Here is a 229,769-nt window from a genome sequence, read left to right as displayed (position 1 = left end):
AACTTCAAGGCGCGGCGCCGCCAGCGCTCGCTCTGGTCGGCGGTGCTGCGGGCCTCGGCGCGCTTGGCGGTTACGGGACGTCCCTCGGCGTCGACAGGGTCGTACGCGGCGGCCTCGGTCGTGACGACGATGGTCCGGGACACCCGGGGGTCCACTGCGAAGGTCAGCCCCATCGACGACGGTCGGCGGTCGTTGGCCAGCGATATCCCGATGTCGGGGGTGGGTTCCTCGGTGTCCCTGCTCCTCAGCACGGCGGTGTCGTCGACGCCGTCGTTCTCGGCCCTGTCGGAGACGAGTTCCTCCTCGGCGGCCTCGCCTGCCGCCCGTGGGAACAGCACGCCGATCGGATAAGCGGTGATCGGAGGATCGTGGGCCAGCACTTCGTCCTCGGTGCCGGGACCCAGCAGGTCCCGGCGCAGCTGGGCGACCAAGCCGTCCCGGACCGCGTAGTGTGCTGCGTGGCCTTTGCTGTCGTGCCTCATCGGTCGTGACCTTCCTGGGCGCGGCCGCCCGATGTGTAGCGCCCCAGCCCGGTCATGCGTGGCAACAGCCATACGCCGTATTCCCCGAGCCCGGCGCGGACTCCGGAGGCCACGCTTCCGGCCACGGCCTCGACGGTGTCGACGCGGAATCCAGTGATCGCCGATGGCCAGCGAACTTCCCAGTTACGGCTGATCTTGAGGGACGAGTACAGATCCATACGGAACTTCTTCGAGACCAGGCCGACCGGGACCCCCTCGTGGTACACGGCATACGGGGGACTCTGGTCGGCATCGGACTGTAGATCGTGCAGACGCCGCAGGACGAGCGGATCACCGGTGTGAACAGATCCGGTGAGGTGCTCCTGTACCGCCCGAGGGTCGAAGTCGAAACCGTCCGTGCCCGGGGGATGTTCACGGCAGACGTCGCTTCCGGTCGCCTCGATGCCGTGGCGCGTGTACGACTTCCAACCGCCCACGTACCAGCGGTTGATGGCCCGGTCACGGCGGATCACTGCGGTGTTCGGCGCAGCCACCCGGTAGAGGTCCTCCCGAGGGCGTGTCATCGCGACGTAGAGGGCCCGCGCCTCTGCTGCTGGGTCGAGGTGCGTGTGTTGCTTGTTCAACTCGGATATGGCGGCGGGTTCCACGACGATCACTCGATCGAATTCAAGGCCCTTCGCGCGATGAATCGTGGAGACCACGAGCCGAGAGGGTTCGGCGGCGGCCAGGTCATCGGGAAAACGGCCTTCCACTACGAGCCTGCGTAAACCGGCGATGTCCATCAGGCCGCGCGACGCGCGTGCTGCACCACGCAGAGATCGCCAAAGGGGTGCGAGATCGACATCGGACGATGTCCCGGCCTCGGACAGAATCTCCCGGAAGCGTTCCTCACCCAGGGTGGCGGATCCGGTCCGTCTCAGCAGGCCGGCGACCCAAGCCGGTACCGGGCGGTCCTGGAGCGAGCGTTGGAGGCGATGGGGGACATCCTGCCCGAACAAGGTCTCCGACAGAACCAGTGCCTGCCGGTTGTCCCGGCAGAGGATCGCACACGTACCCGGATAGTCGTTCAGCGATCCGACGACGAAAGGGTCGGATAGCTCGCCGAAATCGGGGCAGGACAGAAGCCGCTCCTGCAGCTGCTGGTACGCGGACTCGCCCACCGTTGCCGCCTCTGCGGGGTCGGATGGCAGCCCGTGAAGGGTAGGGCCCACGGACAGTGCCGTACGGGCTTCCTCGCTTCGGGCACGGAAATTGGCTGACAGATTCAGTTCGACGAGATCATCGGAGTACGAGACGCGCAACCAGTCGAAGAAGTAGTTGGTCTCGGCGGCCCGAGCATCCGGATCGGCTACTTGGAACCCGTATACGGCCTGAGCGCTGTCGCCGACCACCGTGAAGCCGCAGCTGTCCTGGAACCGGTCGAGCAAGGTCTCCACCATGTTCCGACGGTCGCCGACCAGGTCCTGGACCTCGTCGATGACCACATGCGCCGGCGCGCCGAGCTCCCCGGCCTCCACTGCACCCTTGGTGATCGCTCTTTCGGCCTCGCGAATGCGTTCGTCAAAGGTGTAGCGGCTCCACTCCTCGTCCGGGTAGGCGTTGGTCAACAGTGCGTACGCCCAGGAGTCGAAGGTCTGAGCTCGGACCCGCCGGGCCTGTCGGCCATGGACGGAGATCCGCAGACGCAGCTCGCGCACAGCGGCACGCGAGAAGCTGAGTACGAGGATCTCGCCCGCCTCCAGAGCATCCTCCTCATGGCTCACCAGGGCGTCGAGACGTCTTACGAGGGTGTGCGTCTTGCCCGCGCCTGCCCCGGCCGTCACCAGGACCCGTGCGTCCCAGGGCTGATCGACGACCGCTTGCTGCTCCGGGGTGAGAGCAGGACTGTCCGCGTACATGCTCGTCACTTGGCACTCCACAGGTGCTCGAACCGGGTGAAAGCCAGGGCCTTGTCGTAATTCTTGATGTTGTCCCGCACATTGAGGATCAGGCAGGTGTCCTCGCCGCCGTTGCGCGGTCCACGGAGGCCACGCCCGATCATCTGCTGGTACATGTTCGGGCTGTACGTGGGGCGTGCCACGACAACAGCTCGGGTAGCGGGAGCATCGAATCCCTGAGTGAGAACTCCGTAGTTGGTGAGGACGCGAGTCTGTCGTCGTCGGAACGAGTCGATGCGTCGTCGGCGTTCGGTGGGGGAGGTCGTGGAGTCGACGGCCGCTGCGCTGATGGCCTTGTCGTTGAGCTTGGCCGCGAGGAACTTGGCATGGCCGACGGACGTGGCGAACACCAGGACCGGCCAGTGCGCGGGCATGGCAAGGATCTCGTCGATGATGCGCCTGTTGCGATCGTTGTCGTCGGCCAGCCGCTGTTCCGCAGCTTTGGAGAGGACGCTCAGCTGATCGGCACGATCCTGCTCGTCACGGGTCAACTCGATGGAACCACCGGTTAGTTCCTTGTGCGTGACTCGCGCCAACATGCCGAGTTCCTGCAGTTCGGAGTAGGGGTCGTCCGAAGTGAAGATGCCTTCGTCCAACCGTCGGCCACCAAAGCGTTGGATCAGTCGCTTCGTCTCGTCGACGTTGGTGTTGCGGAAGGGGGTCGCGGTGAGGCCCAGCAGGTGCCGGTCGGTGCGCGAGTGCGTGAGTCCGAGCAATGCCAGGATTTCCGTGTACTGAGGGGCGATCGCCATGTGGGCCTCGTCCACGATGACCAACGACGCCTTCCGTAGCCAGGCGTACGCCTGGGTGTCGAGCGACACGCGCAGCTTGGCATCCGTGGCCACGACGAGGTGCGGGCGATCGCCGATTGGCCCGGCTTCGTTCGACGCCCAGAGCCTGCTTATCGCCAGAGGGCTGTCGGCCCCAACTTTCGACCATACGAACTGCCAGCTCTGCACTGCCTGCTCGCACAGCTCCTCGGTCTGTGCGATCCACAGGATCGGGCCGTCGAGCTGCCCGTCCTGCTTTATCCAGCGGATGACCGCCTCGGAGGCCACGCGGGTCTTTCCCGCGCCGGTGGGGAGGGACAACATGCCGCGCTGGGGAGAGATCCGGTCCAGCATGGCGAAGACATTGGTGGCAAGGCGCTCTTGGTAGTCGTGTAGACGAGGGAACTCCGTCGGGCCGTCGACGTCGACGCGCGGCGCCAACGAGGGGGCACGGACACCGGCGAACGAGTCAGGGAAGCCAAGATCGGAGACGAACGTCACGGCGCGGGTCGCACCGGTGAAGGAGGAGGGCGCATGGCTGGGGTATGCGGCGGCCAGGTCCTTGGCGTGAACCTGGAGCACTCCGTCACCGTGCGCGTTGTACGCCATCTGCGCGATGCGCTGAGCCGAGGGCGCGGCACCGTCGATGTCCGCCTGCTCGCTGGCGAACAGCCCCGCTGGTAGGCCCGCGCGGAGTGCGTCGGCGCCGATCAGCAGCTCCAGCTTGTCCACGACGGATGCGGCCTCCCGCACGGCGCGGAGCGAATCCTGAAGCTGTTGATCCTGCTCCTGCCGATCCTGTGCTTCGAGAACCGCCCGGCACCCGGACTCGCCCAGTCGCCATCGGAGTTCACGGTCCGCCGCGGTCAGGGTGGTGAGTCGGTCCGCAGGGGCGAGGACGAGCACGGTGGTGCCGTCCAGGGCGCTCTTCAGCGGTGTGGCACGCATCCCGTTGGGAGTGCGCACGACCTCCTCCAGCTCCGAGCAGTACTGCAGGTAGAAGTTGTTGACGGAGTTGCCCAACCGCTGGCGGAGTGTGGGGAATTCATCCCTCAGCAAAACGGGCTCGCCGGAGGTGACGCCCTGGGTCTCCTTGCTGATGACGTCGGAGTAGCGCAGCATGCCCCACTGGCCGATCATCAGCTCGGCATCCTCCGGAGTGCCTGCGAGGAGAGCCGGGAGCTGTTCGGCCCGCAGAGCCCGGTATTCATCGGACGTTGCGGCTACTGCGATCTCGCCGTCCTCTCGCGTGTCCCACTCCATCCCGACGCGGCAGCGAGTCAGGGAGTCCTCGGGGAAACCCACTTGAAGACGGGTCAGCATCACGTAGGTACGTCCGACGAAGGTGTCGTCCTCACTCCGCAGCAGCTCCTCCATCAGCTGCTCCCACTGGGATTCCGGGACATCGTCGACGACGACCGGAAGATGCAGCTTGCGAGCCTTCTCCGGGCTGATGTCGGCGACCGGCAGCACGTCACTGTAGGCCTTGAGCTGTGGGCCCGCCGCGTTCGCGAGACGCATGAGCCCCTTCGAGGTCTCCACAAGGCCGTGTCGGCGCACCATCCATCGCAACGGGGACGCAACAGGCTTCCGCGTAGCGGCCTGCGCCCCGAACTGGCGTGTCCAGACGTCGATCACGGCTTCGTCCGGGAGCGCCTTGACGAAAGCCGCCTTGCCTTCGTCCGAAAGCAGGGGGAGGAGATGCAGGGGCCCGCCGATCGCAGCGCCCTCCAGCTTGAGGCGGGAGATCTGCGGGCGGTTGGCGTTGCTGTCGAGTGTTCGGCAGTAGGCGTCGAAGACCGCCGTCCGGTATTCGTCGAACCAGGGCTCGTCCTCCGGGCGGTAGCCGCCGGTCGGACGGTCGCGCAGGCCGAACTCGCGGAAGACGGCCATGTCGTCGGAGTGGAAACCCATGTCCACGGCCACTGAGACGTCACGCGATCCGTCGCCAGGCACTACCCGGCCCGGGATCATGCAGTCCCGCATGCGGTGGTAGCGGCCGTCCTTGGTCCGGACGTACAAGGTCTCCAGCGGATACGGGACCCGGGCTCGCACCTCGGTAGTGACGTGACTGCCTCCGGCGCTGTGGAAGAGCTCCCAGAACCGGGTCCAGTCCTGATCCGAGTAGCGGTCGAACCCTTGCTCGAGCACACCGACGAAGCGCCCGCGGGCATCCGCCTCACGGATGCCGATCACGTTGAGGTGGGAGAGGAGGGACACATCCGCCGAGAGCTTGGCATCGGCGTAGACTAGATCGTCCTTGAGCCCGTCCTGCACGGTCCGCCGGAACACTTTGCCTGCGACTGGCGCGACCAGGCCGTGCTCTTCGGTCAGCACGATGCGGGCCGTACGCGCCTCCTCGGCGAACGGTGAGGCATCATTGATCATCTCAGCGAGGATGCGGATCGCCACGGCCGAGGCGTCGGCCGAGCCGTCGGCCACCAGTGCCTCCAGCCACTCGCGGACCGTGGCACGCTCCTGCTTCGCCGCGGCGATGATGTGCTCGACCTTGCCGGAGCGGATCTCGGCAGCCTCGACCGAGGGATGGATCCAGTCGGCCGGCCTGCCCGGATAGGCGTTCCACAAGTCCAGCCACTGCGCCTTCAGTTTCCCCCGCTTACCCATGTCCGGGTGGAGGTGGAGGTCCCGGGGGATACGCAGAACGCCGTCCTGGTCGGGAAGAGAGGGGCGCTGCGCCGCGATCTCCCAGATTTGCTCGGTCAGTTGCTGGTCGGCCCAGTTGAGCGTCTCCGATTCCTTCGTTCGCCCGGGTAGCAGGGGTAGGTAGGCGCCGGGATCCTGCGGAGGCGTGAGGTGGGGCAGCGAGTCGACGACCAGGCTGGCCGCGACCTGGATGATCTCTTCGTTGAACGGACTGGCATCCAGCAGGTTCTGTCTGTCCTCGTTCGTCTTCCACGCGCCGTTGAGAGCGCCGCTCAATGTCATGGGGTACTTGGTCGGGAAGAAGGACCAGAACTCGCCTCGCCCCCGCGGGGCGGTCAACAGCTTGTCGCCGGAGTACTCGGGCACGGCCCAAGCGATGTCGATGGTTCCCCGGTCATGCATCTCGCCGGCGCTTCGCCGGGCAGCTTCGGTGGGGCGGTGGGCGTGGGTGAACACCTTCCAGTCCGTCCGCGAGGCCTGCTGTCCGGTGCGCTGCTCGTGGATCGTGTGCCGGAACCCCTCGTGATCGACCCTGATGACACGACGTATGGGGGGCATAGCGCGGCGATCCTCGAGCACGACCGTCCCGACGTGGTGGGAGAAGAGGAGGAAGCGGGAGGGGAACTCCTTCTGCACGCTCGCCTTGTCGCCTTGGTGCATGTCGCCGGCGAGCCGCTTCGTCGCCCCGGCGGTCAGAGGAAGTCGCACCACTGTGGTCGCCCAGCCGAGGAGTTCGTCGAGGACCGGGTCGTCCTCTCGCTCCTTCGCGACATCGAGAGGCCTGGCCATGCGGAGGACGGGGGCTTCGAACTCTGTACCGAGGGCTGCCCCGCGTGCCTCGCAGATCTTCGAGAAGGCCCATTCACGATCGAATCCGAACCCGAAGACTGTTGAACTGTCGGAGGGGCGATCCGGGTCGGTACTGAAGAACTGAGGTGTGTCCGTGATGGCGAGAACAGACTTCACGCCGACGCCGAAACGCCCGATCTGACCGCCCCTCTTCTTCGAAACACTCATACGAAGGATCGTCTCGGCGCCTTCGGCAGTGACGGGTGTTCCTTCGTTCGCGCAGTAGAGATGAGTTTCGGTGAGGACGGAATGAATCGTACCGCCCGGGGCGTTCGCGATTTCATCGGCAGCGTTCTGAACCAGTTCGAAGAGCTGTCGATCCCCGTACCCTCCTTGCGTGATACGGCGTTCGCCATTCGCATGCTCCTGGATCAGCCCAGGATCGACGCGATAGGTTTCCAGCACTCGCGCGGATTGCTCGACGATCTTCTTGATCACGGGCGAGGACTCCGAAGCGTCCGCCGTATTGCGCTGACTCACGGTTTCCCTTTTCTCTTGGCTGAGGGCGGAACGCGGGGTGCGGAGCGGGGCCGGTCGAGCCGTCAGGGATGGCGCGACCGGCAGTCTTGACGACGATAGACCCCGGGCCTGACAGGCGTGCTGGTTACGGCAGATCGAACCTGATGATGATGACGGTGACGCGCGTGCGGCCACGCCGGTTCCGGTGCGAACGGTCATGGGTGCCCGGATGCCCGGGAGGGCTCGTCGGAATACGGCGGGCGCGGCGGCGGTGCGAGGTTCCGCGGGTGCTGGATGCGGTCGGGGGAGAAACCTTCCTGCGATCGATGATTTCGATCGTCTTGCGGTACGCCCCGATGATTCCGAGAGTGATTCGCTGCTGGATCAAATACTCGGACTTGCTCTCCTGGCCCTCGCAGGCGTCGTACTCGGCGATGATCCTCCGCATTTCTTCCAGGGAAGAATCATCGGTTTCAAAGCTGTCGGGCACGGGATCCTCGATCCGTTGGGCTGATGATCGCTAAGGGGCGGGTGGCGCGCATTGCAGAGCTCCAACGGGGAGGGCATGACGAGCAAGCCCATCGACAGGTGATTCCCGTGGGGTGGTTGATTCTCGGGCGAGAATTCGAACCCTAGGGCCGAACTCCCCTTCGTTTCAAGGCCTTTGCAGTGAGAGACGAAATCGGTGTCCCTGGCGCGCTCCTCGATGGTGCGAGCCTTTGGCGTGCGAGGCGTTTATCGGTCGAAGCGGGCATGAATACCCCAAGGGGGCAAAGGTGACATACGTCCCTCTGGAGGTACTGTCCGCCGCTGCCCGCCGGGCTGTCAACCAGTGTTGTACAAATCCCTCCCGTGTCAAATGACCCTGGTAGAGTGGGCTTGGCAACGCTGGCAGTACCTGAGGAGTGGGCGCCGTGGATGGTGGGGAAGACTTCGGGCCCTGGCTGGCCCGACAGTTGAAGAGGGCCAGGAAGACGCAGACGGAGCTGGCGGAGGCCGTGGGTGTGACCCGAGCTGCCGTCTCGGCCTGGATCACCGGGCGTGCCACACCTCGGGACGAGACCATCAGGAAGATCGCGGATGCTCTCGGCACGGACCTGGGGACGATCCACAGCCGAACCACCGACACCTTGGTCGGTCGGCCCGTCATTTGGTGCCACCGCCCCGCGTACGCCGATGGCGGTCGAGAGTTCGGCAACGCAGCGGCCTTCGCCTTCGAGGCGGACGTCGGAGTCCTGGCTCGCGAGGCTACCCAGAACAGCCTCGACGAGCGGCTGACCGGGAACAACCAACCGGTCCGCGTTCGGTACACGCTCGAGGAGCTGACGGGTGAGAGTCTCGCCCGATTCCGTGAGGCGATCGGTTGGGACGCCCTCTTCCCGCACTTCGAGTCGGCGGCAGCTCAGGACCAGAAGGTCGGCAGGGTCATTGCTGCCGGGCTGCATGAGATGTACACGCGGGACCGTTTGGTGCTGCTGCGGGTCGACGACTACAACGCGTCCGGTCTGACCGGGGACGACTACGAGACCGGCCGGTTCGCGGCGGTCGTCCGACGGCAGCTGGACAGTCACAAGTCGATGAGCAGCGCCGGTGGTTCGTACGGACTCGGCAAGGCGACGCTCTGGGCGACCAGTCGGCTCGGCCTCGTGCTCATCAACTCCACGCTGTCCGAGCCGCATGAAGGACGGACCGAGCGACGTCTCATCGGGCGGCTCGACCTGCCATGGCGCGAGGTCGACGACAAGTCCTATGCCGGGCCCGCCTGGTTCGGCCAACCGGACCCGGACGTGGAGGGCGAGGACGTCGCCCGTTCGTGGTGGGGCGATGAGGAGATGGTCGAACGACTGCACCTCACACGGGAGAGCAGCGAACCCGGCACTTCCTTCCTGATCGTGGGCGCCCATGACGTGGCAAGCCTCGCCGACCCCTCCTCGACCGCTGAGGCTGTGGGGAGCGAGGACGACGACAGCGTGCATCGCATGCATGAGCGGCTCGTCGAGGCCATTGGGAGAGACTTCTGGGCCGCCATGACTGCAGGCGGCGCCGGTCAGCCGCTGCTCGAGGCATCGGTTCGGACGCTGCGTAATGGCATGGAGCTGATCCCGGAGCAGCGGATCGACCCGCATGATGCCCAACCCTCGCGTGCCCGGGCGCTGCAAGCCTTCTTGGAAGGTACGACTGTGGAACGTCTGACCGAGTCGGGCCAGGTGGCCATGACGACGGTTCCGCTGAACGTGCCCGGCCGCGAGGGCCGAAGGAGCGGTGGGGAGCATCGGGCGGTCCTCCTGGTGACCAGGGTGGAGGACGACGACGACCCGAAGCCCCACAACACCGTGGCCATGATGCGGGGTAACCGCATGACGGTCAGAGCGAACTCCGTCCCCGCCTTGGAGCTGGGTACCGACCCCTTCCAAGCGGTGCTTCTCGCCGGGTGCGCGGCCGGCGACGATGCCCCCTTTGCCGAGGAGGCCGAGGCGTTCCTGCGTGTTTCCGAGCCCCCCGAGCACGACAAGTGGGGTCAGACGGAGGAACTGCGTATGCGGTACTCACCCTCCGCGTACCGGAGGATCGCCACGCTGACGCGCGATGTGAACAACGCCGTACGTGAACTCGTCGCGGCACCCAAGGAGAAGCGGCGCGCGAGCACTGATCGTCTGCGTAAGCGCCTTGCTGTGGGGGGCAAGCGGCCGGCTCGGCCGGCCGTTACCGGCGACCTTCCCGTACTGGACGAACTGGACGCCCATGTCGGGAGCGACGGCGCCTGGCGGATCACGGCCGAGGTGAAGGTTCCCCGTGGGGGCGAGGCCTGGCATCTCGCCCCGGTTGCCAAGCTGGATGTGAGATCCGGGCCTCGTCCCGTGGTGACCTGGGCGGAGCTCGTAGCCGTGCACAACTGTGAATTCGTGGACGGCATGCTGCACTTCACTCCCGGAGCAAGGCGAGCCACCTTCAGGGGGGTCACCAACGTGTCGACCCACCCGGTACAAGCCGAACTCACCAGCCTTGTCGTCGAACTCCACACGGGCAAGGGGGACAAGGCGTGAAGGCCTACCCGTACAAGCGCCTCAGCGGTGCCGTGTCCTTGCGTGTTACGGCGGTCGAAGTGAAGGTGCCCGGCGAGAGCCGGGAGCCACTCGAAACCAGCGCGTTCTCGGTCGTCGAGCAGGTGGTTGCGTTGGGGCGAGTGGATCAGGACGACTGGGAGAGCGCTCGGCTGAAGCTGTCGGCGACCATTCCGGCCAAGGCCACCGAACCCGACAGCCCTTGGCGCGATGTGTCCGTCGTGGCGGTACTGACGGAGAAGGCCACCAACGCGCGGACTGTTGTCCGCTTGGAGTCCAGGACGGAAGGCGGGCGGGAGTGGTCGGGCTCGCTGGACCTGTGGAGAGCGGACCATCTCGACCGTGCCGCTCTGTCCGTCCACGTGATCGCCACGGTCGATGGTGTGCCGGGCCGCGTGATCGCCACGTCGGCGAAGGAGTGGATCGTCGACCTGGCGTCCGAGTCCCCGCTCCGGCAGCGCGAACTCGACGTCATCGAGGTCGGCTTCCGCGAGGGGCCCGAGTGGCTGCGCCCCTTCAAGGACGTGCCTTGGGTTGTGGACACGTCCGGTGACGTGCCCGCCGTGCACGTGAACGTCGACTTCGAAGGCATCACGGAACTCCTCGGTGGCAACGGGGCTTCCGTCGAGGGCCTGGTCCGTGACCTGCTGATTGCACAGATGTGCACGGATGTGTGGACCGCGGTCTTCCACACAGCCATCGGGGACCTCGAGATCGAGGACGACGGTACGCCACTCTTTCCCCAGGACTGGCGTGGTGAGGTGCTTCGCGAGATGCTCCCGGACGTCGTGCCCAACCGCCCCCTCGAAGAGGGGCTGCGTGAGGTTCATCGTCGGCGTACTGGAACGTCCGGTTGGATCGATCTTCAACCCCGCATCCACTTCGCAGCCACTCGCAGGGCTGACGTACCCAAGGCCCTGTCCACCACCATCCGCGGTCTGGACCGCCACCACCAGGGGAACGACGCATGACCCACAAGCCGTCCAACCTTCCCGAACGCCTGGCACTGCTGTCCGACCTCAACGCTGCCCAGTACCTCACCGAGGGGTTGCTCGCCGGTAAGGAGGACGTGCCTGCCATAGCGCTCAACAAGGTGGCTGAACCCGTGTCCGATGCGGGAGCCCGGGCAGCGCTGCACCCGGTGCGCGATCTCGTCGACGACGCGATGCACAAGTATCGGGATGTCAAGCCGACCCAGGCCGACGCGTGGCTGGCCCCTCGGCTCCATGCCGCCTTGAGACTCGACCGCCGTGAGGCCGCGGACCGGAGGTTGTGGAACTACCTGGCACTTGGGGTCGCTCCTGACTATGTCGTCTGGCGTCATATGTCGGAACCCAAGGAGGGCGCACCGAAGGTCGCGCCGCTTCGGTTCCGTGGGGCGCACTACACGCAGGCCTTCGCGCGGCTGTGGTGGGCCGCCGAGCTATTCAGGAACGGCCCCGACTACGGCCCGGTGGTGACTGCTTGCGCCAATCAGGACATGCTCAACACCACGCTGCGCCTCGATGCCATCGACCATCGGCCGACGGCCCAGGCCATGGTGCGTCTGATCGAGCGCGGCACCGTGAGTACCGGCCGTGACGTCAACGCCCTGGCTCGTGTGGTGAATACGTCCGCGGCCACCTTGATGTACGACGTCATTGCCCCGGACGTCGAGCGTGACGCCGCGCCATTGCGTGACTGGATCGAGGCCTCCGAGTCGGCCACGGCGGTACCCCGCAAGCAGCTTCCGGAGGGTCCGGACGAGGAACAGGCCCCCGACAACTCGGTGGAGACATTGGCCGGTTACTTTGCGGAGCTCTTCGCCGACGCGCCAGTACGGGGGAAGGAGCTGGTCGGGGAGGACAGCGCCTGATCGGGACCCTGCCCTCCTCGATTCCTCAGCTTCCTCAGGCGCCTTCGGCAGGTTCGTCGACGGCCGGTGGCTTCCACTCCGCGAGTCTCTTCAGCTGTTCCTTGTCCGGCCGCCCGAATCCGAGAGCACAGCTCAAGATGTGAAGCGACAGGCGGGGCGGAATGGCGTTGCCGATCTGCTGGGCCACATCGGTGGATCGCCAGGGGTACGCCCCCGGGAACGACTGGAGAAGGCCTGCCTCCTCGAAGCTGAGCCGACCCAGTTCCTTGCCGACGACCTTCTCCCCGGACTTGGTGACTTTCAGGCGGTAGACGCGGTTGCGCCGAATTTTGCCGGTGACCGTTGCCGCCGGTTCCTCGGAAGTGCGGCGGCCGCGGTTCTTGGGGTCGCCGCCCGAACCGTAGTTGGAGACCACCTCGAAGTCGGCGGGTCTGTCGAGAAGGACGTCCTGCATCGCTGTCCAACGCTTGATCGGTACGGTGTCGGCGTTGGTGAACAGGGCCTCTTGTTGGTCATGTTCGGCTGCCTGTGATTCGGGAAGCCGATCGACCCCTGGGCGGTATCGCTGATGGGTCCGCTGGGGAAACTCGACAGTTTGCTTCTTGTCGGTCGGATCATACCGGGCGATCAGTACAGCGCGCCGACGGGTCTGCGGGACGCCGAATTCCTCGGCGTTAAGGACTTGAGCGTCAGCAGCGTAACCAGCAGCCCTGAGAATGCCGACGTAGTGCTTCCATACCGGCAGAACGGTCGGTACCTGCTCCAGGACGATGACGTCATAGGGCCGCTCGCGCTTGAGTTTGGCCTCCATGATCCAGCGCAGCGGTTGGAGTACGAGCCCGGTGCGCTCGTCCGACATGGCGTCGGTCTCGGCCTTGACCTCTTTCCACGCTGCCTCGAACGCGGCAGAGTCCTCGTGCCCGCCCAAGCGTGTGGCCAGACGCTTCACATCCTCCAGCGCCTCGTGCCCCTCACGATTCCCCGCCACCGAGAAGGTCTGGCACGGCGGGCCACCGGTGAGCACGTTGGCGTCGACGACCTCGGGATCACATGGGCCCAGCTCGGCGACATCCTTCTCGCGGGTAGTTCGCAGACCGGCCGCCCTACGCGTCGCGCGGGTCGGGTCGTCCCATTCGACCCCGATGCTCTCCACTCCCAGGATCGTGGCGGCGATATCGAGGCCGCCGGGCCCGGCGAACAGATCCACGATGTGGAAATCCGCAGGCAGGAGTGGTCGATGAGGTGCGGGGGTCATGGGATCGAAGTGTAGCCGGCGGTGGACGATGGTCATGCCCGTACGGCTGCGCCGGGAGGCATGGGTGCAGCCGTGGTCTCAGGCCCGCAGAGCTTCGGCGACGGCCAGGCCCAGGGCCTGGCCGACGGGCGGCGGTGAGGCATGGCCGATCTGACGGTAGCGGGCTGTCTTCTTCCCCGCGAAGCGCCAGTCGGGGGGAAAGGACTGGAGGATGGCGGCCTGTTCCACCGTGATCTTCTTCAGCGGGGAACCCGAGGTGTCCGACTCCTGGACTCCGTCCGGTCCGGGCACTTCGTCAGCGAGCGCGCCTCCATTGATCCCCATACGGGCCCAAGCCTTCTTGGTCCCGGTCAGTCCGAGATCGGCGCCGCCACGATTCTCCGAGCCGCCCACCAACGTCGGCGCGACCTGATCCGCCTGATGAGCCCATGCCTCGGCGTCCGCCCAACCTCGTGTTGACATCGACGCGAGAAGTGCCTCACCTGCCGATACATGATCGGTCACGGTGGGGGCCGGCTGCTGGAAGCTGTCGAAGAACTCCTGCTTCAACGCGACGAGCACGCCTTGCTTTCGGTCCTGCGGGACACCGAAATCCGCGGCATTGAGGATGAACCAGTGAAATCCGTAGCCGAGGTGTTTGAGCTCCCCCTGAATGAAGGTCCGCACCTCGTCGAACGCCTCGTCGTCGACGAGGCCCGGTACGTTCTCGATCAGCAGAGCGCGAGGTTGTACGGCGTGGGCCAGGTAGACCGCAGCCTTGAGGAGACGCAGTTCGAGACCGGTTTCCACGCGCTTCGCAGTCGCTGAGGACTTCACCCGGGGGAGGCCGGCAGACAGGAGGTCCACGTCATAGGTCTCCTGGGAATCGACCGGGTCGAAGTCCAGGAGATCCGATCGCAGCACGTTCCACCTCTGCCTGTTCATCCGGAGGGTTTCGCAGGCCACCGGCTTGTCGTCCAGGAGCAGTACCGGTTCGAAGCCTGCCTGTGACAGGCCGAGGGCCAGCCCTCCGCCGCCGGAACAGACATCCACGAACCTCATGCCGCTCACTTACTCGCCCCCGTCGCTCCGCTGTTGTCTCCCCGGCGCTGCCGCTCGACAGTCGCTGCCACCCGTCTCGCCACGCTGTCGGGCGCCTCATGCTCCCAGAAGCGTAGAACGATCCACCCGGATTCGGCCAGATGTTCGCTTGTCTCCAGATCGCGCGCGATGTTGCGGTCGAGCTTCGCCCGCCACCATTCGGCATTTGCCTTGGGGTGCGTCGCGTGCTCCGGGCAGCCGTGCCAGAAGCATCCGTCGAGGAAGACGGCAACCTTGGCGCGAGGGAAAGCGATGTCGATGGTCCGGCGGGGCATGTCCGGCACGCGCACGTTGAGGCGGTAGCGGTGTCCGGCGGCGTGGAGGAGGCGTCGCACGGCTACCTCGGGCACGGTGTCCCGCCTGGCCTGGCGGCTCATCCTGGCGGAGATTGCCGGCGAGGACGGCTTCGCCTTGCTCACATCTCTCTCGTCTCTCGCATCCGGGCGTTCTGGCGCGCAGGGCTCTGGAAGTCCAGCTTGTCCGTATCCCGAGCGGGCTACGGAAGATCCCTTAGGCCTTCGCTCAGTTCTCCTCGCCGTGGCACCGGCTGTAGGCGACCTCCGACCCACACCAACAACCCGCCCCCGCCTCCGGCGGCCACCCCACCGCTCGGCCGCGGGCCGCCAGTGTCGTGGCGTACTGGGGGAGCAACGACACGTCCGTTGGGTCTGTGCCCTCTGAGGCTGCGAAGGCCTCGTAGGACGGGACTGTGCCTGTGACGATTCCCAGGTTGGGGGTGCCGGAGGCTGAGAGTTCCCTCAGTGACTCCTCTATCGTCGCCAAGTGCGCCTCGTGGGACGGGTATTCCGACTCCAGGGCCGGGTACGCCGTCAGGAGTTCCCTTAGTTCCGTTGCCGGCCAGTGCAGGACCGCTACCGGGAATGGGCGGGACAGAGCTTCCCTGTACGAGCCCAACTCCGCCTGGATTCGGGAGATTTCCGCTCGTAGTTCCGCCGGGTTGTCCGAGCCCAGGGACCAGATTCGTTTGGGGTCGTGCAGTTCGTCCAGGGGGATCGGGGAGGTTGAGACCTCGTCTGCCAGGGTGTCCCAGGTGTCGTGCTCCGCGCCCAGCAAGCGGCGCACCCTGTGGCGGCCGAACAGCAGTGGGCGTTGGTCGTAGGACGGTGACGGCGCGGTGCCGAGCAGGAGTTCCAGGGCCTGGGTGAATGTTTCCTGCGCCTGCGTCAGCTCGTCGTGCGCCTCCAGCGACTCCGCCACGATCACCCACGGGGCCGGGTCCCGCGGCGCCGCCGCTCGGACTCCGTCGATGATCGCCCTTGCCTCCGCCTCGTGGCCGTACTCCCAGAGGTTCGACGCCTTCAGGGCTCGGATGAGGGTGGGCGCCGACGCCGGGTGGGGGGCGTCGGGGGCCAGCAAGCGGTCGTAGAGCGTCGTCGCGCGGTCGCGTTCGCCCGCCAGTTCCAGGTGGGCCGCGGCCTGGAGCAGCAGGTGCTCGGTGTCCTCGGGGTACAGGCCGGCGGTCCGCTCCAGGCGCTCGGCTTCGGCGATGTGGTCGGCAGGCGTGTCGGGGCGCATACGGGACACCGTACTGCCGAGTGGGGGCGTTACAGCAGGGTTGTCGTGCGGATATGCGGAGAGAGGGTGGGTGCATCGGCATGGCTACTTGGCGCGGCCGGCCTTATCGTGCGGGCGGCCGGGAGAGGGGTGGTAGCCGTGCGGGAGCGGGTTCCTGTTGTCGTGCAGGGGCGAAGGGCGCGGAAGAGTCCTCTCGTGCGGGGGCTGTGGGGTGGCGCCGAAGCCGCCGTCACCTGCGGGCTTGTGTTGTTGCTTCTCGTCGCCCATCAGCTCTGGTGGACCAATCGTCAGGCCCGCGAAGGCGCCGAGCGCCAGGTTCAGGCCCTTGAGGAGGAGTGGGGGAGCCCGTCCGCTTCCGCTTCCGCGTCGGCTTCTGCTCCGCCTGGTGCCGCTGCGGAGTCTCGCCCCGACCCCGATCTCGACCCCGAATCGCGTACCTCCGGCTCCGGTGGGCCCTCCGAGCCGCGACCCAGCAGCCGTCAGCAAACCGCCCCCACCCCCGACTGGGACCAGGCGTACGCCGTCCTCCGCATTCCCCGCATCGGAATCCGCGTGCCCGTCGCCGAGGGCGTCAGTAAGGGGGGTGTGCTGAACAAGGGGTACGTCGGGCACTACCCGCGCACCGCCCAGCCCGGCCAAGGGGGGAACTTCGCACTCGCCGGGCATCGCAACACCCACGGAGAGCCCTTTCGCCGCATCAATCGGCTGGGGGACGGGGATGAGCTGGTCGTCGAGACCAAGAGCGCCATCTACACGTACGTCGTCGACCAGACGCTCGCCCAGACCTCCGCCCGTGACAGCGGCGTCATCCGCCCCGTCCCCCGCAGCGAAGTGAAGGCGGGGCACGGTTACCGCTCTCCCGGGTACTACATCACCCTCACCACCTGCACCCCCGAGTACACCTCCAAGTACCGGCTCATCGTGTGGGGCAAGCTGCAGTCCATGCGGCCCCGGTAGGGCCTTGAAGGCTCCTTCCGGCCGCTGAGACGGATCCTGTATAACGGCAGTACGCGATACAGCCGTAGATACAGCCGTAGTAGGAGAGGAGGACAGAGACGATGCAGGACGCCATCCGCAGCTGGAAAGCCGCCCTCCGCCCCACCGGGCTTCTTCTCTTCCTCCTCGTCGAAGTCGTCCTCCTCGACGCGAGCAGCCTCACCGCCGCCGTCGCGCTCGCCGCGACCGCCGCCGCTGGCTCCGCGCTCGCCGTCTGCTCGCTGATCGCCGCGCGCTGCGCTCCCGCCGTGCCCCGCACTCGGGTGCGTACGGCCATCCGCGACCGCGAGAAGCGCACGGCGTTCCTGCCGCAGCGCGATCCCGACGCCGCCGGGCGCAGGCGACCCCGAGCACCGGGCCGTCCCGTCATGACGGCCGCGTAGGGGATAGCAGCAACACCCCCTCCAGCGACACCTTGCGTCCCCTCGCGGGCCGTCACGCCGAAAAGTGCACCTTTCTCCCGCCTTTTCCTCGGCACGACGAGCCCCGGAGGGTTTCTCCATGTCCGATTTGTTTTCCGCCTTCATGTCCCTGTTCGCCGACTTGGTCGGCTCCATCGCCGACCTCCTCGAACCCCTCTTCCACGCCTCCGCGATGGCCGCCGCCATCGTCCTGTTCACCGCGTGCGTACGACTCCTCGTCCACCCCTTGTCGCGGGCGTCGGCCCGTGGCCAGAAGGCGCGCGCCAAGCTGTCGCCGCAGATCGCCGAGTTGCGCAAGAAGCACGCCAAGAACCCCGAGAAGCTGCAGAAGGCGGTCCTTGAGCTGCACGCGGCGGAGAAGGTGTCGCCGCTCTCCGGGTGTCTGCCCAGCCTGTTCCAGCTTCCGGCGTTCTTCCTGCTCTACCACCTGTTCTCCAGCTCCAGCATCGGCGGCGAAGCCAACGCCCTGCTTGGGCACAAGCTGTTCGATGCGCCGCTCGGCGGGCGCTGGGCCGACGCGCTCGGCGACGGCGGGGTCTTCGGGGCGCAGGGGCTCGTCTACCTCGCGCTCTTCGCGATCGTCGCCGCCGTCGCGACCTTCAACTTCCGGCGTACGAAGCAGCAGATGGCCGCGGCCGCGCCCGCTACCGGCGGCGCCGACGCCCAGCAGATGCCCGGCATGGGAGCGATGAGCGCGATGACCAAGGTCATGCCGTTCATGTCCTTCATGACGCTCTTCACCGTCGCCTTCGTCCCGCTCGCCGCCGCGCTGTACGTGGTCACCAGCACGACCTGGAGCGCCGTCGAGCGCGCCGTGCTCTACCGCGACATGCCGTACGGGGCCGGGGCGGGCGCGTTGGCTACCGCTGGGTAACGGTCCGGTCTGTGAACAGGGTCTTGCGGGATGGACGGTGACCTTGGAGGATCGGCCAATCCTCCGATGGCCGCATCCCATCGGCCTGGGCCACGCGAACGGTCAGGACGGACCGGGCGCGCTCGACCAAGGGAGATTGACCATGAAGCTGCTGCGAGTCGGTACGGCGGGGGCCGAGCGCCCGGCGCTGCTCGATGCCGAAGGCACGTTGCGGGACCTGTCAGGGACCGTCACGGACATCGACGGTGCGCTGCTCGCCGACACGGCCGCTCTCGACCGGATCCGGTCCGCGGCCGAGTCGGGCGAGCTGCCCGCGCTCGACGCGGCGGGGCTGCGGGTCGGGCCGCCGGTGGGCCGGATCGGCAAGGTCGTGTGCATCGGGCTCAACTACCACGACCACGCGCAGGAGACCGGGGCGACGCCGCCCTCCGAGCCCGTCATCTTCTTCAAGGCGGCGGACACGGTGGTCGGCCCGAACGACACGGTCCTGGTGCCGCGTAAGTCGGTCAAGACCGACTGGGAGGTCGAGCTCGCGATCGTCATCGGGCGCACCGCGCGCTACCTGGAGTCCGACGAGCAGGCGCTCGCGCACGTCGCCGGGTACGCGGTGTCGCACGACGTCTCGGAGCGGGAGTTCCAGATCGAGCGCGGCGGCACCTGGGACAAGGGCAAGAACTGCGAGACGTTCAACCCGCTGGGCCCGTGGCTGGTGACGGCGGACGACGTCCCCGACCCGCAGGCGCTGTCCCTGAAGCTCTGGGTCAACGGCGAGCTGAAGCAGGACGGGACCACCGCCCAGCAGATCTTCCCGGTGGCCGAAGTGGTGTGCTACGTAAGCCAGTTCATGACCCTGTACCCCGGCGACGTCATCAACACCGGTACGCCGGCGGGCGTGGCCATGGGGCAGCCCGAGCCGAAGCCGTATCTGCGGGCCGGTGATGTGGTGGAGCTGGAGATCGAGGGGCTCGGCAAGCAGCGTCAGGAGCTGAAGGACGCGTAGCCCTTCGGGCGCCCCCACCACAGGGGCGCCCTGGGGTGCCCTCGCGAGGCGCGCTCGCTTATACGAAGCGCTCCAGCGCCTCCACCACCATCGCGTGGTCCGCCGCCTGCGGAAGCCCGGACACCACCACCGTGCCGATCACTCCCGCGCCCCGCACCGCGATCGGGAACGCGCCGCCGTGCGCCGCGTACACGTCCGGGTCCAGGCGCGAGGATTCCTCGAACGTCGTCCCCTTGGCGCGGAAGCGCGTGCCGACCAGGAACGACGAGCAGCCGTAGCGTTCGACGACGCGGCGCTTGCGGGCGATCCAGGCGTCGTTGTCCGGGGTGGATCCGGGCAGCGCCGCGTGGAAGAGCTGCTGGCCGTTCCGGGTGATGTCGATCGCGACCGGGGCCTGGCGTTCGCGGGCCAGGTCGACCAGGAGGGTGCCGAGTGCCCAGGCGTCCTCGTACGTGAAGTGGGGGAGTACCAGGCGGAGTTCCTGGGTCTCCAGCTCTTCCACCGTCGGTGCGGCGGGCGTCGTCATACGACCACCGTCACACCGTCGCGGGCCGAGCGGCGCGCCGCCTCCAGGACGTCGAGGGCCGCTGCGGCCTCGTGCGCGGAGACGGGGTTCTCGCCTGTGCCCCGGAGCGCCGCGGCCACGGCCGCGTAGTACGCGGGGTAGTCGCCCGGCAGCGTCTTGACCGGGCTGCCGCCGCCGGTCAGCGGGGACTCGCCGGAGCCGACCCGGCCCCACGTGGACTCGGGCTCCTCGCCCCAACTCCCCTCGTCCGTAGGGCGCTTGCCGTCGCGCAGTGCGGCTTCCTGCGGGTCGAGGCCATACTTCACATAACCCGCCGCCGATCCCAACGCGCGGAAGCGCGGGCCGAGTTGGGCAGTGGTGGCGCTCACGTAAAGGTGTGAGCGGACGCCGTTCTCGTGCGTGATCGCGATGAACGTGTCGTCGTCGGCCTCGGCGCCGGAGCGGCGGACGTCGGACTCCGCGTACACGGACCGCGCCGGGCCGAAGAGTACGAGCGCCTGGTCGACGACGTGGGACCCGAGGTCGTACAGCAGACCTCCGATCTCTTCCGGGTTCCCGGACTCGCGCCAGCCGCCCTTGGGCTGCGGGCGCCACCGCTCGAAGCGGGACTCGAAGCGCCATACGTCGCCGAGCTCGCCGTCGGCGATGAGCTTCTGGAGAGTGCGGAAGTCGTTGTCCCAGCGGCGGTTCTGGAAGACGGAGAGGAGAAGGCCGCGGTCGTCGGCGAGCGCCGCGAGCTCGCGGGCCTCGGCGGCGGTGCCCGCGATCGGCTTGTCCACGACGACCGGGAGGCCCGCCTTGAGGGCGGCGGTCGCGAGCGCGACGTGCGTCTTGTTCGGGGACGCGATCACCACCAGGTCGAGCTCGTCCGCGCGGGCCCAGAGGTCGTCGGCCGACGCGGCGAAGTTCAGTCCGTCACCGAACTCGGCGCGGGCCTGCGCCTGCCGCTCGGGGTTCGACGTGACGACCGTGTCGAGGGCGAGGCCCTCGGTGGCGGCGATCAGCGGGGCGTGGAAGACGGAGCCTGCGAGGCCGTATCCGATGAGGGCGACGCGTAGCGGGGAGCCTGAGCCTGTACCTGTACCAGTCATGCCTGTCATATCTGCCATACCAGTCATGCGTTCCACTTAAGCAACGGTGTTGCCAAAGCGCAAGCGCGGGCGACAATGGGGGTGTGAACAGCACTGATGAGGCGAGGGCGGGTACGGGCATGGGGGGTATGGCAGGTGCGGGGAGCGGTGGCAGGACGGGTGCCGGGGTGAACCTGCCGGCGCTGCGCGGGCACAACGCCGCCCTTGTCCTCGACCTGCTGCGCACGGCCGGGGACGGCGGCATAAGCCGCCTCGAACTGGCCGAGCGTACGGGGCTCACGCCGCAGGCCGTCAGCAAGATCACCGCGCGGCTGCGTACGGAGGGTCTCGCGGCGGAGGCGGGCCGGCGCGCCTCGACGGGCGGCAAGCCGCGGACGCTGCTGCGGCTCGTCCCGGACGCGGGCCACGCGATCGGCCTCCACCTGGACCGCGACGAGCTGACGGCGGTCCTGGTCGACCTCACCGGCCACGTGGTCGCGGAGCGCCGGGCGCCGCTGGATTTCGCCGCTGGTGCGGAGGCGGTGGTGGACGCGGCGGTGGGGGTGGTGCGGTCGCTGGTCGGAGACCTTGATCGGGGTGATGGCGGGACGCGGGGGTTGCTCGGCGTCGGGGTCGCGCTGCCCGGTCCCCTCGACCACTCCGACGGGGTGCTGCATCGCGTGACCGGTTTCCCCGCGTGGGACGGGTTTCCGCTGCGGGACGCGTTCGCCGGGCGGCTCGGGCTGCCGGTGGTCGTGGACAAGGACACGAACGCGGCGGCGCTCGGCCTCGCGCTGGGCGGGGTGGCGGAGTCCTTCGCGTATCTGCACCTCGGGACGGGGCTCGGCGCGGGGCTCGTGCTGGGCGGGGGGCTCTACCGCGGGGCGCGGACGGGGGCGGGCGAGTTCGGGCACCAGGTGATTCAGCTGGACGGCCCGGAGTGCGAGTGCGGGGATCGCGGCTGCATCGAGGCGCTGTGCCTGGCGGCGGTCGCGCGGGGCGATCTGGACGAGGCGGCGCGGGTGCTGGGGGTGGGGGCGGGGAACTTGGTCAGCCTGCTGGACATCGACCTTGTCCTGCTCGGCGGGCGGGTCGTCTTGGCGGACGAGGGGCGCTTTGTGCGGGGCGTGGGTGCGGTGGTGACTGCGCGGGCTAGGCGGGGCGGAGGCGGCGCGGAGGTCCCGGTCGCTGTGGCGTCCGGGGGTGATCGGGGCGTCGCGGAGGGCGCTGCGCAGCTGCTGCTTGCGCCGTTGTTTGGGCGGGCGGATGTGGGGTTTCCGGGGGGCCGGGGGTAGGGCGGGGTTGGGGGCTTGGGGCTTGGGGCTTGGGGCTTCGCTTTTTGCTGCGGGTGTGTGGGGGTTGGGCGCGCAGTTCCTCGCGCCCCTTGGGGGGTGGTGCTGCTCGGGAGTGTTCTCGGTGGGCCGGGGCTGGGGGGTTGGGGGTCGGTTTTTTGGTGCGGGTGTGTGGGGGTTGGTCGCGCAGTTCCTCGCGCCCCTTGGGGGGCGCGGTGTCGCTCGGGCAAGGGCTTCGCTGGCCCGTGGGTTGTGGTGGTCGTGGCAATCGGGATTTGTGGAAAGTCGGCTGATAGGAGGAACTTGCGCGGGGCAGTCGGCCGTACGGAGTTGTGGCGTACTCGGGGGCGGCCTCGGGCGTGGCAAGGTCGCGGGCCATGAGCCGTGTCATATGGGCCTAGCCCCCGCCCCCCCCAACGCCTCGCCCGCTCCGCGCCCAGCAAAGGCCCCTCATGCGACTCCGCCGCTCTCTCGCCTCCGGCATCACCGCCGTTGCCGCCGCCGCGCTCGTGGTGCCGACGAGCGACGCCGCGGCAGCGGCCGCGGTCGTGCAGCGGCCTCACGCTGCCCAGCCCCCCACCTGCTCCGACCCAAGCGGCGACGGCTTTCCCATCGGGACGCGGATCCGGGGAGGGCCCGCCACCTACGAGGCCGGAGGCGGCTACCGCAAGTGGTCCGTCGAGTTGGCCAACACCACCCGTGGCAGTTGCGGGAACATCCACCCGGTCGTCGTCATCGTCGACAAGGAGCGCGAACTGCGCCCCCGCCAGGTCCAGTTGGAGTTCCACGACGGCACGCGCTGGCGCCCCGTCGCGTTCGAACGGACCGACCGCGACGAGAACGTCGGCGTCTTCGACGACGGATTCCCCGGATTCACGGTCAAGGCGGGACGGACTCTCACCGTCAAGGCGCGGCTCTCCTTCACCTCCGAGGCCCGTTCCGAGCGCGCCGTCATCTCCGCCGCCGTCGTCCAGCGCCGTGACGACGACGGGGACTGGGTGGGCGAGTCGGAGGACTATCCGTTCGGTATCGGTATCGGTATCGGTATCGATATCGGCATTGGTGACGGGGATGGAGATGGAGATGGGGGCGGGGGCACCGGTACCGACCGCGACGACAGTGGGGGCGTCGGGCCCGCGGACCGTGACGTTCCGGACAGCGACGGCGGCCATGAGCGCTCCGACGCCGGAGGGTTCCCGTACGCCGATGAACTCGCCGCCACAGGACCCCGAGCCCTGCTCGGCGTCAGTGCCGTCGCCGGTGCGCTGTTCGCCGGAGGGTGGGCACTCGTCGCCGGGGCCCGGCGGCTGCGGGGCGCGCGCAGCAGGCGCTGAGCCCCCCCCCGCACGCGAAGCCGCCGCCACCCCCTCCGTTCACCCGCCCGTTCACATCCGTCTGCGAACATCCCTGGGTGGACAACCCGAACTCCCCGCACCCTCCCTCCCACCTGCTCGGCCAGGCTCCCGGCGCCCCCATCCGCTCCGGCATTCCCGAGCACGGCCGCATCCCGAAGTACTACGCGGTGAAGGCCCGGATCGCCGAGCTGATAGAGGAGTTGGGGGACGGGCAGACGTTGCCGACCGAGCGGGATCTCGCCGTGCGGTACGAGGTCGCGCGGGAGACCGTGCGGCAGGCGCTGCGTGAGCTGCTGCTCGAAGGGCGGCTGCGCCGACAGGGGCGCGGCACCGTCGTCGCGGGCCCCAAGCTGGAGCAGCCGCTGTCCCTCGCGAGCTACACGGAAGGCGTACGGCGGCAGGGGCGTATCCCCGGGCGAAATCTCATCTCCCTCGACCGGTTCCCCGCCCCGGAAGCACTTGCCGCCGAGATCGGGGTCGGGCACGGCGAGCCCGTCTGGCACATGGAGCGTGTACTGCTCGCCGACGACGAGCGGGTGGGGCTCGAAAGTACGTATGTCTCCGTTGCCCGAGTCCCCGCGCTTGACCGGGAGTTCGAGCCCGACTCCTCCTTCTACGCCTACCTGCGCGACCAGCTCGGCATCTCCTTCGGCGACGCCGACGAACGCATCGAGACCGTCCTCGCCACCCCCCGCGAGGCCCTCCTCATCGGCACCCCTCCCGCGCTGCCCATGCTGCTGATCCACCGCCTCTCACGGGACACGTCCGGCCATCCGCTGGAGCGGGTCCGCACCCTCTACCGCGGCGACCGGTTCTCCTTCACCACTCACCTGGGCAACGGCGGCTGACCCGTCGGCGGTCTCCTCTTCCCATCGCCCCCTTGGTAACGAGAACGTAACGGGTCTAGGCCAACCTTGGGTGGCCGTTCACCATCCCGTCGCCGACAGGACCACAGCGGGTCACTCGCCCCCAGGAGCGTTGCCGCCGTGAGAGTCATCGTCGTAGGAGCCGGCGTGGTGGGAACCATGCACGCCTGGCACGCAGTGGAACGCGGCCACGAGGTCGTACAGATCGAGCGCGAGAGCGAGGCCCGCGGCGCCTCGCTGCGCAACTTCGGGCAGATATGGGTGAGCGGCCGCGCCGGCGGCGAGGAGCTTGACACCGCCCTGCGGGCCCGTGAGCTCTGGGAGGAGATAGGTGCGAGGGTGGAGGGCATCGGCTTCCGGGCCAACGGCTCCCTCACCCTCGTACGCAACGAACGCGAGCGCGCGGTCGCCGAGGCCGCCCTCACCCGCCCCGACGCGGCGGCCCGCGGCTACAAGCTGCTCGACGCCGCCGAGGCCCGCGCCCTCAACCCGGCGCTGCGGGGTGACTTCATCGCCGGATTGTGGTGCGAGCGGGATGCCGCCGTGGAGCCGCGCACGGCTCAACTCCGGCTGCGCGAGGCACTTCGCGCCTCTCCCCGCTACACCTTCCTGCCCGGCCGCGAGGTCCGCGAAGTCGTCGGCGAGAACGCGGTGCGGGACGACCACGGAGACGTACACACCGGTGACGTCGTCGTGCTCGCCACCGGTGCCTGGCTCGGCGGCCTCGTGCGGGAGCTGGCCGGGTCCGACCTGCCCGTGCGGCGCGTGCGGCTGCAGATGATGCAGACGGAGCCCCTCGGTGAGCCGCTCACCACCTCCGTCGCCGACGCCGACAGCTTCCGCTACTACCCGGCGTACAAGTCGGACGCCCTCGACGCGCTCAACGCCGGACAGGCGCAGACGCCGACCGCCGCCGAGCACAAGATGCAGCTCCTGATGGTGCAGCGCAAGGACGGCGGACTGACCATCGGCGACACCCACGAGTACGAGCACCCCTTCGCCTTCGACACCCTCGAAGACCCCTACGACCACCTGACCGAGGTCGTCGAGGGCTTCCTGGGCCGCCCGTTGCCGAAGATCAAGCGGCGCTGGGCCGGGGTGTACGCCCAGTGCGTCGACACGGCCCGTGTCGTGCACCGGCAGCAGGTCCGCGAGGGCGTGTGGCTGGTCACCGGGCCCGGCGGGCGCGGCATGACGTGTTCGCCCGCGATCGCGGAGAAGACCGCCGACCAGTTGGGATGGTGAGGGAGATGGTGAGGGAGTTGACCGCAGACAGCAGCAGCATCGGCCTCGTGGTTCTGGACATGGCGGGGACCACCGTCGCCGACGGAGGCCTCGTCGAGCAGGCCTTCTCCGCCGCCGCGCGGGAACTCGGCGTCGAGCCGGACTCGGCCGACCACGCGGAGAAGCTGGACTACGTACGCGCCACCATGGGCGAGTCGAAGATCTCCGTCTTCCGCCATCTGTTCGGCGAGGAGGCTCTTGCCCAGCGAGCCAACGTGGCCTTCGAGAAGGCGTACGGGGAGCTGGTCGACGGCGGCAGGATCGCGCCGATCCCCGGCGCGCGGGAAGCCGTCGAGGAGCTCAAGTCAGCGGGTCTCACCGTGGTGTTGACCACCGGCTTCGCCCGGGTCACGCAGGACGCCATCCTGGACGCGCTTGGCTGGCGGGACCTGGTCGAGCTGACCCTGTGCCCCGCCGACGCGGGCGGTCGCGGGCGGCCCTACCCGGACATGGTGCTCAGCGCCTTCCTGCGGACGGGGACGGTGGACGACGTCCGGCAGGTCGCCGTCGTGGGCGACACGGCGTACGACATGCGCAGCGGGGTGCGGGCCGGGGCCGGTGTGGTCGCCGGTGTGCTGACGGGAGCGCACGACGACGAGGCGCTGCGCGGCGCGGGAGCCACCCACGTCCTCGGGTCCGTCGCCGAACTGCCCGCTCTTCTCAGGGGTGTCGGGGAATGAGCAGCGGCATCCGCTTCGATCGCGTCTCGGTCGCCTACGGCAGGAACACCGTGCTCGACTCGCTCGACCTGACCGTCGAGCCCGGCGAGGTCATGGCCCTGCTCGGCCCTTCGGGCTCGGGCAAGACGACCGCGCTGCGGGCCGTCGCCGGGTTCGTGCGGCCGGCGTCCGGGCGGGTGTTCATCGGGGAGCGCGACGTCACCGGCCTTCCGCCGCATCAGCGGGGGATCGGAATGGTCGTCCAGCAGTACGCGCTCTTCCCGCACATGCGGGTCCAGGACAACGTCGCCTTCGGCATGAAGGCGCAGAAGGTCGCCAAGTCCGAGATACCGGGGCGGGTCGCCGAGGCGCTGGAGATGACGGGGATGGCCTCGTACGCCAAGCGGTTTCCCCGGGAGCTTTCCGGAGGGCAGCAGCAACGGGTCGCCATCGCGCGGGCGTTGGCCATTCGGCCGGGGGTGCTTCTGCTCGACGAGCCGCTTTCCGCGCTCGATGCGCAGTTGCGGTCGGGGATGCTGGGGGAACTTGCCCGGTTGCACCGGGAGTTGCCCGACGTTTCTATCCTGTACGTCACCCATGACCAGGTCGAGGCTTTGACTCTGGCCGATCGGATCGCCGTCATGGACAAGGCGTGCCTCAAGGACTGCGGGACTCCGCAGGAGCTTTATCGGGCGCCTCGGACCGAGTTCACGGCGTCTTTTGTGGGCAATGCGAATCTCCTCACGGTGCGGGTGGGGTCCGGCACCGTCTCGTTCGGCGGTACTGATCTGAAGGTCGACACAGCGGGTGCGGCTCGGGGCGCCACCGCCACGTTGTGTGTGCGGCCGCACCTGGTCGGCCTGGGGGATGGTCCCAACGCCCTGACGGGCAGCGTTGCCGAGGTGCAGTGGCGGGGGGCCACCCATCGGTTGTACGTCGATGTCGCTGGGCAGCGGGTGAAGGCGGACCTTCGGGAGCTTCGGACTCCGCCCCGTATCGGTGACGACGTCACGCTGCACTTCGCGCCGGAAGACGCGGTGCTGCTGGCTGGTGGGGTGACCGATGGCTAGCTCTGGTGGACGCCTCTTGAAAAGTGACCCGGCAGTGGGGGCTGTGCCCACCCTTCCCCAAGCTCTCGGCTCCGCTCGAGCAGGGGAGGCCCCAATCGCCCTGCGGAACGCCTGCCCACAGCCAGGGCGGCCGGAAGGTACGCGGCGACAGATACCCCGCTTCGTGTGGGCCCTGCCCCCCATCGCTCTCCTCGCCCTCTTCTTTCTCTACCCCCTCGCCCTCGTCGTCCAGCAGTCCGTTCAGCCCGACACCGGGGGGACCTCCCTTCAGCCCTACTCCGACGTCTTCGCCTCCGAAGCGTTCCGGGAGGCGCTCGGGACCACCGTGTGGCTGGCCGTCGGGTCCACCGTCGGGTGTCTCGTGCTCGGGTTCGCGCTCGCGCTGGTCATCGCCTTCGTGCCGTTCCCGGGAGGGAAAGCCGTCGCCAGGTTCATCGACGTCTTTCTCTCCTTTCCGTCCTTCCTGATCACCCTCGCCCTGCTGTTCATCTACGGCACCAAGGGCATGGCCAATGGGATGTGGACGGACGCCACCGGGGCCGCCGAAGGTCCTTTCCAGTTCCTCACCACCCCATGGGGCGTTCTCCTCGCCGAGATCACGTATTTCACGCCCTTCGTGATGCGACCCCTGCTCGCCGCCTTCTCGCAGATCGACACCGCGCAGCTGGAAGTGGCGTCGAGCCTCGGGGCGAAGTCCGGCCGCATCATCCGGCGGGTCATCCTGCCCGAGGCGCTGCCCGCCCTCGCCGCGGGCGGCAGCCTCGTACTCGTCATGTGTCTGAACGAGTTCGGGATTGTGCTCTTCACCGGCGCGAAAGGGGTCACGACCCTTCCCATGCTCGTGTACAGCAAGGCCATTCTCGAGTCCGACTATCCGGCGGCCTGTGTCGTCGCCGTGGTCAACATCGCGATCTCCGTGGGCCTTTACAGCCTCTACCGGGTGGTGAGCCGTCGTGTTGGTGCATAGCCGCAAGGGGAAATGGGCCACCTGGCTTCTTTTCTTCGTCTTTTTCCTGCCGCTTTTCGCGGTGCCTCTCCTCGTGATTCTGGCCGCCTCGTTCTCCTCGCACTGGTCCGGCGCCTTTCCCTCCGGATTCACCACGGGGCACTACGAGTCCGCCACCCGCGGGGAATCGCTCAAGGCGCTCACCACCAGCCTGGTCACCGCCGTCAGCGCCAGCCTGCTCGCGCTTGCCGTCGGGTCCTGGGCCGCGCTCGCGGCCGCCTCGCTGAAGAGGGGCGGCAAGCGTGTGCTCGACACCCTGTTCATGCTGCCGGTCGCCGTGCCCTCCGTCGTCGTCGGGCTCGCGGTCCTCGTCGCGTTCAGCATGCCGCCGATGATCCTCAACGGCACGCGCTGGATCGTGATCCTCGCGCACACCATTCTTGTCACGGCGTTCGCCTACCAGTCGGTTTCGGCTGCCATCGTCCGACTCGACCCGGCGTACGAACAGGCCGCCGCATCGCTCGGTGCCCGGCCCTCGTACGTCCTGTGGAAGGTGAAGCTGCCGCTCCTGCTGCCGTCGCTCAACGCGGCCGCGGGCCTCTGCTTCGCGCTCTCCATGGGCGAGTTGAGCGCCACGATGATGCTCTATCCGCCGGACTGGATGCCGCTTCCCGTGCAGATCTACGCGGCCACCGACCGCGGCTCCCTGTTCACCGGCGCCGCCGTCGCGGTGGTCCTGATGGCGGCGACGCTGCTCGTCCTCTTCGGCGTCTCCCGCATCCGCACCCGCGCCTCCTACCGCTGAGCCAAGACCTCATCCCCCAAGGCTTCAAGGAGTACGAAACGTCATGTCGCGTCACACCCGCATCAGCACCCGCACCCGCACGCTCGCCGCCGTCTCCGGGAGCCTCGTCCTCGCCGGATCCCTCACCGCGTGCGGCGGTGAATCCTCCGCGTCCGACGCGAAGGAGGTCACCGTCTACAGCGCCGACGGCCTCAAGGGCGAGAACGGCGACGGCTGGTACGACCAGGTCTTCAAGGACTTCGAGAAGAAGACCGGCATCAAGGTGAACTACGTCGAGGGCGGCTCCGGCGAGATGGTGCAGCGCGCCGTCCGCGAGAAGTCCAACACGCAGGCCGACGTCATCATCACCCTGCCGCCGTTCATCCAGCAGGCCGACGAGAAGGGCCTGCTCCAGGCCTACAAGCCCAAGGGTTCCGACCAGGTCGACGGCGCCGACAAGGCCGCCGACGGCAAGTGGACCTCCGTGGTGAACAACTACTTCGGCTTCATCTACAACAAGAAGGAGCTCAGCGGCTCCAAGGCGCCCAAGACGTGGGAGGACCTCACGGACTCCTCGTACAAGGACAAGGTCCAGTACTCCACGCCCGGTGTCGCGGGCGACGGCACCGCCGTGCTCATCAAGGCGATGCACGACTTCGGCGGCAAGAAGCCCGCCATGGACTACCTGAAGAAGCTCCAGACGAACAACGTCGGTCCTTCCGCCTCCACCGGCAAGCTCGCGCCCAAGGTCGACAAGGGCGAGCTCCTCGCCGCCAACGGCGACGTCCAGATGAACTACGCCCAGTCCAAGGACATGCCGAACCTCGGCATCTGGTTCCCGGCGAAGGAGGGCGGCAAGCCCACCACCTTCGCGCTGCCCTACGCGGCCGGCCTGGTGAACAAGGCTCCGCACAACGCCAACGCCAAGAAGTTCCTCGACTACCTGCTCAGCCAGAAGGCCCAGCAGCAGGTCAGCGAGATCGGCGGCGGCTTCGCGGCACGCAAGGACATCAAGGCCACCGACCCCAACGCGGTCGCGCTCGACAAGATCGTCGACGGGGTCGAGGTCTTCGAGCCTGACTGGTCCGACATCTCCGAGAACCTCCAGACGTACGTCGAGGACTGGAAGTCGGCGACCGGTAGCTGAGCGTTCACCCGGTAGCTGAGAGTTCACCGTCGCACCCCTGGCCCCGGGGTGTTCGGTAGCGAAAAGATAACGGGTATGGACCCAACGCCCCTGGTTCTCCAGGGGCGTTGGCGTGCGCCCGCCCCTCACGAACGCCGACCCCCTACGAACCTCGGAGGACCACGTGTCGTCAGGCATCTCCCGCCGCTCGCTGCTCGTCTCCACCGCGGCCGCCGCCCTTGCGGCGGGCCCCCTCGCCGCCGTCGCCAAAGCCGCCGCCAAGACCCCCAAGGTCCTGGTCATAGGCCTCGACGGCGCCCTGCTCGGCAGAATCAAGGACGCCGACGCGCCCGCGCTCAAGGGCCTGATGAGCGCGGGCCTGACCGCGCCGAGCAGCATCTACGCCAACCCGCTCGCCCCCACCTCGTCGGGCCCCGGCTGGTCGACGCTCATCACGGGTGTCTGGCCCGACAAGCACAAGGTCGTGAACAACGAGTTCACCGGCCACAACCTCGCCGCCTACCCGGACTTCATGACCCGCATCGAGGCCGCGAAGCCCAGCCTGCGGACCTACGCGGTCTCGTCCTGGGCCCCGATCACCGACATCATCTTCTCCGCGAAGGTCGACACCCGGGTCTCCACGCCCGGCGCCGAGTACGACACCGGGACCACCGCCCGCGCCGTCGCCGAGGTGAAGAGCGGCAACCCCGACGCGGTCTTCGTCCAGCTCGACAACATCGACCACGCGGGCCACGACAGCGGCGCCGCGAGCCGGGCCTATCTCGACGCCATCCACGGCGCCGACGCCCAGGTCGGCCAGATCGTCGCCGCGGTCAAGTCCCGTGCCACGTACGGCGAAGAGGACTGGCTCATCATGATCACCGCCGACCACGGGCACACCGACCCCGGCGGCCACGGCGGATCGAGCTGGCCCGAGCGCCAGACCTTCATGATCGCCACCGGTGGCGGGGTGACGGCGGGTTCGGTCCGCCACGACGTCCGCATGCCCGACATCGCCGCCAGCGCCCTCGCCCACCTCGGCGTCGCGATCGACCCGGCCTGGGGTCTGGACGGCCGCCCGGTGCAGCAGCCCACGCCGGACGCGTTCGACGCGCTGCGGGCCAAGCTGACGGGGCCCGTCGACGAGACCGGCATCGGCGCCGGAGTCATCGGGTTCACGCACACACCGCCGAGCGGCTGGAGCGTCGACAACTCCAGGATGGGCACGGGCGGCATCACCGAGTGGCGCGGCTGGTCCTTCACCACGGACGAGTTCTGGACGAAGGCCCAGCGGGACCAGCAGCGCGAGAACAACATCCGCGCCCGTAACGTCTTCGCGGTCGCGGACGGCGACGAGTGGACCGACAAGTCCTTCTCAGGAACCTTCGACTCGACGCTGGTCAGCCCCCCGTACGCCGTGCGGGGCGGCGCGCGGGCCACCCTCACCTACACGACGTACTACCGCCAGGAGGCCCCGCAGAAGGGCGAGGTGCTCGTCTCGTACGACGGAGGGGCCCCGGTCACGGTGAAGACGTACACCGCGGACACCCCCTCCGTCGTCGAGAACATCGCCCTCCAGGTGCCCGCGGGAGCCGAGAAGGCCCAGGTCCGCTTCCGGTACACCGGCGGCAACAACTGGTATTGGGTGATCGACGGGGTCAAGATCACGGCTTCCTGATTAGGGTGGGGGCGTCGGCACAGCGCTGTCCCGGCGCCCCAGCCAACCCGTACACCGCAGGAGTGCACCCCATGGCAGAGCGCAAGCCCATCGAATCGTGGCTCACCGACATGGACGGCGTGCTCATCCACGAGGGCGTCCCGATCCCCGGCGCCGACGCCTTCATCAAGAGGCTCCGGGAGTCCGGCAAGCCCTTCCTGGTCCTGACGAACAACTCGATCTACACCGCGCGCGACCTCCAGGCCCGGCTGACCCGCATGGGCCTCGAAGTGCCCGTCGAGAACATCTGGACCTCGGCGCTCGCCACCGCGAAGTTCCTGGACGACCAGCGCCCCGGCGGCACGGCGTACGTCATCGGCGAGGCGGGCCTCACCACCGCCCTGCACGACATCGGGTACGTCCTGACCGACCACGCCCCGGACTACGTGGTGCTCGGCGAGACCCGTACGTACTCCTTCGAGGCCATGACCAAGGCCGTACGGCTGATCAACGGCGGGGCCCGCTTCATCTGCACGAACCCGGATGAGACCGGGCCCTCCATGGAAGGCCCGCTGCCCGCGACCGGGGCCGTCGCCGCACTGATCACCAAGGCCACGGGCCGCAGCCCCTACTTCGCCGGAAAGCCGAACCCGCTGATGATGCGGACGGGCCTCAACGCCATCGGGGCGCACTCCGAGACCAGCGCCATGATCGGCGACCGCATGGACACCGACATCCTCGCCGGTCTCGAGGCCGGGATGGAGACGTTCCTGGTACTCACGGGCCTGACCTCCCGGGGGGACATCGACCAGCACCCGTTCCGGCCGTCCAACATCGTGGACTCCATCGCTGACCTGGTCGATCGCGTGTAAGACCACCCGTTTGCCGCACACGGGAGGCGTGAGCCGCCGCCGCGCGTGAACCTCGAAACAGGAGGTTCACGATGCGTAGAGGATCACTCACCCTGCGTGGCATAGCCGGGGCCGCTGTCCTCGCCGTGCTCCCCGTCGCCGCCACGGCGCCCGCGTACGCCCATGACCAGGGCAAAGTGCATGCCACCGTCACCCCGGCCAGCGCCGCGGCCGGGGCCAAGGTGGAGATCAGCGTCACGGGCTGCGAGGGGACGACCGGGTCCGCCGGGTCCGGGGCGTTCACGGGGGACGCGAAGCTCACGGGCAGGGACGGCGACAAGTACTCCCTGAACGGCTCCGCCACGATCAGGGACGGCGTCGAGGGCACGCACGACGTCACCGTCGTCTGCGACGGCCATCCTCACCAGGGCGTGGGCACCGTGCGTATCGCCCAGCCCCAGGCCGAGCGGCCCGCCGAGCCCGTCTCGCCGGTCCGCGCGGGCGGCGGCGGCACCGCGCGGCTGGCCGCGCACGCCCAGGAGGAGGGCCCCGGCACCCGGCACGCGGTGATCGGCCTGATCCTCGCAGGGGTGGCGGCCGTGGCCGTGGCGTTCCGCAGCGTCCGCCGGCGCCGCTCCGAGTGACGGGCGACGACCGACATGTCGGGCCAGGATTCGGTCCACGGGCCGGGCCATGAGGGGTCGACAGGGCACGGGCGTTTCCTCACCGGGGTCGCCTGGGCGCTGGTCCTCGTAGGGCTCTGGCTGTGGGGCAGCGAGATCACCGACGTACGCGGTGGTGTCTCGGAGCCCACGAACGGCGACGTGGCGGCGGTCGGCCGGCCGTTCGCCGTCGAACTCCCGGACGCGCACGAGCCGTTGGACGCCGCGAGGCCGCTGAGTGTCGATGTGCCCTCGCTGAAGGTGCGGGCGCCCGTGATCACCCGCGGGCTCGACCAGGACGGTGCCATCGATCCGCCGCCCTTCGAACAGGCGGGCTCCGTCGGCTGGTACGGCGGCGGGACGCGCCCCGGCGCGGCGGGCACGTCCCTGTTCGTGGGCCACGTCGACACCGAGACGCGCCCCGCGGTCTTCTACGACCTCAGCGCGGTGCGCCCCGGTGAGAAGGTCCGGGTGACCCGCGATGACGGCTCGGTCGCCGAGTTCACCGTGGACGACGTCCAGGTCATCAGCCGGGACCGCTTCGACGCGAAGAAGGCGTACGGCCCCCACGAGGAGGGCCGCGCCGAGCTCCGCCTGATCACCTGCGGCGGCACGTTCGACCGGGTGTCCAAGACGTACTCGGCGAACGTGGTGGTGTCCGCCTACCTCACCGGGGTGGGGTCGTAGGAGCGGCTCGACCGCCCGGGTCCGAAACAACCCGGCCCGGTCGGCGGCCCGCTCCCCCCGGAGCCGTCGACCGGGCTGGTCCTCGACCGCGCGCGCACGAGCTGCGGGAGTAACCCGGCGCCGGCGCGGGAGGTTCGGTGGCCAACCCCGTTGTGCGGGATGGGCGATCAGGCCGGGGGCTTGGGCCGTTGTGTCGACTCTAGAACGGATGAGCGCTGGGGCCTAGGGGTGGATTGACGCCAAGTCGTGATCCCCCTCCTCTCCGTGATCACCGCAGGTCGCGGTGGTTCTCGCGATGGCCTTCAGGAAAGTTCGGACCAACCGCCGCGCAGCGACGCGTCGTCGATCGATCCCTTGATCACGTCGGTGGCGACCAGGTCGATGACCAGCCGTTCTCTGCGTGCGTACCGCCGCAGTGCGTCGAAGGCGTCGTCCACCCCGGTGTGCCAGCGTTCGGCGAGTATGCCCTTGGCCTGTTCGATGCGTACGCGGCTGGTCAGGGCGGTCTGGAGCTGTGTGGCGAGCGTTCGATACTCCGTGTAGGCACGGTGGTTGTGCAGGCCCACCGCGGTGGCGTCGGCGATCGACTGCGCGAGCTGCAACTCGCCGTCGACGTACGGCCCCCGGGACGTCTCGGGCACGAAGACGTTGAGCGCCCCGAGCACGGTCTCGCGCCGGCGCAGCGGAACCGCGTACGTCACCCCGATGCCGTGGCGCCGAGCCAGCGTCGTGAACTCCGGCCAGCGCTCGGCGGGTTCGGCCGCCGTGAGCCGCACCGGCGGCACGGGAAGCCCCGTGCCGGCGCTCTCCACACAGGGCCCGCCGCTCCGCTGGGCCCCGAGCAGGTCGAGTGCGAGATCCTGGGGATGCCCACCGGTGGCGAGCGCGGGTGCGCCCGGACCGTCGAAGACGACCCCGGCGGCGGACGAGTCGAGCAGCTCCACGCAGTGGCCCGCGACCCGGCTCAGATAGCGCTCCGGGTCGAAGTCTTCGTCCAGCGTGTTCGTGATCTCCACCAGGACTTGGGCCAGCCGTAGTTCAGAGATGCGATCCCGCATGGTCTCCTCCCCATGAGCGTCGCCCCGCCCACTGCGCCTACCCCCAGGTGCCGTGCTGTAACAGCTCACCAACAGGTCTCGGTAGCCGACGGGCGGGCCTCGTGGGCCGGGAGTGCGTATGTCAGGATTGAGAATCGGACAGTGCACCCAAGGGGGAGTGGATGTACCACAAAGGCACCGGCCGCGGTCATCGGATCGCGTCCCGGGGGGTGAAGGCTGCGGCGGCGTTTGCGGGGGCTGCGCTACTGCTGTCGGGGTGCTCCTCCGATGACGGCGGCGAGGAGCAATCCTCGGGGCAGCCGATCAAGCAGCAGCCCAAGGGCTCCGATCCGTACTGGGTCAACCCGGAGGGGAACGCGGCCAAGCAGGTCGCCGCGTACGAGAAGGACGGCAAGAAGGACGACGCCAAGCTGATCCGGAAGATCGCCGAGCAGCCGGTCGCCGAATGGGTCGTCCCGGAGAACGCGGAGGATCAGGCGCGCGGCTTCACCGAGGCCGCCGAGAAGGCCGACCGGGACGCCCTGTTGGTCCTCTACAACATCCCGCACCGCGACTGCGGTCAGTACTCGGGCGGCGGCGCGGCCGACGGCAACGAATACCGCACGTTCATCGACCAGGTCGCCAAGGGCATCGGCGACCGCAAGGCCACGGTCATCCTGGAGCCGGACGCCGTGCTCCACATGGTCGACAACTGCACGCCGGAGGAGTTCCACGAGGAGCGGTACGACCTCCTCAAGGGCGCCATCGGGAAGCTCAAGTCCCTGAAGAACACCAAGGTGTACCTGGACGCGGGCAACGCGGGCTGGAAGAACCCCGACTCGCTCTGGGAGCCCCTGAAGTGGTCGGGCGTCGAGCAGGCCGACGGCTTCTCGGTCAACGTCTCGAACTTCCAGACCACCGAGGCCAGCACGGAGTTCGGCAAGAAGCTCTCGGCGAAGATCGGCAACAAGCCGTTCGTCATCGACACGGCGCGCAACGGCAACGGCGCGTACACCAAGGGCAAGGATTCCTGGTGCAATCCGCCTGGCCGCGCGCTCGGCGAGACGCCCACCACCAAGACGGGCGACCCGCTGGTCGACGCGTACCTCTGGGTGAAGCGGCCCGGAGAGTCCGACGGGACCTGCCGGGGTGGCCCCAAGGCGGGGGAGTGGTGGCCTGAGTACGCCTTGAAGCTGGCGGAGGCGGCCAAGTAGGAGCGCCCCGTAAGGGGCGCGGGGAACTGCGCGAGCAACCACAGAAAAGCCGCAGTCGCATCTACCGAGGTACCTGGCAGATGCGACTGCGGCTTCTTCGTGTGCTCAGCGCCCGGCAGGGCTACGGCACGTGGACCCACTGGGCCTTGCTCGGAGTCCCCTGGTCGTCCGTCACGAACAGCATGTACCAGCCGGACTCCACCAGGCTCTTCTCCTTCGGGATCGTCACCGTGACCCCGCCCGCGGACTTCTTCAGGTCCAGGGCGACGGACGTCTGGTCGATATCCGTCACGTGCGTCGACGCGCTCGGCCGAATAAGGCGGGCCGTCTTGATGGACGAGGCGTGCTGGGTCTTGAAGGTCCCGGACCCGCCCCGCCTGATCTCCTCGGGGCCGCCGCTGAGCGTGGGCTGCGAGCCCTGGTACAGATACGGCGGGGTGTAGATCTCGATGCGCTGCTCGAACTCGCCGGGCTTGGTGTTGGCCTTGTCGGAGTAGAGCGAGTCGGAGCCGAAGAACATCACGCGGCCGTCGGGCAGCAGGATCGAGCCCGAGTGGTAGTTCCGCCCGACCTCCGGGTCCGCGACCCGCCGCATGTTGCCGGTCTTGGCGTCGTAGATCCGCGCCTGCTTGATGTTCGAGTCACTGCGGCCGCGGTAGTCCTCCGAGCCGCCGGATATGAGCACCGTGTCGTCGGGCAGGGTCGAGGCCTGCGGGTAGCGGGTGCCCTTCTCCAGCTCGGGGCCGTCCTCGAACTTCGGGTCGTCTTCCAGGAGGTCGACGATGCGCGTCTTCTTGCTGGACTTCTTGGACTCGCCGACACCGCCACCGCCGATGACCATGTACTTCTGGTCCTGCGCGGGCGGCAGTTCGACCGTGTTGGAGGTCTCGAGGAGGTTCGGGTCGCTCATGCCCGGAATCCCCTTCCAGCTCCCCTTCTTCTCCAGGTCCCAGGTGCCGGGCTTGCGGCCGACGTCGTCAGGGCCGTAGCCCGCGTTCGAGCCCGAGTAGAAGAGCCTGCCGCTCTCCAGCTGGAACACGGCGGGGTACGTGGGGAACTGGCGGACCTCCTTGGTGTAGGTCCACTTCTTGGTCTTGGGGTCGTAGATCTCGTTCTTGCCCGGGACCAGCTGGCCGATCTCGTCCAGGCCGGAGAGGCTGAGCACCTTGCCGTCCGAGAGCGTGGTCAGCGTGGGGTACCAGCGGGCCTCGTTCATCGGGTCGACCTTGATGTACTTCTCGGCGACCGGGTCGAACTCGAAGGCGTCCTTGATCCCCTGGAAGTCCTTCTTGTCCAGGGCGAGCTTCTGCGCGATGCCGTACGTGTTGCGGGTGGCGGCGCCCTTGAGGCCCTGCACGCGGTAGTTGTCCTGCGTACCCGTCTCGTACTTCGAGCCGCTCTTCTGCGCCTCCACGTACACACGGCCGAGGCCCGGTTCGTTGCGTACGAAGGCGCCGGTCTGCTTGTCGAAGACCTTCTTCGCGCGCTCGACGACGACCGGGTCCTTGGAGACGAACGTCTTGCCGTTCTTCTTGCCGGTGAACCTCGTGCCCGCGGGCAGCGTGATCGGCTTGTCCGGGTCTTCGTTGTGCACCACCATCAGGCCGCCGGCCTTGGTGATGTCCCCCTTGAGCTTCTCGTAGCGCTGCGTGCCGCCCGCGATCAGCAGATTGCCGTTGGCGAGCTGGGTGTGGCCGGTGCAGAAGAGGTCGACGGGCGTCTTGATCTTCTTGATCGTGTTCTTGACCGGGTCCCACAGGCGGGTGTCGAACTTCTTGGCGTCGAAGTTCTTCTGGTTGTTGCCGGAGCCGGCCACCAGGAGGATCTTGCCGGTGTGCAGGAGCGCCGCGTGGATTGTGTTCTGGCGGTACTCCTCGGGGAAGTTCACGACCTGCCAGTGGCCGTTGTCGGCCTTGTACTCCGGCTTGTTGATCTTGTAGTCGTGGTACTTCTCCGAACCCACGCGCCACAGCCACGGGCCGTTCATGCCGGCCAGGGCTATGACCACCGCCGCGCCTATCGCGATGCGGCGGGCGCGGCGGCGGCTGGAGCGGTCCTTCATTTCTTACGTCCCCCAAGGGCGATCTGCATGGTCTGGTCGTTCGCTGCCCAGCTGGGCTTCTGCTGCGGCGCGTGCGGTGCCTGTGGAGGCTGCTGCGCCTGCGGCAGCTCCGCCGTGACGTCACGCTGCTGCGGCACCATCGGGTCCCCGCCGCCGGAAGGCGGCCCCGAAGCTCCGGGTCCGTGCTGGGATTTGCGCTTCTTCTTGTCCTGCCGCATCCCCCAGCGCCAGGCGAAGATCGGCGCGGCCGTGATCAGCAGGGCGAACGTGGCCCAGATGATCATCGCCGGGTGGACGTGGTCGAACACGAACGCGGCGGCCATCGAGCCGGCGAAGACCAGGATGAAGAACAGGTGGATGCGGAACGTGCCGAACAGAGTGTCCGGGCTCGCCGAATCGCCCTTGGGAGTCACCACGAACTTGCTCTTGCGGCGCAGCACGGCGTCGAGCAGGGAACGTGCGTAGACCGGCGCGGAGAGCGCCGACATCACCATGCCCGCGATACCGCCGGAGCCCTCGGGCTCGTGCGGCGAGACGTTGTGGCGGCGGTTCCAGATGTAGAGGCCGATCTGCAGCGCCGACGCGTTGCCGTACAGCATCAGCCAGATCGTCGGGTCGATGTTCACGCCCGATGCGCCCATGCCGAGGAACAGCGCGCAGGAGAGCGCGGCCAGGATCCAGTTCATGGCGGACATCGGGTAGAAGATGACCATCATCGTGTAGTTGAAGAGGCGGCCGGGCGGCAGCGAGAACGGCGCCTTCCAGAACTGCTTCAGGATGGTCTCGTACGTTCCGCGCGACCAGCGCAGCTGCTGCGTGAAGAAGTCCGTCCAGGCGTTGGGGCCCTCACCGACCGCGAGCACGTCCGGGGTGTAGACCGACTTCCACTTCTTGCCGGTTCTCGGGTTCGTGGCGCGGTGGATCTCGAAGCCGGTCGCCATGTCCTCGGTGATCGAGTCGTACAGACCGCCGATCTGCTTCAGGGCGCTGATGCGTACGGCGTTGCTCGTGCCGACGAACATGGGGGAGCCGTACGCGTTGCCCGCACGCTGGATGAGCGCGTGGAAGAGGAACTGCTGGGACTCGGCGGCCTTGGTGATGAAGTTGTCGTAGTTGCCGTAGACCTGCGGGCCGATGACGAAGCCGACGTTCTCGTCGCGGAAGAAGCCGAGCATCCGCTCGAGGTAGTTGGGCATCGGGACGTGGTCGGTGTCGACCGATGCGAAGTAGTCGTAGTCGTCGCCGTGCGCGTCGAGCCAGGCGTTGTAGTTGCCGTGCTTGGTCTTGGCGCGGTGCGGGCCCTTGCTCATGTTCCACTTCGCGATGCCCTTGCGGGAGAAGTGGTGCACGCCGAGCCGCTGGCAGACCTCCTTGACGGCGGGGTCGTCGCCCTCGTCGAGGAGCCAGACGTGCATCAGACCGCGGTGGCGGATCTTGACGGCCGCCTCCAGGGTCTTCGTCACCATCTCAAGGGGTTCCTTGCCGGGCACGAAGGAGGTGAGGAAGGCGACGCGGGTGCCGGTCTCGGGCACCACGGGTATCGGGTCACGGGCGACGAGCGTGGCGTGCGCGTTCGACAGCACGTTCATGCAGCGGAAGAACTCGATCAGGCCGATGGATATGAGCATGACGATGTCGAGCGTCGGCAGCCAGTCGTTCGCGACGTAGTCGCGCTTCGTCCAGTGCGTCGGCTGCAACAGCCAGGCGAGCAGCACGAGCGAGAGCAGCGGCGCGGCCCCCAGCATGAGCGCGGCTCTGATCCGGTGCGGTTCCTGCGAGAGCAGGGAGCGGTACTGCACCTTGTACGGCTTGGTCGGATCCGGCTGCGTCAGCGGCCCCGCGAGACGGCTGTAGTGCTCGTAGTCGTACCTCGGCAAGGCTTTCTTGATACGCCGGAACCCGCCTGTCCGGTGCGATGGCACCCGCAGCTGGGTCGTCTCTGACGGGTCGTTCGGCCGGGCGCCCGTCGGCGTCGACGTCATGAGTCATCCCCCCGCACGCGGTCGTCCGCGTGTTCGTTGGTCCTTCCGTCCGACCCGGTCCCCCGACCTTCACGGACGCATCAGTGGCAGGCCACCGTCCCCTTAGACATGGAACAGCTACCTTCCGGTTGCATGATGCCCCCCTCGGCATCCGATGGTGAAAGGGGCCCCCGCCCCTTACCCCGTGGGCCTCGGTCGGCCGGGCCCCCCAACTGCCCCGCACCGCCTGCCTCATGTGAGCCAATGGCTCCAGCACAAGGTTCTACGCCCCTAGCCATGATCGCAAGGGCGAAACAAGGTGTTTACCGGTCATACGAGAGATTCGAGTTACCTGTTGGGACAGGAGCGCTCAATCGCGTTCGAATATTACCGAAGTGTTCCCGTATCGCCCGCTCGGCCCGGAGCACATCGCCGGACCGGACCGCGTCGAGGATCTCCCGGTGCTGGCGGCAGGTGACCTTGGGATCCTGCGGAACGTCGACCAGATCGGTGCGAACCCTGTGGAAGGCGTCCCAGAACGCCTCCAGGACCTCGCCGAGCAGCGGATTGCGCAGACAGCGGTAGAGGGTGGCGTGAAATGCACGGTCGGTTTCGGTGTGTACCGCCCCCGGCTGACCGCTCCGGCCGTCGCTCGACGCCGCCTCGGTGTCCATGCGGTCCACGAGGGCGTCGAGTTCGGCCAGATCCGCGTCCGGAATGCGGCCCGCCAGGCGCGCGATGAGCCCGGTCTCCACGGCCTCCCGCAGCTCCAGGAGCTGGAGCAGGCTGTCCTCGCCGCGGTAGTGGCCTGCCACCGTGCGGAAGGTGAGGCCCTCGATCATGGGAGCCATCGACATGGGTCCGACGTAGGTGCCGAAGCCGTGCCGGATTTCCACGATGCCCATCGCCTGCAGCGCCTTGAGGGCTTCTCGCACGGAGTTCCGACTGACGCCGAGGCGTTCCATCAGTTCGGGCTCGGTGGGCAGAGAGGCCCCGGAGGGCAGCCGCTGGTCGATGATGAGCTTCTTGATCCGCTCCTGAATGTCGCGCGCCATGGCGCAACGGTATCGGTACCCGCGCCGGTGGCGGCATGACGAAAGCCCCCCGCGTGAACGGAGGGCTTTCGCTGTCTGTGCGCCGCCAGGGACTCGAACCCCGGACCCGCTGATTAAGAGTCAGCTGCTCTAACCAACTGAGCTAGCGGCGCGCGCTGACCTGGAGAACTCTACCGGACGCCGGCGGGTGCTCCGGACCCTCCGGGAGCTTACGGGTGCCCGGGGTAGCTTTGGGCTGAGCTTCGAGCGGGCTTTGCTCGAGGGCGGGTCCCCGGGGGATGCGGGGCCTATCAATCATTCGGACCGTCAACATGCGATATCACCGGACAGTTGAGAAGCTGACGACTGTGCAGATGCGACGCAGGCATTCTTTCCTGGAGTGTGAGGGGAATCGCATGGACGTTGCTCCGGTATTCGAGGAATTCGACCCGGAGAGCGACTGCGACTGCCCCGGATGTATTCACCGGCGACGAGCCATGACCCACGCACTCCCCGTACGACAAGGCGGCCACCCGGCGGCGCACGGCGCGCGCCGTGCCCTCGTCATCGCCGCGGCCGCGGGCACCGTGCTCGGCGGCCAGGTGCTTCCCGTGGCGGCGGCCCCGGGAATCCAGGCTCCGTCGGACGAGGACCCGGGGGTGGGCGACCCGGGCCCCGGCAGCCCGCAGGGCGACACGAGCGCCCTGCACGGGGCGCCGGGCTCGCCGGGTTCCCCGGGCCCCGCGGTGTCGGCGGCGCGGGACACGACGCGGGCCGCGATCCTGGCCCGCGCCAATCTGTGGGTCGCGGCGAAGGTGCCGTACAGCATGAGTGCGTACTGGTCCGACGGTTACCGGCAGGACTGCTCGGGCTTTGTCTCCATGGCCTGGAATCTCGGCGGCAACGAATGGACGGGCAGTCTCCCCTCGTTCGCGGTGCGCATTACGAAGAACCAGCTGCAGCCCGGCGACATCCTTCTGTTCCACAATCCCGACAACCCCCAGAAGGGGTCGCACGTGACGATTTTCGGCGGCTGGGCGAACGCGGCGCGCACGCAATACACCGCGTACGAACAGGCCCGCCCGCACGCCCGTAAGCAGACGACTCCCTATGCCTATTGGAGCAATGGGAGCCGCTATCTGGCGTACCGCTACAAAGGGGTGAGGGGCGGAGCTCCGAGCGGCTCGGAGCCGAGCACGGGGACGCGCTACCCCGGGGCGGGCTCGTTCGGCCCCGGCGCCGACAACAAGTACGTCACCCAGCTCGGCAAGGCACTGGTCCGCCGGGGCGGCGCCCGCTTCTACGTCACGGGTCCGGGCCCGCGCTGGAGTGACGCGGACCGCAGGGCCACACAGGCGTTCCAGCGGGCGCAGGGCTGGACCGGCGGTGACGCGGACGGCCTGCCGGGCCCGGCGACCTGGTCGTACCTGATGACGGGCAAGGGGCGTGACATCCCCCGCGTGGGGGCCGGTGGCACCCAGGGCAGGGCGCCCGCGTATCCCGGCAGGGGAGTGTTCCGCCCCGGCCAGTCGAGCCCGTCGATCGAGAAACTCGGCAGGCAACTGGTGGCGAAGGGCTTCGGCCAGCACTACGCGCAGGGCCCGGGCCCGCGGTGGAGCGAGAGCGACCGCCGCAACGTCGAGGCGTTCCAGCGGGCGCAGGGCTGGCGGGGTGGGGCGGCGGACGGATATCCGGGCCCCGAGACCTGGCGGCGGTTGTTCGCATGAGCCGCGTGAGCGGGGCCGCGGGCCTGAGACGCGGGCACCGCATGAAGGGGGCCGCGGGCCTGAGACGTGGGCAGGAAGTCGACCGGGTCACGGATGAGATCGAGGTACGTATGAGTCGGAGGCAAGGATGAGTGCGACAGCGGCATCACGGTCACAGGCCCCCCAGCCCGAGGAACCGCAGACCACCGGCGCCCCCGACACGGCCGCCGCACGGCCGTCGCGTCTGATCCAGAGCGAAGCCACCACCGAGATCCCCATCCATCTGCTCTTCCGTGACGATCCCGGTGACCCCGGGGTCTCGCTGTCGCCCGCCGTGGTGGGGCGCCGGCACGGAACGGGCGAGCAGCCCCGCACCGCCCGGCGCCCCCCGGCGAGGGCGGCCGCCCGCCCGCTGCCCGAGGTGGACCCGTCGCTCGGCGAGCGACCGGCCCGCGTGCTGCCCGGTGCGGTCGGAGTGCTCGGCGGGACCGTGGGCGTCGCCGGGTGCGCGGCCGCGCTGTGGTGGGCGGGGGTGCTGCCCGAGCCGGTGGCGCGGGCGGCCGGGCTGCCCTGGCCCGACGGTTACGGCGGCTATGACGCGTACGCGGGGCTCGGCGCCGCGCAGTGGGCCTCGCTCGCCGGGTCGGGCGCGCTCGCCCTGTTCGGGTTCGGGGGCCTCGCCCGGGGCCGGGTCGGCACGGCGTGGGTGCTCACCCTCTTCGGGCGGTACCGCGGCAGCGTCCGCCGCACCGGCCTGATGTGGGTCAACCCGCTCCTCCTGCGCCGCCGTGTCGACGTACGTCTGCGGCACTGGCGCAGCGAGCCGATGCCCGCGGTCGACCGGGGCGGGGTCGCGCTGCGGGTCGTCGTCCTCGTGGTCTGGCGGGTCAAGGACGCGGCGCGGGCGACGCTCGGCGTGGCCGACCACCAGGAGTATCTGCGCGAGTGCGCCGAGGCGGCGACCGCCCGCGTCCTGTCCCGGCTGCCCGCCGACGCCTTCCACGACGACACCCCGACGCTGCGCGACGCGGAGGCGGTGGGCGACATGCTGACCCGGATGCTCGCGGCGGAGGTCGAGCCGGTCGGCATCGAGATCTTCTCGGCCCAGCCGACCCGGATCGAGTACGCCCCCGAGATCGCCGACACGATGCGCCTGCGCCGGGTGGCCGCGCTGGACGCACGGCACCGCGACAGCGTGCTCACCTCGGTGGTGGACTCCGTCGAGGACACGGTGACCCGGCTGACCACCCGCGGCCTGGTCGAGCTCGACGACTACGAGCGCAAGGCCTTGGTCAAGGACCTGACGGTGGCGTTCTATACGGGACATGGAGAACGCTGACGCCCCTGAACACGCCACTGACGACGCCCCCGGCCTCGCGGCCCTCGCCCGGGACGCCTGGAGCCTGACCGCCGACCGGCCCCGCACCCTCCTCGGGATCGCGGGGCCGCCCGGCGCGGGCAAGTCGACGTTCGCGCGGGCGCTGGTGGAGGAGATCGGCGAGGGGGCCGCGTATCTGCCGCTCGACGGGTTCCACCTCTCGAACGACCAGCTGGAGCGCCTCTCCCTCACCTCCCGCAAGGGCTCGGAGCCGAGTTTCGACGTCCGTGGGTACGTCGCGCTGCTCGCCCGGGTCATGGAGGACACCGGCCACGACATCTACGTACCCGACTACGACCGCACCCTCCACGAGCCGGTGGCCGCCCGGCACCGTGTGCCGCCGACGGCCCGGCTCGTCGTCACCGAGGGGAACTATCTGGCCTGTGATCTGCCCGGCTGGCGCGACGCGCGGCGGCTGATGGGGGAGTGCTGGTACGTGGCGGCACCTGCGGAGGTACGTCAACTGCGGCTCATCGAGCGGCAGTTGACGGGCGGTCGGTCCGCCGACGAGGCGGCGGCGTGGGTGGCGACGAACGACAGCCCGAACGGTGATCTCGTCGAGAAGTCGCGCCATCGCTGCGATCGGATCGTCTCCACTATTGGTATGGACATGTTCAACTACCGCCCATAATCTGGGCTTGGTCTAGACCGCAGCACTGACTGCAACTCACGGCAATTCACTGCATCCCACTGCACCCGCAGTGCCGCGGCGCGCGCACGGCTCACGGAACCCCCACGTTTCCCCTGGAGCGGCAGCATGCGAAACAAGAAGATGTACGCGGCCATGCTCGGCGCCACCACGGTCGGGGCCTTCGCGCTCTCGTCCGGTGGTGCGAGCAGTCACGGCTACACCGACCTGCCCGCAAGCCGCCAGATCAACTGTGCCAAAGGCACGGTGAGCGGCTGCGGTTCCATCCAGTACGAACCCCAGAGCGTCGAGGGCCCCAAAGGCTTCCCGGCGTCAGGACCGGCCGACGGCAAGATCTGCTCGGCGGGCATCAGCGGCTTCGACACGCTCAACCAGCCGAAGGCACCGGGCGGCGGCGCCTGGCCGACGACCAGTGTCAGCGCCGGTCAGAACTACACCTTCCGCTGGCAGTTCACGGCACGCCACCGCACCACCGACTTCAAGTACTACATAACCAAGCAGGGCTGGGACGAGAGCAAGCCCGTGACGCGGGCCGCCCTCGACACGGCCCCGTTCCTCAACGTCCCCTACAACGGCCAGCAGCCGCCCGCCACGCTCTCGCACTCCGGGACGATTCCCGGCGGCAGGAGCGGACACCACGTGATCGTCGCGGTGTGGACGGTCCACGACACGGCGAACGCGTTCTACGCCTGCTCCGACGTCAAGTTCTGAGCAGGGCTTGAGGCTCCACGGCACTTCCCACGGGTAGGTTCCGCGTACGCCGTCCATGACCAGGGCGGCGTACGCGGGGCAGTACCGGCGACAACCATCGGGGGATGCAGTGGAGTTCATGTTCTACGCGGTGCCGGCGTTGATGTGCGCCGCGGTGATCGCGATGGCGGTCACGGTGATCAAGCGCTACGTGCGGTTGCGGCAGGCGTGGTCGAGCGGTCTGACGGCGGAGGCGCGCTGCCTGCGCACGTACACCACGACGAGCCGCCACAGCGACAGCAGCAGCATCAGCACCACGCTGCACCACGTCTATGAGTTCACTCCGCCCGGGGGCCGCCCCGTCCGGTTCGAGGAGGAGAACGGCCCCGGGACGACCATCGAGGGCGACTTCGTCACCGTGCACTACACGGCGGGTCACCCCGAGAGGGCGACGGCGCACGCGCCGAGTCCCACCAAGGGTGTGGCGACCATGATTGGCGTGCTCTGCTTCCTCGGCGTCGTGCTCGCCTTCTGCATGGCCTTCATGGTGACGGCGCACGACATATTCGACTCGGTCGACATGCTCGACTCCGGCGACATGTTCGGCTCGGGCGACGACTTCGAGTCGGACGACGGCTTTGAGCCGGACCTGCCCTAGTCGTCTCTCAAGGCCCTCCTCATCTGACGGTCCATCAATTATGGTGCGCGGCCATGAAGTCCACCGGGAGCACGGTCGCGGAACTCGTACAGGCGCGCTGGGGTGACCACCGCCCCGGCCTGCGCTTCGAGCACCAGGAGCTGACTCATCACCAGGTCGCGGCGGGTGCGGCGGCGAGGGCCGCGCTCCTGGCCGACCTGCTGCCGAGAGGGGCCGAGCCGCACGTCGGTGTCCTGCTCGACAACACCCCCGAGTACCCGCTGTGGTTGAGCGCCGCCGCGCTGGCAGGCGCGGCGGTGGCGGGCATCAACCCCACGCGCAGGGGTGCGGAACTGGCCCGCGACATCGTGCACACCGACTGCCGGGTCCTGATCACGGAACGGGCGCACCTCGCGCTACTGGACGGCCTCCAACTCCCGGGCGTACGTGTGCTGGTGACGGACACGGAGGCGTACGGGGAGCTGCTGGGCCCTTATGCGGACGCGCGCCCGGAGATATCGCGGGCGGCGAGCCCGTCCAGCCGGATGCTGCTCTACTTCACCTCCGGCTCGACCGGGGCGCCCAAGGCCGCGATCTGTAGCCAGGGCCGTCTCGCGGCGGCGGGGCAGTCCCTGGTCACCCACTTCCGGCTCGGTCCTGACGGGGTCCACTACATCTGCATGCCCATGTTCCACGGCAACGCGGTGATCGCGGACTGGGCGCCCGCGCTGGCGGCGGGGGCGGGGGTGGCGCTGCGGCGGCGCTTCTCGGCTTCGGCGTTCCTGGACGACGTACGGGCGCATGGGGCCACGTACTTCACGTACGTGGGCAGGGCGGTGCAGTACATCCTGGCCACGCCTGAGCGTCCCGACGACACGGAGAACCCGCTCCGGATGGGCTTCGGCACGGAGGCCGGGGCGGTGGACGCGGAGCGGTTCGAGAAGCGGTTCGGGGTGCGGCTGGTGGAGGGCTACGGGTCCTCGGAGGGCGGGGCGGCGATCCAGCGGACGCCGGGGACTCCGTCCGGGGCGATCGGGCGGGCGGCGCCGGGGGACGAGTTGGCGGTGGTGGATCCCGGCACGCGTGAGGAGTGCCCGCGCGCTGTCTTCGCGGCGGACGGGCGGCTCCTGAACGGGGAGGAGGCGATAGGGGAGTTGGTGAACAAGGGGCGCACGCCGTTCGAGGGGTACTGGCGCAACTCCGAGGCGGACGCGGCGCGGCTTCGGGACGGCTGGTACTGGACGGGGGATCTCTTCTACCGGGACGCGGAGGGGTTCCTCTACTTCGCGGGGCGTACGGATGACCGGCTCCGCGTGGACAGCGAGAACTTGGCGGCGGCGATGATCGAGAACATCCTCGCGCGGTGGGAGGGGGCTGCGGGGGTGGCGGTGTACGCGGTTCCCGACCCCGTGGCGGGGGATCAGGTGATGGCCGCGGTTTCCCTCCGGGAGGGGGTGGAGTTCGACCCCTTGGCCTTCGCGGAGTTCCTCCTCTCCCAGCCGGATCTGGGGACGAAGATGGCGCCTCGCTTCGTACGGGTGGTGGAGCGGATGCCGGTTACGGCCACCAATAAGGTGGCTCGCTCTGCTTTGCGTGGGGAGGGATTCCGCTGCGGGGGGTCTGTGTGGTGGCGCCCCGATGCGGGGGCGGGGGCGTATCACCGCCTCACGCCGGCGGCCCTGGCTGAACTGCTGGGCCAGTACCGGGCCCAGGGTCGTGAGGGGCTGCTGCCGGGCTGAGCGCGCCCGCCTTCGCTGCCTCTCCCGCCCACCCGCCCGTTCGCCCCGCATCCGACCCTGAACGAACAAGCTTTCCCGCCCACCCACCCGATTGCCCCGCGGTGTCGAGGGGGCGCAGCAGGGGCGGGTGGGGAACGGGGGGGCATCGATGGGGGCAACACCCCGCCCCATCCTCGGGGGCCGGCCCGCACGCGCCCGCAGTCGGCGACGCGGGTGGGTGGGGAACGGGGGGACATCGATGGGGCATCACCCCGCCCCATCCTCGGGGGCCGGTCCGCACGCGCCCGCAGTCGGCGACGCGGGTGGGTGGGGAACGGGGGGACATCGATGGGGCATCACCCCGCCCCACCCTCGGGAGCCCGGCCCACACGCACCCGCAGTCGGCGACGCACGCGAGGGGACGTGCCGGTATGTCTGCCCGGAGCACGGTTCCCGGAGGCTCCGGTGCCGCAGTAGCCCCGCGGCCACCGGACGATAGCGAGGACGGACATACCGGCGCGGCCCCGCCCCAAGACCGACCAGCACCGCACCGCCGGCACCGCCCCGCCCCTCCGCATACCGTGGCCCCATGGTGGCCAGCGACAGCGTGTGGGCGGGGCTTCGGAGGCGGGGCTATCTGGGGAGTAGCGCGCCCTGGAGGGGCGTCGCGTACCTCCTCGGGGGTGTTCTCCTGGGGAGCTTCGTTCTCGTTGGCGGGGCTGTCGCCCTCCTACTCTGCGCTGCCCTCGCCCTCGTACTCGTAGGGCTCCCCCTCCTACCCCTCCTCGCCCTCACCGGCATCCCCGTCGCCGCCCTCGAACGCCGTCGCCTCCGCCTCGTCGACCCCGCGACCCCGGCCCCCACCCCCCACCGCACCCCCGAAGCCCCCGGCATCCCCGCCTGGTTCACGCTGCGCGTCAAGGAGCAGGCCACCTGGCGCGAGCTCGCGTACGCCGTCCTGCTCGCCCTCGTCCTGTGGCCCCTCGACCTCCTCGTGCTCGCCTGCACCGTCGGCGCCCCCGCCCTCCTCATCGGCGCCCCCGCCCAACTCGCCCTCGACGGCGGCGAGATACGTGCCGCCAAGCTCTGGCTGGTCAGCGACTACCCGCATGCCTTCGCCCTGGCCCTCCTCGGCCTGGCCCTCCTCGCCCCGCTGCTCTATCCCCTCGGCGCCTACGCCTCCGCCCGAGCCGCCCTCGCCCGCCTCCTCCTCGCGCCCCGCGAGGCCGAGTTGGCCACCCAGCTGGCGGAAGTGACCCGCTCCAGGGCCCGCCTGGTCGACGCCTTCGAAGCCGAACGGCGGCGTATTGAACGGGACTTGCACGACGGGGCCCAGCAGCGGCTCGTCGCGCTCACCATGACCCTGGGGCTCGCGAGGCTCGACGCCGCCCCCGGCAGCCCCCTCGCCGCCCAGCTCGCCACGGCCCACGACGAAGCGGGGAAAGTGCTCACGGAACTGCGTGAGCTCATTCGCGGCATCCATCCCCAGGTGCTTGTCGACTACGGCCTCGCCGCCGCCATCGAAGACGCCGCCGACCGCTCCCCGATCCCCGTCGACACCGACCTGGACGGCCTGCCCCGCCTGCCCGAACCCGTCGAATCCGCCGGGTACTTCGCCACCCGGGAAGCACTTACCAACATCGCCCGCCACAGCAACGCTCCCCGCGCGCACATCCAGGCCCGCCACGAGCGGCAAGAAGTCCTCCGCATCGACGTGCGCGACGAGGGCGACGGCGGCGCGGACCCGGCCCGCGGCACCGGCCTGACCGGCCTGGCGGACCGGATCGCGGTGCTCGATGGCACACTGACGGTCACCAGCCCGCCCGGTGGCCCGACCGTACTGTCCGTGGAGATCCCGTGCCGAGCCCAGCACCCCCCGACCCCCCTCGGCGACTGAGGATCGTCGTCGCCGAGGACAGCGTGCTGCTCCGCGAGGGACTCATCGGCCTGCTCGCCCGCTTCGGCCACGAGGTGCCCGCAGCGCTCGGTGACGCGGAGGGGTTGCGCGCCGCTGTCGACGCGCATGACCCGGACCTCGTCCTCACCGACGTACGCATGCCGCCCGCCTTCCAGGACGAGGGCCTGCGCGCGGCCCTCGCCCTGCGCGCCGAACGGCCGAAGCTTCCGGTCCTGGTGCTCAGCCAGTACGTGCAACGTTCGTACGCCGCCGAACTCCTGGACACCGGCGACGGCACCGGCGTCGGCTATCTGCTCAAGGACCGGGTGGGCCAGGTCGAGCAGTTCGCCGACGCGGTCACGCGGGTCGCGGACGGCGGCACGGTCGTGGACCCGGAAGTCGTACGGCAGTTGATCAGGCGCCGCCGCGACCCTCTCGAACAGCTCACGCCGCGCGAGCGCGAGGTGCTCGGCCTGGTGGCCGAGGGCAGGTCGAACGCGTCGATCGCCGCCGAACTCGTCGTCAGCGAGGCCGCGGTGGGCAAACACATCGGCAACATCCTCGGCAAACTGGACCTGCCGCCAGGAGACGGAACCCACCGCAGGGTGCTCGCGGTCCTCGCGTACCTGCGGGCCTGAGCCCGACAGCGCCTGGCAGCGCCCGGAAGCATGCATCATGCACCGGCCACCGGTCCGGTCCATTACGATCCTGAACCATGAGCACGTCAGACCAGATACGGGCAGGCCTCACGCCGCGCCAGGCCCGGCGCATACGGATCGCCGCGGCCTCGGTGCTGATGGCCGCGGCGGCCGTAGTGCTCGCCGTACGCCTGGCGAGCCGGTCGTCCGTCCTGGTCGTGGGGGTGTACGGGCTGCTGCTCGTCCTCTGCGGCCTGGTGATCGAACTCAGCAGGCGCGGTCGGACCCGGCTCGGCAGCTATCTCCTCGCCGTCGGCCTGGTGGCCGCCCTGGTCATGGACTGGGTGGTGCTTGCCTGACGAGGCCCTGCTCAGGAGGCGGGACGGGCGCCTCGCGCAGCCCGTACCGCTCATGGAGCTTCCGCATCCGCCGCGGCGCCCACCAGGCGCGGCGGCCGAGCAGCGTCATCGTCGCCGGGACGAGGAACATCCGCACCACGGTCGCGTCGATGAGCACCGCGAGCGTCAGGCCGAGCCCGATCTGCAGGATCGGTGAGAAGCCGCCGGTCATGAAGCCGCCGAAGACGATCGCGAGCAGCAGCGCCGCACAGCTGACGACGCGGCCCGAGCGGCGCAGTCCCTCCACGACGGCGGCACGGTGGTCGCCGGTCTCCAGCCACGTCTCCCGCATCCGGGACAGGATGAACAGCTCGTAGTCCATGGCGAGCCCGAACGCGATCGCGATGATCAGCGGCGGCGCGGTCAGACTCAGCGCCCCGAGCTCCTCACCGCCGAGCAGCCCCGCGAGATGCCCGTCCTGGAACACCCACACCACGACGCCGAGCGCGGCGCCCAGGCTGAGCAGGGTGGTGGCGAGCGTACGCAGGGGCAGCAGCAGTGAGCCGGTGAAGGAGAAGAGCAGGGCGAACAGGCCGACCAGGACGGTGAGTACGGCCCAGGGCGCGCGCTCGGCGAGCATCGAGCGGAAGTCGACGAGGCTCGCGGCGTTGCCCGTGACCTGGATGGGCTCGTCGCCACGGAGGTCACGCACCTGCTCCACGAGCCGGGTGGCGGTGGGCCCGTCGACCGAACCCTCCGGGGTCAGTTCGAGCAGGACCGTGCCGTCCGAGAGCCGCTCGCGGTCGGCCGTCCTGATCCCGGGCAGGGCCCGGATCTTGTCCTCGCAGTCGGGGTCGGCGCCCGACCCGATGAGCACCTGGACGGGGTCGGTGTCCGTCCCCGCCGGATAGTGCTCGCGCACGGTGTCGTACAGCTGCCGCGCCTCGGTGTCGTGCGGGAGCTGCCGGGCGTCCCCGATGTTGATCCGCATCCCGAAGGCGGGCAGCGCGAGGAGGGTGAGCACGGCGACGACGGCGGCGACCACGGCCAGCGGGCGCCGGGCGGAGAAGAGGGCGAGGCGGGCGAAGAAGGCGCCGGGTTCGGAGGTGGCACCGGGCTCGCGGCGGCCCCAAGGCCCCTTCCGCGTACGGGACTTCGGCCCCGAAGGCGCGATCTTGCCGCCGAACAGCGCGAGCAGCGCGGGCAGCAGCGTCAGGGCCGCCAGCATGTCGACGACGACCACCGCGCCGGCCGCGAGGCCCATGCTGCGCAGGAACGGGCTGGGGAACCAGACGAGCCCCGACAGGCTGATGGCCACCGTCAGGCCGGAGAACAGGACGGTGCGGCCGGCGCGGGCGACGGTCGCGTGCACGGCCTGCGCCACGTCGTCCGTCTTCCCTCGTTCCTCGCGGAAGCGGATCACCATCAGGAGCGCGTAGTCGACGGCGAGGCCGAGGCCCAGCATGGTGACGATCTGGACGGCGTAGACGGAGATCTCGGTGAACTGGCTGAAGCCGTAGAGGGTCAGAAAGGCGCCGGCGACGCCGCTCACGGTGACCAGGAGGGGGAGCCCGGCGGCCCGCAGCCCGCCGAAGATGAGCAGGAGGACGACCAGCACGGCGGGCAGGGTGATCAACTCGGCCTGCGCCACGTCCTCCTGGGCCCTGCCGCCCATCTGCTCGCCGAGCAGCGGCCCGCCGCTCACCGCCACGTCACCGGCGGTGATCTCGCGGATGCGGTCGGCCGCGTCGCCGACGGCCTCTTCCTCGGCGTCGTCGTCGAGGCCGCCCTTGAGCGTGACCGGGATGAGCAGGGCCTTGCCGTCCTGGGCGACCAGGCCCCTGGTGGTGTACGGATCCGGCACCTGGGCGATGCCCGGATGCTTCCGTACGTCGGCCACCGCGTCGCCCACCTGCGAGCGGAGCTGCGGGGTGTTGACCGCGGGAGCCGACACGACGGCGCTGAAGTCGTCGCCGTCCGGGGTGAGTTCGGCGAGGCGTTCCTCGGCGACGACCGACTCGCTGCCGGGCACGTCTTCGACCGACGAGGTCAGGTCGCCGAAGACCCTGGTCCCGAAGCCGAGGCCCAGGACGAGGAGCAGAAGCCAGATGAGGACGACGGTCTTGGGACGTTGGGTCGCTGTACGGGCGAGGGCGGCGAGCATGGCTGGCGCCTCCTTGGAGGATTCCGGGTTACCGCCCCTCAGAGTCGTCCTCACCCGCCCGCGGCGGATCGCCGTGGTGGGTGGTCTTGCGGTCTCCCTCGCGCGGGGTAGGACTCCGTCGGCCGGGGGAGACGGACGGCGGCTCGACGGCAGGCCTAACCCCCCGGAACCACGAGCCCCGTCTCGTACGCGCAGATGACCGCCTGCACCCGGTCCCGCAGCGCCAGCTTCGACAGGACGTTGCTGACATGGGTCTTCACCGTGTGCTCGCTGACCACGAACGACGCAGCGATCTCCGCGTTCGAGAGCCCCCGGGCAAGGAGTCGCAGCGTCTCCTCCTCGCGGGCCGTGAGCACCGCGAGGCGTTCGGAGGGCGACACGGCGGGCGCGTCGGCCTCCGTGCGGCGGCGCCGGACCACGTCCGCCACCAGGCGCCGCGTCACCGAGGGTGCGAGCAGGGAGTCCCCGGCCGCCACGACGCGCACCGCGTGCACCAGGTCGTCCCTGCGGACGTCCTTGAGCAGGAAGCCGCTCGCCCCCGCGTACAGCGCCTCGTACACATACTCGTCGAGGTCGAACGTGGTGAGCATGACGACCCGGCAGCTGGACTGCGCGCACACCTGGCGGGCCGCCTCGATGCCGTCCATCCCCGGCATCCGGATGTCCAGGAGGATGACGTCAGGGGCATGCCGGAGCACCGCCGCCACAGCCTGGGCGCCGTCACCCGCCTCCGCCACCACCTCGATGTCGGGCTGCGCCTCAAGGATCATGGAGAAGCCGCTGCGCACCAGCTCCTGATCGTCGGCGACCGCCACCCGGATGCTCATCCCCCAAGGATGCCGTGGGCAGCCGTACGGCGACACGGAATCCACCATCGGGTCCGTCACCGGCTTCGGCGGTGCCACCGCACGCGGCGGCGCGTTCATGGATGCCGACGAGACCGTGACCCGCGCCGTCCGAGGCGGAGAGCCCGGCTCCGTCGTCCTGCACCAGGATGCTCAATTCGCTGTCCGACCAGCTGAGTTGAATGCTGGCAGCGCTTGCCGCCGCATGCTTCACACAGTTGGTCAGCGCCTCCTGGACGACGCGGTACGCGGCCACCTCGACGTCGGGGGCAAGCGGGCGAGGACGGCCTTCTTCCCCCAACTCCACGCGCAGGCCCGTGCGTTCGACCAGTGCGGCGAGTTCCGGGAGCGCCGCGAGCGTCGGCTGCGGCACGCGTGCGCCGTCCGGGGGCGAGGACTCCCTCAGTACGCCCAGGATCCGCCGCAACTGCTCCATCGCGTCGCGCCCCGCACCGGCGATCGCGTCGAACGCCCCCACCGCGCGGTCGGGGTCGCTGCGGACGACCACGGGGCCGGCCTCCGCCTGGACCACCATCAGGCTCACCGCGTGGGCGAGGATGTCGTGCATGTCGCGGGCGATCCTGGACCGCTCCTGGCTCACCGCTCGCGCCGTCTCGGTGGCGCGCTCCCGCTCCAGGCGCCGGGCCCGGTCCTCCAGGGCCGCGGTGTACGCGCGCTGCACACGGGCGAAGGCTCCGAGGGCGTACGCGCTGATGAGGGTGAGCAGGTGGAAGGGGTACTCGTACGGCTCCGCGTGCTCCTTGAAGGTCATCGTGACGGCGGCCCCCGTCAGCCACCCGGCGAGCATGACACGCCGTTTCAGCGGGGTGCTCAGGGTGGCCACGGTGTAGAGGGCGACCATGCCGCCGAAGCAGACGTCGGGCGGCGGCCGGTGGTGGAGCGCCATGGCGGGCGTGAAGAAGGCGATCACGGAGGCACAGGCGAAGGGCGCGAGGCGCCGCCAGATCAGCGGCACCGCGGTACCGGCGCCGAGGGCGAACCCGGCGGCGCTCAGCTCGTCGCCCCCGTCGTCGGGGAACAGGAACTGGAGCGACACGGCGAACAGCACCAGGGCGGCGAGCGCGGTGTCCACGACGTAGGGGTGGGTGGTGCCCAGCCGGGACAGCGCGGGGAAGGGACGTCGCATCGGGCGGCTCCTCGGGGCAGGAGGGCCGTGCCAGTATCGCGGGGCCCTGAGGGCGCTGTCCTCACCGGTGCGAGGGATATGTTTTTCGCGGAACGCAAGAAGCCCCTCGCTTCCGCGAGGGGCTTCTCACCGTCTGTGCGCCGCCAGGGACTCGAACCCCGGACCCGCTGATTAAGAGTCAGCTGCTCTAACCAACTGAGCTAGCGGCGCCTGCTGACTCGAAAATAATACCTGGTCCCGGAGGGTGCTCAGGACCGCCCGTGCGGCGTGCCTAGATCGCCAGCGAGAGCAGCACCGGCGCCGCCCCGCGGTTGAGCGTCTGGGCCGCCTCCCGGAGCCGGTGCGCGTGCTCCACCGGGAGGGAGAGCGCCAGGCAGCCGACCGCGGAGCCCGCGGTGATGGGGACGGCGGCGCAGACCGTGCCGACCGCGTACTCCTGGAGGTCGAGGACCGGGACCGTCGCGGGCTGGGCGGCGAGGCGGTTCAGGAGGACCCGCTCGTTCGTGATCGTCCGCGAGGTGAGGCGGGCCATCTTGTGGCGGGAGAGGTGGTCCCTGCGGCCGTTCAGGTCGAGCTGGGTCAGCAGGCTCTTGCCGACCGCGCTGGCGTGCGCGGAGGAGCGGAAGTCCACCCATTCGTTGACCTTGGGGGTGCGGGGGCCGTCCGCGAAGTCGGTGATCTTGATTTCGCCGTCCTCGTACCGGCTGATGTAGACGGCGGCGCCGATCGAGTCGCGCAGGCCGTCGAGCGTCACCTTGAGCTTGTCCCGCAGGGCCTGGTCACGGCGCTGGGCCGAGCCGAGGCGGGTGAGGGATTCGCCGGTCACGTACGCACCGTCGGCCACCTGCTCGACGTATGCCTCGCGGCGCAGCATGCGCAGCAGGGCGGCGAGCTGGGGTGCGGGCAGTTTGGTCTGCCGGGCGAGCTCGACGTCGGTGACGCCGCCCTCGTGCCTGGCGACGATCTCGAGCACCCGCAGGGCGCTCTGCACCGAGTGCTGCGGCGTGGTCGGCTCGTGCTTCAGCGCCACGGCTTCCCCCTGCGTGGAACGGTTCCGGACAGCTGGCCTCCGTCCCACGATAGCCGCCAAGAGATGGATATGGAGCGGCTGTTGACGAGATTGGTGGCGCGTTCCGGCTCCGTCAGCAGGAACGCGCCACTCTGGCATATGCCCTTGTTGTGCCCCGATCCGCAGGCCTCGGTCGATGCAGTTCAGGTCAGTCAGCTGACGAGGCAGAGGCGGCACGTTCCGCCCTGGCGAGCGAGGCGTGTGCCCCTTTGGTCATGCTCGTCAACCCATGACGTAAGCCTGTGGAGTTGACTGCGGCCGCGTGCTCAGCGGCACGCGGTATGGCAATTAGGGAGTCCCGTAGGCCTAACCGCTGGAGGATCCCTTATCGCTCAATTCGCCGATTGCCTTCCCGGGCAGATGAGGTCATGGTAGACATTTGCGATAAGGGCTGCTTCCAATCGAGATTCAAGCCCCAGCTTGCCAATGATGTGCGCTACATGGGCTTTAACTGTGCGCTCGGCTATGCCCAGTCTTCTGGCGAGGGTGCGGTTCGGCAAACCGCCTCCGAGCAGGGCCAGTACCTGGCGTTCTCGCTCCGTCAGGATATCTACCGGCGGCTGGAGTTCGTTCGGCTCGCGCGCGAGTTGACACGAACAGAAGTCTCCGTCGCGTGAGGCTCCGTGAGGGAGTTTTTGGTCATGATTATGCTGCGCCACAGCCGTCGCACACCTTCCCCGTTTTGGCCTACCATGCGCGCCATCCTAGGGGAAAACTTCTTGCATGGGGAAAGGAGGTGGGAGGTTTACCGGGGCCCATTCCGAAGCTGACTGAAAATTGATTCCCAGTACTGTAGCAGGTTGTTCATGTGGCGTGACGGTGGGTGCCTCGTCGCCCCGTTCGGGACTGGTGCTGCCGCCGGGCGGGGCACCTCAATCCCGACCGGCTGCAGGGTTTTCTCGCCAAGGCGGCCTGGGGCGCCGACGAGCTTCGCGACCGGTTCCGGGCCTATGCGGTCGCCGCCTTGGCGGCCGATGACGCGGTGCTGATCGCGGACGAGACCGGTGGCATCAGGAAGGTCGCCAAGACCGCCGGGGTGCAGCGGCAGTGCTTCGGCACGGCCGACAGGATCGAGAACGCCCAGGTCAGCGTGTCTTTGTCCTACGGCTCCAGCCGGGGCTGCACGCCCACCGACCGCGAGCTCTACCTTGGCCGTCTGAGCCGGCACCACCGCCGAGCACGAGCCTCGCTGTGCCGAGCGGAACTTTCCTCCCGAGCGGGCCACCGGGGTGGCGGCCAAGCCAGAGCTGGCCCGGCGCACGCTGGAGCCGACGTGACCTTCACCTGCTTCCTTGCTGATGAGGCATACGGGCCGTGTGCATGCTCGCCATGGCCTTCCTCGCCATCGTCCGGAGCCGTCAATACCCGCCCAGCCGCCGCCGCTCGCCCCCGCGACGGTGAACGAGATTCGCATGAGCGGTTCAACGAGGCTATTGGCGCCATGCAGGCCCTCACCCAGAAGCCAATCCCGACCTGAAGACCCGTTTCAAGGTCCCGCACCGGGTCGGCCTGGCAGCCGAGCGCATTGGTGACATCGCCGGGTTCCCTTGCGTAAGGGAGCGGCGCCCGTCAGCCGCGCAGCTTGTTGCTCCACTTCGTCGCCTTCTTGGAGCCGGCCTTGGTCACGACCTTTGTCTTCCAGGTCCGCGTGTACGCGTCGTTGTCGGCGACGGCCTTTGTGCTGACGTAGCAGCTCTTGGTGCCGCTGCAGCTTTCCGATGCCACCTTCTTCCGGCCGTTGTAGAGGGTGACCTTGACCTTGACGGAAGCCCTGTAGTTGCACTTGATGCCGCCGTAGCCGTACTTGTCCGTCCGGCGGTCCACCCGGTCGGTCATCGCGCTTATCTTGCACTTCTTGGCCGCCGCGTCCACGGCGACGTGGGAATCGGCTGCCGTAGCGCTGCCTGCGGCAAGCGCCGGAGTGCCGAGAATGCTCACGGCTGCGGCACTCACGATGAGCGCGCGTGCTGCCTTTGAATTACGCATGTTCTCTCCTTGTTCTCATAAGAGTGGGGGGATCGCATTGGCGTCGCTGCGCCCTATCCCTTGATGCATACCTTCGCTTCGCTGCGCTTCGGGTTAGTTTCGTCCAACGGGTGGTTGACATAACCGAGAGCGCAGATCTTCTGTGTGCCCCTGGGGTTCTTCATCTTCAGAGAGGGTGCGAAGATGTTCTTGGCATTACGCCGTGTGACGTCGTATTTGGCTTTGTCGTTGTTGATGGTGATGGCGGTGACGACCACCTGTGCCGCCTTACGCTTGCAGTGGCTGTCTCCCTGCCCCCGGATCTTCTTCTTCGAGACCTTGAGCGAGACGTGGTAGCGGCACCTGTTGATGGAGCCCCATCCGGCGGCGCTCCATTTCCCGTACTTATCCTTCGTCTTGGCCGCCGTCACGGTGATTGCGCCTCCATCGGATGGCGCGGCCGTCGCTGTCTGGGCTGCGACACCCATGAGCCCGAATGACGTCACGGCGGCCACGGCGAGCGCGACAGTTTGCCTTCTGCGAGAGCGGGAAACGGTTGACGACGACACTGATGTACCTCCGAGAGTGTGACCGGCGTGCTGTGTGCGTCAGAGTGTTCAACAGTGTTGCCAGCGCGCGCTATTGGCATTTCGGGAGGTGTACGGAAGGGCAATGCCCATAGGTGAAGGAGCAGTAAAGACCTGTCTACGGCGACGTGGGAATCGGCTGCCGTAGCGCTGCCTGCGGCAAGCGCCGGAGTGCCGAGCATGCTCACGGTTGTGGCACTCACGATGAGCGCGCGTGCCGCCTTTAAATTACGCATGTTTTCTTCTCGGACTCTTCGTAATGGGGAATTGCATGGTCGTGGGAGCCGGCTCGCCCCCTGTCGAACGAGGCTTCGAGAGGGATCCATGGAGCTGTCGACAGCAATGGGAGGTCATGCAGAGGGAGATGGCGGGGTGTCGGAGCCGCTACCGCAGACATGGGAAGGCCCGGCCACGTCGATCGTGTGGCCGGGCCCCGAGGTGCGCGGTCCGGGCTGCGGGCGGGCTAGAGCACTGCGCTGAGGAACTCCCGGGTCCGCTCGTGCTCCGGCTCCGTGAAGATCTTCTCCGGCGTCCCGGCCTCGATGACCCGGCCCGAGTCGAACATCAGGACCTGGTCCGAAATGTCGCGGGCGAAGTTCATCTCGTGGGTCACGCAGAGCATCGTGATGTCCGTGGTGTGCGCGATGTCCCTGAGGACGTCGAGGACGCCCGCCACCAGCTCGGGGTCGAGCGCGGACGTGACCTCGTCCAGGAGCAGCACCTGCGGACGCATCGCCAGGGCGCGCGCGATGGCGACACGCTGCTGCTGGCCGCCGGAGAGCTGCGTCGGGTACGCGTCGCAGCGGTCCCCGAGGCCGACCAGGTCGAGCAGTTCGCGCGCCCGCTGCTCCGCCTCGTCCTTGGGCAGGCCGAGGACGTTGACCGGCGCCTCCATGATGTTGCGCAGGACCTTCATGTTCGGGAAGAGGTTGAACTGCTGGAAGACCATCCCGATGTTTTTGCGGACCTCGCGGATGTGCTTCTCGCCCGCCGGGACGAGCTTGCCGTTCTTCTCCTCGTGCATGAGGTAGTTGCCGCCCACCTTGATGGTGCCCTGATCGGGCTTCACCAGGGTCATCAGGAGGCGCAGGATCGTGGTCTTGCCGGAGCCGGACGGGCCGATCAGGGTGACGTGCTTGCCGGAGTCCACGGAGAAGTCCAGCTCGTCGAGGACGGTGTTCGAGCCGTAGCGCTTGACCACCTTGTCGAAGCGGATCAGCTCGCTGCCGTCCACGGCCGGGTTGGGGATTTCCTGGGAAGTGCTGCTGTCAGCGGACAAGACGACGCTCCAAAACTCGCAGAAGAAGAGAGGCCGGGTAGGCGATGACGATGAAGGCGACGCCGACGATGCTGATGGCCTCGTAGGTGAAGGTCGCCTGGCTGTACCCCTGGGCCTGGCCCAGCATGTCGAGCGCGCCGATGGCAGCCATCTGCGGCGACTCCTTCAGCATGACGATCACGTAGTTGCCGAGCGCGGGGATCACCCGGCGCACGGCCTGCGGCAGGATCACCGCGGTCCAGGTGCGCTGCTTGGTGAGGCTGAGCGCGGTGGCCGCCTCCCACTGCCCTTCCGGGACACCCTCGATGCCCGCCCGGTACACCTCGGAGGTGTACGTCGAGTAGTGCAGACCGAGCCCGACGATGCCCGTGACGAGCGGCGACATGGACGGGCCCCACTCCGGCACCACGTAGAAGAGGAAGAACAGCTGCACCAGCAGCGGAGTGTTCCGGATGAACTCGGTGAACACCGTCACCGGCCAGCGGATCCACTTCTTCTCCGACCGCTGCGCGATGGCCCAGACCATGCCGAGCGAGAAGGCGATCAGGGTGCCGAAGAGCAGTGCCTTGAGCGTGATCCACACGCCGTCCCAGAAGAGGGGCATGAAGTCATCGACGTTCTGCCAATCCCAGTTCACTTGGCACCCCCCGCGCCGGTGACGACGTCGATCGACGACTTGGAGCGGATCCCGCTGAACAGGCCCAGCTTCTCGGGAGCCTGACCCACGCCCTTCTTGGCGTGCCGCTCAAGGAGCCGCATGCCGCGCGTGAGGATGAACGCGAACACGAAGTAGAGCGCGAGCAACAGCGTGTAGATCGGCCCACTTTCGGTCGTGACGAGACGGAGCAGATCGCCGGCGAAGGTCATGTCGGCCACCGCGATGAGGGAGACGAGGGACGTGCCCTTGAGCAGCTCGATCAGCAGGTTGTTGAAGGGCGGCAGCATCTCGGGCCAGGCCTGCGGCAGTTCGATGCGGCGCAGTCGCTGCATCGGCGTGAAGTTCAGGGCGATGCCCGCCTCACGCTGCGCGGGCGGCACCGCGGCGAGCGCGCCGCGCACGATCTCGGACGCGTACGCCCCGTAGGTGATGCCCAGGGCGATGACACCCGCGAAAAGCGGCTCGAAGCTGATCTGGAACAGCGCGGGCACCGTGAACGCGATCCAGAACATGAAGACCAGCGACGAGGTGCTGCGGAAGATCTCGAAGTACGCCCCGGCGAGGAAGCGCACGATCCAGAGACGGGACGTGCGAAGCACCCCGATGGGGAAGGCGATCAGGAAGGCGAGGGCCGCGCTGAGGAAGGTGACCTGCACGGTGATCCAGACGCCGGGCAGGAACCAGTTCTCGAGGAACTGCGACGACATCATCAGGAGGCTCCCTTCACAGGGGGGCACAACTTCTCGGCCGTCAGATCGGTCATCTCGGTCTCGGTGAACCCGAACGGCTTGACGATCCTGAGCAGTTCACCGCTCTCCTTGAGCTTGTGCAGCTCCTTGTTGAAGGCGTCCCGCAGGTTCTTCTCGTACAGCCTGAAGGCGAAACCACCCGCTCCGTAGGCCGGTTCGCCGTCGATGACCGGCTGGAAGGGCTTCGTCGCCTCCACCCGCGGATTGCCCTTGACCACGTCGCGCACGGTGACCGCGGTCCCGGCGAAAGCGTCGACCCGGCCGAGCGCGACGGCGTCGGCACCCGCCACCTGGTCGGGCACCACGAGGACGGATTTCACGCCGTTCGCCTCGGCGGTGGCGATCTGCGCGTAGGCCGTACCGCTCGCCAGCTTCAGGCCCTTCTTGGCGATGTCCTCATATTTCTTGATGCCGTGCGGATTGCCCTTCTTCACGATGAAGGAGTCGAGCATCAGGTAGTCGGGGTCGGAGAACAGCACCCGCTCGCAGCGCGTCGGGTTGATGTACATGCCCGCCGAGACCACGTCGAACTGCCGGGCCTGGGTCAACCCGGGGATCAGCGCACCGAACTTGGTGGGCACCGCCTTGACCCTGGGCACACCGAGGCGAGGGAAGATCACCTTGGCGATTTCCGGTGCCTCGCCGGTCACCTCGCCGTTCTTGTCGATGTACCCGAACGGGACCTCGCCCGCGACACCGATCCTGACCTCGCCGGTGTCACGCAGCCGGTCCAGCAGATCCCCGCCCTCGACCTTCCCTTCCTCAGGCACCCGGCTGCAGGCCGCGCCCCCGAATACGCCCAGTGCCGCCACGCCCGCTCCGGTGAGCAGAGAGCGGCGGCGGACTGCTTTGCCGATGAATCCCTCGTTGTTCCCAAGTGGTGGAGCCATGGGCGCGCGACTACCCGACTCGACACAAGATATGCGGCCCAATTTCAGCCCCTGATGCAATCGTTGTCCTCTTGACCCAGGGAGGAGCATGGGACACATGGCAGACCGATTCATCGAAGTCTCCCTCGCGAAGCGGGGAGTCCAGTGCACGGCAAAGCTGCTCGACGACCGGGCCCCGTTGACCTGCGCGGCGGTGTGGGAGGCGCTTCCGCTCAGCGAGGACGTCTATCACGCGAAGTACGCCCGCAATGAGATCTACGCCCTCTTTCCGGCTTTCGCGGACCGCGAGCCGCCCCTGGAGAACCCGACAGTCACCCCCATTCCCGGCGACCTCTGCTATTTCTCCTTCAACGGGACACAGCTGGGCACGCAGGCCTATGGGTACGAACCGGCCGCGGACGTCAAGGCGGGCGCCACGGTCGTGGACCTCGCCCTCTTCTACGAGCGCAACAACCTGCTGCTCAACGGAGACGTCGGCTGGGTCCCCGGCATCGTCTGGGGCCAGGTGGTCGACGGCCTCGACCGGATGGCCGAGGCCTGCAACGACCTGTGGCGCGGCGGCGCGCAGGGCGAGACGCTGAATTTCCGCAGAGCGTAGCTCCCGCCCGCGGTCTCAGACAGCGGCGGGCGGCGCGATCCTCGCGCCGCCCGCCTCGTACAGCACGTGCGCGGCCCGCAGGACGAGAACGTCGGCGTGCCGCGCCGCCACGATCTGCACCCCGATGGGCAGCCCATCGCGGTCCACCCCGCAGGGGACGGTCGCGGCCGGCTGCTGCGTCATGTTGAAGGGGTACGTGAAAGGCGTCCATCCCGTCCACCGACGATGGCCGGAACCTTTCGGTACCTCCGCCCCCGCCTCGAACGCGGTGATCGGCAACGTCGGAGTGACCAGAAGGTCGTACGCCTGGTGGAAGCGGCCCATGCGACGGCCGAGCTCCATGCGTACGTCAACTGCGGCAAGGTAGTCGAGCGCGCTGTACCGTGCGCCTTGCGCACAGATCTCGCGCAGCCCCGGGTCGAGCAACTCCCGCCGGTCGGGCGGCAGATGCTGGGTCACCCGCGCGGCGCCGCTGAACCACAGCGTGTGGAAGGCCTCCACCGGATCCGTGAAGTCCGGGTCGGTCTCCTCGACGTACGCACCCTGCGCCGCGAGGGACTCCACCGCCTGCCGCACCGCGGCGGCGACCGCGGGCCGCACCGCGACCTGGCCGCCGAGGGAGGGCGAGTACGCGATGCGCAGGCCGCGTACGCCGCCTTCGATACCCGCCCGGAAGCCGTCCGTCACCGGGCCGAGCTGCGACCAGTCGCGCGTGTCGGGGCCGCTGATGACGTCCATCAGGAGCGCCGCGTCCGCCGCGTCCCGCGTCATGGGCCCGACGTGCGCCAGCGTGCCGAACGCGGACGCGGGGTACAGCGGCACCCTGCCGTACGTCGGCTTCAGCGCGAAGATCCCGCAGAAAGCACCCGGGATCCGCACCGAGCCGCCGCCGTCCGTCCCGAGCGACACCGGCGCCGCGCCCAGCGCCACGGCCGCCGCGCTGCCGCCGCTGGATCCGCCCGCGGTGCGCGAGGTGTCGTACGGATTGCGCGTGATCCCGCTCAGCGGGCTGTCCGTGACGCCCTTCCAGCCGAACTCGGGCGTCGTCGTCTTGCCGATGAACACCGCGCCGTGCTCACGGAGCCGCGCCACCGACGGCGCGTCCTCGTCCCAAGTCCCTGCCGTGCTGATGGCCTTCGAGCCCCGCAGCGTCGGCCCGCCCCGCTGCAGCAGGATGTCCTTGACCGAGACCGGAACCCCCTCAAGGAGGCCTCGCGGCTCACCGCGCCGCCACAGCTCGGCGCTCGACTCGGCCTGCGCGAGGGCCTCTTCGGCGTCCACGCGCACGAAGGCGTTCACCGAGGGCTGCACCTCCTCGGCCCTGCGCAGCGCCGCCCGTGTCGCGTCGACCGGACTGAATTCGCCCTTGCGATAGGCCTCGACGAGTTGTACCGCGGTGAGATCCGTGAGCTCGGTCATGCACGCTCCTCAGGGGGTGGGACGTGACTTTCGGCAGTGATCAACTACCAGGTACATACCCGCGTTTCTTGTCGACCACGTTGGAAAGAGGCCGCCCGGCGGCCCACTCCTCGTACAACTCGACGAATTGCGCGCCCAGTTCATCGCGCCAACCCACCGTGTCGCCGCTCATGTGCGGGGACACGAGGAGACCCGGCGCCGTCCACAGCGGGCTGTCCGCCGGCAGCGGCTCGTGCTCGAAGACGTCGAGCGCCGCGCCCGCGATCCACCGCTTCGACAGGGCGGCCGCGAGAGCGTCCTCCACGACGAGCGCGCCGCGCCCGATGTTGATGAAGCGCGCCGACGGCTGCATCATCCCGAAGCGCCGCTCGTCGAACATGCCGCGCGTGTCGTCCGTGAGGGGCGCCGCGCACACCACCCAGTCGGCGCGCGCCATCAGCCGGTCGAGTTCGTCCGGGCCGTGGACGCCGGTCCGTGCGCTGCGCCCCACCAGGGCGGTGATGATCCCGAGCCCCTTCAGCATGCGGACGATGGCGTGCCCGATCGGCCCCGAACCCACGACACACGCGCGCGTACGGGCGACTCGCTGGGTCTCGCGGTGCTGCCAGGTGCGCTCGCCCTGGAGCTGGAGAGTGCGCGGCAGGTCCTTGGCCATGGCGAGGACGAGGGCGGCCACGTACTCGGCGATCGGCTGGTCGAAGACGCCGCGGGCGTTGGTGACCAGCGTGTCGGACTCGGCGAGCTCCGGGCACATGAGGCGGTCCACGCCCGCGCTCGCGGTGTGCACCCAGCGGGGCCGCGGCCCCTCGCCCGGCCAGGCGAGCCGCACCGCGTCCGAGAGGAAGTCCCACACCAGCAGCACATCGGCGTGGGGGAGTTGGGCCGCAAGGGTGTTCGCGTCCGCGTGCAGGATCCTGGCGCGCCCGGTGAGGCTGCCGAGGCGGGGCGGCGGAGCGGGGGACGGGGCGTCAAGGACAAGAACGGTTGGTTCGGACATCGCGCCGGGCGTCGGATCAGACGTTGATTCGGACATCGAGGAGAAACCGTTTCGCAATGAGAGTCCGCTTCCCTGAGTTGTGTCGGCCAGAGCCGTCTGAGATGCGCGGATTGACCACGCTCGCACCTGAAACTACCTTCGTCAACAGAGGTGCTCTATCACAAGCACCCCACGGCTGAGTACTCTCCGTACGAGGTCATAGCACGCTCTGTAGCGCTTTCTTCGCGCGTTCTGCCCCGTCCCGACGTCCCGGCGCGTCGCCGGCTCCGCATCTCCCGGCCCCCGGCCGGTCCCTCCATTGCACGCACGCACGAACTTGGGGCCTGCTCATGGACGTCTCCTTCCTCGGCGGACCACACCCTCAACGCGGTGTGGGTGTCGTCGCCCCTTTCGACTTCGCCCTCGACCGGGAGCTCTGGCGCTGGGTGCCGGACGAGGTCTCCCTCCACCTGACACGCACTCCGTACGTGCCCGTCGAGGTAAGCCTTGACCTGGCACGACTCGTCAGCGAGCACGAAACGCTCGGCGAGGCGGTGCGTGCCCTGAGCGCCGCCGAACCCGAAGTCCTGGCCTACGCCTGCACTTCGGGAAGCTTCGTCGGCGGCATCGCCGGCGAGCGCGCGATGTGCGAGGCCATGACCCGCGAGGGCGCGGTCTCCGCCGTCACCACCTCGGGCGCGCTGCTCGAAGCGCTCGACGATCTGGGCGCGCGGCGCATCGCGCTCGTCACGCCCTACACCTGGTCGGTGACCCAGTCCCTGGAGCACTACCTGGGCGAGTCGGGCGTGTCCGTCACCGGCCGCGCCTACCTGGGCCTGACCAGGCACATCTGGAAAGTCCCCTACAAGGACGTGGCGGAGATGGCGCGGCGGGCGGTGCTCGGCGGGGCCGACGCGCTCTTCATCAGCTGCACCAATCTCGCGACGTACGACGTCATTCCGCAGCTGGAGGCCGAGCTGCGGATGCCGGTGATCTCCGCGAACCAGGTGACGATGTGGTCCGCCCTGCGCCGTCTGGGTACGCATGCGGTAGGGCCCTACCAGGCGCTGATCAATCCGAGTGCGAGGCCGGGCGCGGGTCCGGTCGCCTCGCCGGGGGAGCTGCCCGGCGTCGTACCGCTCGATCCGCCCCAGGGTCTGCCCGAAGGACCACCAACGCTGCCTTGAAGGAGGCTGGAAGTGACCGCACTTGGTTTCCTCTATCCGGGTCACTCGGCTGAGGACGACTACCCCCGCATGGAGCAGATGCTGGGGAGTGATGTCCGGCTGCAGGTCGTCCACACCGACATCGGCGAGGACGCGCACCGGGTCGACGCCCTCCTGGAGATGGGGTCGCCGAAACGGCTCGCCGCCGGGGTCGAGGAGCTGCGCCTTTCCGGGGCGGAGGCGGTGGTGTGGGCCTGCACCAGCGCGAGCTTCGTCTTCGGCTGGGAGGGCGCGCACGACCAGGTCCGCGCCCTGGCCCGGTCGGCGGGCCTGCCGGCGTCCAGTACGTCCTTCGCGTTCGCCCACGCGGTGCGTGAGGTGGGGGCGGGCAGGGTCGCGGTCGCCGCGACGTATCCGGAGGACGTGGCGGGGCTCTTCGCCGCGTTCCTGAAGGCGTCCGGCGTGGAGGTCGTGTCGGCGCAGGGGAACGGCATCATCACGGCCGCGGAGGTGGGTACGTGGGGCTGGCAGGAGGTCAGGGCCATGGCCCACGCGGGCGACCACCCCGACGCGGAGGCGCTCCTGCTCCCGGACACGGCACTGCACACGGCGGCGTACGTGAAGGACCTGGAGCAGGACCTGGGCAAACCGGTCCTGACGGCGAACCAGGTCACGGTCTGGGAAGCCCTACGCCTGGCCTCCCGCCGGGTGAACGCCCCATCCCTGGGTGCACTCTTCACGAAGGAGCCGGTGGTACAGGCCCGGGACTAGGGTCCGGTATGTCCGTCTGTTCGCCGGTCGCTGCGGGGCAATCGGGTGGGTGGGCGGGAAAGGCCTGTTCGGCAAGGACAAGCCGCGGGGTGACAACCACACCCCCGGCAGCACCGCACCCCGCACCCCTACGGGAATAAAGCGGAGCCAGCCTCCTGTTGCACCGCGGAGTAGGAGAAACGCACCGCGCAGCAGGAGGCAGGACCCCCGTGACAGTGGACCCGAGCGACGACATTCGCGGCGAGCGGTACGGCAGCGCGCCGGTTCCGCTCTCCGTGCTTGACCTGGTGACCGTGGGCGCGGGGCGGACCGCCACCGATGCCCTGAAGAAGAGCGTGGAGATCGCCAAGCTGGCGGAGGGGCGGGGATACCACCGCTACTGGGTGGCCGAGCACCACTCCATGCCGGGAGTGGCCTCCTCCTCACCGGCGGTCATCCTCGCCCACCTCGCCGCCCACACGGAGCGGATCCGCCTCGGCTCCGGCGGCGTCATGCTGCCGAATCACGCTCCGCTCGTCATCGCGGAGCAGTTCGGCACCCTGGAGGCCATGGTCCCGGGCCGCGTCGACCTGGGCCTGGGGCGCGCCCCGGGCACGGACGGCGCCACCGCCGCCGCCCTGCGCAGGACCGACCGCCTCAACGAAGGCGCCGACGACTTCCCGCAGCAGCTCGCCGAGCTGACCCGCTTCCTGGACGACGACTTTCCCGACGGGCACCCGTACAGCCGCATCCACGCCGTCCCCGGCCCGGTCCAGGCCACCTCACCCGGCGGCGTACAGTCCCCGCACCGCCCGCCCCTGTGGCTGCTCGGCTCCTCCGGGTTCAGCGCCCGCCTCGCGGGAGTCCTCGGCCTGCCCTTCGCCTTCGCGCACCACTTCTCCGCGCAGAACACGATCCCGGCCCTCGACCTCTACCGCGAGTCGTTCAAGCCGTCCGCCGTTCTCGATGCCCCCTACGCCCTCATCGGCGTCTCCGCACTGGCCACCGATGACGAGAACGAAGCCCGGCGTCAAGTCCTCGCCGCCGCACTGAACATGGTCCGCCTTCGCACCGGGAAGCCGGGGCTCGTCCCGACCCCCGAGGAGGCCGAGGCGTACGAATTCAGTGAGATGGAGCGGGAGTTCGTCAACAGCTGGAACTCCAACGTCATCCACGGCACCGCCGACGAGGTCCGCACCGGCCTAGACGACCTCGCCAAGCGCACCGGCGCCGACGAGATGATGCTCACGGCCAACGCGCACAGCGGCGAAGTGCGCCTTCGCTCCTACGAGTTGATCGCGGACGCCTACGGGCTCCCCGCCGCGTAGCCGTCGAGCTGCTCAACCGGCCAACCGGCTCAACCGGCCGCGAGCAGAGCGGAGATACGATCCGGCGCCACCGGGCGGGAGTACAGCCACCCCTGCCCGGTGTCGCAGCCGATCCGCCGCAGCCGCGCCGCCTGGGACGTGGTCTCCACGCACTCGGCGGTGACGGTCAGGCCGAGCCGGTGCGCGAGTTGCACCAGGGCTTCGACGATGACCTCGTCGGCGGGGTTGATGTGTGCCTCGCCCGCTTCCGCGTCGTACTGGAAGCCGCGTACGAAGGAGCCGTCCAGTTTGAGGACGGAGACCGGTAGCCGGCTCAGGTACGCGAGGTTCGAGTACCCCGTGCCGAAGTCGTCGATGGCGATCCGCACCCCCATGTCGCTGAGCGACTGAAGGGCCTGCAGCGGCCGGCCCGCCGAGCCCATCACCGCCGACTCGGTGAGCTCCAACTGGAGCAGTTCGGGGGGTAGTTCCGTTTCGGCGAGGATCTCCGCGACGTCGGCCACCAGATCCGAGTCCCACACCTGGCGCACCGCGACGTTGACGCTCACGAAGACCGGCGGCCGCTCCGGGTGGTCCAGCTGCCACTGCCGGGCCTGGCGGCACGCCGTCCGCAGCACCCAGCGGCCCAGCTGCACGATCGAGCCGTCCTCCTCCGCCAATCCGATGAACCGATTCGGCGTCAGCAGGCCGAAGCGCGGATGCTGCCACCGCACCAGTGCCTCGACCCCGCGCACACCGCCGTCCTCAAGGCGCACCAACGGCTGGTAGTCCAGAAGGAATTCACCTCGATCGACGGCCGGGCGCAGCGAACTCGACAGCGTCTGGCGGGTCATGCGGTGGGCGTTGCGCTCGGGGTCGAAGAGCGTCCAGCGTGCCTTGCCGTCCGACTTCGCCCAGTACAGCGTCGTGTCGGCCGCCTGCATCAGGCAGGTCGCCGTCGTCCCCGCCGCGCGCCGCTCCACCACGCCGATCGACGCCGACACGGAGAGCCGCTGGCCCGACAGGTCGAAGGGGTCCTGCAACGCCTTGAGCGCCGCGTCGGCGAGGTCGGCCAGCTGGTCCGTGCCCGTCGAGTCCTCCACGAGCAGCGCGAACTCGTCACCGCCGAGCCGTGCGACCAGCGGGGCCGCCGTCCTGCCGTGCCCGGCCTCGTCGGCGCACCGCGTGAGCCGCTCCGCGACGGCCGCGAGCAGCCGGTCGCCGACCCGGTGGCCGAGGGTGTCGTTGACCGCCTTGAACCCGTCGAGGTCCAGATAGCAGAGCCCGATCCGCCCGGTGCCCGTGTCGTCGTACGCACCCGCTTCGAGCGCGGCGGCGAGGCGTTCGAAGAACAGGCTGCGGTTGGGCAGCCGGGTCACGGGGTCGTGCATCTGCAGATGCCGCAGCCGGGCCTGGAGCTCGCGGCGCGCGCTGATGTCGGTGGCGGCGAGCAGCACCGTGCGCCCGCCGGGCATCGGCGAGACGGTGACCTGGACCCAGAGCGAGTGCCCGTCGGGGTGTTTCAGGCGCCGGGTGCAGCGCAGCTTCGCCTGGCGGCCGCGGAGCACCTCGCGGTACGCGTGCCAGGTGCGTGCGTCCGACGCCAGGTCCACCAGATCGGCGGCGAGACGTCCCGCGAGCTCGTCCGGGGTCGCGCCGAGCAGCTCGGCGAGCGCGTCGTTGGCATCGACGACGAGGCCCTCGCCGTCCACGACGCCGAGGGCGAGAGGGGCGGCGGCGAATGCGGCTCGGTGGTCGGGCCGCTGCCCCGGATGGCGACGCTCCGTAGTGGGCGCCCTGGCGAGGTCGGGTGCTGTGACCGCTGTGGGCGCTTGGCCTTCAGACGTTCCGTTCACCACTTGCTCCCGCAGTGCAGTTGTTCGGCGAGGCCGGGCCCGCGCAGGAAAGTGTGCCGATCATAGGGGCTGGCCCGAGGGCGCATCCAGCCACAGAGCGGCGCCGCGTGGCGGGCGCGCAGGGCATAGGACAGGCGCATGCCCGGTACGGATGTGGCACCCACCAGGCGGTAGATCGTTTCTGCTCGCCCGCTTACTGCTTCCTTTACGCCTCAATCTGCCCGGCGACAACTTGTGACGTTCCGTGAGCACTCCGGGAGTGGCGCGTCACCCAGCTGGCTCAGACAAACAGGGCGTATTTCCCTAAAGCGGCACAGGGTGGGTGGGATGCCCCGTAATCCGCATCCGGAGGTGGACGTGCCGCGTCAGCTACCCCCCTGGGGACTCACCCGTGGAGGGGAGAGACCCCGGTTGCGCAGCACGGCCGCCGCCTTTACGTCCCTGACCGCACTCGCCGCCACGGGGCTCGTCGCGGGCCCCGCGATCGCCCAGACCTCGGTCCCCTGCGCGCTCCAGCGCACCCCGGCACATCACTCGGAGGGCCTGGACACCTGGAACGGCGCCTATCCGCGCCCCGACCGGGCCCTCGACGCGGTGATGGTCTTCCTCTCCTTCCCCGACTCCCCGCCCCGGACCGCCCCCGAGGAACTCGCGGCCGACTACTTCCCCGCCACCAGCCAGTTCTTCGACCGTGCCTCCTACGGCAGGTTCGCCCTGCGCCCGCACCCGCGGCGCGAGTGGGTCGAGATGCCGGAGGACTCCACCTCGTACGCCATACAGCGAGACTGGAACGCTTCGCGGCGCAGCGCCTACCTGCGGGACGCGGTGGCCGCCGCCGATCCGCACGTCGACTTCTCGCGGTACGACGTCGTCTACTTCGTCGCCGACCCGGACGCGCCCGGGGTCAACTCGGACGCGACGAAGGTCGTCAACTTCGACCGGCCGATGCGGGCCGACGGCGCGGAGATCAAGCGCATCGTCACCGTCTTCGAGCGGCATCCGCCGGACCGCAACGTCCTCGCCCACGAGACCGGCCACGTCTTCGACCTGCCCGACCTGTACCACCGGCCGACGGACGGCAAGGGCGACTGGGACACGCACGTCGGCGACTGGGACGTCATGGGCAGCCAGTTCGGGCTCTCCCCTGACCTCTTCGGCTGGCACAAGTGGAAGCTCGGCTGGCTGGACAAGCGGCAGGTGGCGTGCGTGGACGGCGAGGGGCGGCGGCTGACCCTGGAGCCGCTGTCGACGCGGCCCGCGCGCGGGGGTATCGGCGGCACCAAGCTGGCGGTCGTGCGCACGGGCCGCGGCAGCGCGATCGCCTTCGAGGCGCGCGGGGCGGAGGGCAACGACCGCGAGACGTGCAGCGAGGGGGTGCTCGTCTACCGCGTACGCAACGAGGCGCCGTCCGGCGGTGGCCCGGTCGAGGTTCTCGACGCCCACCCGGATTCGGAGGCGTGCTGGGGCGACTCGGTGTATCCGCCGCTCGCGGACGCGCCGGTGGGGGCGGGGGAGAGCTTCACGGTGCCGGACGAGGACGTGCGCGTCGAGGTCGAGGGACGGACGGCTTCGGGGGCGTGGACGGTGAAGGTGGCGGTGGGCTGAGGTCCACGGCATGCGGCCGAGCATGGATGAGATCCACGACCATGTGGCCGGGCATGAAAGAAGCCCCCCGCTTGCGCGAGGGGCTTCTTTCTGTCTGTGCGCCGCCAGGGACTCGAACCCCGGACCCGCTGATTAAGAGTCAGCTGCTCTAACCAACTGAGCTAGCGGCGCCTGCTGACGTCGTAGACCTTAGCACCCTGATCGCCGCCAGGAAAAATCGATATACGGACCGTGGAGCCGGCCGCCGCGCGGGCCGCGCGGACGCAGGCCCAGAGCGCCACCTCGGGCCCGGGAAGCCAGGGGTGCCGGGCATCGGGGGCCACCAGCCAGCGCGATTCGAGGTGCCCTTCGAGGCGGCCGGAGGGCGCGGCGTCCCGGTTCCCCGTGGTGATCGGCGGCACCGTCACGGCGTCCCCCATGCCGTGGCAGAGGATGCCCGGCACGGCCCGGCCCCACTCCTCCCACTCGAGGAGCGAGGGCAGTCGCTGAGCGGTCCCGGGGGCGGCGAAGAGCAGCATGCGGCCGCGGTGCGCGGCGACGGGGCCCGAGCCGGGGCCTTCCTCCCATAAGCGGTCGAGCATCCGCCGGCCGAAGACCGCGGGGACGCTCACCACGTCGAAGACGGAGCCGCAGGGGAGGACGGCGGGGGCGGTGGGGCGGCTGCGCCAGTGGGCGAGGGTGCTGCGCGGATACGTTTCCGCAGAGGCGAGCCAGGCGGCTCCCTCGGTGGTGACGTCGGAGATGTCCTGGACGTCGGCGGGGGCGGGATCCGGGTGAAGACGCGTGGGGCTCATGGCGACTACATCTACCGGTAGTGAGGGTTCCATTTCTGAGAGTTGCCAGAAATCGGGACAACAGTGGGTGGGAGGGAGTACCTTGCCCCCATGGCATATGCCCCGTGATCTTCTCAGGGGTCGTTCAGGACCCATTCAGAGCCCGGTTCAGGGCCGGTTCAGGGCCACTTCCGGCGCTCTCAGGCCTCCGGGCCGCCGCCACTCGCACCGGCCCCGCGCAGGAGATCCCGGCCGAACTCGACCATCTTCTTCGCGTAGTCCTCGGTCCACTGCGCGCGCTCGGCGATCGCGGCGGGCGTCAGCCGGTCGAAGCGCCGGGGGTCGGCGAGCTGGGCCGCCGCGATCGCCTGGAACTCGACCGAACGGTCCGTGGCGGCACGGAAGGCGTGGGTCAGCTCGGTGGCGCGGGCCAAGAGCTCCCGGGGGTCCTCCATCGACTCCAGGTCGAAGAAGTGCTCCGGGTCGGCGGCGGCTTCCGCGGGCTCGAAGAGCAGGGGCGCGGGTCGTAGACGCCGCTCGGTCCGGCTCCGCTCGGGCTCCGCCATGGTTCTTCCTCCTCGTACGGTTTCGGCCGTGGGGCCGTCTTCCATTCTCCCTTGCCGCGCAAGGGGGCCGGGGGCCTTGGGCTGCGGGTCTTCCAGCGCCCCGCCCCCTCGGGCCGGTGGCCTATGGCCGCCATTCCACGCGGTGCTCGGTCCGCGGGTTCACGGGCGCCACCCAACGCGGTGTTCCGCGAGGCGCGCGAGTACGGCGTGGTTGGCCTCCCAGCCATCCGGGAACTTCACCGTGACGCCCAGTTGGACCGGTTCCGTCGACGGGTGGTCGTCGAGGAGTTCGCTGACGCCCGCGCGGCAGATCACGATGCACGCGTGGCGGTGGCGGGACGCCAGGACGCAGAGACGGCCCGTCTCCAGGTGGAACGCGGTGGCGTCCGGGCGGCCGGAGAGCGGATGCAGGACCACCGTCACGTCGAACTCGCGGCCCTGGAGCCGGTTGGCGGTGTCCACCGTGACGTCCCTTACGCCCATTTCCGCGAGGATCGCCCGCACCGCCGCCGCCTGGTCGCGGTGGGCGGTGCCGACGGCGATCCGGTCGGCCGTCAGGGGAGTGGGGTCCGGGCCACGCTCCGACGTGGCCGCGCCGCCGCGGTCGAGGAGGCGCCGGACGACCTGGGCCACCGCGCGTACGGCCTCGGGGTCGGTGCGCGGCGTGTTCCGCGCGGGCAGTTCGAGCAGGCCCCAGCCCGACTCCGCCGCCTCGTCGATCACCCGGTCCGGGCCCGAGCCGTCGGACGGCACACCGAAGTCGAGCCGCCTGTCGCCGTGGTCCGTGCCGCTGCGGAAGGGCGTGTACGGATAGAACGCGGCCGAGACCAGCGGCGCCGCCGACGCCGGGAGCCGCCAGGACACCGGCAGGCGGTGCTGGGGCAGCTCGGGGTTGTGCGCGAGCAGGGTCGTCACGGCGCTCGCCGAAGGGTCGTACGCGAGTCCGGCCCACTGGTCGGCGCCCACGATCGAGAACGGGTCGAGCTGGCCGGGGTCGCCCACGAACAGGGCCCGCTCGAAGAGCCCGGCCACCGCGAGCAGCGCGTCCGACCGCATTTGGTACGCCTCGTCCACGATCGCGTGCCGCCAGGGCGCGTCGAGCTTGGTGACGTCGACGTGCGCCCACTTCGCCGCGGTCGACACGACGACGTCGAGCCCCGCGAGGTCGGCGGCCTTCGTGGACGTACGGACGGACGGCAGGTCGTCGAGCGCCTTGTCGTACGCGTCCGGGTCGCTGCTGTGCAGACGGCCGATCGGCAGCTCGGGGTCCTTCTCGGCGATGCGCAGGACCAGGTCGTCGACCTGCGCGTTCGTCTGCGCGATCACCATCAACGGCCGCCCCGCGGCGGCCAGTTCGCGGGCCGCGCGGACCACGAGGGTCGACTTGCCCGCGCCGGGCGGCGAGTCGACGACGACACCGCGGTGCGCGCCGTGCAGCGTGTCGTGCAGGATCGCGTCCGTGGCGCGGCCTGCCGCCGCGCCAGGGTCGAACGAGGCGCGGTCGAAGGGGGCAGTCGGACTCACAGGGTGTCCTCCGGCGTCACGGGGTCAGGGCGCTCGGCGGCGTCGCCCGGCGGGCCGCCGTGGGTCCAGGGAGTCGCCTCGGGGTCAGGGAGCTTGGGGCCGCCGCGCTGCTCGTGCTCGAAGAGCGTCCAGCAGATCCGGTCACCCTTCTCCGGAACGGAGCCCGCATCGGGCTCCTTGCCGCGCCCCATCTTGTCGAGGACGCGCAGGACGACGAAAACGCCGCTGCCCCCCGCCTCGTACGTCACGAACTCGGCTGTCTGCGGCTTCCCTTGGAGCGAGCGGTACACCTTCGCGCGCTCGGCCAGGTGCGGGTGGTCGTCCGTGCGGACGGTGACCAGGGGGCGAGGCCTTGGGTTCTTGCTCTCGCTGTACGCCATGACCACCTCGGTCACCTCGCCCGCGAAGGCCTCGCCCGCGAGCCGGCGGCCCGCCATCACCAGGGGGTCGTCGAGTGCTTCCTGGGCGTCGAGTCTGCCCTGCTCGCGCTCGCGCGTGGCCAGCTTGTTCGCCGCCGTCACCGCGTCGTCGACGCGGGGCTGCGGGGGTTCGCCCGCCGTGACGCGGTCGCGGTGGCCGGTGAACGACCAGCGGTCGCGGGTCCAGCGGTCGGTGGCGTGCGGGGCCTCCGGGAGCGTGCAGAGCGCGTCGAGACCGCGCCACACCGCGTCCCAGGTGGGGCGGGTCCTGCTCTCGATCAGGGAACGGATCTCCCGCTCGGCCGCGGCCAGTTCGGCGAGACGGGTGTCCGCCTGGATGCCGTCCTCGGCACCGGCGAGGGTGCCGCGCGCGCGGTCGTAGCGCTCGATGGCCGGGGCGAGGAGGTGGTTGTCGAACGCCGGGTCCGTGGCGGGGCCCGCGGGCGGACAGAGCAGCTGGCCGCCTTCGTCCCGCGCCAGCTCGGCGCGGAGCGCGGCGTCGGCCCCGGATGTGCCTTCCGGGGCCTCGATCCAGGCGAGCAGGGCGCCTAGATGCTGGTCTTCGAGGCTGCTCTGCCCGGTGGCCCAGTGCCGGGAGAGCAGTTCGGTCATGGCGACGAGGAGGGAGGAGCCCGGAACGCGGGCCCGCTCCCCGAAGTGGGTCAGCCAGCGGCCGAGGAGGGGGACGCGGGGCGGGGCGGGATACGGGGTCTCCGGGTCCTGCTCGGCGGTGCGGCGGAAGCGGGTGGAGCGGCCGATGAGCCGTACGAAGTCGATGCCGGCGCGGCTCGGGACGATCAACTGCGGTGCGTCCGAGCAGAGTTCGACCTCCACCTTGACGCGCTTTCCCGTCTCCGGGTCCGTCTCGCTGCGCTCCGCCGCCTCGACGTCGTCCGTGAACGAGTCGACGTACTCCAGGACGGTGTCCGCGAGTTGGGCCAGGAAGGTGAAGCGGAGGTCGCGGTCGCGGGGCTGCGGTACGACGAGGATGCGGGGCGAGGTGCGCTCCGTCCCGACGAGCGCGCCGAGGGGAGCGCCTGCCTCACCGGCGGTGATGAGGGGGACGAGGACGAGGGGGCGCTGGGAGAGGTGCCGGTGGCGTACGGTCGCCCTCGGCTGGGCGCGGCCGGTGGCTACCGCTTCCAGGCGGGCGAGGTTGTCGATCAGTGACACCGGTCCATCCCTCCCGGTGGGGTGTGGGTTCTTTTCCCGCCGCTTCGCGGCGGATTCTCCCCACCCGCCCACCCGATTACCCGGCGACATCCGCTTACTGAAGAGCTGGCCGGTGGGTGGTTGGGTGTGAAGGGAGCGGCTGCCGCAGGGCACCGGTGGGAGAGGCGGTGGTGCGCGCCGGGTGGCCGCACCGCAGGGGCGCTCAGCATGGCGTGCCCCCCGCCGTATCCCCGCCCGAGGCGCCCGCGCCAGACAATGCCTCGGCCCGCAGCACCGCCGCCCGCCGAAGCGCCGCCACCGCCGGGTCCGCAGGATCGCCCGAGGCTCCGGTCGCCGCGGAAAGAACCCCCGCGATCGTCGTCAGGCCGCCCAGCTCGCCCCGCACCGAACGCCCCAGGGACGTCACAGCGCCCTCCTCGCGGGAGCGCTCGCGGCAGTGGAAGGCCAGTTCGCAGGCGGCCAGGCACTCGGGGGCGTACGTCGCCGGGACCGATTCGACCGCCGCCGTCAGCTCGGCCGCGGGGCGGTTCACGTCGAAGGTGGTGCCCTCCGGGAGCGCTGCCGCGATGTCCTCGATGCGGGTCAGGCGCGCCAACTGGCGCCTCGTCACCGAAAGTTGCTTGCGCACGTCGATCGCCGACGCCGTGGGGAGGTTCGAGAAGTCCTTGGGGCAGACCAGGAGCACGTGGTGCCGGATGCGGGGCGCGGGGTCCATGTGCGCCGCGACCCGCTCCAGCGCCAGGGCATACACCGCGGCCTGGCGCGCCGCCGCGCCCACCTTCGCCGCGTCCGCCGAACCGTCGATCATCGGGAAGGACTTGATCTCGACGACCGTCCAGCTGCCGTCGGGATGGACCACCACCGCGTCCGGTTCGAGGAAGGCGGGCGTCCCGGCCACGTCGAGGGCCAGCATGGGATGGTCCAGGAGGGTCCAGCCCTCCGTCGGCGTCGCCTCGCGCAGCGCCAGCGAGGTGCGGGCCGCGCGGCCTTCCGGGCCCACCGCGGCGAGGTCGGGGACGGACGACTCGCCCGGCACGGGCTCCGGGCCGCCTCCCACCCGGCCGTGCACCAGACGCAGCAGCTCCGCGCCGCCGTCGGCCTTGACCTTCGCCTCGAAGGCATTGCCCCGCATGAACGCGAACTGAGACTGACCGAAGGCCGCGGGGGAGCCGAGCGACCGCGCAAGGGTCGTCTTGTCCACGCCCGCGCCGTCGAGCAGCGCCCGCCTCCGGCAGCCCGGATTCGCGGCGAGGGCCGCCAGCGCGCGGGCGTCGAGCGGCGACGCGGGGACGTCGGGGCCGCGCAGCTCAGCGAGCCGCTGTCTTAGTGCTGTCCCCCGCTTCGGCGGGGCGGGCACTCGGCTCGGCGCCTGGCTCGGCAGGCCGCTTGCGCGGCCGGGGAATTCGCTCACCCGTCGAAGTCTGGCACCCGCCACCGACAATTGAGGACTCTGGGGCGGATGAGGCCGACGGCGAGCCCGCGAGGGACGCCGGCCTCGACCCGGCCACCGCCCCCGACGAAGGCCGCGCGGCGCCGAACGGCAGTTTGACCCTGGCCTTCACCCGGTCCGCGATCCGCAGCACCGGCCGTACGAGGAGCAGTCCGACGCCCATCACCACGGCGCCCGCGACCGCGTCGAGGAAGTAGTGGTTCGCGGTGCCCATCACGACGATCGTGGTGATCAGGGGGTAGGCCACCGCCGCGGTCCTGACCAGCGGCGAACGGCCGTGACGCCACAGTATGACCCCGCACCACAGCGCCCACCCCACGTGCAGGCTCGGCATCGCCGCGTACTGGTTGGTCATGCCGCCGAGCCCGCGCGGCGCACTCGCCTCGCCGCCCCACCAGCCGAAGTCGCTGTACTGCGCCATGGTGTCGACGAAGCCGTACCCCTCGCTCAGCAGGCGGGGCGGGCAGGTCGGCAGGAGCGTGAAGCCGATCAGGCCGATCATGGTGGAGGTCATCAGCCACGCGCGTGCGGCGCGGTAGTGGACCGCGCGGCTGCGGAAGAGCCAGACGAGGACCGCGGGTGTCACCAGGTAGTGCAGCGACGCGTACCAGAAATCGGCGGGGACGCCTATCCAGGAATGGTCGGTGAAGAGACGGTTCAGCGGGTGCTCGGCGTTGAGGCTCAGGAGCTTCTCGACGTGGAGTATGTCCAGGCCGTTGTCGACGGCGTCGGCCACGTCACCGCGGACCAGCAGGCGTCCCGCCGAGTACGCGGCGTACACCAGCACGATCAGCGGCAGTTCCGTCCACCAGCGAAGCCGGAGCCCGCCTATGCCCCCGGTGCCCGGAGCGTGGGTCTGCGGCATCCGGTCGGTCCCCCATCTGTCTTTGGTCATGCGGTGTTCGCCGCCGCATCACTTTACGGCGTACGCGAAAGCCCGCTGAGGCGGTCCCCGGTCGTCTTAGACGCAGAGATCGACGAGCGGGTTGCTCCTGGCGGGCACCCGTGATCGCGACATGGCGGGTGAGTGATGATGGAGGGTACGGACAGCTACCTGTCCACAGAATTCGCTCTATGACAGCTGATGGGCCCGCTGGTATCGACCGATGGCCGTCGGCTCGGAAAGGCTCGACATGGCACCGCGCATCCTGCTGGCCCGACACGGACAGACGGAGTGGTCCCTGTCCGGGAAGCACACCGGCAGGACGGACGTCCCGCTCCTGGAAGAGGGCCGACGCGGCGCGAAGCTCCTGGGCGAGCGCCTGCACCGCGCCCCCTTCGACGGCCTCCCGGACGCCGAGGTGCGCACCAGCCCCCTCGCGCGTGCGCGGGAGACCTGCGAGATCGCCGGCTTCGGAGACCGTGCCACCACCTGGGACACCCTCATGGAGTGGGACTACGGCTCCTACGAGGGGATGACCCCGGCCGACATCCAAGGCGTACGCCCCGGCTGGTTCATCTGGCGCGACGGCGTCCCCAGGGGCGAGACCCTGGAGCAGATCACCGCCCGCGCGGACGAGGTGGTGGCCTGGGCCCGCAGCGCGGACCGCGACGTCCTGCTCTTCGCGCACGGGCACATCCTGCGCTCCATCGGAGCACGCTGGCTGGGCCTCGGCGTCGACTTCGCCGCCCGCATCCGCCTCAACCCGACCTCGATCTCCACCCTGGGCTGGGCTTATGGCGAACCGGCCATCGAGTCGTGGAACGACACCGGGCACCTGGCGTAGGAGCCAGAGGCGTACGGCCGGCTACACCGCCCGCGGCAAGGAAGCATGCCGCTCCAGGAAGCCGCACACCCCCGAAGCGCGTCGGTGCGGAAGCAGCACCCGGGCCGTCGTGGCGAGCATCGACTGGATACGCGACGACTGCACCTCGTCCAGGAGCCCGAGCACGCGCATACCCGCCGTCGCCGCCTCGTCCGGGCGGCCCGCGCGGGCCAGGTCGTCGGCGAGCTCCGCGGTGTAGAGGGCGATGTTGCGGGTGAACTGCGGGGTCTGCGCCGACGCGATGCCCGCCGCGCGCCGTGCGTGCCGGGCGGCCCGCTCCCAGTCACCGAGCGCCGACCAGCACTGTGCCTCAAGGACTTCCAGCTCGGCGGGGCCGTAGAAGGTCATCCACTCCGGGTCGGCGTCCGTGGGACCCCGGTCGAAGAGGGCGTGCGCGCGGGTCAGTGACCGTTCGCAGCCCGCCCGGTCGCCGAGCCCCGCCCAGCCGCCCGCCTCCCGCAGCGCGAGGAGCGAGAGCAGCCGCGGCGACGAGAGGTGCCGGGCCGCCCGCGTCGCCGCCTGGGACGCGCGCACCGCCTCCCTGGGCCGCCCGGCGTCGCGTGCCAGGAAGGCCGTGTTGCAGAAGGCGTGCGCCTCCAGGGCCGGATCGCCGGCCATCCGGGCCGTCGCGAGAGCCTCGGCGTAGTGCGAGCGCGCGTCGTCGAAGCGGCCCGAGTCGTGGGCCAACCAGCCCACGGAGATGGACAGTTCCCCGGCGCCCGTGTAGAGCCGGTCCGCCACAGGCTGCCGGGTGGTGCCCGCGTCGAGCAGGGCGTAGGCGGTCCGCAGCGGGGCAGCGGCGCGTCGGTACAGGCCGTCGGCGCCGTGCCGGTCGTCGAGAAGCCGGATCCTGCGCACGGCCTCCTCGACCGCGCTCGCCTCGGCCTCGCCCGGCCGGCCGCCGTGCTGTGCGGTGGCCTCGGCCGGGCTCGCTTCCGCGAGCCCGAAGGACCCCAGAGACGCGGCGGCCACGGTGGCCGTACCGCTCATGAATGCGCGACGCCGCACGTCGATCTCCTCGTGACTCTGGATCTCGTACGGGTCGCACTCGTGCAGTTCGGGGCCCATCGGCCCGGACGGGCAAGACTCATACAGCTGGATCGTGGTGTGTGATGAGGGCGCTTCGGACTCGGCGCGCGCCCCCCGTCCGCGCACTGCGGAGCGGGACGCGAACCCCAGATCCGTCAGCGTCCGGCCGGGGAACATGTGCAGGAACACCCGCTCGTAGGCGTAGTTGGGGCACCGGATCTCGCCCGCCTCGACGCGCCCGATGTAACGGGCGTCGCAGCTGACGCGCTCACCGATGTCGCGAGCGGCCCGGCGGATCAACGCGGCGAACTCGCCCGGCGAGCGCTGTCCGCGCAGCTGCCGGAAGTGAAGGTTCGGTCGTGGGGACGGAGTTGACGATGCCATCGGTGACGACGCCATGGCCTGACCCTCTCGTACGGATCGTGCCGGATTGCGCCGAATCCTGTGGATCCGGCGGTGCTGCCCCTGTTCCGGCGGAGCACGAACGTACCCGCTGTGACGGGTACGGCACGCGGAGTTTGGCTACAAACCGGATATCTCACCCACGATCTGCCATGAAGTGCCATCCTTTGCGGCGGCATTGTGCCGTAGCTGTTGACGCCGTGCCGCGTTGAACCATGCGGAGAGGGAGCGACGCGGCTTCCGCCCTTGCGAGGAGGGGTCCCCTTGTTGGAGATCGGCGTGGAGAACGGCGAATCGCGGGCGTCGCTGACCACGGCACGGCACCTGCCGACCCAGGACCGCAGCGCACCACCGCAGCCCAGCGCACCACCACAGCAGGGCGCCCCGCCCCCGGACCCCCCCGACTTCTGCGATCTCGTCACCGTCCCGGCCCGCCAGGGCCTCGAAGCGGTCGACATCCTGCGCCGCGGGGCGGGCGACGCCGTCGGCCCCGTCCTGCACGACGGGAGCTGCGACACCCTCGGCTTCCTGGTCCCGCCCGGCACCGCCGACGCCTGGGACCTGCCGGGCAGCGCGTGTACGCAGACCTTCGGCCGCGGCATGCGCCTGCACGCCGAGCCGGAGCCCGTCCCCCCGCCGCCCCCGGTCGCGGGCACCGGCTGGCTGCTGCCCCCCGACGAGACCGACCCGGTCACCGACCCCGCCGTCCTGCGCGCGGCCCTCGGCCAGGCGGCCCGCACCATCGAGGCCGCCGACAACTGCCGCTGAGCCCTGGGAGAAGCGGTTCTCCAAGGTCATCGGGCCGCGCACTCCGCGTACGCCGATAATGGTCTGATGGCAAGGAACAGGCGGTCCCGGGAAGAGGCGGAAGCCGTCGTCGAGAAGGTGGACGGTGGGCTCGCCGAGCTGATGCCCGACCGGGACAGGCCGCGCGCGTGGACGCTGCTCGTGGACGGCGCCCCGCAGTCCCATGTCGACCTCGACGACCCCGCGTATCTCGACTTCGAGTACCAGCGCAGGCTCGGCCACGTCGCCGACCTGGTCGCGCCGCCCGGCAAACCGGTCCACGCCCTGCACCTCGGCGGCGGCGCCTTCACCCTCGCCCGCTACATAGCCGCGACACGGCCCCGCTCCACCCAGCAGGTCATCGAGCGCGACACGGCGCTCATCCAACTCGTCCGCCGCGAACTGCCGTTGGACCCGCAGGCCCGGGTCAGGGTGCGCGGCACCGACGCCCGCGAAGGCCTCGCGAAGATCGCGGACGGCTGGGCGGACCTCGTCATAGCCGACGTCTTCAGCGGCGCCCGCACCCCCGCCCACCTCACAAGCGCCGAGTTCCTCGGTGACGTACGCAGGGTCCTGAAGCCCGGCGGTCTCTACGCGGCCAATCTCGCCGACGGACCGCCGCTCGCGCATCTGCGCGGCCAGCTCGCCACCGCCGCCACGCTCTTCCCGGAGCTCGCGCTCATCGCCGACCCGGCCGTGCTGCGCGGCAAGCGCTTCGGCAACGCGGTGCTCGTCGGCTCGGACGTGCCGCTGCCGATCGCCGAGCTGACCCGGCGCAGCGCCGGGGACTCGCATCCGGCACGGGTCGAGCACGGCAGGGCGCTCATCGACTTCAGCGGGGGAGCGGCGGCGGTCACGGACGCGAGCGCGGTGGCGTCACCCGCGCCGCCTCCCTCGGTGTTCCGCTGAACCGACCGGTCAGTAGTCGTTGATCTCCACCGAGGGCGCGTGGTCGTGCCACGTGCAGAACACCGAGACCTTGTCGGCGCCCGCCGTGAATTCCACCCGGATCCAGGTGTCCTGCTTCCACACCTGCACCGACCAGCCCGCCGCGGGGGTCGCCGACACCAGCGTCGCGGAGTCCTTGCCGAGGTCGAAGACGACCCGGCCGCCCTCGGAGGAGTAGCTCTTCACGTTGCCGGGTGTGGAGGCGGGCGCGGAGGGGCTGCTCGGCTTGCCGGTCTTTGTCTTCGACGGCTTGCTCTCGGGAGGTTCGGCCGTCTTCGAGGGCTTCTTCGACTTCGAAGGTGAGGGGGTCGGCGTCGGGTCCGGGCGGTGCGTGGAGGAGGAGAGCGGCTCGGTGCGGTCGCCGTCGGCCGCGAGCGGCACGGCACGCGGCGGGTCGTAGGCGGTGCCCGCCATGACCGTGTGGACACCCCACCAGGAGAGCGTGACCGCCGCGCCCGTGGCGAGCGACCAAGCCATTGCGTGTACGAGTCCTCTGCGCATCGCGAGCCATACTGCACCACAGGACCCGTCGGCGTCCCAGGAGGACCGGGGTCACCCCTATGGCGTACGGTGCCGCCCATGGCAAGTGTGCTCGTCGTCGAGGATGACCAGTTCGTACGCTCCGCTCTCATCCGGCATCTGACCGAGGCATCGCACACCGTGCGCAGCGTCGGCACCGCCCTTGAGGCGCTGCGCGAGGTGGCCCATTTCCGGTTCGACGTGGTGATCCTGGACCTCGGTCTGCCCGATCTGGACGGTTCCGAGGCGCTGAAGATGCTGCGCGGGATCACCGACGTCCCCGTGATCATCGCCACCGCGCGTGACGACGAGACCGAGATCGTCAGGCTCCTGAACGACGGCGCCGACGACTACCTGACCAAGCCGTTCTCCGTCGAGCACCTCTCGGCCCGGATGGCCGCCGTGCTGCGCCGCTCGCGCGTCACGGCGGGCGAGGACCCGCCGAGCCGGGAGCTACGGGTCGGGGGGCTCGCCATCGACCCGCTGCGCCGCCAGGCCGAGCTGGACGGGGCGCGGCTCGATCTGACCCGGCGCGAGTTCGATCTGCTTGCCTTCCTCGCCGGGCGTCCCGGCGTCGTCGTACCCCGTAAGGAGCTGCTCGCCGAGGTGTGGCAGCAGAGTTACGGGGACGACCAGACCATCGACGTACATCTGTCGTGGCTGCGGCGGAAGTTGGGCGAAACGGCCGCCAGGCCGCGCTATCTGCACACGCTGCGGGGTGTCGGCGTCAAGCTGGAGCCACCGCTGTGAGGTGGGCGCTCGTCAAGGTGTGCCTGGCCGTCACGACGATGGTCGTGGTCGCCTTCGCGGTGCCGCTCGGCCTTGTCATCCAGGAGATGGCGCGGGACCGTGCCTTCTCGAACGCGGAGCGGCACGCGGCCGGCATGGGCCCCACGCTCTCCATCACCACCGACCGCGATCAGCTGACGAAGGCCGTCGCCACGTCCGAGGCGGGCGGCGAGGGCCGCATGGCCGTGTACGTGCCGCCCATCGACAAGGCGCCCGCCCTGGAGATCGGCGACCGGCGTGCTGACGCGCACGCGGTGGAGACCACGCGCAAGGAGGGCCGGGCACGGACGGCGACGGTCGAGGGCGGCTTCGCGCTGCTCCAGCCGACGGCGCTGAGCTCCGGACAGATCGCCGTGGTCGAGATCTTCGTGCCTGAGGGCGCGGTCAGCAACGGCGTGACCACGGCGTGGCTGGTGCTCGCGGGCGTCGGCGTCGCGCTGATCATCGGGTCCGTGGCGGTGGCGGACCGTCTGGGCGTACGCATGGTGCAGCCCGCCAAGCGGCTCGTGGGCGCGGCGCAGTCCCTCGGGGAGGGAAAGCTGGGCGCGAGGGTCCAGGAGGAGGGCCCCACGGAACTGCGCCTGGCGGCCGTGGCGTTCAACTCGATGGCCGATCAGGTGGTGCAACTCCTGGCGAACGAGCGGGAGTTGGCGGCGGACCTGTCGCACCGCCTGCGCACTCCGCTGACGGTGCTGCGGCTCAACGCGGCCTCGCTGGGTGACGGCCCCGCGGCCGAGCAGACCCGTATCGCGGTGGAGAAGCTGGAGCGCGAGGTCGACACGATCATCCGCACCGCCCGCGACGCCAAGCCGCAGACCGCCGCGGTCGGCCCCGGCGCGGGCTGCGACGCGTCCGAGGTGATCCAGGACCGCATGGCCTTCTGGTCGGCGCTCGCTGAGGACGAGGGGCGCGAGGTGCGGGTCGCGGGGGTGGAGCGGCCGGTGTGGATACCGGTGGCGCGCCCGGAACTGGTCGCCTCCCTGGACGCGTTGCTCGGCAACGTCTTCCGGCACACGCGGGAAGGGGCGGCGTTCGCGGTGGACGTGCACAGTGGCGAGGACGCGGTGATCGTCCTGGTGTCGGACGCGGGGGCGGGGATCGCCGATCCCGAGGCCGCGTTGGCGCGGGGCGCGGGGTCGGGGGCCGATGGGTCCACTGGCCTGGGGCTTGACATCGTGCGGCAGTTGGCGGAGTCCACCGGCGGGGATGTGCGGATCGGCCGGTCCGTCCTCGGCGGCACGGAGGTCCGCATCTGGATCCAGCTGGACGGTCGCAGGCCCGTGGCCGGGGGCCGTGGGCATCGGGGTGCTGCCGTACGTCGCCGTAAGCGCAGCCCGAGCCTCCGCTGACGCCCTGAACCGCCGCTTCGCGGCGGATCTTTCCCGCCCACCCACCCGATTGCCCCGCATCCGATCGTGCCCCGACCCAGCGCGGAGCGCGGGAAATTAACCGTCCCCGATCGCTCCCTTAAGCCCGCCCTAAGATCCGGACCTGGGGTCCGATTGGTCCGATAAGCCGGATCACGCGGGGCTAGCGTTCTGCACGCACCCCACCCCCCGCACAGCTAAGGCAGGCACGCGATGAGCAGCACGCATCGGCGCACGGTGAGCACCAAGTCCAAGGTCATAGGCGGCATCGTGGCCGCGGGCCTCGTCGGCGGCGGCGCCTTCCTCTTCTCCGGGACGGCCCTCGCGAACAAGGCGCCCGCGGAGAAGACCCCCGCCAAGGCAGCCGCCCAGGCCAAGTTCGCCCCGTTCGTGGACACTTCGCTCGCCCCCGCGTACGACCTCGTCGACACGGCCGCCAAGACCGGCGTGAAGGAGTTCACCCTCGCTTTCATCACCTCCGGCGGCAGCTGTGAGCCCCTCTGGGGCGGCACCACCGGGCTCGACGACGACAAGGTCGCCTCGCAGATCGGTGACCTGCGGGCCAAGGGCGGCGACGTACGCGTGTCGTTCGGTGGCGCGGCGGGCTCGGAGCTCGGCCTCAAGTGCAACAGCGCCGACGAGCTGGCGAAGGCGTACGGCAAGGTCATCGACAAGTACAAGCTGACGAAGGTCGACTTCGACATCGAGGGCGCCGCGCTTCCCGACACCGCCGCCAACACCCGCCGCGCGCAGGCCATCGCGCAGCTCCAGAAGGAACACGAGGGCCTGGACGTCTCGTTCACGCTGCCCGTCATGCCCGAGGGGCTTACCCAGCCGGGCGTCGACCTCGTCGCCGACGCCAAGAAGAACGGCGTGAAGGTCTCCGCCGTCAACATCATGGCGATGGACTACGGGCCGTCCTACAGCGGCGACATGGGCAAGTACGCCATCGACGCGGCGACCGCCACGCAGAAGCAGATCAAGGGCGCCCTCGACCTGTCCGACGAGGCCGCCTGGAAGGCCGTCGCGGTCACCCCGATGATCGGCGTGAACGACGTCACCACCGAGATATTCAAGGTCGACGACGCCACCGAGCTGGTGAAGTTCGCCGAGGAGAAGGGGCTCGGCTGGCTGGCGATGTGGTCCTCGACGCGCGACAAGGCCTGTGAGGGCGGCGCCAACAACGGCGCGCAGCCGACCTGTTCGTCGATCGAGCAGGAGCCGCTCGCCTTCACGAAGGCGTTCGCCGCCTACAAGTAGCCCCGCGGGAACCCAGTAGAACCTCAGTAGAACCCCAGTAGCTGCCACCCCCCCCCACGGCGCCTCGACCGGCATCCCCCCACCCGGTCGGGGCGCCACTCGGCTCCTCGGAACCGCCGGCCGGGGCCGGTCAGTCCGCCACGTACTCGCGCGGCAGCTCACCGGCGGACGCGACGCCCGCGTACCAGTGGGCGCTGGACTTCGGGGTGCGGGCCTGCGTCTCGTAGTCGACGTACACCGCGCCGAAGCGCTTGCCGTAGCCGTACGACCATTCGAAGTTGTCCATCAGGGACCAGAGGTAGTAGCCGCGGACGTCGGCGCCGTCCGTGATGGCGCGGCGGACGGCGGCCAAGTGGCCGTGCAGGTAGGCGATGCGCTCGGGGTCGTGGACGCGGCCGTCGGGGTCGGGCTTGTCGTCGTAGGCCGCGCCGTTCTCGGTGACGTACAGCGGGAGGCCCGGCGCCTCGCGGGTGTAGCGCATGATCAGGTCGTGCAGCCCCGTCGGGTCGATGGTCCAGCCCATCTCGGTGCGGTCGCCCGGCGTCTGGTGGAAGGCCACGTCGTCGGAGGCGGGCCACGGGGAGTGCTCACTGGCGCCGTGCCCGTCGGCGCGGGGGTTGCCCGGGTCTTCGTGAGCCGCCGAGACAAGGGCGGGCGTGTAGTAGTTCAGGCCGAGCGCGTCCAGCGGCTGGTGGGCGGCGGCCAGGTCGCCGTCCTGCACGAAGGACCAGTCGGTGACCCGGGCCGTGTCGGTGAGCAGGTCCGCGGGGTAGGCGCCGTGCAGCATCGGGCCGTGGAAGACGCCGTTCGCGAGGTTGTCGATGCGCCGGCGGGCGTCCAGGTCCGCGGGGCTCTGCGAAACCGCCCTGACCACCGAGGAGTTGAGGCTCACCGCCACCTGCGCGCGGGCAGGCAGGGCGGCACGCAGCGCCTGGGTGCCCAGACCGTGCGCGAGGTTGAGGTGGTGCGCTGCCGCCAGCGCTGCCGCCGGGTCGGTGCGGCCGGGGGCGTGCACGCCGGAGCCGTAGCCGAGGAAGGCGCTGCACCACGGCTCGTTGAGCGTGATCCACGACTCGACGCGGTCACCGAGGGCTTCGGCGACGAAACCCGCGTACTCGGCGAACCGGTAGGCGGTCTCCCGCGCGGGCCAGCCGCCCGCGTCCTCCAACTCCTGTGGCAGGTCCCAGTGGTAGAGGGTCAGGGCGGGCTTGATGCCCTTGCCGAGCAGTTCGTCGACGAGCCGCCGGTAGAAGTCGAGCCCGCGCTGTACGGCGGGTCCGCGCCCGGTGGGCTGCACCCGCGACCAGGAGACGGAGAAGCGGTAGGCGTTCAGACCGAGGTCCGCCATGAGGGCCACGTCGTCGCGGTAGCGGTGGTAGTGCTCGACGGCCACGTCACCGGTGTCGCCGTCGGCCGTCCTGCCGGGCGTGTGACTGAAGGTGTCCCAGATGGAGGGGGTGCGGCCGTCTTCACGTACGGCGCCCTCGATCTGGTACGCGGACGTGGCGGCACCCCAGAGGAAATCGGCCGGAAAGGCGAGGGATTCAGGCATGGAAGCGCTCCCATGGGTGGGGTAAGAGGACAGGGGAAGAAAGAGGCGGGGAGCCGGGGCCGAGGCGGCGGCCCGGCCCCGGCACCCGGCAGTGCGATGGGCGGGAGGGCCTCAGCCCTTGACGGCGCCCTGCATGATGCCGCTCACGATCTGCTTGCCGAAGAGGATGAACGCCAGGAGCAGCGGCAGCGTGCCGAGAAGGGCGCCCGCCATGATCACCGCCCGGTCCGGGATGTAGCCCGTACCGAGGGAGTTGAGCGCCACCTGCACCGTGGGGTTCGACTGGTTCAGCGCGATGATCGGCCAGAGGAAGTCGTTCCAGGCCATGACGAACGTAAGGAGGCCGAGCACCGCCATCGCGGGCCGCGCGGCGGGGAACACCACGTGCCAGATGATCCGCAGACTACTCGCCCCGTCCATCCGCGCCGCCTCGATGAGCTCGCTCGGCAGCGCCTGGAGCAGGTACTGCCGCATGAAGAACACACCGAAGGCGCTCACGAACGTCGGCAGGATCACCGCCTGGAGCTGATTGGTCCACTGCAGGTCGGCGACCCACAGATAGAGCGGTACGACACTCAGCTGCGGCGGCACCATCATCGTGCCGATCGTGAGCAGGAGCAGCAGACCGCTGAACTTGAACTTCAGCTTGGCGAAGGCGAATCCGGCGATCGTGGAGAACAGGACGGTGCCGATGGTGATGCTGCCCGCCACGATCGTGGTGTTGAGCATCGCGTCACCGAGGCTCGCCTCGGTCCAGGCCCGCTCCATGTTCTTGAAGAGGTTCCCGCCGAACCAGAGGGGCGGCGGGGTCTGGGCGAGGCGCCCACTCGTACGGGACGCGGCGATCGCCGTCCAGATCAGCGGGGCCAGCGAGACGGCCGTGAACAGCGCGAGGACGAGGTAGGTCACGGGCCCCGCGTGCATGGTGCGCCCGGCCTTCAGGCCCAGGGGGCGCCCGGCCCTGGGCGCGGGAGGTCCACCCTCGGGCGCGGGACGCCCGGCCTCGGGGGCCATGGTGCCGGACTTCATTGGGCCTTCCTCAGACGTCGGGCGATCAGCAGATTGACCGCGGCGATGAGCAGCAGGATCACGAGCATCAGCCAGGCGACGGCCGAGGCCCGCCCCAGATGGCCGTTGATCCAGCCCTGGTCGTACAGATAGAGACCCAGCGTCTGGAACTGGTGGTCGGCGCCGCCCTTGGACCCGGCCGTGCCGCCGAACAGCAGTGGCTCACCGAAGAGTTGGGTCGCCCCGATGGTGGAGACGACGACCGTGAACAGGATCGTCGGACGCAGCATCGGGATGGTCACGTGCCGGAACTGCTGCCAGCGCGAAGCGCCGTCCAGCGAGGCCGACTCGTACAGGTCGTGCGGCACGGCCTGCATCGCCGCCAGATAGATCAGCGCGTTGTAGCCGGTCCACCGCCAGATGACGATCGACGACACCGCGAACTGCGAACCCCAGGACGATTCACGCCAGTTGATCGGGTCGATGCCGATGGACCCGGCCAGCCAGTTGACCATGCCGCCGTCCCACGCGAAGAGCAGCGTGAAGACCAGCGAGGCACTCGCCACCGACGTGGCGTACGGAGCGAGCATCGCGACCCGCCACAGAGTGGAGCCGCGCAGCTTGTAGTTGAGCAGATGCGCGATGCCGAGCGCGACGCAGAGCTGGGGGACGGTGGAGATGACGCCGATGGTGAAGGTGTTGCCGAGCGCGTTCCAGAAGTAGTCGCTCTGCAGCAGGTTGGTGTAGTTCTCCAGGCCGATCCAGGTGCTGCCGTCGAGGTCGGTCAGCGACAGGCGGTGCAGCGACGCCCAGCCCGTGTAGAGCAGCGGGAAGAGCCCGAAGGCGCCGAAGAAGAGGAAGAACGGCGCGACGAAGACGTACGGCGACGCCTTTATGTCCCAGCGGTACAGGCGGCTGCGCCACGAGGACGTGGGGGAGGCCTTGCGCCTCCCGGACGCGGCCGGGGCCGCGTCCCCCTCACCGGGGGACGCGGTCTCGGCGTACTCAGCGGTCTCGGACATGCGCGTCACTGTCCCAGAACATCCTTGATCTCCTCCTGAGCGGCCTTCCAGCCCTCCGCCGGAGACTTGCCCTGTTGCTCCACCTGGAGCACACCGATGTCCGTGATGGACTGGCCGATCTGGGCGTCCTTCAGGCCGTAGACGGCCGCGGGGGTGTTCTTCGCGATGTCGGCGAAGATCTCCGTGATGGGCGCGTCATTGAAGTACGCCTTGGTCGCCGGCGACGGCTTCAGCGTGTCGTACGCCGACGGGGTGGACGGGAAGCTGGCCTGCTTGGCGAAGACCTTCGCGAGCTGCTCGGGCTGGGTCAGCCAGACGGCGAGCTCGGTCGCCTCCTTCTTGTGCTTGCCCGCGCTCGGCACGCCGAGGAACGTTCCTCCCCAGTTGCCGTCCGTGGGCGCCTTGGCCATGTCCCACTGGCCCTTGCCCTCCGGACCCGTCTTCTCCTGGATGTAGCCGGCCATCCACGCGGGGCAGGCCACGGTGGCGAACTTGGCGTTGGCGAAGCCCTGGTCCCACGTCGGGTCGAACTGCTTGAGCTTGGAGGACATGTCGCCCCGCGCGACCTTCATCGCCGCGTCCCAGGCGTCCTTGCGGCCCTGGCTGTCCTCGTAGATCTCCTTGCCGCCCTTGTCGTAGTACCGCTCTTTCGCACCGGCGAAGACGGCGTTGTAGACACTGGAGGCGGAGTCGACGAACTTGGTCTCGCCGGGGGCCTTCTTCATGTACTTCTCGCCGAGCGCGACGTACTTGTCCCAGTCGCCTGCCCACTCCTTGGCGAGCTCCTCGCGGTCGGTGGGCAGACCGGCCTTCTTGAAGAGGTCCTTGCGGTAACACAGCGCGGTGGGGCCGATGTCGACGCCGAGGCCGACGGTCTTGCCGTCCTCGGTCGTGGCCTGCTTCCACTTCCAGTCGAGATACGTGGACTTGTCCACGCCCTCGGCCTTGCTCAGGTCCTCGAACTTGGCACCCTGGGTCTGTACGACCTCGGTGATGTTGCTGACTTCGATGGCGGCTACGTCATTGACACCCGCGCCGGACTGGAGCTGGGTGAGGAGCTTCGGATAGTAGGCGTCGTTCCGCTCGATGACGTTCTCTTTGATCTTGATGTTCGGGTGCGACTTCTCGTACTCGTCGTAGAGACCGGCCTGCTTCAGGCCCAGCACACCGAACGTGCCCACATTGAGGGTGACTTTGCCGTCGCCGCCCTCGGAGCCGCTGTCGTCATCGCTGGAACAACCGGCCAGCAGGCTGCCGGCCAGCGCGGTCACGGCCGCGAAGGCCACCATCCGTCCGGACCGGCGGGAACTCGTGCGCATTGCGTCCTCCTGTTGCCTGACGTGCCGACCCCCCGGCCAACTGCACTTCTTGCCCCGTTGCTTGACTCTTCGGCTCGGGCGGGGAACGTGCGGGATGTGTACGTGTCAGGTAGTGTGGGAGCGCTCCCACAAGTGATGAGTTGAAGAGTCGCGGCTGGGAGTGGGGGTGTCAAGGGACCGGACATAGAGATATGTCTTCAGTTATCGGGCTGTTACGAGGGCGCTCACGCCCGCCACCGGGGTGCTCGCACGTTCGGCCCATCCGCCCGGTGATGATCAGGCTGTTACATTCCCTACATTCCTCGCCGGGGGAAGTGCGACGGGAGGCGGATGATGGCAGCTCACGGTGCGCGTGGCCGCAGTGGCGGGCGACCGACCCTGGAAGAGGTCGCCGCGAGGGCCGGAGTGGGCCGCGGGACGGTCTCACGGGTGATCAACGGCTCGCCGCGGGTGAGCGAGGCGACCAGGACGGCGGTCGAGGCCGCCGTCGCGGAGCTCGGTTACGTCCCGAACACGGCGGCCCGTGCCCTCGCCGCCAACCGCACCGACGCCATCGCCCTGGTCGTGCCCGAGCCGGAGACCCGCTTCTTCGCCGAGCCGTACTTCTCCGACGTCCTGCGCGGGGTCGGGGCGGAGCTCGGCGAGACGGAGATGCAGCTGCTTCTGATCTTCGCCGGGAACGACCGCAGGCGGCAGCGCCTCGCCCAGTACCTCGCGGCCCACCGGGTCGACGGTGTCCTCCTGGTCTCGGTCCACGCCGACGACCCGCTGCCGGACCTCCTGGCCCAGCTGGAGATCCCCGCGGTGATCAGCGGCCGCCGGTCGGCCGACGAGGCGCTGCCCTCGGTCGACTCCGACAACTTCGCCGGGGCGCACTCGGCGGTCGAGCACCTCCTGACACGCGGCCGTACGCGTATAGCCACCATCACCGGCCGCCTGGACGTCTACGGCGCCCAGCGCCGCCTCGACGGCTACCGCGCCGCGCTGTCGGACGCGGGCCGCGCGGTGGACGAGCGGCTCATCGTGCCGGGCGACTTCACGGAGGAGGGCGGCCGCCGGGCGATGACGGAGCTGCTCGCGGCCTTCCCCGACGTGGACGCGGTGTTCGCGGGCTCCGACGTGATGGCGGCGGGCGCACGGCAGGCTCTGCGCGAGGCCGGGCGCCGGATACCCGACGACGTGGCGCTCGTCGGCTTCGACGACTCGGCGATCGCCCGCCACATGGACCCGCCGCTGACGAGCGTGCGCCAGCCGATCGAGGAGATGGGCCGGGCGATGATCGACCTGCTGCTCGCCGAGATCGCGGACGACCGCCCGGCGTCCGCCCGCCGCCTGGAGCACCGCCAACTGGTGCTGCCTACCGAGCTGGTGGAGCGGGCGTCGTCCTGAGGCAGGCCGCACGTGTCCGAGCCGATCCGATCCGCCGGGCCGAGCCGATCCGCCGGGCCGGAACACGGCTGCCCCTCCCAGACGTTGTACGGGACGTACCGGACACGGGGCAAAGGTGAGGGGGCGCCCATGTCGTACGACCCGTTCGGCACCGCCTACCCCACGCCGCGGCCGGCGCCCAAGCAGCGCTGGGGCGGCGCCAGGACGGCCGGCGTCGTCATGCTCGCCTGGCTGGCCCTGCTATGGCTCCTTGAGGCGCTGGACACGGTGAGCGGCCATGCCCTCGACACCTTCGGTGTCTCCCCGCGTGACGTGGGCGAGCTCCGCGATGTCATCCCCTCGGCCTTCCTGCACTTCGGCTTCGACCATCTGCTGGCGAACAGCGTGCCGCTGCTCATCCTCGGCTTCCTCGCCGCGCTCTCCGGGATACGCCGCTTCGCCGCGGTCATAGCGGTGATCATCCTCGTCAGTGGCCTGGGGGTCTGGCTCACGGCCCCGGCGCACTCCGTGACGGCCGGGGCGTCCGGCGTGGTCTTCGGCCTCTTCGGCTATCTGCTCGTTCGCGGGTTCGTGAACCACCGTCCCGTGGATGTACTGACAGGCGTGCTCGTCCTCGCGCTGTACGGCTCGATCCTTCTGGGCGCGCTGCCGACGACGGCGGGGGTGAGTTGGCAGGGGCACCTGTTCGGTCTGCTCGGCGGAGTGGCGGCGGCGTTCCTGTTCCGGAACGGGCCCCGACGGGACTTTCCCGCGGCCCCTTGACAGGGGGCATATGCGGAGGAAACTGGTCATTACACCAGAAATCCGGGAGAACCGCACCGTCGGTGGAGACGTTCACCGGCAAGAGATTCCCGCAGGCTCTGGCCAGGCCCCCGAAGCCCCTCGCTACCGGAGCCTCAGTGACGGCTGAGGTAGATGGCAACGGTTGAGGACTCCGGGGACTGTTTTGTGAGGGGGGACGGGTTTGTGAGGGGGGGGACGGGCCGCCGACGCGGGAGGCAACCGACGGCCCTTGCGCCTCTCGCGTCCCGTGCCGACCCGGGCCACACGAAGCGCCACACGCACTCTGCACCCGCCCCGCGCGAGTGGGAAGGGTGCGCGCGGGGCGGCCATGAAGGCGGCTGTCCGCGCCCCGTGAGAGAGCGAGAGCCGCGCCGCCCCGTCAGCCTCGCTCCCGCGAGCCGACACGGCCGCGGCCGCGCAGGGCGTGTGTGCCGGTGATGACCGCGGCCAGCCAGAAGCAGGCCCCGGACACCGCGACCCGCGGCGGAGCGCCGAGCACCAGGGCGAGTACGCACACGACGGCGCCGACGGCGACACCGGAGGCGATGGACGCCGTGTCATGCCACGGAGGCGTGACGGGGCGGCCCGCGAAGATCATGACGCCTATGGACAGGAGCACCATCAGGGCTCCGCTGTAGATGAGCCACGTGCTGCTCAAGATCGTTCTCCACTCGTACGTACGGTGCTGCTGGTGCCGATGATGTTGCTGATGTCGCTACGTGCAGTATCCGCCGTAGTACTGCCCCGGGAGGAACGGAGAAGGCCCGGCCCGCTTTCGCGAGGCCGGGCCTTCGTTGCGTCTGGCTCAGTCGTTGACGCAGGTGTTGCCGAACGCGGGGTTGAGGAGCCCGATGATGTCGATCGAGTTGCCGCAGACGTTGACGGGCACGTGGACCGGTACCTGGATGGTGTTGCCGCTGATGACGCCGGGCGAGTTCTGTGCCGAGCCCACCGCGTTGGCGCCGGAGCCCTCGCCAGGGAACGGGTCGGCGGCGGCCGCTCCGGCTCCGCCGATGACGGTGGCCGTGGCGAGGGCAGCGGTGGCGAAGATCGTGCGCAGACGCATGGGGAACCTCCTGGTGAGGAAACGGGGATCTCGGGTGTGAGGCCTCACCGATCCGGCGCGCAGATAAAACGATCATGGCCCGTCTGCCGGTACGGAGTCGTCCGTACGTGGGACATCGGCCGCCGACAGCGCTGGGAACCCGCTGGCCAGAGGGTGCACAGTCGCATCCGCGGTGGTACGGGCGCAGGATGGAGATAGTGGAGCGGGGCTGACAGGCGGACTTGGCAGCTCCGAACGCCCGAACCGCGCAAGCCGGAAGGGGGTGCGACGCCATGTCCCAGTTCATGGACGTCCACCACGGGATGAAGGACATCACGGCCGATCAGCTGAAGCAGGCTCACCAGGCGGACCTCGCCATCGAGAAGGAAGAAGGCGTCCACTTCAAGAAGGCATGGGCGGACCCGGACTCCGGCACGGTCTACTGCCTCTCCGAGGCGCCATCCGCCGACGCGGTCCAACGCATCCACGAGCGTGCCGGCCACCGGGCCGACGAGGTCCACCCCGTCCCCCTGACCGTCTGACCGTCCGGACCACGCACGGACATGAAGAAGGCCCGGTCCGCTTCCGCGGACCGGGCCTTGATCAATCAGGGTGAGTGACGGGACTTGAACCCGCGGCCACCTGGACCACAACCAGGTGCTCTACCAACTGAGCTACACCCACCATGTCCGGTCGTTTTGCGTTCTTCCGACCGGCCGAGAAAAAGTGTACAGGGTCCGAAGGGGTGCTCGCGCACGCCTTTTCCGGACCCCGTACAGAGGGGTTCCGCGGAGGCTACTCCGCGGGCAGCACGTACTTCGCCGCGATGGTTTTCGCGGTGTCCGAGTCCGGCCCGGGCTGCGGGACGAAGACCGCCTCGCGGTAGTAGCGCAGCTCCGCGATGGATTCGCGGATGTCCGCCAGCGCCCGGTGGTTGCCGTTCTTGTCCGGGCTGTTGAAGTAGGCCCGGGGGTACCACCGCCGGGCCAGTTCCTTGATCGAGGAGACGTCGACGATGCGGTAGTGGAGGAACTCCTCCAGCGTCTGCATGTCGCGCAGCAGGAAGCCCCGGTCGGTGCCGACCGAGTTCCCGCAGAGCGGAGCCTTGCGGGGCTCCTTGACGTGCTCACGTACGTACGCCAGGACCTGCTCCTCGGCGTCGGCCAGCGTCGTGCCCGACGCCAGTTCGTCGAGGAGCCCCGAGGCGGTGTGCATTTTGCGCACCACCTCGGGCATGGTCTCCAGCGCCGCGTCCGGCGGGCGGATCACGATGTCCACACCTTCGCCGAGCATGTTCAGTTCCGAGTCGGTGACCAGTGCGGCCACCTCGATAAGTGCGTCATCCGTCAGCGAGAGCCCGGTCATCTCGCAGTCGATCCACACCATGCGATCGTTCATGCGTCTTACCCTACGGCGCGCTCCTCTGGCCGGGCAGTGGCGGACGTCCTGGCGCGTACACATCCGAGCTCGGCTTCCCCGGATCCGCGGAGAGCGAAGCCGAAGGGCCGATGGCACTGGCCGCCGCCGTACGCCGTGTCTGCGACGGGACGGGCCCGCTCTCCGTGTTCACCGTCGCCGAGGTGGGCACGGGCGGCGCGGATTCCAGCATCGCCCGCTCACCCCCCTGCGGCCTGCGGGCGCGGTAAGCGGCCCGGTAGGCGGCGGGCGACGAGCCCAGCTGACGGCGGAAGTGGCCGCGCAGGGCCACGGGCGAGCGGAAGCCGCAGCGGCCCGCGACCTCGTCGACGGAGTAGTCGGAGGTCTCGAGCAGCCGCTGTGCCTGCAGTACGCGCTGAGTGATCAGCCACTGCAGGGGAGCGCTCCCGGTGAGCGAGCGGAACCTGCGGTCGAAGGTGCGCCTGCTCATGTACGCGCGCGCGGCCAGGGTCTCCACGTCGAACTGCTCGTGGAGATGTTCCAGGGCCCAGGCGACGACCTCGGCGAGCGGGTCGGCGCCGATCTCCTCAGGTAAAGACCTGTCGAGATAGCGCTCCTGGCCGCCGGCCCGGCGCGGAGGCACGACGAGCCTGCGGGCGAGCGCGCCCGCCGCTTCGTTGCCGTGGTCGGTGCGCACGATGTGCAGGCACAGATCAATTCCGGCCGCGGTCCCCGCGCTGGTGAGCACGTCCCCGTCGTCGACGAAGAGCTCCCGCGGGTCCACATGGACGGACGGATATCGCTTGGCCAGCGTCGGTGCGTACATCCAGTGCGTGGTCGCCGGACGGCCGTCGAGCAGACCGGCCGCCGCGAGCACGAACGCGCCGGTGCACAGGCCCACGATGCGTGCGCCCTCCTCGTGCGCGCGGCGCAGCGCGTCGAGTGCCTCCGGCGGCGGCGGTGATGTGATCGACCGCCAGGCCGGCACCACCACGGTGCCCGCACGCCCTATGGCCTCCAGGCCATGTGGCGCGGTGAGTTCGAGCCCCCCGGTCGTGCGCAGCGGCCCCTCTTCACCGGCGCAGACCAGCAGCCGGTAACGGGGGACCCCGGCGTCCTGCCGGTCGATCCCGAACACGGAGAGCGGTATGGAACTCTCGAAGATGGGGCCACCGCTGAACAGCAGCACCGCGACAATCTCCCTGCGGCGGCGTCCGGAAAGCTTCCGCGACGCGGCTTCTTGCACGGCAGTGGAGTCGTGGCTCATGGTGCTAAGCCCCCCTCGGTCGTCGCGGCTCCCTGTTCTTGGCGTGCTCTGTTTTCTCTGCGTGTGCTGCGAGTTCTGCGTTCTCGGCGCTCTTGGCGTTCCTGTCGGACCTGTCGCTCCTGCACGTTTCCCCTCGGTCCTCCACCAGTCCCCCGCCGTAATACAGTCATGATCGAATCTACTGCGTCCCGTGCTGCCGGGGTGACCAGTTAAGGACCCGGCACTATGTCGACATGGCAACTTGGCGTGAAGCAGTCGATCACGAAGCGTTGCACTCACGGGCGTTGCTGGGAAGTGCGCCTCGGCTCCGTGGCCGGTCCCCGTAGGGTTCAGGCGCCTTCCGCATGCCTTTCAGCCCTGGTGGGACCGGGGTTGAGTACCCCTTCGGCCAAGGAATGCATGGCCATAGGAAGTTGGCTGAAAAGATACGGGTGGGTGCGCGCGAATCGGTCAGTCCTCCGGCGCAGACCCACCAGCATGCCGACCGCCCCTGTGCGCCCCCGCGCCCGTCCGCCCGTGCCGCCCGCGGCGCTCTGGGCGCTCGGGGCTCTGCTCGTCGACGAGCCGCGCCGCCCCCCGCTCGGACTGCCGCAGAAGTAGCCGGCATACCCCTGTCACGGCCACGAGCCCGAGGGCCGATCCCGCGGCTCCCGCCAGGGAGGTCCCGTACCCCACGAGGACGACGGGAACCAGGACGCAGCTGAACGCGGCCCAGCGGACGACGTCGCTCGCGGAGTCCTGCGCGGACGCGGGTGGCGTCTCCTCGGCGCGCGGCGCGGGGACGCCGCCGCGCGGGCGCTCGCGCGCCCCCTCGGGCGGGCGCCGGTGGCCCTGCGGCGTGGCGTGTGAGGTCGTCGTGACGTGTGAGGACACGGGCTGCGGTCCAGGCACGGCGGGCTCCCTGTGGCGGTGGCGTATCCACGTTCAACGCGTGGTCGCGCGGCCGGTCACTGGCGTGAACCTTGTGGCCGAAGGCAGTCCACGCGGGTGGGTGCCCAAACCGCCTGTACGGGGCAGCAACCATTGCCATACGGGCGCCGCTCATGCATGCTCCGGTGAACGCCGTGAGGCTCCCGCAGGGCCGGTAGCAAGCTCTGGGCAGGAGAGGAGTGTCGCCGTACCCTTGGGGGTATGGGGTTGGGAAGATGATTCCCGGACACAGCTCCGGTGGTCGCCGCTCCTCCTCGCCCCTGCCCGATCCTGTCCGTTCTGCTCCATACTGCGCCGTACGACCCGAACAGAGCCGACCCTCCCACAGAGGACTCCTTCGCCGAGACACCCATGGCCGGTCACGAATTCTCCGAACCAGCGGACCGCAAGCGGCAGGTCGCCGATCCCACGGCGACCCCCCAGGCGGCGGAAGAACCACGTCATTCCTGCGATCCGGCCTTCCGGCACGGGGTCGTCGTCGGTTTCGACGGCTCGACCTCCAGTGAGCGCGCTCTCTCGTACGCGATCGGGATGGCCCATCGCTCCGGGTCCGGCCTGATCATCGTGCACGTCGCCAACCGGCTCCCCACCACGGTGTGGGCGGGCTGCGAGCCGCCGGTCTTCGTCGACGTGCCGGACCACCGCACCGAAGTGCTCGGCCTCGAACTGGCCTGTGCGGACTATCTCGCCGAAGTGCCGTGGATCCTGGTCGAGCGCGGCGGCGACATCTGCCACGAACTCGAAGAGGTCGGCCGGGAGTACTCGGCGGACGCGATCGTCGTCGGATCGACGCACGGGATCGTGGGGCGCATCTTCGGCTCGGTCGCGGGCCGGCTCGCGCGCCGTGCGCAACGGCCCGTCGTGGTCATTCCGTAACGCCTCTTCGTCCCAGGTGGGGTGAGGGTGGCGAGCCGTCAACTTCCTTTGCGTGTAGATAAATCTACTCGTGCGTACAGGTGGGTTGTGCCCTTGTGAAGGGTACGTACAGGGGGCGCGACAACCTGCCGACCGGGGAGTGACGGCCACCGGCCGAGGCAGGGCGCGGGTCGGGGGAATGGGCGCCCCTGGCCCCTGAAGAACGACCCCTCGCACGCTTGGTGGCACGCGCGAGGGGTCGTTCACGCCGCGAGAACTACGCGGCTCGTCGACTTGTGAGAACTACTCGACCGTGACCGACTTCGCCAGGTTGCGCGGCTTGTCGATGTCGCGGCCCAGGGCCAACGCCGTGTGGTAGGCGAGGAGTTGGAGCGGGATGCCCATCAGGATCGGGTCCAGCTCGTTCTCGTTCTTCGGGACGAGGATCGTCTGGTCGGCCTTCTCCTGCTCCTGGTGCGCGACCGCGAGGATCTTGCCGCTGCGGGCCTTGATCTCCTCCAGGGCGGCGCGGTTCTTCTCCAGGAGGTCGTCGTCCGGGACGATCGCGACCGTGGGGAGCGCGGGCTCGATGAGCGCGAGCGGGCCGTGCTTGAGCTCGGAGGCGGGGTAGGCCTCGGCGTGGATGTACGAGACCTCCTTGAGCTTCAGGGAGGCCTCACGGGCGACGGGGTAGCCCCGTACGCGGCCGATGAAGAGCATGGAGCGGGCTTCCGCGTAGCTCTTCGCGATCTTCTTGATCTCGTCCTCCTGCTTGAGGATCTCCGAGATCTGGCCGGGCAGCTTGCGCAGGCCCTCGATGATCCGCTTGCCGTCGGAGACCGACAGGTCGCGGATGCGGCCCAGGTGCAGGGCGAGCAGGCCGAAGGCGACCGTGGTGTTCGTGAAGCACTTGGTCGAGACGACGCAGACCTCCGGGCCCGCGTGGACGTACACGCCCGCGTCGGCCTCACGGGCGATCGCCGAGCCGACGACGTTCACGACGCCGAGGACGCGGGCGCCCTTGCGCTTCAGCTCCTGGACGGCGGCAAGCACGTCGTACGTCTCGCCGGACTGCGAGACGGCGATGTAGAGGGTGTCGGGGTCCACGACCGCGTTGCGGTAGCGGAACTCGGACGCCGGCTCCGCGTCGGCGGGGATGCGGGCCAGCTCCTCGATCATCTGGGCGCCGATCATGCCCGCGTGGTACGAGGTGCCGCAGCCGAGGATCTTGACGCGGCGCACCTTGCGGGCGTCGTGCGCGTCGAGGTTCAGGCCGCCGAGGTGCACGGTGGAGAAGCGGTCGTCGATGCGGCCGCGCAGGACGCGGTCCACCGCGTCGGGCTGCTCGAAGATCTCCTTGTGCATGTACGTGTCGTGGCCGCCCATGTCGTACGACTCGGCCTCCCACTCCACGGTGGTCGGCGAGGCGGTCGTGCGCGAGCCCTCGGTCGTGTACGTGCGGTAGTCGTCGGCCTTGATGGTGGCCATCTCGCCGTCGTCGAGGGTGACGACCTGGCGGGTGTGCGAGACGAGCGCGGCGACGTCCGAGGCGACGAACATCTCCTTCTCGCCGATGCCGAGGACCACGGGGGAGCCGTTGCGGGCGACGACGATGCGGTCGTTGAAGTCGGCGTGCAGGACGGCGATGCCGTACGTGCCCTCGACGTGGCGCAGGGCCTCGCGGACCCGGTCCTCCAGCTTGTCGGCCTGGGCGCGGGCGATGAGGTGGGTGAGGACCTCGGTGTCCGTCTCGGAGAGGAACTCGACGCCGTCGGCGGTGAGCTTGGCGCGCAGCTCGGAGGCGTTGTCGATGATGCCGTTGTGGACGACGGCGACCTTGTCGTCACCCGACATGTGCGGGTGGGCGTTCTCGTCGGACGGGGCGCCATGGGTGGCCCAGCGGGTGTGGGCGATGCCGGTGGTGCCCTTGAAGCGGGCCGGGACCTTGGCCTCCAGGTCGCGGACGCGGCCCTTCGCCTTGACCATCTTCAGGCCGGTGGCCTTGGGTCCCGTGATGACGACGCCGGCGGAGTCGTAGCCGCGGTACTCCAGGCGCTGGAGGCCTTCGAGGAGGAGGGGGGCCACGTCACGCTTGCCGATATAACCGACGATTCCACACATAGAGGGTGTCCTAGCCGTAGATGAGGCGGCGCAGCTGCCGGAGCGTGAGCTCCGGCGGCGCGACCGCGCGGTACTGGAGATCCGCCGAGATCTGTTCGAAGATCGCCGCGTTCAGCAGGCCCTGACCTTGCAGTTCGCGGTGGCGGCGACGGACGAATTCTTCGGTCGTCTCGTCGAAGTAGGCGAGCACGTCCTGGATGACCCGCAGAGCTTCGCCCCGCTGGAGCGGGGTGCTGCGGGTCAGGTGGTCCACCAGGTCGTCGTGCATTCGTTGATCCTGAAGGAAGAGCCCTCCGCGTGCAACAATCCTGCCCGATTGCGGGCAGGATCGCGTCGAAAATCAGCCCCGACGGCTCACAGCCGCTTCAGGACCGCCTGTTTGGCCGCGGTGAACTCCTCTTCCGTGAGGATCCCGGCCTTGTGAAGGTCCCCCAGCTCACGAAGCCGCCGCAGCAGCGCATCGTGATCATCCTCCGCGGCCGCGGGCGCGGCTGCCGCCGGCAGAGCGGCCGGAGCCTCCGGGGACTCCGCGAGCCCCTGCGCCGCCGCCGGATGAGGCAACCGCACCTGCACGGCGGCAGCGACCAGCGCCATCAGGGGGTCCTTCTTGAAGCCCCACAGCTCGACCGAGTTCGGGTCGTACTTCGGCGGGGCCTTGGTGGGCGAGCGCCGGACGGTGAAGCGGAGGTAGCCGTTCTCGAGCCCCACGGCAGGCTGCCACTCCACCCCGGCCACATCCGCGAGGGCCAGCGACCGTGTACCGGCCGCCGACTTCGCCTCCTCCGTCTTCCAGTTCCACTCCAGGCGGATGTGCTCGCCGTCGAAGCTCGCCGTGCCGTCACCCGCCGACACCGACAGCGGCACCGAAGGGCCCGGCAGCAGATAGCTCTCGCAGGGAGCGGCGGGCACCTGCTCGATCAGCAGGGCGTTGCGGACCTCGTCCACGACGTACTCCGCGACCCCGTAGCGGTCCGACTCCACCGTCAGCTGATACGGGTCCGCGGCATCACCGAGCTTGCCCCCGGCCGCCTGGAGCAAGGGATCCGCGCCGTCCCGCAGCCGCAGCCTCAGCCGCCCCGACTTCTTGCCCTGTTCGAAGGCGATGCCCGCCAAGGCGCCCAGCGGCACGGCCAGTTCTCCCAGTGACTTGCGCAGCAGAGACACGTTCTTGTCGCGTCCCGGCACGAGGCGCAGCGTCTCTCCGTCGAAGGTCCAGGTTCCGTCGCGCTGGATTATTTCCGCCATGCGACGATTCTTCCATCGGCGGGCGGCGGAAGTGGTCTACACCCTTGACCCGCCACGGGGTGCAAGGTACCCATGGTGACCGTTCGATTGCGATGCACCACAGTGATGGCCCGTCGAAGGGACCCGCTCGTGAGACAGCACCATAGATCGACCCGCCTGTTCGGCTCGTTGCTGCTCGTCGCCGCGGCCGGATTCTCGTCCGTGGCCGCTGTGCCCGGCGGCGACAGCGGCGCGAAGGGCGCGGCCTTTGCCACCGCACCGACGCCACTCGGTCAGGTCATCCCGGCCCCGGCCTCCGCCGACCCGGGCGGATCCCCGTACGAGATCAACTCCAAGACCCGCATCCGGGTCGACGACTCGCGTGACGCGAAGAGGATCGGCGGCTATCTCGCCGGGGTCCTGCGTCCCTCCACCGGCTACCCCCTGAAGGTCACCGACGACGACGGCCGCGACGGCATCCGGCTGCGGCTGAGCTCCAAGGACAAGTCCCTGGGCAGCGAGGGCTACCGCCTCGAATCGAAGCGCGGTTCCGTCACCATCACGGCCCGTAAGGCGGCCGGGCTCTTCTACGGCGTCCAGACGCTGCGGCAGCAACTGCCCGCCGCCGCCGAGAAGAAGACCCAGCAGAAGGGCCCCTGGCTGGTCGCGGGCGGCACCATCAAGGACGCGCCCCGCTACGAGTACCGCGGCGCGATGCTCGACGTCTCGCGGCACTTCTTCTCGGTCGACAAGGTCAAGCGCTACATCGACCAGATGTCGCTCTACAAGGTCAACAAGCTGCACCTGCACCTCAGCGACGACCAGGGCTGGCGCATCGCCATCGACTCCTGGCCCAGGCTCGCGACGTACGGCGGCTCCACGCAGGTCGGCGGCGGCGAGGGCGGTTACTACACCAAGGCCCAGTACAAGGACATCGTCCGGTACGCGGCATCGCGGCAGCTCGAAGTGATCCCCGAGATCGACATGCCGGGCCACACGAACGCCGCGCTCGCCTCGTACGCCGAGCTGAACTGCAACGGCGTCGCGCCCCCGCTCTACACCGGCACCGAGGTCGGCTTCAGCTCGCTGTGCGTCAAGAAGGACGTGACGTACGACTTCGTGGACGACGTCATCCGCGAGATCGCCGCCCTGACTCCCGGCAAGTACATCCACATCGGCGGCGACGAGGCGCACTCCACCAGCCACGAGGACTATGTGGCGTTCATGAACAAGGTGCAGCCCGTGGTCGCCAAGTACGGCAAGACCGTGATCGGCTGGCATCAGCTGACCGGCGCCACGCCCGCCAAGGGCGCCCTCGCGCAGTACTGGGGCTACGACGCCACCAGTGCCGCCGAGCGCGAGCAGGTCGCGAACGCGGCGAAGAAGGGCACCAAACTGGTCCTCTCGCCCGCCGACCGCGCCTACCTCGACATGAAGTATGACAAGAACACTCCGCTCGGCCTGTCCTGGGCGGGCTACGTCCCGGTGCAGCGCAGCTACGACTGGGACCCGGGGACGTACCTCACGGGCGCGCCCGCGGAGTCGATCCAGGGTGTCGAGGCGCCGCTGTGGTCGGAGACGATCTCCACCTCCGCGCACATCGAGTACATGGCGTTCCCGCGCCTGCCCGGCATCGCCGAGCTCGGCTGGTCGCCCGCCTCGACGCACGACTGGGACACGTACAAGGTGCGGCTCGCCGAACAGGGGCCGCGCTGGGACGCGTTGGGCATCGGCTACTACAAGGCTCCCGAGGTGCCCTGGCCGTCGAAGCAGTAGACGGCCGAGCATGAGAGCGGGGCTCCCGAGGACCGTCTCGAGAGCCCCACTCGGCTTGTGCGGAGCCGCTTACGCGATCGGGTTCTTCAGCGTCCCGACCAGTTGCAGCGCCCCCGCCGGATCGGCGAGGTCCACCATCTGTTCGTTGTCCCGCAGCTGAAGCCGGTTCAGGCAGGAGCGCGCGAACTCGGGGGCGAACATGTCGAACTGCTTGAACTTGTCGGCCAGTTGGGGCGTGGCCTCCTGGTAGGCGTTCACGCACTCGGCGACGGCGCCCCAGAACGTCTCCTCGTCCACCAGGCCCTCCGTGACGAGGTTCGCGGACAAGAAGCGGAAGAAGCAGTCGAAGACGTCCGTGAAGATGGAAAGGAGCTTCTGGTCGTCGGGCACCTCGACCCGCAGCCGCTCCACCGTCGGCGGGAGCACCGCGTCCGGGTCCATGACCGCGATCTCCTCGGCGATGTCCTTGAAGATCGCCCGCTGTACGACGCCGTCCTTCAGGACCAGGATGACGTTCTCGCCGTGCGGCATGAAGACGAGGTCGTACATGTAGAAGCTGTGCAGGAGCGGCGTCAGGTACGCGTGAAGATAGCCGCGCAGCCACTCGGCGGGGGTGAGTCCGGAGCGCTCGATGAGGGCGCCCGCGAAGGACGCGCCTTCCAGGTCGGTGTGCAACAGCGAGGCCATCGTGGCCAGTTGCTCGCCCTCCGCCAGGGAAGGGACGGGGCTCTCGCGCCACAGGGCCGCGAGCATTTTGCGGTACGGGGAGTAGCGGTCGGTCGCGGCCTCGTACTCCAGGTGGCGATAGCCGACGGCCGCGCGCTCGCGGATGATCGTGAGGCCGGTCGACTTGAACGTCTCGTCGGTGTCGATGAGGTTCGCGAGCCAGTCGTTGATCGCCGGGGTCGCCTCCATGTACGCGGCCGAAAGCCCGCGCATGAAGCCCATGTTGATGACCGAGAGGGCCGTTTTGACGTAGTGCTTGGCCGGGTCGCTCTGGTTGAAGAAGGTACGGATCGACTGCTGGGCGAGGTACTCGTCGTCGCCCTCACCGAGGCAGACCAGATGCCGCTGGGCGACCTCCGCCGCGAAGGTCACGGAGAGCTTGTTCCACCACTGCCAGGGGTGTGCCGGGATCAGGAGGTAGTCGTCCGGGTCAAGGCCCTGGTCACGGAGTTTGCGGTCGAAGCTGTCCAGGGTCTCCTGGCCCAACTCGGCCCGGAAGAACGCCTCGTAGTCGATGCCGGCGCCCGCCGTGAACGCGGCGCGCTCCTTGCTCGCCGCAAGCCACACCAGGCGTACGGGGCTCGCGGTCTCGGGAGCGTACGAGAGGTACTCGTGCACGCCGAAGCCGAGCCGGCCGTTGTTGGCGACGAAGCAGGGGTGGCCCTCGGTCATGCCCGTCTCGATCTCCTGGAAGCCGGAGCGGGAGAGCTCGGCGGCCGGGATCGCGGGCTTGGTGAGCTTGTAGCAGGTGCCGGAGAGCGTGGAGGAGATCTCCTCCAGGTAGACCGGCAGGATCTCGTCGCTCAGGCCGAGGGCCGTACGCAGCTCGATGAAGAAGTCGAGGGCGTTCAGGGGGAGTTCGGTGCCGTCGCGGTGCCGCGAGATGGAGTCGGCGTCGACCTGCCAGTGGTCGAGCCGCAGCCGCTTGGCGGTGAAGCGGTAGCGGGTCAGGGCGTCGTCGCTGCGGATGACGTATGTGTCGTCGCCCAGGGGCTCCGGGGTGAACAGCCGCTCGTGGGCGAACTCGGCGATGGCTTTGCGGATGAGGAGACGGTTGGCCTGCTCCCAGCGCTCGGGGGAGAGGTGCGCCGTGGCGTCGGACAGGGTCATATCGCCAATTCCCTTTCGCGTACTGCTTGTTCGAACTGCTCGCGGGTGCAGAAGCTCAGCAGAGCTTTCTTCTCCGGCTTCTGGATGACTTCGGCAGGCCGGAACCCGACGGCTTCGTTGAGGGCGTGCACGGCCTTGTTGTCGACGTCGGGCTCGACCACGACGCGCTGGACCGCCGGGTCGGCGAAGAGCGTCGCCATGACCTTGGTGATCACGTCCCGGGTGAAGCCGGGGATGCGGACGTCGGACGGCGCGGTGAGGAAGTGCATGCCCACGTCGCCGGGCTCGGGGTCGTAGAGCCCGACCAGCTCGACGTATCTGGGGTCGTAGCGCTCCATCAGGAAGGCGGGGACGCCTTTGTGCAGGCCGATGAACGCGTCGTGGTGCTCGGCGGCGGCGATCGCCATGTATTCGCGCTCGACGTCCGGCAGCGTCGCGTCCTGCATCATCCAGAACGAGGCCTTGGGGTGGGTGACCCAGCCGTGCAGGAGCTCGGCGTCCTTCAGGGGGTCGAGGGGGCGCAGGGTCAGCTCTGCTGTGGTGCTCATACGGCGAACTCCTGGTACGCGATGGACTTCTCGACGGGGTAGTACTCGGAGCCGAGCAGCTCACCGATGATGTACGCGTTGCGGTAGGGGCCCATGCCCAGGTCGGGGCTGGTCAGCGAGTGGGCGTGCACGGCGCCGTTCTGGAGGAAGATGCCGCGGCCCGTGGTGTCGATGGAGTAGTTGCGGGCGACCTGGAAGCGGCCGCGGCCGTCCCAGAGGATCCTGTCGCGGACGGGCTCCAGGAAGTCGGGCGTGACGTACTGGTAGCCGGTGGCCAGGATCAGGCCCTCGGACTCCAGCTCGAAGTCCTTGCCCTGCTCGTCCTGGTGAAGGCCGAGGGTGTAGGTGCCGTTCTCGTGACGGGCGCTCTGCAGCGAGGAGTTGGTGAGCAGACGCGTCGGCACCGGGCCGCCGAGGTTCTTCTGGTAGAGCAGATCGAAGATCTCGTTGATCAGGTCGCCGTCGATGCCCTTGAAGAGCGTCTTCTGCTGATCCTGGAGGCGGTAGCGGGTCGCCTCCGGCAGTGCGTGGAAGTAGTCGACGTACTCCGGAGAGGTCATCTCCAGCGTCAGCTTCGTGTATTCGAGGGGGAAGAAGCGCGGGGAGCGCGTGACCCAGTTGAGCTTGTAGCCGTGGACGTCGATCTCGCTCAGGAGGTCGTAGTAGATCTCGGCGGCGGACTGGCCGCTGCCGACGAGCGTGATCGACTTCTTCTTCTGGAGCTCCTGCTTGGACTGCAGATAGCGGGAGTTGTGGATGAAGTCCCCGCCGAGGTCCGCGCACGACTCGGGGATGTGCGGCGGGGTGCCGGTCCCGAGGACGAGGTGGCGGGCGCGGAAGGTGTCGCCGGTGGAGGTGTGGACGACGTACAGGTCATCGGCGTACGTCACCTCCGTCACCGTCGTGCTGAAGCGGACCGAGGAGAGCTTCGCGGCGGCCCAGCGGCAGTAGTCGTTGTACTCGGTGCGCAGCGGGTAGAAGTTCTCGCGGATGTAGAAGGAGTAGAGCCGACCCGATTCCTTCAGGTAGTTGAGGAAGGAGTAGGGGGACGTCGGGTCCGCGAGGGTGACGAGGTCCGACATGAACGGGGTCTGGAGGTGAGCGCCCTCCAGGAACATGCCCGAGTGCCACTCGAAGTCCGGCTTGGACTCCAGGAAGAGGCCGTTCAGCTCGTCGATGGGTTCGGTCAGACAGGCCAGGCCGAGGTTGAAGGGGCCAAGGCCGATACCGACGAAGTCCAGGGGTTCCACTGAATCTCGGTGATCAGGAAGCGCGGTCAAGGGTCTCTCCCAGGTACTGCTCGGCATGGCCGGCGATCAGATCGAGTACGGCCGTGATGTCGGCGACCGTGGTCTCGGGGTTGAGCAGGGTGAACTTGAGGTACTGGCGCTCGCCGACCTTGGTGCCCGCGACCACGGCGTCACCGGAGGCGAACAGGGCCTTGCGGGCGTACAGGTTGGCGCGGTCGATGGCGGACGGGTCGCAGATCGACTCGGGGATGTAGCGGAAGACGAGCGTGGAGAGCTGGGGCTCCACGACGACGTCGTAGCGGGGGTCGGCGGCGAGCAGCTCCCAGCCCTCGCCCGCCAGGTCGCAGACGGAGTCGAAGAGCTCGCCGATGGCGTCGGCGCCCATCACACGCAGGGTCATCCACAGCTTCAGGGCGTCGAAGCGCCGGGTCGTCTGGAGGGACTTGTCGACCTGGTTGGGTATGCGCTCCTGCACCATGCGGCGCGGGTTGAGGTACTCCGCGTGGTACGTCGCGTGGCTCAGCGTCGTCCGGTCCCGCACCAGGACGGCGGAGGAACTCACCGGCTGGAAGAAGGACTTGTGGTAGTCCACGGTCACGGAGTCGGCGCGCTCGATGCCCTCGATGCGGTGCCGGTTCTTGCGCGAGGCGAGCAGACCGCAGCCGTACGCCGCGTCGACGTGCATCCAGGTGCCGAACTGCTCGCAGAGTTCGGCGATCTCGGGGAGCGGGTCGATGGAGCCGAAGTCGGTGGTGCCCGCGGTGGCGACGACCGCCATGGGGGTGAGGTCGTCGGCGCGGCAGCGCTCCAGCTCGCGGGCGAGTGCCACGGTCTGCATGCGCTTGTTGTGATCGGTGGGGATGACGATCACGGCGTCCTCGCCGAGGCCGAGCAGGGTCGCGGCCTTCTGGATGCTGAAGTGGCCGACCTCGGAGGCGAAGATGCGCAGCCGGGCGGCCGGCCTGCCCGCCTTGGCCGCTTCCTCGCGGGCGAGGAGCATGGCCTGGAGGTTGGACTGCGAGCCGCCGCTCGTGAACACGCCGTCGGCGGCCGGGCCGAGCCCGATGCGTTCGGCGGTCCAGTCGATGAGACGGCGTTCGATCAGTGTGCCGCCCGCGGACTGATCCCAGGTGTCCAGGGAAGAGTTGATGGCGGACAGTACGGCCTCGCCGAGCACGGCCGGGATGACGACCGGGCAGTTGAGGTGCGCGAGGTAGCGGGGGTGGTGGAAGTACACGGCGTCGCGCAGGTAGAGCTCGTCGAGCTCGTCCAGGGCGGCGATGGTGTCGTGCAGGGGCTCGTCCAGATCGACGGCCTCGATGCGGGGCGCGAGGTCGTCGACGGAGACGCCGGTAAAGGGGCGTGAGGTGGTGGCGATTCTGGCCGCCACCCGCTCGACTCCTTCGGTCACGGAGCTGCGGTAACGCTCCGCGGTGGTGTCGTTGAGCAGGTGCGAGCGCATGAACTTCCTCTGGGTGAGGGGACTTGGGGGAAGTGAGGTAAGCCTAACCTAACTACTCCCGTGGTTAAACCCAGGGGGTCCCTGTGGTCACAAAGAGGCAGGAAAACGGAACAGCCCTCTCCGGAATGCGGAGAGGGCTGTACTCGGGCGCGGGGGACGGCAGGGGTCAGCTGACCTTCTTGGCCTTCTCGATCGCGTCGGCGAGGTCCTCGAGGATCGGGGCGCACTTGTCGTACGAGTAAATGGGCTCGGTGACGCGGGGGATGACCTGTCCAGCCTTGACCGCGGGCAGCTTCGCCCAGGTCGGCTTGGACTTGTCCAGGGCGTCGGGCTGCAGGGCGGAGGTGCGGTTGTCCATCATGATGACGTCCGCGCCGTGCTTGTTGACGTTCTCCCAGCTCAGGTTCTCGAACCAGCCGCCGCTCTCCTTCTTGGCGGCCTCGGACGGCTCCACGAAGTTCACGCCGAGGGACTTGAAGTACTCCAGGTCGGCGGAGAGGTTCGTGCCGGAGACGTAGAAGATGTCCTGGCTGGCCGAGCCGACCATGACCTTGATGTCCTTGTTCGCCTTGGCGACCTTGCGCAGCCGCTCGGCGGCGGCCTCGAAGCGCTTCTTCGCCTTGACGACCTTCTCCGCCTTCACGTCCGCGCCGAGCGACTCGGCGAGCGAGAGGAGGCGCTGGAGGGGCTGGGTCATCTGGCGGTCGTAGACGCTGATGCCGACGCTCGGGGCGAGCTTGAGAATCTTGTCCTTGCTCTCCTCCGGCACGTACCAGAGGGTGCCCGCGTCGTCGAACATCGTGGAGACGAGGACGTCGGGGGCGAGGCCCGCGTACTTCTCGATGTTGAACTGGCCCCATTCGTTGCCGATGACCGTCAGCTTGCTGACGTCCATGTCGCCGGCCTGGACGTCCGCTTTGCCGTCCTTGGTCTTCGTCGGGCCGAAGACGCCCTTGACCTCGACGCCGTAGTCGAACAGTGCTGCGGCGACGCCGGTGAAGGCGACGATGCTCTTCGGCGTCCCCTTGGCCTTGGCGGTCTTGCCGCGGTCGTCCTTGAAGCTCCAGGAGCCGGAGTCCCCGGAGTCCGCCGCGCCCGAGCCGCCCTTTTTCTCGTCTCCGCAAGCTGCCAGCAGGGCCGTGAGGCCGAGGGCTCCGCCGGCGGCGAGGATGCCGCGGCGGGAGGTCTGGGGGAGGCGGGGGTGGGGCATGAGGATCACTGCTTTCGTGAGGACGGCGGCGGGGCCACTGGCCGGAACTAGCGCTTAGGTTAACCTAACCTAAGCTGATGTCCAGTGGCCGTTGCGGTCGCCTTCCCCGGTGCGGGCGTGGTTATCCCGCGAATCCCAGCTCCCGGGCGATCAGCATGCGCTGGACCTCGCTGGTGCCCTCGCCGATCTCCAGGATCTTGGAGTCCCGCCACATCCGCGCCACGGGGTACTCGTTCATGAAGCCGTACCCGCCGTGGATCTGGGTGGCCTCGCGCGCGTTGTCGACGGCGACCGTGGAGGAGTAGAGCTTCGCGATCGCCGCCTCCTTCTTGAAGGACTCGCCGCCGACGAGCCGCGACGCCGCGTCCCGCCAGCCGACCCGGGCCATGTGCGCCCGCATCTCCATGTCGGCGATCTTGAACTGGATCGCCTGGTTCGCCCCGATCGGCTTCCCGAAGGCGTGCCGCTCCTTGGCGTACTTCACGGACTCGTCCACGCAGCCCTGCGCGAGGCCCGTCGCGAGCGCGGAGATCGCGACCCGGCCCTCGTCGAGGATGCGCAGGAACTGGGCATAGCCGCGGCCCTCTTCACCGAGGAGGTTCGCCACCGGCACCCGCACGTCGGCGAAGGACAGTTCGCGGGTGTCCGACGCGTTCCAGCCGACCTTCGAGTACGGCGCCGCGACCGTGAACCCGGGCGTACCGGACGGCACGATGATCGAGGAGATGAGCGGACGGCCGTCCGCCTTGCGGCCGGTGACGGCGGTGACCGTGACCAGGCCCGTGATGTCCGTGCCGGAGTTGGTGATGAAGCACTTGGAGCCGTTGATCACCCACTCGTCGCCGTCCCGCACCGCGGTCGTGCGGGTGCCGCCCGCGTCCGAGCCGCCGTCCGGCTCGGTCAGGCCGAAGGCGCCCAGGAGTTCACCGGAACAGAGCCGGGGCAGCCACTCCCGCTTCTGCTCCTCGGTGCCGAAGAGGTGGATCGGCATGGCGCCCAGCGAGACGCCCGCCTCCAGGGTGATCGCCACCGAGGAGTCGACCCGCGCCAGCTCTTCGAGCGCGATGCCGAGGGCGAGATAGTCGCCGCCCATGCCGCCGTACTCCTCGGGGAAGGGCAGGCCGAACAGGCCCATGCGGCCCATCTCGCGGACGATCTCGTACGGGAACTCGTGCCGTTCGTAGAGGTCGCCGATCTTCGGGGCGACGACGTCGTGCGCGAACTCCTCGACGGTGCGGCGGAGTTCCTCGTGCTCGGGGGACAGACGGTGGTCCATCGTTCTTCACTGCTCCTGGTGGGAGGTGCCTGTCAGGGCACGGACGGTGCGGGACGGGCTGGGTCGGCCCAGTTGTTCGGCCATCCACAGGCTGGTGGCGGTGAGCCGGCCGAGATCGACGCCGGTCTCGATGCCGAGGCCGTCGAGCATCCATACGAGGTCTTCGGTGGCGAGATTGCCGGTGGCGCTCTTCGCGTACGGACAGCCGCCGAGGCCGCCCGCCGACGCGTCGACCGTGCTGACTCCGTGCTGGAGGGCGGCGAGGGTGTTGGAGAGCGCCTGGCCGTACGTGTCGTGGAAGTGCACGCCGATGCGGTCCGTCGGCACACCCTGCTCGTTCAACTCGGCGAGCAGGGCGAGGACATGGCCCGGTGTGGCCACGCCGATGGTGTCGCCGAGGCTCAGCTCCTCGCAGCCCATGTCCAGGAGGGCCTTCGCGGTGCGCACGACCTGGGCGATGGGCACCGGGCCCTCCCACGGGTCGCCGAAGCACATGGAGAGATAGCCCCGCACCTGTGCCTTCTGCTCGCGTGCGCGCGCCACGACCGGCTCCGACATGGCCAGTGCCTCGGCCATCGTGCGGTTGAGGTTGGCCTTGGCGAAGGACTCCGTGGCGCTGACGAAGACGGCGATGCTGTTGGCGCCGAGGGCCAGGGCGCGGTCGAGGCCCCGGTCGTTCGGCACCAGGACGGGGAGCTTCACCCCGCCGTCCTGCGCGAGGTCCCGCACGAGCGGGAACAGCTGCTCGGAATCAGCCAGTTGGGGCACCCACTTGGGGTGCACGAAGCTGGTCGCCTCGACGGTCGTGAGGCCCGCGGCGGCGAGGCGGCGGACGAACTCCGCCTTGACGTCCGTGGGGATGACCGTTTTCTCGTTCTGCAGGCCGTCCCGTGCGCCCACCTCATAGATGCGGACGCGGGGCGGGAGGCCCTGGGCGGGGACGGCCATGGGGAGCGTCATTTCTCCTCCTGCGGGGCCTCGTCGGGGATCACCACGGCCAGGATCTGGTCCATGGCGACGGTCGTGCCCGGTGCGACGTCGAGCTCGCTGACGGTGCCCGCGTGCGGGGCGGAGATGACGTGCTCCATCTTCATGGCCTCCACCACGAGGAGGCTCTGGCCCGCGGTCACTTGATCGCCCGTGCTGACCTTGACGACCGTGACGGTGCCGGGCATGGGGGCGGTGAGGGCGTCGGCCCCGCTGTGGGCGGCGCCGGTGAGGCTCGCCTCCACGGGGTCGTGGTCCTGGACGTGCCAGGCGTCGCCGTCCCGGCCGAGCCAGCCGGCGGCGCGGTGGAAGGTGTGGGTGAGGCCGTCCACGTGGACCGTGACGCGGCCGGGCTCCACGGTGCGCGGGCCCTCGCCCGCGATGTGCGCCACGGGCTCGTGTCCGGGCACGCGGAGGTGGTGCGTCAGCGGGGCCGGGGTGCCGCCGATGCGCCAGCCCTTCGGCTCCGAGAACGGGTCGCGCCAGCCGTCACCGGTGGGTTCGAGGGCGGCGGCGCGGATCGCTGCCGCGGCTTCGTACACCTCGTCGGGCACCCCTTCGGGGACGAGACCGTCCGCCTCGCGCTCCACGAGGCCCGTGTCCAACTCGCCGGACACGACCGCCGGATGGGCGAGGAGGCGCCGCAGGAAGCCCGCGTTGGTCGGCACCCCCAGGGTGACCGTCTCCGCCAGGGCGGCCCGCAGCTTGCGCAGGGCGGTCGGGCGGTCGGGGCCGTACGCGATGACCTTCGACAGCATCGGGTCGTACAGACTCCCGACCTCCGTGCCCTCGCTCAGACCCGAGTCGGTCCGCACGCCGTCGCCCTGCGGCTCGCGCAGCGCGAGGACGGTCCCGCCGGACGGCAGGAAGCCGCGGGAAGGGTCTTCGGCGCAGACGCGGGCCTCGATCGCGTGGCCCGTGAGCGTGATGTCCTGCTGCCCGTACGGGAGTTCCTCGCCGGCGGCGACCCGCAGCTGCCACTCCACCAGGTCGATGCCGGTGATGAGCTCCGTCACCGGGTGCTCCACCTGGAGCCGGGTGTTCATCTCCATGAAGTAGTACGACGCCGGGTCCTTGCCCGGCACGATGAACTCCACCGTGCCCGCGCCCGCATACCCGCAGGAGCGCGCGGCCTGGACCGCCGCCTCACCCATCGACGCGCGCGTGGCCTCGTCGAGCAGGACACTGGGGGCCTCTTCGATGATCTTCTGGTGGCGGCGCTGGAGCGAGCACTCGCGCTCGCCGAGGTGGATCACGTTCCCATGGCCGTCCGCGAGGACCTGGATCTCGATGTGCCGGGGGCGGTCGATCCACCGCTCCACCAGCAGCGTGTCGTCACCGAAGGAGGACCGCGCCTCGCGCCGCGCGGCGGCGATCTCGTCCGCCAGCAGGGAGGCGTCCCGCACGAGCCGCATGCCCTTGCCGCCGCCGCCCGCCGACGGCTTGAGCAGCACTGGCATGCCGATCTCCCGTGCGGCGTCGGCCAGTTGGGCATCCGTCAGGCCGCTGCCAGAGGAGCCGGGGACCACCGGGACCCCGGCCGCCTTGACCGTCTCCTTGGCGCGGATCTTGTCGCCCATCAGGTCGATCGCCGAGGCGGGCGGCCCGATGAAGACGAGGCCGGCGTCCGCGCAGGCCTGCGCGAACTGCGCGTTCTCCGCGAGGAAGCCGTACCCCGGGTGGACCGCCTGGGCGCCGCTGCGGGCCGCCGCGTCAAGGAGCCGCTCGGCCGACAGATAGCTCTCGGCTGCGGGCGCCGGACCGAGCCGTACGGCCGTGTCCGCCTCCCGCACATGCCGGGCGTCCGCGTCCGCGTCGCTGAACACGGCGACCGAGCGCACGCCGAGCGCCCGCAGGGTGCGGATGACGCGGACCGCGATCTCACCCCTGTTGGCGACCAGCACCGTGTCGAACATCGTCCCTCTCCTGGAATCAGTCATGGCCGCCCTCACATCCGGAAGACGCCGAAGCCGGGCTCGCCCAGCGGAGCCTCGGCACACGCGGTCAGGGCGAGGCCGAGGACCTGCCGGGTCTCCATGGGGTCGATCACGCCGTCGTCCCACAGCCGGGCCGTGGCGTAATAGGCGTTGCCCTGCTGTTCGTACTGGGCGCGGACCGGGTCCTTGAAGGCCTCCTCGTCCTGCGCCGACCACTCCTCGCCGCGCGCCTCCAACTGGTCGCGCTTGACGGTCGCGAGGACCGAGGCGGCCTGCTCGCCGCCCATCACGGAGATCTTGGCGTTCGGCCACATCCACAGGAAGCGGGGGGAGTAGGCACGGCCGCACATCGAGTAGTTCCCCGCGCCGTACGAACCGCCGATCACCACCGTCAGCTTCGGCACGCGCGTGCAGGCCACCGCCGTCACCATCTTGGCGCCGTGCTTGGCGATGCCGCCCGCCTCGTAGTCCCGGCCGACCATGAAGCCGGAGATGTTCTGCAGGAAGACGAGGGGGATGCCGCGCTGGTCGCACAGCTCGATGAAGTGGGCGCCCTTCTGGGCGGACTCGGAGAACAGGATGCCGTTGTTCGCGATGATGCCGACCGGGTGGCCGTGCAGGTGGGCGAAGCCCGTCACGAGCGTCTGGCCGTACTCCGCCTTGAACTCGGCGAAGCGCGAGCCGTCGACCACACGCGCGATGACCTCGCGGACGTCGTACGGGGTGCGGGAGTCCGTCGGCACCGCTCCGTACAGCCCGAGGGGGTCGACCTTGGGCTCCTCGACCGTCCGGACCGACCAGGGGAGTTCGCCGCGCTCGGGGAGCGTGGAGACGATCGTCCGCACGATCCGCAGCGCGTGCGCGTCGTCCTCCGCGAGGTGGTCCGTGACCCCGGAGACCCGGGAGTGGACCTCGCCGCCGCCCAGCTCCTCGGCCGTCACGACCTCGCCGGTCGCCGCCTTCACCAGGGGCGGGCCGCCGAGGAAGATCGTCCCCTGATTGCGGACGATCACCGCCTCGTCGCTCATCGCGGGGACGTACGCCCCGCCGGCCGTGCACGAGCCGAGCACGGCCGCGATCTGCGGGACACCGGCGCCGGACATCCGCGCCTGGTTGTAGAAGATCCGCCCGAAGTGCTCGCGGTCCGGGAAGACGTCGTCCTGCATGGGCAGGAAGGCGCCCCCGGAGTCCACGAGATACAGACAGGGGAGGCGGTTCTCCAGCGCGACCTCCTGGGCGCGCAGATGCTTCTTCACCGTCATGGGGTAGTACGTCCCGCCCTTGACGGTGGCGTCGTTCGCGACGATCACGCAGGTGCGCCCGGAGACCCGGCCGATGCCGGCGATGACTCCGGCGGCCGGGGCGTCCCCGCCGTACAGACCGTCGGCCGCGAGCGGTGCCAGCTCCAGGAAGGGCGAGCCGGGGTCGAGCAGGGCGTCCACGCGGTCGCGGGGCAGCAGCTTGCCGCGCGCGACATGGCGGGCACGGGCCCGCTCGCCGCCGCCGAGCCTGGCCGCCGCGAGCTTGGCCCGCAGGTCGTCGACGAGGGCGGTGTGCGCCGCCTCGTTCGTCCGCCATGCTTCGGACGCGGGATCAGCCGCGCTCGCCAGCACTGGTGCCTGCAGCATCAGTCGAGCCCCCTTGCTCGGTTAATGAGCGTTAACGCATTTCCATCAGGTTAACGACCGCTAACCGCCCTGTCTAGAATTGATTCCATGGCCACCAGAACCGACGCCCCCACCCGTCGCGAGCAGATCCTCAGGGAAGCCGCCCGGCTCTTCGCCGAGCGCGGCTTCCACGGAGTCGGAGTGGACGAGATAGGAGCCGCCGTCGGTATCAGCGGGCCCGGCCTCTACCGCCACTTCGCGGGCAAGGACGCGATGCTCGCCGAGCTGCTCGTCGGCATCAGCGGGCAGCTCCTGACCGGCGGCAAGCGGTGTGTGGCCGAGGCGGACGGGTCGCCGCAGCAGGTGCTCGACGCGCTCATCGAGGGGCACATCGACTTCGCCCTCGACGACCGCTCCCTGATCACCCTGCACGACCGCGAGCTCGACCGGCTGCGGGACACCGACCGCAAGCTGGTGCGCCAGCTCCAGCGGCAGTACGTGGAGATCTGGGTCGACGTGGTGCGCAAGGTCTATCCGGACCTCGCCGAGAACGCGGCCCGCGTCGCCGTCCACGCGGTCTTCGGGCTGCTCAACTCCACGCCGCACCTGAGCCGGCGCGACGCGCTGCCCAGCCGCAGCGCCATGGCGGAGCTGCTGCACGGCCTCGCGCGCGGGGCGTTCGCGGCGGCGGTGGCGTGACGGGAGCGACAGGACTTCTCTCTGGACGGTCCGGTGACCGGCGGGTAACGTTTGTCTGAGCAAGCGCTTAGTCCGGGCTTGGACCACAGTGAGCCGCTGGGGCCGTCGTAGCAGAGGGAGTTTTCCGTGCGCCGTACCGTTTTCAATGAGGACCACGAGGCGTTCCGGGAGACCCTGCGCGCCTTCATCGAGGCCGAGGTCGTCCCGGTCCACGAGGAGTGGTTCGCCGCGGGTCAGGTGCCGCGCGAGTTCTACTACAAGCTCGCCGAGCTCGGTCTCTTCGGCATCAGCGTCCCCGAGGAGTTCGGCGGCGCGGGCATCGAGTCGCACAAGTTCGAGGCCATCCAGTACGAGGAGACGGCCCGCGCGGGCGTCACCTTCGGCGGCTCCGGCGTGCACGTCCTGCTTGCCCTGCCGTACATCAAGGCGCTCGGCACCGACGAGCAGAAGAAGCGGTACCTGGAGAAGTTCGTCTCCGCCGAGGAGATGTGGGCCCTGGCGATGACCGAGCCGGGCACCGGCTCCGACCTCGCGGGCATGAAGACCACCGCCAAGCTCTCCGAGGACGGCACGCACTACGTCCTCAACGGCTCCAAGACCTTCATCACCGGCGGCGTGCACGCCGACCGCGTGATCGTCTGCGCGCGTACGTCCGCGCCCACCGCCGAGGACCGCCGCTTCGGCATCTCCCTCTTCGCCGTGGACACCAAGTCCGAGGGCTACTCCATCGGCCGCAAGCTCGACAAGCTCGGCCTGAAGACCTCCGACACCGCCGAGCTCGCCTTCGTCGACGTCAAGGTCCCCGTCGAGGACCTCCTCGGCGAGGAGAACAAGGGCTTCTACTACCTCGGAAGCAACCTCCCCTCCGAGCGCTGGGGCATCGCCTACGGCGCGTACGCGCAGGCCAAAGCCGCCGTCCGGTTCGCCAAGGAGTACGTGCAGGACCGCACCGTCTTCGGCAAGACGGTCGCCTCCTTCCAGAACACCAAGTTCGAGCTCGCCGCCTGCCAGGCCGAGGTGGACGCCGCCGAGGCCGTCGCCGACCGCGCCCTGGAGGCCCTGGACGCGGGCGAGCTGACCGCCGCCGAGGCCGCGTCCGCGAAGCTGTTCAACACCGAGGTCGCGCACCGCGTCATCGACAAGTGCCTCCAGCTGCACGGCGGCTACGGCTTCATGAACGAGTACCCCATCGCCCGCCTGTACGCGGACAACCGCGTCAACCGCATCTACGGCGGCACCAGCGAGGTCATGAAGATGATCATCGCCAAGAACATGGGCCTGTAGAGAAGCCTGAAGAGACTGCCCTCTGAAGACCGCCCTGTAGAACTGCATTCATGAACCAGGCACTTGAGTCCCTCCTCGATCTGCTCGACCTGGAGCAGATCGAGGAGGACATATTCCGGGGCGTGAGCCGCTCGGCGCTCGTCCCGCGCGTCTTCGGCGGCCAGGTGGCCGCCCAGGCGCTCGTGGCGGCGGGACGCACGGTCCCCGCCGATCGGCCCGCCCACTCCCTGCACGCGTACTTCCTGCGCGCCGGGGACCCGGGCGCGCCGATCGTCTACACCGTCGACCGGATCCGCGACGGCCGTTCCTTCACCACGCGCCGGGTCGTCGCCGTCCAGCACGGGCAGCCCATATTCCACCTCTCCGCGTCCTTCCAGACGTACGAGGAGGGCTTGGAGCACCAGACGGGGATGCCGTCGGCCCCGGACCCGGAGACGCTGCCCACCGCCGCCGAGATGCTGCCGCGTCATCTGCCGCCGCACGTCGCCGAGCGCCTGATCGAGGCCCGCGCGGCCGTCGACCTGCGCTACGTGGACGCGCCGCCCTGGGCCACGGTCGGGCAGCCGCGCGAGCCGCGCTCCCAGGTGTGGTTCCGCACGAACGGCAAGCTCGACAGCGGTGTCGACGCGTCCTTGCTGCACGTCTGCCTCGCCACGTACGTCTCCGACATGACGCTGCTCGACTCGGTGCTGCTCGCGCACGGCCGCGGCGGCTGGGCGGTCGGTGACGTCGTCGGTGCCTCGCTCGACCACGCGATGTGGTTCCACCGCCCCTTCAGGGCGGACGAATGGCTCCTGTACGACCAGGAATCGCCGTCGGCGTCCGGCGGACGCGGCCTCGGCCAGGCGCGGATCTGGACGCAGGACGGGCGGCTCGCGGTGACGGTCATCCAGGAAGGCGTCGTTCGCGTTCCTCGCTGATCGGACATACCGTCCGATACATGAGTGAGCAACCGTCAGAAGGCGGTGGCGAGAGCACCTTCACCGTCATCGTCGCCGCCGTCGCCAACCTCGGGATCGCCGCCGCCAAGGCCGTCGCCGGCCTCATCAGCGGGTCGAGCGCGATGCTCTCCGAAGCGGCGCACTCGGTGGCCGACACGGTCACCGAACTGATGCTGCTCGTCTCCCTCAGGAGCAGCGAGCGGCCCGCCGACGAGGAGCATCCGCTCGGCTACGGAGGGGCCCGTTACATCTGGGCGCTCCTCGCCTCCGTCGCCACCTTCGTGGGCGGCGGCGTGTTCGCGGTCTACGACGGCATCCACACCCTCACGCACGGCGAGGACCCCGGCGACCCGCTCGTCTCGTACATCGTCCTGGGAATCGCCTTCCTCCTGGAGGGCTACTCACTGCGGACGGGGCTCAAGCAGGCGAGCGGCGAGGCGGACCGCTTCGGGGTGCACATCAAGCGCTACCTGAGGCACACCCCCGACACCGCGGTGAAGGCCGTCGTGATGGAGGACTCGGCGGCGCTCATCGGCCTGGTGCTCGCCGCGGCCGGGCTGCTCGGCGGGCAGCTCACCGGCTCCGGGGCGTGGGACGGTGCCGCCTCGCTGTGCATCGGCGTCCTTCTTGTGTACGTCGCCTGGGTCCTCGGGCACGCCAACTCGGAGCTGCTCATCGGGCGTCCGCTGCCCGCGGAGATGCGGGCCGCGGTGCGGGCCGAACTGCTCGCCGACCCGCACGTCGTGGACGTACTGGAGCTGACCACGCTCCTCCAAGGGCCCAAGGAGGCCCTCGTCGCCGCCAAGGTCGACTTCCGGGACATGTCCACGGCCGGGGACATCGAGCGGGCCTGCGACCGGATGGCGCACCGTATTCAGGAGCGGTTCCCGGCCGTCAGACGGGTGTACCTGGACCCGACGCCGGGCCCCGCTCAGGACTCGGGGGTCAGCCCCGCCGCGTCCAGCAGGTAGGCCGTCAGCGGGTCGTAGAAGCGCGGGCTCGTGACGTGGTCGTCCAGCGGGACCGTCACCTGCACGGTGCCCTCGGCCTCGCCGATGAACAGCGCGGGGTCGTTGCAGTCCGCGTACCCGACGGAGTCGATGCCGCGCTGGCCCGCACGCCCCGCCCAGCCGTGGTCGGCGACGACCAGGTCGGGCTGCGGGCGTCCCTCGCGCTCCAGGCCGTCCAGGATCGCGTTCATCGGCTCGGGGGAGTGCGTGTGCCACAGCGTCGCGCCGCGCTCCAGCATCGCCACGTCCGCGAACTGGAAGACCATGCCCTCGTCGGCGGTGAGGCCCTCCGGGATGACGACGATCTCGCAGCCCGCCGCGCGCAGGGCGGCCGCCGTCGCGCGGTGCACGTCGAGCAGGCCTCCGGGGTGTCCGGTGGCGAAAAGGACCCTCTCCTTGCCGGCCGCGGCCTTACGGAGGCGCGCCGCCATCCGCTCCAGGGCGTCGACCGTCAGCTCGGGGTCGATGGTGTCCTGTCCGTGCCGGAACTCGGCGTCGTCGATCACGCCGCACCGCTCGGCCATCACCGCGAGGACGTCCTGCTCGTCGGTCCAGCGGTCGCCGAGCTCCAGGCCGAGCCAGTAGTGGCGGTCGCCGTTCGCGAGCTTCCTGTAGTGGCTGAGGTTGTTCTCGCGGGGCGTGGCGACATCGCCCGCGATGCGGGAGCGTACGAGGTGATCGACAAGCGCGGCACGGCTGGGTATCGGCATGGGTCCTATTCTGCCGTCGGCGACCGAGCGGTGACGGGCAGTCCCGAACCCTGGACCTGTGAGGTGCGCCCCTCTGCCGTCGAACCCCGGGTCACCTCCTGCCCAGCGCGAACCACAGCTCCATCCGTACGTCCGGGTCGTCCAGGTCCGCCCCCAGGAGCGTCCCGCAGCGGGTGATGCGCTGTCTGACCGTGTTGCGGTGCACCCCCAGCGCCGTCGCCGTGCGGTCCCAACTGCCGTGCAGGGAGAGCCAGGTGCGCAAGGTCTCCGTGAGCGCCTCGCTGCCGCCGAGCGGGGCGAGCAGCACGCGCGCGTGGGCCGCGGCCTCCGCGGGCGCCACCAGAGCGGCGATGCCCGCCTCGCGGTGCCGGACGAGCGGCGCGCGGGTGGCCTCGGCACGGCGCAGGGCGCGGTCCGCCTGGGCGTCGGCGGCGGGCAGGTCCCCGGTGGCGGCGGGTGCGGAGGCGCCGATGGTCCAGCCCGGCTGCCCGGTGAGCTCGCGGTCGGCGGGGAGGAGCAGCCGTACGAGGTCCTGCCCCGCGTCCGCGTCGACCAGGCCGCTGCCCAGCGCGGCGGCGAGCGCGGAGGCGGCGACGGAGTGGGCCACCGGGTCGTTTCCGGCGTCCCCGCGCGCGTGCACCACGGTCCACTCGTCGGCCCCCAGGAGAGGCGCGACATCGCCCGCAGCCGAGCCGAGCAGCAGCCGCACGAGCGCCGCCGACCGCACGGCGTCGGCGGCGCCCTGGTGCTTCCCGGTGAGGAGGGAGAGCAGCACGACGGCCACCCCGGTGATGGTGTGATCCCCCGGTTCGCGCTGCTCGGCGGCGACCCCCAGCGCGAACCCCTGCCCGCCGCCCAGCGCGTACGCCGCGAGGTGGGTCCCGCCCACGGAGTCGGTGGCGGAGGCGGGAGCGGGGCCGGGGCGCCCCGAGGGACGTACGACTTCGGAGAGGTCACGCACCGCCTGCCGCGCGCCGGCCACCGGCGCCGTCCCCGCCGTGTGGAGCACCGCGCCGTCCGGAGCGTAGAGCGCCGCCCAGCCGCCGAGGCGCGCCGCGAGCTGGCGAAGCACCGCGGGCACCGGGTCCGGGCGCGCGGCGGCCGTGGCGAGGCCCTGCTGCGCCTCCGTCACGCGGCGCAGCTCGGCGTGTCTGGCCTCCGCAACCAGCTGCCACACCGCGCGGGCGACCCCGCTGAACGTCGTGCGCGGCGGCACCTCCAGGAGCGGAAGCCCGTAGTGGTCGCAGGCCGTCACCAGGGCGCGCGGCACCGTGTCGTGCACGGGCGCGACGCCGAAGCCGAGGGCCGCGCCGCCCGCCTCGACGATCCGCGCCACGTAGTCGTCCAGATAGACCCCCGCGCCACCGGGATCCGTGATGTGCACGCCTGCCGTCAACAGCAGCTCGCCGCCCAGGAGATACGGGTACGGGTCCGCCATCTCCGAGGTGTGCACCCACTGGACGGCCGCCCCGCTCTCCCCGGCGTCGGGGCCCGCGATCTGGCGCAGGCCCAGATCGTCCCGGGCGAGGACCGCGGTCAAGGGGACGGGAGGCGTCGGGGGAGGGGCTGACGGGGCGGTGGGGTCCGGCACGGTGGATGTTCCATCCATATCGATCACGGCGAGTGGATGAAACGTACACTTCAGCGTTGCTTTCCGGCCACCTAAGGTCGTGCCGACCCCAGGCCGCGGGTACGGGCGGATGTCCCCGCGGCTGGTAGCCACCCCCCAATTGGCATCACCCCCATCTGCACGACACGCCACCGAGGTGCGCGAAGGAGGGCCCTATGGCCGTCGACTACACAGTGATCGTCGTCTATCTCGTCGGCATGCTCGCCATGGGCTGGTGGGGCATGCGCCGCGCCAAGTCCAAGAGCGAGTTCCTCGTCGCCGGACGCCGCCTCGGACCGTGGATGTACTCCGGGACCATGGCGGCCATCGTCCTCGGCGGCGCGTCCACCATCGGTGGCGTCGGCCTCGGCTACCAGTACGGGCTCTCCGGCGCCTGGATGGTCTTCACGATCGGCCTCGGCCTGCTCGCGCTGAGCGTCTTCTTCTCGGCGCGCATCGCCCGGCTGAAGGTCTACACCGTCTCCGAGATGCTCGACCTCCGCTACGGCGGGCGCGCGGGCGTCATCTCCGGAGTCGTCATGTGGGCGTACACCCTCATGCTCGCGGTCACGTCGACCATCGCGTACGCCACGATCTTCGACGTCCTGTTCGACATGAACCGCACGATCGCGATCATCCTCGGCGGTTCCATCGTCGTCGCCTACTCGACGCTCGGCGGCATGTGGTCCATCACGCTCACCGACATGGTGCAGTTCGTGGTGAAGACCATCGGCGTGCTGCTCCTGCTGCTGCCCATCGCGGTCGTCAAGGCCGGCGGCTTCAGCGAGATGAAGGCCAAGCTGCCCACGGAGTACTTCGACCCGCTGGGCATCGGCGGCGAGACGATCTTCACGTACGTCCTGATCTATACGTTCGGCATGCTCATCGGGCAGGACATCTGGCAGCGCGTCTTCACCGCGCGCAGCGACAAGGTCGCCCGCTACGGCGGCACCGTCGCCGGTACGTACTGCCTGGTCTACGCGATCGCGGGCGCCGTCATCGGCACGGCCGCCAAGGTCATGTACCCCAAGCTGCCGAGCGCGGACGCGGCCTTCGCGACCATCGTCAAGGACGAACTGCCCATGGGCGTACGGGGATTGGTGCTCGCCGCGGCGCTCGCCGCCGTGATGTCCACGTCCTCCGGAGCGCTCATCGCCTGCGCGACCGTCGCCAACAACGACATCTGGTCGCGGCTGCGAGGAGTCGTGAAGGCCGACGGCGCGGACGACGAGCCGCACGACGAGGTGAAGGGCAACCGCCTCTTCATCCTGATCATGGGCATCGCCGTCGTCTGCATCGCCATCGCCCTCAACGACGTCGTCCAGGCGCTCACCGTCGCCTACAACCTGCTCGTCGCCGGTCTTCTCGTGCCGATCCTCGGCGGGCTGCTGTGGAAGCGCGGCACCGCCGAGGGGGCGCTCGCGGCCGTCGCCGCCGGAGGGCTCTCCGTCATCGGGCTCATGTGGGGGTACGGGATCCTCGCCAACGAGCCCATCTACTACGGCCTGTTGATCTCCCTCGGCGTGTATGTCGTCGTCTCCCTCGCCACGAAGCCGACCGACGCCCAGGTCCTCGCGGCCTGGCGCGAGCGGCTCGCGGGCCGGGGGTCCGATGAGGAGGCGGAGCCGCAGGCTCCGGTGACCGTCTAGTTTCTCCGCGCGGCCCACTGTCAGTGGGCCGCGCGACACTTGTCCCAGCAGCACAGCATCACTCGTACCAACAGGAGGAAACCGACCATGAGCAGCGCCGAGACCCCGACCCCCCGCGGCCCGGTCGACTCCTCCCGCATCCCCCGGTACGCGGGCCCGGCGACCTACGCCCGCCTGCCCCGCCTCGACGAGGTGGGCGGCAAGACGGACATCGCCGTGGTCGGCGTGCCCTTCGACACCGGTGTGTCGTACAGGCCCGGCGCCCGCTTCGGCGGCAACGCCATCCGTGAGGCCTCGCGCCTCCTGCGTCCGTACAACCCCGCGCAGGACGCCTCGCCCTTCGCGCTCGCCCAGGTCGCGGACGCGGGCGACATCGCCGCCAACCCGTTCAACATCAACGAGGCGGTCGAGACGATCGAGGCCGCCGCCGACGACCTCCTCGGCTCGGGCGCCCGCATGATGACGCTCGGCGGCGACCACACCATCGCCCTGCCGCTGCTGCGTTCGGTCGCCAAGAAGCACGGCCCGGTCGCCCTGCTGCACTTCGACGCGCACCTGGACACCTGGGACACGTACTTCGGCGCCGAGTACACCCACGGCACGCCGTTCCGCCGCGCCGTCGAGGAGGGCATCCTCGACACCGAGGCGCTGTCCCACGTCGGCACGCGCGGCCCGCTGTACGGCAAGCAGGACCTCACCGACGACGAGAAGATGGGCTTCGGCATCGTCACGTCGGCGGACATCTACCGCCGCGGCGCCGACGAGGTCGCCGACCAGCTGCGCCAGCGCATCGGCGACCGCCCGCTCTACATCTCCATCGACATCGACTGCCTGGACCCGGCCCACGCGCCCGGCACCGGCACCCCGGAGGCGGGCGGCATGACGTCGCGCGAGCTCCTGGAGATCCTGCGGGGGCTCTCCTCCTGCAACCTCGTGTCGGCGGACGTCGTCGAGGTCGCCCCCGCCTACGACCACGCGGAGATCACGGCCGTCGCCGCCTCGCACACCGCGTACGAGCTGACGACGATCATGTCCCGCCAGATCGCGGAGGGGCGGGCGGCCAAGTGACGCACGACCACGACGTAGTCCTGCGGCCCACGGACGCGCAGACGCGGGCGGCCCTGAACCCGCCCGCGGGGCGCAACGGCGGCGACCTCGTCGTGGAGACCCTCCAGGGCCTCGGCGCGACGACGGTCTTCGGTCTCCCCGGCCAGCACGCGCTCGGCATGTTCGACGCCCTGCGGCGCTCCTCCCTGTCGTACGTGGGCCTTCGCGTCGAGAACAACACGGGCTTCGCGGCGGACGCGTACGGCCGGATCACCGGTGAGGTGGCCCCGCTGCTGCTCTCCACCGGACCCGGCGCGCTGACCTCGCTCGCCGCGCTCCAGGAGGCGGCGGCCGGTTCGTCGCCCGTGCTCGCGATCGGCAGCCAGATCCCGGTGGCGGGCCTCGGCGGCGGCCGGCACGGCTACCTCCACGAACTGCGCGACCAGCAGGCGTCGTTCAGGGACGTCGTCAAGTCCGTGCACACGGTGCGCACCGCCTCGCAGATCCCCTCCGCGATCGCGGCGGCCTGGGAGTCGGCGCTCACCGCCCCGCACGGCCCGGTGTGGGTGGAGATCCCGCAGGACGTGCTGCTCGCGGAGACGACGCTGCCCGTCGTGACGGCCATGGACGCGACCCCGGACGAGGTCGTCCCGCGCCCCGAACTGACCGCGGTGGCGGCCGACCTGCTGTCCCGTGCCGAGCGCCCGGCGATCATCGCGGGCGGCGGAGTCGTGCGGTCCGACGCGAGCGGCAAGCTGCTCGCACTCGCCGAGCTGGTGAACGCGCCCGTCGTCACGACCTTCGGCGGCAAGGGCGCGTTCCCCTGGGAGCACCCGCTGTCGCTCCAGTCGTGGCTGGAGGACCGGTACACCACGGACTTCCTTGAGGACGCCGACGTCCTCCTGGTGGTCGGCTCCGGCCTCGGCGAGCTCTCGTCGAACTACCACACGTTCAAGCCGCGCGGCCGGGTCATCCAGATCGAGGCCGACGCGGGGAAGCTGGAGTCCAACCACCCGGCGCTCGGCATCCACGCGGACGCGCGGCTCGCGCTTTCGGCGCTCCTGGAGACGATCGACGCCCCCCGCGATGACGCCTCGGCACCCGAGCGGGTGCGGGCGGTCCTCTCCAAGGTCAAGGAGCGGATCGCCGCCCAGGAGCTCACCCTGGAGCAGCAGGTTCTCGCGTCGGTGCGTGAGGCCCTGCCGGACACGTCCCCGTCCTTCTGGGACATGACGATCCTGGCGTACTGGGCCTGGTCCGCGTTCGACGCGCGGCACCCGAACACGATGCACTCGGCGCAGGGCGCGGGCGGCCTCGGGTACGGCTTCCCGGCGGCGCTCGGAGCGGCTGCCGCCGACCCCTCGAAGCCGGTCCTCGCCGTCTCGGGCGACGGCGGCGCGATGTACTCCATCGCGGAACTGGCCTCGGCCAAGCAGCACGACCTGCCGGTCACCTGGCTGATCGTGGACGACGGGGGGTACGGCATCCTCCGGGAGTACATGTCGGACGCCTTCGGCGAGCCCACGGCCACGGAGCTGTCCCGCCCCGACTTCGTCGCGCTCGCGGAGTCATTCGGGGTGCCGGGCGTCCGTACGACCCCGGAAGCCCTGAAGGACGACCTCGCGAAGGCCCTTGCGGAGCCCGGGCCCTCTGTCGTCGTGCTCCCGGCGGTGCTGCGGATGTTCGAGCCGACGCACCTCTGATCGCGGGCGGGCTTCCTAGCCTGCTCTGGTCACAGTTCGGTCATCTGTTCCGAACTCGTACAACCGTGTACGGGTCCCGGTGAGTCATGTGAGGCGAGTGCGCCGGGGGGCGTGCTTGTACGGGCCCCGAGGGTCTTGTACGGACCCAAGGGGATGGGGAAACTCCATGACTCACCCGGTATCCGGGATATCCAGGCGTGCCCGCGTGCTCTCGGCGGGACTCGCCGCCGGGGTGCTCGTGCCGCTCGGTACGGCCGCGACCGCCACGCCCGCCGTCGCCGCGCCGGCACCGCAGGTCACCTGCACCTCCGCGCAGTCCGGCCTGGCCGCCAAGCTGACGAAGGACATCACGGCGGCGCTGAAGAACCGCAAGGGCACCGTCGCGGTCGGCCTCCGCGACCGCACCACGGGCACCACCTGCACCCTGCGCGCGACCACGTCCTTCGACTCGGCGAGCGTCGTCAAGGTGACCGTCCTCGCGGCGCTGCTGTGGGACGCGAAGAAGACCGACCGGAGGCTTTCGACCCGTGAGTCCGACCTCGCGTACGCCATGATCACCAAGTCGGACAACGCGGCGACCAGCAAGCTCTGGCGTCAGCTCGGCACGGGGAAGATCAAGGCGTTCCTCGCGGCCGCCAAGATGACGAAGACGGTGCCGGGATCCGGCGGATACTGGGGCCTGACCCGGATCAACGCGGCCGACGAGCAGAAGCTCCTCGCCCTGATCACCGCCCAGAACTCCGTCCTGAGCGACAACGCCCGCGCCTACATCCTCAAGCTGATGGGCAAGGTCGTCTCCTCGCAGCGCTGGGGCACCCCGGCGGGCGCGCCGTCCGGCGTCAAGATCCACGTCAAGAACGGCTGGCTCCAGCGGTCGACGCACGGCTGGCGGGTGCACAGCATCGGCGCGTTCAAGGGCGGCGGCCACGACTACACCCTCTCCGTGCTCACCCACGGCAACAGCAGCATGAACTACGGCGTCGCCACCATCCAGGGCGTGGCCAAGGCCGTCCACAAGGATCTGACGCCCACGGCCCCCGCGGCCCGGCGCTACACCCCGACGGAAACGCCGCAGGAGGCCTTCGTGGCGGTCCCCGGGTCCTAGAAGACTCCTAGGACAGTCCTAGAAGGGGCCTGGAAGGGTCCTAGGACTTCCGGCCCCTCTTTGTTGCGGCGGGATGAAATCCGCATCCCCCCGGGTTGTGCCTCTCGGCAGGTCAGGTCGACGGGAGGCACGCAGTGGCGCAGCAACGGGGTGGGGCCGGACCGGAGAAATCCGGTGAGGCCGGACCGGAGACGTCCGGCTGGGCGAAACGGCTGACCGGGTACGCGTGGCGGTACCCGAAGGACGTCGTGCTCGCGCTCGGCGCCTCGCTCGCCGGCATGGCCGTCATGGCGCTCGTCCCGCTCATCACCAAGGTGATCATCGACGACGTCATCGGCGACAAGTCCCGCTCCATGGGCCCCTGGGCCGCCGCCCTCATCGGCGCCGCCCTCCTCGTCTACGTCTTCACCTACATCCGCCGCTACTACGGCGGCCGTCTCGCCCTCGACGTCCAGCACGACCTCCGGACCGAGATGTACGGGACGATCACCAAGCTCGACGGACGGCGGCAGGACGAGCTGTCCACCGGTCAGGTCGTCGGACGCGCCACCAGCGACCTCCAGCTCATCCAGGGCCTGCTCTTCATGCTGCCGATGACCATCGGCAACATCCTCCTCTTCGTGATCTCCCTCGTGATCATGGCGTGGCTCTCCGTCCCGCTCACCCTCGTCGCGCTCGCCGTGGCCCCCGCCCTCTGGTTCATCGCCAAGCGCAGCCGCAACCGCCTGCACCCCTCCACCTGGTACGCGCAGGCCCAGGCCGCCGCCGTCGCCGGAGTCGTGGACGGCTCCGTCTCCGGCGTACGCGTCGTGAAGGGGTTCGGCCAGGAGGACCAGGAGACCGGGAAGCTCAGGGAGGTCGGGCGCAAGCTCTTCGCGGGGCGCCTTCGGACCATCCGCCTCAACTCCAAGTACACGCCCGCCCTCCAGGCCGTGCCCGCGCTCGGGCAGGTCGCGATGCTCGCGCTCGGCGGCTGGCTCGCGGTGCGCGGGCAGATCACGCTCGGCACGTTCGTCGCCTTCTCCAGCTATCTCGCCCAGCTCGTCGGGCCCGTCCGCATGCTCGCCATGGTCCTCACCGTCGGCCAGCAGGCCCGCGCGGGCGCCGAGCGCGTCCTGGAGCTCATCGACACCGAGCCGACGCTGACGGACGGCACCAAGGAACTGCCCGCCGACGCCCCTGCCACCGTCGAGTTCGACGACGTCTCCTTCGCCTACGAGGACAGCCGCCCCGTCCTCGACGGCCTCTCCTTCGAGATCCGGCCCGGCGAGACCCTCGCCGTCGTCGGCACGTCCGGCAGCGGCAAGTCCACCGTCTCGCTGCTGCTGCCCCGCTTCTACGACGTGACGCACGGCGCCGTCCTCATCGGCGGCCACGACGTGCGCGAGCTGACCGCGGATTCGCTGCGGGCCGCGATAGGCCTCGTGCCCGAGGACTCCTTCCTCTTCTCCGACACCGTCCGCGCCAACATCGCGTACGGAAAGCCGGACGCCACCCAGGAGGAGATCGAGACCGCGGCCCGCGCCGCACAGGCCGACCGCTTCATATCCGAGCTGCCCGACGGGTACGACACCACCGTCGGCGAGCACGGTCTCACCCTCTCCGGCGGCCAGCGCCAGCGCGTGGCCCTCGCCCGCGCCATCCTCACCGACCCCCGCCTGCTCGTCCTCGACGACGCGACGTCCGCGGTGGACGCGCGGGTCGAACACGAGATCCACGAAGCCCTGCGCGGCGTCATGGCCGGGCGGACCACTCTGCTCATCGCTCACCGCCGATCGACCCTCAACCTCGCCGACCGCATCGCCGTACTCGACGCCGGACGCCTCGCCGCCATCGGCACGCACGAGGAGCTGACCGCCGACTCCCCTCTCTACCGGCGCCTGTTGACCGACCCGGACGAGCTCGGCGGCGTCTCGCCCGGCCGTACCGTCCCGGTCGAGATTCCCGAGGACACCTCCGTACGCGACGAACTCGACGCCGAGTTCGATGCCGAGCGCGGCATCACCCCGCAGCTCTGGGTCGGCGACCGCGAGCCCAAGGACACCGCGATGTCCGGGATGCCCGCGACGCCCGAACTCCTCGCGCAGGTCGACGCGCTGCCCCCGGCCACCGACACCCCCGACATCGACGAGGCGCGCGCGGTCACGCCGGAGGAGTCGTACGGCCTGCGCCGCCTCCTCGCCGGATTCGGGAAGCCGCTGCTCTTCGCCCTGCTCCTGGTCGCCGTCGACGCGGGCATGGGCCTGCTGCTTCCCGTGCTCATCCGGCACGGCATCGACGAGGGCGTCTCACAGCTCGCGCTCGGCGCCGTGTGGGCGGCCTCCGGGCTCGCACTCCTCGCCGTGCTCGCCCAGTGGACGGCGCAGATCGGCGAGACGCGGATGACCGGGCGGACGGGCGAGCGGGTGCTCTACTCCCTCCGCCTCAAGATCTTCTCCCAGCTCCAGCGGCTCGGACTCGACTACTACGAGCGGGAGTTGACCGGGCGCATCATGACCCGGATGACCACGGACGTGGACGCGCTCTCCACCTTCCTCCAGACGGGCCTGGTCACCGCCTTCGTCTCCGTCGTCACCTTCTTCGGCATCATGGTCGCGCTCGTCGTGATCGACGTGGAGCTCGCGCTCGTCGTCTTCGCGACGCTGCCGCCGCTGATCATCGGTACGTTCTTCTTCCGCCGCTCCAGCGTCAAGGCGTACGAGCTGGCGCGTGAGCGGGTCTCGGTGGTCAACGCCGACCTCCAGGAGTCCGTCGCCGGTCTTCGCATCGTGCAGGCCTTCCGGCGCGAGCGCTCGGGCGGGAAGAAGTTCGCGCAGGCCAGCGCCGACTACCGCAGCGCCCGTATCCGCGGGCAGTGGCTGATCTCCGTCTACTTCCCGTTCGTGCAGCTGCTCTCGGCGGTCGCCGCGGCGGCGGTCCTGATGGTCGGCGCGGGACGCGTGGAGGCGGGGACGCTGACGACCGGCGCCCTGGTCGCCTACCTCCTCTACATCGACCTGTTCTTCGCGCCCGTCCAGCAGCTCTCCCAGGTCTTCGACGGCTACCAGCAGGCCACCGTCTCGCTCGGCCGCATCCAGGAACTGCTCCGGGAGCCGACATCGACCCGGGCCGCGGACGAGCCGCTCGACGTGCTGTCCCTGCGCGGCGAGATCGCCTTCGAGGACGTGGACTTCGCGTACGGAGACGAAGAAGAAGCCCTCAGCGACGTGCGCCTTCGCATACCCGCAGGTCAAACCGTCGCCTTCGTCGGCGAGACCGGCGCGGGCAAGTCGACGCTCGTCAAGCTCGTCGCCCGGTTCTACGACCCGACCGGCGGCCGGGTGACGGTGGACGGCACGGACCTGCGGTCCCTCGATCTGACGTCGTACCGCCACCGCCTCGGCGTCGTCCCGCAGGAGGCCTACCTCTTCGCGGGGACGGTGCGCGACGCGATCGCCTACGGGCGGCCCGACGCCACCGACGCCCAGGTGGAGGCCGCGGCCCGCGCGGTCGGCGCGCACGACATGATCGCCACGCTGGACGGCGGCTATCTCCACGAGGTCTCCGAACGCGGCCGCAACCTCTCCGCGGGCCAGCGCCAGCTGATCGCCCTGGCCCGCGCGGAGCTGGTCGACCCGGACATCCTGCTCCTCGACGAGGCGACCGCCGCCCTCGACCTCGCCACGGAAGCGCAGGTCAACCAGGCCACCGACCGCATCGCGGGCAAGCGCACCACACTGGTCGTCGCCCACCGCCTCACCACCGCGGCCCGCGCGGACCGGGTGATCCTGATGGACCACGGCCGGGTCGCGGAGGACGGCACGCACGAGGAGTTGCTCGCGCTCGACGGGCGGTACGCGGCGCTGTGGCGGACGTTCGTGGGGGAGGCGGAGCCGTCGGCGGCCTAGGCCCCGCCGGACGGGCCCGGTGAACGAATCGGCGCTGTTTCGCAACCGTAGGCCCTACGGTCGACGTCCGTACATCAGTACGCTGATGCGGATGTGTCGGGAGGGAAATCGGTGAGCAGTGGTCGAATACGGCGGAGCCTTGCGCTCGGTGCCGTCGCCCTCGCGGGTGCCCTTCTGCTCGGGGTCGCGGGCGCCGGTGCCGCCCAGGCGCAGGCCTCGGCCGGACGGTGCGCCGGGCACAAGGTGCGCACCCTCTCCTTCAGCACCGGCAAGGTCGTCCTCTACAAGAGCCGCGGCTACGTCTGCGCGGTCACCATCGCCAAGCGCCCCGGCGCCCGCAAGACGATGTCCGTCAGCGTCCAGGCCCGCGGCAACCGCCCGGCCAGGGACAAGGGCCGCTACACGCATCACGCGGGCCCGGTGACGGTGCACGCGGGGCACCGGTGTGTGTGGGTGAAGGGGACGGTGGGCGGGGGGAGCACCAGCTCGGGCTGGATCCTGTGCTGAGCTTGCTGAGGTGCTGATCTTGATGACCATGCTGAGCTTGATGTCCTCTTTATGACGTACTGAGTCCTGACGTGACGCAAGAGCCCCTAGTGGTGAGCGAGTTGCTCCGATAAGTTCCGGCGGACGCAATCGCGAACTTAGGGGAGAGTGCATGCGCAAGGCGCTCAGATGGCTGCTGTCGCTCGTGGTCCTGATAGGCATAGGCACCGCGGGCACAGTGAGTGCGGCAGGAGCGGCCACCGCCGCGAAGCCGCAGGCCACCGACATCAAGGACAGGCTCCTCGCGATACCGGGCATGAGCCTGATCGAGGAGAAGCCGTACACCGGCTACCGCTACTTCGTCCTCAACTACACCCAGCCGATTGACCACCGGCACCCCTCCAAGGGCACCTTCAAGCAGCGCCTGACGGTCCTGCACAAGGACACCGCCCGCCCCACCGCCTTCTTCACCAGCGGCTACGGAGTCTCGACGAACCCCAGCCGCAGCGAGCCGACGCGGATCATCGACGGCAACCAGGTCTCCATGGAGTACCGCTTCTTCACGCCGTCCCGCCCCGAGCCCGCCGACTGGTCCAAGCTCGACATCTGGCAGGCCGCGAGCGACCAGCACCGCATCTTCAAGGCGCTCAAGCCCATCTACGACAAGAAGTGGGTGGCGACCGGCGGCTCGAAGGGCGGCATGACCGCCACGTACTACGAGCGCTTCTACCCGCGTGACATGGACGGCATCGTCGCGTACGTCGCCCCGAACGACGTGGTGAACAAGGAGGACTCGCGCTACGACGAGTTCTTCGAGACGGTCGGCACCAAGGAGTGCAGGGCCAAGCTGGAGGCCGTGCAGCGCGAGGCGCTCGTGCGGCGTGAGCCGCTGGAGAAGAAGTACGCGGAGTTCGCCGAGGCGGGCAACTACACCTTCAAGACGGTCGGCAACCTCGACAAGGCGTACGAGGCCGTCGTCCTCGACCTGGTGTGGGGCTTCTGGCAGTACCAGCCGGAGTCCGCGTGCGCCGACGTCCCCGACGCGTCGTCCGCCTCGGACCAGGTGATCTTCGACTACGTCGACTCGGTGGGCGGCTGGGCCTCCTACACCGACCAGGGCCTCACCCCGTACACGCCGTACTACTACCAGGCCGGTACGCAGCTGGGCTCGCCCGACATCAAGCAGCCCTGGCTCGGCGACCTGAGCCGCTACGGCTACCAGCCGCCGCGGAACTTCGTGCCGCGTGAGATCCCGATGAAGTTCCAGTCGGGCGCCATGAAGGACGTGGACCGCTGGGTGCGGCACAACGCGACGCGGATGCTGTACGTCTACGGCGAGAACGACCCGTGGGGCGCCGAGCCGTTCCGTCCCGCCAGGGGCGCGAAGCACGACTCCCACGTCTTCACCGCGCCGGGCGCCAACCACGGAGCGAACGTGGCCGGCCTCGTCCCCGCGGAGAAGGCGAAGGCGACGGAGCGGATCCAGGCGTGGGCCGGGGTTTCGACTTCGGCTACTCCGAAGCCGCTGGCTCCGTATGACGCGAAGCTGGACCGCAAGGACACGGACCGGGAGCTGAGTTTGCGGCCGTAGGGCGGTCCCTGCGGGGCATTCCCCAATCCCACCCCTTCCCGAAACCATGGGGCTCCGCCCCCTGGACCCCCGCAAAGATGGCCTCGAACGCCGGCCGGGCTGGATCTTTCAGCCGTCCGGCGTTTGAGGACGCCCCGGCGCAGCCGGTTTTCGGGAAGGGGCGGGGTTGGGGAAAATCAAGACGCTCAAACCCGCACCGCACACCCCACCGACTTCGCACCCCCCAGCGACACGTACAACTGCGTGGCGGCAGGACACAGGGCCCGCTCAGGCACCGCCACCGTCACCCGGTACTCCGGGGCCTTCGCCCCGGACCCGTCGCACGCGGTCTCCCGGACCTCCCCCTCCCCGGCGCTGTAGACGCAGTCGCCCACCACGGTCCGAGGCCCACCCCCACCCCCGGGATCCCCGGGATGCGGCTCCTCCAGGTTCCGCATGCAGGCGTAGCCCCGCGGCACCTCCCCGTTCCCGTCCTCGTCCACCGCCGGCCGGTTCTCGCTGATGTGGAGTACGAAGTCCGTGCGGGCGGGGCAGGCGGGGCCCTCCGTCACCTTGCCGTCGTAGCGGGCGATGACCCTTGCCGCCGCCCGCTCGCTGGTGCACGGCACCTCCGTGAACGTCTCGCGCCCCCGCGAACTGCACTCGTCCACCGCGAGGAACACCGCTCCGTGCCCGGACGACGCCGACGAGGACGGCCGCCGGTCCGACGACTCCGACCCCGGGTCCGATGACTTCTGGCAGCCGGTCACGCCGGCGAACACCACCACCACCGCCACCAGCAGCCCCGTACAACACCTCCAGCCAAGCATGACAAGCATGGCGAACCCCCCGATATGTGCACCCAGCGTGACCCGCGGGGCGGGCGCACGCCAGGTGCGTGGGGTGCTTTGGGTCAGGTGGCGGTGGCGTGCCGGTGGCGCGGCGTACGGATCAGTACGTCAGTCCGTGCCCGACCGGATACAGCACCTGCCCCGGATCATCCGCACGCTGCACCGGCACGGGCAGCCGCCCCCGCGGCTCGGCGCGCCCCGCGATCACCCGTACCGCGGCGCGCAGTTCGACGTCGGTCCAGCAGTACGCGGCGAGGGACGCGTCCACGCCCTGAAGCCGCGCCACGTCGTACGGATTGCGGATCGCGAGGGCGACGACCGGCACACCCGTCGCCACCAGCGCCTCCACCAGGGCGATCTGCGCGCTGCCCGCCCCCACGTTGTACGTGCCCACGAGCACCGCGTCCTTGCCCGCGGCAGCCGCCACCGCCTCGGCGATCTTCGCGGCGGACGGTGCCGTGCCCGTCGGCAGCACCGTCGGCGAGAAGCCGAGGTCCGTCAGCTCCCGCCCGAGGACGGTCGTCGGCGGTCCCGTCGTCCCCGACGGAGACGCCGGATCCGCGCCGACTACGAGCACGTTCCGTTGCCTGCGCCGCGACAGCGGAAGCAGCCCGTCCGCGTTGATGAGGAGCGTCGTCGTCTCCTCCGCGATCCGGTCGGCGGCGGCGAGATGCGCGCGGGTGCCGACCGCCCTGTCGACGCCCCGCGCGGTGACGTACGGGTCGGAGAAGAGGTCCAGCTTCGCCTTCAGGCGCAGGATGCGCAGGATCGATTCGTCGAGCCGTCCTTCCGTCAACTCGCCGTCCCGCACGGCCTGGAGCACCGCGTTCCAGGCGATCTCCGGCTTCGGCGGGTTCAGGAGCTGGTCGACGCCCGCCTTCAGTGCGAGCACCGGCACGCGGTCGTCGCCGTACTTCGTGCGGACGCCCTGCATGCCGAGCGAGTCCGTCACCACGACCCCGTCGTAGCCGAGTTCCTCGCGCAGGATGCCGGTGAGGATGGGGCGGGAGAGCGTGGCCGGGTCCTCGGCGGGGTCGAGGGCGGGGACCACGATGTGCGCGGTCATGATCGAGTCGATGCCCGCCTCCACCGCGGCCCGGAACGGCGGGGCGTCCAGGGTCTCCCACTGCTCACGGGTGTGGTGGATGTACGGCAGCTTCGAGTGGCTGTCGTCCTTGGTGTCGCCGTGCCCGGGGAAGTGCTTGGCCGTCGCCGCGATGTCCGTGCCCTGGTAGCCCTTGACCTGCGCGGCGACCAGGCCGGCGACCGCTTCGGGGTCGGAGCCGAAGGAGCGTACGGCGATGACGGGGTTGGCGGGGTTGACGTTCACGTCGGCGACCGGGGCATAGTTCTGCCGGATGCCGAGCGCGCGGAGCTCGGTGCCCGCGATGCGGGCCGCCTTGCGCGCGCTGGAGTGCGAACCCGCGGCGCCCAGGGCCATCGCGCCGGGCAGGAGGGTGGCGGGGAGGCCCACGCGGGCCACGGCGCCGTGCTCCTGGTCGGTGGAGATGAGCAGCGGGATGCGGGCGGTGGGGGAATCCTCCGGGGCGTCCGGGGTGAGGGCCGCGCGCTGGATGCCGTTCGACAGGTCGGCGATCTGGTGCGGGGCACGGGTGTTGTGGGCCCAGCCGAAGTAGATGATGCCGCCGAGGTGGTACTTGGCGACCGCGTCCGCGGCGGTACGGACGCCGAGGTGGGTGAGGTTGGAGTCGATGTCCGCCTGGTCGGGCGCGGTGGCGGAGTGGCCGTACACATGCATCACGAAGAGCTGGCCGACCTTCTCCTCGAGGCTCATGCGGGAAATGAGCTCCCGCAGCTTCCGGTCGCGACCTCGGTCGCCGCTGCCGGCCGCATGGGCGGCGGAGGGCGCGGCCAGGGCCGTCGCCGCGACGGCCGTGGCGGTGAGCAGGGTCCGTCTGGAGGCGTTGCGGTGGGACATGTGAGCTCCTTCGGTGACGTCCTTCGGGGACGGATGCCGGACCGGAGCCGGACTGGGGGAACCGGCTGAAGGAAACTTTCCGAGAGTCACGGATATCCCGAAGATTTCTGCCGGTCAAGAGAGTCGGCAGCGGGAGTCGGTGACGGGAGCCGGCGGTCACTGTGGAGGAGGGGCCGTCACCGGCGCTGTTGGAGGGGGGCGCACCGGTGACGGCATGCTGCCGGCCGCGGGCGGCGGAGAGGGTGGTCAGCGTTCGCAGCCAGCAGCGATGCCGACACCGCCTCGCGGAGACTCACCCGGCAGCACGCCGGTTTGACGGTGGTCGCCGCGCGCGGGTTCCCGGCAGAGGGCGATTTCCGGAAAGTGGTACGCGTGGGAACAATGAGTTTCAGCGGGCGGCCATCAGCGGGCGGCCATTTCCGCGGCCTCGGGCGCCGCGTCGAGCCACTGTTCCTGCAACGTCCGTACCGTCTCGGCGATCGCGGGGCGCCGCGACGCTCCGGCCCGCCACAGCGCGTAAAGACGCCGCACCGGCAGCGGATCGAGCCGCACGGTGACCGCGCCGTCCGGGATCGGGCCGCGGCCGAGGCGGGGGATGAGCGCGATGCCGAGCCCCGCGGCGGCCAGCGCGACCAGGGTGGGGTTCTCCTCCGCCGTGTGCGCGATGTCCGGCTCGCAGCCCGCCTCGCGCAGGGTGCGGACCAGCCACTCGTGGCAGACGAGCCCCGGCGGCTGAGTGATCCACCGCTCGCCCTTGAGCTCCTCGCGGCGTACGGAGTCGCGGCCCGCGAGCCAGTGTCCCGTGGGCACGACGAGGTCGCAGAAGTCGTCGCCGATGACGGCCTGTTCGATGCCGGGCGGCGTCGGCAGGGGCGCGATGTCCCAGTCGTGCACGACCGCCATGTCCACCGCACCCTTGGTCACGAGGTCCACGGAGAGATGCGGGTCGATCTCCGACATCCGGGCGTCGAGCGCGGGATGCCGCCGGGCGAGATCCGCGAGGACGCCGGGCATCAGACCGCGCGCCGCCGAGGCGAACGCGGCGATGGTCAGGCGCCCCGCGGGCAGCCCGCGCCGCTCCTCGAGCTCGGTCTCCGCGCGCTCCACGATCGCCATCAACTCCTGCGCTGTGGAGGCGAGATGACGTGCCTCCTCGGTGAGGGCCACGCCCCTGCCCTGCCGTTCGAGGAGGGTGGTGCGGGTCTCGCGCTCCAGCTTGGCTATCTGCTGGGAGACCGCGGACGGGGTGTAGCCGAGCGCGGTGGCGGCGGCGCCGACGGTGCCGTGTACGGAGACGGCGTGCAGGGCGCGGAGCCGAGCGAGATCGAGCACGGGAAACCCTCCCCATTCGTCGGCGACGCACGGGAGCGGCGCCTGATGCGTAAGCATTGCTTCATCCCATCATGCAGAGATCCGCGCTGGTCCTACATGGTCGGGGCGGGTGATCCTCGACGCATGCGACCCGCACATGTCCTCCTGGCCGTCCTCGTCACCGCCGTCTGGGGCGTCAACTTCGTCGTCATCGAGGTGGGCCTCGACCATTTCCCGCCGCTGCTCTTCTCGGCCCTGCGCTTCCTGGTGGCGGCGCTGCCCGCGATCTTCTTCGTGGGGCGGCCGAAGGTCGCGTGGAAGTGGATCGTGGGGGTCGGGCTGGTCCTGGGGGTTGCCAAGTTCGGCCTGCTGTTCATCGGCATGGACGCGGGGATGCCGGCGGGGATGTCCTCCCTCGTCCTCCAGATCCAGGCGGTGTTCACGGCCCTCTTCGCCTTCGTGGCCCTGGGTGAACGCCCCGGCCGCGTACGCCTGTTGGGAATGCTGATCGCACTGGCGGGCATCGGCGTCGCGGCGGTCGACGAGGGCGAGGCAGGACCGCTCACGGCCTTCGTGCTGCTGATCGGCGCCGCGGCCTGCTGGGGCGCGTCGAACGTCCTGACCCGCAAGGCGTCCCCGCCCGACCCGCTGAACTTCATGGTGTGGGTGAGCACGGTCCCGGTCCTGCCGCTGCTCGGGCTCTCGCTGCTGTTCGAGGGCCCGACGGCCGACCTCGACGCCCTGGCCGCGCTGGACTGGCAGGGCGTGGGCATCATCGTCTACGTCGCGTGGATCACGACGGTCTTCGGCTTCGGAGCCTGGGGCCATCTGCTGCGCCGCCACCCCGCGTCGACCGTCGCTCCCTTCTCGCTCCTGGTGCCGGTGTTCGGGATGTCCGCCGCCGGTCTCGTCCTGGGCGAGTCGGTGAGCGCCCTTGGGTGGTGCGCGGCGGCGCTCCTGGTCGGCGGGGTGAGCCTGACGTCCCTGGCGGGGGTCAGGCGTGGCGGTTCGGGGGCCGACGTCAGGCGTGGCGGTTCAGAAGCCGTGACAGGAAGTCCCGCCCCGGGCCCAGGAGTTCGGGAAGCGGAGCCGCGTCCTCGTACCACCGCTTCTCGTATTCCCAGCACAGCCAGCCGTCCCGGTGCTCCCCGCTGAGCAGCGCGTCCACGCACTCGGCGAGCGGCAGGACGCCCTCGCCGAGCCCGAGCGGTGTCGTGTCGTCGGCCGAAGCGATGTCCTTCACCTGTACGTAGCCGAGGTACGGGGAGAGCGCCGCGTGGCTTTCAGCGGGGGACTCGCCGCCGAGCCAGGTGTGCATCACGTCCCACAGGGCGCCCGCGTGCCGGTGACCGACCGCGCCGAGCACGCGGGTCGCCGCGGCGCCCGTGCGGTGCGAGTCGTGCGTCTCCAGGAGGATGCGTACGCCGAAGTCCGCCGCGTACTCCGCCGCGGTGCCGAGCCGCCGGGCGGCCGTCGCGTCGGCCTCCGCGGCGCTCTGCTCGGTGCCGCCGCCGGGGAAGACGCGGATGAAGGGGGCGCCCAGGTCGCGGGCGAGGGTGAGCAGGGACCGTATGTCGTCGAGGACGGGCTCGTCGTCGCCCGGCTCGGCCACGCGCGCGTACCCGGAGATTCCGAGGATCTCGATGCCCGCGGCCTTGAACTGGGCGGCGGCGTCGGCCCGTTCGGTGAGGCTGATCCCCGGGTGGACCGGCTCTTCGGGGTGCGCGCGCAGCTCGATGCCGTGATAGCCGTGGGTGGTGGCCAGGTTCAGCACGTCGGCGAGGGGGAGGCCGGGCACGCCGAGGGTGGAGAAGGCGAGTTTCATGACGCAGACCCTAAAGGGTGTTCAGGGGGTGTCTCCCAGATGCAGGTGCCAGTCCTGCCCCAGCAGGTCGACGCCGAACGAGCGGTGCGGCTTCTCGTCGACGAGGACGAATCCGTGCCGCTGGTAGATGGCGCGGGCGGCGCCGAGGATGTCGTTGGTCCACAGGACCATCTCGCGATAACCCACACCGCGCGCGAACTCCACGCAAGCACCGACGAGTTGGTCGCCGATCCCATGCCCCCGCGCGTCCGGCTCGACGAGCAGGAGCCGCAGCCGGGCGGTGCCCGGCGCGTCGTCGCGCACGCACATCACGCACCCCACGGGCCGCCCGTCGAGCTCGGCGATCCATGTCCGCTCCAGATGCGGGTCGTGATCCTCCGCGTAGTCGGCGATGATCCGGGCGACAAGACCCTCGTAGTCGGTGTTGAACCCGAACTCGGCCGCGTACAGGGCGGCGTTGCGCTGCACGATCCACCCGAGGTCGCCGGGCCCGGGCTCCCGCAGGACCACCTCCGGGGCCTCGGCGCCCCTGCCCGCCCTGCTGTCCTCCAGGATCTCCCGCACGGTGCGCATGGCCTCCGCCAGCTGGGCGCGCCGGCCCGGCGGCACGGTCGAGAGCAGCGAACCGACCGCTTCGGTCGACCGCTCGTCCAGGAGCGCGGCGGCCTCGCGCCCCCGGGCGGTGAGCGTGATGCTCTGGCGCCGGGGATCACGCGCGGAGGGGGCCCGCTCGACGAGCCCGGCCTTCTCGAACTTGCCGAGGAGCCGACTCAAGTACCCGGCGTCCAGGGTCAGTTCGGCCCGCAGGTCGGCCGCGTCGGTGCGGGGCGAGTGAGCGAGCTCGTAGATGACGCGGGACTCGGTGAGGGTGTACGGGACGTACGTGTGCCGGCTGTAGTCGAGGGCGCCGATGAGGTTCGTGTAGAAGCGGTTGAAGGCGCGGATGTCACGGATGGGGGCGTCGGGGGCGGCGTGTGGCATGGGATCACTCCGGAGGCCATGAGGCGAGTTCACCTTTGACTGAGTCAACGGTACGCCGCGCCGCCCTCGATCGCCATGCCCTGCCGCGTGGAAACCGCCGGGCAGGTCAGTCCAAGTCCCCGGCCTTCGGAAAGCCGTCGGTCGCGATGGTGATGTCACGCCCTTGGAGGGGCAGGACCAGGTCCTGGCCGAAGGGAAGCTTCACCTCGTCCTCGTAGCTACCGGTCCTGGTCGGGCCGCGGTGGACGGCGCAGACCCCGTCCTCGGGATCGATGACCACGTACAGCGGGATGCCGCATTCCGCGTAGAGATGGAACTTCTTGGCGAAGTCGTTGTCCCGGCTGCTTCGCGAGACGACCTCGATGACCGCCTCCAAGCTGTGCCACTCGAAGCGGCCGCGGCTGTTGCGCTCGGCTCCGGGGGCGACGATCGCCAGGTCGGGCGCGTAGCCGTACTGGCTGGACGGGAAATCGATCATGACGTCCGAGAGGGCTCTGCCGTGGGAGGCGAGCTGCTGCCTGATCTGAGGGGCGGCCGCGAGGACCACCTTCCACTGGTACTCACTTCGCGGCGTCATGATGATCTTCCCCGCCGTGATCTCGACACGGTAGCCGCGCGGAAGATTGACGCCCTCCAGTACGGCCCAGGCGCTCGGCGCGTCCATGACTGTCACATGAGCCTCCGTTTCCCGGTGACGTCAACGACATTCAGGGCTCACCGACACGGCGGCGCCGTGGACCCCCGCACCATCAGTTCCGCCGCGATCGTCGCCACGCCCCCGGGCGGTGCCTCCTCCGCGCCCGTGGCCAGGCGGCCCGCGCGGGCTCCCGCCTCGTACAGCGGCAGGCGTACGGTCGTCAGGGCGGGTACGGCGTCCACCGAGAAGGGCAGGTCGTCGAAGCCCGCCACCGAGATGTCCTCGGGGATGCGCAGGCCCTGGTCGCGCAGGGCGGCCGAAGCGCCCAGGGCGACCGTGTCGTTGGCGGCCACGATGGCGGTCAAGCCCGGGGCTCGGCGCAGGAGTTCGAGCGTCGCCTCGTAACCGGAGCGGCGGGTGTAGGGGCCGTGGACGGTCAGCTCCTCCTGGTCGCCGTTGGCTGCGTTCCCGGCGCCCGACGCCGCTAGCGCGTCCCGGTGGCCTTCGAGCCGGTGCCGGGTGGTCGTGCGCTCCATCGGTCCCGCCACGTACCCGATCCTGCGGTGGCCGAGGGTCAGCAGGTGCTCCGTGAGCCGCCGCCCGCCGTTGCGGTTGTCGAAGGTGAGCGTGGCCGCCACCGCGTCCGAGTCCTCAAGCGGCGGCCGACCGCACAGCACGATCCGGGTGCCCGCGTCCGCGAGGCGTGCCAGCTTCGCGGACATCGCGGCGGCGTGGGCGGGGTCCTCCAGAGCGCCGCCGGTCAGGACGACCGCTGCGGCGCGCTGCCGCTGGAGCAGGGTCAGATAGGTCAGCTCGCGCTCCGGGGAGCCCCCCGTGTTGCAGACCACGGCCATCCGCTCGCCTCCGGCACGCCCGCCGGGCCCGCCGATCTCGGACTGGACCGCGCCCGCCATGATCCCGAAGAAGGGGTCGGCGATGTCGTTCACCAGGATGCCGACCAGGTCGGACGTGGCCGCGGCGAGCGAGCTCGCGGGCCCGTTGAGGACGTAGTCGAGGTCGTCCACGGCCCGAAGGACACGCTCCCGGGTGGCCGCGGCCACCGGGTAGTTGCCGTTCAGGACGCGGGAGACGGTAGCGGGGGAGACCTGGGCGCGGGCCGCCACGTCGGCCAGGGTCACGGTCATCTCGTCGTCCTCCGGTCACGGCTCTGGTCCGAAGCCCTTGTCCGAACCTTGTGCGGCAGGCTAGCTTCTTCTCGTATAGAAAGCGCTTGCTATACGCTTACCTGCGTACGGAGGGACCCCTGTGACTCGCAAGACGGTGCGCATCGCCATGAACGGTGTGACGGGACGGATGGGCTACCGCCAGCACCTCGTCCGCTCCCTGCTCGCCCTGCGCGAGCAGGGCGGACTCCCGCTGGGCGACGCCGACGGCACGGTGCTGTGGCCCGAGCCGGTCCTGGTGGGCCGCAGAGAGCACGCACTGCGGGAGATCGCGGAGCGGCACGGACTTGACCCCGAGACACACGTCTCGACCGACCTGGACGCGGTCCTCGCCGACCCCTCCATCGACATCTACTTCGACGCGCAGGTCACCTCCGCGCGCGAGGAAGCCATCAAGCGGGCCATCGCCGCGGGCAAGCACGTCTACACCGAGAAGCCGTCCGCGACAGGCCTCGCCGGAGCCCTCGAACTGGCCCGCCTCGCCCAGGCGGCCGGCATCAAGCACGGCGTGGTCCAGGACAAGCTCTTTCTACCGGGCCTGCTGAAGCTGAAGCGCCTGATCGACGGCGGCTTCTTCGGCCAGATCCTCTCCATCCGGGGCGAGTTCGGCTACTGGGTCTTCGAGGGCGACTGGCAGAGCGCCCAGCGCCCCTCCTGGAACTACCGCGCGGAGGACGGCGGCGGCATCGTCGTCGACATGTTCCCGCACTGGGAGTACGTACTGCACGAGCTGTTCGGCCGCGTACGCAGCGTCCAGGCCCTCGCCGCGACCCACGTACCGCAGCGCTGGGACGAGCGGGACAAGCCCTACGACGCGACGGCGGACGACGCGGCGTACGGCATCTTCGAGCTCGAAGGCGGCGCGATCGCGCAGATCAACTCCTCCTGGACCGTGCGCGTGAACCGCGACGAACTGGTCGAGTTCCAGGTGGACGGCACGGAGGGCTCGGCGGTCGCGGGCCTGCGCAACTGCCGCGTACAGCACCGCAGCAACACCCCCAAGCCGGTCTGGAACCCGGACCTGCCCGTCACCCACTCCTTCCGGGACCAGTGGCAGGAGGTGCCCGACAACCAGGAGTTCGACAACGGCTTCAAGGCACAGTGGGAGCTGTTCCTGAAGCACGTGTACGCGGACGCGCCCTACCACTGGGACCTGCACGCGGGCGCACGCGGCGTGCAGCTCGCCGAACTGGGCCTGAAGTCCTCGGCGGAGGGCCGCCGCATCGAGGTACCGGAGATCGACCGATGACGCTCCTGCTCCCGCGCGAGGACGGCACCACGCGCCCGTACGAGCCCCGCCGGAGCCCCGCGCAGATGGCCCCCGGCAGCTCGCCCCTCACCTCCCGCACGGTCTTCTCGGCGGCGCACGTGGTGGCGGACCCCTACGCCGACGTGTCCCCGGACTCCCCGGCGGCCGTCGACTGGGACGCGACGCTCGCCTTCCGCCGCCACCTGTGGACGCAGGGCCTCGGGGTGGCCGAGGCGATGGACACGGCACAACGCGGAATGGGCCTGGACTGGAAGGGCGCCGCGGAACTGATCAGGCGTTCGGCGGCGGAGGCGAAGGCGGAGGGCGGCAAGATCGCCTGCGGCGCGGGCACGGACCAACTGACAGGCGCCGCGGACCAACTGACGGGCGCCGCGGACCTGCTGACGGTCCGCGCCGCGTACGAGGAACAGCTGGCCCTGGTCGAGTCGAGCGGCGCCCAGGTGATCCTGATGGCGTCGAGGGCGCTCGCCGCCGTCGCCACGTCGCCGGACGACTATCTGGAGACGTACGGACACCTCCTGCGTCAGGCGAGCGAGCCGGTGATCCTGCACTGGCTCGGCCCGATGTTCGACCCGGCGCTCACCGGCTACTGGGGCAGCGAGGACCTGGACGCGGCGACCGAGACCTTCCTGGAGGTCATCGCCGCGCACCCCGACAAGGTCGACGGCATCAAGATCTCCCTCCTCGACCCCGGGCGCGAGATCGCCCTGCGCCGCCGCCTCCCGGACGGCGTCCGCTGCTACACGGGCGACGACTTCAACTACCCCGAGCTGATCGAGGGCGACGAGCACGGCTTCAGCCACGCCCTGCTCGGCATCTTCGACCCGCTGGCTCCACTGGCGGCGGAGGCGGTGCGCGCGCTGGACACCGGCGACTCCAAGGCGTTCCGCGCCCGCCTCGACCCCACGGTCGAACTCTCCCGCCACCTCTTCAAGGCCCCCACCCGCTTCTACAAGACGGGTGTGGTGTTCCTGGCATGGCTTGCGGGCCACCAGACCCACTTCACGATGGTGGGGGGCTTCCAGTCGGCGAGGTCGCTGCCGCACTTGTGCCACGCCTACGAACTGGCGGACGGCCTCGGCCTGTTCCCGGACCCGCTCCTCGCCGAGTCCCGGATGAAATCCCTGCTCACCACGTACGGAGTCCAGCAATGAGCGAGAGCGGGGCCGCCCTGGCGCGCTTCTCCATCAACCAGATGACGGTCAAGCAGCTGTCGCTGCCGGAACTGGTGGCGGCGTGCGGCGACTTGGGCGTGACGGGGGTGGGCCTCTGGCGAGAGCCGGTCCGGTCGTACGGCCTGGAACGGACCGCCAAGCTGATGCGTGACGCGGGCCTGACGGTCACCACGCTCTGCCGGGGCGGCTTCCTGACGGCGACCGAGCCGCACGCGCGCGTGCGGGCCGTCGACGACAACAGGGCGGCGATCGACGAGGCGGCGACGCTGGGTACGGACACGCTGGTGCTGGTCTCGGGCGGCTTGCCCGAGGGCGGCAAGGACCTGCACGGAGCGAGGGGGCGGATCGCCGAAGCGCTGGCGGAGCTGGCCCCGTACGCGGCCTCGCGGGGGGTCCGCCTGGCCATCGAACCCCTCCACCCCATGTTCGCGTCGGACCGCTGCGTGGTCTCCACGCTGGCCCAGGCGCTTGACCTGGCGGAGCGCTTTCCGGCTTCCCAGGTCGGGGTCTGCGTCGACACGTACCACGTGTGGTGGGACGACACGGCTCCCGCGCAGATCGACCGCGCGGGGCGGGGCGGCCGCCTCCACGCGTTCCAACTGGCGGACTGGGTGACGCCGTTGCCGGAGGGCGTACTGAACGGCCGGGGGCAGCTGGGGGAGGGCTCGGTCGACCTGCGGTCGTGGCGCTCCCTGGTGGAGAGGGCGGGCTACGGGGGCCCGATCGAGGTGGAGCTCTTCAACGAGACCCTGTGGTCACGTCCGGGCAGGGAGCTCCTGGCAGAGACGGCCACGGCGTACGTCGAGCACGCCTGCTGACCTTGCCACCCCGCGGCCCCGGGCTACCGCTTCTTGCCGCCCAGGATCTGGTTCAGGAGGTCGCCGATGCCGCCGCCCCCGGGGGAGCCCGTGGCGCCCGGCTTCGGCGACGTCCGGGCCCGTTTCGTCAGCACCGTCAGGAGCACCGGGATCAGGAGTTCGATCACCCGGGTCACGGAAGCCGCGGGCAACCCCGTCTTCTTCGCCACCGCGGCCGCCACCGGCCTGCTCATCTTCGCAAGCACCCCGGACAGCATCCCGCCCGCCGCGAGACCGCCGAAGCCCCCGAACCCGGCGATCCCCTGCGGAGTAGGTTCGGCAGGCGCCGTCTCGGCGAGCGCCTGCTCGACCTCCGCCGCCTCCGCGGGATCCTCCGCCTTCTCCTGAAGGTTCCCCGAGAGCGCGGTCACCGTGGTGCCCACCACGTCCTGCGCCCCCGCGGCGTCCGTACCGAGGAGCCCCGCGATCTCCTGGAGCCTGTCGTCGCCGAGTTCGTCGAGGACGTCCTTCTCCAGCGAGGTCTCAGGCGTGGAGTTTTCGGGAGATTCTTCGCTCATGCGTTAAAAGTTACGTCTGTCCGACATCGTCGGCACCCCGAAGATTCTTAGCCTTGCCCGTGCAACCCTTCCCGCCCGACGCGGGTCGTACTGTGCGTCGGGACTTCCGTGGGGGGAGATCTGGGGGGATCAGCGGAGTTCTGACAGGGGAGGGGAGACCCGAGGGGGCCCGGTCGAGAGACCGGGCCCCCTCGAAGCTGCGGCCACCACCACGGCCCGGCAGCCGCGGAGTTGTCCACAGGCTTCGCACGCTGTCAGTGCCTAGCGATAGCGTCGGCCCATGTCGAGTCCAGCCAAAGCAGCGGCCGCTTCGGCGGTGGTCGAGGGAGTCCTGGAGCGGATCACCTACGCCAACGAGGAGAACGGGTACACGGTCGCCCGCGTGGACACCGGCCGCGGCAGCGGCGATCTCCTCACCGTCGTAGGCGCACTGCTGGGCGCGCAGGCGGGCGAATCCCTCCGCATGGAGGGCCGCTGGGGCTCCCACGCCCAGTACGGCAAGCAGTTCACGGTGGAGAACTACACCACCATCCTCCCCGCCACCATCCAAGGCATCCGCCGCTATCTCGGCTCAGGCCTCATCAAGGGCATCGGCCCCGTCATGGCCGACCGCATCACCACCCACTTCGGCGTGGACACCCTCGACATCATCGAGAAGGAACCCAAGCGCCTCGTCGAGGTCCCCGGCCTCGGCCCCAAACGCACCAAGATGATCGCCGCGGCCTGGGAGGAGCAGAAGGCCATCAAGGAGGTGATGGTCTTCCTGCAAGGCGTCGGCGTCTCCACCTCCATCGCCGTCCGCATCTACAAGAAGTACGCGGACGCCTCCATCTCCATAGTGAAGAACGAGCCCTACCGCCTCGCCGCGGACGTCTGGGGCATCGGCTTCCTCACCGCGGACCGCATCGCCCAGTCCGTCGGCATCCCGCACGACAGCCCGGAACGGGTCAAGGCCGGCCTGCAGTACGCACTCTCGCAATCCACCGACCAGGGCAACTGCTATCTCCCGGAGGAGCGCCTCATCGCGGACGCGGTGAAGCTGCTCCAGGTGGACACGGGCCTGGTCATCGACTGCCTGGCGCAGCTGGCCACGGAGGACGAAGGCGTCGTGCGCGAGAGCGTCCCCGGCCCCGACGGGGAGGAGGACGTCACCGCCGTCTACCTCGTCCCCTTCCACCGCGCGGAACTCTCCCTCTCCGCCCAGCTCCTGCGCCTCCTGCGGGCGTCGGACGACCGCCTGTCCGCCTTCCAGGACGTCGACTGGGGCAAGGCACTGGCCTGGCTCGCCACCCGTACGGGCGCCGAGCTCGCCCCCGAGCAGGAAGCGGCCGTCCGGCTCGCGCTGACGCAGAAGGCGGCCGTCCTCACCGGAGGCCCCGGCTGCGGCAAGTCCTTCACGGTCCGGTCCATCGTGGAGCTGGCCCGCGCCAAGAAGGCCAAGGTCGTCCTCGCCGCCCCCACGGGCCGTGCCGCCAAGCGCCTCGCCGAGCTCACCGGCGCCGAAGCCTCCACCGTCCACCGCCTCCTGGAGCTGAAGCCGGGAGGCGACGCCGCCTACGACAAGGACCGGCCGCTCGACGCCGACCTCGTCGTGGTCGACGAGGCGTCCATGCTGGACCTGCTCCTGGCCAACAAGCTGGTGAAGGCCGTCGCCCCCGGTGCCCACCTCCTGTTCGTCGGAGACGTGGACCAGCTGCCGAGTGTCGGCGCCGGCGAGGTCCTGCGGGACATGCTCAGCGAGCAGAGCCCTCTCCCCGCGGTCCGGCTCACCCACATCTTCCGCCAGGCCAAGCAGTCCGGCGTCGTCACGAACGCCCACCGCATCAACTCCGGGGTGCCGCCCATCACCCAGGGCCTGAACGACTTCTTCCTCTTCGTCGAGGACGAGACCGAGGACGCGGGACGGGTCACCGTCGACGTGGCGGCGAACCGCATTCCGGCCAAGTTCGGCCTCGACCCGCGCCGTGACGTCCAGGTGCTCGCGCCCATGCACCGCGGCCCCGCAGGCGCGGGGAACCTGAACGGCCTCCTCCAGCAGGCCATCACCCCGAGCAGACCCGACGTACCGGAGAAGCGCTTCGGCGGCCGGGTGTTCCGCGTCGGCGACAAGGTCACCCAGATCCGCAACAACTACGAGAAGGGGCAGAACGGCGTCTTCAATGGCACCGTCGGAGTAGTCACCTCGCTCGACTCCGACGAGCAGCGGCTCACGGTCCTGACGGACGAGGACGAGGAGATTCCGTACGACTTCGATGAACTGGACGAACTGACGCACGCGTACGCGGTCACCATCCACCGCTCCCAGGGCAGTGAGTATCCGGCGGTGGTGATCCCCGTGACCACGGGCGCGTGGATGATGCTCCAGCGGAACCTGCTCTACACGGCGGTCACGCGCGCCAAGAAGCTGGTCGTCCTGGTCGGTTCGCGCAAGGCTCTGGGACAAGCGGTGCGCACGGTCTCCGCGGGCAGACGCTGCACGGCCCTGGATTTCCGGCTCGGCGGAGGCCGTGGGAAATTTTGATCGATCAAACGAGTAGGAAAGGTCACAGAGCCTTCCGCAACCGGGGCGACGAGGGGCAGGATGAGTAGGTTGGCGGCACTGAGTGCCGCCGATAGGCCCAATGGTCGACCCCGAGTGCACTCTCCAGGGCCAAATGGGGGATGGTAGAGACAGTCAGGGCACCTCGAAGAAGAGGCACAACGTCGGTGAGGGATGACGTGAGCGACAACTCTGTAGTACTGCGGTACGGCGATGGCGAGTACACCTACCCGGTGATCGATTCGACCGTCGGCGACAAGGGCTTCGACATCGGGAAGCTCCGCGCCCAGACCGGTCTGGTGACCCTGGACAGCGGCTATGGCAACACCGCCGCCTATAAATCCGCCATCACCTATCTCGACGGCGAGCAGGGCATCCTCCGGTACCGCGGCTACCCGATCGAGCAGCTGGCCGAGCGCTCCACCTTCACCGAGGTGGCGTACCTGCTGATCAACGGCGAACTGCCGAAGGTCGACGAGCTCGCCAGCTTCAAGAACGAGATCACGCAGCACACCCTGCTGCACGAGGACGTCAAGCGGTTCTACGACGGCTTCCCGCGTGACGCCCACCCGATGGCGATGCTGTCGTCCGTGGTCAGCGCGCTGTCGACGTTCTACCAGGACAGCCACAACCCGTTCGACGAGAAGCAGCGTCACCTTTCGACGATCCGCCTTCTCGCCAAGCTTCCGACGATCGCGGCGTACGCCTACAAGAAGTCCGTGGGCCACCCGGTCGTCTACCCGAGCAACGACCTCGGTTACGTCGAGAACTTCCTGCGCATGACGTTCTCCGTGCCGGCCGCGGACTACGAACTCGACCCGGTCGTCGTCTCCGCGCTCGACAAGCTCCTGATCCTGCACGCGGACCACGAGCAGAACTGTTCGACCTCCACCGTGCGTCTGGTGGGCTCCTCGCAGGCGAACATGTTCGCCTCGATCTCCGCCGGCATCTCGGCCCTCTGGGGTCCGCTGCACGGTGGCGCCAACCAGTCCGTCCTGGAGATGCTCGAGGGCATCAAGCAGGACGGCGGCGACGTCGACACCTTCATCCGCAAGGTGAAGAACAAGGAAGACGGCGTGAAGCTCATGGGCTTCGGGCACCGCGTCTACAAGAACTTCGACCCCCGGGCGAAGATCATCAAGGCTGCGGCGCACGACGTCCTCTCGGCTCTCGGCAAGGACGACGAGCTGCTCGACATCGCGCTCAAGCTCGAAGAGCACGCACTGGCCGACGACTACTTCGTCGAGCGCAAGCTGTACCCGAACGTGGACTTCTACACGGGTCTCATCTACCGCGCGATGGGCTTCCCGACCGAGATGTTCACCGTGCTGTTCGCGCTTGGCCGGTTGCCCGGCTGGATCGCGCAGTGGCACGAGATGATCAAGGAGCCGGGATCCCGCATCGGGCGCCCGCGCCAGATCTACACCGGTGAGGTCCTGCGGGACTTCGTCCCGGTCGAGGGTCGCTGACCCGCATGCCGTAGGCGCCACAGAGGGCGCCAAGCGAAAAGCGCCCCGCCGCCGATCCCCCCACGGGTCGACGGTCGGGGCGCTTTCCTGTTTCCCGGTGCGGATTCCCCCCACGGGATCCGGCCGGGCGTCTGTGGTGGCAGCGCGCCAGTTGTACTGCTCGTACTGCGATCTGCCGGGACCCGTACGTACAGGAGGGCCGCTCAAGCTCCCCGGTGCACGTGTCCCGGCCAACGCATTCCTAGGAACATCCCCCAAGATGTCCCCGATGTCTAGAGACGTCCCCCAAGACGTCCCTGGCATCGCCCTCTTAGACTCGCGAACCCCTGGAATGGTTACGTTGGGATCGCTGTGATCTGCGTCTCCATCATATGTCCTGTACATGCGCAAGGGCACCAATATGCCGATCCGGACTCAGGGGTGAGGATGCTGCGACCGGTATGTGAAGAGACTATGTAAAAGTCCTGAGGCGAAGGCTGTTGGTCACGACGAAGACCGAGGAGAACGCCATCGCGGCCCCCGCGATCATCGGGTTCAGGAGCCCGGCCGCGGCGAGCGGCAGCGCGGCGACGTTGTAGCCGAAGGCCCAGAAGAGATTGCCCTTGATCGTGGCGAGGGTCTTACGGGAGAGCCTGATCGCGTCGGCCGCCCCGCGCAAGTCCCCGCGCACCAGCGTCAGATCGCTCGCCTCGATGGCCGCGTCCGTGCCCGTGCCCATCGCGAGGCCCAGATCGGCGGTGGCGAGCGCCGCCGCGTCGTTGACGCCGTCCCCGACCATCGCGACGACCTTGCCCTCGTCCCGCAGCCGCCGTACGACATCGACCTTGTCCTCGGGCAGGACATCGGCGTACACGGCGTCCGCCCCGATGCCGACGGCCTTCGCCACCGCCTGGGCGACGGCCTCGTTGTCCCCGGTGAGCAGCACAGGCGTAAGGCCCAGAGCACGCAGCTCGCGCACCGCTTCGGCGCTGGTGTCCTTGACGGCGTCGGCGACGGTGAGGACGCCGCGCGCCACGCCGTCCCAGGCGACCAGCACGGCCGTACGTCCCGCCGCCTCGGCCTTCGCCTTGAGCCCGGCCACCGAAGTGAGCCCCTCGACCCCCGCGTCCGCGAGCAGCCGCTCACGGCCCACGAGCACCAGGTGACCTTCCACCGTGCCGCGCACGCCCGACCCCGCGACGTTCTCGAAACCCTCCACGGCGGGCAGCGCGCCCACCGAAAGACCCAACTCCGCGGCGGCGCCCGCCGCGACGGCCCGTGCCACGGGATGCTCGGAGGCGTGCTCCAGGGCGCCCGCGAGCCGCAGCAACTCCTTCTCCTCGGTCTCCCCGGCGGCGTACACGTCCCGCAGCGTCATGCGTCCCGTCGTCACCGTTCCGGTCTTGTCCAGGACGACGGTGTCCACCCGGCGCGTGGATTCGAGGACTTCGGGGCCCTTGATGAGGATGCCGAGCTGCGCGCCGCGCCCGGTGCCGACCATCAGGGCGGTCGGGGTCGCGAGGCCGAGGGCGCACGGGCAGGCGATGATCAGGACGGCGACGGCCGCGGTGAAGGCGGCGGTCACGTCGCCGGTGGCGCCGAGCCAGCCGCCGAGCGTGGCGGTGGCGATCATCAGGACCACCGGCACGAAGATCCCGGCGATCCGGTCGGCCAGGCGCTGCACCTGTGCCTTGCCGGTCTGCGCGTCCTCGACGAGCTTCGCCATCCTGGCCAGTTGGGTGTCGGAGCCGACGCGCGTGGCCTCGACGACGAGCCGCCCCGAGACGTTCGTGGTCGCCCCGGTCACCGCGTCGCCCGCGGCCACGTCCACCGGAACGGACTCACCGGTCAGCATCGAGACGTCGACCGCGGAGGCGCCGTCGACGACGGTGCCGTCGGTCGCGACGGTCTCCCCGGGGCGTACGACGAAACGGTCGCCGACCACGAGACGCGCGACCGGCACACGGACCTCCGCGCCGTCCCGCAGCACGGCCGCGTCCTTGGCGCCCAGTTCGAGCAGCGCGTGCAGCGCCGAGCCCGCCTTCCGCTTGGCGCGGGCCTCCAGCCAGCGGCCGAGCAGGATGAACGTGATGACGCCCGCGGCCACTTCGAGGTAGAGCGTCGACGCGGCGTCGGCACGCGACACCGTGAACTCGAAGCCGTGCCGCATCCCCGGCATCCCCGCGTCCCCGAGGAAGAGCGCCCACAGCGACCAGCCGAACGCGGCGAGCGTGCCCACCGACACCAGGGTGTCCATGGTCGCCGCGCCGTGCCGCAGGTTCGTGAACGCCGCCCTGTGGAAGGGGAACCCGCCCCAGACCACGACGGGCGCGGCCAGGGTCAGTGAGAGCCACTGCCAGTTGTCGAACTGGAGCGCGGGGATCATCGCGAGCAGGACGACGGGCAGCGAAAGGAGCGCCGAGCCGATGAGGCGCTGGCGCAAGGTGTCCGGCTCGGTGATGTCGGCGGTGGTGGCCGGCGCCTCCGGCTCGGGCGGAGGCGGCACGATCTCTTGCGCGCTGTAACCCAGCTTCTCGACCGTCGCGATCAGCTGCGCGACCTCGACCCCTTCCGCGTACGAGACCTTCGCCTTCTCCGTGGCGAGATTGACCGACGCGGTCACGCCCTCCACGCGGTTCAGCTTCTTCTCGATGCGGGCGGAGCAGGAGGCGCAGGTCATTCCGCCGACGGCGAGTTCGACTTCGTTCATGGCTCTCTCGTACGTCTGGGGTGAAGCGGCTGCGGGCCCTGTGACGGTGTCACAGGGCCCGGGGTACCCGGCAGGGGTCGGGTCAGGCCTTGCTGACACCGGTGAGTTCGTAACCCGCCTCGTCGACCGCGGCGCGGACCGCGGCCTCGTCCAGCGGGGCCTCGGAGACCACGGTCACCAGGCCCGTGGAGGCCACCGCCTTGACGGAGCTGACGCCGGCGATCTCCGAGATCTCACTGCTGACGGCACCCTCGCAGTGACCACAGGTCATGCCGGTCACCTCGTACACGGTCGTCACGGCGCCCTGCGGCGTCCCTGCGGCGCCGTCGGAGTGGCAGGAACCGCTGGGGGAGCAGCAGGAGCCGGTGGTCTCGGCCTGCGGGAGCTCGGTCTGGGCGCTCATGTCGTTCTCCTCGGTGAGGGTGCGGCGTGTGTGCGTGCCTGCTTGTGCGTCGTAATGTGCAGGAGTGGTCCCGGTGTTCCCGGAGACCCCCTGACACTCACTACTGTATACCCCTAGGGGGTACACCTCAATGAGGGGGGTCGGCGCGGTCAGTCTCTGCGCCCGCGGTTGCGTGGCCTCGCGGCGACCCAGGCGCGGATGGTGTCCGCGTACCAGTAGGGCTTGCCGGACTCCACGTGGTCGGGCGCGGGCAGCAAGCCGTGCTTGCGGTAGGAGCGCACGGTGTCGGGCTGGACCCGGATGTGTGCGGCGATGTCCTTGTACGACCAGAGCCTTCGGTCCGTCATCAGTGGCACCTCCCTGCGGGCGCCACAGGGGCGGCTCGGGAGGAGCCGTCGGGGGAGCTGCGGCGCGTCGCTGGCGATCACTCAGCCTGTGCCCGGTGAACGACGCGGCGAGAGCGCAGGGGGGCGGCTGTCGACCGCCTGTGACGCAAGACCCGCGTATACGGGACATGTGTGACAGGAGGAGGTTGTTTGTGACGGTTGTGATGCATGCGGGGGGCGCGTAGGAGCGGCGCGCCGTGGGCGCACGGAGACGAAGCGCGCGAGATGGACCGGGCCTGCTGCGCCAGGCCCGGTCCATCGGCTCCCCTCCGCGCCGGATGGCATCGAAGGGTTCCCCCGCGCCAGATGGCCCGAAGGCAACAGCGTGCCGTCGGTGGGGTGCTGCGGTATTGGAAAAAACCGCAACGCGCAGCCGCGGGCGGCCCTGCCCGCCCTGCCTCAGGCGAGGACCAGGCTCGTCGGCTCGTCCGCGAGCCGGTCGGCCGAAGGCGGCCCGCCGCCGGGGGCCAGGAGCGTGCGCCGTACCGCGGCGAACTCACGCGGCGTGCAGCCCGTCATGGCCCTGAACTCGCCGCTCAGATGCGCCTGATCGTAGAAACCGCAGGCCGCGGCGGTCTCCGCCTGCGTGCGCCCCGCCACCAGCATCCGCCGCGCCCGCTGGAGCCGCAGGACGCGGCCCGCGGCCTTGGGCCCGATGCCGATCTGCTCCCGGAAGCGGTTCTCCAGCTGCCGTACGCTCCAGCCCACCTCATCGGCGATGTGCCCCACGGGGGCGGCGCCCCGGGTGCGCACCAGCTCGGCCCACGCCCGCACCGTCCGGCCGCAGGACGGCGGCCCGGCCTCGGACCAGCGGGCGAAGACGTCGTCCAGGAGGGCGAACCGGGCTGACCACGAGGGCAGCGCGCCGAGCGCCGCCGAGAGTTCGGCGACGCTGGCCCAGCGGCCGGGGCCCGGCCGGACCCCGAACGCGTCCGGGTCGAGGCTCCGGTCGGCCACTTCGTGCAGGGCGGTGCCGAAGAGAGTGAACGCGGCCCAGGGGGCGAGCAGTACCTCGATGCCCGCGAGGCGGCCGTCGTGCTCGCCGAGCACCGGCGTCGTACCGAGCCCCGAAAGCACCGAGACCAGCGTCACCGGCTCAAGTCCCGCACCCGCGAGCCCCGATATCCGCACCGGCTGCTCGAAGCCGAACATCAGCGTCACCGCACCGATCGGCACCTCCAGCCTGCGCCGCGGCCGGCCGAGCGCGAGCCGGAACCCGCGGTAGCTGATGACCCCGGGCCGCAGCCGGGGGTGCGGGGCAGCGAGCGCGACCTCCCAGCCGCCCACCGGACTAGGCCCCGCAGGAGCGCAGATACGAGCGGGTGCGGCGGGCGATGGGCAGCGGCTTGTCCGGCGGGCACGGGTACATGTCCTGCTCGACGATGGCGAACAGGTCGACGCCCAGCTTCTGGGCCGCCGCGAGGACCGGTTCGATGGCGGGCACCCCGGTCGGCGGCTCGCACATCACGCCCCGGGCCACGGCGGGCCCGAACGGCAGCTCCTGCGCTCGCACTTCGGCCAGCACGGCAGGGTCGACCTGCTTGAGATGCAGATAGCCGATGCGCTCGCCGTACGTCTCGATCAGCTTGACGCTGTCGCCGCCGCAGTAGGCGTAATGGCCCGTGTCCAGGCACAGCGAGACGAGGTCGGCGTCGGTCGCGTCGAGGAAGCGGGTGACGTTCTCCTCGTCGTCGATGTGTGTGTCGGCATGGGGATGGACGACCACACGCAGGCCGTAGCGCTCGCGCACCTCGTACGCCAACCGCTCGGTCTGGAGCGTGAGCTGACGCCACTGCTCCGGGGTGAGCGTGCGGTCCTCCAGGACCTCGCCGGTCTTGTCGTCGCGCCAGAAGGAGGGGATGACGACGAGGTGCTCGGCGCCCATCGCCTGGGCGAGCGCGGCGTTGTCGGCCACATGGGCCCACGTCTTGTCCCATACGGAGGGTCCGTGGTGCAGGCCCGTGAAGACCGTTCCCGCCGACACCTTCAGGCCGCGCTTGTGGGTCTCGGCGGTCAGTACGGCCGGATCGCTGGGCAGATAGCCGTAAGGGCCGAGCTCGATCCACTCGTATCCGGAGTCCGCCACCTCGTCGAGGAAGCGGCTCCAGGGGACCTGGCCCGGATCCTCGGGGAACCACACCCCCCACGAGTCGGGTGCCGAGCCGATCCGGATGCGTGACAGCGTCGTCATGTCCGCCAGCTTTCAGGGCGCCGCGGAACGGTGTCAAGGAGTAGTCCGAATGTAAGGACAATGTGTTGACAGGGTCCGTGGGGCGGAATAGACCTAGGGGAGGGCCCAGGGGGCAAGGGCCATAGGGGGCGATGCCGAGGAGGAGTGCAGGGTGACCGATCCGTACGACGTCAGCGATCCGTACGACGTGATCACGATGGGCCGGATCGGGGTGGATCTGTATCCCTTGCAGGCGGGGGTGGCTCTCGCCGACGTCAGCACCTTCGGCAAGTTCCTGGGCGGCTCGGCGTCGAACGTCGCCGTCGCCGCGTCCCGGCTCGGCCGCCGGGTGGCGGTCGTCACGCGCACCGGCGATGACCCCTTCGGCGAGTATCTGCACCGCGAGCTGCGGGAGTTCGGGGTCGACGACCGGTGGGTGAGCGGGGTCGCGGGCCTGCCGACCCCGGTGACCTTCTGCGAGGTCTTCCCGCCGGACGACTTCCCGCTCTACTTCTACCGGCAGCCGAAGGCGCCCGACCTGGAGATGTACGAGAAGGAACTCGACCTCGACGCGATCGCCGCCGCACGGGTGTTCTGGATGACGGGTACGGGGCTCTGCGCGGAGCCCAGCAGATCGGCGACGCTGGCCGCGCTGCGGCGGCGGGCGAAGGCGGGGCTCACCGTCTTCGACCTCGACTGGCGGCCGATGTTCTGGGAGCGGGCCGAGGAGGCGCGGGGCTTCTACGGGGAGGCCCTCGCGCAGGCCACCGTCGCGGTCGGCAACGTCGACGAGGTCGAGATCGCCACCGGCGAGCGTGAGCCTCTCGCCGCGGCCTGCGCGTTGCTGGAGACCGGCGTCGAACTCGCCGTGGTCAAGCAGGGGCCCAAGGGGGTGCTCGCCATGAACAGCTCGGGCGAGGCCGCCGAGGTGCCACCGCTGCCCGTGACGGTCCTCAACGGCCTCGGGGCCGGGGACGCCTTCGGCGGGGCGCTGTGCCACGGGCTGCTCGCGGGCTGGGAGTTGGAGCGGATCATGCGGTACGCCAACGCGGCGGGGGCGATCGTCGCATCGCGCCTGGAGTGCTCGTCGGCGATGCCGTTCCCGGACGAGGTCGAGGCGGCGCTGGCCGCGGGAGCCGTGACAGATGATTGACCTCGCCGAGCTCGTCCGGGTCCGGGCCCACCACCCCGAGGCCATCGCCGAAGCGGCCGCCCGGCGCACCCGGCGTACGCTCCTCGGCGGCAGCGGCAGGCTGATGATCATCGCTGCCGACCATCCCGCTCGTGGCGCCCTCTCCGTCGGCGGGGACAAGTTCGCCATGGCCAACCGCGGGGACCTCCTCGAACGGCTCTGCCTCGCGCTCTCGCGCCCCCGCGTGGACGGCGTGCTCGCCACTGCGGACATCCTCGAAGACCTCCTGCTGCTCGGCGCCCTCGACGGCAGGGTCGTCATGGGGTCGATGAACCGGGGCGGGCTCGCGGGGGCCTCGTTCGAGCTGGACGACCGGTTCACGGGGTATCGGGCCGAGGACATCGAGCGGCTCGGGTTCGACGCCGGGAAGCTCCTGCTGCGGGTCGCCTACGACGACCCCGGCTCCCTCGAAACGCTGCACTCCAGCGCCCGCGCCGTCGATGCCATGGCGGCCCGGAAACTGCCCGTCTTCGTCGAGCCGTTCCTCTGCCGCCGCGACCCCGACGGCGGGCCGCCGTGCAACGACCTGAGCGCCGAGGCCGTCACCACGTCCATCGCCATCGCGTCGGGGCTCGCCGGGACATCGGCGTACACCTGGCTGAAGGTCCCCGTGACCGAGAATCCGGACGACATGGCGCGCGTCATGGAGACCTCGACCCTGCCCGCGGTCCTCCTCGGAGGTGACATCGGTGACGACAGCGACGCCGCGTACGAGAAGTGGCGCGGGGCGCTGCAACTGCCCACAGTGCACGGCCTCGTCGCCGGGCGCACGCTGCTGTACCCGGCCGACGGCGACGTGGCGGGCGCCGTCGACACCGCCGTCGGACTGCTGTAGGAGGGCCACATGACGTACGTACCGAAGGGCAGCGCGGCCGAAGGCCCCTATGCCCTGGAACTCGACCCCAAGCGGTCCGGTCTGGTCTTTTCCGCGCTGCGCGTGGTCGACATCGAACCCGGCACCACACACTCCTTCGCCACCGGGGAGAGTGAATGGATCGTGCTCCCGCTGACCGGCGGCTGTACGGTGCATGCGGAAGGCGAGATCATTGAACTGCTGGGCAGAGAGAGCGTGTTCAGCGGAGTGAGCGACTTCGCCTACGTGCCCCGTGACGCCCACATCCAGATCGCCTCCGGCGCGGGAGGCCGCTTCGCCCTGGCAGGAGCGAAGTGCGAGCGTCGACTCCCCGCCCGCTACGGCTCCGCGCCGGAGGTTTCCGTCGAGCACCGCGGCAGCGGCACCTGCGCCCGCGAGGTCCGCAACTTCGCGTCCGCCGACGCCTTCGACTGCGACCGCCTCATCGCCGTCGAGGTGATCACACCCGGCGGCAACTGGTCCTCGTACCCGCCGCACAAGCACGACGAGCACCGCCCCGGCGTCGAGGCCGAGCTCGAAGAGATCTACTACTTCGAGATCGAGGCCGACGAGGGAGGGCGAGAAGGCTTCGGCTACCAGCGGGTCTTCCCCTCGCGCCCCGGCGGGACCGACGTCCTCGCCGAGGTCCGGACGGGCGACGCCGTGCTCGTGCCCGACGGCTGGCACGGCCCGTCGATCGCCCAGCCGGGGCACAGCATGTACTACCTGAATGTGATGGGCGGTCCTGGGGATGAACGGGAGTGGCGGATCTGTTTCCACCCCGACCACACGGAGGGATACCGATGACCTCGACGAGGCTCACCACCGCGCAGGCCCTCGTCCGCTTCCTGGCCCGGCAGTTCACCGAGCGCGACGGCGAGCGGCAGCGGCTCATCGGCGCCACCTGGGGGATCTTCGGGCACGGCAACGTAGCGGGCATCGGCCAGGCGCTCGTCGAGTACGGCGACGAGATGCCCTACCTCCAGGGCCGCAACGAACAGGCCATGGTGCACGCCGCCGTCGGGTACGCCCGCCAGTCGGGCCGCCTGTCCACGCACGCCGTCACCACCTCCATCGGCCCCGGCGCGACCAACCTCGTCACGGGCGCCGCGCTCGCGACCGTCAACCACCTCCCCGTCCTGCTCCTGCCCGGCGACATCTTCGCGGCCCGCCCCGCCGACCCGGTGCTCCAGCAGCTCGAAGTCCCTTACGCGGGCGACGTGTCGGTGAACGACTGTCTGCGCCCGGTGTCGAAGTACTTCGACCGGATCACCCGCCCCGAGGCCCTTATCCCGGCCGCGCTCGCCGCGATGCGCGTGCTCACCGACCCGGCGGAGACCGGCGCCGTGACGCTCGCGCTTCCGCAGGACGTACAGGCGGAAGCCTTCGACTGGCCGGAGGAGTTCTTCGAGGAGAGGGTGTGGGGCGTACGCCGTCAGGCACCCGATCCGCGCGAACTGGCCGCCGCGGTACGGGCCGTGCGTGACGCGCGGCGGCCGCTGATCGTCGCGGGCGGCGGCGTCCACCACAGCGCGGCCGAGGAGGCGCTGCGGAAGCTCGCGGACGTGACCGGCATCCCCGTCGCCTCCACCCAGGCCGGCAAGGGGTCCCTGCGGTTCGACCACCCCGCGGATGTCGGCGGCATCGGGCACACGGGCACGGCCACGGCCGACGAACTCGCCCGCACCGCCGATCTGGTGATCGGCGTCGGCACCCGCTACAGCGACTTCACCACCGCCTCCGGCACGCTCTTCGAGACGCCGGACGTCCGCTTCGTGAACTTCAACGTCGCCGCGTTCGACGGCCACAAAATGGCGGGCACCCCTCTGATCGCGGACGCCCGCGCGGGCCTGGAGGCGCTGACCGGAGCCCTGGAGGGATGGCGTGTACCGCCCGCTTACGTCGCCGAGTACACCGAGGACAAGGTGCGGTGGGAACAGCGGGTCGACGCGGCGTACGCGGCCGACGAACCCGACGTACGGCCCACGCAGCTCCAAGTCCTCGGCCTGCTCGACGAGTTGGTCACGGACGAGGACGTGATCATCAACGGGGCTGGATCCCTCCCCGGCGATCTCCACAAGCTGTGGAGGGCGCGCTCACCCCGGCAGTACCACGTCGAGTACGGCTACTCCTGCATGGGATACGAGATCCCCGCCTCGATCGGCGTCGCGATGGCGGCGCCGGACCGCCCGGTCTGGGCGCTGGTGGGCGACGGGACGTATCTGATGATGCCCACCGAGATCGTCACGGCCGTCCAGGAGAACATCCCGGTCAAGGTCGTGATCCTGCAGAACCACGGGTACGCGTCCATCGGCGGGCTCTCCGAGTCCGTGGGCGGCGAGCGGTTCGGTACGGCCTACCGCTTCCGGGCGCAGGACGGGACGTACACGGGCGCCCCGCTGCCCGTCGATCTGGCGGCCAACGCGGCCTCGCTCGGGATGCACGTGATCCGCGCCAAAACAGTGGCTGACCTGCGCGATGCCCTCGCCGAAGCGCGGGCGGCAGACCGCCCCACATGTGTCTACGTGGAGACGGAAACGGCAGACACAGTGTCGCCCCCGCCCCCGGCGCAGGCGTGGTGGGATGTGCCCGTGGCCGAGACCGCGGACCGACCGTCGGCGATCAAGGCCAGGAAAGAGTACGACCGGCACGTCTCAGCCCGACGCCGCCACCTGTGAGATGTGAGAGTAGGGATGCTTGTCATGACGAAGACCGTCAACCACTGGATCGGTGGCAAGACTGTCGAGGGCGCGTCGGGTACGTACGGCCCGGTGACCGACCCGGCGACCGGCGCCGTCACCACGCAGGTCGCCTTCGCGGACGTCGACGAGGTGGACGCCGCCGTCGCCTCCGCGCGCGAGGCGTACGCCACGTGGGGCAAGTCCTCGCTCGCCAAGCGCACCTCGGTCCTCTTCGCCTTCCGCGCGCTGCTCGACGCCAACCGTGACGCGATCGCCGAGCTGATCACCGCCGAGCACGGCAAGGTGCACTCGGACGCGCTCGGCGAGGTCGCCCGCGGTCTGGAGATCGTGGACCTCGCGTGCGGGATCACGGTCCAGCTGAAGGGCGAGCTGTCGACGGAGGTCGCCTCGCGCGTGGACGTGTCGTCCATCCGCCAGCCGCTGGGCGTCGTCGCGGGCATCACGCCGTTCAACTTCCCGGCCATGGTGCCGATGTGGATGTTCCCGCTGGCCATCGCGTGCGGCAACACCTTCGTCCTGAAGCCGTCGGAGAAGGACCCCTCGGCCTCGATGAAGATCGCCGAGCTGCTCTCCGAGGCAGGGCTCCCGGACGGCGTCTTCAACGTCGTGCACGGCGACAAGGTGGCCGTCGACCGCCTCCTGGAGCACCCGGACGTGGCGGCCGTCTCCTTCGTGGGCTCCACGCCGATCGCCCGCTACATCCACACCACCGCGACCGCCAACGGCAAGCGCGTCCAGGCGCTCGGCGGCGCCAAGAACCACATGCTGGTCCTGCCGGACGCCGACCTCGACGCGGCGGCCGACGCTGCCGTCTCGGCGGCGTACGGCTCGGCGGGCGAGCGCTGCATGGCCATCTCGGCCGTGGTCGCGGTCGGCGCGGTCGGCGACGAGCTCGTCGCGAAGATCAAGGAGCGGGCCGAGAAGATCAAGATCGGCCCCGGCAACGACCCGACCTCCGAGATGGGCCCGCTGATCACAGCGGCCCACCGCGACAAGGTCGCCTCGTACGTCACGGGCGCCGCGGCGGAGGGCTGCGAGGTCGTCCTCGACGGCACGGGCCACACCGTCGACGGCTTCGAGGACGGCCACTGGATCGGCCTCTCACTCCTTGACCGCGTGCCGGTGACGGCCAACGCGTACAAGGACGAGATCTTCGGCCCCGTCCTGTGCGTGCTGCGGGTCGACACCTACGAGGAGGGCGTGGCGCTGATGAACGCGTCGCCCTTCGGCAACGGCACCGCGATCTTCACGCGTGACGGCGGCGCCGCGCGCCGCTTCCAGCTGGAGATCGAGGCGGGAATGGTGGGCGTGAACGTCCCGATTCCGGTGCCGGTCGGCTACCACTCCTTCGGTGGCTGGAAGGACTCCCTCTTCGGAGATCACCACATCTACGGAAATGACGGGACGCACTTCTACACCCGGGGCAAGGTGGTCACCACCCGCTGGCCCGACCCGTCGGACGCCCCGGCGGGCGTCGACCTGGGCTTCCCGCGCAATCACTGAGCGTGGCCAGGGGGGCCCGCGTACCGCGGTGGTGGTACGCGGGCCCCTTTGCGTACTCCCCAGGGAGGTAAGCCGGTTCAGACCACCGGCTGCCTCGGTTGTCAGCCCTCGCCCGTACGGTTGACGCATGGATCTACGACTGCCCAGGCGCAGACTGCTCGCCGCCGCGGCCGCCCTCGCCGTCCTGGTGGGGGCGGGCACGTGGACGGCCGCGGCATCGGACGACGGGCCCGCCGTGCACCGCGAGGACCGCATGATGCGGATGCCCGGCGCGGGCGGCGCGAAGATCGACACCTCGTACTTCACGGCGGGGGACCCCGGCACGAAGCGCCCCGCGGTCCTCATCGGCCACGGCTTCGGCGGCAGCAAGGACGATCTGCGCGCCCAGGCGGAAGACCTGGCGGGCAAGGGGTACGCGGTCCTGACCTGGTCCGCCCGCGGCTTCGGGAAGTCCACCGGCAAGATCGGCCTCAACGACCCGAAGGGCGAGGTCGCCGACGCCCGCGGGCTCATCGACTGGCTGGCGAAGCGGCCCGAGGTGCAGTTGGACAAGAAGGGCGATCCCCGCGTCGGCATGACCGGTGCCTCGTACGGCGGCGCGGTCTCCCTCCTCGCCGCCGGGTACGACGACCGGGTGGACGCCATCGCCCCCCAGATCACGTACTGGAACCTCAGCGACGCCCTCTTCCCGAACGGCGTGTTCAAGAAGCTCTGGGCAGGCCTCTTCATCAACACCGGCGGCGGCTGCGAGCGGTTCGAGAAGCGGCTCTGTGAGATGTACAACCGCGTCGCCGTGGCCGGGAAGCCGGACGCCGAGGCGCAGAAGCTCCTCGCCGCCCGCAGCCCCGAAGCGGTCGGCGACCGCATCAAGGTGCCCGCCCTGCTCTTCCAGGGCCAGAGCGACTCCCTCTTCCCGCTCGGCCAGGCAGACGCCACGGCCAAGGCGATCCGCGGCAACCACGCGCCCGTGTCCGTCGACTGGATCTCGGGCGGCCACGACGGCGGCGACCGCGAGACGGGGCGGGTGAACGCACGCATCGGCTCGTGGTTCGACCGCTATCTGAAGGACGACAAGGGCACGGACACCGGCCCCGCCTTCCGGGTCACCCGCACCGGAGGCGTCGACTCCACCGACGGCGCGGCACAGCTGCGGGGCGCGAGCGGCGACACGTACCCCGGTCTGGAGAACGGGCAGCGGGACATCGCGCTCAGCGGACGCGAGCCGCAGCGCGTCGAGAACCCCGCGGGCGCCGCGCCGCCCGCCATCTCGGCGCTCCCCGGCGCGGGCGGCGGCGGGCTCAATCAGCTCTCCTCGCTCGGCGTCGGCGTCTCCCTCGACTTCCCCGGCCAGCACGCCGCGTTCCAGTCGGCGCCGCTCAAGGACGACCTGCGCGTCACCGGATCACCGAAGGTGCGGGTGCACGTCAAGTCCGACAGCGAGGACGCCGTGCTCTTCGGGAAGGTGTACGACGTGGGGCCCGGCGGCGGCCAGAAGGTGCTGCCCTCGCAGCTGGTCTCACCGATCCGCGTGGAGGGCGCGAAGGCGGGCAAGGACGTCACCCTCACCCTGCCGGCCGTCGACCACGACCTCCAGAAGGGCCACCGCCTCCGCCTCGTCCTCGCATCGACGGACCTCGGTTACGCCTCTCCGACGCAGCCCGCCACGTACACCGTGTCCGTCAAGGGCGACCTGAAGGTCCCCACGGCGCCCGGCGTGAAGACGGCGGCGGCTCCGCTGCCCGCCTGGGTGTGGTGGCTCCCGGCGTCCGGAGCGGTCATCGCGGTCCTGCTCCTGATCACCGCCCGGCGGCGGACGTCGGCCCCCGCGCCGGACCCGGAGCTCGCGGAAGTGCCGCTCCGGATCACGGACTTGAGCAAGCGGTACGCCAAGTCGACGGACCGTTACGCGGTCCGTGACGTCTCCTTCAGCGTCGAGAAGGGGCAGGTGCTCGGCCTCCTGGGTCCGAACGGCGCGGGCAAGACGACGACCCTGCGCATGCTCATGGGCCTGATCCGGCCCGACGCGGGCGAGATCCGCGTCTTCGGGCAGGCGATCCGGCCGGGCGCTCCGGTCCTCTCCAGGGTCGGCGCGTTCGTCGAGGGCGCGGGCTTCCTGCCGCACCTCTCCGGAGCTGAGAACCTGGAGCTGTACTGGAAGGCCACCGGGCGCCCCGCCGAAGACGCCCGCATGGACGAGGCGTTGGAGATCGCCGGGCTCGGCGACGCGCTGGCCCGCGCGGTGCGGACGTACTCGCAGGGCATGCGGCAGCGGCTCGCGATCGCCCAGGCGATGCTCGGCATGCCGGACCTGCTGATCCTCGACGAACCGACGAACGGCCTCGACCCGCCACAGATCCGCGAGATGCGCGAGGTGATGATCCGGTACGCGTCGGGCGGCCGCACGGTCATCGTCTCCAGCCACCTCCTCGCCGAGGTCGAGCAGTCCTGCACCCACCTGGTGGTCATGGACCGCGGCCGCCTTGTCCAGGCGGGCCCGGTCGCGGAGATCATCGGCTCCGGCGACACGCTCCTGGTGGGGCTCGCGGACGACGTCTCCGACCCCATGGTCGACAAGGTCGCCGCCCTGCCCGGCGTGGCATCGGCGGCCCGCGCGGACGGCGGCCTCCTGGTACGCCTCGACGGCACGGACGGTGCGAGCGCGGCACGGCTGCTGCCCGAACTGGTGCGCTTGGAGCTGCCGGTGGAGTCCATGGGCCCGCACCGCCGCCTCGAAGACGCGTTCCTGACCCTGATCGACGGAGGCACCGCATGAGCGCCACAGCCACGGAGCGGCCGGGCACCGAGCCGGGCACGGAACGCGCCACGGCTCCCGGATACCGCCCCGGCCGCACGCTGCCGCTGCGGGTCGAGGCGGTCCGCCAGCTGAAGCGGCGCAGGACGCTGGTGATGGCCGGCGTGATGGGCCTGCTGCCCTTCGTGCTGCTCATCGCGTTCACCATCGCCGGGTCGCCGGAGTCCCGAAGCGGCCGGGTGACGCTGATGGACACGGCCACGGCGTCGGGCGCGAACTTCGCGGCGACGTGTCTGTTCGTGTCGGCGGGCTTCTTGCTGGTCATCCCGGTCGCGCTGTTCTGCGGGGACACGGTCGCCTCGGAGGCGAGCTGGTCGTCCCTGCGCTATCTGCTCGCGGCGCCGGTGCCGCGGGCCCGTCTCCTGTTCTCGAAGCTGGCGGTCGCGCTCGGCCTCAGCGCCGCGGCGATGATCCTGCTCCCGCTGATCGCCATCGCGGTCGGGACAGTGGCCTACGGCTGGGGCCCGCTCCAGATCCCGACCGGCGGAGCACTGCCCGCGGGGACGGCGGCGCAGCGCCTGGTGATCGTCGTGGCGTACATCTTCGTCTCCCAACTGGTCACGGCCGCCCTCGCGTTCTGGCTCTCGACCAAGACCGACGCACCGCTGGGAGCGGTGGGCGGCGCGGTCGGCCTGACCATCGTCGGCAACGTCCTGGACGCGGTGACGGCACTGGGCAGCTGGCGCGACTTCCTGCCGGCGCACTGGCAGTTCGCGTGGGCGGACGCGATCCAGCCGAGGATGGAGTGGGGCGGAATGATCCAGGGCTCGGCGGTCTCGGTGACGTACGCCCTTGTGCTGTTCGCGTTGGCGTTCAGGGGGTTCGCGCGGAAGGACGTGGTGTCGTAGGGGTTCGCCGGTGTTTCAGCCTGTCCGGCGTTTGAGGACGAACGCGGCGAAGCCGGTGATTGACGCCGCTCTGGGCCCAGGGGCCCGATGTTTCAGCCCGTCCGGCGTTTGAGGACGAACGCGGCGAAGCCGGTGATCGACCCCGCTCAAGGCCCAGGGGCCCGTTCCCGCATCGAGACGCTTCCGCAACGGTTTTGAGCGAGCGTTCGTGAGGGCCCGCGCGTCACAGTCATGTGAACCGACGACGCGAGGGGGCCAGGATGCGGACCTGGAAAGTACGGCGGGGGCTGCTCGCCGCGGCCATGGCGAGTGGGCTGTTGCTCAGCGGCTGCACTGCCGGTGGCGAGAACGCGGACCGGGCCACGGGCAGCGACAAGCGGGACCGGAGCGGCACCGCGCCGCTGCCCGCGCCCGGCCCCGCATCGCCCGAGGGCGGCGACGCGGCCACCCCCGGTGAACAACAGGACGGCAAGGAACGTGACTTCGCCCCGCCACCTGACTACCTCTCCACGTTCGCCCTTGACGTGGACACCGCCTCCTACGGCTTCGCCCGCCGCACCCTCGCCGCGGGAAGCCTCCCGGACCCGGCGACCGTACGCCCCGAAGAGTTCGTCAACAGCTTCCGCCAGGACTACCCGCGTCCCGAGGGCGACGGCTTCTCCGTGAACGTCGACGGCGCCCGCACCGACGAGGACGACTGGTCCCTGATGCGGGTGGGGCTCGCGACCCGCGGCGACGGCTCGGACGGCGAACGCCCGCCCGCCGCCCTCACCTTCGTGATCGACGTCTCCGGTTCGATGGCGGAGCCAGGCCGCCTCGACCTGGTCAAGGAGTCGCTCGGGATCATGACCGACCAGCTGCGCGACGACGACTCCGTCGCGTTCGTCACCTTCAGCGACAGCGCCGAGACGGTCCTCCCCATGACCCGTCTCGGCGACCACCGCGGCAAGGTGCACTCGGCCATCGACGCCATGGAGCCGACCCAGTCCACCAACCTGGAGGCAGGGGTCCGCACGGGGTACGACACCGCGGTGGGCGGCAGGCGCGACGGCGCCACCAACCGCGTCGTGCTCCTCTCCGACGCCCTCGCCAACACCGGTGAGACCAGCGCCGACGGCATCCTGGAGCGCATCTCCGACGCCCGCCGCGAACACGGCATCACCCTCTTCGGGGTCGGCGTCGGCAGCGACTACGGCGACGCCCTGATGGAACGCCTCGCCGACAAGGGCGACGGCCACACCACCTACGTGTCGGACAGCGAGGAGGCCCGCAAGGTCTTCTGCGAGCAGCTCCCGGCCAACATCGAGCTGCGCGCCCGCGACGCGAAGGCACAGGTCGCCTTCGACCCGCAGACCGTCAAGCAGTTCCGGCTCATCGGCTACGAGAACCGCGCGGTCGCCGACGACGACTTCCGCGACGACAGCGTGGACGGCGGCGAGGTCGGTCCCGGACACACCGTGACCGCGCTGTACGCCGTACGGACGAGGCCCGGCGCGAGCGGGCACGTGGCGACGGCAAGCGTCCGCTGGCTCGACCCCGACAACCGTGTCCCGCACGAGGAGTCGAACGAGATCGAGACGGCGGACATGGAGGGCGGGCTGCAGAACGCCGACAGGGGGCTGCGCACGACGGCGGTCGCCGCGTACTTCGCCGACGCGCTGCGGCACGGGACCTCCGCACGGGCCGAGCCCGGCGACCCCGCCGTGCGGCCCGACACCGGAACGACGGCCAACGCCCCCCAGCCGATGTCCACCTCCACCGGAACCTCTACCGGATCCTCCTCCTGGCGGCCGCTGCCCGGAGCGCCCACGCTCGCGGAACTGGCCAGGAACGCTGAGGAGTTGGCCTCGGACGGCGACAAGTCCCTGCGTGACCTCGCGACCGCCATCCGGCAGGCGGACCGCCTCACCGGCGGTTCCGGGTACGGCGGAGGCGGGGCGGAGGACGAGGGCGAGATCACCGGCAGCCGCTAACGGTCTCCGCAGAGCTGCCGCTCGGCCCGCACCGGATCGTTCGGGAAGCGGAACGACGTCCGCTCCCACACCCCGGTGACATTGCGCAGGAAGCGCCCCGGCGTCATCGGATCCCGCGTCGCCGCCCGCAGCTCGGCCAGCGCACCGCAGTCGAGCGCCCGCCGGGCGGCGGCGACCCCCGCCGGGTCGAGGCCCTCGGGGAGGGGGCCACGGCCGCGGTCGGCGAAGATCCAGGTGTCCGGGAGCCGCTTGTCGTGGCCCACACGGCCGTTGAGGCGCTCGGAGTGCGCGGCCAGCGGGTAGGCGAGCCCGATCGGGTCGAGGGCGGCGCCGTCCAGGGGCACCACGGTGCCGCTGAAGCCGAGCGTGCTGTAGACGCCGGTGACGGTGGGGGAGTTGGCGGTGGCGGGCGTCCTCGCGAGGAACAGGCTGGGCGTGCCCGCACGATCGGCCTCGCGTACGAGACGTGCGTACGCGACGTTGCTCGGGTAGCCCGCGAAGTAGTGGTGGAGGGGGTGGGGCGCCGCGTTCTGCTGGACGTACACACCGCGCTCGTCCGCGACGCCGCCGGGCCCGATCCGGCCCTCGTACGGAATCCGCAGCAGGCTCGCGCAGGCCACGGCCCAGATTCCGATGCCGACGGCCGCGATGGTCCACGCTCGCGTGACGGGCACCAGGAAGACCGGCAGGAGCATGAGCAGCAGGCCCGGCAGGAACATCCGGCCGTGCATGAAGTCCCCGCCCACCTTGATGACGTAGGCCCAGCAGAGGAGCCCCGCGATGACGGGCGCGAGCGCGGGGATCAGGAAGGCCGCGTCCCGCCGCGCCGGCGCGGGCGGCAGCAGGGCCGCGAGCAGGAACAGCGCGGGCACCCAGAGCAGATAGGGCTCCGCGAAGTCCGCGAGATAGCCGAACCCGCGCCCCCACAGGCTCTGCGAGGCCTCCTTGGTCACGCCGGGCAGCGGCATCAGCTGCCCGTAGTACCCGACCCGGAAGATCTCGTACGCGACCGGCAGCGCGAGGGCGGCTCCGAGCCCGCCGAACGTGGCCCGCCGCGGCGGCTGTGCCATCAGCCACTGCGCGACGAGGAAGACGGCGGACACGAGCGCGAGGTCGGGCCGTACGAGGGGGCCGAGGCCGATGACGACACACGTGGAGAGCGAGGACGCCCGCGTGACGAGCAGCAGCCAGGCCCCCGCGATCCAGCAGGTGGCGAGTCCGGTCTCCAGGCCGGAGGTGGCGAAGTCCCAGACGGGCGGCAGCGCGAGCAGAACGAGGCAGCCGAGGGGGAGCACCGCCTTGTCCGCGTTGCTCGCGTTGTCCGCGTACAGTCGCATCGCCCCGAGCGAGGCGAACGCGAACCCGGCCGCGGTCAGCAGCAGCCCGCCGTACATCGCGGCCCTCGCGATGTCGAGGCCCGGCAGCCCCGCGAGCACGAGCAGCCACTGCCAGAGGGTGCCGGTGGAGGACTCGGCGCGTTCGCCCGCGTTGAAGACGGGGCCGTTGCCGGCCAGGATCTGCCGCACCGTACGGACGTAGATGTGGCCGTCGTCGGACATCCAGCGCCGCTGGAACCCGGCGAACGCGACGACGCAGGCCGGCAGCAGACACAGGACGGCGCGCCGGAGCCTGCGCCCGGTGTCGCTTCGGCTGTTGATCAGCCCGAGGACGGCGTCGGATTCGCGGAGGGGAGGGTGCGTCGACGTCATGATCTACTTATCGGCGCAGGTCAGCGCGTGCTTTAGGTTCTAGCGGATCTGCCGCCCCGAGATGGCCCGTGCGATCACCAGGCGCTGGATCTCACTCGTCCCCTCGAAGATCGTGTAGATCTTCGCGTCCCGGTACATCCGCTCCACCGGATGCTCCCTGCTGTACCCCGCACCCCCAAGCACCTGCACCGCCTTCTCGGTCGCCGAAACGGCCAGCTCACCGGCGCGCAGCTTGGCCATCGAGCCCTGCCCCGCGTCGAACGCCTTGTCGTTGCGCGCCATCCACGACGCCTGCCAGATCAGCAGCCGCACGGCCTCGATCTCGGTCCGCAGATCGGCGAGCGCGAAGGCGATGGACTGGTTCTCGATGATGGGGCGGCCGAAGGCGACCCGGGAGCCCGCGTAGTCGAGCGCGTATTCGTACGCGGCCCGCGCGATGCCGAGCGCCTGCGCACCCACGGTCGGGCGGCTCACCTCGAAGGTCGCCATCGCCGCTTGCCCGCGGCCCCCGGAACCGGCCTTCGTGCTGCCACCGGAACCCGCATTCGTACCCTCGCGGGCCCGCGCGAGCCGGGCGTCGAGACGCTCCTTGCCGCCGAGCAGGCAGTGCCCCGGCACGCGTACGTCGTCCAGGAACACATCCGCGGTGTGCGAGGCCCGCAGCCCCAACTTCCTTATCTTCTTGGCACCTTCGAGGCCCCGCGTGCCGGGCGGCACGATGAACGCCGCCTGCCCCCGCGAGCCGAGGGACGGATCGACGGACGCGACCACCACATGGACGTTGGCGATGCCGCCGTTCGTGATCCACGCCTTCTGGCCCGACAGGGTCCACTCGTCGCGTGCCTCGTCGTACGTCGCGCGGGTCCGCATCGCCGAGACGTCGGAGCCCGCGTCGGGCTCGGAGACGCAGAACGCCGCGACCTTGGGGTCGTCCTCGTCACCGAAGCACTGCGGCACCCACTCGGCGAGCTGGTCGGGTGTGCCCGCCGAGAAGATCCCGGCCACCGCGAGCGACGTGCCGAACAGGGCCATCCCGATGCCGGCGTCGCCCCAGAACAGCTCCTCGTTGGCGATCTGCAGCGAGAGTCCGCTGGGGTCGCCGAAGAGATCGGCCAGGGACTCGAATCCGTACAGGCCGATCTTGGCGGCCTCCTGGATGACGGGCCAGGGAGTCTCCTCGCGCTCGTCCCACTCGGCGGCGGCCGGCCGCACCACGTCGGCGGCGAAGCCGTGCACCCAGCCGCGCAGGTCCCGTTGTTCCTCGGTCAGTTCGAGAGAGAAGGCCATGGGGGGTGTCCCCTTCCGGAAGTCGGTGCGGGCGTTTGGGGTCAGGCCTTCGGGATGTCGAAGTAGCGGGTCAGGCCGGCGGCGAACGCCACATCGCCCGCGATCTTGATCTTGCGCATCATGAACATCGTCACGGGGCTCGCGTTGCCGGAGACGAGCTTGAGGAACTCGGCGTCGGCCATGACGAGCGTGACGCGCGGCTCGGCGTCCGAGCGGCCCTCGCGGACGGTGCAGGTGCCCTCCGAGATGTCCGTCTCGTAGACCGCCTCGTCGACGCCCGTGATCTTCCAGCGGATCAGCGCCTTGACGGTGCCCGCGGCCTCCGGCTTGAACTGCCGGCCCATCCGCCCGAACACCTCTTGCAGGACGCGGGCGCGCAGCTCCGCGTCCTGGGCGATCTCGGTGATCTCCTTGCCGGAGAGCCCCTTCACGATCTTCGCGAACTCCTCGGGGGTGACGCTCGCGAAGTCGAGCCCGGCCAGCCCGTCAGCGCCACCGATGCCGTCCGTCATGGCAATCTCCTTACTCAAGAGTAAACTTACTAAGGGGTAAGGTAGCCCCGAGTCTGGGAGGCTGCAAGGGTGACGGTCAACGGGAGAACTGAGGGACGGCGTCGGCGCGTTCCGCGCCAGGAGCGCGAACAGCAGATCATCGATGTGGCGGTGACGGTCTTCGCCAAGCGCGGCTATCACGCCGCGTCCGTGGACGAGATCGCCGAACTGGCCGGCATCTCCAAGCCGATGGTCTATCTCTACCTCGACTCCAAGGAGGGGCTCTTCCTCGCCTGCCTGCGGCGCGAGGCCGACCGCCTGGTCGCCGCCTTCCAGGACGCGGCGCGGGCCGGGGGCGGCGCGCCCGAACTGCGCCTGCACGCGGGCCTCTCGGCGTTCTTCGCCTTCGTCGCCGAGCACCGCGACAGCTGGGTCGTCCTGCACCGCCAGGCCTCGGAGCTGAGCGAGGCGATCGCGTCCGCCGTGGCCGACGCGCGGCGTGCGGTGATGGCGCAGGTCGCGGGCCTGGTCCGGGACGGCATCGCGGAGAACCCCGGCGGCTCCCAACTGGACGACGAGGACGCCGACTTCGTCGCGTACGCGCTGGTGGGTGCGGCGGACTCGCTCACCGACTGGATGGGCGGCCATCCCGGCCAGTCGCCGGAGGGGGTCACTCTGCGGCTGATGAACATGGTGTGGGTGGGGATGGGGCGGGTGCTTGAGGGGGAGGTGTGGGTGCCGGCGGCCGAGTGAGCCCGGCCGGCCGACTTCTTGTCTGCCCGCTTCTTGTCTGCCCGCCCCATTGAACTTTTCCTACGCTTGAGTAAGTTGACCTCCCAGTAAGTACGCACCGCATCACCTCCGCATGTCAGCTGGGTAGCCGGGAGCCGTCATGGGCGTACGCAAGGATCTGAAACGGGCGCAACGCCACAGCGAGCTGGGGGAGCGCGCCCCGGTGGAGGTCGTCCGGGACGAGCACGGCGTCGTGCGCGAGGCGCGTACGCCTCGGCTCGCGGCGAAGGCCACCGTGGGCAGCACCGCCGACATCCCCTTCACCAACGCCGCCGAGGCGCCCGGCGCGATTGTCCTGCGCCGCAAGCAGGGCGGCCAGTGGCGCCCGGTCACCGCAGCTGCCTTCGCGCGCGAAGTCACCGCCACGGCAAAGGGGTTGATCGCTGCCGGGCTCCAGCCGGGCGGCCGGGTCGCGCTGATGTCCCGTACGCGGTACGAGTGGGCCGTACTGGACTTCGCGATCTGGGCGGCGGGTGGGCAGACCGTGCCCGTGTACGCCACGTCGGCGGCGGAACAGATCGAGTGGATCGTGCGGGACTCCGGCGCGACGCTGCTGATCGCGGAGACGGAGGAGAACGTCGCGACGGCCGAGGCGGCGGTCGGTGGCCTCACCGAGCCGCCACGCATCCTCTGCGTCGACGACGGCGCTCTCTTCGAACTCGCCTCCCAGGGAGCGGGGTTGCCCGATGAGGAAGTGACCAAGCGGCGGGCGGCCCTCACCCCCGAATCCGTCGCCACCATCTGCTACACGTCCGGCACGACCGGCAAGCCCAAGGGCTGCGTCCTCACGCACGGCAATCTGCACGCCGAGGCCGCGAACACGGTCGACCTGCTGCACCCCATCTTCAAGGAGATCACCGGACAGGTCGCCTCCACGCTCCTGTTCCTGCCGCTCGCCCACATCCTGGGCCGCACCATCCAGATCGCCTGCATGCTCGCCCGCATCGAACTCGGCCACTGCCCGAGCATCAAGCCGGACGAACTGAGGCCCGAACTGCGCGAGTTCAGGCCGACGTTCGTCGTCGGCGTCCCGTACCTCTTCGAGAAGATCCACGACATGGGGCGCGCGACCGCGGAGAAGATCGGGCGCGGCGCGTCCTTCGACCGGGCCGAGGGGATCGCGGTGCGGTTCGGGGAGGCGTATCTGAACAAGTTCCTCGACGCGGGCAAGGGCGGGGGCGATGACGAGGGTGAGGGGAAGAGGAAAGGGCAGGGGCAGGGGAAGGGGAAGGGCACGCACGGCCCCGGCCCTTCGCTCGGGCTCTACCTCGGCTGGGCGCTGTACGAACTGCTGGTCTACCGCCGCATCCGCAAGGAGGTCGGCGGCAGGCTGCGCTACGCGATCAGCGGCGGCTCGCCCCTCGACCGGCGCCTCAACCTCTTCTTCTACGCCGCGGGGATCATCATCTACGAGGGGTACGGCCTGACGGAGACCACGGCAGCCGCGACCATCACGCCTCCGCTGAAGCCCCGCCCCGGCACGGTGGGGACGCCGGTGCCGGGTACCGCGGTGCGCATCGCGGACGACGGCGAGGTGCTCATCAAAGGCGGCATCGTCTTCGGCTCGTACTGGAACAACCCGGCAGCGACGGACGCGGTGCTGCGGGACGAGTGGTTCGCGACGGGTGATCTGGGGGCGCTCGACGAGGACGGCTACCTCACGATCACCGGGCGCAAGAAGGACATCATCGTCACGTCCGGGGGCAAGAACGTCTCCCCGGCGATCCTGGAGGACCGGCTGCGCAGCCGGGCGCCGGTCGGGCAGTGCATCGTCGTCGGCGACAACCGCGCGTACGTAGCGGCGCTCATCACGCTGGACCCGGAGGCCGTCGAGCACTGGCTCGCCGTGCGCAAGCGCCCGAAGGACACCCCGCTCGCCGAGCTGTGCCGGGACCCGAAGATGATCGCGGAGGTCCAGAAGGCCGTGGACTACGCCAACACGGCGGTCTCACGGGCCGAGTCCATCCGCACATTCGCCATGGTCGAGGGCGAGTTCACCGAGGACAACGGTCTGCTCACGCCGTCGCTGAAGATCAAACGGCATGCGGTGACGGCGGCGTACGCGGATGAGATCGAGGCGCTCTACGGCGAGTCCGCACGGTGAGTGAGAGCGACGACGGGGCGTACGACTTCGACGTACTGGTGGTCGGTTCCGGGTTCGGCGGGTCCGTGGCCGCGCTGCGCCTGACGGAGAAGGGCTACCGCGTCGGCGTCCTGGAGGCGGGCCGCCGCTTCACCCGCGAGACGCTCCCCACGGACTCCTGGGACCTGAGGAACTACCTGTGGGCCCCGGTCCTCGGCCTCTACGGCATCCAGCGCATCCACCTCCTGCGCAACGTCATGGTCCTCGCGGGCGCAGGGGTGGGCGGCGGCTCGCTCAACTACGCGAACACCCTCTACGTACCGCCGCCCGCCTTCTTCCAGGACAAGCAGTGGGCGGACATCACGGACTGGCAGACGGAACTGGCCCCGTACTACGACCAGGCCCGGCGCATGCTCGGCGTACGCCAGAACCCGACCACGACCGAGGCGGACGAACATCTGCGGGCGGCGGCGGACCGGATGGGAGTGGCGGACACATTCAGGCTGACGCCGGTGGGGGTGTTCTTCGGGGACGGGGCGGATGCGGGGGCTGGTGATGACGGCGCGGGAGCCGGTGGTGACGGCGTGGGGGCTGGCGGTGCCGGTGGCGCCACCGGCACCAGTCCTTCAACGGCCGGACAGCGCACGGAAGTTCCCGATCCGTATTTCGGCGGGGCGGGGCCCGCGCGGGCGGCGTGCACGGAGTGCGGGTCGTGCATGACGGGCTGCAAGATCGGCGCCAAGAACACACTCACCGAGAACTACCTCTACCTGGCCGAGCGGGCGGGCGCGGAGATTCGCGCGATGACGACGGTGGTGTCGGTGCGGGAGGTCGCAGGGGGCCACGAGGTGGTGACGGTCCCTACGAACAAGCGCCGCAAAGGGAGCCATCGCACCACCCTCCGGGCGCGCCACGTCGTCCTCGCGGCGGGGACGTACGGCACCCAGACCCTCCTGCACCGCATGAAGGACGAGGGAGTGCTGCCAGGCCTGTCCGACCGTCTCGGCAGCCTGACCCGCACCAACTCCGAGGCGCTGGTGGGCGCGGTGACCTTCCCGCGCCGCTACCGCAAGAAGCACGGCGCTGGCCGCCCCCTGGACTTCACGCGGGGCGTGGCCATCACGTCCTCCATCCACCCGAACCCCACCACCCACATCGAGAACGTCCGCTACGGCAAGGGCTCCAACCTGATGGCGCTGATCTGCGTCCCGCAGTACAGCCGCACCCTCCCCAAGCCGCTGGCGGCCGTGCTGGCCTTCCTCACGCACCCCGTACTGGTGGCACGGGTGGCATCGACACACCGCTGGTCGGAGCGCACGATCATCGGCCTGGTCATGCAGACCCACGACAACTCCCTCACCACACGCCTGGGCCGCCGCGGCCTGCTGACGGCGGAACAGGGCCACGGCGCACCCAACCCGGTGCACATCGAGGAGGGCTGGGAGGCGGCGGGCCTGGTGGCCGAAAGAATCAACGGCTTCGCGGGCACGAACTTGGGCGAACTCCTCAACAAGCCCCTCACGGCCCACTTCCTGGGCGGCTGCCCGATAGGGGACTCACCGGACAAGGGCGTGATCGACCCCTACCACCGCCTGTACGGCCACCCGGGCATCTCGGTGGTGGACGGCGCAGCGATCTCAGCAAACCTGGGCGTGAACCCCTCACTCACGATCACAGCCCAGGCAGAACGAGCGATGGCGCACTGGCCCAACAAGGGTTCCCAGGACCCCCGCCCACCACAGACGACCGGCTACACCCGAGTAAGCCCGACCCCGCCAAGGACCCCAACGGTCCCGAAGGGCGCATACGGGGAACTACGGCTACCGGAGTAGGGGCCGGCCCAGGGAGCCTCGCCAAGAAGAAAACTATGCGCCCCCGGCAGGACTCGAACCTGCGGCCAAGCGCTTAGAAGGCGCCTGCTCTATCCACTGAGCTACGGGGGCCGGATGGTGGCCGGTGGCCTGGAGCCCGGGTGGGGACGAGCCGTGACCTTGCCGGGGACAAGGATAGGGCTCCCGGGTCCTTGTCCCTGGTGCTTCGCCTCCGCGGCACTATGTGGAGGTTCAGTGAAGCGGTCCTGATAATCGCAGGCAGGTACGAATCTCGCATCGCTTTTAGCGTCTCGCGCCCCGGGTGTTGTGCACTCGTTATGCCTGTGCCCCAGTCGCCCCTTCCATCCCATGTGTCCGATCGGCGCGCAGGGGTGCCCATATGCTTCAGAAAGCCGTCAAAATTGGGCATTCTTCGCATGTGGTGACCTTGGACGTACGGCCTCAACTGCTCGACGCACTCTCCGCCCTGCGCGAGCGTGTCGCCGCCGCACGCTTTCCGCTCCCCTTGGTGGGGGCGCCACGCGCGCGTGCCAACCGCGACGAGCTCCTTGCCCAGCTCGACGACTACTTGGTGCCCCGGTTGCGGGCACCCGAAGCGCCGCTGCTCGCCGTGATCGGGGGTTCCACCGGGGCGGGCAAATCGACCCTGGTGAACTCCCTCGTCGGGCGGCAGGTCAGTGAGGCGGGTGTGCTGCGCCCGACCACCCGGACACCGGTCCTTGTGTGCCATCCGGAGGATCATCACTGGTTCGCCGGAATGCGCGTACTGCCGGACCTCACGCGCGTGTGGGTACCCCGTCCGGAGCCTTCGGCCGGGGACGACGAGGACGACGACGGGAGCGATGACCTGCTCCCCCTGGGGCCCGACGGCGAGCAAGCGCTGCGCATCGAGACCTCGGAGACCCTGCCCCAGGGGCTCGCGCTCCTGGACGCCCCCGACGTCGACTCCCTCGTCTCCGACAACCGGATCCTCGCCGCCGAGCTGATCTCGGCGGCCGACGTCTGGGTGATGGTGACCACCGCGTCCCGGTACGCGGACGCCGTGCCCTGGCATCTGCTGCGTACCGCCAAGGAGCACGACGCCACGCTCGTCACCGTCCTCGACCGCGTGCCCCACCAGCTGGTGGCCGAGGTGTCGCGGCAGTACGGAGCGCTGCTCGTCAAGGCGGGCCTGGGCGACGTGCCGCGCTTCACCGTGCCCGAGCTGCCCGAGTCCACGGGCGGCGGCGGCCTGCTTCCCTCCACCGCCGTCGCGCCGCTGAGGGCCTGGCTCACCCACCGGTCCCAGGAGCCCACGGCCCGGGCGCAGGCCATCGCGCGCACCGCACACGGCGTCATCCAGTCCCTCAACGTGCGGGTCCCCGAGCTCGCGGGCGCCGTCGCCCTCCAGTACGCGGCCGCACTGCGGCTCACGTCCGCCGTCGACGAGGCGTACGGACATGAGCACGCGCGCGTGCGGGAGCGCCTGCAAGCGGGGGCCGTCCTTGCGGGCGACGCGCTGAAGCGGTGGCGCAGCTACCCCCTGGACTGCGGTGCCGGCGAGCTCCTCGACGCCGTCTCCGAGAGCCTGGAGGCGCTGCTGCTGTGCGCGGTGACCGCCGCCGACGAGCGGATCGACGAGGCCTGGCGGCGCGAGCCGGCCGCCGCCGCCCCCGGGCTCGGTGGCCGTGACCGGTCCCTGGAGAGCGCGGAGGGCGCCGAGAGCGCCGAGCACCGCATCGGGATGGCGGTACGCCGCTGGCGACGCGTCCTGGAGGAGTACGCGGAGGAAGAGATCCGCGGGCTCGACCGCATCGAGAAGAACTTCCTCCCCGACCCCGAGATGGTGGCCGCCCTGCTCGCCACGGCCCTGCTCGGCGGGGGCCGCGGACGCTCGGCGGGCGAGACGCTCGCCGAGCGGATCGGCGCCCACGGAGCGCTCCGGCTGCGGGACCGGGGCGGACGCCTGCTCACCACCTACCTGGACAACGTCCTGGACGCGGAGCGCGAGCGGCGCCTCGCCCCTCTCGACGCCCTCGACGTGAACCCCGAACCCCAGGCCGACCTGATCGCCGCGCTGTCCGTACTGCAGAAGGAGAGGTGACCGCCGTGACTGCCGTCACTGATCACACCGAGCACGAGCGTGAGCGCGAAGAGCCTCCCGAGGGGCCGAGGAGCCCCGAGGGGCCAGGGGGTTCCGAGGGGCCAGGGGGTTCCGAGGGCGCCGCGGAGGAGACCCGTGGCGGCTCGGAAGCCGTCTGGGACGACGGGCTGATCGCGCGACGCGGCGGTGCCACGCGCGATGGCTCGGCTGAGGGGGCGGGCGGCGCGGCGAGGGGCGGCGCCGACGCGTATGCCCCTGCGGAGCCTTCCTCCGGAGTGCTGTCCGGTGCCAGCACGCAGTCCAGTACAGGTATGTCGTCCGGTGCCAGTACGCCATCCGGTGCTCCCTCCCGTACGACATCCGATACCTCGTCCGGCATTTCGACCGCCTACGAAGGGCCCCTGCGCGCCCGGCTCGACGCCCTGCGTGAACTCGTCGGGCTCTCCCGCACCCGCCTCGACAGCGCCACGCTCGCCGAGGCGGGCCGGGTCCTCGACGAGGCCGCGGCCCGGCGCAGGCTCTCCGGGCGGCACACCGTCGTCGCCATCGCGGGTGCCACGGGGAGCGGCAAGTCGACGCTGTTCAACGCCCTGGCCGGGGTGACGATCTCGGAGACCGGCGTCCGCAGGCCGACCACGGCGGCCCCCATCGGGTGCAGCTGGACCGACGGCGCCGCGGGGCTCCTGGACCGGCTCGGCATTCCGGGGCGGCTGCGCAGACGTCCGCTCCAGGGCCCGGACATGAACACCCTGGAGGGGCTCGTCCTGATCGACCTGCCCGACCACGACTCGGCGGTCGGGGAGCACCGCGCGCACGTGGACCGGATCCTCGCGCTCGTCGACGCGGTCATCTGGGTCGTCGACCCCGAGAAGTACGCCGACGCGATGCTCCATGAGCGCTATCTGCGGCCCATGGCGGGGCACGCCGAGGTCATGTTCGTCGTGCTCAACCAGGTGGACCGGCTGCCGGGCGACGCCGCCCACCAGGTGCTCGACGATCTGCGGCGGCTGCTCGACGAGGACGGCATCGCCCTGGGCGAGCACGGCGAACCAGGTGCCACCGTGCTCGCCCTCTCCGCGCTGACCGGCGACGGGGTCGGTGAACTCCGGGAGTCCCTCGGCCAGTTCACCAAGGAGCGAGGCGCCGCCGCCCGGCGGATCGCGGCCGACCTGGACGCCACCGCCGACCAGCTGTGGCCGGTGTACGCGGCCGGGGCCGGGTGGCACGGAGGCCGGGGCAGGTCGTGGATCGGGCTCAGCGAAGAGGCGCGCGAGGAGTTCACCGACCGGCTCGCGGACGCGGTGGGCGCGGCGGCGGCGGGGCAGGCCGCGGAACGGGCCTGGCAGCGCAACGCGGGCAAGGCGTGCACCGCGCCCTGGCTGAGGCTGTGGCGTTGGTACGAGGCCCAGCGCTCGCCGCGGGGTATCGGCTGGCCCGTGGCGCAGGCGCCCGCGGACGAGGAGGCCACAGCTCGGCAGCGTGTCGAGCAGGCGGTGCGCACGGTGGCCGACGAGGCGGCTTCCGGGTTGCCCCAGCCCTGGGGGCAGGCTGTGCGGGAGGCCGCGGTGCGCGGTGCGGAGGGGCTGCCCGAGGCGCTCGACGAGCTGACGGTGTCGGCAGGGGTGCCGGAGGGGAGGCCTCCGCGGCCCGGGTGGTGGCCGGTCGCGGTCCTCGCCCAGGCGGCGATGACGTTGCTCCAAGTCGTGGGCGGGCTCTGGCTGGTGGCGCAGATCATCGGGATCGCGGAGCCGAATCTGGGCGTGCCGGTGCTGCTGATGCTGGCCGGCATCGTGGGCGGCCCCTGCGTGGAGTGGGGGAGCCGGATGGCGGCGAGGGGGCCGGCGCGACGGTATGGCCTGGACGCGGAACGGCGGTTGCGGGAGGCGGCCGCCGGGTGCGGGCGGGCGAGGGTCCTCGATCCGGTGGCGGCGGAGCTGCTGCGGTATCTGGAGGTGCGGGAGCAGTACGTGCGGGTGACGGGGGCGGCGGTGGGCTGAGGGGGCTTGAGGGGCGGGGCGCCGCCGCTCGGGGGCCTGGCGCCCCGTTTGGGTGAGGGAGTTTTCCACAACTGGCCGGTAGACCACAGGGCTCAGCGAGATCGTGCCGACCGGTCCACTCTGAGATCAAGCCGCGGGACCGACCGCCGCGGCGGCGGAAGCGGAGTGGACGAGGGAGGGGTTCGGCATGAACGAGACCTTGGTGACGGTGGTGGGGAACGTCGCGACGACGCCGGTGTTCCGGGAGTTGCCGTCCGGGCCGGTGGCCCGGTTCCGGCTCGCGGTGACGGCGCGGTACTACGACGCGGTGCAGAACGTCTGGGCGGACGGACACACCAACTTCTTCACGGTGTGGGCGAGGCGATCGCTCGGCTCGAATGTGCAGGGTTCCCTGACGATCGGTGAACCCGTCATCGTCCAGGGCAAGTTGAAGGTGCGCGACGAGGAGCGGGGCGGCCAGCACTGGACGTCGGCGGACATCGACGCGATCGCGATCGGCCACGATCTCTCGCGCGGGACGGCGGCGTTCCGGCGCGTGCTCAAGGCGAACGCGGCACTGACGGATCCAGCTGCGGTGCGTGAGCAGGTACTTGAGCCCGAGCCGGTCGGGTGAGGGGCTCCGGGGGTGCCGGGTGATGGCCCGTCAGAGGCTGCGGCGGGCGGCGACCGATGTGCGGCTTATCGGCGAATGGGTGCCGTTGATTTGTCGATAAGCCCAGTTCTGAAAGGTTGTTGGCGATAACGATTCCGAGTCGGATCGGTTATCGAACGGCAGGACTGGGGACCGTGGTGTGCCGCGTCCCTAGGATGCCGAACATAGTTAACGGGGCAGTAGGTAGTGGAGGCCACGCAGGTGGCAGGTGATTCTGCCCCTTTCGATCTGCTGGCGGGACCACCCCCCTCGATGTGAACGGGTCCCGTCCGGAGGGGAATTCTGTGTCTTTTGCGCGTTCAGTGTTGTCGGCGTTCTCTGCCTTCTCCGGGGGCCGTGCGTGCTCTGCCCCGTCCCGGGGGAGACGGGGCGCAGCGCGCCTCGCCGCGGTGACGCTGGCGACCGGGGCCCTCGCGGCGGGCGCGATAGCCACCGCGGGTCCCGCCGCGGCGGAAGAGGCTCCGCAGCGCCGGGGCGGAGCCGTCGCGACGCTGGGCGGGCTTCAGACGTACGGCCAGGCCGTCGTCCGTGACAACGGGGAGAGCCAGCAGGTGCCCGCCGGTCTCTTCGAGATGTCCGTGGACGGTGGCGGCACCCTGCAGACGTACTGCATCGACATCCACAACCCCACGCAGAAGGACGCGGAGTACCAGGAGACCCCCTGGAGCGGCACTTCGCTGAACGGCAACAAGGACGCGGGCAGGATCCGCTGGATCCTGCAGAACTCCTACCCGCAGGTGAACGACCTCGCCGCGCTGGCCCACAAGGCGGGGACGCGAGCACTGACCGAGCAGGCGGCGGCGGTCGGCACGCAGGTGGCGATCTGGCGCTACTCGGACGGCGCCGAGGTGGAGGCGGTCGACCCGCAGGCCGAGAAGCTCGCGGACTACCTCTACAAGAGCGCTCGCGGTTCGGCGGAGCCCAGGGCGTCGCTGACCCTCGACCCGCCCGCGGTCTCCGGGCGCGCGGGGGAGCGGGTCGGCCCGGTCACCGTGCGGACGGACGCGGACGCCGTGTCCGTGGCCCAGCCCGCGGACTCCGTGGCCAGCGGAGTGAAGATCGTCGGCAAGGACGGCAAGCCCGTCACCTCCGCGGCCAACGGCAGCCGGCTGTTCTTCGACATCCCCAAGGACGCCCCGGACGGCTCGGCGGCACTCGCCGTACAGGCGTCGACCACGATTCCGGTCGGCCGGGCCTTCGCCTCCGAGACCCGGAGCCAGACGCAGATCCTCGCGGGCTCCAGCGAGTCCACGGCTTCCGCGAGTGCGAGCGCCACCTGGGCCAAGGAGGGCGCGATACCGGCGCTGTCCGCGGAGAAGAACTGCGCCAAGAGCGGCGTGGACATCACGGCGAGCAACAAGGGCGACCGGCCGTTCACCTTCCGCCTCATGGGCGCCAAGCACACCATCGAGGCCGGCACGTCGCGAACGGTGACGATCCCGCTGCAGGAGGACCAGCCCTACGACTTCACGATCAAGGGCCCGAACGGCTTCGAGAAGCGGTTCAAGGGTGTACTCGACTGCCAGACCGAGGGCAGCGCGATCGGCAGCAAGACAGAGCCGGTCTCCGACCCGAGCCCGGCATCGGCAGGCGGCACGAGCACAGGCGGCGGCGACCTCGCGGAAACGGGCGGCTCCAGCGCGACCCCGATGATCGCCGGAATAGCGATCCTCATGGTCGTACTCGGCGCGGCAGCGATGTTCCTCCTCCGCAAGAAGAAGGACCCGACGGCCACGGAGACGCCGACCGAGGACTGATCCGGCGCGCTCCCCGGCAGATCATGACAGTCCGTGATCTGCCGGTGACCCAAGTGGCCGGGGAACGTCCAGGTCATGGCCCCCCGGCCATACTGGTTTCCTCCGGGAGGTGCCCGTCAGGCAAGATGGGGTGTATCTGCCCACTCACTGATTGCCGGACGGTTTCTCTTGGCTGAGTACATCTACACCATGCGCAAGACGCGCAAGGCGCACGGCGACAAGGTGATTCTCGATGACGTCACCTTGAGCTTCCTCCCTGGCGCGAAGATCGGTGTCGTGGGCCCCAACGGCGCCGGTAAGTCCACGGTGCTGAAGATCATGGCCGGGCTCGAGCAGCCGTCCAACGGTGACGCGTTCCTCTCGCCCGGTTACAGCGTCGGCATCCTCATGCAGGAGCCGCAGCTCGACGAGTCGAAGACCGTCCTGGAGAACGTCCAGGACGGCGCCGCCGAGATCATGGGCAAGCTCAAGCGCTTCAACGAGGTCGCCGAGCTCATGGCGACCGACTACTCGGACGCGCTCATGGAAGAGATGGGCAAGCTCCAGGAGGACCTGGACCACGCCAACGCGTGGGACCTCGACGCCCAGCTCGAGCAGGCCATGGACGCGCTCGGCTGCCCGCCCGGCGACTGGCCCGTCACCACCCTCTCCGGCGGTGAGAAGCGCCGCGTCGCGCTCTGCAAGCTCCTCATCGAGGCGCCCGACCTGCTGCTCCTCGACGAGCCCACCAACCACCTCGACGCCGAGTCGGTGAACTGGCTCGAGCAGCACCTCGCGAAGTACGCGGGCTGCGTCATCGCCGTCACCCACGACCGGTACTTCCTGGACAACGTCGCCCAGTGGATCCTCGAGCTCGACCGCGGCCGCGCCATCGCCTACGAGGGCAACTACTCCACGTACCTGGAGAAGAAGCAGTCCCGTCTCAAGGTCGAGGGGCAGAAGGACGCCAAGCGCGCCAAGCGCCTCAAGGAAGAGCTCGAGTGGGTGCGCTCCAACGCCAAGGGGCGTCAGGCCAAGTCCAAGGCTCGTCTCGCGCGCTACGAGGAAATGGCCGCCGAGGCCGACAAGATGCGGAAGCTGGACTTCGAGGAGATCCAGATTCCGCCGGGTCCGCGGCTGGGGTCGATTGTCGTCGAGGTCGAGAATCTGTCGAAGGCCTTCGGCGACAAGGTGCTCGTCGATGACCTGAGCTTCTCGCTGCCGCGCAACGGCATCGTCGGCATCATCGGTCCGAACGGCGCGGGCAAGACCACGCTGTTCAAGATGATCCAGGGCCTGGAGCAGCCGGACTCCGGCAGCATCAAGGTCGGCGACACGGTCAAGGTCAGCTACGTCGACCAGGGCCGCGCCAACATCGACCCGAAGAAGACGCTGTGGGCTGTCGTCTCCGACGAGCTGGACTACATCAACGTCGGGCAGGTCGAGATGCCCTCGCGGGCGTACGTCTCCGCCTTCGGCTTCAAGGGGCCGGACCAGCAGAAGCCTGCCGGTGTGCTCTCCGGTGGTGAGCGCAACCGCCTCAACCTGGCGCTGACCCTCAAGGAGGGCGGCAACCTCCTCCTCCTCGACGAGCCGACGAACGACCTCGACGTCGAGACCCTGTCGTCGCTCGAGAACGCGCTGCTCGAGTTCCCCGGTGCGGCTGTCGTGATCTCCCACGACCGGTGGTTCCTCGACCGGGTCGCCACTCACATCCTCGCCTACGAGGGTGACTCCTCGTGGTACTGGTTCGAGGGCAACTTCGAGTCGTACGAGAAGAACAAGATCGAGCGGCTCGGCGCCGACGCGGCCCGTCCGCACCGTGCCACCTACAAGAAGCTCACCCGAGGCTGAGACCGAGGCTGGGACTGAGACTCATGAGTCGGCATATTTACAGCTGCCCCCTCCGGTGGTCGGACATGGATGCCTTCGGGCACGTCAACAACGCCGTCTTCCTGCGGTACTTGGAAGAGGCGCGGATCGACTTCATGTTCCGGCTCGCACCGGGGGACGGCAGCCCGTCGTTCTCGGGCGGGTCCGTCGTGGCCCGCCATGAGATCGACTACGTACGGCCGTTGGTCCACCGGCACTCGCCGGTGACCATCGAGTCGTGGGTGACGAAGATAGGCGCTGCCTCGCTCACCATCTCGTACGAGGTCAAGGACCCCGACCAGGTGTACGTGCGGGCCACGACGATAGTCGTCCCCTTCAACCTGGAGGCGCAGCGGCCGCGGCGGATCACCGCCGAGGAGAAGGCCGTTCTCCTGACGTTCATGGACGACGCCACCGATGACGGTGCGGAGGCGCTCGTCGCATGACGGCGCAGCTGCACTTCGCCGACGCCGGGGAGGCGGGGGATCTCGCCGCCTTCCTGGCCCGGCTCATCCACTACGACAAGGCCGCGGCGGTCCGGCTGCAGGCGGCGGGCGACACGCTCGCCGTGTTCGGCAGGCCGCCGTCGTTCGAAGTGCTCGCCATCCGTACGGCGCGGCTCGCGAAGCCGTACGAGCACGCGCTCGACTCCTCGCTCGATGTCACCGTCTCCGCCGGTGAACTCCTCGAATCCGTGGGGGAGTCGACGGAGTCCGTCGAGTCGGCGGGCGTGGCCTCCGTGCCGCAGGCCGTCACCGGGCCGCCATGGGCCGGAGTTCTTCCGCCGCGCGGCGGCTGGCAGCCGGAGCAGGGGCTTCCGCCGGTGGACGCCGTGCGGGGGCTCGTCGCGGCCGCGGTCGGTGAATTCAAGTCCCGGGTCGAGGAGTTGCCGCAGGAGCGGCGGGTCCGGGCGGAACTCGACCAACTGGGCCGGGAGATCTGGTCCAGGACCATCGGGGACACGGGCCTGCCCGTGCGGGCCGCGCACGCCGCGCAGGCCCTGGGGTTCCTGCGGGGGGACTCGCTCGACCTGCTGTCCTCCGGTGCGTGGCTGCGGCTGCGTACGAACTATGGGTCGATCGCCGTGCGCCGGGCCGGAGTCGGCGGCCTCTCGGTGACGCCGGCCTAGCGGCCGGGCCACCGAGCGAGCACCGCAAGAGGCAAAGAGCCGTCAGCCCTCGGAGTTGACCATGGACGCCGCCGCGTACGTCAGGTAGTTCCACAGCGTCCGCTCATGCTCCTCGGAGAGCTTCAGCTCCTCGACGGCGCTCCGCATGTGCTTCAGCCAGGCGTCGTGCGCCGCCCTGTCGACGGTGAACGGGGCGTGACGCATCCGCAGCCGGGGGTGGCCGCGGTTGTCGCTGTACGTGCGAGGGCCGCCCCAGTACTGCATCAGGAACAGCGCGAGGCGCTCCTCGGCCGGGCCCAGATCCTCCTCCGGGTACATCGGTCGCAGCAGCGGGTCCTCCGCGACTCCCTGGTAGAAGAAGTGCACCAGGCGCCTGAAGGTCTCCTCGCCGCCGACCTGTTCGTAGAAGGTCTGCTCCTGAAGCGTGCCGCGCGGGATCTCTTTCACACCGTCCATGGTCTCAGACGAGGCGGCCGAGGACGGAAGGCTTAGGACCGAGGGCCCGCGGACCGGCACTGATTCCCCACCCACCGGGACCGATCTCCTCCGGATCGGTACGTTTCGTCACTCGCATCGCGGGCCATACCGCAGCACAGTGGCTATATGGGACCCACAGTCGACCCACTGCTCGCCGCGGAGGCCGGATCCGCCCTGGTGCGCGAGATCGATGCGAGCGGTGCCTGGACGCGGGACCCCGGCCTCCGCGCCGCGTTCGAGCACGTCCCGCGGCACCTCTTCGTGCCGTACTACTACGTCGCGTCCTCGGGCGGCGGCTACGAACGCCTCTGGGGCGAGGACCCCGACCCCGCACGCCGGGCACGCTGGCTGCGCGGCGCCTACGCGGACGCCCCGCTCGCCACCCGCGTACGGGACGGAGAGCTGCTCTCGTCCAGCAGCCAGCCCTCCCTGATGGCGAAGATGCTGGAGGAGCTCGACCTGCGCGACGGGGACTGCGACGTCCTGGAGATCGGCGCGGGCACCGGCTACAACGCGGCCCTGCTCGCCCACCGGGTCGGCGATGAGCACGTCACCACCGTCGATCTGGACCCGGAGATCACCGAGTCCGCGCGGCGGCACCTCACGGCAGCCGGGTACCACCCGGCGGTCGTCACCGGCGACGGCACCGCTGGGTGCCCCGAGCGCGCTCCGTACGACCGGATCATCGCGACCTGCACCCTGGCCTCCGTGCCGCGCCCCTGGCTGGCCCAGTGCCGCCCCGGCGCCCGCATCCTGACCCCGCTGGCCACCGGCCTGATCGCGCTGACGGTGCGGGACGCCGAGCACGCCGAGGGCCGCTTCCTGCATACCCCCGCGTACTTCGTGCCCCTGCGGGGCGGCAGCAGAAAGGCCCCGCACGAGCAGCACCTCGGGGGGCTGCCGCGCAGGGCCCTTCAGAACGAGCTCTTCCGCTTCCTGCTGGAGCTGACCGCGGGCAGCCTCGACCCCTACGAGGCCCTCGCCCTGTGGCAGCGCGAGGACCGGCCGGTGCGCGAGCGGTTCGGGGTCACCGTCAGCGGGCCGCACGAGTGGGCCTGGCTCGACGACCCCGAAGGGCCGTACGCCTGGCCACTCGCGTGAGCCGCTGAGAGCTGGTGCCTCAGCTGTGGCGGATCGTGATCGTCGTCCAGGCGCCCACGTGCACCCGGTCGCCGTCCTGGAGCGGCACGGGGACGAACGGCTGGATGGGCTCCTCGCCGTTGTTGACCGTGGTGCCATTGGTCGAGTTCTGGTCGACGACTGCCCAGGTGCCGTCCGGCTGCTGGACCAGGACCGCGTGCTGGTGCGATACGCCCGGGTCCTCCGGCGGCACCGACAGGTCGATGTCCGGGGTGTCGCCGGTGGAGTGCCTGCGGCGGCCGATGGTGATCTGGTTGCCGGCCAGCGGGCGCTGCTGCTCGGGCGAGTACGCGGGCAGGTTCAGGCCCGACGCCTCGGGACCGCTGCGGTGCATCATCGCCATGAAGTACTCACGGTCGGGACCGATCGTCGCCGACCAGGAGACCGTGCCGGTGCCGGGACCGGGCACCGCCTGATAGCCCGGAGGGCCCTGCGGCGCCTGCGTCTGCTGAGGCTGCTGCTGGCCCGGCTGCGGCTGGCCCCACTCGCCCTGCTCGGGAGCCTGCGGGGCGCCGGGACCCGAAGGGGCCGACGACGGCGGCGGGAGCACCCAGTCGTCGCCACCGCCACCGCCGCCGAAGGGCGGAGCGCCGGGCCCCGACGGGCCGGGGCCGGGCTGATGCGGAGGCGGCGGGGTCCCCGTCTCCTGAGGGAACGCGGGCGGCGGCGCCGGCGGACCCTGCTGCTGGAACGCCTGCGGGGGCTGCCCCGACGGGTCGCCGCTGTAGGGCGGCGGGGGCGCCTCGCCGCCGTACGGCGGGGGCACCTGACCGGACGGGTTGCCGTTGCCGAACGGCGGGATCGGCTCGGCGGGCCGGTTCATCTGCGAGGGCCGCGAGCCCTGGTACCCGAACGGGTCCTGGCCGGGCTGGGTGCCGGGCCGGCCGCCGGGCGGCTGCTGGAACTGCTGCGCCGGGTTCTGCGCGGGCGGGTGCGGGGCGGCCGGGGTGTACGAGGTCGCCGTGTTCGTCAGGAAGTTCCAGCAGCACTCCTCGCAGAACGGCGCGTTCGCCTCGCGGGGCGTGCGGCACTGCGGGCAGAGCTCGGCCTCGGCGGCCTGGTCCGGCACGGACGACAGGTGCGGGCGTCCCTGGTTCTGCTGGGGATAGCCGTATCCGGAGTCCTGGCCGGGGCCGGGCGGCGGCGGATAGCCGTAGCCCGGCGCTCCCGGGGGCGGCGGGGGAGGCGGCGGTACGGCACCGGCCATGCGGTGACCGCAGACCTCGCACCAGTCGTCGGAACCCGACTGGTGTCCGTTCGGGCAGGTCGGCATGTCGGCGCTTCCCCCTCTCCTTCTCCGGCCCAAGGGCCGCTACTGATGAGTATGCGTGGTGCTACTTCTTCACGCGAACAGTCTTCGTGGACCGCGTCTCGAGAGTCATCTCGTCGGCCTCGGCAACCCTCGCCTTCAATCGAACAGTACCTGCCACGGCGTCGACCACGTCGACCACCTTCGAAAGCAGCTTCGCGGTGTCCTCGTTGCCAGAGGCGCTGGCGAGCTGAACGGCACGGCCCAGTTTGGCCGTTGCTCCGTCCATATCTCCCGACTTGCGCGCATCGAGACCCTGCTGGATCACCTGGGCCAGTTCCGCCTGGCCCGTGTAGTGCGCCACCTGCGGATTGATCGACGTCGAAGCGGACATGTCATCCGTCCACACGGCCCGCACCAGGCCCTGCGAGAGCGTCTGGGCACTGCCGTCCGGCTGCGGCACGATCAGCGAGACACGGGCCGCGAGCATCTCCTGGCCGAGCTCGGCGTTCGGCACCTCGACACAGATGTGGTAGTCGCGGGACTCGTCGCCCCAGGACCCGGTGGGATAGTCACCGGCGCGCGGTCCCGCCTCCGTACGACGGTCGGTCAACTCCTCAACCGTGGGCGCCACTTGCTTGACGAACTTGATCTCCGCGCCCAGCGGCGTCCACAGCCGCAGGCTGACGTCGGCGACCTCCTTGCCCATCGCCGCCTCCATCATCTGCGTGAAGTCGGCGGAGAGCCCCGAGGGGTCGGCGACGATGTCGGCGGTGCCGAGGAGCGCCGAGGCGATGCCGGTGACCTCCTTGACCTCCCAGTCGGTGCCGACACCGCGGGCGTCGCAGGTGAAGCGGCCCGCGCAGGCGTCGACTGAGGCCTGCAGATCCTCGGGTGACTCGTGTTCATTGCGGCCGTCTGTCAGCACGATTCCGTGCCGTATCGAGACATCGGCCGAGGCCAGGAGCCGGTCGGCCAGGCGCAGCCAGGTGCCGATCGCCGTGCCGCCGCCCGCGCTGAGCTTGCGCAGCGCCTGCTTGGCCTGCTCCCGGGTCCGTGAGTCGGCGACCGCGAGGCGGCCGTCTCCCGGATAGACCTCCTTGGCGACATGGGTGCCGCCGATCACCGCGAAGTGGACTCCGTCACGTACGGCGTCGATGGCGGCGGCCGTGGCGTCACGGGCGCCGCGCATCTTCGTCGGCGGATAGTCCATCGATCCTGAACAGTCGACCATGATCGCCACGGCCGCGTCCGGGGTCTGCCCCGCCGAGTAGAGGTGCGGGGCGCTCACCGCGGCCCCCACCGTGCCGCCGCCGGTCGAGGTGACCGTGGCGATCGCGTTGACCTCGCGGCCGCCCTCCGGGAGGTACTCGTTCTGGTACACGTCGACCGAGAACTGCGGCACGTTCGACTTCGAGAAATTGGCCATGGATCCCTGCTCCCCCTAGACGTTCCCACCGGCTTCCCCAAGCCGGTGGGTGACAAGTGCGCGTGGCAGGCGCCCCGTTGAGGGAGCCTCCGCTAGGCCGATCCTGCCCCTTGCGGCACGAGACGGAACGGCAGAATCGCCACTGTTACGTTGTCGTGGCCACCGCCGTCCAGCGCGTGGCCGACCAGCACCTGGGCGCTGTGCAGCGGGCGCAGGGCGGAGTCGACGGGCACGGCGCGCGCCATTTCCTCCACCGCCTCCGCGTAGTTCCAGAGCCCGTCGGTGCACACCACCACTACACCCGCACGGTCCGGCTTGAAGGAAGCGGTGTGCGGCTCCAGTTCGTACGCGTCGGCGCCGAGCCAGCCCGTGATGGCGTGGGCGCGCTCGTCGGCGTACGCCTCCGCCTCGTTCATCAGGCCCGCGGCCACCATCTGCGCGGCCCACGAGTCGTCCTCGGTGAGCCGGACCGTCGGGCCGCTGCGGTCGTCGGGGACCCAGTAGGCACGGCTGTCGCCGACCCAGCCGACGACCAGGAGGCCACCGGCGACGATCGAGCCGACGAGCGTGCACGCGGGCGCGTTCTGGTGCGGGGAGTGCTCCCTGGCCTGAGTGGGCTCCGAGGCAAGGGCGTTGACGGCGTCGGCCGCCGCCAGGATCGCGTCGTGCATGGCCTGCTGCGGGTGCGTGCCGCGCGGCAGGGCGGACAGGAGCGACTCGTTGGCCGCGCGCGACGCGGCGAGCGAGGCCTCGTCGGGGCGGGTCGCGGACGAGACGCCGTCACAGACGATCGCGACGACGGCGGGGGAGCCGTCCGGCAGCGCGGCCGACGAGATGGCGAACGCGTCCTCGTTACGGTGATGGCGCAGGCCCCGGTCGCTGACCGCGGCGACCGCGTCGAGCTCCTGCTCCATGTGGTCGCGCTCGCGCGGCTGTGCGTGCCCGCAGTTCTCGCAGTAGCCGTCCGGGTCCACGCGGCCCGAACGGCACGCCACGCAGAGCTTGGTGCCCGCGGGCGGCGTCGGGTCGGGTGGCGCGACCGTCCTGGGGTCCGCGAGCTCCGGCGGGGCGCCGGGGGCGGGCAGGGGGTACTCGTCCGGCTCGGCGGGCTGCGCGACGGGGGCGTCGGTCCGTACGTCCCCCGCGTTCGGGGAGAGCTCGCCGCCCGACGACTCCGTGACCGGCAGGTCGGTGGGCAGGTGCGCGGGCACCGGCATGTCGGAGCTGTCCACGTCCGGGGCGATGGGCCACTGCGACGACGCATCCGGCGGTGGCGCCGACGACGAGCCGTTCATCGCGACGGTGGGGCGGTCGTCCGACCCGGCCGGCTGCGCCGACAGGTCGTACCCGCACGCGCCGCAGAACAGGTCACCCGATTCCAGCGGCTCTTCGCAGCCGGGGCACGTGGAACCTGCCCCGGCAGTCTGCTGGTGCATCTGCGACATCTTCACACCCACGTCCGAGGGCGGAAACGGTTGGCCCGCTCCACCAGTTCGATCCTCTCCTGGCCACCCTGTGCGAGCCGGGCGAGCGTTCGGTACGAGCGCTCGAGGCCGAACCGGAGGCCCCGCTCGTCCAGGTCGCTGCCGAGCAGCACGGTCCGCGAGCCGCCTGCCGGTGCAGCGGGTGCTGCCGGCGGGGCGGTGGCGTGACCAGGATGCCTACCGGAGAGTACCCAGTCCAACGCGGTGCCAAGGACCTCGGTGGAGAGTCGCTCGCGGCGCACCGCGTCGAGGCCGAAGCCCGCGAGGGCCTCCACCTGGCCCGCCGCCGCCGTCAGGTCGCCGAGGAAGTCGGACAAGGGGCCGCCGGGCGACGGCGCGGTGTCCAACGTCATACGGTGGCGCAGCCTCGCCCGCACCGCCGCGACGCGGGCCGCCGTGTAGTGGATCGAGGCCTCGGGTACCGACTCCAGGGTGTGCACGGCGCCGCGCCGGTCGCCCGATGCGAGCTGCACGCGGGCCAGGCCGAACGCCGCGCTGACGTAGCTCGGGTCGGTGGCCCACACCAGGCGGTAGTACTCGGCCGCGTTGTCCAGTTGCTCAAGGACCTCCGCGCAGACGCCGAGGGCCAGCTTGGGCGCGGGCTCGCCGGGGAACGCGTCGTACACGGCGTCGAAGGACAGCGCCGCGTTCTCGTGATCGCCGGTCGCCAGCGAGGCGACGCCGCGGTACCAGACCACCCGCCAGTCGTCCGGATGCTGTATCTCCAGCTCGGTCAACGCCTGGGCGGCGGGCTCCAGTTCACCCATGGCGAGGCGGGCCCGGAGCCCGCGAAGCCGCAGCTCCACAGAGTCGGTGGGCGCGGCCCGCAGCGCGGTGATCAGCTCGGCGGGCGCGGAGGCCATGAGCCCGGCCAGGAACCCGGCGTTCGGGTCGTTCGGGTCGACGCGCGGCACCGGCAGCGCGAGGGCCGTCGCGGGGGCGTCCAGCGGCCGGACGATCCGGGCCGGCGGGGCGGCCGGAGGCACGGGCGGCGCGGTGATCGCCGGGATGCCGTTGCCGTTGCTGTCGCCCGCCGTCAGCTCGGCGCGGGCCCCGCGCCGCCCCGCGGGCAGCACCCGTACCCCGAACTGCGAGACATCCCCCGTAAGTTCGGCGAACAGCTCCGTGTCCGTGACCTTCACTTCGGGACCGAAGAGGGTGGAGAGCGCGGGGCGCGGACGCCCCGTCTGGAGGGCCACGACCTCCCGCAGGACACCCGTGAGCTGCTCCGCCATCTCCTGCGCCGAGGCGAACCTGCGGGCCGGGTCCGGGTCGGTCGCGCGCACCAACAGGCGGTAGAACGACTCGTACGTACGGAAGACCTCGATGTTGTCGGGGTCCGGCAGGGAGTCCACGAAGACGTTCGTGTAGCCCTGGAAGTCGAAGGTGAGCACGGCCAGGGTGCGCGCCACCGTGTAGAGGTCGGAGGCCACCGACGGGCCCAGCTCGGCGACTTCGGGGCCCTGATAGCCGACCGTTCCATAGATCGCGGACTCGTCGTCGTCCATGCGGCGGACCGCGCCCATGTCGATCAGCTTGAGCTGGTCCTCGGTCTGGATCGCGTTGTCGACCTTGAAGTCGCAGTACAGGAGATTGCGGCTGTGCAGATGCCCGAGGGCCTCAAGGGCCTCGATGCCGAACGCGCACGCCTGCTCCACGGGCAGCGGATCGCGCTTGCCCTGCGCCGTGCGGCGTTCGTTGGCGATCTCCTTGAGGGACTTGCCGCCGACGTACTCCATGACGATGTAGCCGTCCATGGAGCCCGTGCGCTGGTCGAGGTGCTCGACGAAGTTGTAGATCCGCACGATGTTGCTGTGCTCGATCTCGGCGAGGAAGCGGCGCTCGGAGATCGCGGCGGCCATCGCGTCCTGGTCGCCCGTGTCGAGCAGACCCTTGAGGACCACCCAGCGGTCGGACACCGCGCGGTCGACGGCGAGATACACCCAGCCGAGCCCGCCGTGCGCCAGACAGCCCACGACCTCGTACTGCCCGTGCACGATGTCGCCCGCGTTCAGCTTCGGCACGAACGAGTACGGGTGGCCGCACTTCGTGCAGAACCCCTCGGTGCGGCCGGGCCTGTCCCCGCGCGCGCGGCCCACCGGCGCCCCGCAGTCGGAGCGCGAGCAGAACCGCTTCCGCTCGGGAACCTCGGGGTTCTCCTGCACCGCCTGGCGAGGATCGGGGCGCGGCACCTCGGGCACCTGCACCAGGCCGATGCCCAGCCTGCTGCGGGCTGACGTACCCGCCCCGGAGCCGGAGCTGCGCACTGAGACCGAGCGGGATGTCGAGCTGCCGGACAGCGAGCGCGAGAGCCGCCCCGACACCGACCTGCGCGAGGACTGGGACCGCGACGAGCGTGACGACGCGCGCGAACTGGACCGGGAGCTGCTGCTGCCCGATCCCTTGCCGCCGCCGGTGATGCCGGTCGGGGGAGAGGACACCATGCCCGTCGGCGAGACGACCGGGGCCAGGCCGCAGGTGTCGCAGTACAGCTCGCCGCCGCCCACGTCCTCGTACGACCCTGTGCATCCGGGTCGCTGGCACTTCCGCTGCTCACTCATGCTTCCCCCCTCCGGTCGGTGGGACCGCCCTGTTGCGGGACCCTCGATGCAAGGACTTCGGCGGCCGCCTGCTGATAACGAAGCACCGCCTGTTCGGCGACGCGCAGATCGCAGGGCGCGCTCCACAGCATCCGGCGCGCCGCGTCGTACCGCTCGATCAGGAGCGGGTCCTCCGCGTGACCGAGACGGGCGACCTTCGCCTTGTACGCGTCCAGGCGGCCGCGCAGCTCCGCGCGGACCGCGAGGGGCTGGGTGACGGCCGTCAACGACTCGCGGGCGCGCAGGAGTTCGTCCTCGGCCTTCTCCTCCAGGGACTCCAGGAGAGGGGACAGGCGGTGCCACTGGGCGTGCCTGCGGTAGTCGGACGCCATCGCGAGCTGCTCCTGCAGCGCCGTGGAGGGGCCGCTGACGGCGGGCACCTCGGACGCGGCGATCTTGGCGAGGACCTCGCCGCGCGCGGAGCGGGCCTCGGCCAGCGTGCGGTCCGCGCGCGAGAGCACGTCACGGAGCCTGCCGAGGCGCAGCTCCGCGTCCTGCCGGACGGTGAGCACCGCGTCGATCTCACGGCGTACGTCCTCCAGGGCGCGGGCCTCGCGGTCGTACCGCTCGGTGTGCGGACGGCCGCCGCCGGGGGCCGAACTGCCCTGCGCGGGCTGCCAGAAGGCCAGCGGATCGGAGATCACCTGCTCGCGCAGCAGCGTCAGCTCCGCCGTGATCCGCTCCAGGTCGTCGCCCGCGGGGTGCTCACCGGGACGTACTCCCACGGAGTGGGCGAGCTGGCGGGTGCGCTGGAGTTCGGCCGACAGGAGGTCGATCCGGGCGGGCAGCGCGGACCAGACCGCGTCGGCGGCGACGACCATGTCGAGCGAGTGCGCGTACAGGTCGTTCATCCGCGAGACGAGTTCGATGAGAGTGAAGCGCTCGGTCAGCTTGGCGGGTCCTGTGATCGAGGCCGACGGCGCGGGGGCGGCGCCGCCGGCGACGGTGACGCTCTCACCGCGCAGCAGCTCGGTCAGCTCCACCAGGTCGTCCCTGTTGGGCCAGCGTCTGCGGGCCCGGACCTCGTGCGCCGCGCGCAGGGCGGCGGCGTACGCGTCGAAGTACGCCCACAGGAGGGTGATCTGCTGCTCGGTGGACTGCCAGCGCTCCTGCGTGGTGCCGGTGAGACCGGCACCTTCGAGGAGTCGGCGGCCCGCGTGATCCTGAAGGGCGAGGAGCGAGGTCTCGATCGCCTCGTGCTCGGCGTCGAGCCGCGCCAGCGCACGGTCCACCTCGTCCCGGTCCATCACAGGACCGGGGGGTCCCGCGACGCTCATCGATCACCTCTCCGCTCTGCGTTGCTGTGCACGTCCGGCTCAGTCGCTGTACTTCGGTGCGGGCGGTCCCGCCGATTCGCCGAGGCCCGGCTTCAGCCAGTGGTCGTAGCTCTTCTGCCAGCCGCTCTTGCGGTAGTCCTCGAGGACTTGGTTGACCCGCCGCACCAGGTCGTCCTCGCCCTTCGCCGGCTTCTTCATCGCCACGCCGTAGTACTCCGTGTTGAGCGGCGCGTCGCCCTTGAGCTCGACCGTCGGGTCCTGCGCGGCCTGGCTCGCGGCGAGCGCGCTGTCGGTCACGACCGCGTCGACCTCACCGAGCTGGAGCCTTACCAGGCAGTCGAGTTGGTTCGGGACCGTAGTCCCGATGTCGGCATCGAGGCCCTTCTTCTTGAGCTCCTCCAGCTTGGTGAGGGCCGTGGAACCCTTCGCGGAGCAGACCTTCTTGCCGTCCAGGGAGTCGTCGAACCCGGTGATGTCCGAGGACTTGGGGGCGAGCACCTGCTGGCCGGTCTTGAAGTAGGCGGTGGAGAAGGAGACGTCCTTCTCGCGCTCGCAGGTGATCGTCATGGTCCGCACGACCATGTCGACCTGGCCGCTCTGTATCGCCTTGACGCGCTGGTTGGTGGGGATGGCGCGGAAGAGCACGGCGTCGCGGTCGCCGAGGATCTCCTCGGCGATCTTGTGCGCGAGGTCGATGTCGAAGCCTTCGAGCGTCGCCGTCTTCTTGTTCGGGTCGCGATAGCCCCAGCGGTAGCTGTTCTGGTCGACGCCGACGATGAGCTTCTTGACCGGGCGTGCGCGGATGGCCTCGATCGTCGGGCCGTCCTTGTCGTCCGGCGAGAGGCTCTCCTCCGGGGTCTCGCACTCCTCGGCGCGCGCGGGCGCTGCCGCCGCGGAATCCTGGGACACCCGGCCCTCGCCCTTGTCGGACTTGACCGCGCTGCCGGCCTCCGGCAGTACGAGCACGAGGGAGCCCGTGAGCGCGCAGGCCACCGCCATGGCGGCAGCTCCACCCCAGCCGCGCATCCTCGCCAGTCCTCGCGTACGCATCGTCCGCTCGCCCCCTCTCACCTGTACTCCGACAGCCTGCGCCCGATGCCGAGCACGGCGCCCGCGGCGGCGAGCACGGCGAGCACGGCGGCGCCCACCGGGAGCCCGCTCATCGCGCCCTTGCCGTCCTTGGCCGCCTGCTCGAACTCGCCTCGCTCGTGCTTCAGCGCGTCGTCGAGCGCGTCGTCGACATTGTCGAAGCACTCGCCGGTGGGCTCGTCGCTCTTGTCGCCGACGACCTTGGCGAGCGCGCCCTTGTAGTCACCCGCGTCGTCGCTGTCCCGTGCGGTCTTGTGGCGGTCCTTCCAGACCGACACGTTCTTCACGGCGGCCTCCACGGGGTTCTTGCCCGCGGAGTCGTCGGCGATGGCCGCGGCCCGGGCGAGCAGCCCGCCGGCGCCGCTCAGGTCCTTCATCTGCTCCTGGTAGGCGACGTCGAACTTGTCCTTGATCTCCTTCTCAGCGCCCACCTCGACGGTCTCCGCGCCGCGGCTGACCAGTGTGAGGTTTTCGTTGCTGCGGGCCTTGAGCGAGCTGATGCGGGCGTCGTTCAGGACGTTCAGGGACTTCACGCCGTGGTCGTACGAGTCGCTCAGCCCCGAGCGCGCGAAGGTGTGCCCGGCGACCAGCCAGAGCAGGACGACCGTGGACGCGGCGGTCGCGGCGACCATGCCGTGGTTGAACACCCGGTTCGTGCGACGGTAGTTGCGGCGCTGGGCCCAGAACAAGGCGCCGAGCGCGAGAAGCCCCAGGGCGATGGCGAACCAGGGATACGGCTTCGCGTCGTCGTAGTCCCTGTTCAGCCGCTCCTTCTCCACGGTGTAGAGCTCCTCGGCGGCCGGGAGCATCTGGGTCTGCATCTTGTCGTTCGCGTACCGCAGATAGGCGCCGCCCAGGGGCAGGCCCTGGCGGTTGTTCGCGCGGGCGCGCTCGATCAGGCCGGTGTACTCCGGGAGCAGCTTGTTCAGCTTGCTGACCGATGCCGCGGCCGACGAGCCCGAGCCCGCGTTCGACGCGGCGTTCGCCAGCTTCTCGGAGGCCCGGTCGATGTCGGCCTTGTACCGGTCGCGTACGTCGGCCGGTTCCTGACCGCCTGCCAGGAAGCCGCTGGACGCGGCCGTGTTGGCGTCCGCGAGGGAGCGGTAGATGGCCGCCGCGTCGTCGCTCAGCGGCTGGCTGCGGTTCAGGACGCTGTCGGCGGCGGCCGAACGGTCGGACATCTGCCAGGTGGTGACCGCGCCGAACGCCACGACGAGCAGCGCGAGGACGGCGCCGATGATCCGCAGCCTGCCCGGCTCCGTCGTCGCCGCGGCGCGCAGCCGGTCCCGGCCCTCGATCCACGCGGGGCGGCGGCGCGGCGCGCTCTGCACGGCCTGCGCGGCCTGTGCGGATGCCGCGGAGTCCGGTCCTGCCTGCGGCGGCACGACGGGCATCGTCGGCGCGGCCTGTCCCGGCGGCGCGGCGCTGCCGTTCGGCGGGTATGTCACCTCGACCTCGACCTCCCCCTTGGTCATCGGACGTTCACTTCCGCCCGGCGTGCGCGGTGCGGGAAGAAGTGCACGGCGGCAAGTATCGCCGCAGGGACCGACATCCGCACAGGTCTTGACTGGATCTTGTGCTGATCACTGCGCCCGGAGACCTGTGCGGATCATGCGAAGCCCGCCCGGATCAAGCGAAACCTGTCCGGGTCAAGCGAAGATCGCACACCACCCCTGCCCTTGAATACGCGATTCAGTACGGATCGGTTCCCTCCCGGGCCGATGAACTCAGCCGCTTCAGGCTCCCACGCCACTCTCGTAGTGGGCCCGCACGCGCGCGTGCACCTCGGTCGGCGCCCCCACCTGGTCCAGGCCGAGCAGCGCCGCGCCGAGCACGGGACGGGCGACGACCACCCTGGCCACCGCCTTGGGCGCCCGCTCGGCCAGCAAGGCCCGGACACGGTCGTCCAGTTGCGGGTGGCGGGCGGCGAGGACGCTGCCGCCGAGCAGCACCGGGGTCTCCTCGCCGAGCAGGCCGAGGCGGTCCAGGGCCACGGTCGACATGGCGACGACCTCCTCGGCCATCCGGTCCACCAGGGAGCGCGCCACGGCGTCGCCCTCCGCCGCCGTGGCGAAGAGCACCGGCGTCAGCTCGTGCCGCCGTACCGGGGCGACGGAACCCAGGTGGAGCGCCTCGATCAGCGCGTACATGGAGGGCAGGCCGAAGTGCGCGGGCAGCGTCTCGCGCAGCGCGGTCGGCTCGCCGCGGCCGTCCTCGGCCCGCGCCGCGTACCAGAGCGCCTCCTCGGCGAGGCCGCCACCGCCGCCCCAGTCGCCGGAGATCCGGCCGATGGCGGGGAAGCGCGCGGTGCGCCCGTCCGGCAGCATCCCGACGCAGTTGATGCCCGCCCCGCACACCACGGCGACGCCCCGCGGCTCGGCGTCCTCCAGGAGCCCGGCCCGCAGGATGGCGAAGGTGTCGTTGCGCACGTCGACCGAAGGGCCCCACGCGCGCCGCCGCAGGGCCAGGGCCAACTCCCTTTCCTCCACGGGGAGGTCGGCGTTGGCGAGGCAGGCGGACACATGCCCGACGGAGGCGGTGCCCGCCTCGGCCAGGGCCCGCGTCACCGCCTCCTGAAGGATGTCCACCGCGGCCTCGACGCCGACCTGGGGCGGCTGGAACCCGCCGCCGCGGGCCGTGCCGACGACGGTGCCGTCGGCCGCGATCACCGCGACGTCGGTCTTGCTGTTGCCCGCGTCGATCGCGAGCACGCTCATGCCTACGCCCACGCCAGGTGCTCCCGGTTGTGCGCGATGAGGCTGTCGGTGAGCGCTTCCGCGTACGCGTACTGGCCGACCAGCGGGTGGGCGAGCAGCGCCTTGAAGACGCGGTCGCGGCCGCCGTGCAGCGCGGCCTGGAGCGCCAGGTCCTCGTAGCCGGTGACGTTCGCGACGAGCCCCGCGAACAGCGGGTCGAGCCTCGGCACGGCCAGGGGCTTGGCGCCCTTGCCGTCGACCGTGGCCTGCACCTCGATGACCGCGTCGTCCGGCAGGAACGGCAGCGTGCCGTTGTTGACGGTGTTCACCACCTGGCAGGGGCTGCCGCCGTTGCCGAGCAGCGAGGCCGCCAGGTCCACGGCCGCCTCCGAGTAGAAGGCGCCGCCGCGCTTGGCGAGCAGCTCCGGCTTCTCGTCGAGCGTCGGGTCGCCGTACATCGTGAGCAACTCGCGCTCCATCTCGGCCACTTCGGCGGCGCGCGAGGGCTTGGTCCGCAGCTCGTCGACCACCGCGTCGTGCTGGTAGAAGTAGCGCAGGTAGTACGAGGGCACGACGCCGAGCCGGTCCACGATGGCGCGGGGCATGCGCAGGTCCTCGGCGACCGCGTCCCCGTGCTCGGCGAGCAGCTTGGGCAGGATGTCCTCGCCGTCCGGGCCCCCGAGACGTACGCCCGTCTCCCAGGTGAGGTGATTGAGCCCCACGTGATCCAGATGGACCTCGCCCGGCGCGACGTCGAGCAGCCTGGCGAACTTCCGCTGGAAGCCGATCGCCACGTTGCACAGGCCGACGGCCTTGTGGCCCGCCTGGAGCAGGGCCCGGGTCACGATGCCCACGGGGTTGGTGAAGTCGATGATCCAGGCGTTCGGGTTCGTACGCCGTACGCGCTCGGCGATGTCGAGGACGACGGGCACGGTGCGCAGGGCCTTGGCGAGGCCGCCCGCGCCGGTGGTCTCCTGGCCGACGCAGCCGCACTCCAGCGGCCATGTCTCGTCCTGGTTGCGGGCCGCCTGCCCGCCGACGCGCAGCTGGAGCAGGACCGCGTCGGCGTCCGCGACGCCCGCGTCCACGTCGGACGTGGTGACGATGCGGCCCGGGTGCCCCTGCTTGGCGAAGATGCGCCGCGCCAGGCCCCCGACGAGTTCGAGACGGTCGGCGGCGGGGTCGACGAGGACGAGCTCCTCGATCGGCAGGGTGTCCCTCAACCGTGCGAATCCGTCGATGAGTTCGGGTGTGTAGGTCGACCCTCCGCCGACCACTGCGAGCTTCATATCGGTTCTCAGCCCTTTACTCCGGTGAGGGTGACGCCTTCGACGAAGGCCTTTTGTGCGAAGAAGAAGACGAGGATGACCGGCGCCATGACGAGCAGTGTCGCCGCCATGGTCATGTTCCAGTTGACGGAGTGGGCGCTCTTGAAGGATTCGAGGCCGTAACTCAGTGTCCAGGCGCCGGGGTTCTGGGCCGCGTAGATCTGCGGTCCGAAGTAGTCGTTCCAGCAGTAGAAGAACTGGAAGAGCGCGATGGCGGCGATGCCGGGCTTGGCCATCGGCACGACGATCTTGACCATCGTGCGGAACTCTCCGCAGCCGTCGACCTTCGCCGACTCGATGTACTCCTTGGGGATGGTCAGGAGGAACTGCCGCAGCAGGAAGATCGAGTACGCGTCGCCGAACGCCATCGGGATGATCAACGGCCAGAGCGTGCCCGACAGATGGAACTGCTGCGCCCAGACCAGATACATCGGGATCACGATGACCTGCGGCGGGAGCATCATCGTCGAGATGACGAGCAGCATCGCGGTGCGCCGGCCGCGGAAGCGGAACTTGGCGAGCGCGTACGCCACGGGGATCGCCGAGCAGACGGTGAACAGGGTGCCGAGGCCCGCGTACATGAGGGAGTTGCGCCACCAGTCGAGGAAGCCCGGCGTCTCGAACACGGCCTTGTAGTTCGACCAGTGCCAGGAGTTGGGCCACAGGTCGCCGCTCATCGCCTGCGAGTCGCTCATCACCGACGTCAGGAAGACGAAGACGAACGGAAGCACGAACAGCAGTGCGACGGCTATGGCGACACTGTGTACGGCGATCCAGTGCAGGATCCGCTTGCGGCGGGCGCGGGCGGCGGCGGGGCCGCGCTGCTTCGAGGTGGCGGCGGCGGGCGCCGTGGGCGCGGTGAGAGTCGTGGAAGTCATCGAAAGTCCTCAGTCCTCCGCCGAGAGCAGCCCGGAGCGCTTGCGCATCAGGAGCATCGTCACGGCCATGGCGATGGCGAAGAGCACGAGCGAGAGCACGCACGCGGCACCGGTGTTGAAGTTCTGGAAGCCCATCTGGTAGACGAGCTGGGGGACCGTGAGGGTCGAGTGGTCCGGATAGCCGGGCTGAATGACGGACCCGGGCCCGATGTTGACGCCGGAGGCGACCTTCCCCGCGACCAGGGCCTGCGTGTAGTACTGCATGGTCTGCACGACGCCCGTGACCACCGCGAACATCACGATCGGCGTGATCGCGGGCCAGGTGACGTAACGGAACTTGGACCACGCTCCGGCGCCGTCGAGCTCCGCGGCCTCGTACTGCTCCTTCGGTACGTCGAGCAGCGCCGCCATGAAGATCACCATCAGGTCGCCGATGCCCCACAGGGAGAGCAGGACGAGCGAGGGCTTGGCGGTGTCCGGGTCGTTGAACCAGTTGGGCCCGGAGATCCCGACCGCGCCGAGGATCTCGTTCACCGGCCCCGAGCCCGGGTTGAGCAGGAAGACGAAGGCGACGGTGGCGGCCACCGGCGGGGCGAGATACGGGATGTAGAAGGCGGTGCGGAAGAACCCGGCCCCCGTCTTGATCTTCGTGATGAGCAGCCCGAGCGAGAGCCCGAAGACCACCCGCAGGGCCACCATGATCACGACCAGCCAGAGGGTGTTCCGCAGGGCAGGGCCGAACAGGGGCATCTGCTCGAACACGTACGTCCAGTTCCTGAGGCCCACGAAGGTGGGCTCCTTGATCTGGTTGTAGTGCATGAACGAGAAGTAGACGGTGGCGATCAGCGGATACGCGAAGAAGACGCTGAAGCCGACCAGCCAGGGGGACAGGAACCCGAGCGTGCGCAGTCTGCGGCGCGCGGGGTTGGAGAGGGACATTGCCATGAGGGGTCCTCGGCTCTTCAGCTCTTCAGCTCTTCGACTGGAGGGTGTCGGCGTCGATCTGCTCGTCGAGCTTCTTCAGGCCCTTGCGCAGGTCGGAGACGCGCCCGGACTCGACGCCGTAGGCGAAGTCACCGAGCGAGACGACGTAGGCGCCGCCGTTGACGGAGGGCGGCAGGGCCTTGCTGTGCTTGTTCTCCAGGATGTCGAAGAAGGCCCTGAAGGTCGGATCGGCGTCCAGATCGGGCGACTTGAGCGCCGCGAACGTGGAGGGCACGTTGTGGATGGCGTTCGCGAAGTTCACGACCTGCTTCGTGTCCGCGGTCAGGAACCGCACCAGCTCCCACGCGGCGTTCTGGTGCTTGCTGCTGTGCGCGATCCCGGCGACGGTGCCGGTGATGAAGCCGCGCCCGTACGTCTTTGCCTGGTCGTCGGGCACGGGCAGCGGGGCCACGCCCCAGTCGAACTTCGCCTTCGCCTCGTCCAGCATCAGACCGCGCCACTCACCGTCCAGGTGCATGGCGACCTTGCCGGTGAGGAAGGCGTTCTGGCTGGACATCTCGTCGCCGAAGGTCATCCGGAACCGCTCCAGGTCGCGGAACCCGCCCTGCTCGGCGGCGAGTTGACGTGCGGTCTTGAAGAAGTCGTACGCGGCGGGCTCGTCGGCGAGTCGTGAGTTGCCCTCGGCGTCGAAGTACGTGGGCCCCCACTGCGCGAAGAGCCGGTCCGGACTGTTCTGGTAGAAGCGGAAGTTGGGCAGATACCCGACCTGCTTGTACGAGTTCTTGCCGCTGCGGATGGTGAGCTTCTTGCTGACCTCCTCGAACTCGGACATGGTGCGCGGAGGCCGCTCGATGCCCGCCTTCTTGTAGGCGTCCTTGTTGTAGTACATCCCGAAGGCGTCGGCGAGGAGGGGCAGGGCGCACTGGTTGCCGCGGTAACTGGTGTAGTCGAGAAGCGTCTTGGGGAACGTCTTGTGCTTGTCGAGCCCGGTCTTCTTCATGAAGGGATCGAGGTCCGCCCACATCCCCGAGTCGCAGTACTGGCCCACGTTGTTGGTGGTGAAGGACGACACCACGTCCGGGGCCTTGTCACCGCCCGCCCGCAGGGCCTGGTTGATGGTCTCGTCGGAGACGTTCCCGGTGGCCTTCACGTCGATGTTCGGGTGCAGCTTCTCGAAGCGGGCGATGCTGTCGTCGACGGCCTTGACCTCGCCGGGCGTCGACCAGCCGTGCCAGAACTTCAGGGTGACCGGCTCGGTCGGGTCGTCGTTCGCGCTGCCGACGCTCGGGTTGGCGCAGCCGGAGAGCAAGAGGCCGGCTGCGGCGAGCGCCGCGGACGCGCAGGTGGGCATGCGCCATCGCGGCATGGCGGACTTCCTTTGCGGGGAGGGGAGTTGGTCTTGCGGGGGAGGGGGATCAGGCTGTGTCGAAGACCTGGTCGCGGGCCTGGGTGAGGGCCGAGCGGAGGGCGCCGGTGAGGATGGGGTCGCCGTCGAGTTCGCTGATGCGGATCTGGGGGCGGGGCAGCGCGAGGCCGGTCAGCTCCTCCTCGACCTTGGCGCGCAGCTTGTCGCCGCCCGCCTGGGCCACCGAGCCGGAGAGGACGACGAGTTCGGGGTCGACGACGGCGACGACGGCGGCGATGCCGGTGGCGATACGCCGCGCGACCTCGCCGAGCGCGGCGTCGTCGGCCATGACCTCCTCCAACGTCGCGCCGCCGCCGGTGAGTTCGCGCACGACGTACGCGGAGACGAGGCTCTCGAAGCCGCCGCCGTTCTCCGAGTCCGCGCGCTCCAGCGGGGCGCCCGGGAGCGGCATGTAACCGATCTCGCCCGCGCCGCCGGTCGCGCCGCGCAGCAGGGTGCCGCCGAGCACGATGGCGGCGCCGACGCCTTCGTCGAGCCAGGTCAGTACGTAGTTGTCGTGGTCCTGGGCGGCGCCCTCGTACTGCTCGGCGACGGCGGCCAGATTCACGTCGTTCTCGATGTCGACGGGGGTGCCGAGGACGGCGGCGAGGTCGTCGCGCAGGGTGCGGGAGTGCCAGCCCGGCAGGTGGGGGGCGTAGCGGAGCTGGCCGGTCTGCGGGTCGATGGCGCCGGGGGTGCCGATGACGGCGGCCCGCAGGTCGTCGTGGCCGAGGCCCGCCTGGCGCAGGGCGCCGTCGACGGCCTCCGCGACGAGCTGTGCGGTGCGGTGGCGCACGTCCTCGGCCACGGCGTCGGCCTCTACGCGCTCCCGGCCGAGGACGGTGCCGGTGATGTCGGCGACGAGCGCGGTGATCCCGGTGGGGTCGGCGGAGAGCGCGGCGACGTGGGCGGCCCCCGGGTCGATCTCGTAGAGCAGGGCGTTGGGTCCCGGCCGGCCGCTGAGGCTGCCGGTGGTGTGCACGAGCCCGGCCGCTTCGAGCCGCCCGAGGAGCTGCGAGGTGGTGGGCTTGGAGAGCCCGGTCAGCTCGCCGATGCGGGTGCGGGTGAGGGGGCCGTGCGCGACGAGGAGGTCGAGAACGGCCCGGTCGTTCATGGCGCGCAGGACGCTCGGGGTGCCCGGAGTGGTGCCCGCTGCTGCCATGACGTCACCTTACTTTTGGTCGGCCGCTAACTGTTAGGAAACTTTCCGATTGGTGAGGACCGTAAGGCTGGCGTGAATGAGCCGTCAATAGCGAACGCCCCCGCGGCAACCAAGTCGTTACCTGCGGGGGCGTGGCGTTGCAAGGGGTGCGCCTGAGGGGGTGGACCCCCTCGGCGGGAGCTACTTCGACAGGTTCGGGGGCGGGGCTATCGGCGAGGCGGCGAGCGACTGAGGCGAGGTCGTGGAGGCGTACGCCGAGGGAGCCGCGACGCCTGCCGACGGGTCGGCCGCCGTCTCCTCCGTCGCCTGGAGCGGGAGGCCGCCCACGATGCGGATGCCCGCCTCGTCGAACGCCCGCTTGATGCGCCAGCGCAGCTCCCGCTCCACGCCGAGCGCGTTGCCCGGCATCGTCTTCGCCGAGACCCGTACGACCATCGATTCGAGCAGCACGCTGTCCAGGCCGAGCACCTCGACCGGGCCCCACAGGCGCTCGTTCCACGGCTCGTCCTTGGCCATGGTCTCGCCTACCTCGAGCAGCTTCGCCTGGACCTTCTCCAGGTCCTCGTCCGGGCGGACCGTCACGTCGACGCCCGCCGTGGACCAGCCCTGGCTGAGGTTGCCGATGCGCTTGACCTCGCCGTTGCGGACGTACCAGATCTCGCCGTTGTCGCCGCGCAACTTGGTGACCCGCAGACCGACCTCGATCACCTCGCCCGACGCGACGCCCGCGTCGATCGAGTCGCCCACGCCGTACTGGTCCTCAAGGATCATGAAGACGCCGGAGAGGAAGTCCGTGACCAAGTTGCGGGCGCCGAAACCGATCGCCACACCCGCGACACCCGCCGAGGCCAGCAGGGGGGCGAGGTTGATCTGGAATGTGCCCAGGATCATAAGGGCGGCCGTGCCGAGGATCAGGAACGACGCCACCGAGCGCAGCACCGAACCGATGGCCTGCGAGCGCTGGCGGCGGCGCTCCACGTTCACGAGGAGACCGCCGAGCGCCGTTCCGTTCACGGACTGTGCCGTGCGGTTCATGCGCTCTATGAGCTTGGTGATGGAGCGCCGGATGACCACGCGAAGGACGACGGCGACCGCGACGATCAGCAGGATGCGCAGCCCGATGCCCAGCCACGCCGACCAGTTCTGCTCGACCCAGCTCGCGGCGTTCGTCGCGCTTTCCTGGGCGTCTTCGAGAGTCGGGGACTTCGGCGTCGTCTTGTCGTCCGGGTCCGTTCCGGCTGATGACAGGACGGACAGGAACACGGCAGGTACCTCCAGGCATAGCGGTCTGCCCAGGAGATGCGCCGGGCAGAGTCACCACACTAACGGGGCATTGTGTGTGGATCGTTGTCATGTTCGAGGGAGAGACAGTGCTCACCTGGGGAAGATGAGGGTGTCGCACAGGTGTGGTCGAAAACACTCCGAGCCCGTTACCGGCACATGGTGGCGCTTGGACCAGGCATGAGGGGAGACTGGCTACAGATCGTCCCGGCGCGAGCCACGCGCCGCCGGCGTAATAGGAGGCATCCGTGCCGCACGTCCTGGTCCTCAATGCGTCGTACGAGCCATTGGGTGTCGTACCGCTCCGCCGCGCGCTCGTCCTCGTCCTGGAGAACAAGGCTCTCTGCCTCGAGGAATCCGGCGCCTTCATGCACAGCGCGACGCGCACTGTCCCCGCACCCAGCGTGGTCCGCCTCAAGCGGTTCGTCCGGGTCCCTTACAGGGGGCCCGTTCCTCTGACCAGGCGGGCGCTCTTCGCCCGCGACGGCGGTCGGTGCATGTACTGCGGTGGCGTCGCAACCAGCGTCGACCACGTCATTCCGAAGAGCCGTGGCGGTCAGCACGCCTGGGAGAACGTGGTGGCGTCCTGCCGCCGCTGCAATCACACCAAGGCGGACCGTCATCTCATGGAGCTGGGGTGGCGCCTGCGTCACAAGCCCGCGCCGCCCTCGGGCCTCGCGTGGCGCATCATCGGGACCGGGCATAGGGATCCGCGCTGGCTGCCGTACTTGCAGCCGTTCGGCGCGGACGACGCGATGGCCCGGATCGACGGCATTTCTGCCTGAGGGATCCGGGCTTTTGCGTGGGACCGGGACGGGCTCGCCCGTCCCGGCCCCACGTCACTGGCCGTTGCGGCGCTGCGCCGCCGTGATCAGCGCCGCCAGTGCCGCGACTCCGCCGCCGAGCAGACCGGCGCCGGCGCCTGCCGAGCCGTGGTCGACGCAGTACTTGGCGATCCAGAGGTAGCCGACGATCCCGCCCGCGCCCAGGACGACGCCGGTCACCAGGCCCGCCGCCCTGAACCACACGTTGACCAGGTCGAGGCGGCGGTTGTGCTCGGCGTCCTGGACCCGCTGGTCGACGAGCTTGTTCTTCATCTGGAATTCCTGCTCGACGAGCGACAACATCCGCTCGGCCGAGTCGGCCACCAGCTCGTTCCAGATCCTCATCTGCTCGCCGGACGGCAGCTCTCGGTACTCACTGGTCGCGGGCGGCGCCGCGGGCTCCGGCGGGTCTTCCGGCTCCGGGGATCGGGGTGGGACGGGGGCGGTCATGGAGTGGTCCCGTTGTCGTCGGGCGAAGGGGATGGCGAGGGGGATGAGGGAGATGCGGGGGACGTCGGCGGGTCCGGGGCCCGCATCTGGGGCACCGGCAGGCGGGCGTACAGGGCGTTCAGGGACCGCTCCACCGCGGCTCGGCTCTCCTCACGGGTGGGGCGCGGGGGAATCGGCTGCCGAGGGCGCCCGGCCGTGCCCGCCGGCGGTCCTGCGAGTCCCCACGCCGTCCACATGCCGTCCATGAAGGCGCGGCTCCGGGGCGCGGGGGACGCCGTGCCGGGCGGGCGGGCGCGGGCGGGCGGTGTCCGCAGCCGGGCGCCGACGATCCCGATGACGGCGAGCACCGCCCACAGCCCGAGCAGCGCCGCCGCCCCCCACGTCCCGCGCATCGGCGGCAACGCCCGCAGCAGCCCGAACAGGCCACCCGCGACCACCGCGACGGCCAGCAGCAGGAGGGCGAAAGGCGCGACCGCGGAGAGCACGGACGCGGTGGACTCACGGGCCTTGGTCAGGGCGGGGCGGATGCGGGTGAGCGCGGGGACGTGGTTTCTGAGCATCGGGCGTCGGCCGCCGCTCCGCACGGCCCCGGTGAGCCGGATGTCACGTCCTTTCGCCCGCATCAGGAGCTGAGCCCGCGGGTGGACGGCGAGCGTGCGTACGGAGAGCGGGCCGCGGGCGCCGAGCGCCTCGGCCAGGAACGGGCGGGGAGAGCGGGGGTCCGGGTCGGCGACGATCAGTGTGAGACGGCCCTCGAAGCGCCGCATCAGCTGTTCGTACCGGGGGCGAAGTGCCTCCGCGGGCGGGACCTCGGTCGGCCTGTCCGGCTCCAGGACCACGACGATGTGCCGGGCCGGTGTCGACTCGATGACGTCGAACAGGTCGAGGAAGGGCATGCCGTTGCGGCCGTAGTCCAGGCCGAAGGGGTCGCCGGTGTCCAGGCCGCCCGTGTAGTGGAAGAACAGCAGATCGTGTGCGCCGGCGATGACGGTCGGGAGCGTGTACGCGCTTTGAGAGGAGCCGCTGCCGAGCACGGTGACGCGGTCCGGTGCGGAGTGGAAGAGGCCGTCGGGCCGGGTCAGTGCGTCCCGGACGGCCCGCGTGGCGAGGGGAGGCCCGGCAGAGCCCCGCCGCCGCTCCCGCCGCGCCCGCTGCTCACGCTCCAGCCGCTCCCGCTCCCGAACCCGCTCCCGCGACTCACCCTCCGGCCGCGCCCGCGCCTGCTCGCGCTCGCGGCGTTCCGGCTCGTACCGGTCGCGTGTACGGCGCGCCCGGTAGTACGAACTGACGTCGTCCTCGCCCCGGTACCCGGGACGGTGGCGGTAGGCGTCGGGCCAAACGGCATCGCCCTCGTACAGCAGAACGGCACACGAGGCCCGCGCATCCGGTTGGTGCGCTTGTAATCGCATGTCGATCCCCCCTGGCGAGGCCTGGCCTCCATCATCGCGCGTGCGCCCGCCCAACTGGCAAGCCCCGTAGACGTCTTGTAGGCGTCTTGCTGACGAAACCGCCCTGCCTACGAGCCGTCAGCCACGGCGTACGCCTCCACCGACCAGAGTGAGTAGCCGAAGCGCGTGGCCCGTTTGTCGCCCTGGACGCGGATGTAGCGGGTGTCGCGGGCGTCCATGCGGACCGCCTCGCGGCCGCCCTTGCCGTCCTTGACGGTCGCCGCCGTGCGCCAGGTCTTGCCGTCCGCGGAGGTCTGTACGCGGTAGCCCGCCGCGTACGCGTCCTGCCAGCGCAGGACGACCTGGCCGAGCCTGACCGGCTCCGTGAGCTCCATCTGCCACCAGGCGCCGTCCTCGACCGGCGACGACCAACGGGTCGTGGGGTCGCCGTCGTTGGCGCCGGACGCCGGGAAGTCCTTCGTCTCGTCGCCCGAGGAGGAGGCCTTCGCGCCGCGCGCCAGGTCGGGTCCTCCGGTGCGCGGGTAGGCGCGGATCGAGACCGTCCTGGTCCGGCCGTCGAAGGTGACCGGGATCTCGTACGTCCCCGAGCGCGTGCCCACGGGGACCGTGACGTCGACCGGGACGTCCACCTGCGTGCCGCGCGGCAGCGTCGACCTCTCCGGGGTGCGCACCTCGATGCCCTTGGGCGCCTTCGCCGTCACCTTGCCCCGTACGTCGCCGGGGCGCAGGGAGGTCAGCTTCGCGGTGACCCGCTGCGGGCCGCCGCCGATCTCCACGTCGGCCTCGGTGCGGGCCAGGGAGAAGCGGGCGGCGGGGGAATCGGCGTACCAGGGGACGACGTGGCGGACCTTGCCTTCGGTGACCGTGGCGCGGACGGCGTCGGCGGTGTCCTTGGACTTGGCGGGCCGGGCCTCGGTGAAGCCCGTGGCGGACAGGGCGCCGATGCGGCGCCAGCCCTCGCCGGGGACATGGGCCTCGACGCTGCCCTTGGTGCCGGGGTCGGTCAGGACCGTCACCGCCGTGAGGGGGCGGGCGCGGGGGACGCGGACCGTCGCGCGGTCCGACGCCTGCTCGCTGTCGAGCCCCGCCCACGTCTCGTACGACTTCTGCGACCGCGTCAGGAAGGGGCCGAGGACGCCCTTGCCGACGGTCACCCGAGCCGCCTTCAGTTCCTTCTGGAGTCCTGTCAGGGTGCGCGAGGCGCGCCAGGCTGCCGCGCCGTCGCCGGTGGACTGCGCGCGCAGCATGTCCACCGCCGTCTCGCCCGCGGCCCCGTAGCGCGCCAACTGCTCCACCCAGGGCCGCACTTCGGTGTCGAGATCACTGTCGGCGAGCCGCTGCGGAGCCTCCTTCATGACGGTGAAGGCGTCCCGCAGGGCCTGTGCGGACTTCTCGATGCGCGCGGTGTCCGTCGTCGTACGCGCGCGCCAGAAGTCGTCCATGAGCGGGCGCAGATACGCCGATTCGTCGGCGCCGAGCACGGACGACGCGTCATTGCCCGCGAGGGCCCGCAGGGCGCCCCGCGCCTTCGCGTCGCCGCCCGAGAGGTCGTCGATCGCGGCGAGCCAGGACTCGTGCGGGCGGTAGGCGCGGGGGTTCCACGCGTAGTCCGCTGCCGTGAAGAGGGGGATGCGGGACGCCGACGGCTGCTCCATGGCGTTGCCGAGCAGCGCCGCGGAGCCGGTGGCCACGGCGGGCTCGCGGCCGGTGTAGGGGCCGAGGAAGATACGGTCCTGCGCGAAGTCGTTGACGGGGTAGTTGTCCATCGTCACGAGCGGATGCGAGCCGAACGCCTTGCGGGCGCCCGCCAGTTCACGCCCGGTGATGGTCTTGGGGACCACGCCGACGCCGGTCCACGCCACCTCGACACCCTCATCAAGGCGGGCCGCGATGGCGTCGCGGTACTCCGTGGAGCCGTTCTGGTAGTACTCCGTCGGCATCAGCGAGAGGGGCTTCGCGCCGGGGTGGCGCTCGGCCAGGTGCGCGGACACGGCGTTGGCGACGCGCGACTGCGCCTTCGCGGCGGCCTCGGGCCCCGAACCGAAGGCGTCGGCGTCCGCGTCGCAGTGCCACTCGCTGTAGCTGACGTCCTGGAACTGCAGCTGGAACGCGCGTACGCCGAGGGCCCACATCGCGTCGATCTTGCGGTTCAGGGCCTTGATGTCCTTGTCGGACGACATGCACATGGCCTGGCCGGGGGCGACGGCCCAGGCGAGCGTCACGTGATTGCGCTTGGCCCGCTCGGCGAGGGCGCGGAAGTCGGCGCGCTGGTCGGCGGGGTACGGCTCACGCCAGCGCGCCTGGCGGTAGAGGTCGTCGCCGGGGGCGTAGAGATAGCGGTTCTGCTTCGTCCGGCCCATGAAGTCCAGCTGGTCCAGGCGTTGTTCGCGGGTCCACGGGGTGCCGTAGAAGCCCTCGGTCATGCCGCGGACGGCGGTGCCGGGCCAGTCGCGGATCTGGACGCCCGGGACGGTCGCGCCGGTGCGGCTCTTCGTGACCAGCTGGCGCAGGGTCTGGACGCCGTGGAAGAGGCCGTCATCGCCCGCGCCCGCGAGGGCGATGGTGTCCTGGCCGCCGATCCGGCCCACCGCGAGGCGGTAGCCGCCGGACGGGAGGTCGCCGCGGGCGCGGGCCCCGAGGGTGCGCAACGCCTGGTCGGCGCCCGCGCCTTCGGCACGGACGACGAGCCTTCCGCCGCCCGTGGGGAACTGCTCACCCTCCTTGACCTCCGTAATCCTGCGGGCGCCCGCGTCGCGGAGAAGGGTGCGCAGGGCGTCCATGGCGTACGGATCGGGGTCCTCGCCGGTGGCGATGACGACCTCGTCGGTGACGGTGACCGGGGCCCCGGCCGAGGTCATCGACTGGGGGCGGGGCCAGACCGGGGGGAGGGTGCCGTCACTCTCCCGGTCGTCGTCCGGGGAGGTGGCCGGGGTGCCGGGCTTTCCGGGGAGGCCGGGGGCGGCGACGGCGCCGGGGGCGCCACTGAGTGCGCCTGCGATGACGGCGACGGCGATGGCCGCCGCGCCCTTCCTGCGCCGCAGTTGCACGGCCCTCTCCTCGTTGTCCCTCGTGCTGGTGATCACGTGTGGTGCGTCAGTTGTCTCAGGGTGTCACTGAGCCCACCACTCGCGCGGTGGGGGTGTCAACGGGCGTGGGTGTTGTGGGGGTTTTCTTCCCTGTGACATCGCTCCTGACACTGCCCTTGACCTCGCCAACCTCGCCCCTGACCTCGCTCTTGTGATCGGCGATTCGTGCCCGATCGCCGGTGGGGCTGGAAAGCGTGTGCGAGGCCGGGGCGGGCAGAAGGAAGATTTTTCGGTTGTCCCCCACTGAGAGAAACGAATGTGAGCACGCGCACGTTCATACAACGGATATGTCTGCGATCCCGCGCACTGGGTAGGGCTGCTGCCGAAGACCCGTCCTGCCCCCTGACAATGGAGCCTTACGTGCCCGCTTCCGCGAACCTCCTCCTCTCCGCTCTCTCCAAACAGGTCTCAGGCCCCGACTCGGGGCTCGACGGATCCTGCTCCTGCGGCTGCCTCGAGCCGCCCCTGACCAGCGAGCCCCCGCTGGCCGACGCAGCACCCCTGACCAGCGAGCCTCCGCTCGCCGACGCCGCCCCGCTGACCAGCGAGCCCACCTCCACCGGCACCGCGTCGGGCCTGGCCTACATGGGGGTCTAGATGGCCCCACCCGGAGCGACCGCACCCGCCGGCGGCCCCACCGGCCCCACCGGACTTTCCCGCCTTGCCGCCCTGCACGGCGTGGCGACTTCTTACTCCCCGTCCCCGGACCGCACGGTTCCGGCCACCGACGCCGCGGTGATCGCGGCCCTGGCCGCCCTCGACGTGGACGCGAGCACCCCCGAGGCGCTGCGGCGCGCCCTCACGGCCCGCGAGGCGGAGCTGAGCGCCAGGCTGCTGCCGCCGACGGTGGTGATGTGGCAGGGCGACGCTGAGGCGCCCCTGCCCTGGGCCGGGCTGCCGCCGGGTACGCGGGTGTGGGTGGAGACGGAGGAGGGGGAGCGGCTGGAGTGGGAGATGCCTGACGCCGCTCCGGTACTGCGGGGCAATCGGGTGGGTGGTCGGGAGAAAACGCCGCGAAGCGGCGGAAAGAGCGAGCCACGAGAGGCCCCCGCCCTGCCCCTGGGCGTACACACGCTCAGAGCCAAGACCCCGGACAACCGAACAGCCACCGCCCACCTGATCACCGCCCCCCACCGCCTACCGCCCCCGCGCGAGAAGACGTACGGAATTCTCGTCCAGCTCTACTCCCTCCTCTCCCGCCGCTCCTGGGGCATGGGCGACCTCGGAGACCTCGCCGAGCTCGCGGCCTGGTCCGGCCGGACCCTGCGCGCGGGATTCGTACAGGTCAACCCCTTGCACGCGGCGGTGCCGAAGCCTTCGGACGGCCCGTCCGACCCCTCCCCCTACCGCCCCTCCTCGCGCCGCTTCCCCGACCCCGTCCACCTCCGTGTCGAGGACGTTCCCGAGTACGCGCACCTGGACGGCGAGGCACGCGACCTGGCCGCCGACCTCACGCGACGGGCCGCCGCGCTCCGTGAATCCGTCCTCCAGCAGGGCCAGTTGATCGACCGTGACGCGGTCTGGGCGCTCAAGCTCCAGGCCCTGGAACTGGTCCGCGAGGTTCCGCTCGGCCCCGGACGGCGCGCCGCCTACAACGACTTCCTCGCCGAGTACGGAGAGGACCTGGAGGACCACGCCACGTGGTACGCCCTCGCGGAGCGGCACGGCCCCGACTGGCACGCATGGCCCGCACCCCTGCGCGACCCCGCCTCACCCGAAGTCGCCCGCGCCCGCCGCGAGTTGATGGACCGCGTGGACTTCCACTGCCGTCTCGCCTGGCTCACCGACGCCCAGCTCGCCGCCGCGCAGCGCTCGGCGCGGGACGCGGGCATGGACATCGGCCTCGTGCACGACCTCGCGGTCGGCGTGCACCCGGCCGGAGCCGACGCGTGGGCGCAGCGGCGGCACTTCGCAGCGGGCATGTCGACCGGCGCCCCGCCGGACGCGTTCAACGCGCGCGGCCAGGACTGGGGCCTGCCGCCCTGGCGCCCGGACCGCCTCGCCGAGTCCGGGTACGGCCCGTACCGCGCCCTGCTGCGCGCACTGCTCCGGCACGCGGGCGCGATCCGTATCGACCACGTCATGGGGCTCTTCCGCCTCTGGTGGGTCCCGGAGGGCCGCGCGCCCACCGAGGGAACGTATGTCCAGTACGACGCCGACGCGATGCTCGCCGTCCTCGCCCTGGAGGCACACCGCGCCGGCGCCCTCGTCATCGGCGAGGACCTCGGCACCGTAGAGCCCGGCGTCCGCGAGGCCCTGCAGCGCCGCGGCGTGCTCGGCACCTCCGTGCTCTGGTTCGAGCGGGACTGGGCCGGCACGGGACGGCCTCTGCCGCCCGAGCGCTGGCGCGCCGACTGCCTGGCCACCGCCACCACCCACGACCTGCCGTCCACCGCGGCCCGCATCACCGGCGAGCACATCCAACTGCGCGACAGGCTCGGCCTGTTGACCCGCCCCGCGGCCGTCGAGCAGTCCGCCGCCGCGGCGGACGTGTCGGAGTGGCTCGCGCTGCTCTCGCGCCTCGGGATGCTGCCCGGCGGCGGTGGGCACGAGCAGGAGGAGATCCGCGCCGTCCACCGCTTCCTGCTCGCCACCCCGGCCCGCATGATCGGCGTATGGCTGCCGGACGCGGTCGGCGACCGCCGCCCGCAGAATCTCCCCGGCACCTGGGACCAGTATCCGAACTGGCGGCTGCCGATCGCCGACGCCGCCGGCCACCCCGTCACCCTGGAGGAACTCGCCGCGTCACCCCGCTTGCACGCGTTCATGGACGTGTTCCGTACCCGCGAGGGGCCCCGTACGGCACCCCCGGGCGCGCGCCCCGTTTAGCAGTTCGCTACGTTGGCACCGTGGACAAGAAGAACGCCCTGCGCGCCGGCGCCCTGGCTTCCGGTACGACGCTGATGATGCTGCTCATGTCGTCCCCCGCGCTCGCGCTCACGCGCGACGACGGTGACGACCCGGGTCCCGGCCTGAGCGTGATCGACACGCTCGGCCTCTATGTCGTGGCGCCCATCGTGCTGTTCCTGGTGATCGCGGGTCTCGTCATGGTCGGTGACAAGTCCCGCAAGCAGGAGAAGCAGGGCTGACGCCACTTCGCCTCACGAGTTCTCCGTAGGGGGCTCTTCGTCTACGTACCCATGCGTTACCCATGCGTACGTAGACGAAGAGCCCCCTACGTATGTACGTACGTCACGCGTATGTACATACGTCACGGCCGCTCGGCCGTGAGATACCGCTGCACCGTCGGCCCCAGCCAGTCCGCCATCTCCTCGCCGGACAGCGCGACCGCGGGCGGGAACCGCAGCACATAGCGGGTCAGCGCCATGCCGAGGATCTGCGAGGCGCAGAGCCCGGCCCGTGTCGGGGCCTCGGCGGGGTCGGGGCAGACGCGGCGCGCCACCGGCAGCAGCTGGTCCCTGAAGATGCCCTGCATGCGCTCGGCGCCCGCCGTGTTCGTGATGCCGACCCGGAGCATCGCCGTCAGCACCTCGTCCGTCTCCCAGACGTCCAGGAAGTGGGCCACCAGGGCGCGCCCGACGGACTCGCGCGGCACCGCGGCGAGATCGGGCAGTCGCAGGTCGATGGCGCTGGCCGCGGCGAACAGCCCCTCCTTGTTGCCGTAATAGCGCATCACCATCGACGGATCGATCCGTGCGTCCTTGGCGATGGCACGGATGGTGGCCCGTTCATAGCCGTCGGCGGCGAACCGCTCACGGGCGGCGGCCAGGATCGCGCCGCGGGTCGCGTCGGAACGGCGGGGCGGCGTTGTCGCCGCGGTCTCTGGATCGGGTGCGCTTTCCGTCATGCCAACAAGCGTAGGCCAACAAGTGTTGACAGTCCATGGCGACGGTCCTACTTTGGCCAACAAGCGTTGACCAACAGTTGTTGGCATGAGGAGGCCGTCATGAGCGTCATGAATGGAACCCAGGACACGACCGGCACCACGAACCCCGCTGTGATCGTCGTCGGCGCCGGCCCCACCGGGCTGCTGCTCGCCGGAGACCTGGCCGCCGCGGGCGTCCCCGTCACCCTGCTCGAAAAGCGGCGGCACGGGATCAGCAACCTCTCGCGCGCCCTGGTGCTGCACGCCCGCACCCTCGAACAGCTCGACGCGCGCGGCCTCGCCGACGAACTGGAGGCCAAGGGCAGGACGCTCGACCGGCTGCGCCTCTTCGCCCGCCTGGAGGTGCGCCTCGACAAGCTGCCCTCGCGCTACAACCACCTCCTGGTCCTGCCGCAGTACGAGGTGGAGCGGGTCCTCGAACGCCGGGCGATCGAGGCCGGGGTCGACTTCCGGTACGAGAGCGAGGTCACCGGGCTCACCCAGGACGCGGAGGGCGTGAGTGTCGAAGTCCGGGGCCCGGGCGGCGAGTCGAGCACGCTACGGGCCGCGTACGTCGTCGGCGCCGACGGACTGCACAGCCCGGTCCGCAAGGCCATCGGCCTGCCCTTCCCCGGGAAGTCCGCCATCCGCTCGCTCGTGCTCGCCGACGTGAAGCTCGCCGAGAAGCCCGCATCGGTCCTCACGGTGAACGCGGCCGGTGACGCCTTCGCCTTCATCGCGCCCTTCGCCGACGGCTACTACCGCGTCATCGGCTGGAACCGCGCGCACAACGTCCCCGACAGCGAGCCCCTCGACCTCGAAGAGGTCAAGGAGATCACCCGCCTCGCCCTCGGCCGCGACTACGGCATGCACGACGCCCGCTGGATGTCCCGTTTCCACAGCGACGAGCGCCAGGCGCCCGCCTACCGGGTCGGCCGGGTCTTCCTCGCCGGCGACGCCGCGCACGTGCACACCCCGGCGGGGGCGCAGGGCATGAACACCGGCCTCCAGGACGCCGTGAACCTGAGCTGGAAGCTGGTGGAGGCGGTCAACGGCCGTGCGGCGGAAGGCCTGTTGGACACCTACCAGTCCGAGCGGCACCCCATCGGCAAGACGGTTCTGCGCAGCAGCGGCGGGATCGTGCGGCTCGCGATGGCCAAGCGCCCGTGGTCGCGGGCGGGCCGCGCCGTGCTCGCGTCCTTCATCGGAGCCGTGCGCCCGGTCCGCGACAAGGCGATCGGCCAGATCACCGGCATCGGCTACAGCTACCCCGCGCCGAGGGGCGCGCACCGCATGACCGGCCGCCGCGCTCCCGACATCGCGCTCAAGGAGGGGCGGCTCTACGAGGCTCTGCGCGAGGGCAGGTTCGTGCTGATCACCCCGGAGGGCGCGGAGTACGAGGAGGGCGACGGGGCGGGCCGCGCGGTCGTGAGGCACTGGGCGAGCGAGCGGCGTACGACCGTCCTGGTCCGGCCCGACGGGTACGTGGCGTGGGCGGCGGAGGAGGCGGACGCGGGGGAGGTCCGGGCGGCGCTGGCGAATCGTTCCGCGAATCGTTCAGCTCAGCTTCAATAAGAGCTCGAAAAGATTCGATGGACCTGATGGGTGTGGGGGTGCGACGGTAAGTCCCGCGATCAACGCGATCAACCACACCCGGGTGAACCGGGAGAGAGACAAGGGATATCAGTGACTGTCCTGGACCGGACGCCCCCCGCCCCCACCCGCACCCCCACCCGCACCGTGTCGACGGCGACGGCGGTGAACAAGGGAGTGCAGCGGGCCGCGGGCCCCATCGGCGTCGGTCTCGCCCTCGCGGCGCTCGCCACGGTCGTCTGGTCGGGCAGCTTCGTCACCTCGCGAGCCCTGGCCGACAGCGTGCCGCCCATCCAGCACGCGTTCTGGCGGTGGATCATCGCGATCGTGGCGGTGGCGCCCTTCGCGGCGCGCCAGACGTGGCGGCAGCGGGCGCTGCTCCGCAAGCACATCCGCTTCCTGCTCCTCGCCTCGCTCCTCGGCGTCACCATCTACAACACCCTGGTCAACCAGGCGGGCGTCACCACCACCGCGGGCAACATGGGCATGATCATGGCGGCCTCGCCGGTCCTGATGGCGGTGTACGAACGCCTCGGCGGCGCGAAGCTCGGGGCGCGCCGGGTGACGGGCATGCTGATCGCCTGCGTGGGCGTCCTGGTCCTGGTGTCCGGGGGATCGCTCTCCATGGACTTCGCGGTGGGGGACCTGTGGATCATCGCGGGGGCCGTCTCCTTCGGCTCGTACAGCGCGCTGCTCAAGCGCAAGCCCGCGGAGATCGGCGGACTGCCGTTCCTCTTCGCGACGTTCGTGCTCGGCGCGCTGATGCTGCTTCCGGTGTTCGTGACCAGCTATGTGATCCAGGGCGGCTTCGAGCCGACGGTCGGCACGGTCTCCCCGCTCCTGTACGTGGGCGTCGTGTCGTCCGCGATCGCCTTCTTCGCCTGGAACAAGGCGATCTCGATCATCGGCGCCGCCCGCGCCGGTGTCATCTACTACCTCCAGCCGGTCTGCGTCGCCCTGCTCTCCTTCGTGGTGCTCGGCGAGGCGATGGGGTGGCTCCAGGTGATGTGCATGGGGCTGATCCTGGGCGGGGTCGTGCTTGGCGCGGCGCGCACGAAGTAGGGGGCGCGTCCGGTGGGAACACCACTCGTGACCAGTCGGTACGTTGACTCCATGAGCGAGTGGGACATCAAGAAGCTGCAGATCCTGCGTACGTTGAGTGAGCGGGGCACGGTGACCGCGACGGCGCAGGCGCTGCGGATGACGCCGTCGGCGGTATCGCAGCAGCTGTCCAACCTCGCGAAGCAACTGGGGGTGCCGCTCCTTGAGGCGCACGGGCGCCGGGTCCGCCTGACGGACGCGGCGCACCTGGTCCTCCGCCATGCGGAGGCGGTCTTCGCGCAACTGGAGCTCGCGGACGCGGAGTTGGCGGCGTACGCCCAGGGCGAGGCGGGGGAGGTGCGGGTCGGCGCCTTCTCGACCGCGGTGCCCGCGCTCGTCGTCCCCGCGGTGCGGGAGCTGCGGGCGGCGGCGCCGGGGATCTCGGTGCGGGTACGTGAGGTGGAGGCGGCGGAGGCGTACGAGTTGCTGGCCGCGGGGGAGGTGGACGTGGCGCTGTCCCTTGCGGTGACGGCGCCGGCCGCGGCGGACGCGGACACGCGCTTCACGCGGGAGTCGCTGCTCGCGGACCCGCTGGACGTGGCGCTGCCGGGGGACCACCCGCTGGCTGAGTCGGAGGGGCTCCGGCTCGCGGACCTGGCGGGGGAGCCGTGGATCTTCGGGGGCAGCGGCCCCTGGTCGGAGATCACGCGGGCGGCGTGCGAGGGGGCGGGGTTCACACCCGAGCAGGCGCATTCCGCTTCCGGCTGGACGGCGATCCTGGCGATGGTGGAGGCGGGGATGGGGGTCGCCCTGGTCCCACGGATGGCGGCGGCCCGCCGTGACGGGGTGGTGATGCGGGCCCTGTCCGCCGACCGCCCTCGCCGCCACGTGGTGGCGGCGGTTCGCCGGGGGGCGGCGGGCGGGGCGGGGGTCAGCAGGGTCTTGTCGGCGCTGCGGGGGGCGGTTTCCCTGCGGGGGGCGGAGCTGCCGTAGTCCCGCCGGGGGCTACGGGGTGGTCGGTGGGCCGGCCCTTCGCCTGCGGTCCGCCGCATGCCTTCCCGCGCTCCGCGCGGATGCCTCCCACCCGCCCACCCGATTGCCCTGTAGCCAGGGGGTGGTCGGGTCTTTGTCTGCGGGCCGATGTCACCCTTCCCGCGCTTCGCGCGGATGTCTCCCGCCCACCCGCCCGATTGCCCTGTAGCCAGGGGGTGGTCGAGTTCTTGTCTGTGGGCCGACGCATGCCTTGCCGCGCTTCGCGCGGGTCTTTCCCGCCCACTCGCCCGATTGCCCTGTAGCCACGGGGTGATCGGGTGGGTGGGTGGGGAGAATTCGCGCGAAGCGCGGGAAGGACGGATGCGGCCGGTAGACGAAGTGCCGACCACCGCGAAGGGAGCGGCCGCCGCCCGCCCCCGCCGCGAGAATCCGCGCGAAGCGCGGGAAGGCCCGGCCACCTCGCGGCTGCGGGGTGATCGGGTGGGTGGGCGGGAGACATCCGCCGCGGAGCGGCGGGCTGGGACACCTGCGTGGGGCGCGCCCGCCGCCGCGGGGGGGGCAACCCCGGGCCGCCCCCCCGCCCGGCAGGGCTACGCGTCCGCTGCCTGGGCTCGCAGGGCCCGCTCCACGCCCGCCCTGGACTCCGTGATCAGGCGGCGCAACGCCGCCGACGGGGACGTCGAAGACAGCCACGCGTCCGTCGCGTCCAGCGTGGCCTGGGACACCTGGAGCGACGGGTACAGGCCCACCGCGATCTGCTGCGCCATCTCGTGCGAACGCGAGTCCCACGCCCCCTTGACCGCCGCGAAGAACTTCTCCGTGTACGGAGCGAGGAGTTCACGCTGGTCCGTCTGGACGAAGCCGCTGATCACGGACTCCTGGATCGCGTTCGGGAGCTTGTCCGAGTCGACCACGGACGCCCACGCCTCCGCCTTCGCCGCCGGCGTGGGCCGCGCCGCCCGAGCCGCCGCCGCGTGCCGCTCGCCCGCGGCCGTCTTGTCGCGGTCCAGCTCCGCAGTGATCCCTGCCTCGTCGAGCCTGCCCGTCGCCGCGAGCCGGTGCACGAAGGCCCAGCGCAGCTCCGTGTCCACCGCGAGACCGTTGATCGACTGCTTGGCCGAGACGAGTTCCTCCAGGAGCGTCAGCTGCTCCTCTGTACGCGCCGTCGCCGCGAACGCCCGTGCCCACGCCAACTGGTGGTCGCTGCCCGGCTCCGCCGCCCGGAGGTGCGAGAGCGTCGCCTCCGTCCAGCGGGCGAGCGCCTCGTCACGTCCGGACGGCGCCGCGTACAGCTCAAGGGCCAGCTTCACCTGACGGTGCAGGGACTGGACGACCCCGATGTCCGACTCCTTGCCGATGCCGGAGAGGACCAACGACAGGTACTCCCGCGTGGGCAGTTCCGCGTCCCGCGTCATGTCCCATGCCGACGCCCACGAAAGCGCCCGCGGCAGCGACGCCTCGAAGTCACCGATGTGCTCCGTCACGAACGCGAGCGACTCCGCGTCCATGCGGACCTTCGCGTACGAGAGGTCGTCGTCGTTCAGGAGGATCACCGCCGGGCGCTCCCGGCCCACCAGCGCGTCCACCGCCGTCAGTTCGCCGTCCACGTCCAGCTCCACGCGGTCCGTGCGCAGCAGCTTGCCGCTCTCGCCGTCGAGGTCGTACAGGCCGATCGCGATCCGGTGGGGGCGGAGTGTCGGCTCACCCTTCGCGCCCGTCGGGAGCGCCGGGGCCTCCTGCTTCACTGCGAACGACGTGATCTTGCCGGATGTGTCGACGTCCACCACCGGGCGCAGGACGTTGATGCCCGCCGTCTCCAGCCACTTCTTCGACCAGGTCTTGAGGTCGCGTCCGCTGGTCTCCTCCAGCGCGCCGAGCAGATCGGACAGGCGCGTGTTGCCGAACGCGTGCGCCTTGAAGTACGCCTGCACACCCCGGAAGAACTCGTCCATGCCGACGTACGCGACCAACTGCTTCAGCACCGACGCGCCCTTGGCGTACGTGATGCCGTCGAAGTTGACCAGGACGTCGTCGAGGTCGCGGATGTCCGCCATGATCGGGTGCGTGGACGGCAGTTGGTCCTGGCGGTACGCCCACGTCTTCATGGAGTTCGCGAACGTCGTCCACGAGTGCGGCCAGCGCGAGTTCTCCGCGTACGCCTGGCAGGCGATGGACGTGTACGTGGCGAACGACTCGTTCAGCCAGAGGTCGTTCCACCACTCCATCGTCACCAGGTCGCCGAACCACATGTGGGCCAGCTCGTGGAGGATGGTCTCCGCGCGCGTCTCGTACGCGGCATCCGTCACCTTCGAACGGAACACGTACTGGTCGCGGATGGTCACCGCGCCCGCGTTCTCCATCGCGCCCGCGTTGAACTCCGGCACGAAGAGCTGGTCGTACTTGGCGAAGGGGTACGCGTAGTCGAACTTCTCCTGGAACCAGTCGAAGCCCTGCCGCGTGACCTCGAAGATCGCGTCCGAGTCGAGGAACTCGGCGAGCGAGGGACGGCAGTAGATGCCGAGCGGAACCGACTGGCCGCCAGGACCCTCGTACGAACTGTGGACCGAGTGATACGGACCGACGATGAGCGCCGTGATGTACGTCGACATACGCGGCGTGGGCTCGAAGACCCAGACGTCACCGCTGGGCTCCGGGGTCGGCGAATTCGAGATGACCGTCCAGCCGGACGGAGCCTTCACGGTGAACTGGAACGTCGCCTTGAGATCGGGCTGCTCGAACGAGGCGAAGACGCGGCGGGCGTCCGGGACCTCGAACTGCGTGTAGAGATAGGCCTGTTGGTCGACGGGGTCGACGAACCGGTGCAGACCCTCACCCGTGTTGGTGTAGTCGCAGTCGGCGACCACCTTCAGCTCGTTCGGGCCCGCCTCCAGGTGCTTCAGCGCGATGCGCGAGTCACGGAAGACGGCGGCCACGTCCAGCGAGTGCCCGTTCAGGACGGCCTCGTGGACCGCCGGGGCGACCAGGTCGATGAACGTCTCGGCGCCCGCCTCCGCGGAGTCGAAGCGCACGGTGGTCACCGACCGGTAGGTGCCGCCCTCTTGCGCGCCGGAGAGGTCGAGCTCGATCTCGTACGAGTCAACGGTGAGCAGCTTCGCCCGCTGCTGCGCCTCTTCGCGGGTCAGATTGGTGCCGGGCACGCGGTCATCTCCTCAGGAACGTCAGGTACGACTTGTGGCGTTTCCGGCCATCCTTCCACGTGGGTCCGCGTACGTGTCCGGGCATGGTCGGTGGGCCACCGCGCGGCATTGTTCGCGGGCTGCCGTGCCGCTAACATCCGCGCGTCGACTAACGCCCCGGGGGGAGCGTTCATGGGACTCCGACGACCACTGCGATTACCGCGACTACTGGGATTGCCCGGCGCGAGGTGCGCCCCATGATCGACGTACTCGTCGCCGGAGCCGGGATCGGCGGGCTCACCGCCGCCCTCAGTCTGCACGCGGCGGGCATCGGGGTGCGGGTCATCGACGCGGTGGACGAGCTGCGGCCCGTCGGGGTCGGCATCAACCTTCTCCCGCACGCGGTACGGGAGTTGACGGATCTCGGCCTCGGCGCCGAGCTGGCCGCCACGGCCGTGCCGATCGCCGAGACGATCCACTTCGACCGGCACGGCAACCACATCTGGGGTGAACCTCTGGGGCTCGCCCGCGGTCACTACTGGCCGCAGTACTCCCTGCACCGCGGCGCCCTGCAACTGATCCTCCTCGACGCCGTGCGCGACCGCATCGGCGAGAACGCCGTCCAGACCGGTACGGCGTTCGTGCGGTACGCGGAGCCGGAGGGCTCGGGGGCGCTGCGCGTGACCCTGCGAGACGTGCGGCGCGGGCGGGAGTTCGCGGTGCCGGTGCGGGCCCTGATCGGGGCCGACGGGCTGTACTCGGCGGTGCGGGCCCGGCTGCACCCCGGGGAGGGGCCGCCGCTGTGGAACGGCATCCGGATGTGGCGGGGCGTCACCGAGTGGGATCCGGTGCTCGGCGGCCGGACGATGGCGTTCGCGGGCAGCAACGCGGCCGCGAAGCTCGTCGTCTACCCGATCTCGCGGGAGGCGGAGGTGCGGGGGCGCGCGCTGCTCAACTGGGTGGCCGAGGTGCGGTTTCCGGTCCACCACCACGGGTCGCCCGGCCCCGTGGACTGGAACCGCTCGGGCCGCCTCTCCGATGTCCTTCCGCACTTCTCCGGGTGGCGGATCGGGGACCTGGACGTGCCCGCGCTGCTTGCCGCGACCGGTTCGACGGGCCGGATCCTGGAGTACCCGATGGTGGACAGGGACCCGCTCCCCTGGTGGGGGCGCGGTCCCGTCACCTTGCTGGGTGACGCGGCTCATCCGATGTACCCCGTGGGGTCGAGCGGGGGCTCGGAGGCGGTGCTCGATGCGCGGGTGCTTGCGCGGTGCGTGGCCCTTGCCGGGGTGGACCGGGTGAGTGGGCTTCGCGCCTACGAGGCGGAGCGGTGGGGTCCCGCCAATGCCGTGGCCCTTGCCAATCGTGCGATGCCGGTGGATGAGGTGCTGCGGGCTGTGGCGGAGCGGGCTCCGGAGGGGTTTGCGCGGGTGGAGGATGTGCTGACGGGGGAGGAGTTGGCGGGGTTGGGGGAGGGGTATCGGCGTATGCGGGGCAGTTGGTAGCGGTTTTCCATTCCCCAACCCCGCCCCTTCCCGAAAACCCGCTCTGGCGCGGGGGCCTACCTGGGGCTCCGCCCCAGGCCCCGACAAGATGGCCTCAAACGCCGGCCGGGCTGAACTATCAGCCCGTCCGGCGTTTGAGGACGAACTCGGCGAAGCCGGTGATTGCGGCAAGCAAGGCCCCCGCGCCGAGCGGGTTTTCGGGAAGGGGTGGGGTTGGGGAACGTGACGTCTGAAATCCGCCAGCCCCACCCACCCGCACGCGTGACCCTTACCCGATGACCTACGACCCTCGCCCCATACCCCCCACCGCCCTCAAAGAACTCCGCACCACCGACGACGCAGGCCGCCCCACTCACCCCTACGTCGACACGGAAGGTGGCGACCCCCTCCGCTGCTGCCTCCGCCCCGTCGCCCCCGGCGAAAACGTAGCCCTCGTCTCGTACGCCCCCCTCCGCCGCTGGGCAGCGGAGACCGGTGCCACCCCCGGCGCCTACGACGAGCAGGGCCCCGTCTTCATCCACGCCGAGGACTGCGAGGGCCCTGCGCCCAGAGGCGAGGGCTACCCCTTCGCCCGCCCCGGAGCCCTCCGCACCCTCCGCCGCTACAACGCCGAAGGACGCATCATCGGCGGACGCCTGATGGAGATCCCGGACCCGGCGACGCAAGGCTTCGACGCCGCCTTCGCGGAGGCCTTCGCCGACCCGGAGGTCGCCCTCGTGCACGTCAGGGCCGTGGAGTACGGCTGCTTCCACTTCGAGGTCCGCCGGCCCTAGGGAACAGCCCCCACTGCCCGCGCGAACGCCCGCACCCGCTCCGTCTCCGCGTCCCGCCGCCACACCATCCCGAGCACCGAATCCGGCACCCCCTCCACCGGCACGAACGTGACGTCGCGCCGCCCGTGGTACTCCGCCGTGGGGCGGCACAGCAGCATCGCCCCGCGTCCGGCCGCGACCAGCGTCAGGCCCTCCTGGAGGGTGCGCACCTGCGGCGCCGGAACGGAAGCGGGCGCCTGCGCCGCGCGCCAGTACGCGGGGGCAGGCGCCGTCGCGGAGATCAGCGGCACCCCCGTCAGCTCGGCCGCGTCCAGCGACGCCCGGCCCGCGAAGGGATGGCGTACCGACACCGCGACCGTCTGCTGCTGGCGGGAGAAGAGCGGGCCGAGCACCAGGTCCGGCTCCTCGACGGGAAGCAGCACGATCGCCGTGTCCACGTCCCCGTGCCGTACCGCCCCGAACGGATCCGCGAACGGCACCTCCACGATCTCCGTCACACAGCCCGGGTGCCGCTCCTGGAAGTCGGCGATCGCCCCCATGAGCCGCGCGTCCGCCGTCCCCTGGAAGCCGATCCGCAGCCGTCCCGTGACGCCGCGCGCCGACTCCCGCGCCGCGTCCACCGTGGCGCTCAACGTCTCGTACGCGGGGCGCAATTCGGCCAAGAACCGCTCGCCCGCCGGAGTGAGACGCACCCGCCGGCTCGACCGCTCCACGAGCCGTGTGCCGATCCGTCGCTCCAGGTCGCGAAGGAGCTGGCTGACGCGGCTCTGCGAGACGTAGAGCCGCTCGCCCGCACGGCCGAAGTGCAGCTCGTCGGCGAGCGCGATGAAGCACTCAAGCTCCCGTATCTCAAGCCCGCCCACCAGGAACCGCCCCGCCTCTCATCGATGAGCCTCGCTCATTCAAGGATGAGATCTTCGCCGTTGTTCCCGGCAGGGTCCCCGGCGAAGGCTTGGCCTCATGAAAGCCACCTCGACCACGCTCTCCGAACCCGTGCTGCCGCAGCGCTCCCTGCCCCTCTCCGTCCTCGCCGTCGCCGCCACCACCTTCTCCGTCGTCACCACGGAGATGCTGCCGGTCGGCCTCCTCACCTCCCTCTCCTCGGGGCTCGGCGTGTCCGACGGGACCGCGGGCCTGACCGTCACGCTGCCCGGCGTGGTCGCGGCGCTCGCCGCCCTGCTGCTTCCGGTCGCCGTGCGGCGCGCCGACCGGCGGACGGTCCTCGCGACGCTCATGGTGCTGCTCGCCGCCGCCAACCTCCTCTCCGCGCTCGCGCCCGCCTTCGGCGTGCTGCTCGCCGCGCGGGTCCTGGTGGGCGTCTGCATCGGAGGCGTGTGGGCGATAGCGGCCGGGCTCGGCGTACGGCTCGTGCGCGAGGAATCCGCCGGGCGTGCCACCACGGTGATCTTCAGCGGAATCGCGGTGGCGTCCGTGCTCGGCGTCCCCGCCGGTACGTTCCTCGGTGAACTCGCGGGCTGGCGCTGGGCGTTCGCGGTGATGGGGGCCTTCGCGCTGGCGGTCGCAGGGCTGCTCGCGGCGGTGCTTCGGCCGCTGCCCGCCACGGCGGCCGTACGGCTCGGCACGTTCCCCGGGCTGCTGCGGAACGCTCGGCTGCGGGCGGGACTGACGGTCGTGCTGCTTCTGGTGACCGGGCACTTCGCCGCGTACACCTACGTACGCCCCGTCCTGGAGCGGGGGCCCGACCTCGGCGCCGGGCTGATCAGCGGCCTGCTCCTCGCCTACGGGATCGCGGGCATCGTCGGCAACTTCGCGGGCGGCGCGCTCGCCGCCCGTGACCCGCGCCGGGCGCTGCTCGCCATCTCCGCGGGTCTTGCCGCCGTGGTGCTGCTGCTCGGGCCCGCGGGCGGCTCGCTCCTCGCGTCGGTGGCGCTGCTCGTCGCGTGGGGCCTGGCCTACGGCGGGGTCTCCGTCTCCACCCAGCAGTGGGTCCTCGCCGCCGCGCCCCGCGCCCGAGAGGCGGCTTCGGCGCTCTTCGCCGGGGTGTTCAACGCGGCGATCGCCCTGGGCGCGCTGACCGGCGGCCTGGTCGCTGACGGCTTCGGGACGACGGACGTGCTGTGGCTCGGGGGCGGGCTCGCGGCGCTCGCGCTGCTGGTCGTGGGGTACGCGAAGGGGGCGGGCACCGAATGAATGTCGGTGCCCGCCCCCAGCGGCGTACGTATCAGAAGAGCGTCAGCCCTTGAGTTCCTCAGCCCTTGAGCTCGGCCGCCACCAGCTCCGCGATCTGCACCGCGTTCAGCGCGGCGCCCTTGCGGAGGTTGTCGTCGGAGATGAAGAAGGCCAGGCCGTTCTCCACCGTCTCGTCGTTACGGATGCGGCCCACGAAGGAGTCGTCCTTGCCCGCCGCGACCAGCGGGGTCGGGACGTCCGTGAGGACGACGCCCTCGGCCGCGCCAAGGATCTCGGTGGCGCGCTCGGCGCTCAGCGGACGCTCGAAACGGGCGTTGACCTGGAGGGAGTGACCGGTGAAGACCGGCACGCGCACGCAGGTGCCGGAGACCTTGAGGGCCGGGATCTCCAGGATCTTGCGGGATTCGTTGCGGAGCTTCTGCTCCTCGTCGGTCTCGTTCAGACCGTCGTCGACGATGGAGCCCGCGAGCGGCAGGACGTTGTACGCGATCGGCGCGACGTACTTGTTCGGCGCGGGGAACTCCGTGGCCGAGCCGTCGTGCGTGAGCTTCGGAGCGTCGTCGCCGACCTTCTTGACCTGGTCGAACAGCTCGTCGACACCGGCGAGACCCGAGCCGGACACGGCCTGGTACGTCGCCACGACGAGCGCGGTGAGCCCGGCCTCCTTGTGCAGCGGCTTCAGGACCGGCATCGCGGCCATCGTCGTGCAGTTCGGGTTGGCGATGATGCCCTTGGGGCGGTCCGCGATCGCGTGCGGGTTGACCTCGGAGACGACGAGGGGGACCTCGGGGTCCATCCGCCAGGCCGAGGAGTTGTCGATCACGACGGGGCCCTGCGAGGCGACCTTCTCGGCTAGCGCCTTCGAGGTCGAGCCGCCCGCGGAGAACAGGACGATGTCGAGGCCGCTGTAGTCGGCCGTGGAGGCGTCCTCGACCGTGACACCGTCGAGGACCGAGCCGGCCGAGCGGGCCGATGCGAACAGGCGCAGCTCGTCCACCGGGAAGTTCCGCTCGACAAGGATCTTGCGCATGACCGTGCCGACCTGACCGGTGGCTCCGACGATTCCGACCTTCACAGGGACATCCTCCGTATGTGCATGGGCACAGGCTTTGGCCTGCGCCGGTTCCATGATGCGTCTGTCCACGGCCGCCTTGTCCAATCCATTGTCCGAAGTTCGGGATGTCACATTCCCGTGGCCGCGGGCCGAACGTTTCGGGCGCCCCCGGCGTCCTAGGGGAAACGTGGGGACGGGAGGGTGTCTTGCTGCGCGGAAAAACGCGACGGGACCGGCGGGAGCGGGAGCGGGCCGATCCGCTCGACGCGGCACAGGAGGACCGGGTGCGGGCGGTGCTCGCGCTCGGCGGGGTGCCGCACGCCGATCTGCCCGACGGCGTCCAGCAGGTCAGGCTCAAGCTCCTGGAGCGGGCGGCGGACGGGCGCGAGGCGCCGCGTGACGTGTCCGCGTGGGCGGCGGTCGTCGCCTCCAACCTCGCCATGGACTGGCACCGGGCGCGCCGGCGGCAGGAGCGGCTCGGGGAGCGCCTCGCCGTGCTGTGGCGGGAGGCGACGGACGAGGACGGGGCGGAGTCGCGGGCGCTGTCGATGGCCGTGACGCAGGGCCTCGACGCGCTGCCCGACACCCAGCGGCAGGTCGTCGTGCTGCGCTTCTACGCCGATCTGCCGGTACGGGCGATAGCGGACGAACTGGGCATTCCGGAGGGCACGGTCAAGAGCAGGCTGCACACGGCGGTACGGGTCCTGCGGACGCGGCTGCACGAGGGCGAGGTGGTGTGAGGGTGGCCAAGGACGAGTACGACCACGATGGCGACCACGACGCGCTGATGCTCGCCCTCATGGACGAGCCCGCGCCCGGGGGTGCCGCGGGGGACCCGGAGCTGGCGGCGGAGCATGCCGCGGCTGTGGCGGATGTCGCACTGCTCCGGGAGCACATCGGGCTGGCCGGTCGGGCGCTGGCGGCTCCGGAGGCGGTGCGGGACCCTGTGGTCGCCCTGCGCCCGGCCGGTGTCCGGCGCCGGCGCCTCACGGCGGCGCTCGGAGTGGCCGCGGCCACCGCGGCGGCCTCGCTGGTGGGCGGGCTCGCCTGGCTCGCGGTGGAGAGCGGGGGCGGGGTCACCGGGCAGTCGGACTCCGACGCGGCGAAGGGGGCGGCGCCGGACGCGGGCGACGAGAATGCCGGGGGTTCGGCGGACCAGTCGTACGAGGGGTACGTGGCGTGCGCGCGGCTCATCGTGGAGGGCACGGTGAGGCGGGTCGAACCGATCCCCGGCGGCGTCCAGGACCGGATCGTCCTGGACGTGTCCCGCTACTACAAGCCGAGCAAGGGGGAGAAACAGATCACGTTCGTGATGAACGTGGACGTGGACCCGCGGCTCCGCCCGGGCGACCGGACCCTGATCGGCATCGCGAAGGGCGAGGCGACGCCGGACATCTGGTCCACCGGCGCGAAGGACATC

190 protein-coding genes, 5 tRNA genes and 2 pseudogenes (2 of these 197 running past the window's edge) are annotated in these 229,769 nt (G+C 70.3%); 95 read left to right on the top strand and 102 right to left on the bottom strand.

Annotated features, from left to right (window positions below):
• The 4 genes in view from ACWGI2_RS14485 to ACWGI2_RS14470 are tightly spaced (at most 5 nt apart) and all read right to left on the bottom strand, a layout consistent with a single transcriptional unit that may run on beyond the window.
• Positions 1-482, bottom strand: partial view of a helicase-related protein gene (locus ACWGI2_RS14485; RefSeq protein WP_453695537.1) — the start only. 2,746 nt of this gene lie to the left of the window's left edge; 482 of the gene's 3,228 nt are visible here — the first part of the coding sequence; the start codon lies at positions 480-482; its stop codon lies off the left edge, out of view.
• Positions 479-2,380 carry a UvrD-helicase domain-containing protein gene (locus ACWGI2_RS14480; RefSeq protein WP_453695768.1) on the bottom strand — a complete coding sequence of 634 codons (1,902 nt, stop codon included), beginning with the start codon at positions 2,378-2,380 and terminating at the stop codon, positions 479-481. The genes ACWGI2_RS14485 and ACWGI2_RS14480 overlap by 4 nt, the downstream gene beginning before the upstream one ends.
• Before the next feature lie 5 nt (positions 2,381-2,385).
• Positions 2,386-7,380 (bottom strand): DEAD/DEAH box helicase, encoded by a 4,995-nt coding sequence (locus tag ACWGI2_RS14475; RefSeq protein WP_453695536.1) that lies wholly within the window; start codon positions 7,378-7,380, stop codon positions 2,386-2,388.
• Positions 7,307-7,651, bottom strand: a complete 345-nt coding sequence (locus tag ACWGI2_RS14470) for a hypothetical protein (protein WP_453695534.1) — start codon at positions 7,649-7,651, stop codon at positions 7,307-7,309. The genes ACWGI2_RS14475 and ACWGI2_RS14470 overlap by 74 nt, the downstream gene beginning before the upstream one ends.
• 424 nt (positions 7,652-8,075) lie before the next feature.
• Here ACWGI2_RS14470 and ACWGI2_RS14465 point away from each other — a divergent pair, with 424 nt between their 5' ends.
• Genes ACWGI2_RS14465 through ACWGI2_RS14455 form a run of 3 tightly spaced genes read left to right on the top strand, consistent with a single transcriptional unit; the run spans position 8,076 to position 12,078 of the window.
• Positions 8,076-10,205, top strand: a complete 2,130-nt coding sequence (locus ACWGI2_RS14465; protein ID WP_453395728.1) for a helix-turn-helix transcriptional regulator — start codon at positions 8,076-8,078, stop codon at positions 10,203-10,205.
• Complete coding sequence (locus ACWGI2_RS14460) at positions 10,202-11,194, top strand: hypothetical protein (RefSeq protein WP_453395727.1); 993 nt, start codon at positions 10,202-10,204, stop codon at positions 11,192-11,194. The genes ACWGI2_RS14465 and ACWGI2_RS14460 overlap by 4 nt, the downstream gene beginning before the upstream one ends.
• Positions 11,191-12,078: a DUF6339 family protein gene (locus ACWGI2_RS14455; protein WP_453395726.1), complete on the top strand. Its 888-nt coding sequence runs from the start codon at positions 11,191-11,193 to the stop codon at positions 12,076-12,078. Before ACWGI2_RS14460 ends, ACWGI2_RS14455 begins: the two co-directional genes overlap by 4 nt.
• Positions 12,079-12,112: 34 nt before the next feature.
• Here ACWGI2_RS14455 and ACWGI2_RS14450 read toward each other — a convergent pair whose 3' ends face one another.
• From ACWGI2_RS14450 to ACWGI2_RS14435, 4 genes are all read right to left on the bottom strand, one after another.
• The gene (locus ACWGI2_RS14450; protein ID WP_453695532.1) at positions 12,113-13,369 is read right to left on the bottom strand and encodes a DNA cytosine methyltransferase; all 1,257 of its coding nucleotides are present in this window, start codon (positions 13,367-13,369) and stop codon (positions 12,113-12,115) included.
• A 42-nt stretch (positions 13,370-13,411) separates the two neighbouring features.
• A complete protein-coding gene (locus tag ACWGI2_RS14445) occupies positions 13,412-14,374 on the bottom strand; it encodes a DNA cytosine methyltransferase (RefSeq protein WP_453395724.1) in 963 nt (320 codons plus the stop codon).
• Between the two features lie 5 nt (positions 14,375-14,379).
• On the bottom strand, positions 14,380-14,790 hold the full coding sequence (locus ACWGI2_RS14440; RefSeq protein ID WP_453395923.1) for a very short patch repair endonuclease: 411 nt from the start codon (positions 14,788-14,790) through the stop codon (positions 14,380-14,382).
• A gap of 145 nt (positions 14,791-14,935) precedes the next feature.
• The gene (locus tag ACWGI2_RS14435) at positions 14,936-15,949 is read right to left on the bottom strand and encodes a hypothetical protein (protein WP_453695531.1); all 1,014 of its coding nucleotides are present in this window, start codon (positions 15,947-15,949) and stop codon (positions 14,936-14,938) included.
• A 195-nt stretch (positions 15,950-16,144) separates the two neighbouring features.
• Here ACWGI2_RS14435 and ACWGI2_RS14430 point away from each other — a divergent pair, with 195 nt between their 5' ends.
• The 4 genes from ACWGI2_RS14430 (at position 16,145) to ACWGI2_RS14415 (ending at position 19,241) form a co-directional block, all read left to right on the top strand.
• The gene (locus ACWGI2_RS14430) at positions 16,145-16,906 is read left to right on the top strand and encodes a class E sortase (protein ID WP_453695529.1); all 762 of its coding nucleotides are present in this window, start codon (positions 16,145-16,147) and stop codon (positions 16,904-16,906) included.
• A gap of 101 nt (positions 16,907-17,007) precedes the next feature.
• Positions 17,008-17,328 (top strand): DUF6412 domain-containing protein, encoded by a 321-nt coding sequence (locus ACWGI2_RS14425; protein ID WP_453695528.1) that lies wholly within the window; start codon positions 17,008-17,010, stop codon positions 17,326-17,328.
• 142 nt (positions 17,329-17,470) lie between these two features.
• Positions 17,471-18,241 (top strand): YidC/Oxa1 family membrane protein insertase, encoded by a 771-nt coding sequence (locus ACWGI2_RS14420; protein ID WP_453695766.1) that lies wholly within the window; start codon positions 17,471-17,473, stop codon positions 18,239-18,241.
• A 142-nt stretch (positions 18,242-18,383) separates the two neighbouring features.
• A complete protein-coding gene (locus ACWGI2_RS14415) occupies positions 18,384-19,241 on the top strand; it encodes a fumarylacetoacetate hydrolase family protein (protein ID WP_453695526.1) in 858 nt (285 codons plus the stop codon).
• 58 nt (positions 19,242-19,299) lie between these two features.
• On the opposite strand, the gene ACWGI2_RS14410 is transcribed toward ACWGI2_RS14415, so the two are convergent.
• A complete protein-coding gene (locus ACWGI2_RS14410) occupies positions 19,300-19,767 on the bottom strand; it encodes a heme-degrading domain-containing protein (protein WP_453395719.1) in 468 nt (155 codons plus the stop codon).
• Positions 19,764-20,858: a Gfo/Idh/MocA family oxidoreductase gene (locus tag ACWGI2_RS14405; RefSeq protein ID WP_453695525.1), complete on the bottom strand. Its 1,095-nt coding sequence runs from the start codon at positions 20,856-20,858 to the stop codon at positions 19,764-19,766. The genes ACWGI2_RS14410 and ACWGI2_RS14405 overlap by 4 nt, the downstream gene beginning before the upstream one ends.
• 119 nt (positions 20,859-20,977) lie before the next feature.
• On the opposite strand from ACWGI2_RS14405, the gene ACWGI2_RS14400 reads away from it, so the two are divergent.
• From ACWGI2_RS14400 to ACWGI2_RS14340, 13 genes are all read left to right on the top strand, one after another.
• Positions 20,978-22,132 carry an ROK family transcriptional regulator gene (locus tag ACWGI2_RS14400; protein WP_453695764.1) on the top strand — a complete coding sequence of 385 codons (1,155 nt, stop codon included), beginning with the start codon at positions 20,978-20,980 and terminating at the stop codon, positions 22,130-22,132.
• A gap of 449 nt (positions 22,133-22,581) precedes the next feature.
• A complete protein-coding gene (locus tag ACWGI2_RS14395) occupies positions 22,582-23,463 on the top strand; it encodes a cell wall protein (RefSeq protein WP_453695523.1) in 882 nt (293 codons plus the stop codon).
• Positions 23,464-23,540: 77 nt separating this feature from the next.
• Positions 23,541-24,332, top strand: coding sequence for a GntR family transcriptional regulator (locus ACWGI2_RS14390; protein ID WP_453695522.1), 792 nt, complete (start codon positions 23,541-23,543; stop codon positions 24,330-24,332).
• Between the two features lie 138 nt (positions 24,333-24,470).
• A complete protein-coding gene (locus ACWGI2_RS14385) occupies positions 24,471-25,595 on the top strand; it encodes a TIGR03364 family FAD-dependent oxidoreductase (protein ID WP_453695521.1) in 1,125 nt (374 codons plus the stop codon).
• 17 nt (positions 25,596-25,612) lie between these two features.
• On the top strand, positions 25,613-26,314 hold the full coding sequence (locus ACWGI2_RS14380; RefSeq protein ID WP_453695519.1) for a phosphonatase-like hydrolase: 702 nt from the start codon (positions 25,613-25,615) through the stop codon (positions 26,312-26,314).
• Positions 26,311-27,363: an ABC transporter ATP-binding protein gene (locus tag ACWGI2_RS14375; protein ID WP_453695517.1), complete on the top strand. Its 1,053-nt coding sequence runs from the start codon at positions 26,311-26,313 to the stop codon at positions 27,361-27,363. The genes ACWGI2_RS14380 and ACWGI2_RS14375 overlap by 4 nt, the downstream gene beginning before the upstream one ends.
• Positions 27,356-28,330 (top strand): 2-aminoethylphosphonate ABC transporter permease subunit, encoded by a 975-nt coding sequence (locus ACWGI2_RS14370; protein WP_453695516.1) that lies wholly within the window; start codon positions 27,356-27,358, stop codon positions 28,328-28,330. The genes ACWGI2_RS14375 and ACWGI2_RS14370 overlap by 8 nt, the downstream gene beginning before the upstream one ends.
• Positions 28,317-29,114: an ABC transporter permease gene (locus tag ACWGI2_RS14365; RefSeq protein ID WP_453695515.1), complete on the top strand. Its 798-nt coding sequence runs from the start codon at positions 28,317-28,319 to the stop codon at positions 29,112-29,114. Before ACWGI2_RS14370 ends, ACWGI2_RS14365 begins: the two co-directional genes overlap by 14 nt.
• Positions 29,115-29,157: 43 nt before the next feature.
• Entirely contained in the window at positions 29,158-30,240 is a 1,083-nt protein-coding gene (locus ACWGI2_RS14360; RefSeq protein ID WP_453695513.1) for a 2-aminoethylphosphonate ABC transporter substrate-binding protein, read from the top strand.
• A gap of 163 nt (positions 30,241-30,403) precedes the next feature.
• A complete protein-coding gene (locus tag ACWGI2_RS14355; protein WP_453695512.1) occupies positions 30,404-31,897 on the top strand; it encodes an alkaline phosphatase family protein in 1,494 nt (497 codons plus the stop codon).
• 71 nt (positions 31,898-31,968) lie between these two features.
• Positions 31,969-32,748 (top strand): HAD-IIA family hydrolase, encoded by a 780-nt coding sequence (locus ACWGI2_RS14350; RefSeq protein WP_453395708.1) that lies wholly within the window; start codon positions 31,969-31,971, stop codon positions 32,746-32,748.
• A gap of 71 nt (positions 32,749-32,819) precedes the next feature.
• Positions 32,820-33,371: a hypothetical protein gene (locus ACWGI2_RS14345; protein ID WP_453695510.1), complete on the top strand. Its 552-nt coding sequence runs from the start codon at positions 32,820-32,822 to the stop codon at positions 33,369-33,371.
• A gap of 15 nt (positions 33,372-33,386) precedes the next feature.
• Positions 33,387-34,076 (top strand): class F sortase, encoded by a 690-nt coding sequence (locus ACWGI2_RS14340; protein ID WP_453695509.1) that lies wholly within the window; start codon positions 33,387-33,389, stop codon positions 34,074-34,076.
• A 302-nt stretch (positions 34,077-34,378) separates the two neighbouring features.
• Here ACWGI2_RS14340 and ACWGI2_RS14335 read toward each other — a convergent pair whose 3' ends face one another.
• Positions 34,379-35,134, bottom strand: a complete 756-nt coding sequence (locus ACWGI2_RS14335; protein ID WP_453695507.1) for a GAF and ANTAR domain-containing protein — start codon at positions 35,132-35,134, stop codon at positions 34,379-34,381.
• A gap of 161 nt (positions 35,135-35,295) precedes the next feature.
• On the opposite strand from ACWGI2_RS14335, the gene ACWGI2_RS14330 reads away from it, so the two are divergent.
• Positions 35,296-36,327, top strand: coding sequence for a glycoside hydrolase family 6 protein (locus ACWGI2_RS14330; RefSeq protein ID WP_453695505.1), 1,032 nt, complete (start codon positions 35,296-35,298; stop codon positions 36,325-36,327).
• A gap of 121 nt (positions 36,328-36,448) precedes the next feature.
• Here the strand turns inward: ACWGI2_RS14330 and ACWGI2_RS14325 are convergent, their stop codons facing one another.
• From ACWGI2_RS14325 to ACWGI2_RS14310, 4 genes are all read right to left on the bottom strand, one after another.
• A complete protein-coding gene (locus ACWGI2_RS14325) occupies positions 36,449-38,389 on the bottom strand; it encodes a galactose oxidase-like domain-containing protein (protein WP_453395702.1) in 1,941 nt (646 codons plus the stop codon).
• Positions 38,386-40,371 (bottom strand): glycosyltransferase family 2 protein, encoded by a 1,986-nt coding sequence (locus ACWGI2_RS14320; protein ID WP_453395701.1) that lies wholly within the window; start codon positions 40,369-40,371, stop codon positions 38,386-38,388. The genes ACWGI2_RS14325 and ACWGI2_RS14320 overlap by 4 nt, the downstream gene beginning before the upstream one ends.
• 302 nt (positions 40,372-40,673) lie before the next feature.
• Positions 40,674-41,405: a FadR/GntR family transcriptional regulator gene (locus ACWGI2_RS14315; protein ID WP_453695503.1), complete on the bottom strand. Its 732-nt coding sequence runs from the start codon at positions 41,403-41,405 to the stop codon at positions 40,674-40,676.
• Between the two features lie 78 nt (positions 41,406-41,483).
• Positions 41,484-41,557: transfer RNA gene (locus tag ACWGI2_RS14310), tRNA-Lys, on the bottom strand.
• 243 nt (positions 41,558-41,800) lie between these two features.
• Between ACWGI2_RS14310 and ACWGI2_RS14305 the strand changes: the two genes are divergently transcribed.
• From ACWGI2_RS14305 to ACWGI2_RS14265, 9 genes are all read left to right on the top strand, one after another.
• Positions 41,801-43,111 (top strand): peptidoglycan-binding protein, encoded by a 1,311-nt coding sequence (locus tag ACWGI2_RS14305; RefSeq protein WP_453695501.1) that lies wholly within the window; start codon positions 41,801-41,803, stop codon positions 43,109-43,111.
• A 127-nt stretch (positions 43,112-43,238) separates the two neighbouring features.
• A complete protein-coding gene (locus ACWGI2_RS14300; RefSeq protein ID WP_453695499.1) occupies positions 43,239-44,429 on the top strand; it encodes an SPFH domain-containing protein in 1,191 nt (396 codons plus the stop codon).
• A complete protein-coding gene (locus ACWGI2_RS14295; RefSeq protein WP_453695497.1) occupies positions 44,416-45,099 on the top strand; it encodes a nucleoside/nucleotide kinase family protein in 684 nt (227 codons plus the stop codon). The genes ACWGI2_RS14300 and ACWGI2_RS14295 overlap by 14 nt, the downstream gene beginning before the upstream one ends.
• 126 nt (positions 45,100-45,225) lie before the next feature.
• Positions 45,226-45,828 (top strand): lytic polysaccharide monooxygenase auxiliary activity family 9 protein, encoded by a 603-nt coding sequence (locus tag ACWGI2_RS14290; protein WP_453395696.1) that lies wholly within the window; start codon positions 45,226-45,228, stop codon positions 45,826-45,828.
• A 118-nt stretch (positions 45,829-45,946) separates the two neighbouring features.
• Positions 45,947-46,465, top strand: a complete 519-nt coding sequence (locus tag ACWGI2_RS14285; protein ID WP_453695495.1) for a hypothetical protein — start codon at positions 45,947-45,949, stop codon at positions 46,463-46,465.
• Between the two features lie 53 nt (positions 46,466-46,518).
• Positions 46,519-48,183, top strand: a complete 1,665-nt coding sequence (locus ACWGI2_RS14280; protein ID WP_453695494.1) for a long-chain-fatty-acid--CoA ligase — start codon at positions 46,519-46,521, stop codon at positions 48,181-48,183.
• A 568-nt stretch (positions 48,184-48,751) separates the two neighbouring features.
• The gene (locus tag ACWGI2_RS14275; protein WP_453695492.1) at positions 48,752-50,059 is read left to right on the top strand and encodes a sensor domain-containing protein; all 1,308 of its coding nucleotides are present in this window, start codon (positions 48,752-48,754) and stop codon (positions 50,057-50,059) included.
• Positions 50,020-50,697 (top strand): LuxR C-terminal-related transcriptional regulator, encoded by a 678-nt coding sequence (locus ACWGI2_RS14270; protein ID WP_453395692.1) that lies wholly within the window; start codon positions 50,020-50,022, stop codon positions 50,695-50,697. The genes ACWGI2_RS14275 and ACWGI2_RS14270 overlap by 40 nt, the downstream gene beginning before the upstream one ends.
• A gap of 77 nt (positions 50,698-50,774) precedes the next feature.
• Complete coding sequence (locus ACWGI2_RS14265; RefSeq protein ID WP_160505209.1) at positions 50,775-51,056, top strand: hypothetical protein; 282 nt, start codon at positions 50,775-50,777, stop codon at positions 51,054-51,056.
• Here the strand turns inward: ACWGI2_RS14265 and ACWGI2_RS14260 are convergent.
• The 6 genes from ACWGI2_RS14260 to ACWGI2_RS14235 all read right to left on the bottom strand — a co-directional run bounded on the left by ACWGI2_RS14260 (position 51,031) and on the right by ACWGI2_RS14235 (position 56,919).
• Positions 51,031-53,199: an MMPL family transporter gene (locus ACWGI2_RS14260; protein WP_453695490.1), complete on the bottom strand. Its 2,169-nt coding sequence runs from the start codon at positions 53,197-53,199 to the stop codon at positions 51,031-51,033. The two genes, ACWGI2_RS14265 and ACWGI2_RS14260, sit on opposite strands and share 26 nt — an antisense overlap.
• A 155-nt stretch (positions 53,200-53,354) precedes the next feature.
• Positions 53,355-54,026: a response regulator gene (locus ACWGI2_RS14255; protein WP_453695489.1), complete on the bottom strand. Its 672-nt coding sequence runs from the start codon at positions 54,024-54,026 to the stop codon at positions 53,355-53,357.
• Positions 53,959-55,191 carry a sensor histidine kinase gene (locus ACWGI2_RS14250; RefSeq protein ID WP_453695488.1) on the bottom strand — a complete coding sequence of 411 codons (1,233 nt, stop codon included), beginning with the start codon at positions 55,189-55,191 and terminating at the stop codon, positions 53,959-53,961. Before ACWGI2_RS14250 ends, ACWGI2_RS14255 begins: the two co-directional genes overlap by 68 nt.
• A gap of 136 nt (positions 55,192-55,327) precedes the next feature.
• Positions 55,328-55,401: transfer RNA gene (locus tag ACWGI2_RS14245), tRNA-Lys, on the bottom strand.
• A 61-nt stretch (positions 55,402-55,462) separates the two neighbouring features.
• Positions 55,463-56,221, bottom strand: coding sequence for an IclR family transcriptional regulator (locus ACWGI2_RS14240; RefSeq protein WP_453695487.1), 759 nt, complete (start codon positions 56,219-56,221; stop codon positions 55,463-55,465).
• A gap of 371 nt (positions 56,222-56,592) precedes the next feature.
• Positions 56,593-56,919 (bottom strand): response regulator transcription factor, encoded by a 327-nt coding sequence (locus ACWGI2_RS14235; RefSeq protein WP_453395687.1) that lies wholly within the window; start codon positions 56,917-56,919, stop codon positions 56,593-56,595.
• A gap of 164 nt (positions 56,920-57,083) precedes the next feature.
• Between ACWGI2_RS14235 and ACWGI2_RS14230 the strand changes: the two genes are divergently transcribed.
• Positions 57,084-57,737, top strand: coding sequence for a transposase (locus tag ACWGI2_RS14230; RefSeq protein ID WP_453695486.1), 654 nt, complete (start codon positions 57,084-57,086; stop codon positions 57,735-57,737).
• Positions 57,738-57,829: 92 nt separating this feature from the next.
• On the opposite strand, the gene ACWGI2_RS14225 is transcribed toward ACWGI2_RS14230, so the two are convergent.
• The 6 genes from ACWGI2_RS14225 to ehuB form a co-directional block, all read right to left on the bottom strand.
• Positions 57,830-58,246 (bottom strand): hypothetical protein, encoded by a 417-nt coding sequence (locus ACWGI2_RS14225; RefSeq protein ID WP_453395685.1) that lies wholly within the window; start codon positions 58,244-58,246, stop codon positions 57,830-57,832.
• Between the two features lie 53 nt (positions 58,247-58,299).
• Positions 58,300-58,656: a hypothetical protein gene (locus tag ACWGI2_RS14220; RefSeq protein WP_453395684.1), complete on the bottom strand. Its 357-nt coding sequence runs from the start codon at positions 58,654-58,656 to the stop codon at positions 58,300-58,302.
• Between the two features lie 619 nt (positions 58,657-59,275).
• Positions 59,276-60,046 carry an ectoine/hydroxyectoine ABC transporter ATP-binding protein EhuA gene (gene ehuA / locus ACWGI2_RS14215; RefSeq protein ID WP_443032792.1) on the bottom strand — a complete coding sequence of 257 codons (771 nt, stop codon included), beginning with the start codon at positions 60,044-60,046 and terminating at the stop codon, positions 59,276-59,278.
• A gap of 34 nt (positions 60,047-60,080) precedes the next feature.
• Entirely contained in the window at positions 60,081-60,728 is a 648-nt protein-coding gene (gene ehuD, locus ACWGI2_RS14210) for an ectoine/hydroxyectoine ABC transporter permease subunit EhuD (protein WP_453695484.1), read from the bottom strand.
• A complete protein-coding gene (ehuC, locus tag ACWGI2_RS14205) occupies positions 60,725-61,459 on the bottom strand; it encodes an ectoine/hydroxyectoine ABC transporter permease subunit EhuC (protein WP_453695483.1) in 735 nt (244 codons plus the stop codon). Before ehuC ends, ehuD begins: the two co-directional genes overlap by 4 nt.
• Positions 61,459-62,388: an ectoine/hydroxyectoine ABC transporter substrate-binding protein EhuB gene (ehuB, locus tag ACWGI2_RS14200; RefSeq protein ID WP_453695482.1), complete on the bottom strand. Its 930-nt coding sequence runs from the start codon at positions 62,386-62,388 to the stop codon at positions 61,459-61,461. Before ehuB ends, ehuC begins: the two co-directional genes overlap by 1 nt.
• 97 nt (positions 62,389-62,485) lie before the next feature.
• Here ehuB and ACWGI2_RS14195 point away from each other — a divergent pair, with 97 nt between their 5' ends.
• Positions 62,486-62,986 carry a DUF3830 family protein gene (locus ACWGI2_RS14195; protein ID WP_160505201.1) on the top strand — a complete coding sequence of 167 codons (501 nt, stop codon included), beginning with the start codon at positions 62,486-62,488 and terminating at the stop codon, positions 62,984-62,986.
• 15 nt (positions 62,987-63,001) lie between these two features.
• On the opposite strand, the gene ACWGI2_RS14190 is transcribed toward ACWGI2_RS14195, so the two are convergent.
• Together ACWGI2_RS14190 and ACWGI2_RS14185 are read right to left on the bottom strand one after the other, a co-directional pair.
• Entirely contained in the window at positions 63,002-64,405 is a 1,404-nt protein-coding gene (locus ACWGI2_RS14190; RefSeq protein ID WP_453695481.1) for an amidase, read from the bottom strand.
• A gap of 40 nt (positions 64,406-64,445) precedes the next feature.
• A complete protein-coding gene (locus tag ACWGI2_RS14185) occupies positions 64,446-65,402 on the bottom strand; it encodes a D-2-hydroxyacid dehydrogenase (protein ID WP_453695479.1) in 957 nt (318 codons plus the stop codon).
• Between the two features lie 329 nt (positions 65,403-65,731).
• Here ACWGI2_RS14185 and ACWGI2_RS14180 point away from each other — a divergent pair, with 329 nt between their 5' ends.
• The 3 genes from ACWGI2_RS14180 to ACWGI2_RS14170 all read left to right on the top strand — a co-directional run bounded on the left by ACWGI2_RS14180 (position 65,732) and on the right by ACWGI2_RS14170 (position 68,625).
• Complete coding sequence (locus tag ACWGI2_RS14180) at positions 65,732-66,568, top strand: maleate cis-trans isomerase family protein (RefSeq protein WP_160505198.1); 837 nt, start codon at positions 65,732-65,734, stop codon at positions 66,566-66,568.
• 12 nt (positions 66,569-66,580) lie between these two features.
• Positions 66,581-67,318: a maleate cis-trans isomerase family protein gene (locus ACWGI2_RS14175; RefSeq protein ID WP_453395679.1), complete on the top strand. Its 738-nt coding sequence runs from the start codon at positions 66,581-66,583 to the stop codon at positions 67,316-67,318.
• Positions 67,319-67,527: 209 nt separating this feature from the next.
• Entirely contained in the window at positions 67,528-68,625 is a 1,098-nt protein-coding gene (locus ACWGI2_RS14170) for an LLM class flavin-dependent oxidoreductase (protein WP_453695478.1), read from the top strand.
• Positions 68,626-68,654: 29 nt separating this feature from the next.
• Here the strand turns inward: ACWGI2_RS14170 and ACWGI2_RS14165 are convergent, their stop codons facing one another.
• Entirely contained in the window at positions 68,655-70,460 is a 1,806-nt protein-coding gene (locus ACWGI2_RS14165) for a putative bifunctional diguanylate cyclase/phosphodiesterase (protein WP_453695477.1), read from the bottom strand.
• A gap of 327 nt (positions 70,461-70,787) precedes the next feature.
• Between ACWGI2_RS14165 and ACWGI2_RS14160 the strand changes: the two genes are divergently transcribed.
• Entirely contained in the window at positions 70,788-72,065 is a 1,278-nt protein-coding gene (locus ACWGI2_RS14160; RefSeq protein WP_453695476.1) for a M6 family metalloprotease domain-containing protein, read from the top strand.
• Between the two features lie 97 nt (positions 72,066-72,162).
• On the opposite strand, the gene ACWGI2_RS14155 is transcribed toward ACWGI2_RS14160, so the two are convergent.
• The 7 genes from ACWGI2_RS14155 to ACWGI2_RS14125 all read right to left on the bottom strand — a co-directional run bounded on the left by ACWGI2_RS14155 (position 72,163) and on the right by ACWGI2_RS14125 (position 78,835).
• Positions 72,163-72,236, bottom strand: a tRNA-Lys gene (locus ACWGI2_RS14155).
• On the bottom strand, positions 72,227-72,859 hold the full coding sequence (locus ACWGI2_RS14150) for a bifunctional DNA primase/polymerase (protein WP_453695475.1): 633 nt from the start codon (positions 72,857-72,859) through the stop codon (positions 72,227-72,229). Before ACWGI2_RS14150 ends, ACWGI2_RS14155 begins: the two co-directional genes overlap by 10 nt.
• Positions 72,860-73,038: 179 nt before the next feature.
• Positions 73,039-73,404, bottom strand: a complete 366-nt coding sequence (locus ACWGI2_RS14145; protein WP_453695474.1) for a hypothetical protein — start codon at positions 73,402-73,404, stop codon at positions 73,039-73,041.
• Positions 73,405-73,563: 159 nt separating this feature from the next.
• Positions 73,564-74,928: an AAA domain-containing protein gene (locus ACWGI2_RS14140; RefSeq protein ID WP_453695473.1), complete on the bottom strand. Its 1,365-nt coding sequence runs from the start codon at positions 74,926-74,928 to the stop codon at positions 73,564-73,566.
• The gene (locus tag ACWGI2_RS14135; protein WP_453395672.1) at positions 74,925-76,520 is read right to left on the bottom strand and encodes a hypothetical protein; all 1,596 of its coding nucleotides are present in this window, start codon (positions 76,518-76,520) and stop codon (positions 74,925-74,927) included. Before ACWGI2_RS14135 ends, ACWGI2_RS14140 begins: the two co-directional genes overlap by 4 nt.
• A gap of 202 nt (positions 76,521-76,722) precedes the next feature.
• The gene (locus ACWGI2_RS14130; RefSeq protein WP_453695763.1) at positions 76,723-77,877 is read right to left on the bottom strand and encodes a hypothetical protein; all 1,155 of its coding nucleotides are present in this window, start codon (positions 77,875-77,877) and stop codon (positions 76,723-76,725) included.
• A complete protein-coding gene (locus tag ACWGI2_RS14125) occupies positions 77,828-78,835 on the bottom strand; it encodes a phosphatase PAP2 family protein (protein ID WP_453695761.1) in 1,008 nt (335 codons plus the stop codon). The genes ACWGI2_RS14130 and ACWGI2_RS14125 overlap by 50 nt, the downstream gene beginning before the upstream one ends.
• Positions 78,836-79,103: 268 nt before the next feature.
• Here ACWGI2_RS14125 and ACWGI2_RS14120 point away from each other — a divergent pair, with 268 nt between their 5' ends.
• Positions 79,104-79,697, top strand: a complete 594-nt coding sequence (locus tag ACWGI2_RS14120) for a histidine phosphatase family protein (RefSeq protein WP_453395671.1) — start codon at positions 79,104-79,106, stop codon at positions 79,695-79,697.
• A gap of 21 nt (positions 79,698-79,718) precedes the next feature.
• Here ACWGI2_RS14120 and ACWGI2_RS14115 read toward each other — a convergent pair whose 3' ends face one another.
• Complete coding sequence (locus tag ACWGI2_RS14115; RefSeq protein WP_453395670.1) at positions 79,719-81,164, bottom strand: tetratricopeptide repeat protein; 1,446 nt, start codon at positions 81,162-81,164, stop codon at positions 79,719-79,721.
• A gap of 267 nt (positions 81,165-81,431) precedes the next feature.
• Between ACWGI2_RS14115 and ACWGI2_RS14110 the strand changes: the two genes are divergently transcribed.
• Complete coding sequence (locus tag ACWGI2_RS14110) at positions 81,432-81,935, top strand: hypothetical protein (protein ID WP_453695472.1); 504 nt, start codon at positions 81,432-81,434, stop codon at positions 81,933-81,935.
• 66 nt (positions 81,936-82,001) lie between these two features.
• On the top strand, positions 82,002-82,862 hold the full coding sequence (locus tag ACWGI2_RS14105; protein ID WP_453395668.1) for a spermidine synthase: 861 nt from the start codon (positions 82,002-82,004) through the stop codon (positions 82,860-82,862).
• Between the two features lie 9 nt (positions 82,863-82,871).
• Here the strand turns inward: ACWGI2_RS14105 and ACWGI2_RS14100 are convergent, their stop codons facing one another.
• A complete protein-coding gene (locus ACWGI2_RS14100; RefSeq protein ID WP_453395667.1) occupies positions 82,872-83,402 on the bottom strand; it encodes a hypothetical protein in 531 nt (176 codons plus the stop codon).
• 78 nt (positions 83,403-83,480) lie between these two features.
• Here ACWGI2_RS14100 and ACWGI2_RS14095 point away from each other — a divergent pair, with 78 nt between their 5' ends.
• From ACWGI2_RS14095 to ACWGI2_RS14085, 3 genes and pseudogenes are all read left to right on the top strand, one after another.
• Positions 83,481-84,170, top strand: a complete 690-nt coding sequence (locus ACWGI2_RS14095) for a response regulator transcription factor (RefSeq protein ID WP_160505184.1) — start codon at positions 83,481-83,483, stop codon at positions 84,168-84,170.
• Positions 84,167-85,558 (top strand): sensor histidine kinase, encoded by a 1,392-nt coding sequence (locus tag ACWGI2_RS14090; RefSeq protein WP_453695470.1) that lies wholly within the window; start codon positions 84,167-84,169, stop codon positions 85,556-85,558. Before ACWGI2_RS14095 ends, ACWGI2_RS14090 begins: the two co-directional genes overlap by 4 nt.
• A gap of 348 nt (positions 85,559-85,906) precedes the next feature.
• A pseudogene (locus tag ACWGI2_RS14085) lies at positions 85,907-86,836 on the top strand (chitinase); the annotation flags it as partial.
• Between the two features lie 130 nt (positions 86,837-86,966).
• On the opposite strand, the gene ACWGI2_RS14080 reads toward ACWGI2_RS14085, so the two are convergent.
• The 4 genes from ACWGI2_RS14080 to ACWGI2_RS14065 all read right to left on the bottom strand — a co-directional run bounded on the left by ACWGI2_RS14080 (position 86,967) and on the right by ACWGI2_RS14065 (position 91,737).
• Complete coding sequence (locus tag ACWGI2_RS14080) at positions 86,967-88,388, bottom strand: GH1 family beta-glucosidase (protein WP_453695468.1); 1,422 nt, start codon at positions 88,386-88,388, stop codon at positions 86,967-86,969.
• Positions 88,389-88,499: 111 nt separating this feature from the next.
• On the bottom strand, positions 88,500-89,417 hold the full coding sequence (locus ACWGI2_RS14075; RefSeq protein ID WP_453695467.1) for a carbohydrate ABC transporter permease: 918 nt from the start codon (positions 89,415-89,417) through the stop codon (positions 88,500-88,502).
• Positions 89,414-90,418, bottom strand: a complete 1,005-nt coding sequence (locus ACWGI2_RS14070) for a carbohydrate ABC transporter permease (protein ID WP_453395663.1) — start codon at positions 90,416-90,418, stop codon at positions 89,414-89,416. Before ACWGI2_RS14070 ends, ACWGI2_RS14075 begins: the two co-directional genes overlap by 4 nt.
• A 5-nt stretch (positions 90,419-90,423) precedes the next feature.
• Positions 90,424-91,737, bottom strand: a complete 1,314-nt coding sequence (locus tag ACWGI2_RS14065; RefSeq protein ID WP_453695465.1) for an ABC transporter substrate-binding protein — start codon at positions 91,735-91,737, stop codon at positions 90,424-90,426.
• Positions 91,738-92,070: 333 nt separating this feature from the next.
• Here ACWGI2_RS14065 and ACWGI2_RS14060 point away from each other — a divergent pair, with 333 nt between their 5' ends.
• Together ACWGI2_RS14060 and ACWGI2_RS14055 are read left to right on the top strand one after the other, a co-directional pair.
• Entirely contained in the window at positions 92,071-93,126 is a 1,056-nt protein-coding gene (locus ACWGI2_RS14060) for a LacI family DNA-binding transcriptional regulator (RefSeq protein ID WP_453695759.1), read from the top strand.
• A 129-nt stretch (positions 93,127-93,255) separates the two neighbouring features.
• Positions 93,256-93,888: a rhomboid family intramembrane serine protease gene (locus ACWGI2_RS14055; protein WP_453695464.1), complete on the top strand. Its 633-nt coding sequence runs from the start codon at positions 93,256-93,258 to the stop codon at positions 93,886-93,888.
• A 400-nt stretch (positions 93,889-94,288) separates the two neighbouring features.
• Here ACWGI2_RS14055 and ACWGI2_RS14050 read toward each other — a convergent pair whose 3' ends face one another.
• On the bottom strand, positions 94,289-94,567 hold the full coding sequence (locus ACWGI2_RS14050) for a hypothetical protein (RefSeq protein WP_453695462.1): 279 nt from the start codon (positions 94,565-94,567) through the stop codon (positions 94,289-94,291).
• Positions 94,568-94,714: 147 nt separating this feature from the next.
• Complete coding sequence (locus ACWGI2_RS14045; RefSeq protein WP_453695460.1) at positions 94,715-94,975, bottom strand: chaplin; 261 nt, start codon at positions 94,973-94,975, stop codon at positions 94,715-94,717.
• Positions 94,976-95,247: 272 nt separating this feature from the next.
• On the opposite strand from ACWGI2_RS14045, the gene ACWGI2_RS14040 reads away from it, so the two are divergent.
• A complete protein-coding gene (locus tag ACWGI2_RS14040; protein ID WP_160505175.1) occupies positions 95,248-95,496 on the top strand; it encodes an SCO4226 family nickel-binding protein in 249 nt (82 codons plus the stop codon).
• Between the two features lie 69 nt (positions 95,497-95,565).
• Here ACWGI2_RS14040 and ACWGI2_RS14035 read toward each other — a convergent pair.
• From ACWGI2_RS14035 to ACWGI2_RS14020, 4 genes are all read right to left on the bottom strand, one after another.
• Positions 95,566-95,638, bottom strand: a tRNA-His gene (locus ACWGI2_RS14035).
• Between the two features lie 111 nt (positions 95,639-95,749).
• Positions 95,750-96,352, bottom strand: coding sequence for an oligoribonuclease (gene orn / locus ACWGI2_RS14030; RefSeq protein WP_453695459.1), 603 nt, complete (start codon positions 96,350-96,352; stop codon positions 95,750-95,752).
• 10 nt (positions 96,353-96,362) lie between these two features.
• Positions 96,363-97,598 (bottom strand): GlxA family transcriptional regulator, encoded by a 1,236-nt coding sequence (locus ACWGI2_RS14025; RefSeq protein ID WP_453695458.1) that lies wholly within the window; start codon positions 97,596-97,598, stop codon positions 96,363-96,365.
• Between the two features lie 450 nt (positions 97,599-98,048).
• Positions 98,049-98,471: a hypothetical protein gene (locus ACWGI2_RS14020; RefSeq protein ID WP_453395916.1), complete on the bottom strand. Its 423-nt coding sequence runs from the start codon at positions 98,469-98,471 to the stop codon at positions 98,049-98,051.
• A 408-nt stretch (positions 98,472-98,879) separates the two neighbouring features.
• Between ACWGI2_RS14020 and ACWGI2_RS14015 the strand changes: the two genes are divergently transcribed.
• Positions 98,880-99,404, top strand: coding sequence for a universal stress protein (locus ACWGI2_RS14015; RefSeq protein ID WP_135333169.1), 525 nt, complete (start codon positions 98,880-98,882; stop codon positions 99,402-99,404).
• Positions 99,405-99,686: 282 nt separating this feature from the next.
• On the opposite strand, the gene glmS is transcribed toward ACWGI2_RS14015, so the two are convergent.
• The 3 genes from glmS to ACWGI2_RS14000 all read right to left on the bottom strand — a co-directional run bounded on the left by glmS (position 99,687) and on the right by ACWGI2_RS14000 (position 102,749).
• Positions 99,687-101,504 carry a glutamine--fructose-6-phosphate transaminase (isomerizing) gene (glmS, locus tag ACWGI2_RS14010; RefSeq protein ID WP_453695457.1) on the bottom strand — a complete coding sequence of 606 codons (1,818 nt, stop codon included), beginning with the start codon at positions 101,502-101,504 and terminating at the stop codon, positions 99,687-99,689.
• Between the two features lie 10 nt (positions 101,505-101,514).
• Positions 101,515-101,772 (bottom strand): hypothetical protein, encoded by a 258-nt coding sequence (locus ACWGI2_RS14005; protein WP_160505170.1) that lies wholly within the window; start codon positions 101,770-101,772, stop codon positions 101,515-101,517.
• An 86-nt stretch (positions 101,773-101,858) separates the two neighbouring features.
• Positions 101,859-102,749, bottom strand: coding sequence for a DUF4429 domain-containing protein (locus tag ACWGI2_RS14000; protein ID WP_453695455.1), 891 nt, complete (start codon positions 102,747-102,749; stop codon positions 101,859-101,861).
• Between the two features lie 129 nt (positions 102,750-102,878).
• On the opposite strand from ACWGI2_RS14000, the gene ACWGI2_RS13995 reads away from it, so the two are divergent.
• Complete coding sequence (locus ACWGI2_RS13995) at positions 102,879-104,504, top strand: beta-N-acetylhexosaminidase (protein WP_453395654.1); 1,626 nt, start codon at positions 102,879-102,881, stop codon at positions 104,502-104,504.
• A 69-nt stretch (positions 104,505-104,573) separates the two neighbouring features.
• On the opposite strand, the gene ACWGI2_RS13990 is transcribed toward ACWGI2_RS13995, so the two are convergent.
• From ACWGI2_RS13990 to ACWGI2_RS13950, 9 genes are all read right to left on the bottom strand, one after another.
• A complete protein-coding gene (locus tag ACWGI2_RS13990) occupies positions 104,574-106,340 on the bottom strand; it encodes an IucA/IucC family protein (protein WP_453695454.1) in 1,767 nt (588 codons plus the stop codon).
• Complete coding sequence (locus tag ACWGI2_RS13985) at positions 106,337-106,888, bottom strand: GNAT family N-acetyltransferase (RefSeq protein WP_453395652.1); 552 nt, start codon at positions 106,886-106,888, stop codon at positions 106,337-106,339. Before ACWGI2_RS13985 ends, ACWGI2_RS13990 begins: the two co-directional genes overlap by 4 nt.
• A complete protein-coding gene (locus ACWGI2_RS13980; RefSeq protein ID WP_453695453.1) occupies positions 106,885-108,195 on the bottom strand; it encodes a lysine N(6)-hydroxylase/L-ornithine N(5)-oxygenase family protein in 1,311 nt (436 codons plus the stop codon). The genes ACWGI2_RS13985 and ACWGI2_RS13980 overlap by 4 nt, the downstream gene beginning before the upstream one ends.
• Positions 108,152-109,600 (bottom strand): pyridoxal phosphate-dependent decarboxylase family protein, encoded by a 1,449-nt coding sequence (locus ACWGI2_RS13975; protein ID WP_453695451.1) that lies wholly within the window; start codon positions 109,598-109,600, stop codon positions 108,152-108,154. The genes ACWGI2_RS13980 and ACWGI2_RS13975 overlap by 44 nt, the downstream gene beginning before the upstream one ends.
• A gap of 166 nt (positions 109,601-109,766) precedes the next feature.
• Complete coding sequence (locus ACWGI2_RS13970) at positions 109,767-110,810, bottom strand: ABC transporter substrate-binding protein (RefSeq protein WP_453695450.1); 1,044 nt, start codon at positions 110,808-110,810, stop codon at positions 109,767-109,769.
• Positions 110,811-110,931: 121 nt separating this feature from the next.
• A complete protein-coding gene (locus tag ACWGI2_RS13965; protein WP_453695449.1) occupies positions 110,932-112,086 on the bottom strand; it encodes an acyl-CoA dehydrogenase family protein in 1,155 nt (384 codons plus the stop codon).
• A gap of 6 nt (positions 112,087-112,092) precedes the next feature.
• Positions 112,093-113,046 (bottom strand): hydroxymethylglutaryl-CoA lyase, encoded by a 954-nt coding sequence (locus ACWGI2_RS13960; RefSeq protein ID WP_453695448.1) that lies wholly within the window; start codon positions 113,044-113,046, stop codon positions 112,093-112,095.
• Entirely contained in the window at positions 113,043-114,989 is a 1,947-nt protein-coding gene (locus ACWGI2_RS13955; RefSeq protein ID WP_453695446.1) for an ATP-binding protein, read from the bottom strand. Before ACWGI2_RS13955 ends, ACWGI2_RS13960 begins: the two co-directional genes overlap by 4 nt.
• A 32-nt stretch (positions 114,990-115,021) precedes the next feature.
• Positions 115,022-116,638, bottom strand: a complete 1,617-nt coding sequence (locus ACWGI2_RS13950) for a carboxyl transferase domain-containing protein (RefSeq protein ID WP_453695444.1) — start codon at positions 116,636-116,638, stop codon at positions 115,022-115,024.
• Positions 116,639-116,725: 87 nt separating this feature from the next.
• On the opposite strand from ACWGI2_RS13950, the gene ACWGI2_RS13945 reads away from it, so the two are divergent.
• The 4 genes from ACWGI2_RS13945 (at position 116,726) to ACWGI2_RS13930 (ending at position 120,512) form a co-directional block, all read left to right on the top strand.
• On the top strand, positions 116,726-117,316 hold the full coding sequence (locus ACWGI2_RS13945) for an SACE_7040 family transcriptional regulator (RefSeq protein WP_453695443.1): 591 nt from the start codon (positions 116,726-116,728) through the stop codon (positions 117,314-117,316).
• Between the two features lie 126 nt (positions 117,317-117,442).
• Complete coding sequence (locus tag ACWGI2_RS13940; RefSeq protein WP_160505158.1) at positions 117,443-118,600, top strand: acyl-CoA dehydrogenase family protein; 1,158 nt, start codon at positions 117,443-117,445, stop codon at positions 118,598-118,600.
• Between the two features lie 50 nt (positions 118,601-118,650).
• Positions 118,651-119,520, top strand: coding sequence for an acyl-CoA thioesterase (locus ACWGI2_RS13935; protein ID WP_453695441.1), 870 nt, complete (start codon positions 118,651-118,653; stop codon positions 119,518-119,520).
• A gap of 20 nt (positions 119,521-119,540) precedes the next feature.
• Complete coding sequence (locus ACWGI2_RS13930) at positions 119,541-120,512, top strand: cation diffusion facilitator family transporter (protein ID WP_453695439.1); 972 nt, start codon at positions 119,541-119,543, stop codon at positions 120,510-120,512.
• Here the strand turns inward: ACWGI2_RS13930 and ACWGI2_RS13925 are convergent.
• Both ACWGI2_RS13925 and ACWGI2_RS13920 read right to left on the bottom strand, forming a co-directional pair.
• Entirely contained in the window at positions 120,473-121,261 is a 789-nt protein-coding gene (locus ACWGI2_RS13925) for a phosphatase (RefSeq protein WP_453395644.1), read from the bottom strand. The two genes, ACWGI2_RS13930 and ACWGI2_RS13925, sit on opposite strands and share 40 nt — an antisense overlap.
• Before the next feature lie 91 nt (positions 121,262-121,352).
• Positions 121,353-122,870 carry a PucR family transcriptional regulator gene (locus ACWGI2_RS13920; protein ID WP_453695437.1) on the bottom strand — a complete coding sequence of 506 codons (1,518 nt, stop codon included), beginning with the start codon at positions 122,868-122,870 and terminating at the stop codon, positions 121,353-121,355.
• 176 nt (positions 122,871-123,046) lie between these two features.
• Here ACWGI2_RS13920 and ACWGI2_RS13915 point away from each other — a divergent pair, with 176 nt between their 5' ends.
• The 7 genes from ACWGI2_RS13915 (at position 123,047) to ACWGI2_RS13885 (ending at position 134,338) form a co-directional block, all read left to right on the top strand.
• On the top strand, positions 123,047-124,519 hold the full coding sequence (locus ACWGI2_RS13915; RefSeq protein WP_453695436.1) for a sodium:solute symporter: 1,473 nt from the start codon (positions 123,047-123,049) through the stop codon (positions 124,517-124,519).
• 87 nt (positions 124,520-124,606) lie between these two features.
• Positions 124,607-125,587, top strand: a complete 981-nt coding sequence (gene speB, locus ACWGI2_RS13910) for an agmatinase (protein WP_453695435.1) — start codon at positions 124,607-124,609, stop codon at positions 125,585-125,587.
• Complete coding sequence (locus tag ACWGI2_RS13905; protein WP_453695433.1) at positions 125,584-127,269, top strand: thiamine pyrophosphate-binding protein; 1,686 nt, start codon at positions 125,584-125,586, stop codon at positions 127,267-127,269. Before speB ends, ACWGI2_RS13905 begins: the two co-directional genes overlap by 4 nt.
• A gap of 166 nt (positions 127,270-127,435) precedes the next feature.
• Positions 127,436-128,374: a serine hydrolase gene (locus tag ACWGI2_RS13900; protein WP_453695431.1), complete on the top strand. Its 939-nt coding sequence runs from the start codon at positions 127,436-127,438 to the stop codon at positions 128,372-128,374.
• 134 nt (positions 128,375-128,508) lie between these two features.
• On the top strand, positions 128,509-132,261 hold the full coding sequence (locus ACWGI2_RS13895) for an ABC transporter ATP-binding protein (protein WP_453695429.1): 3,753 nt from the start codon (positions 128,509-128,511) through the stop codon (positions 132,259-132,261).
• 111 nt (positions 132,262-132,372) lie between these two features.
• Positions 132,373-132,768, top strand: coding sequence for a hypothetical protein (locus ACWGI2_RS13890; RefSeq protein WP_453395638.1), 396 nt, complete (start codon positions 132,373-132,375; stop codon positions 132,766-132,768).
• A 151-nt stretch (positions 132,769-132,919) separates the two neighbouring features.
• Positions 132,920-134,338, top strand: coding sequence for a S28 family serine protease (locus ACWGI2_RS13885; RefSeq protein WP_453395637.1), 1,419 nt, complete (start codon positions 132,920-132,922; stop codon positions 134,336-134,338).
• A 185-nt stretch (positions 134,339-134,523) separates the two neighbouring features.
• On the opposite strand, the gene ACWGI2_RS13880 is transcribed toward ACWGI2_RS13885, so the two are convergent.
• The 3 genes from ACWGI2_RS13880 to ACWGI2_RS13870 form a co-directional block, all read right to left on the bottom strand.
• Positions 134,524-135,156 (bottom strand): hypothetical protein, encoded by a 633-nt coding sequence (locus ACWGI2_RS13880; RefSeq protein ID WP_453695427.1) that lies wholly within the window; start codon positions 135,154-135,156, stop codon positions 134,524-134,526.
• Positions 135,157-135,268: 112 nt separating this feature from the next.
• A complete protein-coding gene (locus ACWGI2_RS13875) occupies positions 135,269-137,107 on the bottom strand; it encodes a glycoside hydrolase family 3 protein (RefSeq protein ID WP_453695425.1) in 1,839 nt (612 codons plus the stop codon).
• A gap of 402 nt (positions 137,108-137,509) precedes the next feature.
• Positions 137,510-138,439 (bottom strand): LysR family transcriptional regulator, encoded by a 930-nt coding sequence (locus ACWGI2_RS13870; RefSeq protein ID WP_453395635.1) that lies wholly within the window; start codon positions 138,437-138,439, stop codon positions 137,510-137,512.
• A 123-nt stretch (positions 138,440-138,562) separates the two neighbouring features.
• Between ACWGI2_RS13870 and ACWGI2_RS13865 the strand changes: the two genes are divergently transcribed.
• Positions 138,563-139,573 (top strand): EamA family transporter, encoded by a 1,011-nt coding sequence (locus ACWGI2_RS13865; protein ID WP_453695424.1) that lies wholly within the window; start codon positions 138,563-138,565, stop codon positions 139,571-139,573.
• Here the strand turns inward: ACWGI2_RS13865 and ACWGI2_RS13860 are convergent.
• The 4 genes and pseudogenes from ACWGI2_RS13860 to ACWGI2_RS13845 all read right to left on the bottom strand — a co-directional run.
• A pseudogene (locus ACWGI2_RS13860) lies at positions 139,527-140,243 on the bottom strand (sugar phosphate isomerase/epimerase family protein); the annotation flags it as partial. The gene ACWGI2_RS13865 and the pseudogene ACWGI2_RS13860 overlap by 47 nt on opposite strands.
• A gap of 21 nt (positions 140,244-140,264) precedes the next feature.
• Positions 140,265-141,224, bottom strand: a complete 960-nt coding sequence (locus ACWGI2_RS13855) for a bifunctional helix-turn-helix transcriptional regulator/GNAT family N-acetyltransferase (protein ID WP_453695422.1) — start codon at positions 141,222-141,224, stop codon at positions 140,265-140,267.
• A 106-nt stretch (positions 141,225-141,330) separates the two neighbouring features.
• Positions 141,331-141,888, bottom strand: coding sequence for a Uma2 family endonuclease (locus ACWGI2_RS13850; protein WP_453695757.1), 558 nt, complete (start codon positions 141,886-141,888; stop codon positions 141,331-141,333).
• A gap of 50 nt (positions 141,889-141,938) precedes the next feature.
• Positions 141,939-143,006: a LacI family DNA-binding transcriptional regulator gene (locus ACWGI2_RS13845; RefSeq protein ID WP_453695421.1), complete on the bottom strand. Its 1,068-nt coding sequence runs from the start codon at positions 143,004-143,006 to the stop codon at positions 141,939-141,941.
• A 121-nt stretch (positions 143,007-143,127) separates the two neighbouring features.
• On the opposite strand from ACWGI2_RS13845, the gene ACWGI2_RS13840 reads away from it, so the two are divergent.
• Genes ACWGI2_RS13840 through ACWGI2_RS13830 form a run of 3 tightly spaced genes read left to right on the top strand, consistent with a single transcriptional unit; the run spans position 143,128 to position 146,308 of the window.
• On the top strand, positions 143,128-144,294 hold the full coding sequence (locus ACWGI2_RS13840) for a Gfo/Idh/MocA family protein (RefSeq protein WP_453695420.1): 1,167 nt from the start codon (positions 143,128-143,130) through the stop codon (positions 144,292-144,294).
• Positions 144,291-145,469, top strand: a complete 1,179-nt coding sequence (locus tag ACWGI2_RS13835; RefSeq protein WP_453695418.1) for a dihydrodipicolinate synthase family protein — start codon at positions 144,291-144,293, stop codon at positions 145,467-145,469. The genes ACWGI2_RS13840 and ACWGI2_RS13835 overlap by 4 nt, the downstream gene beginning before the upstream one ends.
• Entirely contained in the window at positions 145,466-146,308 is an 843-nt protein-coding gene (locus ACWGI2_RS13830) for a sugar phosphate isomerase/epimerase family protein (RefSeq protein ID WP_453695417.1), read from the top strand. The genes ACWGI2_RS13835 and ACWGI2_RS13830 overlap by 4 nt, the downstream gene beginning before the upstream one ends.
• 23 nt (positions 146,309-146,331) lie before the next feature.
• On the opposite strand, the gene ACWGI2_RS13825 is transcribed toward ACWGI2_RS13830, so the two are convergent.
• Positions 146,332-146,865: a DUF937 domain-containing protein gene (locus ACWGI2_RS13825; RefSeq protein ID WP_453395628.1), complete on the bottom strand. Its 534-nt coding sequence runs from the start codon at positions 146,863-146,865 to the stop codon at positions 146,332-146,334.
• Positions 146,866-147,145: 280 nt separating this feature from the next.
• On the opposite strand from ACWGI2_RS13825, the gene recD2 reads away from it, so the two are divergent.
• Together recD2 and ACWGI2_RS13815 are read left to right on the top strand one after the other, a co-directional pair.
• A complete protein-coding gene (gene recD2, locus ACWGI2_RS13820) occupies positions 147,146-149,386 on the top strand; it encodes an SF1B family DNA helicase RecD2 (protein ID WP_453695416.1) in 2,241 nt (746 codons plus the stop codon).
• 197 nt (positions 149,387-149,583) lie between these two features.
• Positions 149,584-150,873 carry a citrate synthase gene (locus ACWGI2_RS13815; RefSeq protein WP_160505133.1) on the top strand — a complete coding sequence of 430 codons (1,290 nt, stop codon included), beginning with the start codon at positions 149,584-149,586 and terminating at the stop codon, positions 150,871-150,873.
• Between the two features lie 451 nt (positions 150,874-151,324).
• Here ACWGI2_RS13815 and ACWGI2_RS13810 read toward each other — a convergent pair whose 3' ends face one another.
• From ACWGI2_RS13810 to ACWGI2_RS13790, 5 genes are all read right to left on the bottom strand, one after another.
• A complete protein-coding gene (locus ACWGI2_RS13810) occupies positions 151,325-153,562 on the bottom strand; it encodes a heavy metal translocating P-type ATPase (protein ID WP_453695414.1) in 2,238 nt (745 codons plus the stop codon).
• A gap of 82 nt (positions 153,563-153,644) precedes the next feature.
• Positions 153,645-153,965 (bottom strand): heavy-metal-associated domain-containing protein, encoded by a 321-nt coding sequence (locus ACWGI2_RS13805; protein WP_453395625.1) that lies wholly within the window; start codon positions 153,963-153,965, stop codon positions 153,645-153,647.
• 149 nt (positions 153,966-154,114) lie between these two features.
• The gene (locus ACWGI2_RS13800) at positions 154,115-154,312 is read right to left on the bottom strand and encodes a helix-turn-helix transcriptional regulator (protein ID WP_160505130.1); all 198 of its coding nucleotides are present in this window, start codon (positions 154,310-154,312) and stop codon (positions 154,115-154,117) included.
• 438 nt (positions 154,313-154,750) lie between these two features.
• Positions 154,751-155,638, bottom strand: coding sequence for a helix-turn-helix domain-containing protein (locus ACWGI2_RS13795; RefSeq protein ID WP_453695413.1), 888 nt, complete (start codon positions 155,636-155,638; stop codon positions 154,751-154,753).
• 4 nt (positions 155,639-155,642) lie between these two features.
• Positions 155,643-156,542, bottom strand: coding sequence for a sugar phosphate isomerase/epimerase family protein (locus ACWGI2_RS13790; protein ID WP_453695412.1), 900 nt, complete (start codon positions 156,540-156,542; stop codon positions 155,643-155,645).
• A 196-nt stretch (positions 156,543-156,738) separates the two neighbouring features.
• Here ACWGI2_RS13790 and iolC point away from each other — a divergent pair, with 196 nt between their 5' ends.
• The 8 genes from iolC (at position 156,739) to ACWGI2_RS13750 (ending at position 168,404) form a co-directional block, all read left to right on the top strand.
• On the top strand, positions 156,739-157,674 hold the full coding sequence (gene iolC, locus ACWGI2_RS13785; RefSeq protein WP_453695755.1) for a 5-dehydro-2-deoxygluconokinase: 936 nt from the start codon (positions 156,739-156,741) through the stop codon (positions 157,672-157,674).
• Positions 157,667-158,548 (top strand): Cgl0159 family (beta/alpha)8-fold protein, encoded by an 882-nt coding sequence (locus ACWGI2_RS13780; protein WP_453695411.1) that lies wholly within the window; start codon positions 157,667-157,669, stop codon positions 158,546-158,548. The genes iolC and ACWGI2_RS13780 overlap by 8 nt, the downstream gene beginning before the upstream one ends.
• Positions 158,549-158,557: 9 nt before the next feature.
• Positions 158,558-159,373, top strand: coding sequence for a 5-deoxy-glucuronate isomerase (gene iolB, locus ACWGI2_RS13775; RefSeq protein WP_453695410.1), 816 nt, complete (start codon positions 158,558-158,560; stop codon positions 159,371-159,373).
• Complete coding sequence (gene iolD / locus ACWGI2_RS13770; protein WP_453695409.1) at positions 159,370-161,244, top strand: 3D-(3,5/4)-trihydroxycyclohexane-1,2-dione acylhydrolase (decyclizing); 1,875 nt, start codon at positions 159,370-159,372, stop codon at positions 161,242-161,244. Before iolB ends, iolD begins: the two co-directional genes overlap by 4 nt.
• A 24-nt stretch (positions 161,245-161,268) precedes the next feature.
• A complete protein-coding gene (mmsA, locus tag ACWGI2_RS13765; protein ID WP_453695407.1) occupies positions 161,269-162,771 on the top strand; it encodes a CoA-acylating methylmalonate-semialdehyde dehydrogenase in 1,503 nt (500 codons plus the stop codon).
• Positions 162,772-162,898: 127 nt separating this feature from the next.
• Positions 162,899-165,544 (top strand): alpha/beta fold hydrolase, encoded by a 2,646-nt coding sequence (locus ACWGI2_RS13760; RefSeq protein WP_453695405.1) that lies wholly within the window; start codon positions 162,899-162,901, stop codon positions 165,542-165,544.
• Positions 165,541-166,431, top strand: coding sequence for an ABC transporter permease (locus ACWGI2_RS13755; RefSeq protein WP_453395617.1), 891 nt, complete (start codon positions 165,541-165,543; stop codon positions 166,429-166,431). The genes ACWGI2_RS13760 and ACWGI2_RS13755 overlap by 4 nt, the downstream gene beginning before the upstream one ends.
• A gap of 260 nt (positions 166,432-166,691) precedes the next feature.
• Positions 166,692-168,404, top strand: a complete 1,713-nt coding sequence (locus ACWGI2_RS13750) for a YfbK domain-containing protein (RefSeq protein WP_453695404.1) — start codon at positions 166,692-166,694, stop codon at positions 168,402-168,404.
• Here ACWGI2_RS13750 and ACWGI2_RS13745 read toward each other — a convergent pair.
• From ACWGI2_RS13745 to ACWGI2_RS13735, 3 genes are read right to left on the bottom strand one after another with little or no spacing between them, the layout of a single operon-like run.
• Entirely contained in the window at positions 168,401-170,113 is a 1,713-nt protein-coding gene (locus ACWGI2_RS13745) for a hypothetical protein (RefSeq protein ID WP_453695403.1), read from the bottom strand. The two genes, ACWGI2_RS13750 and ACWGI2_RS13745, sit on opposite strands and share 4 nt — an antisense overlap.
• A 39-nt stretch (positions 170,114-170,152) precedes the next feature.
• Positions 170,153-171,400: an acyl-CoA dehydrogenase family protein gene (locus ACWGI2_RS13740; RefSeq protein WP_453695401.1), complete on the bottom strand. Its 1,248-nt coding sequence runs from the start codon at positions 171,398-171,400 to the stop codon at positions 170,153-170,155.
• 41 nt (positions 171,401-171,441) lie between these two features.
• The gene (locus ACWGI2_RS13735; RefSeq protein ID WP_453695399.1) at positions 171,442-171,912 is read right to left on the bottom strand and encodes an SCP2 sterol-binding domain-containing protein; all 471 of its coding nucleotides are present in this window, start codon (positions 171,910-171,912) and stop codon (positions 171,442-171,444) included.
• Positions 171,913-171,981: 69 nt separating this feature from the next.
• Between ACWGI2_RS13735 and ACWGI2_RS13730 the strand changes: the two genes are divergently transcribed.
• The 3 genes from ACWGI2_RS13730 to ACWGI2_RS13720 all read left to right on the top strand — a co-directional run bounded on the left by ACWGI2_RS13730 (position 171,982) and on the right by ACWGI2_RS13720 (position 176,598).
• Positions 171,982-172,644 carry a TetR/AcrR family transcriptional regulator gene (locus ACWGI2_RS13730; RefSeq protein ID WP_453395612.1) on the top strand — a complete coding sequence of 221 codons (663 nt, stop codon included), beginning with the start codon at positions 171,982-171,984 and terminating at the stop codon, positions 172,642-172,644.
• A gap of 139 nt (positions 172,645-172,783) precedes the next feature.
• The gene (locus ACWGI2_RS13725) at positions 172,784-174,787 is read left to right on the top strand and encodes an AMP-dependent synthetase/ligase (protein WP_453695398.1); all 2,004 of its coding nucleotides are present in this window, start codon (positions 172,784-172,786) and stop codon (positions 174,785-174,787) included.
• Positions 174,784-176,598 carry a GMC family oxidoreductase N-terminal domain-containing protein gene (locus ACWGI2_RS13720; protein WP_453695396.1) on the top strand — a complete coding sequence of 605 codons (1,815 nt, stop codon included), beginning with the start codon at positions 174,784-174,786 and terminating at the stop codon, positions 176,596-176,598. Before ACWGI2_RS13725 ends, ACWGI2_RS13720 begins: the two co-directional genes overlap by 4 nt.
• A gap of 38 nt (positions 176,599-176,636) precedes the next feature.
• On the opposite strand, the gene ACWGI2_RS13715 is transcribed toward ACWGI2_RS13720, so the two are convergent.
• Positions 176,637-176,709 (bottom strand) — tRNA-Arg (locus ACWGI2_RS13715).
• Between the two features lie 307 nt (positions 176,710-177,016).
• On the opposite strand from ACWGI2_RS13715, the gene ACWGI2_RS13710 reads away from it, so the two are divergent.
• The 7 genes from ACWGI2_RS13710 (at position 177,017) to ACWGI2_RS13680 (ending at position 186,067) form a co-directional block, all read left to right on the top strand.
• A complete protein-coding gene (locus ACWGI2_RS13710; protein ID WP_453695395.1) occupies positions 177,017-178,681 on the top strand; it encodes a dynamin family protein in 1,665 nt (554 codons plus the stop codon).
• Complete coding sequence (locus tag ACWGI2_RS13705) at positions 178,678-180,678, top strand: GTPase (RefSeq protein WP_453695393.1); 2,001 nt, start codon at positions 178,678-178,680, stop codon at positions 180,676-180,678. Before ACWGI2_RS13710 ends, ACWGI2_RS13705 begins: the two co-directional genes overlap by 4 nt.
• Positions 180,679-180,865: 187 nt before the next feature.
• Entirely contained in the window at positions 180,866-181,291 is a 426-nt protein-coding gene (locus tag ACWGI2_RS13700) for a single-stranded DNA-binding protein (RefSeq protein WP_453695391.1), read from the top strand.
• A gap of 341 nt (positions 181,292-181,632) precedes the next feature.
• On the top strand, positions 181,633-183,087 hold the full coding sequence (locus ACWGI2_RS13695; protein WP_453695753.1) for a Cys-Gln thioester bond-forming surface protein: 1,455 nt from the start codon (positions 181,633-181,635) through the stop codon (positions 183,085-183,087).
• 168 nt (positions 183,088-183,255) lie between these two features.
• The gene (ettA, locus tag ACWGI2_RS13690) at positions 183,256-184,920 is read left to right on the top strand and encodes an energy-dependent translational throttle protein EttA (protein ID WP_453395601.1); all 1,665 of its coding nucleotides are present in this window, start codon (positions 183,256-183,258) and stop codon (positions 184,918-184,920) included.
• A gap of 23 nt (positions 184,921-184,943) precedes the next feature.
• Positions 184,944-185,384: an acyl-CoA thioesterase gene (locus tag ACWGI2_RS13685; RefSeq protein ID WP_453395600.1), complete on the top strand. Its 441-nt coding sequence runs from the start codon at positions 184,944-184,946 to the stop codon at positions 185,382-185,384.
• Positions 185,381-186,067, top strand: a complete 687-nt coding sequence (locus tag ACWGI2_RS13680) for a hypothetical protein (protein ID WP_453695389.1) — start codon at positions 185,381-185,383, stop codon at positions 186,065-186,067. Before ACWGI2_RS13685 ends, ACWGI2_RS13680 begins: the two co-directional genes overlap by 4 nt.
• 42 nt (positions 186,068-186,109) lie before the next feature.
• Here the strand turns inward: ACWGI2_RS13680 and ACWGI2_RS13675 are convergent, their stop codons facing one another.
• Positions 186,110-186,523, bottom strand: a complete 414-nt coding sequence (locus ACWGI2_RS13675; protein ID WP_202121170.1) for a globin — start codon at positions 186,521-186,523, stop codon at positions 186,110-186,112.
• A gap of 147 nt (positions 186,524-186,670) precedes the next feature.
• Between ACWGI2_RS13675 and ACWGI2_RS13670 the strand changes: the two genes are divergently transcribed.
• The gene (locus ACWGI2_RS13670) at positions 186,671-187,645 is read left to right on the top strand and encodes a methyltransferase domain-containing protein (protein WP_453695388.1); all 975 of its coding nucleotides are present in this window, start codon (positions 186,671-186,673) and stop codon (positions 187,643-187,645) included.
• A gap of 19 nt (positions 187,646-187,664) precedes the next feature.
• On the opposite strand, the gene ACWGI2_RS13665 is transcribed toward ACWGI2_RS13670, so the two are convergent.
• From ACWGI2_RS13665 to ACWGI2_RS13600, 14 genes are all read right to left on the bottom strand, one after another.
• The gene (locus ACWGI2_RS13665; RefSeq protein WP_453695386.1) at positions 187,665-188,957 is read right to left on the bottom strand and encodes an FHA domain-containing protein; all 1,293 of its coding nucleotides are present in this window, start codon (positions 188,955-188,957) and stop codon (positions 187,665-187,667) included.
• Positions 188,958-189,018: 61 nt separating this feature from the next.
• Positions 189,019-190,362, bottom strand: coding sequence for a VWA domain-containing protein (locus ACWGI2_RS13660; RefSeq protein WP_453695384.1), 1,344 nt, complete (start codon positions 190,360-190,362; stop codon positions 189,019-189,021).
• Positions 190,363-190,454: 92 nt separating this feature from the next.
• A complete protein-coding gene (locus ACWGI2_RS13655) occupies positions 190,455-191,807 on the bottom strand; it encodes a protein phosphatase 2C domain-containing protein (RefSeq protein ID WP_453695382.1) in 1,353 nt (450 codons plus the stop codon).
• Positions 191,808-191,809: 2 nt separating this feature from the next.
• Positions 191,810-194,407, bottom strand: a complete 2,598-nt coding sequence (locus ACWGI2_RS13650) for a tetratricopeptide repeat protein (RefSeq protein ID WP_453695380.1) — start codon at positions 194,405-194,407, stop codon at positions 191,810-191,812.
• Positions 194,404-195,723, bottom strand: coding sequence for a hypothetical protein (locus ACWGI2_RS13645; RefSeq protein ID WP_453395593.1), 1,320 nt, complete (start codon positions 195,721-195,723; stop codon positions 194,404-194,406). Before ACWGI2_RS13645 ends, ACWGI2_RS13650 begins: the two co-directional genes overlap by 4 nt.
• Before the next feature lie 39 nt (positions 195,724-195,762).
• Positions 195,763-196,773 carry a glutamate ABC transporter substrate-binding protein gene (locus ACWGI2_RS13640; protein WP_453395592.1) on the bottom strand — a complete coding sequence of 337 codons (1,011 nt, stop codon included), beginning with the start codon at positions 196,771-196,773 and terminating at the stop codon, positions 195,763-195,765.
• Positions 196,774-196,790: 17 nt separating this feature from the next.
• The gene (locus ACWGI2_RS13635) at positions 196,791-198,260 is read right to left on the bottom strand and encodes a hypothetical protein (protein ID WP_453395912.1); all 1,470 of its coding nucleotides are present in this window, start codon (positions 198,258-198,260) and stop codon (positions 196,791-196,793) included.
• Between the two features lie 288 nt (positions 198,261-198,548).
• Positions 198,549-199,529 (bottom strand): N-acetylglucosamine kinase, encoded by a 981-nt coding sequence (locus ACWGI2_RS13630; protein ID WP_453695751.1) that lies wholly within the window; start codon positions 199,527-199,529, stop codon positions 198,549-198,551.
• Between the two features lie 2 nt (positions 199,530-199,531).
• On the bottom strand, positions 199,532-200,797 hold the full coding sequence (locus ACWGI2_RS13625) for a 6-phospho-beta-glucosidase (RefSeq protein WP_453695378.1): 1,266 nt from the start codon (positions 200,795-200,797) through the stop codon (positions 199,532-199,534).
• 8 nt (positions 200,798-200,805) lie between these two features.
• Positions 200,806-201,714, bottom strand: coding sequence for a carbohydrate ABC transporter permease (locus tag ACWGI2_RS13620; protein ID WP_453695377.1), 909 nt, complete (start codon positions 201,712-201,714; stop codon positions 200,806-200,808).
• Positions 201,715-201,723: 9 nt separating this feature from the next.
• Positions 201,724-202,659 carry a carbohydrate ABC transporter permease gene (locus ACWGI2_RS13615; RefSeq protein WP_453695375.1) on the bottom strand — a complete coding sequence of 312 codons (936 nt, stop codon included), beginning with the start codon at positions 202,657-202,659 and terminating at the stop codon, positions 201,724-201,726.
• A 25-nt stretch (positions 202,660-202,684) separates the two neighbouring features.
• Complete coding sequence (locus tag ACWGI2_RS13610; RefSeq protein WP_453695373.1) at positions 202,685-204,025, bottom strand: ABC transporter substrate-binding protein; 1,341 nt, start codon at positions 204,023-204,025, stop codon at positions 202,685-202,687.
• A 49-nt stretch (positions 204,026-204,074) separates the two neighbouring features.
• A complete protein-coding gene (locus ACWGI2_RS13605) occupies positions 204,075-205,226 on the bottom strand; it encodes an ROK family transcriptional regulator (protein ID WP_453695371.1) in 1,152 nt (383 codons plus the stop codon).
• A 180-nt stretch (positions 205,227-205,406) separates the two neighbouring features.
• Positions 205,407-206,489, bottom strand: a complete 1,083-nt coding sequence (locus tag ACWGI2_RS13600) for a mechanosensitive ion channel family protein (RefSeq protein ID WP_453695369.1) — start codon at positions 206,487-206,489, stop codon at positions 205,407-205,409.
• A 266-nt stretch (positions 206,490-206,755) separates the two neighbouring features.
• On the opposite strand from ACWGI2_RS13600, the gene ACWGI2_RS13595 reads away from it, so the two are divergent.
• Positions 206,756-207,292, top strand: coding sequence for an HNH endonuclease (locus tag ACWGI2_RS13595; RefSeq protein WP_160505074.1), 537 nt, complete (start codon positions 206,756-206,758; stop codon positions 207,290-207,292).
• Between the two features lie 54 nt (positions 207,293-207,346).
• On the opposite strand, the gene ACWGI2_RS13590 is transcribed toward ACWGI2_RS13595, so the two are convergent.
• From ACWGI2_RS13590 to ACWGI2_RS13580, 3 genes are all read right to left on the bottom strand, one after another.
• Complete coding sequence (locus ACWGI2_RS13590) at positions 207,347-207,781, bottom strand: hypothetical protein (protein ID WP_453395585.1); 435 nt, start codon at positions 207,779-207,781, stop codon at positions 207,347-207,349.
• Entirely contained in the window at positions 207,778-209,190 is a 1,413-nt protein-coding gene (locus ACWGI2_RS13585) for a hypothetical protein (RefSeq protein WP_453695368.1), read from the bottom strand. Before ACWGI2_RS13585 ends, ACWGI2_RS13590 begins: the two co-directional genes overlap by 4 nt.
• A 107-nt stretch (positions 209,191-209,297) precedes the next feature.
• Positions 209,298-212,237 (bottom strand): beta-N-acetylglucosaminidase domain-containing protein, encoded by a 2,940-nt coding sequence (locus tag ACWGI2_RS13580; RefSeq protein WP_453695749.1) that lies wholly within the window; start codon positions 212,235-212,237, stop codon positions 209,298-209,300.
• Positions 212,238-212,636: 399 nt separating this feature from the next.
• Between ACWGI2_RS13580 and ACWGI2_RS13575 the strand changes: the two genes are divergently transcribed.
• From ACWGI2_RS13575 to ACWGI2_RS13565, 3 genes are read left to right on the top strand one after another with little or no spacing between them, the layout of a single operon-like run.
• Positions 212,637-212,873 carry a hypothetical protein gene (locus ACWGI2_RS13575; protein WP_160505071.1) on the top strand — a complete coding sequence of 79 codons (237 nt, stop codon included), beginning with the start codon at positions 212,637-212,639 and terminating at the stop codon, positions 212,871-212,873.
• Positions 212,874-215,105: a 4-alpha-glucanotransferase gene (gene malQ, locus ACWGI2_RS13570; protein ID WP_453695366.1), complete on the top strand. Its 2,232-nt coding sequence runs from the start codon at positions 212,874-212,876 to the stop codon at positions 215,103-215,105. It begins immediately after the preceding gene.
• A 20-nt stretch (positions 215,106-215,125) separates the two neighbouring features.
• A complete protein-coding gene (locus ACWGI2_RS13565) occupies positions 215,126-215,365 on the top strand; it encodes a hypothetical protein (protein WP_160505069.1) in 240 nt (79 codons plus the stop codon).
• Between the two features lie 122 nt (positions 215,366-215,487).
• Here ACWGI2_RS13565 and ACWGI2_RS13560 read toward each other — a convergent pair whose 3' ends face one another.
• Positions 215,488-216,084: a TetR/AcrR family transcriptional regulator gene (locus ACWGI2_RS13560; RefSeq protein ID WP_453695364.1), complete on the bottom strand. Its 597-nt coding sequence runs from the start codon at positions 216,082-216,084 to the stop codon at positions 215,488-215,490.
• A gap of 108 nt (positions 216,085-216,192) precedes the next feature.
• Between ACWGI2_RS13560 and ACWGI2_RS13555 the strand changes: the two genes are divergently transcribed.
• The 3 genes from ACWGI2_RS13555 (at position 216,193) to ACWGI2_RS13545 (ending at position 219,729) form a co-directional block, all read left to right on the top strand.
• Entirely contained in the window at positions 216,193-217,677 is a 1,485-nt protein-coding gene (locus ACWGI2_RS13555; protein WP_453695747.1) for an FAD-dependent monooxygenase, read from the top strand.
• Positions 217,678-217,788: 111 nt separating this feature from the next.
• A complete protein-coding gene (locus tag ACWGI2_RS13550) occupies positions 217,789-218,757 on the top strand; it encodes a DMT family transporter (RefSeq protein ID WP_453695362.1) in 969 nt (322 codons plus the stop codon).
• Positions 218,758-218,808: 51 nt separating this feature from the next.
• Positions 218,809-219,729 carry a LysR family transcriptional regulator gene (locus tag ACWGI2_RS13545; protein WP_453395581.1) on the top strand — a complete coding sequence of 307 codons (921 nt, stop codon included), beginning with the start codon at positions 218,809-218,811 and terminating at the stop codon, positions 219,727-219,729.
• Between the two features lie 590 nt (positions 219,730-220,319).
• On the opposite strand, the gene pepN is transcribed toward ACWGI2_RS13545, so the two are convergent.
• Positions 220,320-222,887 carry an aminopeptidase N gene (gene pepN / locus ACWGI2_RS13540; protein ID WP_453695361.1) on the bottom strand — a complete coding sequence of 856 codons (2,568 nt, stop codon included), beginning with the start codon at positions 222,885-222,887 and terminating at the stop codon, positions 220,320-220,322.
• A gap of 236 nt (positions 222,888-223,123) precedes the next feature.
• Here pepN and ACWGI2_RS13535 point away from each other — a divergent pair, with 236 nt between their 5' ends.
• Entirely contained in the window at positions 223,124-224,371 is a 1,248-nt protein-coding gene (locus ACWGI2_RS13535; protein WP_453695360.1) for a flavin-dependent oxidoreductase, read from the top strand.
• 275 nt (positions 224,372-224,646) lie between these two features.
• A complete protein-coding gene (locus ACWGI2_RS13530) occupies positions 224,647-225,144 on the top strand; it encodes a DUF1203 domain-containing protein (RefSeq protein ID WP_453695359.1) in 498 nt (165 codons plus the stop codon).
• Here the strand turns inward: ACWGI2_RS13530 and ACWGI2_RS13525 are convergent.
• The gene (locus ACWGI2_RS13525; RefSeq protein WP_453695357.1) at positions 225,141-226,007 is read right to left on the bottom strand and encodes a LysR family transcriptional regulator; all 867 of its coding nucleotides are present in this window, start codon (positions 226,005-226,007) and stop codon (positions 225,141-225,143) included. The genes ACWGI2_RS13530 and ACWGI2_RS13525 overlap by 4 nt on opposite strands.
• 97 nt (positions 226,008-226,104) lie before the next feature.
• Here ACWGI2_RS13525 and ACWGI2_RS13520 point away from each other — a divergent pair, with 97 nt between their 5' ends.
• A complete protein-coding gene (locus ACWGI2_RS13520; RefSeq protein ID WP_453695356.1) occupies positions 226,105-227,295 on the top strand; it encodes an MFS transporter in 1,191 nt (396 codons plus the stop codon).
• A 58-nt stretch (positions 227,296-227,353) separates the two neighbouring features.
• Here the strand turns inward: ACWGI2_RS13520 and ACWGI2_RS13515 are convergent, their stop codons facing one another.
• Complete coding sequence (locus ACWGI2_RS13515) at positions 227,354-228,370, bottom strand: aspartate-semialdehyde dehydrogenase (protein ID WP_453395575.1); 1,017 nt, start codon at positions 228,368-228,370, stop codon at positions 227,354-227,356.
• A 185-nt stretch (positions 228,371-228,555) separates the two neighbouring features.
• Between ACWGI2_RS13515 and ACWGI2_RS13510 the strand changes: the two genes are divergently transcribed.
• The gene (locus tag ACWGI2_RS13510) at positions 228,556-229,089 is read left to right on the top strand and encodes a sigma-70 family RNA polymerase sigma factor (RefSeq protein WP_453395574.1); all 534 of its coding nucleotides are present in this window, start codon (positions 228,556-228,558) and stop codon (positions 229,087-229,089) included.
• A 2-nt stretch (positions 229,090-229,091) separates the two neighbouring features.
• Positions 229,092-229,769: the 5' portion of a hypothetical protein gene (locus tag ACWGI2_RS13505; protein ID WP_453695355.1), read on the top strand. Its footprint extends 60 nt past the window's final position; the window shows 678 of its 738 coding nt (coding positions 1-678); its start codon is at positions 229,092-229,094; its stop codon lies beyond the right edge, outside the window.

Source organism: Streptomyces sp. NPDC054866, assembly GCF_053610745.1.
Note: the sequence above shows the minus strand (reverse complement) of the source record. Positions and strands in the feature narration are given on the sequence as shown.

What these genes read in the sequence shown, in the direction of transcription:
- ACWGI2_RS14115 (WP_453395670.1), bottom strand. Translation starts at nt 81,164, where the DNA reads ATGGCGTCGTCACCGATGGCATCGTCAACTCCGTCCCCACGACCGAAC.
- ACWGI2_RS13800 (WP_160505130.1), bottom strand. Translation starts at nt 154,312, where the DNA reads ATGACGGACCGAAGGCTCTGGTCGTACAAGGACATCGCCGCACACATC.
- ACWGI2_RS14280 (WP_453695494.1), top strand. Translation starts at nt 46,519, where the DNA reads ATGAAGTCCACCGGGAGCACGGTCGCGGAACTCGTACAGGCGCGCTGG.
- ACWGI2_RS13980 (WP_453695453.1), bottom strand. Translation starts at nt 108,195, where the DNA reads ATGCCGAGCAGTACCTGGGAGAGACCCTTGACCGCGCTTCCTGATCAC.
- ACWGI2_RS13965 (WP_453695449.1), bottom strand. Translation starts at nt 112,086, where the DNA reads ATGGACCACCGTCTGTCCCCCGAGCACGAGGAACTCCGCCGCACCGTC.
- ACWGI2_RS13945 (WP_453695443.1), top strand. Translation starts at nt 116,726, where the DNA reads ATGGCCACCAGAACCGACGCCCCCACCCGTCGCGAGCAGATCCTCAGG.
- ACWGI2_RS13810 (WP_453695414.1), bottom strand. Translation starts at nt 153,562, where the DNA reads ATGAACGAAGTCGAACTCGCCGTCGGCGGAATGACCTGCGCCTCCTGC.
- ACWGI2_RS14305 (WP_453695501.1), top strand. Translation starts at nt 41,801, where the DNA reads ATGGACGTTGCTCCGGTATTCGAGGAATTCGACCCGGAGAGCGACTGC.
- ACWGI2_RS14360 (WP_453695513.1), top strand. Translation starts at nt 29,158, where the DNA reads ATGTCGCGTCACACCCGCATCAGCACCCGCACCCGCACGCTCGCCGCC.
- ACWGI2_RS14100 (WP_453395667.1), bottom strand. Translation starts at nt 83,402, where the DNA reads ATGCGCAGAGGACTCGTACACGCAATGGCTTGGTCGCTCGCCACGGGC.
- ACWGI2_RS14290 (WP_453395696.1), top strand. Translation starts at nt 45,226, where the DNA reads ATGCGAAACAAGAAGATGTACGCGGCCATGCTCGGCGCCACCACGGTC.
- ACWGI2_RS13780 (WP_453695411.1), top strand. Translation starts at nt 157,667, where the DNA reads ATGATTGACCTCGCCGAGCTCGTCCGGGTCCGGGCCCACCACCCCGAG.
- ACWGI2_RS13675 (WP_202121170.1), bottom strand. Translation starts at nt 186,523, where the DNA reads ATGGACGGTGTGAAAGAGATCCCGCGCGGCACGCTTCAGGAGCAGACC.
- ACWGI2_RS13935 (WP_453695441.1), top strand. Translation starts at nt 118,651, where the DNA reads ATGAACCAGGCACTTGAGTCCCTCCTCGATCTGCTCGACCTGGAGCAG.
- ACWGI2_RS13650 (WP_453695380.1), bottom strand. Translation starts at nt 194,407, where the DNA reads ATGAGTGAGCAGCGGAAGTGCCAGCGACCCGGATGCACAGGGTCGTAC.
- ACWGI2_RS13610 (WP_453695373.1), bottom strand. Translation starts at nt 204,025, where the DNA reads ATGCCGCGATGGCGCATGCCCACCTGCGCGTCCGCGGCGCTCGCCGCA.
- ACWGI2_RS14350 (WP_453395708.1), top strand. Translation starts at nt 31,969, where the DNA reads ATGGCAGAGCGCAAGCCCATCGAATCGTGGCTCACCGACATGGACGGC.
- mmsA (WP_453695407.1), top strand. Translation starts at nt 161,269, where the DNA reads ATGACGAAGACCGTCAACCACTGGATCGGTGGCAAGACTGTCGAGGGC.
- ACWGI2_RS13645 (WP_453395593.1), bottom strand. Translation starts at nt 195,723, where the DNA reads ATGAGCGTCGCGGGACCCCCCGGTCCTGTGATGGACCGGGACGAGGTG.
- ACWGI2_RS13885 (WP_453395637.1), top strand. Translation starts at nt 132,920, where the DNA reads ATGCGCAAGGCGCTCAGATGGCTGCTGTCGCTCGTGGTCCTGATAGGC.
- iolD (WP_453695409.1), top strand. Translation starts at nt 159,370, where the DNA reads ATGACCTCGACGAGGCTCACCACCGCGCAGGCCCTCGTCCGCTTCCTG.
- ACWGI2_RS14125 (WP_453695761.1), bottom strand. Translation starts at nt 78,835, where the DNA reads ATGCCGCAGACCCACGCTCCGGGCACCGGGGGCATAGGCGGGCTCCGG.
- ACWGI2_RS14300 (WP_453695499.1), top strand. Translation starts at nt 43,239, where the DNA reads ATGAGTGCGACAGCGGCATCACGGTCACAGGCCCCCCAGCCCGAGGAA.
- ACWGI2_RS13535 (WP_453695360.1), top strand. Translation starts at nt 223,124, where the DNA reads ATGATCGACGTACTCGTCGCCGGAGCCGGGATCGGCGGGCTCACCGCC.
- ACWGI2_RS14335 (WP_453695507.1), bottom strand. Translation starts at nt 35,134, where the DNA reads ATGCGGGATCGCATCTCTGAACTACGGCTGGCCCAAGTCCTGGTGGAG.
- ACWGI2_RS14260 (WP_453695490.1), bottom strand. Translation starts at nt 53,199, where the DNA reads ATGCTCGCCGCCCTCGCCCGTACAGCGACCCAACGTCCCAAGACCGTC.
- ACWGI2_RS14150 (WP_453695475.1), bottom strand. Translation starts at nt 72,859, where the DNA reads ATGAGCCCCACGCGTCTTCACCCGGATCCCGCCCCCGCCGACGTCCAG.
- ACWGI2_RS14120 (WP_453395671.1), top strand. Translation starts at nt 79,104, where the DNA reads ATGGCACCGCGCATCCTGCTGGCCCGACACGGACAGACGGAGTGGTCC.
- ACWGI2_RS14345 (WP_453695510.1), top strand. Translation starts at nt 32,820, where the DNA reads ATGCGTAGAGGATCACTCACCCTGCGTGGCATAGCCGGGGCCGCTGTC.
- ACWGI2_RS13630 (WP_453695751.1), bottom strand. Translation starts at nt 199,529, where the DNA reads ATGAGCGTGCTCGCGATCGACGCGGGCAACAGCAAGACCGACGTCGCG.
- ACWGI2_RS14005 (WP_160505170.1), bottom strand. Translation starts at nt 101,772, where the DNA reads ATGCACGACGACCTGGTGGACCACCTGACCCGCAGCACCCCGCTCCAG.
- ACWGI2_RS13955 (WP_453695446.1), bottom strand. Translation starts at nt 114,989, where the DNA reads ATGTTCGACACGGTGCTGGTCGCCAACAGGGGTGAGATCGCGGTCCGC.
- ACWGI2_RS14045 (WP_453695460.1), bottom strand. Translation starts at nt 94,975, where the DNA reads ATGCGTCTGCGCACGATCTTCGCCACCGCTGCCCTCGCCACGGCCACC.
- ACWGI2_RS14315 (WP_453695503.1), bottom strand. Translation starts at nt 41,405, where the DNA reads ATGGCGCGCGACATTCAGGAGCGGATCAAGAAGCTCATCATCGACCAG.
- orn (WP_453695459.1), bottom strand. Translation starts at nt 96,352, where the DNA reads ATGAACGATCGCATGGTGTGGATCGACTGCGAGATGACCGGGCTCTCG.
- ACWGI2_RS14065 (WP_453695465.1), bottom strand. Translation starts at nt 91,737, where the DNA reads ATGCGCACGAGTTCCCGCCGGTCCGGACGGATGGTGGCCTTCGCGGCC.
- ACWGI2_RS14080 (WP_453695468.1), bottom strand. Translation starts at nt 88,388, where the DNA reads ATGCCTGAATCCCTCGCCTTTCCGGCCGATTTCCTCTGGGGTGCCGCC.
- ACWGI2_RS13960 (WP_453695448.1), bottom strand. Translation starts at nt 113,046, where the DNA reads ATGACGCTCCCCATGGCCGTCCCCGCCCAGGGCCTCCCGCCCCGCGTC.
- ACWGI2_RS13545 (WP_453395581.1), top strand. Translation starts at nt 218,809, where the DNA reads ATGAGCGAGTGGGACATCAAGAAGCTGCAGATCCTGCGTACGTTGAGT.
- ACWGI2_RS13620 (WP_453695377.1), bottom strand. Translation starts at nt 201,714, where the DNA reads ATGACTTCCACGACTCTCACCGCGCCCACGGCGCCCGCCGCCGCCACC.
- ACWGI2_RS13530 (WP_453695359.1), top strand. Translation starts at nt 224,647, where the DNA reads ATGACCTACGACCCTCGCCCCATACCCCCCACCGCCCTCAAAGAACTC.
- ACWGI2_RS13875 (WP_453695425.1), bottom strand. Translation starts at nt 137,107, where the DNA reads ATGTCCCACCGCAACGCCTCCAGACGGACCCTGCTCACCGCCACGGCC.
- ACWGI2_RS13590 (WP_453395585.1), bottom strand. Translation starts at nt 207,781, where the DNA reads ATGACCGCCCCCGTCCCACCCCGATCCCCGGAGCCGGAAGACCCGCCG.
- ACWGI2_RS14195 (WP_160505201.1), top strand. Translation starts at nt 62,486, where the DNA reads ATGGCAGACCGATTCATCGAAGTCTCCCTCGCGAAGCGGGGAGTCCAG.
- ACWGI2_RS13740 (WP_453695401.1), bottom strand. Translation starts at nt 171,400, where the DNA reads ATGGCCTTCTCTCTCGAACTGACCGAGGAACAACGGGACCTGCGCGGC.
- ACWGI2_RS14185 (WP_453695479.1), bottom strand. Translation starts at nt 65,402, where the DNA reads ATGTCCGAACCAACCGTTCTTGTCCTTGACGCCCCGTCCCCCGCTCCG.
- ACWGI2_RS14320 (WP_453395701.1), bottom strand. Translation starts at nt 40,371, where the DNA reads ATGACGTCGACGCCGACGGGCGCCCGGCCGAACGACCCGTCAGAGACG.
- ACWGI2_RS14400 (WP_453695764.1), top strand. Translation starts at nt 20,978, where the DNA reads ATGGGGGGTATGGCAGGTGCGGGGAGCGGTGGCAGGACGGGTGCCGGG.
- ACWGI2_RS13585 (WP_453695368.1), bottom strand. Translation starts at nt 209,190, where the DNA reads ATGCGATTACAAGCGCACCAACCGGATGCGCGGGCCTCGTGTGCCGTT.
- ACWGI2_RS13725 (WP_453695398.1), top strand. Translation starts at nt 172,784, where the DNA reads ATGGGCGTACGCAAGGATCTGAAACGGGCGCAACGCCACAGCGAGCTG.
- ACWGI2_RS13745 (WP_453695403.1), bottom strand. Translation starts at nt 170,113, where the DNA reads ATGACGTCGACGCACCCTCCCCTCCGCGAATCCGACGCCGTCCTCGGG.
- ACWGI2_RS13975 (WP_453695451.1), bottom strand. Translation starts at nt 109,600, where the DNA reads ATGCGCTCGCACCTGCTCAACGACACCACCGCGGAGCGTTACCGCAGC.
- ACWGI2_RS13625 (WP_453695378.1), bottom strand. Translation starts at nt 200,797, where the DNA reads ATGAAGCTCGCAGTGGTCGGCGGAGGGTCGACCTACACACCCGAACTC.
- ehuC (WP_453695483.1), bottom strand. Translation starts at nt 61,459, where the DNA reads ATGATGTCGTCGCAGTTCCTCGAGAACTGGTTCCTGCCCGGCGTCTGG.
- ACWGI2_RS13670 (WP_453695388.1), top strand. Translation starts at nt 186,671, where the DNA reads ATGGGACCCACAGTCGACCCACTGCTCGCCGCGGAGGCCGGATCCGCC.
- ACWGI2_RS13700 (WP_453695391.1), top strand. Translation starts at nt 180,866, where the DNA reads ATGAACGAGACCTTGGTGACGGTGGTGGGGAACGTCGCGACGACGCCG.
- ACWGI2_RS14160 (WP_453695476.1), top strand. Translation starts at nt 70,788, where the DNA reads ATGCCCCGTAATCCGCATCCGGAGGTGGACGTGCCGCGTCAGCTACCC.
- ACWGI2_RS13750 (WP_453695404.1), top strand. Translation starts at nt 166,692, where the DNA reads ATGCGGACCTGGAAAGTACGGCGGGGGCTGCTCGCCGCGGCCATGGCG.
- speB (WP_453695435.1), top strand. Translation starts at nt 124,607, where the DNA reads ATGAGCAGCGCCGAGACCCCGACCCCCCGCGGCCCGGTCGACTCCTCC.
- ACWGI2_RS13920 (WP_453695437.1), bottom strand. Translation starts at nt 122,870, where the DNA reads ATGGATGGAACATCCACCGTGCCGGACCCCACCGCCCCGTCAGCCCCT.
- ACWGI2_RS14425 (WP_453695528.1), top strand. Translation starts at nt 17,008, where the DNA reads ATGCAGGACGCCATCCGCAGCTGGAAAGCCGCCCTCCGCCCCACCGGG.
- ACWGI2_RS13835 (WP_453695418.1), top strand. Translation starts at nt 144,291, where the DNA reads ATGACGCTCCTGCTCCCGCGCGAGGACGGCACCACGCGCCCGTACGAG.
- ACWGI2_RS14405 (WP_453695525.1), bottom strand. Translation starts at nt 20,858, where the DNA reads ATGACTGGTACAGGTACAGGCTCAGGCTCCCCGCTACGCGTCGCCCTC.
- ACWGI2_RS13880 (WP_453695427.1), bottom strand. Translation starts at nt 135,156, where the DNA reads ATGCTTGTCATGCTTGGCTGGAGGTGTTGTACGGGGCTGCTGGTGGCG.
- ACWGI2_RS13950 (WP_453695444.1), bottom strand. Translation starts at nt 116,638, where the DNA reads ATGCTGCAGGCACCAGTGCTGGCGAGCGCGGCTGATCCCGCGTCCGAA.
- ACWGI2_RS14410 (WP_453395719.1), bottom strand. Translation starts at nt 19,767, where the DNA reads ATGACGACGCCCGCCGCACCGACGGTGGAAGAGCTGGAGACCCAGGAA.
- ACWGI2_RS14450 (WP_453695532.1), bottom strand. Translation starts at nt 13,369, where the DNA reads ATGACCATCGTCCACCGCCGGCTACACTTCGATCCCATGACCCCCGCA.
- ACWGI2_RS13560 (WP_453695364.1), bottom strand. Translation starts at nt 216,084, where the DNA reads ATGACGGAAAGCGCACCCGATCCAGAGACCGCGGCGACAACGCCGCCC.
- ACWGI2_RS14275 (WP_453695492.1), top strand. Translation starts at nt 48,752, where the DNA reads ATGGTGGCCAGCGACAGCGTGTGGGCGGGGCTTCGGAGGCGGGGCTAT.
- ACWGI2_RS14015 (WP_135333169.1), top strand. Translation starts at nt 98,880, where the DNA reads ATGGCCGGTCACGAATTCTCCGAACCAGCGGACCGCAAGCGGCAGGTC.
- ACWGI2_RS13520 (WP_453695356.1), top strand. Translation starts at nt 226,105, where the DNA reads ATGAAAGCCACCTCGACCACGCTCTCCGAACCCGTGCTGCCGCAGCGC.
- ACWGI2_RS13855 (WP_453695422.1), bottom strand. Translation starts at nt 141,224, where the DNA reads ATGCCACACGCCGCCCCCGACGCCCCCATCCGTGACATCCGCGCCTTC.
- ACWGI2_RS14225 (WP_453395685.1), bottom strand. Translation starts at nt 58,246, where the DNA reads ATGCGTAATTCAAAGGCAGCACGCGCGCTCATCGTGAGTGCCGCAGCC.
- ACWGI2_RS14025 (WP_453695458.1), bottom strand. Translation starts at nt 97,598, where the DNA reads ATGAGCCACGACTCCACTGCCGTGCAAGAAGCCGCGTCGCGGAAGCTT.
- ACWGI2_RS14075 (WP_453695467.1), bottom strand. Translation starts at nt 89,417, where the DNA reads ATGAAGTCCGGCACCATGGCCCCCGAGGCCGGGCGTCCCGCGCCCGAG.
- ACWGI2_RS13605 (WP_453695371.1), bottom strand. Translation starts at nt 205,226, where the DNA reads ATGGCAGCAGCGGGCACCACTCCGGGCACCCCGAGCGTCCTGCGCGCC.
- ACWGI2_RS13900 (WP_453695431.1), top strand. Translation starts at nt 127,436, where the DNA reads ATGACTCACCCGGTATCCGGGATATCCAGGCGTGCCCGCGTGCTCTCG.
- iolC (WP_453695755.1), top strand. Translation starts at nt 156,739, where the DNA reads ATGGGCCGGATCGGGGTGGATCTGTATCCCTTGCAGGCGGGGGTGGCT.
- ACWGI2_RS14250 (WP_453695488.1), bottom strand. Translation starts at nt 55,191, where the DNA reads ATGCGACGTCCCTTCCCCGCGCTGTCCCGGCTGGGCACCACCCACCCC.
- ACWGI2_RS14145 (WP_453695474.1), bottom strand. Translation starts at nt 73,404, where the DNA reads ATGGCGGAGCCCGAGCGGAGCCGGACCGAGCGGCGTCTACGACCCGCG.
- ACWGI2_RS13790 (WP_453695412.1), bottom strand. Translation starts at nt 156,542, where the DNA reads ATGACGACGCTGTCACGCATCCGGATCGGCTCGGCACCCGACTCGTGG.
- ACWGI2_RS13735 (WP_453695399.1), bottom strand. Translation starts at nt 171,912, where the DNA reads ATGACGGACGGCATCGGTGGCGCTGACGGGCTGGCCGGGCTCGACTTC.
- ACWGI2_RS14040 (WP_160505175.1), top strand. Translation starts at nt 95,248, where the DNA reads ATGTCCCAGTTCATGGACGTCCACCACGGGATGAAGGACATCACGGCC.
- ACWGI2_RS14480 (WP_453695768.1), bottom strand. Translation starts at nt 2,380, where the DNA reads ATGTACGCGGACAGTCCTGCTCTCACCCCGGAGCAGCAAGCGGTCGTC.
- ehuB (WP_453695482.1), bottom strand. Translation starts at nt 62,388, where the DNA reads ATGGCTCCACCACTTGGGAACAACGAGGGATTCATCGGCAAAGCAGTC.
- ACWGI2_RS14190 (WP_453695481.1), bottom strand. Translation starts at nt 64,405, where the DNA reads ATGACCGAGCTCACGGATCTCACCGCGGTACAACTCGTCGAGGCCTAT.
- ACWGI2_RS14375 (WP_453695517.1), top strand. Translation starts at nt 26,311, where the DNA reads ATGAGCAGCGGCATCCGCTTCGATCGCGTCTCGGTCGCCTACGGCAGG.
- glmS (WP_453695457.1), bottom strand. Translation starts at nt 101,504, where the DNA reads ATGTGTGGAATCGTCGGTTATATCGGCAAGCGTGACGTGGCCCCCCTC.
- ACWGI2_RS13640 (WP_453395592.1), bottom strand. Translation starts at nt 196,773, where the DNA reads ATGCGTACGCGAGGACTGGCGAGGATGCGCGGCTGGGGTGGAGCTGCC.
- ACWGI2_RS14420 (WP_453695766.1), top strand. Translation starts at nt 17,471, where the DNA reads ATGTCCCTGTTCGCCGACTTGGTCGGCTCCATCGCCGACCTCCTCGAA.
- ACWGI2_RS14445 (WP_453395724.1), bottom strand. Translation starts at nt 14,374, where the DNA reads ATGAGGTTCGTGGATGTCTGTTCCGGCGGCGGAGGGCTGGCCCTCGGC.
- recD2 (WP_453695416.1), top strand. Translation starts at nt 147,146, where the DNA reads ATGTCGAGTCCAGCCAAAGCAGCGGCCGCTTCGGCGGTGGTCGAGGGA.
- ACWGI2_RS14265 (WP_160505209.1), top strand. Translation starts at nt 50,775, where the DNA reads ATGAGCACGTCAGACCAGATACGGGCAGGCCTCACGCCGCGCCAGGCC.
- ACWGI2_RS14370 (WP_453695516.1), top strand. Translation starts at nt 27,356, where the DNA reads ATGGCTAGCTCTGGTGGACGCCTCTTGAAAAGTGACCCGGCAGTGGGG.
- ACWGI2_RS13865 (WP_453695424.1), top strand. Translation starts at nt 138,563, where the DNA reads ATGCGACCCGCACATGTCCTCCTGGCCGTCCTCGTCACCGCCGTCTGG.
- ACWGI2_RS13615 (WP_453695375.1), bottom strand. Translation starts at nt 202,659, where the DNA reads ATGGCAATGTCCCTCTCCAACCCCGCGCGCCGCAGACTGCGCACGCTC.
- ACWGI2_RS14325 (WP_453395702.1), bottom strand. Translation starts at nt 38,389, where the DNA reads ATGAAGGACCGCTCCAGCCGCCGCCGCGCCCGCCGCATCGCGATAGGC.
- ACWGI2_RS13805 (WP_453395625.1), bottom strand. Translation starts at nt 153,965, where the DNA reads ATGAGCGCCCAGACCGAGCTCCCGCAGGCCGAGACCACCGGCTCCTGC.
- ACWGI2_RS13845 (WP_453695421.1), bottom strand. Translation starts at nt 143,006, where the DNA reads ATGACCGTGACCCTGGCCGACGTGGCGGCCCGCGCCCAGGTCTCCCCC.
- ACWGI2_RS13825 (WP_453395628.1), bottom strand. Translation starts at nt 146,865, where the DNA reads ATGAGCGAAGAATCTCCCGAAAACTCCACGCCTGAGACCTCGCTGGAG.
- ACWGI2_RS13970 (WP_453695450.1), bottom strand. Translation starts at nt 110,810, where the DNA reads ATGCCCCACCCCCGCCTCCCCCAGACCTCCCGCCGCGGCATCCTCGCC.
- ACWGI2_RS14055 (WP_453695464.1), top strand. Translation starts at nt 93,256, where the DNA reads ATGTCGTACGACCCGTTCGGCACCGCCTACCCCACGCCGCGGCCGGCG.
- ACWGI2_RS13680 (WP_453695389.1), top strand. Translation starts at nt 185,381, where the DNA reads ATGACGGCGCAGCTGCACTTCGCCGACGCCGGGGAGGCGGGGGATCTC.
- ACWGI2_RS14070 (WP_453395663.1), bottom strand. Translation starts at nt 90,418, where the DNA reads ATGTCCGAGACCGCTGAGTACGCCGAGACCGCGTCCCCCGGTGAGGGG.
- ACWGI2_RS13685 (WP_453395600.1), top strand. Translation starts at nt 184,944, where the DNA reads ATGAGTCGGCATATTTACAGCTGCCCCCTCCGGTGGTCGGACATGGAT.
- ACWGI2_RS13660 (WP_453695384.1), bottom strand. Translation starts at nt 190,362, where the DNA reads ATGGCCAATTTCTCGAAGTCGAACGTGCCGCAGTTCTCGGTCGACGTG.
- ACWGI2_RS14285 (WP_453695495.1), top strand. Translation starts at nt 45,947, where the DNA reads ATGTTCTACGCGGTGCCGGCGTTGATGTGCGCCGCGGTGATCGCGATG.
- ACWGI2_RS14095 (WP_160505184.1), top strand. Translation starts at nt 83,481, where the DNA reads ATGGCAAGTGTGCTCGTCGTCGAGGATGACCAGTTCGTACGCTCCGCT.
- ACWGI2_RS13930 (WP_453695439.1), top strand. Translation starts at nt 119,541, where the DNA reads ATGAGTGAGCAACCGTCAGAAGGCGGTGGCGAGAGCACCTTCACCGTC.
- ACWGI2_RS14395 (WP_453695523.1), top strand. Translation starts at nt 22,582, where the DNA reads ATGCGACTCCGCCGCTCTCTCGCCTCCGGCATCACCGCCGTTGCCGCC.
- ACWGI2_RS13760 (WP_453695405.1), top strand. Translation starts at nt 162,899, where the DNA reads ATGGATCTACGACTGCCCAGGCGCAGACTGCTCGCCGCCGCGGCCGCC.
- ACWGI2_RS14000 (WP_453695455.1), bottom strand. Translation starts at nt 102,749, where the DNA reads ATGGCGGAAATAATCCAGCGCGACGGAACCTGGACCTTCGACGGAGAG.
- ACWGI2_RS14440 (WP_453395923.1), bottom strand. Translation starts at nt 14,790, where the DNA reads ATGAGCCGCCAGGCCAGGCGGGACACCGTGCCCGAGGTAGCCGTGCGA.
- ACWGI2_RS13555 (WP_453695747.1), top strand. Translation starts at nt 216,193, where the DNA reads ATGAATGGAACCCAGGACACGACCGGCACCACGAACCCCGCTGTGATC.
- ACWGI2_RS13755 (WP_453395617.1), top strand. Translation starts at nt 165,541, where the DNA reads ATGAGCGCCACAGCCACGGAGCGGCCGGGCACCGAGCCGGGCACGGAA.
- ACWGI2_RS14415 (WP_453695526.1), top strand. Translation starts at nt 18,384, where the DNA reads ATGAAGCTGCTGCGAGTCGGTACGGCGGGGGCCGAGCGCCCGGCGCTG.
- ACWGI2_RS13915 (WP_453695436.1), top strand. Translation starts at nt 123,047, where the DNA reads ATGGCCGTCGACTACACAGTGATCGTCGTCTATCTCGTCGGCATGCTC.
- ACWGI2_RS13990 (WP_453695454.1), bottom strand. Translation starts at nt 106,340, where the DNA reads ATGACCCTGTCCGACGCCACGGCGCACCTCTCCCCCGAGCGCTGGGAG.
- ACWGI2_RS13850 (WP_453695757.1), bottom strand. Translation starts at nt 141,888, where the DNA reads ATGGACGCGCCGAGCGCCTGGGCCGTACTGGAGGGCGTCAATCTTCCG.
- ACWGI2_RS14105 (WP_453395668.1), top strand. Translation starts at nt 82,002, where the DNA reads ATGGCAAGGAACAGGCGGTCCCGGGAAGAGGCGGAAGCCGTCGTCGAG.
- ACWGI2_RS14475 (WP_453695536.1), bottom strand. Translation starts at nt 7,380, where the DNA reads ATGACCGTTCGCACCGGAACCGGCGTGGCCGCACGCGCGTCACCGTCA.
- ACWGI2_RS14295 (WP_453695497.1), top strand. Translation starts at nt 44,416, where the DNA reads ATGGAGAACGCTGACGCCCCTGAACACGCCACTGACGACGCCCCCGGC.
- ACWGI2_RS14180 (WP_160505198.1), top strand. Translation starts at nt 65,732, where the DNA reads ATGGACGTCTCCTTCCTCGGCGGACCACACCCTCAACGCGGTGTGGGT.
- ACWGI2_RS14455 (WP_453395726.1), top strand. Translation starts at nt 11,191, where the DNA reads ATGACCCACAAGCCGTCCAACCTTCCCGAACGCCTGGCACTGCTGTCC.
- ACWGI2_RS13985 (WP_453395652.1), bottom strand. Translation starts at nt 106,888, where the DNA reads ATGAGCACCACAGCAGAGCTGACCCTGCGCCCCCTCGACCCCCTGAAG.
- iolB (WP_453695410.1), top strand. Translation starts at nt 158,558, where the DNA reads ATGACGTACGTACCGAAGGGCAGCGCGGCCGAAGGCCCCTATGCCCTG.
- ACWGI2_RS13665 (WP_453695386.1), bottom strand. Translation starts at nt 188,957, where the DNA reads ATGCCGACCTGCCCGAACGGACACCAGTCGGGTTCCGACGACTGGTGC.
- ACWGI2_RS13925 (WP_453395644.1), bottom strand. Translation starts at nt 121,261, where the DNA reads ATGCCGATACCCAGCCGTGCCGCGCTTGTCGATCACCTCGTACGCTCC.
- ACWGI2_RS14255 (WP_453695489.1), bottom strand. Translation starts at nt 54,026, where the DNA reads ATGAGCATCCGGGTGGCGGTCGCCGACGATCAGGAGCTGGTGCGCAGC.
- malQ (WP_453695366.1), top strand. Translation starts at nt 212,874, where the DNA reads ATGGCCCCACCCGGAGCGACCGCACCCGCCGGCGGCCCCACCGGCCCC.
- ACWGI2_RS14340 (WP_453695509.1), top strand. Translation starts at nt 33,387, where the DNA reads ATGTCGGGCCAGGATTCGGTCCACGGGCCGGGCCATGAGGGGTCGACA.
- ACWGI2_RS14435 (WP_453695531.1), bottom strand. Translation starts at nt 15,949, where the DNA reads ATGCGCCCCGACACGCCTGCCGACCACATCGCCGAAGCCGAGCGCCTG.
- ACWGI2_RS14330 (WP_453695505.1), top strand. Translation starts at nt 35,296, where the DNA reads ATGTACCACAAAGGCACCGGCCGCGGTCATCGGATCGCGTCCCGGGGG.
- ACWGI2_RS13655 (WP_453695382.1), bottom strand. Translation starts at nt 191,807, where the DNA reads ATGTCGCAGATGCACCAGCAGACTGCCGGGGCAGGTTCCACGTGCCCC.
- ACWGI2_RS13830 (WP_453695417.1), top strand. Translation starts at nt 145,466, where the DNA reads ATGAGCGAGAGCGGGGCCGCCCTGGCGCGCTTCTCCATCAACCAGATG.
- ACWGI2_RS14060 (WP_453695759.1), top strand. Translation starts at nt 92,071, where the DNA reads ATGGCAGCTCACGGTGCGCGTGGCCGCAGTGGCGGGCGACCGACCCTG.